The sequence below is a fragment of the [Clostridium] clostridioforme AGR2157 genome, from assembly GCF_000424325.1.
Lineage (GTDB): Bacteria > Bacillota > Clostridia > Lachnospirales > Lachnospiraceae > Enterocloster > Enterocloster clostridioformis_A.
The window spans coordinates 1-201,798 of sequence record NZ_AUJR01000004.1 but is presented as its reverse complement, the minus strand read 5'-3'; the positions used below and the strand labels follow the sequence as shown (position 1 = coordinate 201,798).

The 201,798-nt window shown below is 49.7% G+C and carries 183 protein-coding genes, 2 tRNA genes, 1 other RNA gene and 12 pseudogenes; 46 read left to right on the top strand and 152 right to left on the bottom strand.

The features are described from left to right. Positions 1–209, top strand: a pseudogene (locus G614_RS31670) (AAA family ATPase); the annotation flags it as partial. A gap of 98 nt (positions 210–307) precedes the next feature. Here G614_RS31670 and G614_RS0102095 read toward each other — a convergent pair. The 15 genes from G614_RS0102095 to G614_RS0102025 all read right to left on the bottom strand — a co-directional run bounded on the left by G614_RS0102095 (position 308) and on the right by G614_RS0102025 (position 16,730). Next, a complete protein-coding gene (locus G614_RS0102095) occupies positions 308–883 on the bottom strand; it encodes a hypothetical protein (RefSeq protein ID WP_027640591.1) in 576 nt (191 codons plus the stop codon). Between the two features lie 10 nt (positions 884–893). Beyond that, positions 894–2,069 carry a glycosyltransferase family 4 protein gene (locus G614_RS0102090; RefSeq protein ID WP_027640590.1) on the bottom strand — a complete coding sequence of 392 codons (1,176 nt, stop codon included), beginning with the start codon at positions 2,067–2,069 and terminating at the stop codon, positions 894–896. Between the two features lie 13 nt (positions 2,070–2,082). Continuing rightward, positions 2,083–3,285: an ATP-grasp domain-containing protein gene (locus G614_RS0102085; protein ID WP_080664458.1), complete on the bottom strand. Its 1,203-nt coding sequence runs from the start codon at positions 3,283–3,285 to the stop codon at positions 2,083–2,085. A gap of 14 nt (positions 3,286–3,299) precedes the next feature. After that, entirely contained in the window at positions 3,300–4,394 is a 1,095-nt protein-coding gene (locus tag G614_RS0102080; protein WP_027640588.1) for a hypothetical protein, read from the bottom strand. Next, positions 4,391–5,038 carry a sugar transferase gene (locus G614_RS26595; protein WP_044917323.1) on the bottom strand — a complete coding sequence of 216 codons (648 nt, stop codon included), beginning with the start codon at positions 5,036–5,038 and terminating at the stop codon, positions 4,391–4,393. The genes G614_RS0102080 and G614_RS26595 overlap by 4 nt, the downstream gene beginning before the upstream one ends. A gap of 4 nt (positions 5,039–5,042) precedes the next feature. Then, complete coding sequence (locus tag G614_RS0102070; RefSeq protein ID WP_044917322.1) at positions 5,043–6,254, bottom strand: DegT/DnrJ/EryC1/StrS family aminotransferase; 1,212 nt, start codon at positions 6,252–6,254, stop codon at positions 5,043–5,045. Next, complete coding sequence (gene loaP, locus G614_RS26590) at positions 6,235–6,795, bottom strand: antiterminator LoaP (protein WP_044917321.1); 561 nt, start codon at positions 6,793–6,795, stop codon at positions 6,235–6,237. The genes G614_RS0102070 and loaP overlap by 20 nt, the downstream gene beginning before the upstream one ends. Positions 6,796–6,970: 175 nt before the next feature. After that, positions 6,971–8,923: a nucleoside-diphosphate sugar epimerase/dehydratase gene (locus G614_RS0102060; RefSeq protein ID WP_044917343.1), complete on the bottom strand. Its 1,953-nt coding sequence runs from the start codon at positions 8,921–8,923 to the stop codon at positions 6,971–6,973. Positions 8,924–9,018: 95 nt separating this feature from the next. Further along, positions 9,019–9,663 carry a hypothetical protein gene (locus G614_RS0102055; protein WP_027640585.1) on the bottom strand — a complete coding sequence of 215 codons (645 nt, stop codon included), beginning with the start codon at positions 9,661–9,663 and terminating at the stop codon, positions 9,019–9,021. Between the two features lie 62 nt (positions 9,664–9,725). Beyond that, a complete protein-coding gene (locus G614_RS0102050) occupies positions 9,726–10,799 on the bottom strand; it encodes an LCP family protein (protein ID WP_027640584.1) in 1,074 nt (357 codons plus the stop codon). Between the two features lie 29 nt (positions 10,800–10,828). Then, positions 10,829–11,536 (bottom strand): CpsD/CapB family tyrosine-protein kinase, encoded by a 708-nt coding sequence (locus G614_RS0102045; protein ID WP_027640583.1) that lies wholly within the window; start codon positions 11,534–11,536, stop codon positions 10,829–10,831. A gap of 3 nt (positions 11,537–11,539) precedes the next feature. After that, positions 11,540–12,328: a YveK family protein gene (locus G614_RS0102040; protein WP_027640582.1), complete on the bottom strand. Its 789-nt coding sequence runs from the start codon at positions 12,326–12,328 to the stop codon at positions 11,540–11,542. Between the two features lie 31 nt (positions 12,329–12,359). Next, the gene (locus G614_RS0102035) at positions 12,360–13,082 is read right to left on the bottom strand and encodes a CpsB/CapC family capsule biosynthesis tyrosine phosphatase (protein WP_027640581.1); all 723 of its coding nucleotides are present in this window, start codon (positions 13,080–13,082) and stop codon (positions 12,360–12,362) included. Between the two features lie 478 nt (positions 13,083–13,560). Continuing rightward, positions 13,561–14,487: a tyrosine-type recombinase/integrase gene (locus G614_RS0102030; protein WP_027640580.1), complete on the bottom strand. Its 927-nt coding sequence runs from the start codon at positions 14,485–14,487 to the stop codon at positions 13,561–13,563. Between the two features lie 485 nt (positions 14,488–14,972). Continuing rightward, the gene (locus G614_RS0102025; protein WP_027640579.1) at positions 14,973–16,730 is read right to left on the bottom strand and encodes a S8 family peptidase; all 1,758 of its coding nucleotides are present in this window, start codon (positions 16,728–16,730) and stop codon (positions 14,973–14,975) included. 169 nt (positions 16,731–16,899) lie between these two features. Here G614_RS0102025 and G614_RS34175 point away from each other — a divergent pair. The 6 genes and pseudogenes from G614_RS34175 to G614_RS29595 form a co-directional block, all read left to right on the top strand. Continuing rightward, positions 16,900–16,977 (top strand): annotated as a pseudogene (locus tag G614_RS34175) (ABC transporter ATP-binding protein); the annotation flags it as partial. Positions 16,978–17,224: 247 nt separating this feature from the next. Then, positions 17,225–18,412 (top strand): M20 metallopeptidase family protein, encoded by a 1,188-nt coding sequence (locus G614_RS0102020; RefSeq protein WP_027640578.1) that lies wholly within the window; start codon positions 17,225–17,227, stop codon positions 18,410–18,412. Positions 18,413–18,495: 83 nt separating this feature from the next. Further along, positions 18,496–18,852, top strand: a complete 357-nt coding sequence (locus G614_RS0102015) for a hypothetical protein (protein WP_027640577.1) — start codon at positions 18,496–18,498, stop codon at positions 18,850–18,852. A gap of 192 nt (positions 18,853–19,044) precedes the next feature. Further along, on the top strand, positions 19,045–19,335 hold the full coding sequence (locus tag G614_RS0102010) for a hypothetical protein (protein WP_027640576.1): 291 nt from the start codon (positions 19,045–19,047) through the stop codon (positions 19,333–19,335). 174 nt (positions 19,336–19,509) lie between these two features. After that, positions 19,510–19,845: a YmaF family protein gene (locus tag G614_RS34170; RefSeq protein WP_027640575.1), complete on the top strand. Its 336-nt coding sequence runs from the start codon at positions 19,510–19,512 to the stop codon at positions 19,843–19,845. Positions 19,846–20,124: 279 nt separating this feature from the next. Further along, complete coding sequence (locus G614_RS29595) at positions 20,125–21,249, top strand: DUF4397 domain-containing protein (protein ID WP_207637835.1); 1,125 nt, start codon at positions 20,125–20,127, stop codon at positions 21,247–21,249. Positions 21,250–21,385: 136 nt separating this feature from the next. On the opposite strand, the gene lsrF is transcribed toward G614_RS29595, so the two are convergent. The 5 genes from lsrF to G614_RS0101965 form a co-directional block, all read right to left on the bottom strand. Beyond that, positions 21,386–22,264, bottom strand: coding sequence for a 3-hydroxy-5-phosphonooxypentane-2,4-dione thiolase (lsrF, locus tag G614_RS0101985; protein ID WP_027640573.1), 879 nt, complete (start codon positions 22,262–22,264; stop codon positions 21,386–21,388). A 56-nt stretch (positions 22,265–22,320) separates the two neighbouring features. Next, complete coding sequence (locus tag G614_RS0101980) at positions 22,321–23,520, bottom strand: substrate-binding domain-containing protein (protein WP_027640572.1); 1,200 nt, start codon at positions 23,518–23,520, stop codon at positions 22,321–22,323. A gap of 78 nt (positions 23,521–23,598) precedes the next feature. Further along, on the bottom strand, positions 23,599–24,588 hold the full coding sequence (locus tag G614_RS0101975; RefSeq protein ID WP_027640571.1) for an ABC transporter permease: 990 nt from the start codon (positions 24,586–24,588) through the stop codon (positions 23,599–23,601). Next, positions 24,588–25,604, bottom strand: coding sequence for an ABC transporter permease (locus G614_RS0101970; protein WP_027640570.1), 1,017 nt, complete (start codon positions 25,602–25,604; stop codon positions 24,588–24,590). The genes G614_RS0101975 and G614_RS0101970 overlap by 1 nt, the downstream gene beginning before the upstream one ends. Positions 25,605–25,623: 19 nt before the next feature. Next, positions 25,624–27,144 carry a sugar ABC transporter ATP-binding protein gene (locus tag G614_RS0101965; protein ID WP_027640569.1) on the bottom strand — a complete coding sequence of 507 codons (1,521 nt, stop codon included), beginning with the start codon at positions 27,142–27,144 and terminating at the stop codon, positions 25,624–25,626. Between the two features lie 309 nt (positions 27,145–27,453). On the opposite strand from G614_RS0101965, the gene G614_RS0101960 reads away from it, so the two are divergent. The 4 genes from G614_RS0101960 (at position 27,454) to G614_RS0101945 (ending at position 31,030) form a co-directional block, all read left to right on the top strand. Next, entirely contained in the window at positions 27,454–28,368 is a 915-nt protein-coding gene (locus G614_RS0101960) for a sugar-binding transcriptional regulator (RefSeq protein WP_027640568.1), read from the top strand. 29 nt (positions 28,369–28,397) lie between these two features. Then, entirely contained in the window at positions 28,398–29,963 is a 1,566-nt protein-coding gene (gene lsrK / locus G614_RS0101955) for an autoinducer-2 kinase (RefSeq protein ID WP_027640567.1), read from the top strand. 20 nt (positions 29,964–29,983) lie between these two features. Then, entirely contained in the window at positions 29,984–30,334 is a 351-nt protein-coding gene (locus tag G614_RS0101950; protein ID WP_022201436.1) for a cupin domain-containing protein, read from the top strand. Between the two features lie 252 nt (positions 30,335–30,586). Further along, a complete protein-coding gene (locus tag G614_RS0101945) occupies positions 30,587–31,030 on the top strand; it encodes an Hsp20/alpha crystallin family protein (RefSeq protein WP_002584198.1) in 444 nt (147 codons plus the stop codon). 116 nt (positions 31,031–31,146) lie between these two features. Here G614_RS0101945 and G614_RS0101940 read toward each other — a convergent pair whose 3' ends face one another. After that, positions 31,147–32,823: an amidohydrolase gene (locus G614_RS0101940; RefSeq protein WP_027640566.1), complete on the bottom strand. Its 1,677-nt coding sequence runs from the start codon at positions 32,821–32,823 to the stop codon at positions 31,147–31,149. A 116-nt stretch (positions 32,824–32,939) separates the two neighbouring features. On the opposite strand from G614_RS0101940, the gene G614_RS0101935 reads away from it, so the two are divergent. Next, on the top strand, positions 32,940–34,469 hold the full coding sequence (locus G614_RS0101935; RefSeq protein WP_027640565.1) for a phospholipase D family protein: 1,530 nt from the start codon (positions 32,940–32,942) through the stop codon (positions 34,467–34,469). Here the strand turns inward: G614_RS0101935 and G614_RS0101930 are convergent. From G614_RS0101930 to G614_RS0101915, 4 genes are read right to left on the bottom strand one after another with little or no spacing between them, the layout of a single operon-like run. After that, entirely contained in the window at positions 34,462–35,853 is a 1,392-nt protein-coding gene (locus tag G614_RS0101930; protein WP_027640564.1) for an MATE family efflux transporter, read from the bottom strand. The two genes, G614_RS0101935 and G614_RS0101930, sit on opposite strands and share 8 nt — an antisense overlap. A 13-nt stretch (positions 35,854–35,866) precedes the next feature. Next, positions 35,867–37,663: an oligoendopeptidase F gene (pepF, locus tag G614_RS0101925; protein WP_027640563.1), complete on the bottom strand. Its 1,797-nt coding sequence runs from the start codon at positions 37,661–37,663 to the stop codon at positions 35,867–35,869. A gap of 53 nt (positions 37,664–37,716) precedes the next feature. After that, entirely contained in the window at positions 37,717–38,421 is a 705-nt protein-coding gene (locus G614_RS0101920; RefSeq protein WP_027640562.1) for an LrgB family protein, read from the bottom strand. 1 nt (position 38,422) lies between these two features. After that, complete coding sequence (locus tag G614_RS0101915; protein WP_027640561.1) at positions 38,423–38,785, bottom strand: CidA/LrgA family protein; 363 nt, start codon at positions 38,783–38,785, stop codon at positions 38,423–38,425. A gap of 214 nt (positions 38,786–38,999) precedes the next feature. On the opposite strand from G614_RS0101915, the gene G614_RS0101910 reads away from it, so the two are divergent. Beyond that, a complete protein-coding gene (locus G614_RS0101910; RefSeq protein ID WP_027640560.1) occupies positions 39,000–39,833 on the top strand; it encodes a GNAT family N-acetyltransferase in 834 nt (277 codons plus the stop codon). Positions 39,834–39,866: 33 nt separating this feature from the next. Here G614_RS0101910 and G614_RS0101905 read toward each other — a convergent pair whose 3' ends face one another. The 6 genes from G614_RS0101905 to G614_RS0101870 all read right to left on the bottom strand — a co-directional run bounded on the left by G614_RS0101905 (position 39,867) and on the right by G614_RS0101870 (position 45,277). Further along, complete coding sequence (locus G614_RS0101905; protein WP_002584206.1) at positions 39,867–40,580, bottom strand: GTP pyrophosphokinase; 714 nt, start codon at positions 40,578–40,580, stop codon at positions 39,867–39,869. Positions 40,581–40,622: 42 nt separating this feature from the next. After that, complete coding sequence (locus G614_RS0101900; protein WP_027640559.1) at positions 40,623–41,459, bottom strand: Mrp/NBP35 family ATP-binding protein; 837 nt, start codon at positions 41,457–41,459, stop codon at positions 40,623–40,625. 35 nt (positions 41,460–41,494) lie between these two features. Next, positions 41,495–42,457, bottom strand: a complete 963-nt coding sequence (fliB, locus tag G614_RS26580) for a flagellin lysine-N-methylase (RefSeq protein WP_242827978.1) — start codon at positions 42,455–42,457, stop codon at positions 41,495–41,497. Between the two features lie 10 nt (positions 42,458–42,467). Continuing rightward, positions 42,468–43,067: an HD domain-containing protein gene (locus tag G614_RS0101890; RefSeq protein WP_027640558.1), complete on the bottom strand. Its 600-nt coding sequence runs from the start codon at positions 43,065–43,067 to the stop codon at positions 42,468–42,470. 1,009 nt (positions 43,068–44,076) lie between these two features. Next, a complete protein-coding gene (locus tag G614_RS26575) occupies positions 44,077–44,586 on the bottom strand; it encodes an alpha/beta hydrolase family protein (RefSeq protein WP_242827977.1) in 510 nt (169 codons plus the stop codon). A 355-nt stretch (positions 44,587–44,941) separates the two neighbouring features. Continuing rightward, complete coding sequence (locus G614_RS0101870) at positions 44,942–45,277, bottom strand: hypothetical protein (protein WP_027640557.1); 336 nt, start codon at positions 45,275–45,277, stop codon at positions 44,942–44,944. 211 nt (positions 45,278–45,488) lie between these two features. Between G614_RS0101870 and G614_RS0101865 the strand changes: the two genes are divergently transcribed. Together G614_RS0101865 and G614_RS26570 are read left to right on the top strand one after the other, a co-directional pair. After that, entirely contained in the window at positions 45,489–46,478 is a 990-nt protein-coding gene (locus tag G614_RS0101865; protein WP_027640556.1) for a PfkB family carbohydrate kinase, read from the top strand. Between the two features lie 27 nt (positions 46,479–46,505). After that, positions 46,506–47,180, top strand: a complete 675-nt coding sequence (locus tag G614_RS26570; RefSeq protein ID WP_049948037.1) for an N-acetylmuramoyl-L-alanine amidase family protein — start codon at positions 46,506–46,508, stop codon at positions 47,178–47,180. A gap of 63 nt (positions 47,181–47,243) precedes the next feature. Here the strand turns inward: G614_RS26570 and G614_RS0101855 are convergent, their stop codons facing one another. Genes G614_RS0101855 through G614_RS0101835 form a run of 5 tightly spaced genes read right to left on the bottom strand, consistent with a single transcriptional unit; the run spans position 47,244 to position 53,980 of the window. Next, the gene (locus G614_RS0101855) at positions 47,244–48,317 is read right to left on the bottom strand and encodes an ABC transporter permease (protein ID WP_027640555.1); all 1,074 of its coding nucleotides are present in this window, start codon (positions 48,315–48,317) and stop codon (positions 47,244–47,246) included. Continuing rightward, entirely contained in the window at positions 48,314–49,996 is a 1,683-nt protein-coding gene (locus tag G614_RS0101850) for an HlyD family efflux transporter periplasmic adaptor subunit (protein WP_027640554.1), read from the bottom strand. Before G614_RS0101850 ends, G614_RS0101855 begins: the two co-directional genes overlap by 4 nt. A gap of 6 nt (positions 49,997–50,002) precedes the next feature. Next, complete coding sequence (locus tag G614_RS0101845; protein WP_022200801.1) at positions 50,003–50,845, bottom strand: carbohydrate ABC transporter permease; 843 nt, start codon at positions 50,843–50,845, stop codon at positions 50,003–50,005. Further along, complete coding sequence (locus tag G614_RS0101840) at positions 50,842–51,753, bottom strand: carbohydrate ABC transporter permease (protein WP_027640553.1); 912 nt, start codon at positions 51,751–51,753, stop codon at positions 50,842–50,844. Before G614_RS0101840 ends, G614_RS0101845 begins: the two co-directional genes overlap by 4 nt. Next, the gene (locus tag G614_RS0101835; protein ID WP_027640552.1) at positions 51,716–53,980 is read right to left on the bottom strand and encodes an extracellular solute-binding protein; all 2,265 of its coding nucleotides are present in this window, start codon (positions 53,978–53,980) and stop codon (positions 51,716–51,718) included. Before G614_RS0101835 ends, G614_RS0101840 begins: the two co-directional genes overlap by 38 nt. Before the next feature lie 152 nt (positions 53,981–54,132). On the opposite strand from G614_RS0101835, the gene G614_RS0101830 reads away from it, so the two are divergent. Then, positions 54,133–54,819: a response regulator transcription factor gene (locus G614_RS0101830; protein ID WP_027640551.1), complete on the top strand. Its 687-nt coding sequence runs from the start codon at positions 54,133–54,135 to the stop codon at positions 54,817–54,819. Next, positions 54,812–56,152: a sensor histidine kinase gene (locus G614_RS0101825; protein WP_027640550.1), complete on the top strand. Its 1,341-nt coding sequence runs from the start codon at positions 54,812–54,814 to the stop codon at positions 56,150–56,152. Before G614_RS0101830 ends, G614_RS0101825 begins: the two co-directional genes overlap by 8 nt. Here the strand turns inward: G614_RS0101825 and G614_RS29590 are convergent. The 6 genes and pseudogenes from G614_RS29590 to G614_RS0101790 all read right to left on the bottom strand — a co-directional run. Next, positions 56,134–56,280 (bottom strand): annotated as a pseudogene (locus tag G614_RS29590) (HAD hydrolase family protein); the annotation flags it as partial. The gene G614_RS0101825 and the pseudogene G614_RS29590 sit on opposite strands and share 19 nt — an antisense overlap. A 219-nt stretch (positions 56,281–56,499) precedes the next feature. After that, complete coding sequence (locus G614_RS0101810; RefSeq protein ID WP_027640549.1) at positions 56,500–58,344, bottom strand: alpha-amylase family protein; 1,845 nt, start codon at positions 58,342–58,344, stop codon at positions 56,500–56,502. A gap of 5 nt (positions 58,345–58,349) precedes the next feature. Continuing rightward, positions 58,350–60,551 carry an alpha-galactosidase gene (locus G614_RS0101805; protein WP_027640548.1) on the bottom strand — a complete coding sequence of 734 codons (2,202 nt, stop codon included), beginning with the start codon at positions 60,549–60,551 and terminating at the stop codon, positions 58,350–58,352. 28 nt (positions 60,552–60,579) lie between these two features. Further along, positions 60,580–61,413, bottom strand: a complete 834-nt coding sequence (locus tag G614_RS0101800) for a carbohydrate ABC transporter permease (RefSeq protein ID WP_027640547.1) — start codon at positions 61,411–61,413, stop codon at positions 60,580–60,582. A 14-nt stretch (positions 61,414–61,427) separates the two neighbouring features. Continuing rightward, entirely contained in the window at positions 61,428–62,309 is an 882-nt protein-coding gene (locus G614_RS0101795) for a carbohydrate ABC transporter permease (RefSeq protein ID WP_027640546.1), read from the bottom strand. A 24-nt stretch (positions 62,310–62,333) separates the two neighbouring features. Continuing rightward, positions 62,334–63,635 carry an ABC transporter substrate-binding protein gene (locus G614_RS0101790; protein WP_027640545.1) on the bottom strand — a complete coding sequence of 434 codons (1,302 nt, stop codon included), beginning with the start codon at positions 63,633–63,635 and terminating at the stop codon, positions 62,334–62,336. A 221-nt stretch (positions 63,636–63,856) separates the two neighbouring features. On the opposite strand from G614_RS0101790, the gene G614_RS26565 reads away from it, so the two are divergent. Together G614_RS26565 and G614_RS34165 are read left to right on the top strand one after the other, a co-directional pair. Continuing rightward, positions 63,857–64,747 carry an AraC family transcriptional regulator gene (locus G614_RS26565; RefSeq protein WP_044917320.1) on the top strand — a complete coding sequence of 297 codons (891 nt, stop codon included), beginning with the start codon at positions 63,857–63,859 and terminating at the stop codon, positions 64,745–64,747. A 77-nt stretch (positions 64,748–64,824) separates the two neighbouring features. Then, positions 64,825–65,576, top strand: a pseudogene (locus G614_RS34165) (RelA/SpoT domain-containing protein); the annotation flags it as partial. A gap of 43 nt (positions 65,577–65,619) precedes the next feature. Here the strand turns inward: G614_RS34165 and G614_RS0101775 are convergent. The 6 genes from G614_RS0101775 to G614_RS0101750 form a co-directional block, all read right to left on the bottom strand. Beyond that, positions 65,620–66,621 (bottom strand): aromatic acid exporter family protein, encoded by a 1,002-nt coding sequence (locus tag G614_RS0101775; protein ID WP_027640544.1) that lies wholly within the window; start codon positions 66,619–66,621, stop codon positions 65,620–65,622. Between the two features lie 204 nt (positions 66,622–66,825). Continuing rightward, positions 66,826–68,517: an FAD-dependent oxidoreductase gene (locus tag G614_RS0101770; protein WP_027640543.1), complete on the bottom strand. Its 1,692-nt coding sequence runs from the start codon at positions 68,515–68,517 to the stop codon at positions 66,826–66,828. Further along, the gene (locus G614_RS0101765) at positions 68,514–68,939 is read right to left on the bottom strand and encodes a C-GCAxxG-C-C family (seleno)protein (protein ID WP_027640542.1); all 426 of its coding nucleotides are present in this window, start codon (positions 68,937–68,939) and stop codon (positions 68,514–68,516) included. The genes G614_RS0101770 and G614_RS0101765 overlap by 4 nt, the downstream gene beginning before the upstream one ends. Before the next feature lie 94 nt (positions 68,940–69,033). After that, positions 69,034–70,680 carry a glycoside hydrolase family 43 protein gene (locus G614_RS0101760; protein ID WP_027640541.1) on the bottom strand — a complete coding sequence of 549 codons (1,647 nt, stop codon included), beginning with the start codon at positions 70,678–70,680 and terminating at the stop codon, positions 69,034–69,036. Next, positions 70,677–71,858 (bottom strand): glycoside hydrolase family 5 protein, encoded by a 1,182-nt coding sequence (locus tag G614_RS0101755; protein WP_027640540.1) that lies wholly within the window; start codon positions 71,856–71,858, stop codon positions 70,677–70,679. Before G614_RS0101755 ends, G614_RS0101760 begins: the two co-directional genes overlap by 4 nt. A 25-nt stretch (positions 71,859–71,883) precedes the next feature. Further along, positions 71,884–73,257, bottom strand: a complete 1,374-nt coding sequence (locus G614_RS0101750) for an MFS transporter (RefSeq protein WP_027640539.1) — start codon at positions 73,255–73,257, stop codon at positions 71,884–71,886. Positions 73,258–73,456: 199 nt separating this feature from the next. On the opposite strand from G614_RS0101750, the gene G614_RS0101745 reads away from it, so the two are divergent. Beyond that, positions 73,457–74,317: an AraC family transcriptional regulator gene (locus G614_RS0101745; protein WP_044917319.1), complete on the top strand. Its 861-nt coding sequence runs from the start codon at positions 73,457–73,459 to the stop codon at positions 74,315–74,317. Positions 74,318–74,420: 103 nt separating this feature from the next. Here the strand turns inward: G614_RS0101745 and xylB are convergent, their stop codons facing one another. From xylB to G614_RS0101705, 7 genes and pseudogenes are all read right to left on the bottom strand, one after another. Next, positions 74,421–75,893, bottom strand: coding sequence for a xylulokinase (gene xylB / locus G614_RS0101740; protein WP_027640537.1), 1,473 nt, complete (start codon positions 75,891–75,893; stop codon positions 74,421–74,423). 20 nt (positions 75,894–75,913) lie between these two features. Further along, positions 75,914–77,398 (bottom strand): L-fucose/L-arabinose isomerase family protein, encoded by a 1,485-nt coding sequence (locus G614_RS0101735; protein WP_027640536.1) that lies wholly within the window; start codon positions 77,396–77,398, stop codon positions 75,914–75,916. 63 nt (positions 77,399–77,461) lie between these two features. Further along, a complete protein-coding gene (locus G614_RS0101730) occupies positions 77,462–78,085 on the bottom strand; it encodes a DUF4867 family protein (protein ID WP_027640535.1) in 624 nt (207 codons plus the stop codon). 134 nt (positions 78,086–78,219) lie between these two features. Continuing rightward, positions 78,220–79,092 carry an AraC family transcriptional regulator gene (locus tag G614_RS34160; protein ID WP_027640593.1) on the bottom strand — a complete coding sequence of 291 codons (873 nt, stop codon included), beginning with the start codon at positions 79,090–79,092 and terminating at the stop codon, positions 78,220–78,222. Between the two features lie 15 nt (positions 79,093–79,107). Further along, a pseudogene (locus G614_RS34155) lies at positions 79,108–79,779 on the bottom strand (radical SAM protein); the annotation flags it as partial. Next, positions 79,776–80,228 (bottom strand): annotated as a pseudogene (amrA, locus tag G614_RS0101715) (AmmeMemoRadiSam system protein A); the annotation flags it as partial. The pseudogenes amrA and G614_RS34155, both read right to left, overlap by 4 nt. Positions 80,229–80,693: 465 nt before the next feature. Beyond that, entirely contained in the window at positions 80,694–80,921 is a 228-nt protein-coding gene (locus tag G614_RS0101705; protein ID WP_027640533.1) for an HPr family phosphocarrier protein, read from the bottom strand. Between the two features lie 437 nt (positions 80,922–81,358). On the opposite strand from G614_RS0101705, the gene G614_RS0101700 reads away from it, so the two are divergent. Both G614_RS0101700 and G614_RS0101695 read left to right on the top strand, forming a co-directional pair. After that, positions 81,359–82,915: a response regulator gene (locus tag G614_RS0101700; RefSeq protein ID WP_027640532.1), complete on the top strand. Its 1,557-nt coding sequence runs from the start codon at positions 81,359–81,361 to the stop codon at positions 82,913–82,915. Further along, positions 82,912–84,786 (top strand): sensor histidine kinase, encoded by a 1,875-nt coding sequence (locus G614_RS0101695; RefSeq protein ID WP_027640531.1) that lies wholly within the window; start codon positions 82,912–82,914, stop codon positions 84,784–84,786. The genes G614_RS0101700 and G614_RS0101695 overlap by 4 nt, the downstream gene beginning before the upstream one ends. On the opposite strand, the gene G614_RS0101690 is transcribed toward G614_RS0101695, so the two are convergent. The 5 genes from G614_RS0101690 to G614_RS0101670 form a co-directional block, all read right to left on the bottom strand. Further along, a complete protein-coding gene (locus tag G614_RS0101690; protein ID WP_027640530.1) occupies positions 84,773–86,005 on the bottom strand; it encodes a TolC family protein in 1,233 nt (410 codons plus the stop codon). The genes G614_RS0101695 and G614_RS0101690 overlap by 14 nt on opposite strands. A 78-nt stretch (positions 86,006–86,083) precedes the next feature. Further along, positions 86,084–87,244: a TolC family protein gene (locus tag G614_RS0101685; RefSeq protein ID WP_027640529.1), complete on the bottom strand. Its 1,161-nt coding sequence runs from the start codon at positions 87,242–87,244 to the stop codon at positions 86,084–86,086. Between the two features lie 18 nt (positions 87,245–87,262). Next, positions 87,263–90,268, bottom strand: coding sequence for an efflux RND transporter permease subunit (locus tag G614_RS0101680; RefSeq protein ID WP_027640528.1), 3,006 nt, complete (start codon positions 90,266–90,268; stop codon positions 87,263–87,265). A 3-nt stretch (positions 90,269–90,271) separates the two neighbouring features. Further along, positions 90,272–91,441, bottom strand: coding sequence for an efflux RND transporter periplasmic adaptor subunit (locus tag G614_RS0101675; protein WP_027640527.1), 1,170 nt, complete (start codon positions 91,439–91,441; stop codon positions 90,272–90,274). A gap of 241 nt (positions 91,442–91,682) precedes the next feature. After that, the gene (locus tag G614_RS0101670; RefSeq protein WP_002584258.1) at positions 91,683–92,036 is read right to left on the bottom strand and encodes a hypothetical protein; all 354 of its coding nucleotides are present in this window, start codon (positions 92,034–92,036) and stop codon (positions 91,683–91,685) included. Between the two features lie 262 nt (positions 92,037–92,298). Between G614_RS0101670 and G614_RS0101665 the strand changes: the two genes are divergently transcribed. Both G614_RS0101665 and G614_RS0101660 read left to right on the top strand, forming a co-directional pair. Next, positions 92,299–92,973, top strand: coding sequence for a response regulator transcription factor (locus G614_RS0101665; RefSeq protein ID WP_027640526.1), 675 nt, complete (start codon positions 92,299–92,301; stop codon positions 92,971–92,973). Then, positions 92,970–94,037, top strand: coding sequence for a HAMP domain-containing sensor histidine kinase (locus G614_RS0101660; protein ID WP_027640525.1), 1,068 nt, complete (start codon positions 92,970–92,972; stop codon positions 94,035–94,037). The genes G614_RS0101665 and G614_RS0101660 overlap by 4 nt, the downstream gene beginning before the upstream one ends. 185 nt (positions 94,038–94,222) lie before the next feature. Here the strand turns inward: G614_RS0101660 and G614_RS26550 are convergent. From G614_RS26550 to G614_RS34900, 23 genes and pseudogenes are all read right to left on the bottom strand, one after another. After that, positions 94,223–94,408: pseudogene (locus G614_RS26550) on the bottom strand (cysteine methyltransferase); the annotation flags it as partial. Positions 94,409–94,439: 31 nt separating this feature from the next. Continuing rightward, a pseudogene (locus G614_RS34905) lies at positions 94,440–94,502 on the bottom strand (IS200/IS605 family transposase); the annotation flags it as partial. Positions 94,503–94,573: 71 nt separating this feature from the next. Continuing rightward, positions 94,574–95,266, bottom strand: a complete 693-nt coding sequence (locus G614_RS0101645) for an L-ribulose-5-phosphate 4-epimerase (protein ID WP_027640524.1) — start codon at positions 95,264–95,266, stop codon at positions 94,574–94,576. A 47-nt stretch (positions 95,267–95,313) separates the two neighbouring features. Further along, positions 95,314–96,924: a xylulokinase gene (locus G614_RS0101640; protein WP_027640523.1), complete on the bottom strand. Its 1,611-nt coding sequence runs from the start codon at positions 96,922–96,924 to the stop codon at positions 95,314–95,316. 28 nt (positions 96,925–96,952) lie between these two features. Further along, positions 96,953–98,449: an L-arabinose isomerase gene (araA, locus tag G614_RS0101635; protein WP_027640522.1), complete on the bottom strand. Its 1,497-nt coding sequence runs from the start codon at positions 98,447–98,449 to the stop codon at positions 96,953–96,955. A gap of 41 nt (positions 98,450–98,490) precedes the next feature. Beyond that, positions 98,491–98,787, bottom strand: coding sequence for a hypothetical protein (locus G614_RS0101630; protein ID WP_027640521.1), 297 nt, complete (start codon positions 98,785–98,787; stop codon positions 98,491–98,493). Then, a complete protein-coding gene (locus tag G614_RS0101625; protein WP_027640520.1) occupies positions 98,787–99,893 on the bottom strand; it encodes a GntR family transcriptional regulator in 1,107 nt (368 codons plus the stop codon). Before G614_RS0101625 ends, G614_RS0101630 begins: the two co-directional genes overlap by 1 nt. A gap of 9 nt (positions 99,894–99,902) precedes the next feature. Then, the gene (gene mmsB, locus G614_RS0101620) at positions 99,903–101,072 is read right to left on the bottom strand and encodes a multiple monosaccharide ABC transporter permease (RefSeq protein ID WP_027640519.1); all 1,170 of its coding nucleotides are present in this window, start codon (positions 101,070–101,072) and stop codon (positions 99,903–99,905) included. Between the two features lie 2 nt (positions 101,073–101,074). Beyond that, a complete protein-coding gene (gene mmsA, locus G614_RS0101615) occupies positions 101,075–102,622 on the bottom strand; it encodes a multiple monosaccharide ABC transporter ATP-binding protein (RefSeq protein WP_027640518.1) in 1,548 nt (515 codons plus the stop codon). An 81-nt stretch (positions 102,623–102,703) separates the two neighbouring features. Then, positions 102,704–103,888 carry a multiple monosaccharide ABC transporter substrate-binding protein gene (gene chvE, locus G614_RS0101610; protein ID WP_027640517.1) on the bottom strand — a complete coding sequence of 395 codons (1,185 nt, stop codon included), beginning with the start codon at positions 103,886–103,888 and terminating at the stop codon, positions 102,704–102,706. 462 nt (positions 103,889–104,350) lie between these two features. After that, entirely contained in the window at positions 104,351–105,376 is a 1,026-nt protein-coding gene (locus tag G614_RS0101600; protein ID WP_027640516.1) for an ABC transporter permease subunit, read from the bottom strand. Continuing rightward, positions 105,376–106,431, bottom strand: coding sequence for an ABC transporter permease (locus G614_RS0101595; protein WP_027640515.1), 1,056 nt, complete (start codon positions 106,429–106,431; stop codon positions 105,376–105,378). The genes G614_RS0101600 and G614_RS0101595 overlap by 1 nt, the downstream gene beginning before the upstream one ends. Next, positions 106,428–107,942: a sugar ABC transporter ATP-binding protein gene (locus G614_RS0101590; protein ID WP_027640514.1), complete on the bottom strand. Its 1,515-nt coding sequence runs from the start codon at positions 107,940–107,942 to the stop codon at positions 106,428–106,430. The genes G614_RS0101595 and G614_RS0101590 overlap by 4 nt, the downstream gene beginning before the upstream one ends. A 141-nt stretch (positions 107,943–108,083) precedes the next feature. Next, on the bottom strand, positions 108,084–109,172 hold the full coding sequence (locus G614_RS0101585) for an ABC transporter substrate-binding protein (protein WP_027640513.1): 1,089 nt from the start codon (positions 109,170–109,172) through the stop codon (positions 108,084–108,086). A gap of 171 nt (positions 109,173–109,343) precedes the next feature. Beyond that, entirely contained in the window at positions 109,344–110,927 is a 1,584-nt protein-coding gene (locus tag G614_RS0101580) for a sensor histidine kinase (protein ID WP_027640512.1), read from the bottom strand. Continuing rightward, positions 110,924–112,548, bottom strand: a pseudogene (locus G614_RS34150) (response regulator). Before G614_RS34150 ends, G614_RS0101580 begins: the two are co-directional and overlap by 4 nt. A 153-nt stretch (positions 112,549–112,701) precedes the next feature. Then, positions 112,702–113,667, bottom strand: a complete 966-nt coding sequence (locus G614_RS0101570; protein WP_027640511.1) for an alpha/beta hydrolase — start codon at positions 113,665–113,667, stop codon at positions 112,702–112,704. A gap of 103 nt (positions 113,668–113,770) precedes the next feature. Continuing rightward, entirely contained in the window at positions 113,771–113,908 is a 138-nt protein-coding gene (locus G614_RS31015) for a hypothetical protein (RefSeq protein ID WP_155245012.1), read from the bottom strand. A 32-nt stretch (positions 113,909–113,940) separates the two neighbouring features. Beyond that, positions 113,941–114,399: a hypothetical protein gene (locus G614_RS33505; RefSeq protein ID WP_330366699.1), complete on the bottom strand. Its 459-nt coding sequence runs from the start codon at positions 114,397–114,399 to the stop codon at positions 113,941–113,943. A 116-nt stretch (positions 114,400–114,515) separates the two neighbouring features. Further along, a complete protein-coding gene (locus tag G614_RS33500) occupies positions 114,516–115,037 on the bottom strand; it encodes a recombinase family protein (RefSeq protein ID WP_330366698.1) in 522 nt (173 codons plus the stop codon). After that, positions 115,034–115,390: a helix-turn-helix domain-containing protein gene (locus G614_RS0101555; RefSeq protein WP_027640510.1), complete on the bottom strand. Its 357-nt coding sequence runs from the start codon at positions 115,388–115,390 to the stop codon at positions 115,034–115,036. The genes G614_RS33500 and G614_RS0101555 overlap by 4 nt, the downstream gene beginning before the upstream one ends. 718 nt (positions 115,391–116,108) lie before the next feature. Continuing rightward, the gene (locus tag G614_RS0101550) at positions 116,109–116,963 is read right to left on the bottom strand and encodes a DUF3825 domain-containing protein (RefSeq protein WP_027640509.1); all 855 of its coding nucleotides are present in this window, start codon (positions 116,961–116,963) and stop codon (positions 116,109–116,111) included. 602 nt (positions 116,964–117,565) lie between these two features. Beyond that, a complete protein-coding gene (locus tag G614_RS34900; RefSeq protein WP_080664455.1) occupies positions 117,566–117,766 on the bottom strand; it encodes a SymE family type I addiction module toxin in 201 nt (66 codons plus the stop codon). 143 nt (positions 117,767–117,909) lie between these two features. On the opposite strand from G614_RS34900, the gene G614_RS29560 reads away from it, so the two are divergent. Continuing rightward, positions 117,910–118,170 (top strand): helix-turn-helix domain-containing protein, encoded by a 261-nt coding sequence (locus G614_RS29560; RefSeq protein ID WP_080664454.1) that lies wholly within the window; start codon positions 117,910–117,912, stop codon positions 118,168–118,170. On the opposite strand, the gene G614_RS0101545 is transcribed toward G614_RS29560, so the two are convergent. Next, positions 118,134–118,442 (bottom strand): hypothetical protein, encoded by a 309-nt coding sequence (locus G614_RS0101545; protein WP_027640508.1) that lies wholly within the window; start codon positions 118,440–118,442, stop codon positions 118,134–118,136. The two genes, G614_RS29560 and G614_RS0101545, sit on opposite strands and share 37 nt — an antisense overlap. A gap of 116 nt (positions 118,443–118,558) precedes the next feature. Between G614_RS0101545 and G614_RS0101540 the strand changes: the two genes are divergently transcribed. After that, complete coding sequence (locus tag G614_RS0101540; protein WP_027640507.1) at positions 118,559–118,819, top strand: helix-turn-helix domain-containing protein; 261 nt, start codon at positions 118,559–118,561, stop codon at positions 118,817–118,819. Between the two features lie 99 nt (positions 118,820–118,918). Here the strand turns inward: G614_RS0101540 and G614_RS0101535 are convergent, their stop codons facing one another. Continuing rightward, positions 118,919–119,731: a helix-turn-helix domain-containing protein gene (locus G614_RS0101535; protein ID WP_027640506.1), complete on the bottom strand. Its 813-nt coding sequence runs from the start codon at positions 119,729–119,731 to the stop codon at positions 118,919–118,921. Positions 119,732–119,860: 129 nt separating this feature from the next. Here G614_RS0101535 and G614_RS0101530 point away from each other — a divergent pair, with 129 nt between their 5' ends. The 3 genes from G614_RS0101530 to G614_RS31870 all read left to right on the top strand — a co-directional run bounded on the left by G614_RS0101530 (position 119,861) and on the right by G614_RS31870 (position 121,566). Continuing rightward, the gene (locus G614_RS0101530) at positions 119,861–120,256 is read left to right on the top strand and encodes a cysteine-rich VLP domain-containing protein (RefSeq protein ID WP_027640505.1); all 396 of its coding nucleotides are present in this window, start codon (positions 119,861–119,863) and stop codon (positions 120,254–120,256) included. A gap of 120 nt (positions 120,257–120,376) precedes the next feature. After that, positions 120,377–121,321, top strand: coding sequence for a MobV family relaxase (gene mobV, locus G614_RS0101525; protein WP_027640504.1), 945 nt, complete (start codon positions 120,377–120,379; stop codon positions 121,319–121,321). A gap of 74 nt (positions 121,322–121,395) precedes the next feature. After that, positions 121,396–121,566, top strand: coding sequence for a hypothetical protein (locus tag G614_RS31870; protein WP_166430212.1), 171 nt, complete (start codon positions 121,396–121,398; stop codon positions 121,564–121,566). A 111-nt stretch (positions 121,567–121,677) separates the two neighbouring features. On the opposite strand, the gene G614_RS0101515 is transcribed toward G614_RS31870, so the two are convergent. After that, a tRNA-Leu gene (locus G614_RS0101515) sits at positions 121,678–121,761 on the bottom strand. Between the two features lie 157 nt (positions 121,762–121,918). Between G614_RS0101515 and G614_RS0101510 the strand changes: the two genes are divergently transcribed. Continuing rightward, positions 121,919–122,002 (top strand) — tRNA-Leu (locus G614_RS0101510). Between the two features lie 105 nt (positions 122,003–122,107). Here the strand turns inward: G614_RS0101510 and G614_RS0101505 are convergent. The 4 genes from G614_RS0101505 to G614_RS0101490 all read right to left on the bottom strand — a co-directional run bounded on the left by G614_RS0101505 (position 122,108) and on the right by G614_RS0101490 (position 127,045). Then, positions 122,108–123,208 (bottom strand): hypothetical protein, encoded by a 1,101-nt coding sequence (locus G614_RS0101505; RefSeq protein WP_027640503.1) that lies wholly within the window; start codon positions 123,206–123,208, stop codon positions 122,108–122,110. After that, positions 123,205–124,392, bottom strand: a complete 1,188-nt coding sequence (locus G614_RS0101500) for an ABC transporter permease (protein ID WP_027640502.1) — start codon at positions 124,390–124,392, stop codon at positions 123,205–123,207. Before G614_RS0101500 ends, G614_RS0101505 begins: the two co-directional genes overlap by 4 nt. A 23-nt stretch (positions 124,393–124,415) precedes the next feature. Then, a complete protein-coding gene (locus G614_RS0101495; protein ID WP_027640501.1) occupies positions 124,416–126,293 on the bottom strand; it encodes a zinc ribbon domain-containing protein in 1,878 nt (625 codons plus the stop codon). A 77-nt stretch (positions 126,294–126,370) separates the two neighbouring features. Then, complete coding sequence (locus G614_RS0101490; RefSeq protein WP_027640500.1) at positions 126,371–127,045, bottom strand: ABC transporter ATP-binding protein; 675 nt, start codon at positions 127,043–127,045, stop codon at positions 126,371–126,373. 349 nt (positions 127,046–127,394) lie between these two features. Here G614_RS0101490 and G614_RS34145 point away from each other — a divergent pair, with 349 nt between their 5' ends. Then, a complete protein-coding gene (locus G614_RS34145) occupies positions 127,395–127,730 on the top strand; it encodes a YmaF family protein (RefSeq protein WP_027640499.1) in 336 nt (111 codons plus the stop codon). Positions 127,731–128,102: 372 nt separating this feature from the next. Beyond that, positions 128,103–128,306: a hypothetical protein gene (locus G614_RS0101475; RefSeq protein ID WP_002565211.1), complete on the top strand. Its 204-nt coding sequence runs from the start codon at positions 128,103–128,105 to the stop codon at positions 128,304–128,306. Between the two features lie 193 nt (positions 128,307–128,499). Here G614_RS0101475 and rplT read toward each other — a convergent pair whose 3' ends face one another. The 18 genes from rplT to G614_RS26535 form a co-directional block, all read right to left on the bottom strand. Further along, positions 128,500–128,856, bottom strand: coding sequence for a 50S ribosomal protein L20 (gene rplT / locus G614_RS0101470; RefSeq protein ID WP_027640497.1), 357 nt, complete (start codon positions 128,854–128,856; stop codon positions 128,500–128,502). Between the two features lie 28 nt (positions 128,857–128,884). Continuing rightward, complete coding sequence (rpmI, locus tag G614_RS0101465) at positions 128,885–129,082, bottom strand: 50S ribosomal protein L35 (RefSeq protein ID WP_002565216.1); 198 nt, start codon at positions 129,080–129,082, stop codon at positions 128,885–128,887. 29 nt (positions 129,083–129,111) lie between these two features. Next, entirely contained in the window at positions 129,112–129,606 is a 495-nt protein-coding gene (infC, locus tag G614_RS0101460; RefSeq protein ID WP_002565217.1) for a translation initiation factor IF-3, read from the bottom strand. Positions 129,607–130,080: 474 nt separating this feature from the next. Next, positions 130,081–130,395 carry a DUF1540 domain-containing protein gene (locus G614_RS0101455; protein ID WP_027640496.1) on the bottom strand — a complete coding sequence of 105 codons (315 nt, stop codon included), beginning with the start codon at positions 130,393–130,395 and terminating at the stop codon, positions 130,081–130,083. Between the two features lie 60 nt (positions 130,396–130,455). Further along, positions 130,456–132,075 (bottom strand): hypothetical protein, encoded by a 1,620-nt coding sequence (locus G614_RS0101450; protein WP_027640495.1) that lies wholly within the window; start codon positions 132,073–132,075, stop codon positions 130,456–130,458. Positions 132,076–132,089: 14 nt separating this feature from the next. Beyond that, positions 132,090–133,499, bottom strand: a complete 1,410-nt coding sequence (locus G614_RS0101445; RefSeq protein ID WP_027640494.1) for an MATE family efflux transporter — start codon at positions 133,497–133,499, stop codon at positions 132,090–132,092. 81 nt (positions 133,500–133,580) lie between these two features. After that, complete coding sequence (locus G614_RS0101440; RefSeq protein WP_027640493.1) at positions 133,581–134,171, bottom strand: nucleotidyltransferase family protein; 591 nt, start codon at positions 134,169–134,171, stop codon at positions 133,581–133,583. A gap of 16 nt (positions 134,172–134,187) precedes the next feature. Beyond that, positions 134,188–135,057: a selenium cofactor biosynthesis protein YqeC gene (gene yqeC, locus G614_RS0101435; RefSeq protein ID WP_027640492.1), complete on the bottom strand. Its 870-nt coding sequence runs from the start codon at positions 135,055–135,057 to the stop codon at positions 134,188–134,190. 392 nt (positions 135,058–135,449) lie between these two features. After that, positions 135,450–136,481, bottom strand: a complete 1,032-nt coding sequence (locus G614_RS0101420) for an XdhC family protein (RefSeq protein WP_027640491.1) — start codon at positions 136,479–136,481, stop codon at positions 135,450–135,452. Then, entirely contained in the window at positions 136,478–137,419 is a 942-nt protein-coding gene (locus G614_RS0101415) for an NTP transferase domain-containing protein (protein WP_002584301.1), read from the bottom strand. Before G614_RS0101415 ends, G614_RS0101420 begins: the two co-directional genes overlap by 4 nt. A 50-nt stretch (positions 137,420–137,469) precedes the next feature. Beyond that, positions 137,470–138,618, bottom strand: a complete 1,149-nt coding sequence (locus G614_RS0101410) for a sulfate/molybdate ABC transporter ATP-binding protein (protein WP_027640490.1) — start codon at positions 138,616–138,618, stop codon at positions 137,470–137,472. 13 nt (positions 138,619–138,631) lie between these two features. Next, complete coding sequence (gene modB / locus G614_RS0101405; protein ID WP_027640489.1) at positions 138,632–139,303, bottom strand: molybdate ABC transporter permease subunit; 672 nt, start codon at positions 139,301–139,303, stop codon at positions 138,632–138,634. A gap of 21 nt (positions 139,304–139,324) precedes the next feature. Further along, a complete protein-coding gene (modA, locus tag G614_RS0101400; RefSeq protein WP_027640488.1) occupies positions 139,325–140,224 on the bottom strand; it encodes a molybdate ABC transporter substrate-binding protein in 900 nt (299 codons plus the stop codon). 194 nt (positions 140,225–140,418) lie between these two features. Then, positions 140,419–141,387 (bottom strand): MOSC domain-containing protein, encoded by a 969-nt coding sequence (locus G614_RS0101395; protein ID WP_027640487.1) that lies wholly within the window; start codon positions 141,385–141,387, stop codon positions 140,419–140,421. 5 nt (positions 141,388–141,392) lie between these two features. Then, positions 141,393–142,472, bottom strand: a complete 1,080-nt coding sequence (moaA, locus tag G614_RS0101390; RefSeq protein ID WP_027640486.1) for a GTP 3',8-cyclase MoaA — start codon at positions 142,470–142,472, stop codon at positions 141,393–141,395. Beyond that, entirely contained in the window at positions 142,469–142,963 is a 495-nt protein-coding gene (gene moaC / locus G614_RS0101385; protein WP_027640485.1) for a cyclic pyranopterin monophosphate synthase MoaC, read from the bottom strand. Before moaC ends, moaA begins: the two co-directional genes overlap by 4 nt. 24 nt (positions 142,964–142,987) lie before the next feature. Beyond that, positions 142,988–144,046: a molybdopterin-binding protein gene (locus tag G614_RS0101380; RefSeq protein ID WP_027640484.1), complete on the bottom strand. Its 1,059-nt coding sequence runs from the start codon at positions 144,044–144,046 to the stop codon at positions 142,988–142,990. 183 nt (positions 144,047–144,229) lie between these two features. Next, the gene (locus G614_RS26535) at positions 144,230–144,934 is read right to left on the bottom strand and encodes a YoaK family protein (RefSeq protein ID WP_044917318.1); all 705 of its coding nucleotides are present in this window, start codon (positions 144,932–144,934) and stop codon (positions 144,230–144,232) included. 234 nt (positions 144,935–145,168) lie between these two features. Between G614_RS26535 and G614_RS0101370 the strand changes: the two genes are divergently transcribed. Further along, positions 145,169–145,459 (top strand): DUF2325 domain-containing protein, encoded by a 291-nt coding sequence (locus G614_RS0101370; RefSeq protein WP_002575462.1) that lies wholly within the window; start codon positions 145,169–145,171, stop codon positions 145,457–145,459. A gap of 9 nt (positions 145,460–145,468) precedes the next feature. Here G614_RS0101370 and yqeB read toward each other — a convergent pair whose 3' ends face one another. The 3 genes from yqeB to dapA all read right to left on the bottom strand — a co-directional run bounded on the left by yqeB (position 145,469) and on the right by dapA (position 147,822). Then, entirely contained in the window at positions 145,469–146,296 is an 828-nt protein-coding gene (gene yqeB, locus G614_RS0101365; protein WP_027640483.1) for a selenium-dependent molybdenum cofactor biosynthesis protein YqeB, read from the bottom strand. Between the two features lie 27 nt (positions 146,297–146,323). Then, complete coding sequence (locus G614_RS0101360) at positions 146,324–146,713, bottom strand: winged helix-turn-helix domain-containing protein (RefSeq protein WP_027640482.1); 390 nt, start codon at positions 146,711–146,713, stop codon at positions 146,324–146,326. 185 nt (positions 146,714–146,898) lie between these two features. Continuing rightward, entirely contained in the window at positions 146,899–147,822 is a 924-nt protein-coding gene (dapA, locus tag G614_RS0101355; protein WP_027640481.1) for a 4-hydroxy-tetrahydrodipicolinate synthase, read from the bottom strand. 124 nt (positions 147,823–147,946) lie between these two features. On the opposite strand from dapA, the gene G614_RS0101350 reads away from it, so the two are divergent. Beyond that, positions 147,947–148,795, top strand: coding sequence for a dipicolinate synthase subunit DpsA (locus tag G614_RS0101350; protein ID WP_027640480.1), 849 nt, complete (start codon positions 147,947–147,949; stop codon positions 148,793–148,795). Between the two features lie 17 nt (positions 148,796–148,812). Then, positions 148,813–149,397, top strand: a complete 585-nt coding sequence (locus G614_RS0101345) for a dipicolinate synthase subunit B (protein WP_027640479.1) — start codon at positions 148,813–148,815, stop codon at positions 149,395–149,397. Between the two features lie 144 nt (positions 149,398–149,541). On the opposite strand, the gene G614_RS31010 is transcribed toward G614_RS0101345, so the two are convergent. The 6 genes from G614_RS31010 to ilvD all read right to left on the bottom strand — a co-directional run bounded on the left by G614_RS31010 (position 149,542) and on the right by ilvD (position 155,936). Next, the gene (locus G614_RS31010) at positions 149,542–149,730 is read right to left on the bottom strand and encodes a hypothetical protein (protein WP_027640478.1); all 189 of its coding nucleotides are present in this window, start codon (positions 149,728–149,730) and stop codon (positions 149,542–149,544) included. A 223-nt stretch (positions 149,731–149,953) separates the two neighbouring features. Then, positions 149,954–150,718 (bottom strand): 4Fe-4S binding protein, encoded by a 765-nt coding sequence (locus tag G614_RS0101335; RefSeq protein ID WP_027640477.1) that lies wholly within the window; start codon positions 150,716–150,718, stop codon positions 149,954–149,956. 330 nt (positions 150,719–151,048) lie between these two features. Continuing rightward, positions 151,049–152,059, bottom strand: a complete 1,011-nt coding sequence (gene dmpG, locus G614_RS0101330) for a 4-hydroxy-2-oxovalerate aldolase (RefSeq protein ID WP_027640476.1) — start codon at positions 152,057–152,059, stop codon at positions 151,049–151,051. Further along, on the bottom strand, positions 152,056–152,937 hold the full coding sequence (locus tag G614_RS0101325) for an acetaldehyde dehydrogenase (acetylating) (RefSeq protein ID WP_022202789.1): 882 nt from the start codon (positions 152,935–152,937) through the stop codon (positions 152,056–152,058). Before G614_RS0101325 ends, dmpG begins: the two co-directional genes overlap by 4 nt. Positions 152,938–152,955: 18 nt before the next feature. Further along, a complete protein-coding gene (locus G614_RS0101320; RefSeq protein WP_027640475.1) occupies positions 152,956–154,227 on the bottom strand; it encodes a GntP family permease in 1,272 nt (423 codons plus the stop codon). A gap of 29 nt (positions 154,228–154,256) precedes the next feature. Next, positions 154,257–155,936, bottom strand: a complete 1,680-nt coding sequence (ilvD, locus tag G614_RS0101315; protein WP_027640474.1) for a dihydroxy-acid dehydratase — start codon at positions 155,934–155,936, stop codon at positions 154,257–154,259. Positions 155,937–156,147: 211 nt separating this feature from the next. On the opposite strand from ilvD, the gene G614_RS0101310 reads away from it, so the two are divergent. After that, the gene (locus G614_RS0101310; RefSeq protein WP_027640473.1) at positions 156,148–156,933 is read left to right on the top strand and encodes an IclR family transcriptional regulator; all 786 of its coding nucleotides are present in this window, start codon (positions 156,148–156,150) and stop codon (positions 156,931–156,933) included. Here the strand turns inward: G614_RS0101310 and G614_RS0101305 are convergent. The 8 genes from G614_RS0101305 to G614_RS0101275 form a co-directional block, all read right to left on the bottom strand. Further along, positions 156,909–157,301: a hypothetical protein gene (locus tag G614_RS0101305; RefSeq protein WP_242827979.1), complete on the bottom strand. Its 393-nt coding sequence runs from the start codon at positions 157,299–157,301 to the stop codon at positions 156,909–156,911. The genes G614_RS0101310 and G614_RS0101305 overlap by 25 nt on opposite strands. A gap of 82 nt (positions 157,302–157,383) precedes the next feature. Beyond that, complete coding sequence (locus G614_RS34895) at positions 157,384–157,503, bottom strand: DUF6483 family protein (RefSeq protein ID WP_420341519.1); 120 nt, start codon at positions 157,501–157,503, stop codon at positions 157,384–157,386. A gap of 77 nt (positions 157,504–157,580) precedes the next feature. Beyond that, a complete protein-coding gene (locus tag G614_RS0101300; RefSeq protein WP_155245011.1) occupies positions 157,581–158,057 on the bottom strand; it encodes an N-6 DNA methylase in 477 nt (158 codons plus the stop codon). 86 nt (positions 158,058–158,143) lie between these two features. Beyond that, positions 158,144–159,445, bottom strand: a complete 1,302-nt coding sequence (locus G614_RS0101295) for an ATP-binding protein (RefSeq protein WP_044917316.1) — start codon at positions 159,443–159,445, stop codon at positions 158,144–158,146. 138 nt (positions 159,446–159,583) lie between these two features. Next, entirely contained in the window at positions 159,584–161,308 is a 1,725-nt protein-coding gene (locus G614_RS0101290; RefSeq protein ID WP_027640469.1) for an alpha/beta hydrolase family esterase, read from the bottom strand. A gap of 23 nt (positions 161,309–161,331) precedes the next feature. After that, a complete protein-coding gene (locus G614_RS0101285) occupies positions 161,332–162,618 on the bottom strand; it encodes an SLC13 family permease (protein ID WP_027640468.1) in 1,287 nt (428 codons plus the stop codon). 54 nt (positions 162,619–162,672) lie between these two features. Continuing rightward, a complete protein-coding gene (locus tag G614_RS0101280; protein WP_027640467.1) occupies positions 162,673–163,833 on the bottom strand; it encodes a UxaA family hydrolase in 1,161 nt (386 codons plus the stop codon). Positions 163,834–163,848: 15 nt separating this feature from the next. Next, positions 163,849–164,157, bottom strand: a complete 309-nt coding sequence (locus tag G614_RS0101275; protein WP_027640466.1) for a UxaA family hydrolase — start codon at positions 164,155–164,157, stop codon at positions 163,849–163,851. Positions 164,158–164,273: 116 nt separating this feature from the next. On the opposite strand from G614_RS0101275, the gene G614_RS0101270 reads away from it, so the two are divergent. Beyond that, positions 164,274–165,209, top strand: coding sequence for a LysR family transcriptional regulator (locus G614_RS0101270; protein ID WP_027640465.1), 936 nt, complete (start codon positions 164,274–164,276; stop codon positions 165,207–165,209). Positions 165,210–165,448: 239 nt separating this feature from the next. Here G614_RS0101270 and G614_RS33495 read toward each other — a convergent pair whose 3' ends face one another. From G614_RS33495 to ssnA, 8 genes and pseudogenes are all read right to left on the bottom strand, one after another. Further along, positions 165,449–165,655, bottom strand: coding sequence for a helix-turn-helix domain-containing protein (locus tag G614_RS33495; protein ID WP_080664452.1), 207 nt, complete (start codon positions 165,653–165,655; stop codon positions 165,449–165,451). A gap of 107 nt (positions 165,656–165,762) precedes the next feature. Continuing rightward, a pseudogene (locus tag G614_RS34140) lies at positions 165,763–165,888 on the bottom strand (sigma-70 family RNA polymerase sigma factor); the annotation flags it as partial. Between the two features lie 339 nt (positions 165,889–166,227). After that, on the bottom strand, positions 166,228–167,610 hold the full coding sequence (gene hydA, locus G614_RS0101260) for a dihydropyrimidinase (RefSeq protein WP_027640464.1): 1,383 nt from the start codon (positions 167,608–167,610) through the stop codon (positions 166,228–166,230). An 80-nt stretch (positions 167,611–167,690) separates the two neighbouring features. Further along, positions 167,691–168,254: a GNAT family N-acetyltransferase gene (locus G614_RS0101255; RefSeq protein ID WP_027640463.1), complete on the bottom strand. Its 564-nt coding sequence runs from the start codon at positions 168,252–168,254 to the stop codon at positions 167,691–167,693. Between the two features lie 73 nt (positions 168,255–168,327). Further along, entirely contained in the window at positions 168,328–170,910 is a 2,583-nt protein-coding gene (gene xdh / locus G614_RS0101250) for a selenium-dependent xanthine dehydrogenase (RefSeq protein WP_027640462.1), read from the bottom strand. 16 nt (positions 170,911–170,926) lie between these two features. Beyond that, positions 170,927–171,472 (bottom strand): 4Fe-4S binding protein, encoded by a 546-nt coding sequence (locus tag G614_RS0101245; protein ID WP_027640461.1) that lies wholly within the window; start codon positions 171,470–171,472, stop codon positions 170,927–170,929. A 217-nt stretch (positions 171,473–171,689) separates the two neighbouring features. Beyond that, entirely contained in the window at positions 171,690–174,674 is a 2,985-nt protein-coding gene (ygfK, locus tag G614_RS0101240; RefSeq protein ID WP_027640460.1) for a putative selenate reductase subunit YgfK, read from the bottom strand. Positions 174,675–174,920: 246 nt separating this feature from the next. Further along, positions 174,921–176,252 (bottom strand): putative aminohydrolase SsnA, encoded by a 1,332-nt coding sequence (gene ssnA, locus G614_RS0101235; RefSeq protein ID WP_027640459.1) that lies wholly within the window; start codon positions 176,250–176,252, stop codon positions 174,921–174,923. Positions 176,253–176,505: 253 nt separating this feature from the next. Here ssnA and G614_RS0101230 point away from each other — a divergent pair, with 253 nt between their 5' ends. The 6 genes from G614_RS0101230 to G614_RS0101205 all read left to right on the top strand — a co-directional run bounded on the left by G614_RS0101230 (position 176,506) and on the right by G614_RS0101205 (position 183,471). Continuing rightward, the gene (locus G614_RS0101230; protein ID WP_027640458.1) at positions 176,506–177,171 is read left to right on the top strand and encodes a helix-turn-helix transcriptional regulator; all 666 of its coding nucleotides are present in this window, start codon (positions 176,506–176,508) and stop codon (positions 177,169–177,171) included. A gap of 24 nt (positions 177,172–177,195) precedes the next feature. After that, entirely contained in the window at positions 177,196–178,404 is a 1,209-nt protein-coding gene (gene dpaL, locus G614_RS0101225; RefSeq protein WP_027640457.1) for a diaminopropionate ammonia-lyase, read from the top strand. A gap of 57 nt (positions 178,405–178,461) precedes the next feature. Then, positions 178,462–179,778 carry a YgeY family selenium metabolism-linked hydrolase gene (locus G614_RS0101220; protein ID WP_027640456.1) on the top strand — a complete coding sequence of 439 codons (1,317 nt, stop codon included), beginning with the start codon at positions 178,462–178,464 and terminating at the stop codon, positions 179,776–179,778. A gap of 57 nt (positions 179,779–179,835) precedes the next feature. Next, a complete protein-coding gene (gene ygeW / locus G614_RS0101215; RefSeq protein ID WP_027640455.1) occupies positions 179,836–181,029 on the top strand; it encodes a knotted carbamoyltransferase YgeW in 1,194 nt (397 codons plus the stop codon). A gap of 129 nt (positions 181,030–181,158) precedes the next feature. Next, the gene (gene arcC / locus G614_RS0101210; protein WP_027640454.1) at positions 181,159–182,109 is read left to right on the top strand and encodes a carbamate kinase; all 951 of its coding nucleotides are present in this window, start codon (positions 181,159–181,161) and stop codon (positions 182,107–182,109) included. Positions 182,110–182,124: 15 nt separating this feature from the next. Further along, the gene (locus G614_RS0101205; protein WP_027640453.1) at positions 182,125–183,471 is read left to right on the top strand and encodes a uracil-xanthine permease family protein; all 1,347 of its coding nucleotides are present in this window, start codon (positions 182,125–182,127) and stop codon (positions 183,469–183,471) included. 129 nt (positions 183,472–183,600) lie between these two features. Here the strand turns inward: G614_RS0101205 and G614_RS0101200 are convergent, their stop codons facing one another. Then, positions 183,601–184,377 carry an SIMPL domain-containing protein gene (locus tag G614_RS0101200; protein ID WP_027640452.1) on the bottom strand — a complete coding sequence of 259 codons (777 nt, stop codon included), beginning with the start codon at positions 184,375–184,377 and terminating at the stop codon, positions 183,601–183,603. A 652-nt stretch (positions 184,378–185,029) separates the two neighbouring features. Here G614_RS0101200 and ssrA point away from each other — a divergent pair. Continuing rightward, positions 185,030–185,369: a transfer-messenger RNA gene (gene ssrA, locus G614_RS29535) on the top strand. Positions 185,370–185,639: 270 nt separating this feature from the next. Here the strand turns inward: ssrA and G614_RS0101195 are convergent. The 8 genes and pseudogenes from G614_RS0101195 to G614_RS31000 form a co-directional block, all read right to left on the bottom strand. Continuing rightward, positions 185,640–186,065, bottom strand: a complete 426-nt coding sequence (locus tag G614_RS0101195) for a hypothetical protein (RefSeq protein WP_027640451.1) — start codon at positions 186,063–186,065, stop codon at positions 185,640–185,642. 718 nt (positions 186,066–186,783) lie between these two features. Continuing rightward, positions 186,784–187,038 (bottom strand): annotated as a pseudogene (locus G614_RS34135) (ATP-binding protein); the annotation flags it as partial. 61 nt (positions 187,039–187,099) lie between these two features. Further along, positions 187,100–187,357, bottom strand: coding sequence for an RHS repeat protein (locus tag G614_RS32345; RefSeq protein WP_027640449.1), 258 nt, complete (start codon positions 187,355–187,357; stop codon positions 187,100–187,102). Next, positions 187,347–187,835, bottom strand: a complete 489-nt coding sequence (locus G614_RS32340; protein ID WP_027640448.1) for an RHS repeat protein — start codon at positions 187,833–187,835, stop codon at positions 187,347–187,349. The genes G614_RS32345 and G614_RS32340 overlap by 11 nt, the downstream gene beginning before the upstream one ends. Next, a complete protein-coding gene (locus G614_RS32335) occupies positions 187,813–188,508 on the bottom strand; it encodes a hypothetical protein (protein ID WP_242827970.1) in 696 nt (231 codons plus the stop codon). The genes G614_RS32340 and G614_RS32335 overlap by 23 nt, the downstream gene beginning before the upstream one ends. Beyond that, entirely contained in the window at positions 188,438–188,731 is a 294-nt protein-coding gene (locus G614_RS32330) for an RHS repeat domain-containing protein (RefSeq protein WP_242827969.1), read from the bottom strand. Before G614_RS32330 ends, G614_RS32335 begins: the two co-directional genes overlap by 71 nt. Then, a complete protein-coding gene (locus G614_RS32325) occupies positions 188,688–188,966 on the bottom strand; it encodes a PTS glucose transporter subunit IIA (protein WP_242827968.1) in 279 nt (92 codons plus the stop codon). Before G614_RS32325 ends, G614_RS32330 begins: the two co-directional genes overlap by 44 nt. A 52-nt stretch (positions 188,967–189,018) precedes the next feature. Beyond that, a complete protein-coding gene (locus G614_RS31000; protein WP_044917327.1) occupies positions 189,019–189,204 on the bottom strand; it encodes a hypothetical protein in 186 nt (61 codons plus the stop codon). Positions 189,205–189,409: 205 nt separating this feature from the next. Between G614_RS31000 and G614_RS0101160 the strand changes: the two genes are divergently transcribed. Further along, the gene (locus tag G614_RS0101160) at positions 189,410–190,297 is read left to right on the top strand and encodes a LysR family transcriptional regulator (RefSeq protein WP_027640446.1); all 888 of its coding nucleotides are present in this window, start codon (positions 189,410–189,412) and stop codon (positions 190,295–190,297) included. 106 nt (positions 190,298–190,403) lie between these two features. Here the strand turns inward: G614_RS0101160 and G614_RS0101155 are convergent, their stop codons facing one another. The 9 genes from G614_RS0101155 to G614_RS0101115 form a co-directional block, all read right to left on the bottom strand. Beyond that, positions 190,404–191,705, bottom strand: coding sequence for a GntP family permease (locus G614_RS0101155; RefSeq protein ID WP_022201749.1), 1,302 nt, complete (start codon positions 191,703–191,705; stop codon positions 190,404–190,406). Between the two features lie 17 nt (positions 191,706–191,722). Beyond that, entirely contained in the window at positions 191,723–191,890 is a 168-nt protein-coding gene (locus G614_RS32320; protein WP_242827967.1) for a hypothetical protein, read from the bottom strand. 192 nt (positions 191,891–192,082) lie between these two features. Next, complete coding sequence (locus tag G614_RS0101145) at positions 192,083–192,640, bottom strand: hypothetical protein (RefSeq protein WP_027640445.1); 558 nt, start codon at positions 192,638–192,640, stop codon at positions 192,083–192,085. Positions 192,641–192,647: 7 nt separating this feature from the next. Next, positions 192,648–194,378 carry an AMP-binding protein gene (locus G614_RS0101140; protein WP_027640444.1) on the bottom strand — a complete coding sequence of 577 codons (1,731 nt, stop codon included), beginning with the start codon at positions 194,376–194,378 and terminating at the stop codon, positions 192,648–192,650. A gap of 91 nt (positions 194,379–194,469) precedes the next feature. Next, positions 194,470–195,480, bottom strand: a complete 1,011-nt coding sequence (locus G614_RS0101135; protein ID WP_002584681.1) for an electron transfer flavoprotein subunit alpha/FixB family protein — start codon at positions 195,478–195,480, stop codon at positions 194,470–194,472. Positions 195,481–195,505: 25 nt separating this feature from the next. Next, positions 195,506–196,294 carry an electron transfer flavoprotein subunit beta/FixA family protein gene (locus G614_RS0101130; RefSeq protein WP_002584682.1) on the bottom strand — a complete coding sequence of 263 codons (789 nt, stop codon included), beginning with the start codon at positions 196,292–196,294 and terminating at the stop codon, positions 195,506–195,508. Between the two features lie 28 nt (positions 196,295–196,322). Beyond that, positions 196,323–197,465, bottom strand: a complete 1,143-nt coding sequence (locus tag G614_RS0101125; protein ID WP_002584683.1) for an acyl-CoA dehydrogenase family protein — start codon at positions 197,463–197,465, stop codon at positions 196,323–196,325. 39 nt (positions 197,466–197,504) lie between these two features. Then, a complete protein-coding gene (locus G614_RS0101120; RefSeq protein WP_225537841.1) occupies positions 197,505–198,734 on the bottom strand; it encodes a CaiB/BaiF CoA transferase family protein in 1,230 nt (409 codons plus the stop codon). Between the two features lie 115 nt (positions 198,735–198,849). Beyond that, positions 198,850–200,034 carry an acyl-CoA dehydrogenase family protein gene (locus G614_RS0101115; protein ID WP_002584685.1) on the bottom strand — a complete coding sequence of 395 codons (1,185 nt, stop codon included), beginning with the start codon at positions 200,032–200,034 and terminating at the stop codon, positions 198,850–198,852. 203 nt (positions 200,035–200,237) lie between these two features. Between G614_RS0101115 and G614_RS29515 the strand changes: the two genes are divergently transcribed. Further along, complete coding sequence (locus tag G614_RS29515) at positions 200,238–200,678, top strand: PaaI family thioesterase (protein ID WP_080664450.1); 441 nt, start codon at positions 200,238–200,240, stop codon at positions 200,676–200,678. Here the strand turns inward: G614_RS29515 and G614_RS34130 are convergent. Next, positions 200,627–201,409: pseudogene (locus tag G614_RS34130) on the bottom strand (IS91 family transposase); the annotation flags it as partial. The gene G614_RS29515 and the pseudogene G614_RS34130 sit on opposite strands and share 52 nt — an antisense overlap. Positions 201,410–201,798 lie beyond the last annotated feature (389 nt).

Sequence of the window (201,798 nt, the reverse complement as noted above, 5' to 3'; positions counted from 1 at the left end):
ATATGACTTATTCAGGATGTCAGCAGGAGATATTTACAACCAAGGCATTAGATGAGGTACATAAAGCATCAGCCGGAATTCCACGAATGATTAACCGGGTCTGTGAAAAAGCACTGATGTATGCGTTTCAGAATCAGAAACGATTGATCGATGACTATATGATCAAGTTCGTTGTGGAACACGAAATGCTTGGAATGGTAACTTCATAAAGCAGGCGCCGCCTGGAAACAGGCGGTATTGCCTAACTGACTGATGACAGAAAGCTAAGCAACTGAGCGTCAACTGATGTGAGCAATCTTGTGACATCTCATGAAATCACTAACATTATGGCATGTTGATAAGATACATCATCCACCAGATTGGGAAGTCTGAGTCTTTGTCCATGGTTTCCTACAAAATGGTCCATTGCTTCCTCTGCATAAATCCCAGGCAGGCAATATCCATCGAACTTCATATATAAATATTTCTTAAAAGCAGAAACACATTTATTTGATGACTTAGCTTTCATTGCTCTCCGTTCATGTGATTCAACCCAGAAGAAGTAACGGACATTGTTATTTCTTTTACTACATAAAAGTTTCCACACTGTTGGATAAGTCCATGAACCTGCTATTATAACAATATCCGGAAGAAATCTTTTTATTTCCCTGATTATAGATGGATTATATATGAAATCCACTCCACGTATCAGAATTTTCTTACCTGGTATTAGTTGTGTAAAGCTTTCCTTTAAGTCTTCATATGTCCAAGGTCGTAAAGGTAGTTCATCTGTCATCACATATACACGTAATTCTCCATTCATGAATCTTAACTGAGTATTTAATTCGTTATAAAACCGCATTCTATATGGAGTCAGAATATTTGTTAAAATCGCAAGCCTCATAAATCTCCTCTTAGAATCTTACTATTTCTTTGTATTTTCTGATATTTACCGAAGGCCGAAAAAACTCCATGAATCCATTGTTATATTCAGATGATGGCTGCATCGACAACTCACAGATTAGATTTGCCAATTCATCAACATCATATCCAGTAATTCTGATAGGAATATTCCGATGTCTGAATTTATGCTCAAAAGCTGTGTTTTTACCAAAACAGAATATAACCGGCCTTCCACAAGAAAGCACTATTCCAGTTTTACTGGGCATGGCTGTTTTAATTCCTCCAGGTACTAACGGAATGATATTCACACCGGCCGCAGAATAAATGTGGGTTGCTACTTCACTAGGCTGCATTGGTAACATCGTAACATTCGTAAGTTGATAAGTACGTATCCGCTTCTCAATCGCCTCCCGGTTCACCCCGTCTCCAATAATTAAAAAGTGGATTTTTTTATTGCCCTTTAGTTTAATGGCCGTTTCTACTATCATTTCCACATTCTGCATTTTCCCAATATTTCCAGCATATACCGCATAAAACACATCTGGAGCCAACCCATATTTCTTTACAAATTCATTTTCATCCCAGGTGATATTTACAGTAGAATCTGAGTATCCCCAATTATAAATAACTTCAATCTTTTTTTCGTCCACACCTTTATCTACGATGAACGATTTCATATCATCTGAAATACATATAATTCTATCGGACTTTCTATACACATATAGCTGCCATGCCTCGAAGTATTTGTATAAAATTGATTTTTCCTTTATCAATCCACTTTGAACCGCATTATCAGGCCATACATCCTGAAGCATAGCAACAACATGCAGTCCTTTACTTTTTGCTGCCAATATGGGCCAGAAAGAGGAATAGGAGACATCTTCAAACAAAACATCTCCTCCCTTAATTCTTAAAATACCAATAGCTTCCCTGATATTTGTCAGTGTATCCCGTAAATATCTTGAGATGATATTGGCATGTCTACTGCTCTTTCTTTTATACAAATGATATTCAATGTCATTCCCTATATAACCATATTTAAAAGCTGTATCCTCTTTATCTTCACATGCAACCAGACGCACAATAGAATTACCATCTTCCAGGAATGCCCCAATCAAATCCTGCAATAGATGATTAAAGGGGCTTGTCCGGTCATATACAACCGGTGTTGCCATTACTATCTTCACAGCCTCTCATCCCTTATCCATTTTCATCGACTTGAAATTTTACCATATCAACTGCCTTTTTACAGGCTCTAACTGCACTTTCGGCATTATCTGATTGTGCTATCACAAAACCAACACGGTCTACACTATTGTGAATTTCATGAGCTGTGTATCCTACACCGTGAACAATGCTTATCTGTTGGATTCCATCTATCTTTTCAGCATCAGAGATACCGATGATATTATGTATTACGCCTTTAGGTGAATCAAAATAACGGATAGCTGCGCCTTTATCATATTTGATGCTTAAATCTGGATTTTCACCTATTGCAATTCTAATACAGCATTCCACCATATTTACTCCGGTTGAAAGAGGAACAAGGTGTGTTGTTATATTGTCACCACCTAAACGTGCACCTATTTCAACAATTTTAGCACCATTTGACGTGATTTTAATTTCAGTATGGGATGGTCCATTTTTTATTCCAATTGCTTTGTTTGCCTCAACCGCTGCCTTAGCAATTTCTCTTTTCGTTTTCTCTGAAAGACAACAAGGTTGTGAATGCCCCATTTCAACAAAATAAGGAGCTCCTGTAGTCAACTTATCCGTTATCTGGATAACATGGCAGACTCCATCCACACTTATTGTCTCCACACTTACTTCCGGCCCTTCCATGAATTCTTCTACAATCATTTCTCCGGTATGACAAAAATGTTTACCATATAGGAATGCCTGATCGGCAGCAGTCAAATCATCATTATGTTCAAGAAGGCACACGCCACGGCTTCCTGAATTGTCTGCCGGTTTAACAATGAATTTTCCTGTAAAGCTTCTAATTATCTTATGGAATTCATCAATCGTATTTACACAATAAAATACCGGGATAGGAACCCCTGCTTCTTTCAGAGCCTGACGCATGGCAACTTTATTCGTGGCTTTCAATGCAGTGTCACCTGAAATTCCTATCAATCCCATTTTTTCAGCAACTGCTGCTACTGTCCTCACAGGCAGATCGCTGGCTAACGTCATAATTCCATTAATTTGATGCCTTATAGCTGCCTCTAATACACAATCAATATCATTGGTACTTATAATTTCCTTTTCAATTCCATTTTCCCGGAATCCAACCGCTTCCGGATTCATATCTACAACTACTACCTCCAGCCCCATTTCTTTTGCTTGAAGAATTGCAGGAAGCTGAAGTATACTTGCTCCTAATATCATTATTTTTTTCATATGTATAGTCCTATCTATTGCCCTATCCTGTCTCTCACAATATCTATTGCATATTTTATATCGTCTATTGCATAGCGGTGATCACACGGAAAAGCAAGCATATGAGTTGATATATAATCTGCAACAGAACATATTCCCTTGGCATTTTCTGATAATGGCCATATAACAGGTAAATACAGCCCTTTTTCACTTAACTTCTTTTGCAGCGTAAGTTGATTTACCTCTGTTAGTATGGGATAATAAAGAGTGCTTCTGATAGAATTATTGAGCATGGAGTGAATGCACGGGATATTTTTTAATTCATTATGCAAGAATTCTGTGTTCCTGCAACGTTGTGCATACATTCTTTTTAAATTCATGCACTGCAGCAGACCTTCCGATTTATCATTCATACTGGCAATATTATTTGTTCTATCAATATAGACATTGGCCTTTCTGAATGCCTCGCGATAATATTCTTTTTCTTTCCTTATCCTATTATGAAGATAACTGCTTTTATGTTTTAATCCGTCTATTCTCACATCTGCAAAATAGGAATCTTTATCCAGGGGTATTTCTCTAATAGGTTTTTTTGACAGTAATACGCCCCCGTCTGGTATAGCAAACCACTTCCTGATACTGCAGACTGTATAATACGCTTCGAGGCTATCTGCTGTACGGCTTAGAAAATCATGAGTAATATCTTCAATTGTGAGTATATTGTTTACACAGTTAATAGTGTCCTTTAGATCATCGGAGTAGAATGAAGGCTGACCAAAATAATTCATATACAAAAAAATAGAATTCTTTTTGATTTTCATTCGTACATCGTCCAAGTCAATTGATAAATCAGGATTCAAACGGTAAAAAACCACTCTATATCCTTCATCCTCAAAAGACTTTGACATACATGCACAACTTAAGGCAGGCATCAGTACTGTGGCATAGGAATCTTTATGTAATCTAGCTACATAACGGATTGCATCCCGTCCGCTTCTTAAATATTTAATCCTATCTTCCGGTATGTCGTTTAATACATGATTTGCTGATTCAAGTATATATGGTTTATTTGAATCCCAATCATATTCGCTTCCCATTTCAAAAAATGTTCTTTCCATCTTTGCTGTCATATTTTTTCCAATATCTTTAGTTTTTCTTTTTCAGTTTCATCCATCTGATTCTGCGACATATCTTTATATGTGTTTTCATGCCCCAAAACAACTACAATAGATTTTAAAAATATTTTTAAATCCATCAGAAACGTACAGTGTTTTGCATAATACGCATCATTTTTCATTTTTTCATTACCATCAACCGAGTTTCGGAAGAATGCCTGGCTATATCCAGTTAAGCCTGGACGTACCTGTAAAAATATCCTGACTTCGGGTGGATATCGATCCAACCAATCCGGTGGATCCGGCCGTGGTCCAATGAGGCTCATCTCCCCTTTCAACATGTTTAGAATCTGAGGAATTTCATCTATACTGGTACTGCGTAAAAACCTGCCCACTCTGGTAACACGCGGATCATCAACGCCATTATAAGTGGAACCATCAGCCAATCGAATATCAGGAGCATTTTTCTTCATGGAGCGGAATTTATACATCTTAAAAAGTTTCCCATTTTTTCCGATTCTTAATGCATTATAGAAAACCGGCAAACCGTCGTCCAGTATAATCATGGGAGCGACAAATATATAAATCAGTCCAAAAACAGGCAGCCCCAGAACTGATAACATTATGTCTATTATTCGTTTAAAACAGCGCTCATACATAAATTTATCCTCTGTCTATTTCATCCAAAATCTCTTTCATGTTTTCTATTACATATAAAACATCCTCTTTTTCGAGACATGTATGTAACGGAAGGGTAATCTCATTTTCGTATACCCCGTATGCATTCGGATAATCCTTTATCTCAAAACCCATAGCCGCATATCCACTCATCATTGGCAGTGGTTTATAATGGACATTTGCTGCAATCCCACGTTCTGCCAGTTTGATAATAATATTGTTGCGAACTGTACAACCAATGCCGGGTATCCGTACCATATAAAGGTGTCCACTGGATGTATAATCCTTGGTATAATGTTTCAGAACCTTGATACCTAACGGTTTAAAAGCAGCATCATACATGCCTATGTACTCTTTTCTTTTTTTCATCATATCGTCATATCGTGCCAATTGTGCCAGACCCATGGCCGCAGTGATATCTGTCATATTACATTTATAAAACGGTGAAACGATATCGTATTCCCATGATCCCAATTTTGTCTTAGCTAATGCATCCTTTGACTGTCCATGCAAAGATAGCAGCATAAACTGATTATAAATCCAATCATCATCCACACCCTTAATGTGTCTCCATGTTAATGCCCCTCCCTCTGCTGTTGTAAGGTTTTTCACAGCATGGAAAGAAAAACTTGTGAAGTCTGATAACTCACCACACATTTTTCCATTTCTGCTGGCGCCAAAAGCATGGGCTGCATCTGAAACAATAATGACTCTTCCTATTGATTCCTGAATCTTATTAGATGGACAAAATTTATTTTTTTTCCTTTGGACAATATCAAATATCTTGTGATAGTCACACATGATACCTCCTAAATCCACAGGAATAATAACTTTGGTTTTGTCAGTAATAGACCTTTCCAATAAATCATAATCCATCTCAAAGCTATCTTTCGCCACATCCACCATCACCAATTTTGCTCCTACATGGCATACCGGGCTGGCTGATGCCGTATATGTGTAAGCAGATGTAATCACCTCATCACCAGGACCAACTCCCAAAATTCTTAGAATTGATTCCAAACACGCAGTCGCCGAATTAAGGCAGACTGCTTTATCCACATTACAATAATCTGCTATTTTTTTTTCGAATAACTTTGTCTTAGGTCCAGTAGTTATCCAACCACTTTGGACTGCCTTTACAATTTCATTTATTTCATCCGCGCCAACATCTGGTGGACTAAATGGTATCTTTCGCATAATTATCCTCCAACAATTTCGCATCCGCTGAGAATTTCTTTACAATCTCCAATCCCAGCCTCACCTCTGTCTTCCGGCCAAACATTTCTATTTCAATAATTGCCAGCCTCTTATGCCTATCTATAAATTTGATTTTTCCTTTCATTTCTTTCATAGGCCCAGAAATAACAGTAACAACATCCCCTATGATGTATCCCTTCGACATTTCTGCAATATAAACCTCATTAACCATATATTTTAAAAATCTTACTTCCTCTTGTTTTAAAGGAATGAATTCAGTCCCATCTCCTAGTATTTTTGTTAAATCCGGTATTTGCTTCAATTTTGCAAAAAGAATATCCACCTGTTCTGTTATCAAAAAAATATATCCTGGAAACATGGGAAGCTGCTCATAATGCCAATCCCCCTGATATCGCCTCATACGTTCAAATCTTGGAATAATGCAATCCTCCAGGATAACCCGGGGAATCCTCGCTAAACATAATTCTGCCGTAGCCTGCTCCCTTCCGGTTCTGACCTGTACCGCATACCATTGGAGCATCTGAATCCTCCTTCCATTTCTTAATCCTTATCCTCTAAATGGGTATGCTTCGCCATCCCCTAAAAGAGAATCTGTCCTTAAAAGAAACAGAACCAACTTTCATGGTCTATACTCATCCATATAACAGGCATCCAAGCAGAATGCGCAAAGGCGACAATTCTGTATGAATGCCATTTTACCTATTATTTATAATTCCATTATTGCATATTGCTACTTTATCATGCCATATTAGTTTGTCATTCATCAATCCTTTAACAGTAGGCTCCAAACTCACAGCAGCTTCCATATCAACCATTTCAGTATTATTTTTTCTGTAATGGTACTCAGGAACCAAATCATGAACTAACTCCCTCACATTAGCGGTTTCACTAAGGGCCGCCTCCCCCAGACGTTGTAACGCCTTCTCAAACCGGTCATAATCCATATCAATCGGTTTTCCAATGAATATCCTGTCATTGACAGTCTTTTGCAATCCTTCTTCATCCATGAGAAGTTCTTCATACAGCTTTTCTCCCGGACGTAATCCGGTAAAGCATATATCTATATCTTTGTATGGCTCATAGCCGGATAAACGAATCAGGTTCTCTGCCATATCCAGAATCCTGACCGGATTCCCCATATTCAGTACAAATATTTCACCGCCCTTTGCATAGGCGCCTGCCTGAATCACAAGACTTACTGCTTCCGGAATTGTCATGAAATAACGTATGATATCCTTATGCGTCACTGTCACCGGGCCGCCATTTTCAATCTGCTGTTTGAATAATGGAATCACACTTCCATTGCTTCCTAACACATTGCCAAAGCGGACCGCGACAAATTCCGTACTGCTCTTTTGATTGCTCATCTGAACCACCATCTCACAGAGGCGCTTACTTGCTCCCATAATATTCGTTGGATTCACTGCCTTGTCCGTTGAGATGAGTATGAAACGCTGTACCTTGTATTTAATGGCGGCCCTGGCTGTTTTATAAGTGCCTAAGACATTATTTTTTATGGCTTCATTGGGACTGTCCTCCATTAAAGGCACATGCTTATGAGCCGCTGCATGGTAAACAATATCGGGCCTGTATGTACGGAAAAGATAATCAAGACGGTTCGTATTGCGCACAGAGCCAATCAGTACCACCAGATCCAGATGCGGATACTTCCGTTTTAATTCCTGCTGGATTTCATAAGCATTATTCTCATATATATCAAATATGATAAGCTGCTTTACCTTATGGCCTGCCAGCTGCCTGCACAGTTCACTGCCAATGGAACCGCCTCCGCCAGTGACCAGCACTACTTTTCCCTTGACATAACCCATGATTTCATCCAGATTAACATTTACCGGTTCCCTTCCCAGTAAATCTTCTATCTCCACTTTCCGGAGTCTTGAAATCGTGACCTCGCCATTCATAAGCTGGTACACACCGGGAAGTATCTTGACCTGGCACCCTGTTCCCTGGCAGATTTTCAAAATATCCCTTATATCCTCAGGAGGAGCAGTAGGAATGGCCACGTAAATCTCATCAATCCCCTTCTCCCTTACAAGTCTTGCTATATCCTTTCTGCTGCCCACAATGGATACGCCATCAATAACCCGCCCCTGTTTGTCCTTGTCATCGTCAATCATGCAGACTGGATATCCATGGACCTTTTCACTGGCTTTCATTTCCTTAAGTATAAGTGTTCCTGCTTTTCCCGCGCCGATTATCATCACCCGGGGCGGAATGCTTTTCTCAAGGAAGCGGTTTATCCTGTCTGTGATTTTCTGAAGTATCTGGAAACTGACCCGTCCACTCATGGCTGCCCCGGCCATCAGCACAAACCACAGCACGTAATAGCTCCTTGGCATACGCGCATCAAATAATAAAATGCCTACGGATTGTGCCAAAGCAGCAACCAGGCAAGCCAGCAGGACCTGCATCATCTCCCGAACACCTGAGACTCCCCACATGATGGCATAAAGGTGCCCCGCATAAAAAACAAGGGACACCATGACCATCTGCAAAAGTCCGTACTTCCATACTTCCCTGGCATACTCAATGGGAACAGAGGAAAGACTAAGGTCAAATCTTAATCCCAGGGCTAGGCACGCGCAAATCCATACCATGGCCATATCATAACCCCAGAGTATCCTCATCCTCACCTTTTTACTGCGGGGCAGGTATTTTTCTAATACAAGTTTGTTTTTACCTTTCACTTTCACATTCCCCTTTTGTACCGTAATTCAGGGCTTTATCGTTTGTAGATTACAGAAAGCGTACCTGAGTTAGGAATATTAAACCAAATCGTCTTGGAAGCTGCATCCACCCTGTTTGGCTGTATCACGGTCCAGGTACCGGTCAGGTTATTATAGAAAAGTACCTGTACCTCACCCAGGCCATCAACAAGATTCGGAACATACAGCGGTACTTCTACCATGCCAGCCTTTTCTGTGTTCGTTGCTGCATCTCTTGTTACAATCGCATGTGTACTGATAAGGGCATTGTATCCATCCAGGTTTGTTCCCGGAACCACCCCGTTTAACGGACTACCACTGTTTATTCCATTAATGGTTGTAACAGTACTTTCAGGAAGTCCTGCTACAGCGCGTTCATCTCCTGCTATAAGTTCCAACGCCGTATCCCCAACAATAACCTGACCTCTGCTATTTGTTGTGACCCCTGTTCCGCTAATTTGAACGGTATTTACCCCTTGTGCAGTTCCAATGGTGCCTTTACCTAACACTCTGTCTACCCTCTCCCCAATGTCATAATTACTATCCCCGCCATTATCGCCAATGACCGGGCCCGTGCCAGGGCTGTTGGCGGCATAGGAAATCACTGCCTGTGACGCTGCAAGCGCAGCTACTAACGCAATTGTTGTAATCCTTTTTCTCATAATCTTTACCCTTCCTTTCTTGAACTAAATTGAACATTTATTATAAGTATTAATTATCATACCTATTTTCCTATATCCGTGTCAGCCCTTTCCTCCCGGTAAAACATATCCAGGATAATAGGCCTGATCTGTGATTTATCAGGATGGTATTCATCGTAAATAGGTGTCTCCACTGCCTTTCCCGGAAGTGTCATCATGTCTGACTCCCCCAAATCCTGGTTTCCTCCTAAGAAGGCTAAGGCCATGTCCACATATCTGTCTTTTGTCATGTCAGTCACCATGTAGGGTTCCATTTCCTTTAATAGGCAGGACACAAAGCTGTCATCTTTTCCTGATTTTATCTTTGCAGCCTGAAGCAGCCCTTCTATATAAGATTTCTGGCGTTCCGCACGCCCCAGGGCGCTTTGCGCCTGGCCGGTGTCCCTGTAGCGGATATATTCCTCTGCCTGCCGTCCCTTAAGCGTGACCGTCTGTCCGTAAATGAATGCAGGATCAACCCGTTCCATCCCCTGTTCCTTCACAGTCACGGTAACGCCTCCCACCCCATCATTAATGATAGGCAGGGCAGACATGCTGATTGCCATGTACCCGTCAATCGCCAGACCTCCCAACAGATTACTCACCGCCTCTTTCATATATTGGCAGCTTTTATCCCTTCCGTCTCCATAGGCATAACCTAATGCAAGGTGCTGTATATCCCTGCCCAGGACATTGCCGCTTAAATCAGTCAGGGTTATTTCTGTCATGGTATCCCTTGGTATCATTAGGATTTCAACCTTATCCCTGGCCATATCCTGCGCAACAAGGAAAATTGCATCTGCCTGGCCTCCGGACCCGGCGACCATGGTCTCCTCCAGGCTTTCAGGCCGGTCTATTCCCATACACAGGATGGCTTTGACATACGTATTACGGCGGTAAACCTTTCCCTGATACTCAATCCTGTCTACCGCGCTTTGTTCCCTGTCTCCGTTCACATCCCGATGCCACTGCAGGACCTCCTCTGCCAATGCTCTTTTTTCTAAATACAGCTGACCGGTCCGGTATAGAAAAAATTCAGTAAGGACCGATGCCACCGCGATGACTGCAGCCATCCATTTTTTACGGTTTTGAATCCGAATGTTTTTTCTCCGTCTCATATTGCCCTTTATCTATAGCGGTCCATAATCTATTTTTCGCCCCCCCCCCCACCGTATTTCCCGTAATATTTCCCATAGTATTTTTTGTAATATCCATTATCGTAATCCGCCCCCACCCGGTTGAGGACCGCGCCCAGGATACGGCATCCGCTCTTTTCCAGCTGTACTTTTACTTTTTGGACCAAATGGTGACTGATTGTACCACTTTCAATTACAATTACCGCTCCATCACATTGGCCGGCAATAATAGCCCCGTCAATAAGATTTGCCATGGGCGGCGTATCTATGATGATATAATCATATTTTTCCTTCGCTTTTTCCAATAATTCCTTAAATAGCTGATCTTCCAGAAGTTCTGCCGGATTGGGGGAATATGGACCGGCCAGAATCATGCTGAAATTTTCTATATCGGTGGCATAACAGATATCCTCCATGGTTTTCTGTCCGCTGAGATACTGGGACAGACCGCTGGGACTGCCTTTAATTTCATATCTTTTTATGAATACGGATTTACGGATGTCCGCATCTATCAGCGAAACCTTTTTCCCTATGCTCCCAAAGGACGCCCCAACAGAGAAAGCGATTTCACTTTTTCCTTCATTGGGCAATGAGCTTGTAAACATAATTGTTTTCAGGCTGCTTCCACAAAACTGTAAATTGGTCCTGAGCGTCTTGATGGACTCCTCAAAATGATAGCCCTTCTCACCTGTATTCTGCAGTCTTAAAATTTGTTCCACGTCTTACTTTCTCCTCTCAGCCCTTTTTGCCTGGGTTTTCCGCTTTTTCCTGCTTCTCTTTCCTTCACTGCCCTTCTCCGGGTTTTCCTTTTTCTCCCTGTTGTTTTCCGGAATCACCGCCAATACACTGATGCCAAGATAACGGGAGACATCTTCCTCTGAACGGATGGTGTCATTCATGATGACCTGAAGTGCAATAAATCCACATGCCGCCATGGATAAAGCAAGTCCTCCCAAAGCAGCGTTCTTCTTTATATTAGGAGAGGTAGGGTTGTCAGGCACGACACCATTTTCTATGATTTTAGGCGGTATCATTTCCATGATATCCCCAATATAGTCTGAGGATGCCTTTGCTACTGCATCCACAATGGCTTTTGCCCTGACCGGATCAGTATCTGACACAGACATGTTAAGTATTCTGGTATCGGCAGGATTTGAGACGCGGATCATACGTTTTAACTGGTTATAGGATAAACTCAGTTTCTGTTTTTCGATTACCTCCTCCAGGACCGGCCTGCTGGTAATCATTACACTGTAATCCTTTGTCAGCTGGCTTCCTATCTGCAGGTCGGCCAGGGAAGTGAGTGTTGTTTCCTTTGATAATACATACACCATGGAAGTGGATGTATAAACCGGACTTAAAATCACTTTGCTGTATATACCTGCCCCAAGGCACCCTATCACTGCTGCCAGAATAATCATCCACAGTTTTTTCCTTAAAGCAAACAGCAGCTCCAATACGTCAATCTCAATTGTGTCTTCATTTCTGTCTTCATACATTTTGTTTTCCATTACAGTTACCTTTTCCATACTTTTTCTTTTGCTATAACATTCTGTCCTGCAGGATGTACCCTGGATTTGTCCTGGTTATGGTGACAGATGTCCTTACCTCCATATTGTGTTCCATCCAAGAAACCGCTGTTTGGATATCCGGAGTACGGTCCGATGAATCATGCATATCCGTGGCAATAAAATGAATCGTTCCTTTTTTCAGGTTTTTCCTGCACCAGCGGGCCTTTTTATCCATCCATCCCCCATTCAGGCTCCGGGCGTTTATCTGAAGGTAAGCCCCGTATTCAACCAGTTCCTCCGGCCGCTCCTGTTCAAGAAGACATTTATAACGCTCCACATGTGCAATCACCGGAAAATAGGATGCCTGAATCAGCTGGCGCACAGCCCTCTTTATCCTGCCAAAGCTGTCCGATGGTCCAAACTCCACCAACACGTATCTGCTGCCTGCCAGCGTAAGGGCCTTTCCCTGATTCAGGTATTCAACCAGGTTTTCAAAATACATGATTTCCTGTCCAAGGCTGACGCCAAAACCGTCTGCTATGGCTTTCGCCTGATAATCCAGACATGTGCATAACTCCTGAAGCAGCCCCGGGTCCTGATTTCCTGTAAAGTGTGGAGTTGCTATGATGTGCCGGATTCCCTGCCCATACGCCAGTTTTAATAATGCAGCGGCCTCATCCCAATCATGGGCTCCGTCATCCACCCCTGGTAATATATGTGCATGTATATCAATCCAACCGTTACTACAACTCATCTTTCCCCCACAATTCTTGTTCCAAGCATTCGTGCATAACACGTATAACATCCATCCCACTTCGGAAGCTCACATTACCTCTGTAATTCTTAAGGATTCCTTGAATGCTTGCATTCCGCCTAGAATATATCCTTATTGAGAAAACACACTTTTTACTCACCAGACATACTTGATTTGGATTAAATCCTATCTCTACGTAGCAACATCGAAAACCGCATTGTCTTTAAAGAAATATGTTAATATTTATTCATACCACAGAATAACCATTCTGTGGTGCTTTATTAATGTATCCTGTTTAAAGATTCCAGTAACATCAATCTTGAAATTAAATACTATATGGACTGAGTAAAGGAAACCATGTCAATTAGGCCGGTTGACACTTTTGTCACCCCCCGGCCTTGTTGTGTTGAATAAAAAGTAGCTATATGTATATTGACTCTGACTATATTTTGTTATATAATACCGACAGCAATAAAATCTATAAAACAATATGACGGCTTAACACCACAGAATGGTTATTCTGTGGTATTTCCATAAGTTGAGGAACCGCAGAATGGTTATTCTGTGGTGTTTTTCTGTTGATTTCAATCACCATCTTATTCATTATTTTTTCATATTGCCTAATGCTTGTAGCTACATATATCCGCGTGGTCTCAATCGAAGAATGGCCAAGTATATCTGCCAGATGTGACAAATCCTTCTCAATAGAATAAAAACATTTTGCAAAAAGATGTCTGAAATTGTGGGGAAACACCTTAGAAGGCTCAACCTTTGCTTCTTTGCATAACTTTTTCATAGAATGGCATATATTACTCCTATCCAGATTTCTGCCACTTCTTGTTCGAAACACGCATCCACTTTGTATATTTAAAATCTTAATATACTCTTTTATTGTTTTAATCAGATTTTTAGGAAAAATAATTACTCTGTATTTCCCTTTCATGGATATTTCTGCCTTCCCATTCTCTATTGATTCAACCGTAACAAAAGGAAGTTCGCTGATTCTAATGCCTGTTCCATATAAAACCATCATCATATAATATAATTGTTTATTTTCTTTACGCTTTGCCGTATCCAAAAGCCTTCTATAATCCTGCTCTGTAAGCTCCCGCTTTTCATCAATATATATCCGCCTCTGTACTTTTAGGAATTTAACCTTATACTCCTTTAAATTCATAAAGTCCAAAAAGGTATTAATTGCCGAAAGTTTTCCATTAACAGTCTGAGGTTTAAAATGACAACTCATATACTTTCTGTATTCAATTAATGCTTCTTTGTTTAATTCCATATGACTCATAAATACTAACATTTCATTTACATCGTGAACATATTTACTTATAGTTGTTCCTGCCTTTTCTTCACGCTTTAAATACTCCTTAAATTGTTCGATACATTCCTTTCTCATGGTTTCCTCCTGACAATAGTGGTTACTATTTGCAAATTCAATATTTTAGCTTCTCCATTTTATGTTATTTTCATTCTATTGCAAATATTTTTTCCATTTTTGCCGAATACAGATACCATTAGAGCCGATTTGAGTTCGCAATATCCCCCTCCCATTAAAATTTGCAAATAACAGTGCAGTTACCTGTTACAATGCAAACATTATATCTATCCTCTACCTCTAGCGGCAATAACTGCCGGTAACGCAATGCTTCCCAGGCTACTTCGCCTGCTGTCCATCTACGGGTTTTCAACCATTTTCTCTCTTTATGTCCGAGGCCTTAATGGCCAAACATTCTTCCCCCTGCAAGACCGTTGAACAAAAAAAGAAGACATCCGAAACTCATAAAAATTTCTGATGTCTTACTTTACAGACAGGCTTTCTGCCTGGCTCATTCCTATGGAAGGCTTATGCCAACCCCATTTCCACCTATTCACTGGAATGAATCATCTTACTTCTCTTAACCGTAAAAATGTTTCATATAAATCCAGAGCCCCGTATCCCCACTCCCTGTTGGGATACGATAGGGCTGGATTTCGTTTTGCTCCCCGTATTAAAAAAGCTTTAACAGAGGCTTCGCTCATTGTTATGTTATATCCTTCTACAATGCCCCAGCTTAAAAGATTAGCGACAGCACCAGCAACGTGGGCGGCAGCAACCGAGGTTCCTGTCCGGGTAGTCATGGGAATGGAGTCTCCGTTCCTGTACCCTATGGATGGTCCGCTTACATCAACCCCTGGGGCCGCTAAATCCGGTTTAACCAATCCGCCTATTGTATACCCACGGCCGGAATGAATGTAGATGCTGTTGTTGAAATGATTGTAGGCGCCTACTGTGATTGGAGAGGGAGAATCTCCTGGGAGGGTTATGGTAGTATTAGGGCTGGGAGTCAGAAACACGGTTTCATCGGAAATCAGGTTATGGGCCGGAAGCCACATATTAAATTGCCCTGTGAGATACTGGGTATTATACACGCGTATTTTCCAAATTCCCTTTGTAGGGGCTTCAAAACGTATAAAAACAAGCTGCTTGCCTGCGCCTGTCTCAATCAGTTGGTAATTGACTGTAATGACCGTGGGTTCCAAAAGGAACGGGATAGAGGTTTCATTTCTGCCTATGATAGGAATGCGGCCTATTGATTCACCACTGGGGGAGATGAATCCTACGGAATATGTATCAGCGGTGGCGGCCCAGAGTTCTACTACAAATCCACGCTGAGATTCCGGATTTCCAACTCGGATTTCCACGTCAATGGACGATTCACCCATAGGTATAGAGCCCATGTAGTGATGACCCCGGCCAGTTTCATTGCCTGCGGCAATTACCGTGGCCATTCCCAGATTTCTGCTGATATCCTGAATCATCACGTTAAGTGGAGACGTTCCCTCATGGCTGCCCAGATTGGAGCCGATTCCCAGTAGAATGACCAGAGGCTTTCTCTGGCTGAATGCCTCCACACGCAGGTACTTAATGCCCATCATAATATCATTTTCCTGATAAGCATCAGCGTCACTACTGACAAGATAGAAATCACGCAGATATTGTTTGGCTGGTTTTAGTTTGACGATTACCAATTCGCATTCTGGGGCAGCTCCTGTAAAATCCTGCTCAGGCAGTACTCCTCCGGCAGCAATGCCCGCCAGAAAGGTTCCATGTCCGTTGGTATCGGTAGAGGGCACCAAGGTAAGAGGAGCATCAGATTCCAGCGCCTCGTTAATTTGCTCCCGAGTGTATTCTGTGCCGTAGGTTGCCCCGCTGGCATTATAGCGGTTGGGTACGCCGGCAGGAAGGATACTTTTATCATCTGGAAGACTCTGGTCCCAAATACTGATAATTCTGGTAGTTCCGTCCTGATTGCGAAAAAGAGGATTGGTATAGTCAATTCCCGTGTCTATGATGCCGATTATAACGCCTCGCCCTCGATTGCTCAGGGCAGGCGATGCGTGGGTTGCTAAAATGCCGGAAGCCTCCATGCTGGAACTGTCTAAAAGCGTGTACAGACCAGGGATACTGTAATAGGTAAACTTGCTTAGTGATATGGGCTTTACGGTATCTAGCTGGGTATATATAATGCTGAAATCAGTACTTACAAAGTCCATACAGAGAATATCTTCCGAATCACCAGGAAATTGCTGCTGGCTCCCGTAACGGTAGATAAAGTCAGCAATGGTCTCTGAGGCTGAGTTAAAAGGGCAGTCCGCCATGATGTACCTCATGCAGGGTATTTGATAATAGTATATGCAGAATTTTAGAAACCTTTCACTGGCCGGCAGCCGCTTTTCCTGCTGGAAAAGATATCATGACGCGCCAGTTGCCTGTTCGGCACTGACAGAGAGTGTCCGTAATGCCTTTTTTTAGTATATGACCCAGTGTATTATGGTAACGCACTCTCCCGAAGCGGCAAAAAGTAGTAACCGTATTATTACCGTAAAAGACGGAAAAATTGAATAACAGTGTATGAAGGCGGTTCACATAAGGGGGGCGCATCTGTCACATTTCCCGGAATCGTATGGACATCCACAATAACTTCCTTTATTCAAATGCTCTGCTGAATACCGATGCTGCAAGTATACAACTCACTTTAATAATACATACTATTCCCAACATTCTTTTTCTCAATTTCAGTTTTTATTTATTATATGTTTTCACATTATATTCATATTTTTATAGTATACTTGATTAACAGGAGGATAATAATATGAAATCAATTTTTGAGTCTGCAGAGCAGCTGAAACCAGAACTTGTATCGATTAGAAGAACATTACATCAATATCCTGAAGTAGGTCCAATCTTACCACAGACCCAATCATTTGTTCTTGGTAAGCTGGAAGAGTATGGATATTGCCCCCAGAAACTATGTGAAAGTGCTATTATTGCCACAATATCCGGAAAGCAGCCAGGTAAAACAATCCTTCTGCGCGCGGACATGGACGCTCTGCCAATTAAGGAAGCTGCTCCTGTTCCGTTTGCATCAGAAAATGATTATATGCATGCTTGTGGACACGATATGCACACAACCATGCTTCTGGGCGCAGCTAAATTGTTAAAACAATACCAGCAGAATCTGGTTGGAACTGTAAAACTGGTATTTCAGCCTGACGAAGAAGGATTCACAGGAGCAAAGGCAATGCTCAAGGCCGGTGTATTGGAAGACCCCCATGTAGATGCATGCATTGCTTTCCATGTAGTTTCCGGCATTCCATCCGGAACGGTTATGTGTGGTTCAGGTACCTGCATGGCAGGATGTACTTTATTTCAAATCCATATAAAAGGCACCGGCTGCCATGGTGCAATGCCGGAAACCGGAGTCGATCCCATCAATATTGCGGCCCATGTTTATCTGTCTCTTCAGGAAATCGTTGCAAGAGAAATTGCACCCACCCAGCCAGCCGCACTTACCATTGGCAAGTTTTCTGCCGGCGAAGCTCCGAATATCATCCCAGAAGAGGTAATTCTGGAGGGAACCATCCGTACAATGGATCGCAAGATATCCAAATTCATCTTTGACAGAATTGAAGAAATCTCCACTCAGACAGCTTCTCTCTTTCGTGGACAGGCTTGTGTGAAAGAAATCGCCTCTGCACCACCGCTGCAAAATGACAGTGAAATGGTCAAGGAAATTGCCAGTTACATGAAAAAATGCTATGAGCCTCATAAAATAGTATTGTTTGCACAAGGAGGTATGGGATCAGAGGATTTCGCCTCTTATACTTATGAGAGGCCGTGCTGCTATATGTTGATAGGCGCCGGAACCTCAGAGGAAAATCCGCTGTTTGGCAAACCGATGCATAATGACCACGTCGTATTTAACGAGGACATTCTTCCCCTGGGCAGTGCACTTTACGCATCCAATGCCATAAACTGGCTGCAAAACCACACTCAATAAAGCTCAAATTCCTTTATTGAATTAGTCCCGGCAGGCATTTTTTTCTTTGTATGATGAATATATTAATAAAAAAGGGTATTCATATGCGTACAAAAAGATATACAGTTGTCATTGCGGGGCTTATGCCGGAAATCGTCACTCAGAGCATTCTGATTAAGATTTGGAGAAAAGCTGCCCAAAAAGTATGCGCGAGTACAGGCATATATGTAAACGCACGGTTAAGTGAATCTTATTTCCTTTGTGGGGACGAACGGGAAGCTGAGCTGGACGGGCTGACCGCTAACTTTATAATCATATGGAATCCAGTCGAGGTGGAAAGTGATGAAGAGTTCCATGAGGCATTTACACAGGTTGTAAACGGTGTAAGGGAATTATTGGGTAATCCATATGTGTGGGTTACGATTGAGGAAATAGAGTTTTATTATTTTATAAAATGCTGAAAGCTAGGAGCCGCCTTCGGGCGGCTCTTTTCTATCCCCAAAAGAGAATATTGCCCCGTCTCAGCTTAAAATCGCGTTTACAATCTTGGTTATATGTCTTCTTTTACATTCAGCCATAGGTTGTCACACTTTTTCATCTAGTCCATATATTATTATTATCTCGATAGAGAGATAAGAAAGGAGATAATAATAATGACTGATGATAGAAATATTCTTTGTCCAACAACATGTCCAAGGAGCTGTCCATGCCCAATTGTTTTGGAGATTGCCAACTCCATTGCCAACGAAGAGCAGGCTCTTGCCTGCATACTGAATGCAGAGTGCGATAAAATAAGCAAGGTCGTTTCGGCTTATAGCGATTACGAAACCTTAATAGCCATTGATTCATCAGTTCAGTCTACACTGGACCGGGTCATTAGCCTTGAAGGCGTATTAAAGGCAAAGCTGGATTCCATTATTCCACTACTGAATGATTGCATGTAACAACTAAGTGGTCTCTATAAATTAATATGTAATAACCTCTCCATATTCCGGGGGATTTAATTCCTCCGGAATATTTTTTCTCCTCCGGTTCTTCTTTCCTTCGTTACACAGCTTGTCACACAATCCTCCCTTTTTCATATATTATATTACACCAAAAGAAAGGAGCAAACAAAAATGAATGAAATGAATACTTGCAACATGCAACATGTACACGAAATCTTGGGGAGCACTCTCATCGCAGAACGCTGTGAAGACCCTCATAATCACCGTTTTGCAACTGTATCCGGTGAGGCTATACCTTTTATGGGAAGCCATGTTCATAGGGTAACATTTCTTACTGATTCTTACGACGGGCATTTTCACGAATTTAGCGGGACATCTTCTCCTGCTATACCTGTGGGTGATGGCAGACATATTCACTTTGCGAAGGCCCGCACGACTTTTCAGGATGGACATACCCACGAATTCAGAGTGTCCTCTCTGATTAACAATCCTATTGATAGATGCTAGAGGAAGTAACCCTATGCCTGATAATTTTGAGCAATTATTAAAAAGGAGTAGTTAATTCTTATCAATCGAGCAGGGGAGATATTCTCTCCCCTCTCCCGCCCTCCGGGCCGCCACCACGAGCCTGCCATTATCCAGCTGTGTCTCTTCCAGCTGACCAGAAGCGCACATCCGCTGCCGCACAGGACGGCAAGAACCATCCACAAAGTCAAAAAAGCTTTACACTTAAAATGAATCGGAAGCATATAATAAATCATATGATATTTATAAGAAAGGGAAAATATGTATATCGATAGCGAGGAATTGAATCTTACACGTTCTGATTCAGCGTCTGAAAACGGGTTATTATCTCCAGAAACTTCCTACTGGGAATCTCCAACAGACAGCACGCCTGGTACTGCTCCTTTATCCCCGGAAACTCCCTCCTGGGGACCTCCGGCAGACAACACGCCCGGCAGCGCTCCTATATCTCCAGAAACTCCCTCCTGGGGACCTCCGGCAGACAACGCACCTGGCAGCGCTTCCTCATCTCCGGAAACTCCCTCCTGGGGACCTCCAACAGACAACACACCTGGCAGCGCTCCTTTATCTCCGGAAACTCCCCCATGGGGACCTCCTATAGGCAACGCACCTGGCAGCGCTCCTTCATCTCCGGAAACTCCCCCATGGGGACCTCCAGCAGGCAACATACCTGGTACTGTTCTTTCTCCCTTTATTTTTCTGCCTGTCCGTCCCACGTTTCCCAGCCGCCCGAACAGAGGCACTGCCAGCATTCGTTTTCTTCATGCGGCTGCGAATCAGCGGGCCATTAACATACGGTTGGGCAACCGCAATGTTATAAACGACATGCGCTTTGGCAGTTTTACTCCTTACTATACAAACACGGGGAATCAGAGTACTCCTATTACGGTAATAAATACAAGAACGGGTGATACGCTGTACCGGGGAAATTTTTATTTTTCCAATCAATCCGCTTACACCGTGTCAATTGTTGATAATGGCTCCCGCATTACCCTGTATGTTCTGCAGGATACTCCCTGCAATAATACAAATGCGGGCTGCATCCGTGCGGTCAATCTTTCACCTAATAGCGGTGCAGTGGATATCTTTCTGTCAGGATATGGACGCATCTTCCAGCGTATCAATCAGTTTTCCTATACGGGATTTCGCCTAATCAACCAAGGCACATACCGCGCAGCCGTCTCCGAGTCCTTGCCTTGTACGAACAACAATTCGATTATAATGACCGAGGACTATGTGGAATGCAATAATACACGCATTGCAATTATGGATACAGCCACATTTAATGTCCAGAATGGTGTAACCTATACCCTGTATATTATAGGTCTTGCTTACCAATTTCCTTCTCTGCGGATTTTACCTTTAGAAAGCGATCTGATATATTAAATGAAAGGGAGCAGCTGGAAAATATTATTTATTGGACTTAATGGCGGCGGACAATTTCAAAATTGTTCGCCGCCGTCAAGTCTGTACTGGCTAAAGCCATAAATAAAAGGCACCATCTGCACGTTCCAAATACATTCTAGTGGATTGCATCCTCAAAGAATTCGTATGCTTCTTTATCCGTAAATCCTTCATGCACAATCTTTCCGATTGCTGCCGCCATCTCCAGCGAGTGAACACTCTGAAAAATATTTCTTCCCATATCCACGCCATGGGCTCCGCCGCTTATTGCATTGTAAGCCAGGGTCAGGGCTTCCTTCTCCGGAAGCTTCTTGCCGCCTGCCACTACGATGGGAACCGGGCATGCCGCCACAACTTCTTCAAAGTTTTCACAGTAATAGGTTTTAATGATGTTGGCTCCCATTTCAGCAACAATTCGGGTAGCCAGCTTGAAGAAACGGTCCGTGCGCTCCATCTGTTTGCCCACGGCCACAACGCCCATGGTAGGGATGCTGTATCTCATTCCCAGATTGATTGCCTTTGAAAGGTTCTCAATACTGGACAGCTGTCCGTCGGCGCCGATGAAGGTCTGGATTGCCATACAGTCTGCATTCATACGGATTGCGTCCTCAATATCTACCGCCAGGATTTCATGGGACAGGTCGTCGTTCAGCATGGAGGAACCGGAGGTGGAGCGAAGGGCAATGCCCTTGCCGCACGCTGGTGTCACGCATGAACGCAGAGCGCCTCTGGTCCCCATAAGTACATCCACATAGGGAAGCAGCTTAGGAATCACCAAATCCAGACGCTCCAGTCCGGCAGTTGACCCCATAAAGTATCCATGGTCAAAGGCGAACATAACCGTGTTCCCACTTTGGGGATTAAAAATGTTGGACAGATGTTTTTTCATTCCCCAGTCCAGGTTGTTTGCTCCTTTAACATAGAAGCCATCGTTATTTGCAAAGGGTACATCTACGTGGTAATCCTTCGCAACCTTTACACCTTCCAAATCAGCCATAATCAAAAATCTCCTTCCAATTCATAAATTAATACAATTTTGATTGATTTTTAAGCTTAGAAGTTATAATCATTCATATTATCTGCGTTAAATACGGTGCGTTCCGGCAGCAGTACAACGCCGTTGTTTACCTCTGCGGTAGATGCGCCTTCAACCAGACTGTCATTAGGCATAACCTCTACCTCGCCGATGTCAGGGATATTAATCTTGTCGCCTACATGTACTTCATTGCCTGCTGCAAGGTAAGCTGCAAGGTAGCAGCCAATTGCGCCCTGTACGCCGCAGTCCCAGAGGCCCCACTGCTCGATCACGCCTGCTGCACAGTAATCCTTAATGGACATAGGAGATGCAAAACCTGTAATTGTAACGTCGTCCTTGGTCAGCCCCTTGTTCTGAGCTGCCTTGCACTGTCCCGGAAGCGCGGTGGAGTCGTTGCAGATGATCAGGTCAATGTCAGAGTGTGCTTCCAGAATGGATGCGCCGATGGAAACCGCCTTCTCTGCATCCTGCTCTGAATAATAGTTGTCAGGAGCTACATTTTCCCAGTTCGGGAAGTTTTCTTTGATATAGGCTTCGCCTGCTACCTGCCAGGAGTTCTGGTCGGCAACTGTTGCCTGTGAATAATGCCAGCAATATTTGATGGTATCCTTTTTGGTGTCTTTGCCGCGGTTGGTCAGGGAATCAGCACCCATATCAACCAGCATTTTACCTAACAGTTCCGGTGTTCCCTGGCTGACCATAAGGGTACGTGCTGTATCGGAAACATCTGAATCCCATGTAACAACGGTAACGCCTGCGTCCCTTGCCTCTGTCAGTGCAGAATCCAGTCCGGTTGCGTCAACAGATGAAATACAGATTGCATCCACGCCGCTGGCCACTGCGTTGTTGATTACGTTAACCTGGTCTGCAACCGCCGCATTGGCGCTGCCCTGATAGTCAACGGTAAAGCCCCAGCCTTTGGAATATTCCTGTGCGCCGTTGTTGGCGGACTCAAAGAATGCGTTTCCTGTCAGCTTTGGAACAAAGGCAACTGTCATGCCGGCAACATCTGCACCTGCTGCGGGAGCTGCCGCCTCTGTCTTGCCCTCTTCTGCCTTGCCCTCTTCTGCCTTGGTCTCTTCTGCCTTGCTCTGTGCAGCCTCTGCCTTTGCCTCTGTTGCAGGCGCCGCTGCCGTAGCAGCAGTACCGCCTCCGCAGCCTGCCAGTGAAACTGTCATTGCTCCTGCAAGAACCACTGATAACCATTTTTTCTTCATAACATTGTTCCTCCTTAAATTATTTATGATTGTTTTGTTATCGCATTTTCAGGGAAATTCTGTTCCCGTAATACTTCTCTAATTCTTCTTCCTGCGGAACATGGCGATTACCTTCTGGTTATTGGCCAGGGAACGGCCAACCACCACCACCAGGAGAATCAGTCCAACCGGGATATCCAGGTACTGCTGGCTTACCTTGAAGCAGAGCGGGAGCCCGAATCTTAATACTCCAATCACCACCGCTGCCAGGGCTGTTCCGGGAACGCTTCCCTTGCCCCCGGTGCTCAAGGTTCCTCCCAGCACCACGGCTGTGATGATAGGCATGGTCAGGGTCGCTCCGATATCACTTTTGGCAGTGCCCAGATAGGAGGTGAGGACAATGCCGGCCACCGCCGCACTCATGGCCGACAGCACATAGGTGCTCATGATCACCAGCCTGCTGTTGATGCCGGAATACTCTGCCGCATTCTGGTTTACACCAATCAGGAAAATCTGTCGTCCGTATTTCGTCTTATGCAAAAGGATGTAGGCAATGACTGCCAGCACCAGGAAAATCAGCACCTGGCTGGGTATGACCCCAAACAGTTTGAACTTGGTAATCCTGATAAAGCTGTCGGGGAATCCGTTGATACCCTTATAGCTTTCAGTAGCCGACAGGTTGGATACCAGCAGCGCAATGCCTGAAAACAGAAAGCTTCCGCCCAGCGTGACCACCATGGGCTGTACGCCGCAGTACGCCACAAAATATCCGGACAGGGCACCGCACAGCGCTGCAACTACAATTCCCAGTACTGCCGCGGCCCAGATATTGAGCCCCCAGTCCTGCCAGGATACGCCGAGAACAATGGAGGTCAGTCCTACAATGGAACCGGCCTGGATATCAATTCCTCCTGTAATCATGACAAAGGTAACAAACAAGGAAATGATACAGATGGATATCATATCATTGATGCTTCCGAACAGTACACGGGGCATCAGGAATTTATTGTTGGCTGCTGCAAATATTACAAACTCCAGGACCAGAATACAGAGCAGAACGGTCTCCCAGCTTTTTAATGCCTTTTTCATCACTGAACCCCTCCTTTTTTATCAGCGCCCGCCACTGTCCTCGCAGACAGTATCTGGTGCCTGTTCTTCAGGATGGCCCTGTTCTGTGTCACTGTATTGAGCACCACAATTGTAATGAGAAGGATGCCAGTGATGGTATTGTCATAGTCAGAAGAAAATCCCAGGAATACAAGAATCCTGCTGATAGAGGACATAATGATTGCGCCGATGGACGCGCCGATCAGGCTGCCCTGGCCTCCTGTCAGGCTTATACCTCCAAGAACACATGCCGCAATGGCTTTCATCTCGTAGCTGTTGCCTGCGGTGGGCGTGATGAAGCCGATACGCGACGTGTAAATCATGCCGGCCGCTGCCGCAAAAACTCCGCTTAATATGTAAGCTGTAATTTTCGTCTGGGACGCAGGGATACCAACAAGGGTTGCTCCTGCCGCGTTATCGCCTACCGCGATAAAATACTTGCCCTTTTTAGTCTGCGTCAGGATCAGATGTCCCGCAATCACCGCCAGAATTGCCGCTGCATAAAACGTGGTGAGCTGTCCCGCAATCAGGGTATTGGACATCCTTGTGAACCCGGCGGGAAGGTTTTCCACCCATGCTCCCTTTGTAAATACGTAAATCAGGCCGCGGACAACACCGTTGACACCAAGGGTAAATATAAGGGATGGGATCTGAAGCACCGACACTCCGAATCCGTTGACAAATCCGATGACTGCCCCGATGGCCAGCGCTGCCAGAATGGCCACGGCCCAGTAGGAACCGTCCCGCAGCAGCGTTGCTCCCACTGCAGCCGACATGCCCAGAGTTGCTCCCACCGAAACATCGATTTCTCCGGTCAGGATGACAAAGGCGCTTCCCACTGCAAGCAAGGTAAAGACCACACTGTCATTGAAGCAGTTCAGGATTGACGTAGGCTGCCAGAAGCTTGGATTTACACAGCCTACAACGAATATCAATGCTGCCAGAAATAAAAAACTGCTCATTTCATGGGTTTTCATTATTTTTTTCAATCGATTCATGTCTCTCCACCTGCTTTCATTATTCTGTCACACCAAAGGATCCCGCCATCAGGCTGGCCTGGCTGATTTCCGACCTGGACAGTTCACCTTTGATCCGCCCGGAAAACACCACCACCGCCCGGTCCGAAAGCTCCACGATTTCTTCCATATCGGAGGAGATGAGCATAATCGCCACACCCTGGGCCTTCAGTTTATGAATAATGGAATACACATCTCCCCGCGCCGCCGCGTCAATACCGCGGGTGGGTTCATCCAGAATCACCAGCTTGGGATTGGTTGAGAGCGAACGTCCGATAATGATTTTCTGCTGGTTTCCTCCCGAAAGGCTTCCTGCTGTCTGATCCTGCCCCGTAACCTTGATGCGGAAGTCGTCAATGTAGCGTCCGGCAACCTCCCTTTCTGCTTTTTTATTCAGAAAGAATCCTCCCATCTTCTTGTCTCTTAATAGGGAAGAGGTGGTGTTGGCAGCCACATCGCTGATTGCGAACAGTCCGTTGAGCCTCCGGTCCTCGGGCACATAGTTGATTCCTGCCTCCAGAACCCGGGCGGTGGAATGTCCTGTTATATCCTTTCCATCCAGAATCGCTTTTCCTTTTAAAACCTTGTCTCTTCCAAATATGGTTGTGGCAAGCTCCGTACGTCCGGCGCCGACAACCCCGGCCACTCCCAGCACCTCCCCCGGGTACACCTTGAGGTTTACATCCTCAAATCCGTATCCGGAGTAATCCTGAAGTTCAAACACAGGTTTCAGTCCTTCATAATTAATGGCTTTTTCCTCCGCCTTCCCATCCTTGATATCCGCCTCATCCATATTGGGAGGAAGGAGTCCCTTTACCAGCATTTCCCTGGTGAAGTCCGATACGCGTCCTTTTAATGTGATAATTCCGTCCCTCATAATCGCCACGTGGGTGGCAATCTGAAATACCTCTGCCAGACGGTGTGTTATGTAAATGATGCCGATGCCCTTCTGTTTCAGGTCTTCTACGATTTTGAAGAGACTCTCTACTTCGTCAAATGTAAGTGCACTGGTAGGTTCATCCAGGATCAGTACCCTGGCATTTCTCAAAAGTCCGCGCAGCAGCTCTACCAGCTGCTGTTCTGCTATGGAAAGGCTCATGGCTTTTCTGTTCAGGTTCAGGTGCCATCCGATGTCTTCCATAATCTGCAGCAGCCGCTTTCTCAAGGTTCCTGACTTTTCCTTAAATCCAATGAGGACATTCTCTTCCACTGTCATGTTTGGAAAGAGCATAGGTTCCTGGGGTACCATATAGACGCCCTTGGACAGCACCACCGAAGGCTTGAAGGAATTGATCTTTTCACCTGCAATGACCAGCTCTCCTTCATCCGGCTGGTAAATACCCATGATGATTTTCATCAGAGTGCTCTTTCCAGCACCGTTTCCGCCTATCAAAGCCAGCACCTCGCCCTTGCCAACATCCAGATCAATTCCTTTTAATACTGCGTTCAAACCAAATGTCTTAAAGACGCCGCGGGCAGAAAGCAGCATTTCATTAGAATCACATGTCTCTGCTTGACTCATGTTTACCCTCCTTAGTGCATCTGTTTTTGATATTTTTGTTTATTACTCAAACATTTGTAACACTTGTAAGTATACGTGAACGATATAAGTTTGTCAAGAGGTTTTAAGCATTTTAACCGTTGAGCCCTCTATTTTTTTCATTTATTTTAGCATAATTACCCTCATTTTTCCTATTTTATGCCAATTTCCTCCACTATTTATTATTGACATTCATGTTTAGCTCTGATATACTAATCACAGAGTTAAACATTTTATCAAAATCTAAACATTTGTTTCCCGATATAAAAATTGGAGGTGCGTACGGTAGATATGAATTACGAAGATTCCCTGATTGTCAAAACAGCTTGGTACTATTATATAGAAAACATGACACAGCAGAAAATTTCCGAAAAGCTGGGCATATCCCGCATGAAAGTCATCAAACTATTGGATAAGGCGAAACAGACCGGGGTGATTCAATTTAAAATCTCGCCGGAGCGGAGCCAGCAGCTGATGATTGAGCAGAAGCTGACCACCCAATGGAATTTAAAGGACATCTTTGTGGTTCCCACGCCGCCAAGCGGTTCCAATCTGAATGAAACCATTGCTCAGGCAGCCGCTATGTATATAGGTGACCGTCTGACAGAAAACATGTTTATCAACATGGGCTACGGAGACACCCCCAGCCGGGTGTTAAACCACCTGGCCACGATTGCAGAGACACCCATTTCCGTGGTATCCCTCACAGGAGGAGTCAGCTATTATCTGCCCAATATCCGTTCCAACATTTTTAATGCCAAGCTCTATCTCTATCCGGCGCCGCTTCTCGTCTCTTCCAAGGAGATGTGCAAAGCCATGCGCAACGAGCCTCCCATTGAAGAGATTGCAAGAATGGTCCGTCTGGCAACCATGACAGTGGTCGGCATCGGAGCCATGAACGATGAGGCCACTATCATTTCCAACGGTATTTTAAACCAGAATGATTTCCTGTATCTTTCCATGCAGGGGGCAGTGGGCGATATTCTGACCCACTTCATTGATAAAGACGGAAAGCCGATTCACAGCGACGTGGAAGAGCGTCTTTTCAGCACGCCTCTGGAGACATTAAAAAGTCTGAATAATGTTATAGGGATTTCGGGCGGCCCTCAGAAGGTAGAGGCTATCCGCGCAGCGTTAAGGGGCGGATATCTGGATGTGCTGATTACGGATGAAGAAACAGCCATGCAGCTGATTGATTTAAGCTGACAAAGATAATGTAAAGGAGGAGTTTACATATGTCAAAGAATCATTTTCTTACAGTCGATGCCGGAACGGGAAGCGTTCGGGCCGTCCTGTTTGACTTGGAGGGCAACCAGACCGCATGCGTACAGCAGGAATGGGATCACAAGGAAGATCCCAGATACCCGGGCAGTATGGATTTTAACTGGGAATATAACTGGAAGCTGACCTGCGGATGCATCAAGGGCGTGTTGGAGCAGTCCGGCATTTCCCCGGATGACATTGCCGCGATTTCCACCACCTGCATGAGGGAGGGTATTGTACTCTACGACAAGGACGAACACGAAATCTGGGCCTGCGCCAATGTGGACGCAAGAAGCACGGACGAGGTCAGCCAGCTTAGAAAGGCATACCCCGGACTGGAACAGGAATTATACCTGGAATCCGGTCAGACCTATGCCCTGGACGCACTTCCCCGCCTGTTATGGGTCAGGAATAAAATGCCGGACGTCTACGAAAAGATTGCATATGTGGGAATGTTTAACGACTGGCTGATCCATAAGATGACCGGGATTCTGGCCGTGGAGCCGAGCAACGGCTCCACCACTGGACTATTCAGCCTCAAAAACAGATCCTGGGATTCCTCCATTGCCAGACGCTGCGGACTGCGCACCGACATGTTCCCTGAAGTAAGGGAATGCGGCTCCAGAGCCGGAACCGTGACCGCACAGTGCGAGGAACAGACAGGACTGGCCCAGGGAACGCCTGTGATTGTAGGCGGCGGCGACGCGCAGCTGGGCTGTATCGGAGTAGGTGTTGTGAGGCCGAACCAGGCGGCTGTGTTCGGCGGAAGCTTCTGGCAGTATGAATACAATACAGCGGACGGCAGAACAGACGAGGAATGCAGAGTCCGGGTCAACTGCCACGCGGTGCCGAATGTATGGCAGTACGAAGCCCTGGCATTCAAGCCCGGCCTCGTGATGCGCTGGTTCCGGGACGGCTTCTGCCAGGCGGAAAAAGAGATTGCAAAGCTGAAGGGCACGGACCCCTATGATGTGATGAACGAGTACGCGAAGGACATTGCCGCAGGTTCCTACGGTATGATGTGTGTTTTCTCCGATGTTATGAACTTCATCAACTGGAAACACGCCTCACCTACCTTTACCAACTTCGAGCTGGATCCGGTGCGGTTTTCAAAATATACCTTCTACCGCGCAATCCTGGAAAATACAGCCATGGTAACCAAGGGCCATCTGGACCTGGTGCGCGAGGCAACCGGGAACCAGCCCGAGGATATCATTTTCGCCGGAGGCGCTTCCAAGAGCCCGCTATGGTGCCAGATTTTATCCGATGTTCTGGGACTTCCGGTAAAGGTTCCGGCAGTCAAAGAAGCAACCGCCCTGGGCGCCGCGATTCTGGCAGGCTGCGGGGTCGGCATCTATAAAGATATGTCAGAAGCAGCAGAAAAACTGGTAAAATGGGATACCACCTATGTTCCGGATTCCGCCAATCATCAGCTCTACTGTGAAATGTACGAACAATGGCGCAGCGTTTACAAGGCTTCGCTGAATCTGTGCAGCCAGAATCTGACGAGGAGCATGTGGGCTGCCCCGGGATTATAAAACAGGAGGAATAGCAGAAAATGTTTATTGTAAATGAAAATGAAAAAGAGTACCGTTTTGGGGACAGCGGCCCCAAGTACCTGATGAAAGGCCCCAGAATGAATTTTGCCGTGGTCCAGTTCCAGTCAGGCCAGGATTTCAAGGCCCATTACCACAATATCATGGAGGAAGATTTCTTTATACTCGAGGGCGAAATCAATATCGTGGTGGACGGAACCGTACACCACTTAAAACAGGGCGACCTGATCCACATCGAACCGCTGGAAGTCCACTACTGCTTCAACCCATATGAGCGGACCGTGAAAATGATTTCCACTCTGGCTCCGTTCCAGGAGACGGATAAGGTGGAGATAGAGGATTATAAATTTTAATGAAAAGAGTGTCAGTCGGCAAGCGCAATATGACAGCAAAAGATGGACTATCGGTGACGATGGTCCCTCTTTTGCGTTGAGCGGTAAAAGGCAAAATCCACAGGGCTGCCTTATAAATACCTTCTTAATGTACTTCATACTTTTTTTATAATTTTATTAGCACTCACCTCTTGACAGTGCTAACAATCGTGCTATAATACAAACATAAAGAAAATGAAAACAAGCAGTTCTATGAGCGAGGAGGATATAACGATGATGTTAATACCAAGAAGAAACTACGGACTTAATTTATTTGACGATTTTTTCAATGACCCATTCTTTACCAGCGCCTCCGAAAAGGGCGAGGACGCCAAGAAGCTTCCGGTGATGCGTACCGACATCATGGAGAAGGATGGAAACTATATTTTAGAGATTGAACTTCCCGGATTCAAGAAGGAAGATATCAGGGCAGAGCTTAAGGACGGATATCTGACCGTCAGCGCAGATATAACCAAGTCCAGCGAGGACAAGGATGACAAGGGTACCCTGATTCACAAGGAGCGCTACACCAGTTCATGTAAGAGAACCTTCTTTGTAGGCGAGCAGATTCGCCAGGAAGATATCAAGGCTGGTTTTGAAAATGGCATACTGAGACTTCAGGTGCCGAAGGATGCACCGAAGGTGGAGGAGACACCGAAGTATATTGACATTCTGTAATCATCATTAAATGCCCACACTCCTTTTATATATATTATCCCTGATAAAGGACACAGCCGTGAATCCCCCCTTCCCGGCTGTGTCCTTTTTGCCTCTTATATATTCTTTATTTCATCCTATGCTTTCCACAAAATCCGGTCCTCCTTGACGGTTGCCAGCACCTTGATGTTTTGTATCTCATCTGCCCCTGTTTCCAGAGGATTTTGTTCCAGCACCACAAAATCCGCCTTTTTTCCAGGTGTGACAGTTCCCTTCTCATTCTCTTCAAAATACTGGTATGCCCCGTTGACCGTCACTGCCTTAAGTGCATCCCAGACCGGAATGCGTTCCTCCGGTCCCAGCACCTTTCCCACCCTGGTACGCCGGTTTACGGCGCACCACAGGGTCTCCATCATATCCGGCATGATAACCGGGCTGTCCTGGTGCAGGGTGAAACGGATGCCCTCCTTTAGGGCCGAAGCAGCCGGGCTGATGCGTCCCGCCCGCTCCGGACCAAAATTGCGGACGTGGATATCTCCCCAGTGGTATACATGGGCCAGGAAAAAGGAGGGAATGACTCCCAGTTTTTTTACCCGTTCCAGCTGATCGAGCCCCAGAAGCTGGGCATGAATCATTACCGGCCGGATATCGCCCCTGTAAAAACCAGGCTTTCTGCTGTTCCCGCTCCCCAGCTCCCTGTAGACTGTTTCCAGCTGGTCCATATACTGCTCTGCCGCCATATCACCGTTGCAATGGGCCAGAAGCTGCATGTCTTCCAGCTCTGCCTTTAAAATATTTTCCTTTACCTGGCTGTCCTCCAGGGTATTATAGCCGCAGTAATCCTCTTTTGTTTCATGGGTCCGCGGGGACGCATCTCCCTGTCTCTTTTCCCGCACATCCGGCGTTTCCGGCAGATAGGGAGTTCGCATCCATGCCGTCCTTCCCTGGGGTGAGCCGTCCAGGAACATTTTATACCCGCCTATCTTCATATGCCCCTTATAGTTCTTTATATGGCTTTCAAATGTATTCCGGGCAGCATCACTGTCCCGGATATCCATATAGGAGATTAAATCCAGCTTTAAAAGTCCTGATTTCAGCAGCATCTGGTACAGCGGAACCAGCCGGCCTGCCATCAATCCCTCCTGGACCGTGGTGATTCCATAGGAAGCATAGAGCTCCTGGGCGCGGCCATAGGCAGTCAGAAAGTCCTCCGCCGACGGCATGGGGACGCGTCCCTGGAAGCCTAAGAATGCATTTTCCTCCATATATCCGGTCGGCAGCCCGCCTTCCATTTCTATGACGCCGCCCTGAGGTGCCTGTGTCTGTCCGGTTACACCCAGCAGGTTGAGGGCCATGGTGTTAAACACCCCCATATGACCTGACTGGTGTTTCAGTATTAATGGATTCTGAGGCGATGCCTGGTCCAGGACCTTCCTGCGGGGATGGCTGTGCTCCTTCAGGCGGTTATGGTCATAGCCGGATGCCATGACCCATTTTCCTTCCGGAATCTTCTTGTCCGCAATGTATTGCCGGATGCATGTAATGATGTCCTCAAAGCTGCATGCCCCGCCCAGGTCTACCTCCATGGTATGGCTGGCGCAGGCCGTAAAATGGCTGTGGGCGTCTATGAAGCCCGGCAGCATCACCCTGCCCTGTAAATCCAGCCTGCGGGTCTTATCCCCTGCCCGTTCCTTTACCTTGTCCCATGTCCCTGTGTCCAGGATTCTTCCGTCCTCCGTCAGCACGGCTTCCACCTGGGGGCGCCTGTCCTCCATGGTAAGAATGGTACCGTTATAGTAAAGCGTCTGCGCCATGTCCTGTCCTCCTGTTCTATGAATTGACTTTCCCTGTTTTTCTTAGTATAGTACCTATATCATGATTCATAATACCTATATTATCACTAAAAGTATGCGCATAAAAGGAGTTTCTTATGATACGCAGGTGTATTACATGGATTAAAAAGCACCCTGTCCTCTCACTCGTTTTCCTGATACTTATGTATCTGGTGATTGGGGCCACGGCGCCTTTCTATCACTATAAGTCTATCTCCCAGGAAACAAAAGAAACGGTATCGGCTGAGAGCTTCTATCAGGAGGGAGACAGTTCGGACCGCGCCATGATACTGGAAACCAATCAGAGCGCCTGGGATGAACGGATGCGCCTCATGAACCTGGCCAGGGAACGGATTATACTGTCCACCTTTGATTTCAGGGATGGCGAGAGCCCCAGGGACCTGATGGCAGTCATGCTTCACAAGGCCGACCAGGGAGTCAGCATAAAAATACTGGTGGACGGTTTCTCCGGCCTGGTGCGCATGGAACCCAGCAAGCTTTTCTATGCCCTTTCCAGCCATCCAAACATTGAAATCAAGATTTACAACAAAATGAATCCCCTGCTTCCGTGGAAGACCCAGGGAAGGATGCATGACAAGTATGTGATTGTGGACGACTACGGATATATACTAGGCGGCCGGAATACCTTTGATTATTTCATCGGTTCCTATCCCACGGATTCCAGAAGCCATGACCGCGAAGTCCTGGTCTACAATACAGCCCACGGCACGGACAAGGGAAGGGACAGCTCCCTGTATCAGATGGAAGATTATTTTGAGCAGGTATGGAATCTGGATGTGTCCGCCCTGTTCCATGACAGCGAAAAGACAGCAGACAGGACCTCTGTCCGGAATGCGGCGGCCATGCTGAGGGAGCGGTATAAGGTCCTGGCCATGAATTATCCGGATCTGCTGGACAGTGAGGAGGACTCCGTCAGCTGCAGCACCATTCCCGGCCAGCCCGGCTGTCCGGCCCTGCCCATGGATTTCTCAAAGGCCCTGGAGTACTACGGTTCCAACACGGTTCCCACAGGAAAAATCACCCTGGTATCCAACCCCATCGGCATCTATGGAAAGGAGCCTGTGGTCTTCCACACCTTGTCCGTCCTTATGAAGAATGCAAAAAAAAGAGTGCTGATTCACACTCCCTATGCAGTATTCAATAATTATATGTACGATACCATGAAGGAAATCACGGCCCGGACACCGGTAACCATGATGATAAACTCGGTTGAAAACGGCGACAATTTCTTTGCCTCCAGCGATTATCCCATGCACAGGGACGCATTTCTGGACACCGGCATGGAGATTCTGGAATATGACGGCGGTCTCTCCTACCATGGCAAATCCCTTGTCATAGATAGTGAGCTGTGTGCCGTGGGTTCCTACAACTTCGATTTGCGCAGCACCTATCTGGACACAGAGCTTATGCTGGTCATCCAGAGCCCGGAGCTGACAGCCCAGCTGGAAGAATACATGGTCTCCTATCAGAAGGACTGCCGCCGTCTGCTGCCGGGCGGAACATATGAAATACCGGAACATCTGACCATTGCAGATGTCCCGGTGTATAAAAGGGCGGCCTGGAAGGTGGTGGGCTTTGTGATGCAGCCCTTCCGCTTCCTTATATAACTTTTTTATCCCTCCATTTTCCTGTTAGGTAACGGCTGAAGGATATGACATAATTGGCAATCCAGCCCATAGGGACCGCGTACCACACAGCTGCCACGCCCCATATGGGTGCAAAATGGAAGGCTGCATAGACACGTATGGTCAGATTCACCAGGTTGGAGATGGTAAATACCAGCACATCCCCGGAACCTCGCAGGACTCCGTCCGTACACGCCTTCATGCCGATGAGCACAAAGAAGTAGGCGATAAAGGACAGATATCCTGTGCCTGCCGCATAGGCTTCCCGGCTCATGCCCTCTCCCAGGAAGGAGGTTATGATAGGGCCGTTAAGCAGCGCCACTATCACGGCTATGATGACGGAGAAACCGGCCACAATGCCGTAGCTGGCCCTGTATCCTTCCTTCACCCGCTCCATCTTCCCGGCGCCGATGTTCTGAGCCGTGAAGGTGGCCACGGCGTTGCCCGTTGCAATCATGGGCACCACGCAGATGGACTCAATCCTGCTTCCCGCGGAGTAACCTGCCAGGGCAGCGGAACCAAACCCATTGACCACGGACTGGACCAGCAGCATTCCGATGGATACAATGGACTGCTGGAGAATGGACGGCACCGCGATTCTGGTCCCTGCCTTTAACATGCTGCTGTCGTAAAACCTAAAACCATCTCCGGCCTCCTGCTCATATCCCTTTAATTTTTTCATCAGGATACCGAAGGATATCAGGGCGGATATACCCTGGGCCATGACAGTTGCAATGGCCACACCGTCCACTCCCATCCCCAGCCATGTGACAGATATAATGTCCAGAACCACGTTCAGGACGGAAGAAAATATGAGAAGGTACAGGGGCGTCCTGGAATCCCCCATGGCGTTGAATATGGCGGCGAGAACATTGTACATGAACAGGAATGGCATTCCCAGGAAGTAGATTCCCAGGTAAAGCTTTGCCTGGCCCATAATATTGGCCGGTGTCTTAAGAGACTCCAGTATGAGGCCGTTCAGGTAAAATCCCACGCTCCCCAGCAGAATGCTCACAAAGAGGAAGGTAATCAGGGCCGTGGAAATGGAGGTCTTCATCTTTCCGTGCTGCCTGGCTCCCAGATACTGGGAGGTCAGGACCGATGCACCGTTTCCTCCCCCTATGGCTATCATGATAAACACATTGGTCAGGGCATAGGAAGCGCCTACAGCCGCCAATGCGTCCTCGCCCACAAAATTGCCCACAATCATGGAGTCCGCCATATTGTAAAACTGCTGGAACAGGTTTCCCAGTATCATGGGAAGGGCAAACAGGAAAAGGCGCCGCCCCGGTCTCCCTTCCGTCAAGTCAATCCGCTTTTTTATCTGTTTTCCCTGTTCACGGCTTTTCACTGCACTCTGATTCATCTTCTCCCCTCAATCATTCATTTGTATGGATACACGTCTTAAATTCTTCAAGCAGCTCCCCAAAGAAACCAAGGGCTTCATCCACCGGCCGGGTGGTGGACATATCCACGCCGCAGAGCTTCAGAAGATCGATGGGCTTCATGGAGCAGCCTCCGCTTAAGAACTTCTTATACCCTTCCAGCGCGCCTGGCTCCCCGTTCATAATGCGGCTGCTGATGGCCACGGCTGCTGAAAATCCCGTGGCATACTGATATACATAAAAGGGTGTATAGAAGTGGGGAATTCTCTCCCACTCATAATCAATCTGGCTGTCCACTGTCATGGACGGTCCGAAATAGTCCGCATTCAGCTGGTGGTACGCATTGCACAGACTCTCAGCCGTCAGGCTCTCCCCCCTGGCCGCCTTTTTATGGGCCATGTCTTCAAACTCCGCAAACATGGTCTGGCGGAACAGGGTTCCCCGGAAGCTTTCCAGGAAATGATTCAGCAGGTATGCCTTTTCCTCCCTGCTGCCGGCCTTCTTAAGGAGATGGCGTATCAGAAGAGCCTCGTTGCAGGTAGATGCCACCTCTGCCACGAATATCTTATACCCGGCATAGGTAAATGGCTGGTTCCTGTCGGAATACCAGGTATGGATGGAGTGTCCCATCTCGTGGGCCAGAGTAAACACATCGTTAAGGGTGCCATGGAAATTCAGCAGCACATAGGGATGGCTGCCATAGGTCCCCCAGGAATAGGCGCCGCTGCGCTTGCCTTCATTTTCATAGACATCTATCCACCGGTTGTCAAATCCCTGTCTTAACAAGGACAGATACTCCTCTCCCAGCGGAGCCAGCCCCTCCAGCACAATGGCCTTGGCCTCCTCATAGGTGTAATGGCGGTCAGCCGCTGCCACCATGGGTACATAGAGGTCATACATGTGAAGCTCATCCACACCCAGCACATCCCTGCGCACCCGGGTGTACTCATGAAGCTTCATGATATTCTCCCGCACCGCCTTCACGAGATTGTCATAGACCAGCTCCGGCACCTCGTTGTCAGCCAGGTAGTATTCCCGGCTGGAGGCATACTTCTTTGCCTTCGCGTAGAACACGGCCTGCTTCACATTGGAGGAAAATGCAGCTGCCAGTGTATTGGAAAACTGTTCATATACACTGTATAACCCCTCAAATGCATCCTTACGTATCCTGCGGTCCTGGTTCTCCATCAGGGAAATGTAATTGCCGTGGGTAATCCGGATGCCCTCCCCATTCTCCCCTGTGATAACAGGAAATTTCACATCCGCATTGTTGAACATGGTAAAAATCTGGCTGGCGCCCTGGGTAGCGTCGTAGGATTGGGCCAGAAGTTCTTCCATCTCTCCGGACAGGGTGTGATCCCGCCTGGCGAGAATGATTTCCAGCGCCCGTTTAAAATGGCCGATACCGTTATCCGCTGCCATGTACCGTTCCAGAAGCTCCCGGTCCATGGACAGAATTTCCGGCACCAGGAAGGAGCTGTTCTCAGCCGCCCTGTAGGACAGCGTCTGGGCCCTGGAAAACATATCCTGGTATCTCTGCACCGTGGTATCCTCATCGGAACGCATCCTGGCATAGACATACAGACGCTCTATCTTCTGGGAAAGCTTGTCGTCGAAAGAGAGGCAGGCATAGAGGGTATCCGCGCAGTCAGCCAGCTTTCCCTTGTAGGAGGCATATTCGTTTATTTCCCCGGAGGCCTCTTTAAACATCTGTTCCCACAGACCGTCCTCCGCCACCATATCCTCCAGTTTCCAGGTATCCTTTACATCTGTTTCGCTTCGTTTTTTCACGCAGAACACACTCCTTCCAATACTATTTAAATTGGCACCATATTAAATTCACGCTATATTAGATTCGCTGCCAGCGGCACCACAATGACTGTCATCAGCCCTGCCACTGCAATGGAGAGACTGCTCATGGCGCCCTCGATTTCCCCCATCTCCAGCGCCTTGGCCGTCCCCACCGCATGGGCGCTGGTTCCCATGGCAAGGCCCTTGGCAACCGGATGACGGACCTTTAAAAGCTTTAACACGGTCTCCCCGGCCATATTGCCTAACACTCCTGTAAGTATGATGCTCATGACCGTCAGGGTGACGATGCCGCCTTCCTCCTGACTGATACCCATTCCGATGGCCGTAGTAATGGACTTGGGAAGCAGTGTCACGTAGTGGACATGGGCCACGCCCAGCACCTTGCACATGAGGAAAATGCTCACCGCACTGGTGATCACCCCCGACGTGATGCCCACCGCCACGGCGTCAGCATGTTTCTTCAGCAGATGCAGCTGCTTATACAATGGGATTGCCAGACAGACCGTGGCCGGCGTAAGGAGCCAGCTGAGATAGGACGCACCTTTATTATATGTTTCATAATCCATTCCTACTCCCAGAATGCAGGCAATAATCAGGGCTGCCGACACCAGAAGCGGATTCAGGATAGCCAGTTTTGTTTTATTCTTAAGCCAGCAGGCAAACAGATAGGCGCCTATGCTGAGCACAAGACCGAAATATTGTGTCTGTTCCAGTATCAATCGTATGCCTTCCCTCATGTCACTGCTCCTCCCCGCTGTGTTTCCTGCCCATGACCCACTGGGCCATGCATCCGGTCACTGCCATGACAAGAAGGGTGGATATTCCTATGATTATCAGAAACGGCACCAGAACTGCCCTTACCTCCCCGATGCACTCCACAATCCCAACGGTTGCCGGTATGAACATCATGGTCATGGTATCCATAAGAAAATTGCCCGTTCCCTCCACGCTCTCCAGCTTCACGGCCCCGCACATAAGGACTGCCAGCATGATGAACAGGCCGTATACACCTGCCGGCACAGGCAGGGGCACCACATGATTCAATACCTCTCCCGCCAGGGTTATGCCCAGGATAATTCCTATTTGTTTTACATATCTCATATCTTTTGTTTCCTCCTGCTGCGTTAGAGCGTGTTTAAAACTGCTCTGATTATGTTTGAAATTCGCACGGCCTTTATTCTACCACTGCATTTTTCCATAATCAACCCGAATACAGATAAATACACAAGAAATACAATCTTACCGTTGCAATGGAAGTCTTCCTGCCCTACAATATAGGAAAGTCCAAAGGTAAGAGTCCAGGAGGCGTGCCCGCATGAACATGACGCATACGAACACCACACATACGAATATTACTCATACGAATATTACTCATACAACAACATTATCCCGGAAAGAACAGGAAGATATACACAGGATTACTGCCCTGTGCCGCCTCGCAGACGGCCTGAGTCTTTCCTGCCCTGAGGACGGGGATGAATACTGGCTTCTGGAGGAAGATACAACCGCGGCTGCTTTCCTGGCCGTGTATAAAACAGAGGAAACAATATGGGAATGCTATGCCTTCACACACCCGGATTTTAGAAGAAAAGGATATTTTTCCGTGCTCCTGGAACAGGTCTGCCGGTACAGCGAGGCCCTGGGCGAGCCGGAACTCTGCTTTGTAACCGATAACAAATGCCCGGCGGCCATGGCCGTTCTTCGGGAACTGGAGGCAGAGCTTTGGAATGAAGAATATATGATGGAATATGATGTAACAGCAGCCGGAACTGCTTTTGGGGATGGAACATCCGCCTCCCCCGCTTCCCTGCCGGACATGGAACTGGACATGGACATCCGTACAACTCCGGAAGGGTTACTTATCTGCGCCCGGAGACCGGGGGACAATCCCACCGCGGATGGCGCCTGCGTCACCTGCCGTCTTTCCCTGAACGGCACCGGCTCATACCTGTACAGCCTGGAGACAATTCCGGCCCTGCGCCGCCGGGGATTGGCCAGCTGTTTCCTCATGCAGCTTATCCGGCATCTGGAGCGTAAGGGTATCCGGCGGATCTGCCTCCAGGTATCCGGCTCCAATGAGCCTGCCCTGCATCTCTATAGAAAAACAGGGTTCCGCATAACGGAAACCCTGTCCTACTATCTCTACTAGAGCCTGTTTGAAACAGCTGATTTACAGCCCTTGTCAGTCCCTGCGCACCGTGACGCCCTGGGCCTCGATTTTCTTGCGTATCTCCAGCATTTTCATGTCTGTGCCGGCAATGACTTCCGCACATTGCTTCAGTTCCTCACTGATTTCTCCGTTGTCGTCAATAAAGGACTTCTTATACTTCAGCTGATGGTCCAGGCTGGCCCAGAAGTCCATGGCAATGGTACGTATCTGTACCTCCACACGGATGGGCTTCTTGCTGTCAGAAAAGAACACCGGTATCTCAATAATCATGTGATAGCTTCGGTATCCGTTGGGCTTGGGATTCTGAATATAATCCTTTACCGCAATCACCTTTACATCATCCTGCCTTATCAGCATATCCGCCACTTCATAGATATCATCCAGAAAGGAACAGATAATCCTGATTCCGGCCACATCATCCAGATTTTTCTCCATGGACTCCAATGAGATCTCAAATCCCCTGCGCTGCAGCTTTTCCACTATGCTCTTTGGCTTCTTCACACGGGACTTTATCATCTCGATGGGATTGCGCTGGTTCTTTACGGACAGCTCGTCGTTCAACACTTCCAGCTTTGTCTTAACCTCTCTGATTGCACAGGTATACCTCATCATAGCCTGCTGGAACTGGTGAGCCTGGTCAACCCACATCTCCGGCACCTGGACCATATCCGGTACATTGACGATGGACTGATGAAGCTCGCTGTTGGGATTAATGTTAATGTTCATCGGTTCACCTCATTATCTATGGTTTACTGCTGCCGCAGTTTTTTATAATGCCTCGACTGCCTTTACAGCCTCATCAAACCATGGCATTTCAAGATATTCCACGCGTCCTGCATCCACCATCTGGGCAATGGCAGGGTCAATTGGTATCTGAGCCAGGACCTTGATGCCGTGCTCTGCCGCGATTTCCTCTACATGGCCTTCTCCGAATACGCTGATGCGCTTGCCGCAGTCTGGACATTCCAGATAGCTCATGTTCTCCACGACTCCCACAATGGGTATATCCATCTTCTTTGCCATGTTCACTGCCTTGGCCACAATCATTCCAACCAGTTCCTGTGGTGAGGTGACGATGATGATGCCGTCCACAGGCAGGGACTGGAATACGGTCAGGGGCACATCGCCTGTGCCTGGCGGCATATCCACGAACATATAATCCACATCCTGCCATAAGGTCTCAGACCAGAACTGTTTCACGGCCCCCGCAATCACAGGGCCTCTCCAGATGACCGGGTCCGTGTCCTTATCCAGAAGAAGGTTGGCGGACATAATTTCCACGCCTTCCATGGACTTGGCCGGAAGCATCAGGTTGCCGTCAGGTGAAGTGGCCACGCCCTCATTGCCGATACCAAAGGCCATGGGAATGGACGGACCTGTGATGTCAGCGTCCAGGACAGCTGTTTTCTTACCCTTGCGGTTCATGCTCACTGCCAGCATGGAGGTGACTAAGGACTTGCCCACGCCTCCCTTACCGCTGACAACGCCGATTACTTTCTTTACGGAGCTGGCCGGATTCAGTGCCTCCAGGAACTCACTTTTATCTACCTTACGGCTGTCGCAGTTCGCACTGCAGGAGCCGCAATCATGGTTACATTCGCTCATTTTTAGTTCTCCTTCCAATATTTCTATGCATAACTTTAATTATAAATCCATTTCTCAATATTGTCCATTGTTTTCTGGCTGTTCACCGCCCTGTCACCGCCCGGTGCGCTGCCCTGTCCGCAGTCCCGTTCACCGCCCTGTCCGCTGCCGTCACTGTTCACCGCGGCCAGCAGACGCCTGAGGGCAAATCCGGGGCGTTTGACCATGGCTTCCTCCAGCACAGCCTTGTTGAAATCCGAGTGTTCCACCTCCCTGGAAAACCGGTGGGCAGCATCCACAAAATCCATGAAGGAAAGCCGCCCGCCCTGGTCTGTCCACAGGGCCTGGGCCAGCTCCTCAATCAACAGGGTGGCTGCCGCCCCCATCTTCATCTTTCCATAGGGATTTTCGTTGTAAACAGCCCCGCAGAAATAGGCATAGAGCCTCCCTTTTCTGATTCGGGCCTGGAGGTCGTGGGCCAGTCCCAGGCACAGGGAAGTCCTGTCCGCCCATGACCAGGTACGGTTTCTGAGGATATCCAGCGCCAGTTCCCTGGCATCCATCAGCTTTGTGTAGAGAAAGAAGTCAAATTCCTCATATGTCTCCTCCCGCTCATCCTCCCTGGTAATGAACCGCACCGGTTCCTCACAGCCCAATATGATTCGCGCCGCCTCTATACAGGAAAGACAGAGCGTCATTTCCCTGCATCCCTCAAATTCCTCTATGTGCCTGGGATATGTGCGGCAGGTACGGCAAAGGTACTCCGGTCCTGCCTCGCTGTAGATGTCACATAGATTTTCCTCATTTAAAAACGCGCACCGTCCACGGTACTGCTTAAAGGAGCCTTCCTTCCAATGAATGGAATTATGGAGGCGGCTGCCAAAGGGTCCGTCCATTTCCCTGTACTTCTTAAGAGATGCCCTGTCAATCATGATGCCCCATCCCGCGCAGCAGGTGTCCGAACATTCCGACGCAATGCATTTAAAATGATTGTAATAGTGGGGAACTGTGTATATCATATATGCCTCCTTATAAATGCCGGAGCCTTTCCCCGCAGGGCAGCGCTTCATAGATGGTGCATCCCATCTGTTCCTCAAAATAATCCTTTATCTCCAGCACCTTTTTCCAACGGGGAATGGTGCAGGGATGAACCCCGTACCGGATGGTTACGTCCACGAACCTGGTTTCCAGAGGACAGAAGCCCGTGGGAAGGGCCAGGCTGTCACAGAGCTGTACCAGGCGGTCATAATCATCATAGACTGCCCCGGAAATGAATTCCTTCATGAATGCATAATCAAGGGGTGTCACGTCAAACTCGCCTATGGATGTGCCTATGTCCTGTATCATGAACGCATGGCTCATGCAGATTCTGGCAGCCTCCTCCCACCCGTGTTCCATGCACCTGCGGTATCCATCCAGCAGATGGCGCTCCGATGTCCGGCCCGCATATCTGCCTGTATCGTGAAGGAGCCCCAGCACATAGGCATGGTCCCGGTCCAGATGGCTGCACCTGGAAGCTATGCTCTCACAGGCAGCCGCCACGTACCGGGAATGCTCCTTCCAGGGACCTGGATTTAAGTCCGCTGCCCACTCCAGCTCCTGATTTGCTCTCTCTCTGTCCGGTATCATTATATCCCTCCTGCTTCCATTCATTCTGCTGCCATCATAGGCAGAGAAACCCTGCTGTTTTAACTGAACTCCGTTTATTGTACTACCAAATCATACAGATATCTACCTTGTATTTAAGATTTAACATGGGAATCCCTTACAGCGGGCCGTACGCCGTCAGGCGTGTTCGCAAAAGAGCGATGCGATTTTTGCCGGGGCTTGGGGTGTCCCCAACAAGCAAAGAAAGGGTAGTTTTTTAGTAGCCGAACGAAGGCTACTAAAAAACTAACCATTTCGATTGCTCGCCAGCTTTCGTGGCTTGTTATGTGGAATTAGCTGATAATTTATTCAAGGGCTGCTTCGTGGGTGGCGGCTGGAAATAAGGGCAGTTTTAATGGATATTGATTGAAAAATAGGTGAATTGCTCTCGCCGGCGTGAGGATTTAGGAGGAAGTTTCAAAGAATCACTTGAATTTCATAGATGGATTGACTATAATAGAAGTGTAATAAAAAAGGAACAACCACCTCATACAAGAGGTTGGCTGAATACTCAAATGACAGAATTGCCACCCTTTCAACCGCCAAGTCTACAAGGGTGGTTTTTCTGTGCCCGTTTCCGGGACTTAGAAAACGCTACTGACTAATCCTTAAGATAAAGGTCAGCAATGCGAGAATGAACATACCAAAGGCCATTAAGTCTTTAAAGTCAAATTTCATTCGCACCACCTCCCATCTTATGTAAAATGGAAGGCCAACACCTTGTAATAACATGATTGTTCCCTATGGACTATTTTAGCAAATTATTTTCTATCTTTCAATGACTGCATCTGCTCAGGAAATATGGTACTGAAAAACAACCTTCGGGAACCGCCTGTTTCCTCATTCCTTCTTTGTGATATTTTCCGATAAATTTGTTATTCTCATCCGAAAATAACGACAATTCTATTTTGTATATTTTTAAGTTGGAGGGCAAAAACCCCTGTCCGGAATGGTCCGGGCAGGGGTTGGATTACAGATGTCAAAACTGCACTCAATTGCCTAACGGTTTGTATTTATTTTCTATCGAATGCATCTTTTCTTTTATGTATTCAATACTCAACTCATATACCTTATTCTTCCACTCAACCGAAGTAAACTGATGATTAGCCCCTTTTATTATTTCCAGACGGGCCTTTTTTCCGTACAGATCCAGATATGGTCCCACCGCATAAACCGGAACCTTATCATCTAACTCGCCGTGTATAAGAAGCACCTCTTTGCCGTAACCTTCCGCCTGCCTGACAATATCCGTCTTTCTCACTTGCGAAAGGAATTCACTGGACATCATAAGTACGCCTATGTCATAGAACTCCTCGTAGTGGCCCGGAACAGCATGGACACGGCTGCTGATATCATAGTAGACCACATTTCCCGGAGCCCACATAACGGCTCCCCCGCGCTGAAGCTGCGGTATGATATTGGAGACAATCGCGCCTCCCATGCTGTGCCCTACGTGAAACATATTGTCCCTGTCACACCATGGCTGCTCACTGGCCCACATATAAATGGCCTATGCCTGCTCCACCTCATCCATATATCTCATTTCCGAAAAGTCTCCGTCGCTTTCGCCGCATCCGTAAAAGTCAAATTATACACATGCGATACCATTGCCGGCGCACGTTCTGGCAAACAGTTCATGAAGACGCATCTGGCCGATCCGGTCCACGCAGAAGCCATGATAAAAACAAACCACCGGGAAGGGACCCGTCCCCTCGGGAAGCCTTACGTCCCCCCGCAGCAGTTTATGCCGAAGCTGCTGGGATATACAATGATATACTTCTCAATTTGGTTATAGAAAGGTTCTCTCTTCTCAGTCTTCTCCATGTTGATCTCCTTATATGCAAGGCCTTCTTACTTCATATACTTTCCGTTGATTTCGTCAACACTGTCTCATTGGAAGCAGAAAGTTCACGTTCATAAACAATCATCTCGTCTACACATTCCTGAATCAGCTCCTGGTCCGAAGCAGAGAGGCTGTCCCACCATGTCTTGGAGGCCAATAATGGGCTTGTATCATAAATATGACCTGTCTTTATGATATAATTCTGTACCTCGTACAATCTGTTGCCGTCAATATTGGCAAATGGATTCTCCTGGGCGTCCATGGTTCCGGGACTGCCGTCTGGAAGGTTTTGAGGTCCCAAACCCGGAACAGATACTGCTCTCCTCTCCCTGAATAGCATCTGGAACATGCCATGATGTTCCTTTCTTTTCTACCTTAATTTTCCTCTTTCTAATATTTATTGTATATAATCCAGGCCCCGGAATCAAATTAATTTCCCTTTCGTTTCCCTTATATTTAACGCAGGATTGCATCCTCTGTCCAAATGGTATATCCTTAGTTATAAACACAGGAGCTTACACTCCAGCATTTAATAATACGATTTATGGGAGGAAATGAAATTGAAACAGGCATTAATCATCGGTTCCACTGTGGTGGACGTGACTATCAGACTCCCCCATCTGCCCGTTACCGGCGAGGATGTGATTGTGGAAAACCAGACCATGTCCCTGGGAGGATGTGCCTATAATGTGTCGGAAATCCTCCGCCAGTCCGGTGTCCCATACACCCTGTTTTCTCCGGTGGGTACAGGGGTTTATGGGAACTATGTGAGGGAGCATCTGGGAAGGAAGCAGATTCCCATTCTCATCCCCGCACCTGCGGCAGATAATGGATGCTGCTACTGCTTTGTGGAACAATCAGGTGAGCGGACCTTTGCGGCCCTTCACGGCGCAGAATACCGTTTCGAAAGGCAGTGGTTCAGCCTGGTAAAGCCTCTCTCCATCGGATGTGTCTATGTGTGCGGACTGGAACTGGAGGAGGATACAGGAAGCGTCATACTGGACTACTTGGAAGAACACCCGGAATATACTGTTTACTTTGCGCCGGGTCCCAGAATCAGCTTCATCCCCCAAGGCAGTCTGGAGCGCATGTTTTCCCTGTCCCCCATCCTGCACCTCAATGGGGATGAGGCCATGGGATATACGGGAATCACGGGACCCCTGGAAGATAAGCAGCCGGTGAACCTCTGCCGGGAAGGCAAGACTGCCGACCGCCTGCGTGAAGCTGCTGACCGCCTTACAGCCCTTACCCGCAATCATGTCATCATCACCCTGGGTGGCCATGGCGCGTTCTATATGGAGCCTTCCGGAAAATATGCCCTGATTCCCGGTTGTCCGGCCCGGCAGGTGGATGCCACCGGGGCCGGGGACAGCCACATGGGTGCAGTGATTGCATGCCGCATGAAAGGTTTTCCCATGGACAAAGCCATCCGCACAGCCAACCGTATATCTGCCGCCGTGGTGGAACACGCCGGAGCAGGGCTGGAGGATGAGGATTTTCTGCGCCTGAATGTCTGGGATTCTTTGGAAGAAAATTGTAAAGATACGTAATAGGTTTGAAATTGAACTCCTGTTTTCATGGGAATTACGGCATTTGCAGCGACAGAAAAGATTGACACGGTAAAATTATCATTCACATGCGACCCTGTACCAAAAGCAGGCGAGGCGCCGGGGACCGTGACCGCCAAGACCAGCAGCAGGGAGTTCACCGTAAAAAGCGCTTATTCCGGTGAGAATACGGTCACGGAACGCCAGGTTTCAAATAATGGAAACGGCTCCTGGATCCAGAACCAGCATGGCTGGTGGTACAGATACTATGACGGGGGATACCCCTCTAATACCTGGGAAAAAATCAATAACACCTGGTATTATTTCAACCGGAACGGTTACATGCTAAACGGATGGCAGCAAATAAGCGGCTCCTGGTATTATCTGGGCGGAAACGGAGCCATGACCCGCGGCTGGCAGTCTGTCGACGGACGCTGGTACTATATAAACGGCGACGGCGTCATGCTCACAGGGTGGCAGTATCTCGGCGGACGCTGGTACTACCTGGACGGCAGCGGCGCCATGCTCACCGGATGGCAGTTCATCAACGGACGCTGGTATTTCCTGGACGGCAGCGGCGCCATGCTCACAGGATGGCAGTTCATCAACGGGGCCTGGTACTACCTGGACAGCAGCGGCGCCATGTATGCAGACCAGACAACGCCGGACGGTTATTATGTGGACGGCAACGGAAAACGGACTTAATCTACCCAAAGATATCTGAACATGAATCCACACAGCCCCAGGGCGTCCCGGAGAGAATCTGCTTTACTCCCCGGAACGCCCTGTGCATTTTGCCACCCAGATAACACCTCCCGCTGCGCCTGTAAAAGAACAGAACAGGCACACTGACAGCCTGCCCTTCATCTGCGCCAGCCACCAGACAGCTCCTGCCTCCCCCATGTCCGCCATATCGGAACGCAGTTCCTCTATCTTCCTGGCCCAGAATTCAAAATCAGACCATCTGCTGGGAATCAAATCCGGAGGTATCTTAAGCTCCAGCTTCCATGCCAGGAGTAATCCCGCCAGGAAAAATACGGCAGCCAGGATGAATGCCTTTATACTCTTCTTTATACTCTCCTTTGTCCTCCCCCTTATCCCCCTCCTGCTTCCCGAAAGGCCAGAGAGCATCCATACTGAAGTTATCCACAGCGGCAGACACACTCCAAGGCCGGCGGCAGAGGAAAAATACGTTCCGTCCACCAGGACCTTCCCGGACTTAATCCCATTCCTGTAAAGAAATTTTTCCGCCGCTGATTTTCCTGTTTCCATCCCATGGGATGTCCCTTCTTCTGCACCACTTTCTGCCTCCCTTACGTATGTAAACATCATGTATCTCATGGCGTCTTTCTCTTTGGCAGGCAGCAGTATGACATGGGATGATTCATCCGTGACTCCCCGTATCCTGTAGGGCTTCTGCCTGCACCAGATATATTTTCCCGCTACATCCAGACCTCCGAACAGTTCCATGGCAAGGCCGCTGCTGATGACGCATCCGTCCTGGTCTGAACGGCAGCCGTATGTTCCTCCCAGCAGCCTGGGTGATGACGCCATTTCCTTAAGTCCGTATACAGCGATGCAATCCGCCTCTTCTGACCTTCCCAGTCCGGGGTTCAATACCTTCAGCCTTTCCGCACGGGACCAGGCCGTGATTTCAGGCAACATTTTCCTGGTCTGCTCCTGTTCACCGTCCAGTGCATGGGAAATCAGCTGTTCCTCCACCGCCTCCCCTTCTCCATAGTATATAAATACCTGGCTGCCCGCATCCCTCATGGTCCAGGCCAGGATGGCCCCATAGCCCCATATGGCGGCAATGAGTATAAGTATGATCCATTTTTTCATTCTTCCACCACCCTGACCCGGTCTCCTTCACTCACTGGTTTGCCGGATTCTGTAATCAGCTTCATATCCTTTGTCACAAGACCTGACACAGCAGCGGCAGAACTGCTCTTTTCCAGTACCTCCACCTGGATTCTCACTGCTTTTAGCTCCTCTCCCAGTATGGTTTTTTCCGGCTCTGCCGCCAGACAGTAATATCCTTTATTATCCTCACGCAGCGCCTCCATGGGAATTACACAAGGGTATGCCCCGGATTCCATGTTCACGGCAAAGGATACCAGGTCTCCCAGCCTTCCCTCGCCTTCCTGCATCCTGGCTGTCACCTGGATTTTCCCGTCCTCTGCCATCTGGTCCACGGATTCCACCTCTGCTTCCACATTCTTTGACTGTCCCGCCAGCTTCACCTGCATCTTGACACCCTTTTTCAGGAGACCTGCCCCGGCTGTCTCCTTGTCAATCTGTGCCTTCATCTCCAGGCCGCCCACAGCCAGCCTGACCTGATGTCCGTCCTGGATCCGGTCCCCTGCCTGTAATCCGGTATCCACCACAACCCCATCCACCGATGCCTTGATTTGTCCTTTGGCATCTATTAATTCCTCTATCTTCCTCTGCTTTTTTTGAATCTCCTCCATGTCCAGTTTCATGGACTCCTGTTTCAGGCCGGACATTCCCCTTCCGGCCGCTTCCCCTGCCGCTGTACCGGCATCCGATACCCTTGCGTTTTCCACCTTCTCCATGGCCTGATACAGGCTTTCCTCCAAATCCCGGACCTTTCTTCCGGCTTGCTCCAGCTTGTCATCCTCTGCCTTCAAGGCGTCCTCATACGCCCTTCGCAGGTCCTCCTGGTTTTCCCTTTCCCCGTAATCCACATCCTCGTAGTCTTCCTCGGCCGCATACATCTTTGCCCTGGCTTCCTCTACCTTCAGGTCCTCTTCATCCCGGATGTCCTCCAAATCCTCTCCGGCCCTATCAAACTCCAGCTTAGCCCGTTCCAGCTCCTCTTCGGAAGCCCCCTGCTCCTCCAGGCGGTCCAGTTTTTTCTGCTTATCCTCCACTTCCCGCTCCGCCTTTCTCACAGCAGAATCCCTGGACTTCTGGGCCGACTCATATGATCTTCTGGCACTTTTCATAGCCTTGCGGTTATCCTCCTTCACCTGCTCCCTGGTCCGGTTCTTCTTCTGCACATAATCGTGCTCCAGTTCAATGGATGCCTTCTCATGGTCCTCCTTCGCCTTCGCCAATTCCTGGTTTCCCAGTTCCAGGGCTCTCTGGGCCGCGGCCAGCTGCTGCAGCGCCAGAGTCTCCTCAGTCACCCGCGGGACTGGAGCAAAGGACATCTGCTCCTGTTTAAACGTCAGCTCTGCCTTTTTGTACTCCAGGGTCAGAGCATCCCGCTCCTCCTCAAGTCCTTCCATCTGAAGGGTCAGGACCGTGTCTCCTGCCTTAACAGACTGTCCGGGCCTGGCTGTGATTTCCTCCACCTGCATGTTCTCCGGCAGTGATATGTATACCGTTCTTCCGGCAGTAAGCTCTCCCTCTCCCTGTATTGCGTAGGGGATCACATCCTGCTTTCCATACCCTGTCTTCACCCGTATGACGGTAAATGAATCCAGGGCCCTGGACAGAAAGGTCAGAGCTGCCATAAGGGCCAGGAATATGGCCGCTGCTTTTTTCACGTTCATTGACTCTCACTCCTTGATTCCTGATGCGGCAATCCCCTGCTCCAGTGTCTCCTGGCCCATGATGAACAGAAGGACAGGAAGCATCATCATGATGACCGAGGCAGACCAGGCAGCGCCTGCCTTATCAGCCGTAATGTCCGGCAGATAAAGGGACAGCGGCCAAAGTCTCTGCTCCTTTAAAAATGTCATGGGCTGTTCAATGGCATTCCAATATTCCAGGAATCCCAGCACCAGCATGGAAATGATTCCCGGCCGTCCCACTGGTATACCCACCTTCAAAAATATAGAAAAGTCACTGGCTCCGTCCAGCCTTGCCGCTTCTATGAGAGGCGTTGGAATGGATGCAAAGAATTTTGTCATGATAAAGACCGGAAATGCGGAAAAGATTCCCGGCAGAATGACCGCCAGATGGGTATTTAAAAGATGAAACTGCTTAAGGACCAGATAATTTGGGACCATGGTCACCTGAAAAGGCTGCATCATCAGAATGATATAGAAAAGAAACAATGCCCTTTTTCCGGGAAAACGGAAGTGGGCAAAGGCCCAGGCTCCCGGAAGCGCTATAAGCAGCTGCCCTGCTAACACCAGCCCGGTCTGCAGGCAGGAATTCCAGAACATCACATAAAACCCCGGAGAATCCACAAGCAGCTCCACAAAGGGGCTTAGCGTTGGATAGGAGGGAATAAGGGCTGCCTTTATGGGGGCGTTTCCCATGCCAAAGACAGCGCCGAAACGTTCAAGCATCTCCCCTTCAGACATCAGCGCGTTGCCCGCCATGAGAAAAAGGGGAAGCCATATAAAAAGGCACAGCAAAATGAGGACTGCATTTGTCAAAATACGTTTTATCATCTCTTTTTCCTCTTCCAGGTCCATAGCAGCACCGGAATCAAAATGGATGTCTCCACCATCACGGATGCCGCGCTCATCTTCTGAATGTCCAGGGATACAAACCAATGGTTGAACAGGTGCTGGAGCATGTAGATACTCTCATGGGGATAATCCCCTGATATAAGGTATGCCTCCCTGAACACCTTAAAGGAATTGACGACAGACAGCACCAGCACCAGAAAGGCCGTGCTCTTAAGCCCCGGCAGAGCCACATGGAAAAAGCTCTGCCAGGAACCGGCTCCGTCCACCTTTGCTGCCTCGAAAAGCTCTTTTGGTATTCCGTCCAGTCCGGCCAGCCAGAGCATCATGTCGTAGCCTGTGTTTTTCCATATATAGGTCAGCACCAGGATATAAAAGGCACTTCCCTGATTCAGCCAGTCCTGTTCCCTCCCGCCTGCCCATACCACCAGCTGGTCAAGGAGCCCCTGAGGATAAAGCAGCAGCTTCCACAGCAGCACAACGGAGGCCACCGGTATGGCCATGGGCAGCAGGAGCGTTGTCTTATACAGGTTCCGGCTGTCCGCGGCCGCTGTCACAAGCACCGCTGCCCACAGTGAAAAGGCCATCAGCACAGGGATGCACACCAGGATAAAATGCAGGGTATTCTTCACAGCCAGCCGGAATGCCTGGCTGTGAAAGACCTGTATGAAATTCTCCATGCCCACAAACTGCCCGCCCACTGCCTGGAAAAAGGAGCGGACCACCACATTCACAAAGGGTATGAGCACAAATATGGCTGTCCCCGCCAGACTTGGGGCCAGGAACAGCCATGGCCTCATATTCCTGAGCTGGATGCCAAACCGGTTCCCGAAATATTTTTTTATGCCTTTTCTACTCTGAAAAATACAACATTGCTTTGTTCTGCGCATTCTGAGCTGCCTGTTCCAGGGACAGTTTCCCCTCAAAAAATCCTTTTGTCTCATTGATGATAATATCCGTCAAAACCCGGTCCATCCGAATGGGATGATCCGCCCTGGCTGCGGTATCAAATACCAGCAGGCGTTCTTCCTTTGTGGGCCAGCTGCCTGTCAGCTCGTAACCGTCAGCTCCGCTGACAGCAATGGATGTACCGCTTGTATTTTCCCGCCCCACCCAGTCACGGGCTGCCAGGGCATTGACCGGAAGGCCGTCTGAAAGGTCCTTTGACTGGACATCACGTCCCAGCACAAAGAGAATGAATTCCCTTGCCATCTCCTTGTTCCGGCAGGCCTGGTTGATTCCCATGGTACCTGCCGGCAGGTAGGATGCATTTACATTTTCCATAGTGAATCCGTGCTTTCTCTGTACTGCCAGAGGCAGCAGGACATCGTACATGCCTCCTATCTTGTCGATTGCAATGGCACTCATACCCTGGTCCACACAGTTGTATTCGCTTGTCAGCAGTCCATCCGCTCCCGGAATAAGGTTGTAGACATTGCCCCGTCCACCATCCTCAGACTCGTCAAAGGCAGGCTTGGCACCGTTTGCCTCACCCAGGACCTTCACGGTCTCCAACAGTTCCTTAATTTTATCCGGATACGGCTTTCCCGTATGCATATCCACGATTTCATCGTATTTCAGCATCAGAATCTGACGCAGCAGACTCTCATAATTTGTCTTGGGCCGCAGGGGAAGATTGGACGAATCCTTCTGGTAGGCTCTCATGGCTTCCATGGACACAAGGCTGGCTACGGCCTGGCTGTCCCCATAGGCAGCCAGCAGCGTCATCCTGGTGGGAATCTGGTAAATACTCCCGCTTTCCTCTGTATAAGGCTTTGACACCTGCTCCATCAGCTCTCCCGAAGCTATCATGGGACTTAAGTATTCCTTCATGTCCTCAAGAATCCCCTTTTTTATATAGGACTCCGCCGGGAGACCGTCCAGAACCAGCAGGTCCGCCCCATTTCCGCCTAAAAGCTCTGTATTCAGGGCCCTTATGGTGTCGGATACCGTGGTGCTGCCTGCCGAGGTCTGGCCGTCAATCAATTCCACCCTGACATCCGGGTGTTCCAGCTGGAACATGGAAGCTGCCTGGCGAATGGTATCTGTCTCTTCCAGATTCAGCCCGTATACAGTCAGTGTCTGGGTGGGCACGGAAGGCATCTGCGGGTCATATGTATAATGTTTCAGTTCTTCCTTCTCATCCTGGGTCATCCAGACATAAAAGTCATTCTGGTTTCCCACAAACAGCTTCCTGAGATTAGCGCTTGGAAGGCTCAGGGAATTAAGGGTGCCGTCAGCCACGGTCTCCCACAGGCTTCCCCCCTGATTCATATGGTGGATTCCCCGGGGATTGGCAATGTATATTCCCCCGCTTCCGTCAGATGCCATGGGAGCCCACATGTCAAAATCCGGTGACTGGAATGGTATCTCCTCTTTGGCGGACGCTGACATGCCGGAAATATCGTAGCTGATATAGGAGCTGTCGCCGTTCGTGATATATCTGTTCCCCATGAGCAGGCCCGAGTCCTTCCATTCCATGGAACTCCACTTCTGGGGCAGGGTAAGAACCAGGTCGCCCTCAGGCGTGTACACGTCCGTCACCCTGCTGTGGGACAGGAAAATAAGTCCCTCCTCCGACACCGCCGCAAAGTCAGGCCTCACATCGTAATATTCCCGTTCATTTTTGGCGGAAAAGACCTGGTCCAGAAGCATCAGAGGCTCCTGCCCCTCTGTCAGTTTCATCATGAATGTCTTATAATCATCCCCGCCCTGGTACAGCACATACCGGTTTCCATCCTCCCCCCATATCATGTGCAGGGTCCCGTAAGGAAACTCCAGTCCCTCCAGCAGGCTGTTGTCCTGTTTCTCCCATTTTTCACCCGTCCATATGTATCTGTAAGCTTTTTTGTCCTTGACCGTATACAGCTCCAGGACCTGGTCCTCTGTCTGGATGATATCGGCGGCTGTCTCCCCTTCTTCCAGGGGAATGCCTATACTGCTCTCCGCGTATCTTCCCCTTGGGCCCTCCTGCTGCTGCTTTTCCTCCTGTCTCTTTGATTCCGTCTGCTGTTCACTTGTGCTGCCGCCTGCTGTACCGGACGGGTTAGCGCAGCCCCACAGGCATCCTGCCAGTATGCTGACAGCCAGACACAGGCTCATAAGTTTCTTTTTCATTGTAATTCTCCTCCTGGACAATATTCATGTCCCATGTATCATATCAAACAAATCTCTAAAAAAACTGAAAAAATGGAAAAATTTCTTTTAGATTTTTTAGAGATTTGTCTGATATAATGGTTTCATATATTAATGACAATGAGGATGGAACAATGCGGATTTTATTGGTTGAAGATGATAAGGAATTATGTGACGCCATAAAGCTCCAGTTAGAGCGGGCGGGATACGAGACTGACTGCTGCGGCCAGGGGCAGGAAGCCTTTTATTATGCGGCTGAATACCCCTACGATGTAATCATACTGGACCGGATGCTTCCCCAGATGGACGGACTCAGCGTCCTGGGCGGCTTAAGGAGAATGAATATTGCCACGCCGGTCATCATCACCACTGCCCTGGACGGCATCAACGACAGGATTGACGGCCTGGACGCGGGCGCCGACGATTATCTGGTGAAGCCCTATGCCGCGGAGGAACTGCTTGCCAGAATCCGGGCCCTAACCAGGCGGCCGGGTAATTTTAAGCAGAGTCCCGCGGCCGCCTGCTCCAACATCAGCCTGGACCCGGAGAAAAGGGAGCTCACAGGTCCCCAGGGAACCCTGCAGCTGAGCAAACGTGAATCCGCCCTGATGGAATACCTGATTCGCAACGCAGGCCAGGTCCTTCCCAGAGGGCTGATTCTGTCTTACATATGGGGTCCCGACTCCGATGTGGAGGAGGGGAATCTGGACAACTATATCTATTTTCTGAGGCGGCGCCTCAAATCCATAGGAGCCCTGCCCCAGATTAAGACGGTCCACGGAATCGGATACCGCCTGGAAAACGGAGGGACCCATGATTAAACGGCTCCGGCGGCAGCTCACCGCCCTTTTTACCATTACCACCGGACTGATTCTGACCCTGGTGGTCATCGGCATCCTGGTCATAAGCGCCAGGGAATTCAACAAAAAAACCCTGGTTTCCTTTCAAAACCAAATCCTTAACATCACCTCCCGGCTCCAGTCCGGCACCACTATCAGCTGCACCTGGCTGTCCAGGCTGGAGAGCGATAACCGCCTGATTATACATATCGAGGACAACGGCAAGCCTCTCCTTTACCGCGGTTCCTGGACTCCGGCCAGCGGTCGGGACACTTTAATCATGCGGGCCAGGGAAGCCGCCATGTCCGAGCGCATTGACCCGTCATCAAGGCCGGTATCCTCATCCCTGCTCAGGAGCTCTGTATTTACGGTGACTGGGGACTGCAATGACACCTATCTGGGCAGCGTGCTTGTCCTTCCCACACGGACAGGCTTTCAGAGCCTGACACTGCTTGCCTACAAGGACCCCATGGGATTCGGCCTGTACCGGCAGGGTATCCTGTTCTTTCTTCTCAATCTGGCCGGCATCGCCGCGCTGATGTCCGTCAGCTGGGTATTGGTGGGAAAGTCCTTAAAACCATTGGCGGAAAGCCAGAAACAACAGAATGAATTCATAGCGGCAGCATCCCATGAGCTGAGGGCTCCCCTTGCGGTCATCCGCTCCAGCATATGCGCTGCACGGACAGCCCCTGACCAAAGGGAGAAATTCATGGATAATATGGACCGGGAGTGTTCCCGCATGTCCTGTCTGGTGGGCGACATGCTGCTTCTGGCCTCAGCCGACACCGGACAATGGAGCCTCAGGACCTCCTCCCTGGACATGGATACCCTTCTAATCAGTATCTACGAGCGGTTTGAGCCGCTGTACCAGGACAAGGGAGTCTGCCTGAAGCTGGACCTGCCCGAAACCTCCCTGCCCAGGGTATCCGGCGATGAAAACCGCCTGGAACAGATTTTTGCCGTCCTCCTGGACAATGCCCTGCGCTACACGCCAAGAGGCTGCAGTGTCAGTCTGGCCGCATCCGTACAGACGGATAAGCATCTGCTCTCCCGCGGCCGGAGCATGGTCTGCCTCACCGTATCAGACCAGGGCTGCGGCATGGACGACGAGACAAAGAAACATATATTTAACCGGTTCTACCGGGGAGACAGCGCCAGAAGCCACAAGCAGAATTACGGGCTGGGGCTCAGTATTGCAAAGGAACTGGTACAACTCCACAGAGGCACCATAAGCGTATCGGATTCACCGGACGGAGGCGCCTGTTTCCTGGTCCGCCTGCCTGCCGAACCTGAGTCTCATGCATCCGGCAGGTAACGGTCCACTGCCTCGGCACAGCCGTCGTGGTCATTGTCAGCCACCACCACATCGCACAGTTCCTTAATGTGCGGCAGGGCATTGATTATGGCAACGGAGAGCCCGGCAATCTGAAGCACCTGAGTGTCATTGTCGGCATCACGATGACGGTTCCCCTAAATACAATGAACAGGCCACAGAGGAATTTACCCTGGCCTGTTCCGGCAGCACAGCCGGTTTTTCCCTGAATGTCAACGGGGCAGCCATGCTGAGTTCTGATATGTCTTCCTATATGGAAGCAGGTATTTTGAGAGGGTTCCGCGTAAACTGCCGGTGGGCGGACAACAGCACAGCGGAATATGGCTTTGTCATCCGCACTGACGCTTCATCCACAGAAATCCGTAACCAGGCAGACTGACGCCGGATGCTTCCATGAGGTCTCCTGTAACCATATCCCCATACATGCCGTCCCTTTCATCAATCCACGCAATGCGGCGTTCTCCGCTGAAATTAAATAGACCGATGAGTTTTCCGTCCCTGCCGCCCTGCCTTACCATACCCAGAACAGAGTTATCCCAAGTCTCCAATGTGCGGAAGGGACACCCGGCATCCAATAAGGGTTCCCCGGCCCGTATGGCCTCCAGCTGTTCCAGATTATGGAAAATACGATTCTGGACTGTTTCCGGTTCATTTATCCGTTCCGCCAGTTCCCACTGAAAATCTCCCCTGTGTATATACCGGGAATCCGGCGCTTTTTCAGGATTGTCCTTATAGGTATAATCATTGACCTGGGCCACCTCGTCCCCGCTGTACAGCACAGGGATGCCCGACTGAAACAGCATGAATGCGTGGAGCATGGTATCCAGCCTGACAGCCTTCTCCATGGCCTGCCTGTCATGGCAGAATCCCGCCTTTTCCACACCGCACATAGAGGCAGTGGTTCCGCAGAACCGGGCGTCGCCTGTGACCGGGTCGTCATTGTACAGGACGCCCCGGCTGAAGCTCTCCGGTATCCTGCCTGTAAAGAAATCATTCAGAAATTTCTTATGGGGAACCTGTCTCATCCCCCACTTCTCCAAAAGAGGGTAATCCAGTCCCCAGCCTATATCATCGTGACACCGCAGATAATTGAGGAAGGTGCAGGTGGATGGCAGGGAACTGACCGTCTCCATCTGGCTCTTTAAGAGTCTTACATCCTTTGTGGCTGCCGTATTCCAGATGGCTGCCATGGTGGTCACATTGTATAGCATATGGCATTCCGGCTTTTCCACGGTTCCAAAATAGGGTGCCACCTTCTCCGGTTCCATGACCACTTCCCCCAGCAGCAGGATACCGGGACACACGATTTCTCCAATCATGCGCATCATCCTGACAATGGTGTGGACCCTGGGAAGATTGCGGCAGTCCGTCCCCAATTCCTTCCATATGTAGGGAACCGCATCAATCCTCAGTACATCCACCCCGCGGTTTGCCAGGTAGAGGAAATTGAACATCATCTCATTAAAGACAACGGGATTTCTGTAATTCAGGTCCCATTGATAGGGATAAAAGGTGGTCATCACATGCTGTCCTGTTTCCGGCAGATAGGTGAAGTTTCCCGGCGCCGTGGTGGGAAATACCTGGGGCACTGTCTCCTCAAACATGGAGGGAACCGTCCAGCTGTCAAAGAAAAAGTATCTGTCCTGGTATTCCTTCTCCCCTGCCCTTGCCCTTCTGGCCCACTCATGCTCCTCCGACGTATGGTTCATCACAAAATCCAGGCAAAGGCTGATTCCTCTATCGTGGCAGTCACGGGCCAGCTGTTCCAGGTCCTCCATGGTTCCCAAATCCTCCCTCACCTTTCTGAAGTCAGATACGGCATATCCACCGTCCGAGCGTCCCCTGGGGGTATCTAAGAGAGGCATAAGGTGGAGATAATTCACATGGCACTGCTCAATATAATCCAGCTTTCCTTCCACGCCTTTCAGGCTGCCCGCGAAATGATCCGCGTACATCATCATGCCCAGCATAGAGCTCTTTCTGTACCAGCACGGGTCCTCTTCCCTGGAAGCATCCAGAGTTCTGAGCCGTTCTGTGCGCTCCACGTAAAACCCCTCCATTCCCTCCAACAGCCCGTCAAACATATCCTGGCTGTTGTAGAGCTCCATATACAGCCACTTCAGTTCATCCATATGCTTATCCAGGCGTCCTTTGTAGATTTTATCGCGCTTCATCCCTATCATATCCTCCTTAAATGTACCTGCCACGCCTGGTATTCTCCCTTCATGGACGGTATGGGCATTCCGGCCGACATAAGGCCTGCTCCCGGATATACGGCCCCTGTATCCTCATCCCTGTACATGGCCTCCGGCTCCAGTCCCTCCAGGCGGACATACAATGACAGAGGATTGCCGTGGGTCTTAAGGATCACCGCATTTAACAGCGCCTCCCCCTTATCCTCACTCACAAAGAGCCACGCGGCGGCTTCCCTGTCCTCAAAGGGATTGGTCAGCCGGTAATACGCCCCGTCATGAATCAGATGCCAGTATTTATGGTACGCGTCTATCTGTTCCCTCACGCATTTCTTATCTTCATTTGATATGGCGTTTAAATTCAGCTCATACCCAAAGCTTCCCGCCATGGCAACCACTCCCCTGGTCTTCATAGGCGTGATTCTGCCTGTCTGGTGGTTTGGCACTGCCGATACATGAGAGCCAACTGCGCTGATTGGGTAGCCAAAGGAGGTGCCGTACTGAATCCGGATGCGGTCCACTGCGTCGGTGTTGTCACTGCACCAGATTTGGGGCGTGTAATACAGCATACCTGCGTCAAAACGCCCGCCTCCGCCGCTGCACCCCTCAATCAGAAGGTCCGGATAGCGCTTCGTCAGACGCTCCAGGAAGTCATAGAGTCCCAGCATATACCGGTACAGGATGCTGCCCGGACTGTTTCCTCCCGCCATTTTACCTGCCGCCGAATATACGTCCGCTATGCTGCGGTTCATGTCCCATTTCAGATACTCGATATGGGCGCTGTCAAGGACCTGGCAGATACTGTCAAAAATATAATCCGACACCTCTTTCCTTGAAAAATCCAGCACCAGCTGGCTCCTGCCCCGGACCGGCTTTCTTCCGGGTACAACAAAGGCCCAGTCCGGATGTTCCCTGTAAAGACTGCTGTCCTCAGACACCATCTCCGGCTCCACCCAGATTCCGAATTTCATTCCCAGGCCGTTAATCCGCCTAACCAGGCTGGTCAGGGAGCCGCCCAGTTTTTTCTCGTTTACCTGCCAGTCTCCCAGCCCGGAAAAATCCGAATCCCGCTTTCCGAACCATCCATCGTCCAGCACCATCATTTCCACACCCAGGTCCTTTGCCTGCCTTGCGATATCCAGTATCTTTTCCCCGGTAAAATCATAGTAGGCGGCTTCCCAGTTGTTAATCAGAACCGGCCTGGGAATAGTCTTGTACTTCCCCCTGCAAAGGCTGTGGCGCATGGCCTTATGGATGCTGCGTGACAATGTCCCCAGCCCCTGGCCGCTGTACCCCATGATTACCTCAGGCCCAAAGAAAATCTCCCCCGGCTCAAGCTCATAGGAAAACATCTCATCCTGAATCCCCATAGCCATCCTGGTCTGACCGTACTGGTCCGTCTCCGCCTCTGCCTTAAAGGGTCCGCTGTACACAAAGGACATGCTGTAACAGGGCCCGGAGGTTTCCGTTGTCTCCCTTCCTGCCAGTATCAGAAATGGATTATACTGGTGGCTGGAAGTCCCTCTGCGGCTCCCTATGACCTGGGCGCCGTGACACAGGGCGGTCCTCTGGAAATTGCGCTCCATTGCATGGCGTCCGTAAAACTGAATCAGGTCGTATTCCCCGTGGAGGAAGTCCAGACATGCACTGTATACCCGTTTCAGGGCTGCCGGACCATTCCCCCCATTTTCCACACAGACTGCCCTGGTAATAATGTCGTATCCGGGGAATACGCCGTAGAGCAGAGTAACCGCCAGCCCGCTGACCTCGTCTGTCAGGCGTATCTTAAGGCTCTCTGCGTCCTCCTGCCCCTCCCCATACATGGCCGGAAGGCCGGGAAGGCTGTATTTCCCTTTGCTTATTTCGTATCCGGCATAGCGCAGATTCAGTCCATAGGATCTGTCAGCCTGTTCCACTGCAAAGGCAGGGCTTCTGAAGTCCCCCGACCCCTGATATGGATATTCCTGGGGAAGGGCATCCAGGGAATAGGTCCTGTCATCACCGGCCTCATATGGGTTGGGTGAAAACCCCCTGTCCTCAAAGGTAAGCAGATATTCCATGGAGCCCTCTGTCCTGTCTCCGTAGTACAGATGAAGCAGATTCCCATAGGAATCTGCCTTCATCTGGTATGTGGAGTGGTCCGTGTGAAGGGTGAATATCCTTCCATTTTCCTGATACTGTATTGCCATGTGTCATCCTCCGTCTCATTTTCCATCTCTATTTCCCGCCTGTCATTGCAATGCCTTCAATAAACTGCTTCTGGAATACCAGGTACAGAATCACCATGGGAACCATGGCCAGGACAGAGCCTGCCATCAGCACCGGATAATTGGTAGTGAACTGCCCTCTCAGGGTGGAAAGGCCGGCTGACAGGGTCATCATATTCAGGTCCGTGTTGGCAATCAGAGGCCACATCAGGTCTGCATACGCGAACACTGCGGTGAAAATGGTAAGGGCAGCCATGCTGGCCTTGGTCAGGGGCATCATGACCTTGGTGAAGGTCTGCCACTTGGTACAGCCGTCCAGGTATGCGGCCTCCCCCAGTTCATCCGGAATGCCCATGTAAGCCTGCCTGAGGAAAAAGGTGCCGAACGCACTGACCAGTCCCGGAAATACCAGCGCAAACATGCTGTTTGTCAGCCCCATCCTGGCTAACATCTGGTACTGGGGAATAATGAATATCTGGGACGGCAGCATCATCGGTACAATCACCAGGGAGAACAGAAGGTTCTTCCCCTTGAATTTAAGTTTTGCAAATGCAAACCCGGCGGCTGAGGAAAACGCTACCGCGCAGAGGACCCGAAACAGAATCAGCAGCGCCGTATTCACATACAGTTTCATAAAGGGCAGGGAGGCGATGGCTCTCAGGTAGTTCTCCTTCATCCACTGCTTTGGCAGGATGGTCGGCGGAATCTGCACGCTCTCCCCTGCTGATTTAAAGCTGGTGAACACCATCCATATAAACGGAAATATCATAAGCAGGGCTCCCGCTCCCAGGGCCGCATACACAAGGGCGGTATTAATACTGCGGTTTGTCTCCAATGATTTCATAATTTCCCTCCATCCTAAACTTCATAGTTGACCCACTTCTTCTGTCCTAAAAACTGCAGAGCTGTCACAGCTCCTATGAGCAGCACGGTCCACACAACAATGGCGGAGGCGTACCCACGGTTCCCTGCCACAAAGGACTCACGGTAGAAGAGATACATCAGTGACTGGGCGCTTGTAAGGGCCGGATTGGTCTGGTCCACCATCATGTAAATCAGGTCGTACACCTTAAGAGATGCCATGAGCCGCATGATTAACACCACAAAGAGGGTGGGCGATACCATGGGAAGCGTAATCTTAAAGAACTGCTGTACCTTGGAAGCCCCGTCCAGGCTGGCGGCCTCATAGTAGCTCTTTGATATGTTCTGAATTCCTGACAGCAGCAGGACCGCGTCATATCCCACCGCGCTCCAGACTGCCACCACCGCGCAGGCGGGAAGCACCACCTTCGGGTTGGTCAGCCAGTTTACTCTGCTTCCGATGATCTGGTTGATGATGCCGTACTCTGCGTTAAAAATCCATTTCCACACCATGGCAATGGCTGCCGGAGCGACCACCATGGGCAGGAAATAGATGGCCCTGAAGGCCGCCTTTGCCCGAATCTTCGCATTGAGCAGCACAGCGGTCAGCAGGGAAAGGAAGATTCCCAGGGGCACGGTCAGGATACAGAAGTAAATGGAATTCCAGGTAGCCTTCCAAAACTCTTTGCTTCCAAACATCTGCACGTAATTTCCTACCCCGCTGACCTCATAGTACCCAAAGGGATGGGTGGTGGAAAAGCTCAGTACCAGGGTCTGCAGGAACGGATACACGTTCAGCACAATCAGACCTATTATAGTAGGGGCAATGAGCAGATAGCCCCATTTTGCATCCTCTGTCAAAAATTGTTTCTTACCCATCATTTTCCTCCAATCCTGCCATCGTCACGGCGTTTTTGCTCCGTCCACCAGTTTCTGCATGTCCTCCAGTCCCTGGTCCAGGCTCAGCTCGCCGCTGTATATCTTTAACAGCAGGTCATTAATCTGAGTTTTCCAGTTGGGTCTGGATGCATTGTTGACGCTCTGCACGCCATAAGGAAACATATCCACGCATTTTTGGACATCCAATTTGTAGTCATATTGGTCAAAGGCGCTTATCCACGTATCCTCCAGGCCCTTGTAGGCCGGTATAGCGGCGCCTGACAGCCCCTGGACCCTCTGTCCTTCCTCAGAACCTGCAAATTTCAGGAAATCTCTTGCATATTCCAGCTTCTTTCCCTTGGCTCCGGTGGAATAACACAGGCCGTTGGATATGGTGGCCCTGCCGTCTCCCCGGACCGGGTCAGGACACTTGGGAAGCACGGCCACGTCCCATTTTCCAATCATCTCCTTGTTATTTTCCATGAAGGAGATAAAATTCCAGTTTCCCTCCAGGTACATGGCTCCCTGTTCTGACATGAATGCGTTGCCCGGAGCCGTCTCAGCAAAATAGTTCTGGTCAGGGCACCACGGCTCCTTCTGGAGGCCGATATAAAATTCCATGGCCTTCCTGGTCCCGGAATCCAGGAACCCTGCCCTGGTCTTATCCTCATTCAGTATGTATCCCCCTGCCTGGTATACGAAATTCCAGTATCCCAGCTGATCATCCGCATATGCCATATATCCGTATTTTCCTGTTTTTTCATAAATCTGAGCCGAAGCAGACTTTAGGTCGTCCCACGTCCAGGACTCATCGGGGTAAGCCACCCCTGCCGCGTCAAACATCTCTCTGTTATATACCAGGCAGACTGTATCCTTATCCTTTGGAACCCCATACATCCTTCCGTCGGAACCCCTGGCATTTGCCAGTGAAATATCCGAAAAATGGCTGGTATAATAATCCGGTTCCACATCGTCATATAAATCCGTCACATCCTCCAGTTTTCCATAATCCGCATATTTGAGAATCTGATTTGTATGCATCCAGAAGATGTCCGGCAGCTGCCCTGATTCTGCCGCCGCATCCAGCTTGGTCCAATACTCATCCCAGCTGGTGACCTGAACCTGGATTTCCACCTCCGGGTTCTTATCCATATAAGCTCTGGCTACCGCTTCCATGCCTCCCCTCTGGGCATTGTCCCAAATCTGGAAGTTCAGATGCACCAATCCATCCGAGGCCCTGGTTCCGGAGCTGCATCCTCCCAGCAAAGCTGCCCCCAGCACGGCTGCCGCCGCTGTAAGCATTCCCTTTTTGAACGTTTTAAGCATAATATACCCCCTGTCATCCCTGTTCCTTCTATTCTAAAACCATCCAATTTGTCGCCTTCATTCCATCCGGATTTCCTTGATAACTACATGATATCATGGGATTTAAAGCAGGTAAATATTCTGCTTTCGCAAAAAATATACCCAAATGCTATTTTTCTACTTATAACTTGATATAGGCTGGCATTTGGGTATATAATGATTGAAAAGGGGGTTTTTAGGCAATGAGCAATGTACTGTTTTCCATATTTCCCAACGAGCGTTTTGTGGATTTGGGTTTATATCAATACGGCTGGGAACAATGTGAACCGCTGCACTCCTACGGTCCCTACGCCAGAAACCACTATCTGTTCCACTACTGCATATCCGGCACAGGCACCCTCATATCCACGGATTCCAAGGGCGGTTCCCACACCTACCAGATTAAAAGCGGGGAAGGGTTCCTGATTTATCCCAAGCAGAGCAACACCTACTTTGCGGATAAGAACCATCCCTGGGAATACACCTGGGTGGAGTTTGACGGCCTCCGTGTAAAGGAAGCCCTGGAGCTGGCAGGACTGACCATGGATGCCCCTGTATACCATTCCAATGCCCGCGACTTAAGCCTGGAACTGAAAAATGAAATGCTCTACATTGCCAGGCACTCCGACCAGTCGCCCTTCCACCTGATTGGCCATCTTTACCTGTTCCTGGACTATCTGACCCGCTCCTCCGCCTCCCGCAGGCTGTTGAAAACAGGCCGTCTCCGGGACTTTTATATCCGGGAAGCCACATCCTTTATTGAGCAGAACTTCCAGAACGACATATCGGTGGAGGACATTGCCGCCTTCTGCAATCTGAACCGCAGCTACTTCGGCAAAATCTTTAGCGACGCAGTGGGTAAGAGTCCTCAGGAATTTCTTATCAGCTACCGCATGACCAAGGCCGCCGAACTGCTAAAGCTCACGGAGCTGTCCATAAACGACATCAGCAATGCGGTGGGCTATCCCAACCAGCTCCATTTTTCCCGTGCCTTCAAAAAAACATACGGCATCCCGCCCCGCCAGTGGCGCCAGGAAAACAAGATGGCTCCGGCCACCCAGAGCCAAGAGCAATTCTCGCGATGGACTCGATGATGGCCTTGGCCTTAGGGTTATTGACCTTTCGGAAATATCGTTGAGGGGGGGCGCAGTGTATCCCACATAGTCCAAAGATGAACTTTTATGAGACAGCCGGCCGGATGGCTGCCCGGCAGCTGGAGAGCGCCCTTCAGGCAGCCGGTATCCGGGCCATAGTGACCTCCCGCGCCAAAGCCCCGGGGCGTCTGAAAAGCAAGGTCCTTATACGCAATTCCAGGCGGGCGGTCCCCTACAAAAACATGCGTGAAATATATGAGGATATTGCTGATCTGTGCGGTGTCAGGGTGTCACTGTACTTTCCCGGCGACCGCGATAAGGCGGACAGCCTTATCAACGACCTCTTCACCCTACTGGAAACCAAGCAGTTTCCGGAACAGTCCAAGGCGCCTTCTTATAACAAGCGTTTTTCCGGTTACTGGGCCAACCATTACCGGGCCCACATGAGGGAGGAGTCACTGGACCGTTCCCAGAAAAAGTACACCACGGCCCGCATTGAGATACAGGTGGCTTCGGTTCTTATGCACGCCTGAAGGACCGGCGCAACATTTCCCAGCAGATCATTGACCAGATGATTACGGGCAGTGAAAAGCGTTACCACATCTACCAGGAGCTGAGGCCCAGCCAGGACGGAATCAGCGAAGATGAGCGCCATGCAGTGGAATACTTCTTCAGTCAGTGGGTTCCCCTGGAACAGCTGCTTAACCGTGTCTCCTCCAAAAACTCCCCCAAGGTACGGGGAGCCTTCAACATCAATACCCTGAAGCGGCTGAATCTGCTGGACAAGGAATGCATCAACCAGATTGTGTCCCTGCGCAAGATTCGCAATAAGATTCGCTTAAATTGGCTGCTTTTTCCTATGCCGGGCCTGGTCATCCCTCGCCCCAGAACCTGCGGATTTCTTCCCGGCTCAGCCCCAGCGCAAACTCTTTTTTCAGCACCAGGAACTGTTCCAGTTCCAGCAGACTCAAGTATAGCAAGGCCCGGCTCTCAAATTCCTGCCTGTAGACAGGAAGAGGCTGGGCCTTCATTTGTAATTTCACCTGTTCAAGCTCATCAAGCAATCCCAGGGCATTGTTCCTTTCGTGGAAGGAACCGCTTACGGATTTAAGCAGGGACGCCACCACGGTCGCCTGGTCCGGTGTGGACTCCATTCTTGAGAAACAGTCCCGCATCCTGCACAGGATGGCAAACTGATTCTTCCGCAGCCCCATGTAGGCAAGGTAATAGCGCGTGTCCGCCAAAAGACTGTTCTCCATACCCTCGTAGGCCCTGCGCTCCCCCTGCTCCAGCGCCTGTTCCAGGGCCTGAAACCCGTGTCCGTCCGTCTGTGCTCCATTCTCTCCCGGCTCACCCAGCCCTGATGCCATCTGTCTCAGCAGGCAGATGAACTTTTCTTCAATTTCCCTCTGGGCAGAGCGTATGGCTGACCCCGATCCAGGAATATACAGGTTGAGTAAAACTCCCATCCCAGTGCCCACAAACAGCAGAAGAGCTTCATTGGCAATGTCCGCCATTCCCATGGAACCCTCAGCCAGAATATGGGTCATCAGGACCGTGTTCACGGATATCCCCTCCTGTATGCCCCATTTCATGCACAGTGGGGTAAACATCAGAAGAAAAATCCCCATAGCCAAAGGCCGGTATCCTGCCAATGCAAAGGATACCGGCCCCAGGACCATTGCCGCCAGGAAAGCTAACAGCCGCCTGGCCGTGACCCGTATGGTTTCCCGCTTCGTATCCTGGATGCTGAGCAGGGTAATCACGCCGGCGGAGGAGCTGTATCTAAGGCCCAACGCCTGGGCAGCCGCCATGGCCAGCAGGCTTCCCACGGCTATTTTTATGATTTTAAGAAAACGGCCGTACCGCTGCATATACACCTCCCGGTAACTTTATGACTCACATTGTCTGTCATTATCTGTCATTGTCTCCCAATTGACCGGCATCCATACAAGGCAGGAATGGACGAAGCAGGCCAGCAGACCGGCTTATACTAGGCCCACTGGCATCCCTGCCCCGCCGGACAGCAGAGGACCGGCTATCCGCCGGCCCTTCCCCTCCGGAAATCTCCGGAAAAATCAGTTAAAATTATACTCAGTTACGATTTTCTCACGCCCGGTGGTCACATCCGTAAAATACTCATACAGGCAGATTCCCAGATAAGAACCTGATATATTCCACACATTCCTGTACCCGCGGTTCACAAGGGCCATACATGCATTATAGCTTCTCTGGCTGGAACGGCAGTGGAGATACACAGGACGATCCTTCGGTATCTCATCCAGACGGTCCCGCAGCTCTGACAACGGGATATTGACGGATGTCTTTAAATGCCCCAGCCTGTACTCGTTCTTTTCACGGACATCTATGATACACGCGCCTGTCTCCACCAGATCCCGCACCTTTGACACAGGCACCTGCCTTACCCGTCCATAGAGCAGGTTCAGGCCCACCAGGGCTGCCTGGTTCACCACATCCTTGGCAGTACCGAATATCGGAGAATAACACAGCTCCAGCTCCTTCAAATCCTCCAGGGTGCCTCCCATGGAAATCATGGCCGCAATGACATCTATCCTCTTATCCACATTTCCCCGTCCAATGGCCTGGGCTCCCAGAATCTTTCCTGTGGGATATTCATAAACCAGTTTAAAGTGCATGGGAGCGCTTCCCGGCATGAGCCCCACCTTGTCCGTGGGTATGATGTAGACAGAATCATGGGAAATGCCGGCTGCATCGGCTGCTTTTTCGTTCAGTCCAGTGGCCGCCGCGTTCAAATCAAAGATACGGACCGCACAGGAACCAATGACCCCCCTGTTATTATGGGGTATGCCGTACATATGGTCTGCCGCTGCCCTGGCCTGTCTCTGGGCCGGTCCCGCCAGAGCCAGCCTGGACGGCTTATGGGTCAGCTGGTTAAACACCTGGATGGCGTCTCCCACCGCGTAGATGTCAGGGTCACTGGTCCTGTAATTGTGGTCCACCTTGATGGCCCCAGTCTCTCCCAGCTCCAGGCCCATGGCCTTAGCCAGTCCTGTCTCAGGCGCAACCCCGATGGCCAGCACGGTCATCCCTGCCTTGACTTCCTTTCCCGAAGCCAGGGTAATGCTTTCTTCCCCGATGGCGCTGACACCGTCATTTACGATTACATCCACTCCATGGTCCAGCAGCTCCTTCTGGAGCATCTGCACCATATCATAATCAAAGGGCGCCATGATCTGGTCCTGGGCCTCAATGACAGATACATGCCTTCCGTCCATGTTGAGATTCTCGGCCACTTCAATGCCGATGAATCCTCCGCCCACCACAGCCACATCCTGAATCTGGCAGTCGGTGACGAATTTCTTCAGGTTCACAATATCCGTCACATTCCTTACAGTAAATACATTGGGCCTGTCCACGCCCTCTATGCTCTTTGGACGGATGGGATTCGCCCCCGGCGAGAGGACCAAAATGTCATAGTGCTCCTCATAGATATCCCCGGTACACCCGTTTCTTACCTGGATGATTTTCTTCTCCCTGTCCACTGACAGCACCTCGCTGTCCGTTCTCGCCTCAATGTCATACTGCTTCTTAAACTTCTCCGGACTCATCATAACCAGGGCATTGCTGTCCTTCACCGTGCCGCTGAGATAGTAAGGAAGGGAACAGTTGGAAAATGACACATGTCGTCCTCTCTCAAACATGATAATTTCTGACCGGGCATCCAGTCTCCTGGCCCTGGCCGCCACAGACGCGCCGCCTGCCACACCGCCTACAATCAATATTCTCATCTGCTCTGATTCCTTTCTTCCGCTGATATGATTCTCTCAAAACACGCATCTGCAATGTCCGCAGCCATACAAATCATGTCGAGACAGCGGGTATCCTCTTTTTTATAGGTCTTTACCAGCTCACAGCAGGCATCTGACCCGAAACGCTTCACGAATTCCTCTGCAAATGCGGCCACAGCCGGTTTAAGCTCCGGTGTGGCATGGGCCCTCTCCTGAATGAGCCGGTAGCTGATGGCGGAACATCCGCCGCACAGTGCGCCGCATGCCTTCCCGCAGCCCATACCCCCTCCGAATCCGCCCACCAGCTTTACCGAATCTTCCGGTATTCCCAGACAGTATTCGTCATTCAGGGCCCGCAGCATGGCTTCCGCACAGTTATTGTCCTTTTCGATGAAGTACTCATATATCCTGTCCCTTGTCATCTTTTCTCTCCTGTTCTCTCAGAGTATCTTTTATCCATATTATAGATATTAGCACGTTCCAGGCCGTCAATGCAAGTTCTTTGATATTTTCCAGCTACTCTACCATCTTCCTCCCATCAGCCACAACTTCTAAAAAACCAAAATCAGCATAATGTGCATGTTTTACGCGGTCCGCACAGGTAATTCCTGCCATGGTTCCTGTAAACTCCCCGTACCTGCAGTACTCATCGGAAAACCGGGTGGTATCAAAGATACGTCCGATTTTCTCATATTCCTGCCCGTCATAGCTCCACTCAAACCAGGACTGTCTGCCCTGCACATACAGCCTCAGGTAAACGGGCCGGTCCTCCACCGGTATCCTGGTGTTGAGGAATTCGGTCTTTACCCCATTTTCCAGATGGATGATTGACAGGGCGCTCTGTCCCAGGGTTTCGCTGTAATATTTTCTCAGGTTAATGTAATTCATGTTGTCATAATAGAGAATCAGCCCTGCACTGTGCTGATGGACCTTTGGCACGAACTCCATTTTCGTGGTGATTCTTGTGTACACGCTGGTCAGCTTCCTGGCCAGGATGCTGACCTTGTTTAAGGATGTCCTGGACTCCTGTCCCCTCAGCCGTACATATCCCGGCCTGGCGTTCACATCCGCAAACCTCCGGGGCATGATACGGGGCGCATAATAGAATTTTCCCAGCTCCCCGCTGTCAAATCCGTCAAAATCCGGTATCCCCTCCACTGGTGTCTCCGGGAGGGAAGTCTCCGGCACCTCCAGCTTTGCCAGATTGCTTTTGTCTGCCATGCGCAGCCACCCATCCGCTGTCCACTCCATCTTTTGTACGGCGGTCTCCCTGCCCAGTGTACACCTTAGCTCCGGCACAAAGGGCCTTGCACAGAGATGGACCAGATACACTTCCCCTGTGGGAAGGTTCACATAGCTGCCGTGGCCGGATTTCTGAAGGATGGAATCCGGGTTGAAATACTTGGGCTTTAAGTGGTCCGGGTCCTGCCGCTCATAGGAATCTCCCGGTACGCTGGTGACTATGGGGTTCATGGGATCCCCCTCATACGGCCCCCACACATTCCTGGAACGCCCCATGGTGACACAGTGGTTATAACCAGTGCCGCCTTCCGCACACATGATGTAATAAAACTCTCCTCTTTTAGTCAGATGCGGGGCCTCAATACATCCCCGGTCCGTACCGCCGCGCCACATGCGCCTCGGGTAACCCACGATTTCTTTTTTATCCGAATCATACTCCACCATGCAGATGGAACCGGGTTTTTCATACCCTTCCCTCGTCTCCCATTCCAGGGAAACAATGTATTTTTTGCCATTGTTATCGTGGAATATGGATGCGTCAAATCCTGAGGAATGCAGGTAGACCGGCTCACTCCAGGGTCCCCTGATGTCCTTTGCGGACACCAGAAAATTATCCACGTCAAAATACCTTGCATTCATGGAGTTCATGACCCCGTACACCACATAAAAGGTATCCTCCGCCTCACAGTATGTAAGACACGGCGCCCAGACCCCTTTTGCGCTTGGAAGCTTTTTCAGGTCCACTTTTTCATCGTCCGTAAGGACATGGGTGTAAAGCTCCCAGTTCTTCAGATCCCGCGAATGGTAGATGGGGATTCCTGGGAACCACTCAAAGGTGGATACGGCCAAATAGTAATCGTCTCCTTTTCTGCATATACATGGGTCCGGGTTAAATCCCGGAAGAATGGGGTTATGTATCATCTTAATTCCTCCTTATCCACCGGAAACCATCCAAAAGCAGCGCACCGGCCAAAATCCCAGCTGTCCCAGCCAATCCAGCCGTCTTCATTGACTGTATCCGTCAGAAGCTTATAGCTCCAGTAAAAATACCCGCTTCCCTTGCCCCAGGCCTCTGTCTGGGCCTCTGCCAGAGCCCTGTAGATATGCGCTTTCTCCTTTTCATCCATTACATCCTGCCCGGCTCCCTCTTCACCGTTTAACACGCTCCTGCCTCCCTTTGTATCGCAGCCGCAGGCCAGGGAGTTGAAGAGACACCACTCTCCGCATATGACATCAAAATACTGCTGCATTTCCTCTATGCCCTTTGCAAAATGCCTGCGGATATATTCTAGGTAATCGGGAAGGGTCTGTCCGCAGCCTTCTGTCTCTGCAAACATAAGATACTGATGGGTGTCCAGAACCACATTCACATACCTGTCCTCTCTCATAAAATCCTTCCATGCCTTAAGCTCAAATCCATCGTGGATTACCACGTATTTTTCCTCGGGCATATGCTTTCTCAGACAGTCATATGCCTTCAAATAGAATTCCCTCAGAAATTCCATGGAATTCGGCCCTGAGCCCTCGGCCATGGAAGGCTCTGCTGCGGGATAGCGGCCGGGCACGTCAATTATCTTCCACATCCGCTCCGTGATGGGCTCGTTCAGGACCTCTATCCCCCACAGCCCCGCTCTTTCTCCGTACCGCTTTGCCAGACGTTCCAAAACCCCCAGGACAAATTCCACCTCTGCCGGATTCTTTGACCACCTGCACACGCCGCATATGCCTCCGTTGTCAAATCCGTTTTGCCCTACCGGCACCGTATGCAGGTCAATCAGTATCTTAAGCCCGTAACGCTCCGCCCAGCAGAATGCCTTGTCCAACTCCTCCACACAGCCGATAAAGGGCTCCCTGTCCCCAAATATAAAGTATGGGACAGGAATCCGCACAGCCTCCATGCCCATGGCGCGGATTGCCGCAAAATCCCGTTCCGTGATATACTCGGAGCGGTGTATCCTGATTCTGGCCTCGTACACCTCCCTTGAAAGCCAGCGGGGCAGATAATATTCATCCTGTGCCCCGGTCCCTTCAAACAGCGCCGGGCTCATCCATTTTTCCAACACCAGCCAGTTCCCCAGATTCACACCTTTTATATTCATGATTTTTTCTCCTTTCTCACCCATCCTATTTCCCGTTCCGGCTCTTTAAATCTGCAATAATACCTGCAAACTCAGCGTCCAGATGATAGAAACTCATGATAACCAGTCCTGCCACGTAAATCCCAATGGGAATCCACACAAAACAAATCCGGATGGATGCCAGTGCCGAAGCTGACTGCGCGGCTGCCTGTCCCACATAACCTCCCAGCTCAAGAATCCATCCTAAAAGAGCGGATCCAATTCCGTTTCCAATCTTATATCCAAAGCTGCAGGCGCTGTTGACCAGCCCCTCTGTACGGTATCCTGTTTTCCACTCTCCATAGTCAATGGTATCTGATACCATGGCCCACATGGTAGCCCCGCCGCATGCATTACCCAGTCCGCGGATTATGCTGGACACTATAATAAGCCCCATGGCCCCGCCGGAGAAATTGAGCACCAGCATACCGATGATATCCAACACAAGGCCCAGGGAAAATACATTGCGCTTACCTAGCCGTTTTACTAGCATGGCGATGAAGAACATGCCTGCAATCTGCACCACATTGAAAATGCCGTTAATCAGTGCCACTAACCCTTGCTGCCCCAGTACATCCTTTGCGTAAAAGACAGTGGAGCCGCCGTTTACGGAGTACATTAAGAAAAACAGCGCCAGCATTCCTGTCATCATGAGCCAGTACTTATTCCGGAACAGGGCCTTGATTCCCTCTGTAAAAGGCACATTCTGCGCCGGCGCTCTCCCCTCCTCCCGGGCAGCAGGCCTCACCCGTTCCTTTGTCCCCAGAAAATTAATCATGAATGCGGCCACGGATAAGAGTCCGAACACCATGAATGTCTTAGTCCATGCAGAAGGAGTGTTTCCGAAATACTCCACAAGAGGCAGGGTAAACGTGTTGATGGTCAATGTACCTGCCGTTGCCAGAAGATTCCTGAAAATACTCAGCACAGACCTCTCATACGGGTCCTGGGTCATAAGTGCGTTCAGCGCGGAATACGGTACGTTGATTGCTGTATAGATGACCGTGGACACCAGGTTATATGTAATGAACACATACACCAGCTTTGGCGCGGCGGACCAGGAAACCGGCACGGAGAACAGCAGGATGCCGGATACGGCAAAGGGTATGCACATGCGCAGCAGCCATGGCCTTGCCTTTCCGAACCTGGATTTTGTCCTGTCCACAATTACGCCCATAATGATGTCGCTGATGCCGTCGAAAAATCTTGAAACCATCATGATGCTTCCCACCGCAAAAGCACTTACCCCCGCATAATCCGTATAATAAAACAGCAGAAATGCCGACATCGCCGTATAAATGATATTACATCCGAAATCACCGCATCCATATGAAAAACGTTCCGTCAATTTCCTCAGCGTTATTTTACCTTCCCTATTCATCCCTTGATTCCTCTCTTTGATTTTATATAAGGTCCTTGATTCCATGCGCACGGAATTTTTACCCGGGTATTTCTTTCATATATATAGTATCACAGGATCCATTCAGGAAACAGGACGGATACTTCCCATATAATAGGTCGATTTTCTCTTGTTGTGGGATAATCGGCAGAATGATATAATGATGAAAAGGGGGATGAACATGGCAGAACCAAAAGAAAATATATTGTATGAGATCATTCAGGTACCGGAGACTACAAAGGTGCGTTTCTTCACCTCCGTGGACCCGGGCAGCTATGTACCCAGCCATTGGCACAGGGCAGTGGAAATCATTTACATGCTGGAAGGTGAGCTGAAAGTCACGGTGGAGAGGACGAGCCACAGTCTTTTATCCGGCCAATGCATCCTCATCAACTCCAATGTCATACACTCCACCAAGTGTACCCATCCTAACAGGGCTATCGTATTGCAGATTCCCCTGGAATTCATGGAAACCTACATACCTGAGGTAAGCCAGCTCCTTTTCCTGTGGAATACCGATACCCAGGACCCGATCAAGAGAACAAAGCTTGACAGGATGAAGGACACCCTGACCCAGATGCAGATTGCCAACGATATACGGCCTGAAGGCTTTTTACTGCGTTTTAACAGCCTGCTCTTTGAATTATTGTTTCAGCTGTACCACAATTTCAGCGTACAGGTACTCAAGCCGAATGTAAATCAGAAAAATAAGGATTTAAGCCGTCTGGATCCGGTGCTGGCCTACACAGCCAGAAATTACAGCCGCCCTATCACCACCAGTGAAATTGCCCGGGTGGCATTCCTGCAGCCCGGATATTTTTGCCGTTTTTTCAAAAAATGCATGGGAGTTACCTTCCTGGAATACCAGAACGAACTGCGCCTGTCCTACATTTACCGTGACCTGATTACCACCCAGGACCCTGTCCATGATATTCTGGAACGCCATGGCTTCACCAATTATAAATTATTCCGCAAAATGTTTGGAGAGCATTTCAAAGATACGCCTTCCGGCATCAGAAAGAAAATGAAGAAGGACGGATAAGAGGCTCCGCCCGCGCCACGAAAAAAGGGAGCCTGATTTCCAGTGTCCCGGTGTATCCAATCATGATACACCGGGACCTGAACCATCCGGCTCCCCGTTCATACTATTCTCCCAAATTCTGGAATACAGCCTTAAGCGCAGGATACATCTGCCTGAACTTGGTGTACTGTTTTTCATACTTCTCCGTCAGGTCCGCATCCGGCTCAATGGTTTCTATAACCTTTACAATGCGGTCCGCAGCGGTCTTCACATCCGGGTATTCCCCGCAGCCCACAGCCGCCAGTATGGCGCCTCCCAGGGCAGGGCCTTCCTCGTTTTCAACCACATCCACCTTTACATTCATGATGTTGGCCACCATCTTCTTCCACAGGGGACTCTTTGCGCCTCCGCCGCAGATTTTAGTGCGGTCAATGCGGATGCCTAAGCTTCTGGCCACCTCCAGCGAATCCCTGAGTCCGTAAACCACGCCTTCCAGCACGGCCTGGGTCATCTCCTCCCTGCTGGTATCCATGGTCATGCCGATGAAACATGCCCTGGCCCTTGGGTCGTTGTGAGGAGAACGCTCTCCCATGAGATAGGGCAGATAGAACACATGGTTCTCTCCCAGCTTAACGATTCCCTCCTGCTCCCTGGAAAACTCCTTGGTCTTAAGGATTTCCTCCATCCACCACTTATTGCAGGAGGCAGCGCTGAGCATACATCCCATGAGATGGAAATGTCCGTCTGCATGGTCAAAGGAATGAAGGGCATTGTTGCAGTCCGCCTTAAAGCTTTCGCTGGAAATAAAGATGGTTCCGCTGGTCCCCAGGGAAATATTGCAGCATCCCTCGCCTACGGTTCCGGTGCCAACGGCGGCAGCCGCATTGTCCCCTGCGCCGGCAATGATTTTTACATCCTGTGTGAATCCCAGCTCCTTTGCCAGCTCCTCCTTCAGATTTCCCACTACCTCATAGCTCTCATACAAATCCGGGAGCTGTTTTCTGGTAATGCCGCACAGCTCCATCATTTCCTCAGACCAGCACTTATGGGCCACGTCCAGAAGCAGCATGCCGGAGGCATCGGAATAATCCGTACAGAAGCTGCCTGACAGCCTGTAAGCCAGATAATCCTTTGGAAGCATTATCCTGCATATGCGCGCGAAGTTCTCCGGTTCATTTCTCTTCATCCAGAGAATCTTAGGGGCCGTGAAGCCGGTGAAGGCAATGTTGGCCGTGTAAGCGGACAGCTTTTCCTTTCCAATGGTCTGGTTCAGGTAATCCGTCTCCTTCTCGGACCGTCCGTCATTCCAGAGGATGGCCGGGCGGATGACCTCATCCGCCTGATCCAGCGTCACCAGGCCGTGCATCTGGCCTCCGAAGCTGATGCCTGCCACCTGTGATTTGTCACACTCCGAGGTCAGCTCCTTCATGCCGTCCATGGAGGCTGTAAACCAGTCCTCCGGGTTCTGCTCCGACCATGCAGGATGTGGGAAATACAGGGGATACTCCCGTGAAACCACCTTGTGGATTCGTCCGCTTCCATCCATTAATAACAATTTTACCGCTGAGGTTCCCAGGTCCACTCCTATATAAAGCATATCTTTCCCTCCCTGCATTTTTATGCAAATGGATTCTCTGTCCTGTATCTTACGCTCTTTGGCTGGTTGTAGCCGATTTCCTCCACATCCACGCCAATGTACTTGAATACCTCAAACAATGCCTTGCCGTAATTTCCGAAGGCCACGGCGCCGTGATGAGGGAAGTTCTTCTCAATGAGTACGTGGCGGTAGAACCGTCCCATCTCCGGGATGGCGAACACGCCGATGGATCCGAAGGAACGTGTGGCAACCGGAAGTACCTCTCCCTGCGCAATATAAGCCCTCAGCTTGTTGTCTGCCGTGCTCTGGAGACGGTAGAAGGTAATGCTGCCTGGTTTAATGTCGCCTTCCAATGTTCCCTGGGTCACTTCGATTGGAAGGGCCCTGGCCATAATCATCTGATACTTCATCTCGCAGAAGGACAGCTTGCCGGATGCGGTGTTGCCGCAGTGGAAGCCCATAAATGTATCCTTAAGGGTGTAATCAAATTTCCCCTTGATATCAGCTTCATACATATCCTTTGGCACGGTGTTGTTGATGTCCAGAAGAGTAACCGTATCCTGGCTGATGACCGTACCGATGTACTCGCTGAGGGCTCCGTAGATATCAACCTCACAGGACACCGGAATCCCCTGGGATGTCAGGCGGCTGTTCACATAGCATGGCACGAAACCGAACTGTGTCTGGAATGCGGGCCAGCATTTTCCGGCAATGGCCACATATTTGCGGTAGCCCTTGTGCTCCTGTACCCAATCCTTTAAGGTCAGCTCATACTGAGCCAGCTTGGAGAGAATCTCCGGCTTCTTATTGCCTGCTCCCAGTTCTTCCTCCATCTCCTTCACAATGCCTGGAATCCTCTCATCCCCTGCATGCTTGTTGAATGCCTCGAACAAATCCAGCTCGGAATTTTCCTCAATCTCCACGCCCAGGTTGTAAAGCTGCTTGATAGGCGCGTTGCAGGCCAGGAAGTTGAGAGGTCTTGGTCCGAAGCTGATGATTTTCAACTGGCTTAACGCCGCCACTGCGCGGGCAATGGGTACAAACTCGTGAATCATGTCCGCACAATCCTCAGCATCCCCTACCGGATACTCCGGGATATATGCCTTGATGTTACGAAGCGCCAGGTTGTAGCTGGCATTGAGCATACCGCAGTATGCGTCGCCGCGGCCCTGGCACAGGTTATCCCCTGACTCCTCGGCTGCTGCCACGAACATCTTAGGTCCGTCAAAATGCTTTGCCAGAAGTGTCTCTGATATCTCAGGGCCAAAGTTGCCCAGGTATACGCACAGGGCGTTGCAGCCTGCCTTCTTTATGTCCTCCAATGCCTGAACCATATGTATCTCGCTCTCCACGATGCACACAGGACATTCATAAATTTCCGCCGCGTCATATTTGGCCTTGTAGGCTTCCACCAATGCTTTTCTTCTGTTGACAGAAAGAGACTCCGGGAAACAGTCCCTGCTCACTGCCACGATTCCGACTTTTACCTCTGGTGTATTGTTCATTGTAATTTCCTCCTCATACATGATTAAATTTATTTGTCTGCATCTGAGTTTTCATGTTCTGAATCAGACGCTCAGATTCTCTCCTTTAAGGCCGATAAACGCCCCCTCCGGAAGTCCGCCCTCGGCATGGCCTATGAGCCACTTGTTTCTGGCAAACAAAAGCCTGTCCTCAGGGTCCTTCACAGCCACTGGATCCATGTCCAGATTGGTGCCCTTTGGAAGAACGATGACACATCTGAATCCCTCATCCTTCACATGGCAGGGCGCATAGTGCAGGGTAGTCGCATATACCTCCACTGCTGTTCCGGCCGGAACCAGAAATGCCTCCATCCTGGATGTATCGTATGTATGGTCTTCCTCAATATCCTGCTCTTTTCCCAATATCAGTATCAGGTCGTCCACAGCAATGTCCACCTCTGAATCCCGGTGATATTCCACTGCATTCAGTTTCTTGTTGTGTCCGTTGCAGCATCCTATCTGAATTGGCATCTGGCCGTAGATCCCACGTTCCAGCTCCTTTGCCCCAGGCAGGGCCTCCATCTCAGGCAGCGAGGGAATATAAATAACATCCTCCGGCAGGGGCGTATGCTCCATTGCCTTTAAAAGACCGCTGAAGTCATAACCTGTGATGACCCTTCCATAGGCTTTAAACGCCGGATCCGTCACCTTCCTGACTGTCATCCCCATGTTCATACCTCCTTATATCGGGCCGTGCGTTTTTCCATCCGCACCGGCCTGTTTTCTCTGGTATCCATTATAATATAAACAGGCAAAAAAAACGTGCTGTTATTTTACGAACTAACAGCACTTTTTTGCGATCTTTATTCATCTGGCAATGACTTGCGGTTTATCTGTTTTTGATTCACCTGCTTCTGATTCATCTGCTTCCGGTACTGGCTGGGCAGACAGCCGTACCGCTTTTTAAAGGCCTTGGCAAATGCCCTTGCATCGGCAAACCCATGGTCCAGAGCAATGTCCCCCACATAACGGTCCGAATTCAGTAATTCCCGCATGGCATACTTTACCCTCAAATCCATCAGGTATGTGCGGTATCCGATCTGAGCATATTCCCTGAACATATGGGAGAGATAGGAGGGTGTAAATCCAAACCTGGACGCAACCATTTCCAGACTCAGTTCCTTGTCATAATTCTCCTTCATATATTGGGTTACCTGAGACAGCTTATCCAAATGACGTTTTTGCCGCACCTGGACCTTATCGATCTGCTCAATCCTGAATTCTGTAACAATCAGATAGAGGAACTCCATGAACTGGCTCTTTACCTTCAGGAGATAGCCGAATTCCCTTTGCTCATAAGTCCGGTACATGGCAGTGACCAGGGACACCAGCCTGGCCTTTTGATTCTCTCCCTTATCCGCAAAGGTGATGCAGGACTCATCACTCATATATCCCTCAAAGGATTTCATTGGAATCTGGAGGACAATGGTAATATTGGGGGCAGGGCATTCAATGGAATGGATTTCATTGGGATTCACAATGACAAAATCATTGGGCTTCAATGTGTACTGCCTGGAATTGATGAAGAAATCCAACGTTCCCTCCAACACAAGGAACAGTTCCACAGACTGGTGCCAATGCTTGCTGACCCGGTAATTTCCATCCCTTCCCTCGAATATGAACATCCGAAAGGGCAGATCATCATTGGGAATCACTGTCTCGTATCTGAAATCCATCCTGCACCTCCATTTCCAGCCTGCCATCTCCCTCATCTCCTCATCCGAGTCATTTTCCCCTGGTACGATAAGAGTGGTCAGCTCCACATGGCATTCGCGGCTGGACCGTGTGATAAAATGCTTTACAGTCTCAAGGTCACCGCCCAGCTTCCTGTAATAATTCTCTGTAAATCCTTTTAAATCAATGTTCATGGCGTCTGCCACAGGCAGGATTTCATCCAGCACCTGGTCAGATACGCTTCCGTTGGTGACGATTACATTTTTCATCCCTGCTTGTCTCACAAGGCGCCCTGTATCCCTGATATACTCCCAGCCCACCAGGGGCTCATTATAGGTATAGGCAACGCCAATATTCCCCTTTTTTCTAAGCTCTGCGGCCTTTTGGGCCAGCTCCTCAGGACTTACGGACACTGCGTGGGAATCTCCCTCCCCTGCCATGGATATCTCATGATTCTGGCAGAAGGGACATCTCAGATTGCACCCAAAGCTTCCCACCGACAATATGACAGAGCCGGGCAGGAACCGTCTTAACGGCTTTTTCTCTATAGGGTCCAGGGCCATGGACGTGATTTTCCCGTAGTTAACAGGAATCACCGCGCCGCCTGTATTCTTCCTGGCCCGGCACATGCCGGTCTGCCCTTCTTCCAGGCTGCACCGGTTCATGCATCCCCCGCACACAGCCCTCATGACTTTGCACCATGACGGATGACCTCAAAACGTTCCAGCTGCACATCCGTCTCATCCTCGCGTATCCCCGCCTTTTGCCTGGCGATGGACAATTGTTCCCCCACCGTGTCCACTCCCTCCAGATTGGGAAGCAGCAGTCCCCGCTTCCTGCCCTTGGTGACAATGACGCCGTAACGCAGTGGGTCCAGCTGGTCCTCACCCCGAATCTTCTCTGTCTCCCCCAGCACATCCACGCTGTATTCAAGTAAAGACAGCTCCTCCTTGCGGACTGACGGGAACCTGGGGTCATGGATGCCTGCACTCACTGCGTTCTGTATGATTTCCTCCGCAACATTCCTGCAAACCGGCGATATAGTCCCGATGCATCCCCGCAAAGCGCCGCCCTTGTGGATAGATACAAAAACTCCCGCCCTTGTTTGAAGCATTTCTTCCTGCAGACCTTCCTCCGCCCACATCCGGCACAATCAAAGGCGGATGTGGCACCATGATTCCTGCAACCACAGGTATAATACCGCTCCTTTCCGTCCGGTACGATCCACCGGCACGATACGCTTTTAACATGCTCTGATTTAAGTATAGCATCGGAAAGCCTATTTTAAAAGGGGAGAACCCACAAAGAAAGAGTCTGCTCTTCAACCATGTCAGCTATCCTTCCCCTCGCCGGTTTCTGCATTCCCGTTCCCAGCAAAAACCGGAAAAGCGGAACCGCCGTAGGGCATCACAATCACCCTTGCTGAATTGTCCCTTACAGACATAGCCAATAACCTGGAGCATGAACAACATCATTGACAGCTTCTCCTTAAAGGAAACAGGTAAGAAAAAAGAAAACACAAAAGAACCGGGACACAGCACACCTGCTGCAGGCCCGGTTCATGATGCATGTAGAAATCAAGGAAAGTGTATCTGCTGTCTGACTATGCTGCAAACGGAGCGATTTCCTCCATCAGCTGGTCACAGTCATCTGTGTGAAGAATCAGCTCTACAGTCTTGTACTTTGCCAGTGATAATACACCTACAATAGACTTTGCATCAACCATACGGCTGCCGCATTTCACATCTGCATCGTACTCAAAACGGTTCATGATTCTTACAAAATTAATAATCTGGTCTGCCTGGTCAAACTTAAGAAGGATACGTTTCATGTTGTTCACCTCCGTATGGTATTTTATTTAGTATCAATGCCAGATACTTGGGGATGGTACTTGCCGATAAGTCCGCATCTGACAATGCCCGCTAACGTTATCTTTTGTTTGTCTTCCGACATATTTATAATACCACATTCAGGTGATGGATTTCCATGGTAATATTTTTCTATCTCATGGAATATTTTCATATATTATCCTTATATCTTTTAAATCTGGTCCGGAAGTCCCAGGCCGATGACCTTACCTCCGATGCCTGCCCCGCTCCTTCACCACATCAGCCGCTGCCTTCTCAGCACCTTTTTTTCCAGTATATACCTAATGTCGTATTTTGTCCATTTACGTTGCAAATTTATGATTTCTTGATACAATAGTTGTATTGGTATTGATTATTGTATACAAATTACTGCCTTTAAGAAAAGGATGGATGATAATAGATGAAACTTCTGATTGTTGATGATGAGAAACTGACCCGGGAGGGAATCCGGGACAGCCTGAGCCTGAAGAGCCTTGGCATCAGCCGTGTGCTGCTGGAGGACGACGGCATACACGGCCTTAAGACCGCCCTTGAGGAACACCCGGATATTGTGCTCACGGACGTGCGGATGCCCAGGATGAACGGTGTCCAGATGGCGGAACGGATTTTAAAGGAGCTGCCCACAACCTCCATCATCTTTATGAGCGCTTATTCTGACAAGGAATACTTAAAAGCCGCCATCAAGCTGAAGGCGCTGGGATATGTGGAAAAACCCCTTGACATGGAGGAACTGGCCTCAGCCATAAAGGAGGCAGTGGATAGCAGCAGGAACGAGAAAATGAGCCAGGCAGCAGCAAGGCTTCAGGAAAAGGAACAGCTGGGCCATCTGAGCCTCCTGCTGTCCCAGCCAGGGGAGGAGAGCCTTGTCAGGGCAGGACAGCTCGCAGCCGACCTGGGCCTTTCCATCACCCATACCACCTGCTTCTGCTGCATTATCATTGACTGTGTCACTCCCTTATCCGCACTGCCGGAGGAACAGATGGACGGAATCAGGGATTATTTTGTGGACCATCTCACATCTATGGGCATATCCCAGGCCTATGTCCTAAGAGGTGACCACCGCATCATTGTTTTCCTCCACTCCCCGGAGCGTCCCTCGGACAGGACCCTGTACGACTGCGCCGGGCTCCTGGCCCAAAAGCTTATACAGGTATGCCCTTTTTTCATTTCCCTTGGCCCGGTTGTAAGCGGTATGGACCGCGCACATATATCTTACCAGGAAGCCAGTGAACATCTGAAGGAGGCATTTTTCCATGACTATGGATTCATACTGGCCCACAACATGGAAACGGCCGTATTCCGGCCGCCGGCAGACCTCCTTCTGGAATTTTCCATGGCCTTGTCCGAAAAGCAGGAGGAGGAAGCCATGGACATCGTCAGGCGGCTGTATGAATCCTTTGTGCCAAACGACTTGATTGGCCCCAGCCAGGTAAAGGATATCTATTATAAGTATTTCAGCAAGCTGGACGAACACGGCCTGGGAAGCTATATCTCCCTGTGGCAGAAGGAAGGACTGGAGTCTGAATCCATCTGGGAAGGGGTCATGAACTGCACCATACTGAGGGAGCTCAATGATCTGCTGGCGGCCAAGGTGCGCCTGTTCTTTGAGCGACTGCGGGGAAACAGCGTGGGAAATCCGGTGGTATTCCAGATTAAGGAATACATCCATAAGAACTATGCGGACCCATCCCTTTCCGTGCCGGATGTCAGTGAGTACGTCCGCCTTTCGTCCAGCTACGCATGTACAATTTTTAAAAATGAAACAGGCCAGACCTTAAACCAGTATCTGACGGATTACCGCATCAAGATGTCCAAGCAGTTCTTAAGCGACCCCAGATACAAGATTGCCGATATTTCCTCCAAGGTAGGATACAGCGACGGCAATTACTACAGCAAGACCTTTAAGAAAATCGTGGGCCTGTCCCCTTCTGAATACAGGGAGAAAATGCTTGCATGAAAAACCCGTTCTCAAAGCTGATTCACCATTATACATATGACATGCGTCTGAAGACAAAGCTTGTCATATCCCACATCATCCTGGTACTGCTGCCCACCGCCGTACTGTCAGGCTTTCTTTACCTGCGCATTTACGGCATTGTCATGGATGACAGCATCCGCTCGGAGCAGGCTCTGTCCGCCCAGACCGTGACCTCCATTGAGAACCTCATTTCCCATGTTGGACACGCCTCTGACACCATCACCGGCGCCATGATGATACAGGATCTGTTCCAGGTCCCCAGATCAGAGGCCAATACCCAGGATATCTCCACCTCCCGGATGAACAGCCTGTTCCACCTGGTGCAGAGCATTACGGACCATTCCATGATTACGGATGTGAAGATTTATTATGATGACAGCGTATATGGAGATCTGATGCAGTACAACAAGATCGGGAATGCCCTGTTTAACCCGGTATCCTCAATTAGCAGCAGCAGCTGGTACGGCATCTACAGCACTTCGGAGCAGGCACGCCTGCTGTGCCCGGAACTGTACCTGACACCGGACGAGACAGAGAAGAACGGAAAGCTGGCCTACATTACCCGAATCCCTTATACCCACGACGGCAGCACTGTGTCCGACATTGAAAACGCCTCCGCCTATGTGGCCCTGTATCTGTCCAGGCCGGCCTTTGACATGGTGCTGCGCAATGACGCCACTGTCACGGACGAGGCTGCCTTCCTGGTAAATGAGCGGGATGTGATCGTTTCCGCCTCAGATATGGACCTGGCCGGGAAATACTTCATCCCCCGCTCGGATCTGGAGCGGCGGGTGGGAAAGGAAAAGACGTTTTCCCTTGTTTCCTATCCGGGCGGCTCTGCCTATGTTGCCTATTTTCCCATCGCGGACACGGACTGGTACATGATGTCCATTATCCCTTCCCTCCATATCGGAGATGCAGGCAGGGCGCTGATGATGCATTTTGCCCTGATTTACCTGCTGTTCACTGCCCTGGCCCTGTACACGGCCTTCCGCCTGTCGGGCTCCATTGCGGACCGCATCATAGGCGTGGCCCTGCAGATGGAAACTGTGCGCACAGGCCTGCCCCAGCCCATGGATGTGGCTGACACGGGGTGCGACGAGATTGGCGTACTGTCCGATACCTACAACTACATGACAGAAGAAATCATCACCCTGATGGACAGCCAGAAAAAGGCTTCGGATGAGCTTCGGATGGCGGAATTCCGCGCCCTCCAGGCCCAGATTAATCCGCATTTTCTCTATAATACACTGGATATGATTAACTGGCTGTCCCAGACCGGCCAGAGCGAAAAAGTAACGGAGGCGGTCCAGAGCCTGTCCCGTTTTTATAAGCTGACTCTGAGCCGCAGGGAGCTGATGAACTCCATTGAGAAGGAGCTGGAGCATGTAAGCCTCTATGTGCGTCTCCAGAACATGCGTTATGACAATTGCGTGGTCTTTGTGGTGGATGTGCCGGAAGAACTCTGTGAGTACACTATCCCCAAGCTAACCTTCCAGCCCATTGTGGAAAATGCCTTCCTTCACGGAATCATGATGAAGGAAGAAAAAAAAGGCAGCATCCTGCTCACCGGCTGGCCAGAGGGGGATGATATTATATTCATCATCTCTGACGATGGGGCAGGCATACCGCCTGAAACACTTGATACTTTAAAGGATGATGTGAATGCCGGTACCGACTCCTCCAGCCCCAGGCACACTGCCTTTTCCGGCCATATCGGCATCTACAATACCAACTTAAGGCTGAAGAGCCTGTACGGTGAATCCTACGGCCTCTCCTTCACCAGCACCCTGGGCAAGGGCACGGAAGTTACTGTTCGGATCCCTGCCAGACATATCACGTATGACTGATTCCTTTCACATCCCAGCAATACGATTCATAGGCCGCCGTCAGGTTCATGGAGGCGGTCTCTTTTTCTGCCTTTTTCTCCAGATAGGATGCCTGGCCCTCCAGGTATTCCGTGCCTGTCAGCAGTCCGGCCTGCTGCTTTCTCTGGAGTCCTTCGTAGGTCAGCTGGGCGCTCTGAAAGGCAGTGAGGGCCGCCTCATAAGCTGTTTTCCTGGCCTGGAGGTTCTGGTAGGAAGCCAAAAACGCTGCCTCCTTTGTCCCCTCCGCCTCATCCACCAGCCTGAATCTGATATTGATTTCAGTGGTACTGCCGGCTGAGGTGTGGCGGGCATTCTGCACACTCTTGTCATTTCCCATGGCCTTGTTCTTATCGCTCTCATAATCCACGGCTTCAATGGCAGCCATATCCGGCTCCGGTACGGTTCCTATCACCACCCGGCTGCTGTCCTCAATCCCCAGCATGGTAAGGAGCTGACGGCGCAGCTGCCTGGCCTGGAGCTTTAGGGACTCCAGCGAAATTTCGGCAGCGTCCAGGCCTCTTTGTGCTTCCTTCAGCCGGGCCTGGGTGGCGGAACCGGCTGCCTGCTTTCTCGCCATGGCCTCAAGGGCTGCCTGCAGGGATTCAACCCGCTTTTCCTGGTATTCCACGTTCTTCACCATCTGGTTGTAGGAATTCATCAGAGTCTGGGCTGTCATGGTAAAGGTGTCCACGGACTTTTCCAGGCTGCGGGTGCTCTTTTCACTGGTCATGGTATCCAGCTGGCTGTATATACGGCTGGCCGAGGTTTTTAACATGGCTGCATTGGAGGAATAGATTCCGGCTGTCTGGCTGTCCTCATCTTCCATGTCCTGCGCCTTATCCTCCATGTTGTCCTGCTCCCGCTTAAGGGTATCCCATATTTCCTGGTAGGCATTTACATTGTCCTCGTAGTCCTCTATGCTCTCTTTTAAAGACAGGTTTCCCTGTTTCAGCAGTTCCCTCAGATTGCCGTATTCAATGATTATGGTACCCGCTGTGTTCCCTGCGGTTTCCCGGGATGTGTTGGTGGCTGCGGCCTGGGATGTGTCCAGAGCTGCAGCCTGGGATGTGTCCTGGGATGCATAGGTAGTCCGGCCGCCGGCTCCTGACAGGCACAGTACCATTGCCAGAAGGACCATTTTAGCCTTTTTTGTGTTTCCCTTCTTCCTGCCTCTCTCCTTTATATTACTGCGGTTTCTCATTTCTGTCTCACCTCTGTTCCATCCTGCCTTTTTCCTGCACTTTAAATATTTCTGCTCTATCTCCAAATTTCTCCCATCCTATGACACGGACGCCAGTCCGTCCACCGACCACCGGTATTCCAGCTGTGCCTTGAGAAGGGCCAGCTTCTGTGTACGCACATTGACCTGGGCTGCTGCGAAGGAGGTCTGCTGCGTTACATAATCGTTCCTTGTCATGGTTCCGGCTGCCATTTTCCGCTCTGCCGTCTCCATGGCTGCCGCCTCAATTTCATACGTATTAAGGGCCTGCTCGTAGTCGGATTTAGATATCATCATGCTCTCGTAGGCATTCTTTATGCTGGAGGCAGCTGTCTCCTTCTGGCTCTTTAAGCTCTGTTCCAGACTTGACTTATTGGTGCCGCTTTTTGCATTGGCTATTTTCTTTTCAAGTATTTTAAGGCTGTAATTATTTTCCACTCCCCTGGATACATCCTCATCCAGATTAATGGCTGCCATTCCCTCCAGGTCCGGCTCCGGCACATCACCTATATCCACCTGCGCCCCATAGGTCCATCCCAGCATAAGGCAGAGATTTTCTTTTGCCCGCCCCAGACTGCTCCGGGCCGACAGCAGGGATGCATCCGCCGATGTGACGGCCTCCTGAGCCGCCAGCACCTGTGCCTGGGTAGACATACCGGCGCTCAGTCGGGTAAGCGTCTGATCATAGGACAACCGGGCCTTTATCTTATTCTGCTCCAGACTCTCCAGGCTGTATGTCTGGCTCCAGTAGCTTATCATCAGTTCCTGGGCCTCCTTCACCAGACCTGCCTCTGTCTTGTCATATTCCAGCTTCTTAATGTCCCCGTCCTCCACATTGTCGTCCCCCTGCTTCCGCAGGTTATCCGCCTGAATCTGGCTGGTCAAATAGGAGGACAGGCGGCTGGCATAATCTGAATCCGACGAATCAGGATATTCCAGGCTTCCGTATATATCATCGGCAGCATCATAGTAATCATCCGCAATATCGTCCGCGTCCTTCCCCCGGAAATCCTCATACTCCAGCTGGTTCTGAATCACTGTGTTATTGTATACATGAATCAGGTCCGCTATCTCCGTAAAATCCAGCTGATTATCCCTGAGGGAAGCCCACTGCTTAGCGGTATAGGCAAACTCCGGGGTGCCTGCCAATGCCGGCACCGGCATGGCGCCAAGGCACAGTACCGCGGCCAGGCATCCGGCCCCTATCTTTCCATATCTCATATGATTGACACCTCTTTCTTAAATATCCAGTACAACCCGTTTCTTATCGCCGTTCATAAGCGCATAGTAGATTGGCAGTATGAACAGGGCCACCGCCACGCCCACGCTGAGTCCGCCGATGTTCACAATGGCCAGACCCTGGGTGGTGGAACCGCTGTCCCCTATGGCCAGGGCCATGGGAATCATGGAAAGGATGGTGGTAAGGCTGGTCATCATAATGGGCCTTAAACGTGTGGCGCCGGCCTCAATCAGGGCTGTCTTTAAATCCATGGTCATGCGGTATTGGTTCACTGTATCCACATAGAGGATACCATTGTTAACAACAGTACCGACCAGAATCAGGAATCCCAGTATGGACGTCATGCTGATGCTGACTCCCGTAATCTGCAAAAGCCCGAAGGAGCCTATGAGGCTGAATGGTATGGTAGTCATTACCATGAAGGAAAACTTCGGTGACTCAAACTGCGCTGACAGTACCACGAATACCAGGAATACAGCGACGGCAATCGCCTGGTACAAGGCCGCAAATTCCTCCTGCATCATACGGTTCATGGAGTTGACGCCTTTCTTGATGGTGCCGCTTAAGTTGGGGCTTATGACCTCGCTGTCTATGGCGGACCGGACATTTCCCCCGGTGTAATCTGCCGTAATGGTTATCTCATACGCCTTATCCGTCTTGGAAATGGAAGCCGGGCTGTCCTTATAATAGATTTCCGCCACATCCGTCAGGGCCACATAGCCTCCGGAAGGCTTGGAGAGTATAATATCCTTCATCTGGCTGACGGTACGGTACTCATCCTCCGGGTATTCAGCCATCACGCTGACCTCCCTGCCATCCACGTCCAGGGTAGTCACCTCTTCGCCGTCCATCATCTGTTTTACCTGGGAACCAATCCGGGATGCCGTAAGCCCCTCCGCTGCCGCCAGCACCGGATCCACCTTCACAGTCACCACGGGAGCTGTATTTTCTATGCTGGAATGAACGTTCATCACATCGTCCCTGGCCGTCATCTCAGCAACAATCTTGTTGGTGACTTCCTGAAGCTCGTCGTAATCCGTACCGTTGAGGATGACTTCATATCCCCTGTTCCTGCTCATGAAGCTCATGGACGAGGACGCCTCCACTGACACCGTACAGTTATCCAGGTCCGCCATCTCTGTCTCCCACTGCTCCACTATCTCATCGGTGCTCATATTCCTGTCATCCCTCAGATAGGCTGTTATGGTACCGCTGTCATTGTTATAGCGCAGCATGTAAGATTCCACATCCGGATGTCCTTTGACAATCTCCTCTGCCTGGAGCAGCATGGCGTCGGCATTTTCAGACAGCAGTCCCGGCCTTGTTTCTATGGAAACTCTGACCGTTCCCGTATCGTCTGCGGTCATAAGCTCGGTCTCCATCCCGCTGGCCAGAAAATAGGTTGCAATCACGATGATCACAGATGCAATCATGATGATGGCCTTGTGGTTTAAAAGTCCGGGCATGATGCGGCGGTATCCGTTCTGTATCCGCTCCATGGGCCGCGACATGGGCGCCTGCATCCTCTCCTGCGGCTTATACGCCATATAGGTAAGGGGAACAATGGTAATGGCTGACAGGAAGGAGGCGCACATACAGAATACGATAACGTATCCCATGGAGCCGAACATCTGTCCCGACATACCCTGCAGGAATACCAGCGGCAGGAATACCACACAGGTGGTCACAGTAGATCCCAGGATGGACTGGAGCACAATGTTGGTACCTGACAGGGAAGCCCTGGCATATCCCAGAAGGCCCTTGTCCTCCTCTGTCTCTATGGCCCTGAAACAGCTCTCCAGCACCACGATGGAGTTATCCACCATCATGCCTACGCCCAGCACCAGACCGCTCATGGTAATGATGTTCAGGGAGAAACCGGCGCTGGTCATCAGAATCAGGGACACCAGGATAGAGGTAGGTATGGAGCTTCCTACAATCAGGGACGCCTTATAGTCTCCAAAAAAAATGAATATGATAATCATGGAAATCACGGCTGCCAGCACCAGGGTAAGGGCCACGTCCTTAAGGGAGCTGATAATACTGTCCGCGCTGTCCCTGACAATCCTGATATTCAGGTTCTCATCGTCAGCCTCCAGGCTCTCAATGACGTCCTGAACCTCGGATGACACATCCATGGCAGTGCTGCTCTGCTGCTTGGTGATGGAAATGGATATAGTATCCTCGCCGTTGTAGCGCGAAATACCTCCCCGGCTCTCTTCTGCCTCATATACCCTGGCGATGTCCTCCAGATATACAATCTTTCCGCTGGAGGTGGTGATGGGGACTTCCTTCAGAGCTTCTATGGTCTCATGCTCCAGGGACGTTGACACAGATAGCTCCAGTTTTCCGGATACAGCATCGCCGGATGGGTAGGAAAGATTGGCCGTGCTCATAGCCGCGGACACGTCGCTCATGGTCACCTGATACTGGGCCATCTCGTCGGATTGAAGCTCGATTTTATAGTATTCCGACTTTCCGCCCATGGCCTCCACCTCTGCCACGGAAGAAATCTGTTCCAGCAGGGGCACCACGGTCTGGTCCACATAATCATACAAATCCTCCTGGGAGGGGTTTGATATGGAAAGCATCATGGTGGTTCCCGCATTGTTATTCATCTCCATGACAGAGGTTTCCGCATCGTCAGGGAGCTGGCGGCTCAGTGCATCCAGACTCTGGGATAAATCATTATATGCGTCGTCCATATCGGTGCCGTAATCATATTCCAGCATAATCATGGCCCTGTTTTCGCTGGAAGTGGAGCTCATGCTTTTCACGCCCTCTATGGTTCCCACCTGGTCTTCTATGGGCTGGGTCACAAGTTCATCTATGTCCTCAGGACCAGCCCCGGAATAAGACGCTATGATAATCAGCATTGGCTGATCCGTGTCCGGCATCTGTTCCAGCGTGGCATTGAATACGGAAGAAATACCGAATACCAAAAGGCAAAGCAATGCCATAACCGTCGCCACCGGACGTTTTAATACAAACCTTGTCAATCCCATGGGTTATGCCTCCTGTTCCGCCTGTGATTTTGCATTTTTGCTGTCTTCCCCGCCGGATGCTGCTGTTTCTTTGGACTGGGTTTCTTCTCCGAACTGTACCTCATCCCTTAACCGGATTTTCGCCCCCTCATACAGATTGGAGCTCCATGTGCTCACCACCATGTCATCGGCTGACAGGCCGGAAAGAATCTGGGCATGTTCCTCATCCTCCAGTCCTACTTCCACCTGGGCCATGGCCGCGGTGCCGTCCTGGTACAAATAAACATAGGCATTGCCGCCGCTGTAATAGATTGCATCAATGGGAACCACCATTGTATCCAATGCCCGTTCCGTCACAAGGTTTAATTTCACCGTGCTTCCGGTGGCAATCTCCTGTGTGTTTTCTATCTGGGCCTTTACCTTGAACAGTCCTGTATCCGTGTCAACCATGGAGTTGATTTCGCTGATATATGCCTTGTATGTGGTTCCGTTCTTCTGGATTTCCAGCTCATCGCCCACATTGGCATTCCGCATCATGCGCTGGGTCACATAGAAGGAGACTATGTTCTCACCCTCGCCGGCAATCACGCACAAATCCTGGGACTGGGTCACTCTGTCATACACCTCCACGTCAAAGCTTTCAATCTTTCCATTAATAGGGGCGGTGATGGAGCTGTACTGCACCTGTCTTTCGTAAGCCATTTTAGCGGACTCATACTGGAGCTGCGCGGATTTCACCGCATTGACATACTGCTCGTATTCCTGCTCGGACAAATCGCCGCCGCTGTAGAGAATCTGCATTCTTCTAAGGTTGCTCTGGGCCTCTGAAAGGGATACGGATGCAGAATCCATGGAGTTCTTTGCCGTCTCCACCTGCTCTGTATCAATCTCAAACAGGACCTGTCCCTGTGTCACCATGTCCCCTGCCTTCACATATACCGCCGTGACGTCGCCTGCTGCCTTTGCATAGATATGAACCACATCGGAAGGCTCCACTGTACCGGTAAGCCCTGTGGTAAGGATGATATCGCCGATTGACGGCTGTTCTGCCTTCACCACCGTGACAGAAGCCTCCTGTCCCACAGGCATGCCGCCCTTTGATTTTTTTCCGCCCTTCGTTATAATCATAGCCACGGCCAGTATGACGATAATTCCAGCTGCAATGCCAATCTTTATTTTCCCGCTCTTGCTCATATCCAATCTCCTTTGCTGGTTTACTCAACTGATTCCTAATATTAAAGGTTGAAGATTAATTCAATATTAACAAAACCGGCCTGAAAGTCATTTATTTCGCGTTATTCTGTGAATTTTTTGTGTCTTTACTGTGTGTCGGATACAATTACATAAAATGACCGAAAACAGCACGGAATCAGGCGGGCCCGATCACATCCGGTACCCGCCTGTCTTTTAGTTCTGATTAAATTGATTCACTGATTTAATGATTGCTGCTCCACTCGGTTACCGTACCACCGATGTTTACTGAGAGACTAGTTCTTCCCCCATACACATACCCGCGTTCTAACCGGTATACATTGTTTCCGCTATGATGATAGCCTATACCCAGTAAAAAGGCATTGACTGCTGCGCCTGGAACAGCATTGTCATAAGAATAAAAAAATGTCACCCGGCCTGCAAATGTACGGTGATAGACCATAAACCCGTTATGTCTATAGCTGGTGGTTGTACCGCTGCCGGCCTGAATATTGTTGATAACAGCAGCCGCATTCACACCTCCCGGATATTGATAGCCATTAAGTATAGCTAAATCTGCCGCAGATAAAGCTGGCATGTCATTCACCTCCTCTCATTTTTGATACTAAAACTATACTATAAACAGGCATTTACGGTATAAATATGGCATAAACCATAAGAATCCTGTCATGGTTGGCTGTGCCTTCTTTTATATTGATGGTGTATAATATTTGTATCCAATAACAAAGCCCTTAATTGAAAAATAAATATTCTGTGGTTTCCTGATGATTCGTTTATGTTTACTTTATAAAAAGGTGTTATATATTATAATGAAATGTAGTAGAGGGAGGTAAAGGAACATGTTTCAGATACTGATTGCGGAAGATGACATGAATACCAGAAGGCTGATGGAAGCTGTGCTGAAGGAACACGGCTACCATCCCATCCTGGCATGCGACGGCCTGGAGGCCTTGAAATTATTAGATACCCACCATGTGGACCTAGTAATCCTGGACATCATGATGCCCGGCATGGACGGCTACGAGCTCACCAGGCAGCTGAGGGCAACGGATTACACTCTGCCCATCCTCATGGTCACTGCCAAGCAGCTGCCTGAGGACAAACGGAAGGGATTCATCGTGGGAACAGATGATTATATGACAAAGCCCGTGGATGAGGAGGAAATGATTTTGCGCATCCGGGCATTGCTGCGCAGGGCTCAGATTGTGAATGAACGGCGCATTACCATCGGAGATGTGTGCCTGGACTACGATTCCCTGACTGTAAGCCGCGGGGATGAGAGCCAGGCGCTGCCCCGCAAGGAATTCTATCTTCTCTACAAGCTCCTGTCCTATCCCGGCAAGATATTCACCCGCATCCAGCTCATGGACGAGATATGGGGCATGGAATCCCAGTCGGACGACAATACCATCAATGTACACATTAACCGGCTGCGGAAGCGTTTTGAGGACTACCCTGAGTTTACCATCGAAACCATACGCGGCCTGGGCTACAAGGCGGTGAAAAATCTATGAGACACAGGGCAAACCATAAACCACTGGGAACCATGACCCTCATCCTGACCGCAGGCATTTTCTTAATCATGCTCACGGTCATGACCCTGCAGGGATTTTTGATGTACCTGTACTGGAGGATTTTCTACCAGGCCAATATCCCCATTCCCCAGTTCTGGCGCCCCATCCCCCTGCTGGCAGTGCTCAGCGCCGTGGTGGGCGCCGGGCTCACCCTGCTCCTGAGCCGCATCCCCCTTAAACCTATCCGCGACCTGATTGAGGCCATCAACCAGCTGGCGGACGGCAACTTCAAGGTGCGCATTCATCTGGATCTGAACCGGGAATTTGAACGTCTCTCCGAAAGCTTTAACCGCATGGCCCAGGAACTGGAGAACACGGAGCTGCTGCGCTCTGACTTCATCAATAATTTCTCCCACGAATTCAAGACTCCCATCGTATCCCTGAGGGGCTTTGCCAAGATACTGAAAAATGACGGCCTCACAAAGGAGGAGCGGGACGAATATCTGGATATCATCATAAGTGAATCCAACCGCCTGGCCCAGCTCTCCACCAATGTGCTGAACCTGTCCAAGATAGAAAAAATGAGCATCCTGTCCGATATGGAATCCTTTGACCTGTCGGAAGAAGTACGCCAGTCCATCCTGCTGCTGGAATCAAAATGGCAGAAAAAGGAACTGGAACTGATTATTGATATGGATGAACTGGAATACCACGGAAACAAGGCGCTTCTGAACCAGGTATGGATTAACCTGATTGACAACGCCATTAAATTTTCTCCTCAAAACGGAAAAATAAAGCTGAAACTGCACAGGAAGGAAGACCATGTTGTTTTCCAGATTCTGGATAATGGATGCGGCATGGATGAAGAGACAAAAGACCATATATTTGACCGGTTCTACCAGGGGGACAGCTCCCATACCACAGAAGGAAACGGCATCGGCCTGACTGTGGTGGAAAAAATCATCCACCTCCATAAAGGTAAAATCCGGGTCATCAGCGAGACTGGTATCGGCACCACCTTTACGGTGAACCTTCCCATTGTCCCGGCTCCTTCCAGCCAGTAAATTTCCCTTGGGGTACATTTCCCCTGGGGTACATTTCCCTTGGCTAAATTTCCCCTGGGTATAATTCCCCTTTCATTGTCACTTTTCAGCTGTCATCTTTTCGCTGTCATATATCTTTTCACTGTCACATATCTTTTCTCCGTCATGCACCTTATCTCCGCCACACATCATCCGGCCGCCGGAATTCATATCCCCTCCCGCTCAAACATCTCCTTCAGCCTTAGGGCGTCCTCCAGCGTATTCTTCCAGCCATCCCGTTTCATGTCCACACGTCCTTCCGCCGATACCAGGACCTCTTCCTCTTCCAGAAGCATTCTCTGCAGATCCGGGTGTTCGAAGGACGCTTCCCCGGTCAGATATCCCTGGCTGTTGCCGCGTCTCAAGGCGCTGGCTTTCGCTTTGTTCCACCCCTTTATAACCACACAGCTGCTTTATAATATCTCGCAGGTCTTCTTTGTATTGATTCTTTTGAGAAACTCCGGCATGCTCAACAGGCTAAAGCACCTTCGGGACAGCCAGGCGTCAGCCGGTACCTTTTACTTCCCCTGTCCATAATAAGCATTTGGCCCATGCTTGCGCATGAAATGCTTATCCTGCATACACTGGGGAGCTGGTCCTGCCTGGGGATTGATGAGTTCTGTCATGAAATTCATCCTGGCAATCTCCTCCAGCACAACGGCATTGTGGACAGCCTCGGCCGCGTCCTTCCCCCATGTAAAGGGGCCATGGTTTTTACACAGCACAGCCGGAATGTAAACCGGGTTCTTCCCCTGAAAGGTTTCAATGATGACCTTTCCCGTATTTTTCTCGTAGCCTTCCTCGATTTCCTCTGCCGTCAGGTTCCTGGCGCAGGGAATCTCACCGTAAAAATAGTCCGCATGGGTGGTGCCATAGCAGGGAAGGGCCCTGCCCGCCTGTGCCCAGGCCGTTGCATGAGGGGAATGGGTATGGACAATACCGCCAATCTCCTTAAACGCATTGTACAGCTCCACATGGGTGGCTGTGTCGGAGGAAGGGTTCATCTCACCCTCCGCCTTATTGCCCTCCAGGTCCATGACCACCATATCAGATGGCTTTAACACATCGTAATCCACCCCGCTGGGCTTTATGACAAACAGTCCCTTTTCCCGGTCAATTCCGCTGACATTTCCCCAGGTGTAGGTGATAAGGCCCCTGCGGGGCAGCTCCATATTGGCTTCATATACCTTTTGCTTCAGTTCTTCTAACATAGTCTGTATCCGCTCCTGTTCCTGTTAATCCTTCTATGCTCCACAGCTCAATCCTTCATATGCTCCACAGCAGCCTTCTCAATGGCAAGACCTTCTGCATACCGCTTCATGAATGCCTCGAATCCTTCCACATCCTCTTTCACAGGCTCCATTCTGGTTCCCTTGTCCCCGGCAAAAACCTTGTTGGCCAGGTAAGCGTCCAGGGTCTCGCCCTCTTCCCTGCACCGCATGTAGGAGGCCAGCAGCGCAATGCCCCAGGCACCGCCTTCCCCGGCTGTCTCCATGACAGACACCGGCGCGTTCATGGCTCCTGCCAGGATTCTCTGGCCCACGCCCTTTGTCTTAAAAAGTCCGCCGTGGCCCAGAATGCTGTCCACCTTCACATGCTCCTTCTTAAGCAGGATATCCATGCCTGTCTTAAGGGCGCCCAGTGAGGTGTACAGGTGTACTCTCATGAAATTCGCCAGGTTAAACCGGCTGTCCGGCGTGCGCACAAACAGGGGACGGCCTTCCTCAAAGTGGGTGATGTGCTCTCCTGAGAAATAGTTGTACGCCAGCAGGCCGCCGCAGTCGGAATCTCCCTCCAGGGCCTTGTTGTAAAGGGTTCCAAAGAGCTGGTTCATGTCCGCCTTCATGCCCATGGCCTCTGAGAACTCCTTAAACAGGTTCACCCATGCGTTCAGGTCCGATGTGCAGTTGTTGCAGTGCACCATGGCTACCATATCGCCTGCCGGCGTGGTCACCAGGTCAATCTCAGGATATACGTGCTCCAGCTCCTTCTCCAGCACCACCATGGCAAACACGCTGGTACCGGCAGACACATTGCCGGTGCGGACAGCCACGCTGTTGGTAGCCGCCATGCCGGTGCCTGCGTCGCCCTCAGGCGGACACATGGGAATGCCTGCTTTCAGGTTTCCGGATGCATCAAGAAGCTTTGCGCCTTCTTCCGTCAGGACGCCTGCGTCCTCTCCCGCCACCAGAGCCTTTGGCAGGATGTCCCGCAGCTTCCACGGGAAATTCTCCCCTGCCACCAGTTGGTCAAACTGCTCCACGCGCTTCTGGTCAAAATCCCTGGCATGGATGTCCACCGGGAACATGCCTGCCACATCACCGATGCCCAGAACACGTCTGCCTGTCAGCTTCCAGTGCACATATCCCTCCAGCGTAATGAGGTAGTCGATATCCTTCACATGCTCTTCCTTATTGAGAATGGCCTGGTACAGATGGGCAATGCTCCATCTCTGAGGGATATTGTACCGGAATACCTCTGTCAGCTTCCCGGATGCAGGGCCTGTGATGGTGTTCCTCCAGGTGCGGAAGGGCACCAGAAGATCTCCTTCTTTATTAAACGCCATATAACCGTGCATCATGGCTGAAAAACCAATGGAACCAATGGTGGTCAGGGTGATGCCGTAGGTTTCCTTCACATCCTCAGCCATTTTGCCGTAGCAGTCCCGGATGCCGGTCCAGATGTCCTCCAGGGTATAGGTCCAGATGTGATCCACAAACCTGTTTTCCCAATCATGACTGCCGGAGGCAATGGGTGTGTGGTCCTCACCGATAAGGACTGCCTTAATCCTGGTGGAGCCCAGCTCTATGCCCAGGGAAGTATTTCCATGCTCAATCTGTTCTTTTATCTTATTTATATCTAAACTCATGAATTGCCCCTCCACTTGCTTATTAAGGCTACCTGTAAGCTGCCGCATTCCAGCGGAGCTCATTCTTAAGCCCGCGGATGGTGGTATCCTTGTCAATATAGACCGTTTCAATGCCCATGGCATCTGCCCAGTCTCCCATCTGCTCTGCCGTCAGGTCATAGGAGAATGCGGTATGGTGGGCGCCTCCTGCCAGAATCCAGCTTTCGGCCCCGGTTGCCAGGTTGGGCTCCGGCGTCCAGAATGCGGTTGCCACCGGAAGCTTGGGCATTGGCTTTTCTGTTTTTTTGCACTCCACATCGTTGATAATCAGGCGGAACCTTGTGCCAAGATCCACTAAGGATGTGGCGATTCCGTGGCCTGTCTTGGATGTAAATACAAGTCTGGCCGGGTCCTCCCTGTCACCCATGGACAGCGGGCAGGCCTTGATGCTGATTTCTCCGTCTGCAATGGTGGGGCACACCTCCAGCATATGGGCTTCCAGGATTCCTTCCTTGCCGGGCACTAGGTTGTATGTATAATCTTCCATGAAAGAGGTTCCCTTGGCGTCCTTCATGCCCTGGGTCATAATCTTCATCAGTCTGACCATGGCAGCCGTCTTCCAGTCGCCCTCTGCGCCGAATCCGTATCCCTTTTCCATGAGACGCTGGATAGCCAGGCCCGGAAGCTGCTGCAGCTCTCCCAAATCCCCAAAGTGGGTTACGATGGCGTGGTAATCCTTCTCCAGCAGGAACTTCTCAAGGCCAGCCTCAATCTGGGCCTGTACCGCCACATGGCGCTTAAATTCCTCCGGATCCCTGCCCTCCGGCAGGATGGTGTACTTGCTGTAATACTCGTCCACCAGGGCCGTGATATCTCCCTTTGGCACAGCCTTCACATACTCGGCCAGCTTATTGACCGGGTAAGCGTCCACTTCCCAGCCAAACTTCATCTGGGCCTCCACCTTGTCGCCTTCGGTGACAGCCACATTCCTCATGTTGTCCGCAAATCTTGCCACCCTTACATGGCTGCTCTCCATAATGCCTACCGCGGTGCGCATCCAGGCTGCTACGCGGCCCACCACCTTCTCATCGCTCCAGTGGCCCACAATAACCTTTCTCTCAATGCCCATGCGGGTTACCATGTGGCCGTATTCCCTGTCTCCGTGAGCGGACTGGTTCTCATTCATGAAATCCATGTCAATGGTATCATAGGGAATTTCCTGGTTGAACTGTGTATGAAAATGCATCAGGGGCTTTCTGTATTCCTGCAGTCCCAGAATCCAGGACTTGGCCGGTGAAAATGTATGCATCCAGGTGATGACGCCCGCGCACTCCTCATCCGCATTTGCTTCGTTGAACGTCCTGCGGATCAGCTCATTGGTAATCAGTGTGGGCTTTAACACCACCTCATAGGGCAGGATGCCTGATTTATTAAGACTGTCCACAATGATTCCCGAATGCTCCGCCACATGCGCCAGGCACTCATCTCCATAGAGATCCTGTGAACCTGTACAGAACCAGAACTTATAATTCTTTACTGCTATCATATCTCTCATCCTCCTTGAATGTCAGTTAAAGCAATTGCCGGTTAAATATCCTCCGTCTGATCATCTTCCTCATCATCCGGAATCTCGCCATACTTAACATATTCGCCTTTTATAAATTTCTTAAGGGACCAGCCGGCCAGAAATGCACCTATGGCGCCAAAAAGAACTGCACAGCCAAGCTGTACCATCTTGCCTCCGCCGGCAGGTTTTAAATACTCCTGCAGCAGGCCAAAGGCCAGGTATACAAGATAGCCTCCTGCCGCCAAACGCAGCATCACGGTTATCTGAGTTGGTTTCGCGGCACTTTCTTCTTTCTTTGCACCCATTTTTGCACCCATTACATTTCCTCCTTACGCGGCTGTTTCAGGACCTTTACCGAATCCCGCTCAATGATATCCGAATCAAACAGATAATTACCGTCAAAATAGGGATTCTCAATCATACTTATCATGTTCTCTGCCGCTTTCCTGCCCAGCGCCTCCATGGGGTGGGGGAAGGAGGTAAGCTTTACGCCGGCCAGGGTTGCCAGGTCTGAGTTGTCAATGCTGACTATAGACAGCTGGTCCGGGATGGCAATGCCCCGCTTCTCGCAGAGACCTGACAGCACATATGCCACCTCATCGTTGTAGCACACCACTCCCGTACAGCTTTCCAGCCTGTGGAACAGATAATCCGACCACTGGTCCAGGTCCAGGAAGTCTTCCGTGTCCAGCCATACCACATTGGCATCCTTTACCTTGATTCCCGCCTCCAGCATGCCTGACAGGAACCCCTTGTACCTCAAATGCCCCTGTCCGTCGTCGCTTTTGAACACGCCTCCGATGTTCCTGTGGCCGTTCTTAATCAGATATTCCACTGCCTTCTTGCCCACCTGCTCGTCGTTCATGGACACGCAGGGCAGCTCCAGATCCGGATACCGGCTGTTGAAAAACAGAATCGGGATTCCCCGTTCCTTAAGCTCCTGGTAGTAATGCAGGTTGGGATTGGGGAGGGCGCTTTTGGCCGGCTCCACAATCAGTCCGTCTATGATGTCTTTGTCGATAAGATTATTCAATATGTCCTGTTCCCTGCTCACCCGGTTGCCGGTAAAGGCAATCTGGGTGGTGTAGCCTTTTCTCGAGAGAACCCTCTCGATTCCTCTCACCACAGGAGGGAAAATATAGCTGTCCACATAGGTACTGATTACAGCAATGTTCATGTACCGTTCCTGGCGCTCCGTCTTGCCGTTGCCGCCCACATAAGTACCGCTTCCCCGCACCCTCAGGACCAGCTTCTGCTGCTCCAGGATATCCACGGCATGGCGCACCGTCTGGCGGCTCAGCCCGAAACGCTCGCTGAGTTCATTCTCCGAAGGCAGCTTTTCGCCCACCTTCAAAGCCCCGCTGTTAATGTTGTCCAACACCCAGTTATAGACTGCTTTATATTTCAGCTCCTGTGTACTCATAATCAAAACCTATCCTTTTTTCCTCTTTGATAATAAGTCTACCGTAACTGCGCCTAAAAGTACAGCGCCTTTTACGATTTTCTGGATATCGGTGGACCATCCGTAGAGGGACATGCCATTGTTCAGGATACCCATGATGAAAGCACCTACTACGGCTCCGATGATGGTTCCGATACCGCCGCTGGTAGCCGCGCCGCCGATGTAGCAGGAGGCGATTGCATCCATCTCAAAACCGTCTCCGGCCTTGGGGGTTGCGGATGCATTACGGGCGGAAAGCACGATACCTGCAATGGCACTTAAGATACCCATGTTGGTGTATACCCAGAAAAACACTTTCTCAGTATTGATACCTGAAAGCTTTGCTGCCTTGGCATTGCCGCCCAGGGCGTATATCTGACGTCCGGCAACGGTTTTGCTGGTGATGAAATGATACAGGCCCACCAGGGCGCCCATGATAACCAATACAAAGGGGATGCCGTTGTAGCGTGACAGTTTGTAGAAGAAGAACCATACAATCATCAGTATGACGGCTTCCTTTACAATGACCTGCCACAATGGGTTGGTTGGGAAACCATATTTCTTCTTGATGTTGATGCTCTTAAGCTCTGCCATGACCACCAGCACAGTGGCAATGCCTGCCACAATAACGGAAACCACGTCCAGGGTGCCGTTTCCAAAGGGAATCTTCATGGTTGGCAGGAAGCCTGCGCCGATGTAAGTATAATTGGCGGGAAGGGGGCCCTTTGTCTGCGCCTTTAACAGGGTGTATGTAAGTCCGCGTCCCATAAGCATGGTTGCCAGGGTCACGATGAAGGGCGGGATGCTCAGCTTGGATACGAACAAACCTACGAACATGCCGGCCAGGGCGCCTACTGCCAGGGCAGCCAGGATGGCAACCCACATATTGGTGTGGTAGTCAATCATCAGGATACCTGCGGTTGCACCGCACAGGGCCACGATAGAGCCGACGCCCAGGTCGATGTTGCCGGTCAGACAGCATAACAGCATACCGACTGCCAGGATAACCACATATCCGTTCTGCATGATCAGGTTGTTGATGTTGGCCGGCGACATATTCTTTCCGCCGGTCATGACTGCGAAAATCAAGAACACCGCGATTAAAGCAAGTACCATGCCATACTGCTTCATATCAATATTAACTGTTTTCTTCTTATCCATCTCTACGCTTCCTTTCCATTATCCGCCATAATACATTTCATGATTCGTTCCTGGGTTACCTCTTCCTTGGTCAGTTCTCCTGCAATCCGTCCTTCGTTGATCACGTATACACGGTCACAGGTACCGATTACCTCCTGCATCTCAGAGGAGATGACGATTACCGCCTTGCCTGACTTTGCCAGTTCATTGATGACGCAGTAAATCTCATACTTGGCGCCTACGTCGATACCCCTGGTAGGCTCATCCAGAATCAGCACATCCGGCTGTGTCAGCATCCACTTGGCAAGAACCACCTTCTGCTGGTTGCCGCCCGATAAGGAGCCCACGGTCTGGTTAATGGAATTAGACTTGATGTTAATTTTCTTCTTGTAATCCTCCGCAGCCAGAATCTCATCATTTTCATTGAGAACGCCGTTCTTGGAAAAAAAATTCCTCATGGCGGACAGGGTCATGTTCCACTTGATATCCTTAATAAGCACAAGTCCGTAGTTCTTCCTGTCCTCGGACACGTATGCCAGCTTGTTGTTGATGGCGTCCTTAACGTCCTTTATATGTACTTCCCTGCCGTTTATCTTAATGGCGCCGCTGATTTTCTGTCCGTAGGACCTGCCGAATATGCTCATGGCCAGCTCGGTCCGCCCCGCGCCCATAAGTCCTGCCAGACCCACTACCTCGCCTTTGCGCACATGAAGAGAAACGTCCTTGATGATTTGTCTCTGGGCGTCGTCGGGATGGTACACATTCCAGTCCTTTATCTCGAAAATCGTATCACCAATTTCACAGTGCCGTTCCGGGTAACGGTTGGTCAGCTCGCGGCCCACCATGCCTTTGATGATGCGGTCTTCCGTAAATTCATCTCTGCCCTTCTCCAGTGTCTCAATGGTCTTTCCATCCCGGATAACCGTAATGGAATCCGCCACGTAACTGATTTCGTTCAACTTATGGGAGATAATGATGCTGGTGATTCCATGGGACTTAAGGTCCAGCATGATGTCCAGAAGCCGGCGGCTCTCCTCGTCGTTGAGCGCGGCTGTGGGCTCATCCAGAATCAGCAGCTCCACCTTCTTGGCCATGGCCTTGGCAATCTCTATCAGCTGCTGTTTTCCCACGCCCAGGCTGCTGATGGGCGCGTTCAGGTTCTCGCCTCCCAGGCCAACCTTTTCAAGCATCTCCTGGGCCTTCTTATGGGTAAGGGTCCAGTCAATGATACCCTTGGCTGCCTTCTGCTCGTTTCCCAGAAACACGTTCTCAGCCACCGACATGTACGGGCTTAAGGCCAGCTCCTGGTGGATGATAACAATGCCCTTGGCCTCAGACTGCTTGATGCTGTGGAACTGACACACATTGCCGTTATACACGATATCCCCGCTGTATGAACCAAAGGGGTAAACGCCGGACAGCACATTCATCAGGGTAGACTTTCCAGCCCCGTTCTCACCGCACAGCGCATGGATCTCTCCGCGTTTCACCTTGATATTGACATCGTCCAAGGCCTTCACGCCTGAGAATTCCTTCGTGATGTGGTTCATCTCCAAAATATATTCGGACATCTTTTCAACTCCTTTTCTTGAAAGATACTCTGTAAAAAGCGCAATCGGGCGGCGGCACCTATGCCGCCGCCCGAATCATCTTTACTGTGCCAGCTGCTCCTCTGTGTAGTAGCCGCCGTCTACGATAATTTCCTTATAATTGTCCTTGTCTACTGCTATCGGTGTGCACAGGTAAGCAGGAACCACGATCTTGCCGTTGTTGTACTGTTCGGTATCGTTGATTTCCGGCTCTGCGCCTTCCAGAACAGCCTGTACCATGGTTACGCACTTCTCAGCCAGGAGACGTGTATCCTTGTAAATGGTTGATGTCTGGTAACCGGAGATGATGTTCTTAACTGCCATCAGCTCTGCATCCTGTCCTGTAATCAGAGGCCAGTCCTCGCCAACCCTGTAGCCGGCGCCTTCCAGAGCTGCCTTACAGCCGTATGCGAAACCGTCAAACGCGCTTGCGCAGATGTCTAACTTCTCGTCGGCATAGAAGCCGGTCAGATAGTTCTCGCAGTTCTGCTGTGCTGTTTCCTGGGACCATCTCAGGATACATGTATCCTCAAAGGAGGTACGTCCGGACTTGCAGACCAGTGTTCCGTCATCCAGGTATGGCTGAAGGACTTCCATCAGTCCGTTGTACAGGAACAGCGCGTTGTTGTCATCAGGTGAGCCCATGAAGAACTCGATGGTGTAGGACTCGCCTGCTGCCTTGGCTGCGTCTAAGTCCTTTGCTTCCTTTATGTAGTTGCCGATTGCAGTACCAACTCCCTTATTGTCAAAGGTTGCATAGTAGGAAACTGCGTCGGTATCCATCAGAAGACGGTCATAAGCGATGATGGGGATGCCTGCGTTCTTAGCCTGCTCCTCTGCGTTTACAAGCGCGGAGGAGTCGATGGATGCGATTACCAGACAGTTAACGCCGGATGCAATCATGTTCTCAATCTGGGAAACCTGCATCTGCACATCATCCTCTGCATACTGAAGGTCCACTTCATATCCAAGTGCTTCCAGCTGCTTCTTCATGTTGGCGCCGTCGTTGATCCAGCGCTCGGATGACTGTGTGGGCATGGCCACGCCTACCTTCTTGCCTTCCCCGGTTGCTGCCTTGGCTGCCTCTGCAGCTGCGTCAGCTGATGTGGCGGAATCTGCCGCCGCTGCCGTGGCGTCCCCTGCTGCTGCCGCTGTGGTTGCCGCTGCCTGCTGTGAGCCGCCGCATCCTGTTAACAGCGAAGCTGCGATTGCCGTCCCCAGAATCATGCTTAAAATTTTTCGTTTCATATGTTACCTCCCATGGTATAATTTATACATACAACTTGTGTACATATTCACAAGCTTGTACTTTCGTTAATTCAGCTAACCCTTGTCCTTTTCCATCCGGCTTTTTTGGATTAATTAGTATTTTTATAGGTTTCTCCCAATTCATGTTGTGCGTTTCGTCAATTTTTCTTACGTTTTTCTTTAAATACACTATATATTTTTGTTCTATATTTGTCAATGGGTATTTATAACTTTTTTATATTTTTGTTCTTGTACGTACAACTTTTGCGTCATTTTACCTGTTTTCCACCAAAAGTTTCTTTTTTCCCATGTAAATATCTCCATCCCAACTCCAAACGCAAAAAAGGCCAGCAAGCCGACGGCCTGCTTGCTGGCACAATGATTTGTTAAATTTCTATCTGTTTTTTGTTCACTTTTTGTCTGCTGCCGCAGCCCCCGGGAATTCCTGCTTTAATGCTGCCGCTACTTGTTCTTTCTCTTCAGGGCCGCAATCAGACTCTGAAGCACGATGAAGAAGCACAGAAGGGCCGCAATGGTAATTCTCACCCACCAGGAGGAAAGGGTGCCCTGGAAGGTGATGAAGGACTCGATGGTACCCTTAATCAAAACTCCGAAGAGGCTTCCGATTACATTTCCCACGCCGCCTGTCAGAAGGGTTCCGCCGATAACCGAGGATGCGATGGCGTCCATCTCAAATCCCTTGGCCTGCTCCACGAAACCGGAGCATGTGTTCATGCAGAACAGGAGGCCGCCCAGTCCTGCCAGGAATCCGTCCAGCACATAGGCCTGAAGCTTGATTCTTCTCACATTCAGACCCAGCAGCAGGGCAGACTGCTCATTTCCGCCAATGGCGTAAATAGAACGGCCGAACTTGGTATACTTAAGCACCACGAACACAATAGCCAGAACCACGAGGGCGATGATAACGCTGGGGTATACGTAAGGATAGATCATGACTCCCTTTTTATTCAGGTAACCGCCAAAGGGCAGGTATATCTTGAACGTGGCAATGCCGGTAAATGTCTTGTTGGTGATGCTGATCATCTCCTGGCTGATAATGGAGGTCATGCCTCTCGCGAAGAACATGCCCGCCAGGGTTACGATAAAGGGCTGTATCTTAAGGTAGGCCACCAAAAAGCCCTGTACCAGGCCGAATATACATCCGGTCACCAGCACAATAAGGATGGCCGGAAAAGCACCGATATTCCCCCTCTCCATCATCCAGGCCAGCATCATGCATACCATGGCCACCACGGAACCAACGGAAATGTCGATGCCGCCTGTGATCATGACAATGGTCATGCCAGTTGCCACCACAATCAGGCCCGCGTTGGATATAAACAGGTTGAGGAAATTCTGTACCTTTGCAAATCCCCTTCCGCCAAACATGATGATGCCTACTATGTACATCACTAAGAATAATATAATGGTCACAGCCAGCAGGAAGGAGTTGCCGTCCAGCCTTTTCTTTTCGCTTCTGTTTTTCATTATGCCACTCCTCCTTCCACGTTCTTGGATGAATGCCTGGATGCCAGACGTTTCCTGAACTTATTAAGCTCCTCTGACTGCACGGCCACAATCAGTATAACCACGATGGCCTTATATACCGGAATCTGGTCCGCGGGCACGCTCATGGCATAGAGGGTGGTGGTCAGGGCCTGGATGGTATATGCGCCGATTACGGAGCCCAGCAGGGAGAACCGGCCGCCGCCCAGGGAATTGCCGCCTAAGGCCACTGCCGCAATGGCATCTAACTCCATGTTGAGACCGATGTTGTTGGCGTCTGCTGAGTAGATACGGGAGGATGCCACCAGGCCTGCTATTCCTGCGCACAGTCCGCAGAACGCGTAGGCCATCCAGATGATTTTCACGGATTTAAGGCCCACCAGGCGGGATGCCCTCTCATTGATGCCCACGGACTGGATGTACATGCCCATGGCTGTTTTCTTCAGCAGAATATAGGTGAGCGCCACCACGATTACAGCTACAAAGATAGGGGTGGGAATGGGAATTCCCGGTATGTTGTTGCCCAGCAGCTTATATCCGTCCACACGGATGTATGTGATCTGTCCGTTTGTCACCAGCTGGGAGATACCCCTGCCCGCGGTAAACAGAATCAGGGTCGCCACCATGGGCTGTATCTTAAGCTTTGCAACCAGAAAGCCGTTAAAGCCGCCGCACACCACTGCCACTGCCAGGGCTGCCAGCACGGCCAGGACGTAGGGATTGGCATACTCATTGACCGACACCTCGCCGCCCGCCAGGACCCTGGTACACACAGCCGCAGCCACTGCCATGACAGCGCCCACGGAAATATCGGTTCCCGCCGAGGCAGATACCACCAGGGTCATGCCCACGGCCAGCACCACCAGCTCGCTGGCACGGTTGATGACGTCGATGATATATCCGTAGAGGACGCCGTTATTAATGGTAATCTTAAAAAACGTGGGCGTGGTAATCAGATTGATTAACAGTACTATGATAAGACAGGATAACGAAAGAAAAAGCCTGTAACCTGTCAACTTTTTAAGTTTCCCCATCATTCTTCCCCTCCTCCTGCAATTGCTTTCATGATGGAATCCTGGCTCAGCTCGTCTTCCTTAAGCTCTCCCACCTTCTCACCGTCGCGCATGACCGCCATGCGGCTGCAGGTGCGGAGCATCTCCTCGATTTCGGAGGAAATGAACACCACGGACATGCCGTCCTCCGCAAGCCTCAGCACCAGCTTCTGAATCTCTGTCTTGGTACCGATATCGATTCCCCTTGTGGGCTCATCCAGAATCAGGAAATCAGGATTGGTCAGGAGCCAGCGTCCCAGAATCACCTTCTGCTGGTTGCCGCCGGAGAGCTGTTTGATAGGAGTCTCCCTGTCGGCTGTCTTGATTTGAAGAATATCGATGTATTTGTCCGTGAATTCCTCCTGTTCCTTCCTGCTCATGAGCTTGAACATGCCTTTTTTGGCCTGGAGGGCAATGATGATGTTCTCGCGCACAGACAGATCCGCGATGATTCCCTCCTCCTTGCGGTTTTCAGGCAGGTAGGCCATGCCTTCCATCATGGCGTCAATGGGCGCGTTGACCTTTAGCTTCTTTCCCTTTATAGCCAGCTCACCGCTGTCCGGCTTATCGGCGCCGTATAGAGCGCGGACCAGCTCGGAACGGCCGGATCCCAAAAGCCCTGTAAGGCCGACGACCTCGCCTTTATGTATATCCAGGCTGAAGGGTTTGATGGTTCCCTTGTGGCCCAGCCCCCTGGCGCTTATGATTACATCTTCCTTGACTGTGGACACGCCTTCCTTCTTGATAGCTGCCAAATCATCGAAATCCTTGCCCATCATCTTGGCCACCAGCTGTACCCTTGGCAGCTCCTCCACCTTGAATTCGCCCGCCAGAGTTCCGTTTCGAAGGACCGTAATCCTGTCGCAGACAGCATATACCTGTTCCAGGAAATGGGTGACAAAGATGATTCCGATTCCCTTGGCCTTAAGCTGTCTCATCAGCACAAACAGCTTCTCCACCTCACCGTCGTCCAGGGAGGATGTGGGCTCATCCAGAATCAGCACCTTGGCCGACATATCCACTGCCCTGGCAATAGCAATCATCTGCTGGATGGCAATGGAATAGTTCTCCACAGCCATGGTCACATCAATGTGGACATCCAGTCCCTCTAACAGCTTCCTGGCACCCTCCTTCATAGTCCTCCAGTCAATCATGGGACCTTTTTTCGGTTCTCTGCCAATGTAAAGGTTCTCAGCCACTGACAGATTGGGACACAGGTTCACCTCCTGGTAAACCGTGCTGATGCCGTTCTCCTGTGCTTCCTGGGGCGACCTGTTGATGATGGTATTGGATGAACCTTCCATTCGGATTGTACCGGTCTCAAACTCCTCCACGCCGGTCAGCACCTTGATCAGTGTAGACTTCCCGGCACCGTTCTCGCCCATAAGGGCATGGATTTCGCCTTTTCTCAAAGTAAAATCCACATCCTGCAGCGCCTTTACACCGGGGAAATTCTTATTGATTCCCCGCATTTCCAAAACAACGTTCTGCTCCATGCGATTTCCGCCTTTCTACCGTTATACGCCCCATTTCCAGGGCTCAGCTACTAGAACACACCCAGTCTCAGGCTTGAAAAGAGGGAGAGCCGTGCAACGACTCTCCCCACCGCCTTTCCTGAACTGTTACGAAAATGTTGATTAATAAGCACGCTCAGCCTTGATGGATTCCAAATCCATGGATGTATCGAAGTAAGCTTCGTCTACATACTGAATCTTCTCAACGGTCTCGCCCTTCTCCAGCTTCTTGATGATTTCATCTACACGCGGTCCGTGTAATGGGTTGCACTCAAATGCTGCGTTTAAATCGCCGGCTATCATGGCGTCAAATGCTGCCTTAACCGCGTCGAAAGAGAAGATGATGATGTCGCCGTCAGGTCCGCAGGTCTTGCCGGCTGCCTTGATTGCGTCGATAGCGCCAAATGCCATGTTGTCGTTCTCAGCCACTACCACATCGATATCGTCATAGGATTTAAGGAAGGATTCCATAACCTCCTGGCCCTTAGCCTGTGTGAATTCACCTGTCTGCATATCTAACATTTTCCAGTTGTCATGCTGCTTTAAGATGTTTCCGAAACCTTCTGTACGGCCAACCTGGGCGGATGCCCCGATGGTTCCCTGAAGGGTAACGATGTTGATGTCCTCGCCGTCTCTTCCCTGTGCCTTTAAGTAATCAGCCAGCCAGTTTCCTGCTGTCTCGCCTTCCCTTGAAAAGTTGCCGCCTACCCAGCACTCATACAGGCTTTCATCCACGTCCATTTGGCGGTCGGACAGGATAACCGGAATTCCTGCTTCCTGTGCTTCCTGGAGAACTGCCTCCCATCCTGTTTCAACTACAGGAGCTACTACGATGTAGTCAACATCCTGCTGGATGAAGCTTCTGATGGCCTTAATCTGGTTCTCCTGTTTCTGCTGTGCATCGTCAAAAATCAGCTTGTAGCCGTTTTCCTCTGTAAAGGTGGACTTGAAGGACTCTGTATTAGCTGTTCTCCAGTCAGACTCAGCGCCAACCTGCGCATATCCAACCACAATCAAATCGCCGGATGCCGCATCATCCTTTGCCTCTGACTCTGACTTCTCAGGAGCTGCCGTTGTGTCGGCTGCTGCCGCGGTTGTCTCTGCTGCCGGAGCTGCCGTTGTCTCTGCAGGCTTGCTTCCGCCGCCGCACCCTGCCAGCAGGGATGCTGCCATTGCCGCACATAACATAACGCTTAATCCTTTTTTCCTCATAATACGTAAACCTCCTTGATTTGTATTTTGTTTCCCCTTGTTTGTATAATAATATCAGTTGTTAATAACAAAAACAACGGAATTTCTCCGTTGTTTTGTACACGATTTTTAGAATTTTCATAGTTTGTTCATACATTTGGGTGTTTTTTTACGATTATGGTGGGATATTTTTCAACTCTCCCCTCTCCCATCATCCCTGGCTTCCAGGGGAATGGCCACCACAGCCCTTGTGCCCCTGCCCAGAACGCTGTGGAATTCCAGGCTGCACCGGGAACCGTAGTTCAGCCGCAGGCGTTCCGCCACATTGAACAGTCCGAAACCGCCCTTGGGAGCCGGTCCTTCCCGGAAAAGCCGGTCCTTTTCCCCTCTGAGCTTACGCCTTACGGCCTCCGTCTCCTCCTCCGTCATGCCGGCGCCGTCATCCTCCACCTCCAGCACAGCCATGTCCTCCTTTGCGTATCCCCGGACCCAGATGTGTCCCTTCCCCCTTTTGTTCTTGATGCCGTGGTAGAGGGCATTCTCCACCAGGGGCTGGAGGGTAAGCTTCAGGATTCTGCATTCCTCCAGGGATTTTTCAAGTGTGACTTCATAGTCCATGATATCCTGGTAGCGGATCTTCTGGATTTGGAGATAGCTTTTAATATGGCCGATTTCCTCGCGCATGGTGATGAAATCCTTTCCGCCGCTGAGGGTTGTGCGGAAAAATTCTGACAGGGAGGTGACCATGTCCACCACGGCCCGGTTCTGACCTCCCTCCGCCAGCCACACGATGGTATCCAGGGTGTTGTAGAGAAAATGAGGATTAATCTGCTCCTGGAGAAGCTGCAGCTCCATGACGCGCCGCTGGTTCTGTTCCTGCCGTATATCCTCAATCAGCCGCCCGATTTCCTTCTTCATATGGTCAAAGCTTCCCGCAAGGATTGCCAGCTCATCCCCTGCCTCGATCTTGGGGCCGGAGGTGAAATCTCCCTTTGCAACCCTCTCTGTCTCGTTGCAGAGCTTCTGAATGGGCACGGTGACGCTCTTGGTTATCCTGCGGCTGAGAATCAGGCTGATGAGAAGGATGGATACCAGCAGGGTCAGGCTGACCACAATGGCCGTGTGCTCCTGGCTCTCCAGCTCTTTCTGTATTTCCTGGACATGCAGCGTCTCGTAGTACACATACTCCCTGCCCTGCTTCTCAATGTCAGCGGTCAGCACCCGGACGCCGTAATCCAGGATTTCCATGTTCTTATCGTACATGCCGTGGGGAAGGTTGTCCTCTATCTCGTTCACCCTCTGTTCCAGCTGGTCCAGACAGTGAAGAAGCCAGTTAATCCTGGACCGGTTGGCCCCCTTCGGCGTCCGCTTTAACAGCTGACGGTAGGTCTTTCTGGCATCGCTTATGGTTTGATGGGGGTCCTTAATCTGCTCCCATCCGTAGGGCCGGTCCTCCTCCATCAGCTCGTGGATGGACTGGTAGGTCCGCATTCCTATGACAATGCGGTACATGCTGTAGTCCACATCCTCCCGCAGGTTGGCCGTGACGCTGTTGGCCTGGGTGATGTTGGCGACGCTCTGGGTGTAGGCATTGCAGAACTTGACCACCGTGGCCATGAGATAAATAACCAGCACCGCCAGAGGGATGATGATGATAAATGTCATCAGGTTCAGACGCTTTTCCAGAGACAGGCGCTCCAGAATGCGGTTTCCGTCCCACTCCTTCCCGCCGTCCTGCTCCTTCCCGCCGGACCTGGTCCTCCATTTTTCTGTCATGAACCCTCCCTGCTTCCCGCCCTGTACTCCTTGGGCGTACATCCAACGGTTTTCTTGAACAGATAGCCGAAGTAATGGGAATCCTTATATCCCACCTCGTACCCGATTTCAGAGGTCTTAAGATTAGAGCACATCAGCAGCTCCTTTGCCTTTTCCATGCGCACCCCTGTCAGAAACTCCACAAAGGTCACTCCCATCTCCTGGCTGAAGATGGAGCTGAAATAGCTGGGGCTGATATTGACCCTGGCAGCCACTGTGTTCAGGGAAATCTCCTCCTTGGCGTAATTATCATGGATAAACGCCTTGGCCTCGTCCAGAACCTGGCTGTACTTGCCGGCTGTCTGGCTGTCCCTTAAGGTCATGACCTCCTCAAAGAGCCTCACCAGCTTCTCCTTCAGCATGTCCAGGGTATAACCGTCCTTAAGGACCTTTTCCATATCCGACAGTTCCCGGGGAAGGCGTCCCATGTCCAGTCCCAGCTGTTCCAGAAACGTGCTGACGCAGAGATAGCAGTCCATGACAATGTACTGGCGGAACATAAAGGACTGGCAGTTCTTTTCTCCCACATTCTGGAAATACTCCTCCACAAACCCGGATGCCTCTCCCACGGTCCCCTGTTTCAGGAAATTTTCCAGGGTCCTTTCACCTTAGACGCATCCACAGAGTGGATATCAATGGTATCCCCGGTTCCGTGGACCATGCCGTCCATCTGGCTGTAGCTTATAATCCGGTTCATCTCCGTGAAAAATCTGGCCGCAAAAGCCCGCCCCGCCTGCATATAGGAGGTCTTCAAATCACCCAGACGGTTCACGCAGCTTCCGATTCCGCCGAAATACTGTATGTCCTTATAGGCCCCGGCCATCTTTCCCAGGCTGGCGGCACACTCGCTCATCCTGCGCTCCACCTCCTGCTCAGACTCCCCTGTGAGGATGAAGGCCCATCCCTCGTCTCCGCGGTCAAAAACCAGGATATGCTGCCGGCCCTCCATCCGTTCCTCAATGGCCTCCTGGCAGGATACCACCCGGCCGGAATATGCGACGGCAGAGCCCATGGGTATGAGCTTAAACAGCATGAGCTGGTAAAAGGAAGCGGACAAATCCATCCCCACCTGCTCCCCCCGTTCCAGGGCTTCCTTAAAATTGACCCGCCCCGTCACCAGGTCACGCAGCAGGCGCTGGCGTTCCAGCACCGTGTTCTCCGCCATCTCCAGGCGGTACTTATCCATGAGCCGGGCATCCTCCCGCTCCTTCTCAATCACATCCGCCACCTTCTTTACTGCTTCCAGAAGCTTGGCTGCCGTAATGGGCTTCAGAAGGTAGTCCGTCACCCCGATGTGGATGGCCTGCTTGGCATAGTCAAATTCATTGTACCCGCTGAGGATAATGATTTTGATTTTGGGAAATTCCTTCTTCACCAGTTCAGAGAGTTCCAGTCCATCCATGAAGGGCATGCGGATATCCGTTATGAGGATGTCCGGCTGCGCCTTCCTGATAAGCGGATAGGCCAGTTCTCCGTCGCTGGCTTCCCCCGCGAATTCCAGCCCCTCCTTCTCCCATGGGATGTTGTTCTTGATGCCGTCCCGCATGACGATCTCATCTTCCACAAGAAATACCTTTATCATAATCCATCCCCCCTCTTATGTATTTTTTTCCATACCATCCAATTGCTGTCTTTCAGTATAAAATATTACACGTCCATTTTCAAGATTCTTCCCTTTAAAAAAGAAAAAGCAGAGACCTGTGCGCTGTCTCCGCCTTTGTTTTGTTTTACCGGCTTACTGTTTTTCCCGGTTCTTCCGGTTAATCCATTCCGTGGACACATCCATGGCCGCCCGGCAGGCCCTTGTCTGGTCCAGGGAATTGAGCATGACAAAATCGTGGATTATGGCCTGGAACCGCAGGGCCGTCACATCCGCCCCCGCCTCACGCAGCTTCCTGGCATAGGCCTCACCCTCGTCCCTGAGGACATCCGCCTCGCCGTTCAGTATCATGGCATCCGGCAGCCCCCTGAGCTGTTCCACGGACGCCCGAAGAGGCGAGACCGTAATCTGTCCCCTGTCTCTCCGGCAGGGGGCATACTGGTTCCAGAACCACTGCATGCCTGCCCGGTACAGATAGTATCCCGCTGCAAATTCATTGTAGGAACAGGTATCGAAGCAGGCATTGGTGACCGGGTAATACAGCAGCTGTTTCTGGATGAAGGGTCCCTTCCTGTACTTTGACATGAGGGTCATGACCGTGGCCATATTGCCTCCCACACTGTCCCCCGCCACGGTGAAGGTTCCGGGATTCATGGCATATCCCATGGATTTCACAAGTTCGGGAGCCGTACACATGACGCTGTAGCACTGCTCAATGGCTGTGGGGCAGCGCACCTCAGGCGAACGTGAGTACTCCGGGAATATCAAAAGGCACCCGGTCCTGGCAGCCAGCTCCCTTACCAGCTTTTCATGGGTGTGGAAGCTTCCGAACACCCAGCCTGCGCCGTGGATATAAAAGATGACATTGGCCGGCTGGCAGGAAACTCCCGGATCCACCAGCCATACCGGAATGGTCCTCCATCTTCCGGTATTGACCCGCACCTTGCTGACACGGGCCGGATATTTGTACACAGGCGCATCCTGGGCCTTTTCCAGAACCAGCCTTCCCTCGGCAGGGGGCAGTTCAAATATAAGGGGCGGTTTGGAATTTGCCTGACAGACCTCCTCTGCCGCTGGCTCTAACGGTACACAACGTTTCATATGGAACTCCTTCTTCACAAAAGTCTCTACTGTCAGAATATTCCAGTTCCCACGTTCTGCTCACCTGTTTTATTTATTTCCGCCATTTTCCCGGGCGCACCACTCAAAGGTATTGCTGTAGCGGGTCCCATCCTCCGAATTCTATCTCCCCGTAAGCCTTTTCCGGCTCCGGATATGAGCCGGCAGCTTCATCAAAGCGGTCCGCCCTGATACGGTCCGCCATGGAGTTTATGAAAAACAAAAAAGGAATCCCATTCGGAAGGATTCCTTTCTCTAAAATGCACCGAAGCAGGATAAATCCGAACCCTCCACCTCGGCAAGTGTTACGGTCTTGGAACCATCTTTATAATTAAAAGTCATAACAACCTTGTCCTCATAAAGATATACCGCATTCACAAAACTGTCAATCAGTCTTTGCCGTTGTTCCCGTTTTGTTGTGTCAAACTTTCGGAACCGGTAAATAAAAAATGCTATCTGTTCCCTTGTCAGCATGGGCTTCTGCATTTCTTCCTGCAAAATACTAACTTCAAGCTGGCTCTTGGCTTCTTCCAATTCGTCCAATCGCTGTTTGGTAGACGGGGTAAAAATTCCGGCCTGGATAGCGTTCAGCATATTGTTGATACCTTTCTCCGTTTCTGCAAGCTGTTTCTTCAAAAGGGGCAAATTTGTACTTTCCTTTTTCTGTAACTCCATAAGCGTATCAATCAGACGTTCCATGACTTCATCATTCATGATAGCTTTCATTGTGCAGTTAATAACTAAATCTTCAATCCAATCTTTCTTGACCGCTTTCTTAGTGCAGAGCTTCTTTTTCTTGGTATTCACACAGCGGTAATAGTGATGTACTTTCAGTGTATGGTCTTGGGGTCAATCTGATAATATTGTTGTTCATCAATATAATAACCTAAAGGAACAGTACCGCCATTATATTTACATTTCAGCGCATTATCAGTAAGTCCCCGAATAACTTTTTCTGATAGTTCCGCAGAATAGTATTCCGCATATCCCTCAAGCATAGCTTCCAGAATAATTCCCTCACTGCCCTCTGAAATATTCTCTCTTGCAGAAATTACTTTTACGCCATTCTTTTTCAAAATATTCTTGTAGCGTGCGCTGTCATAACGGTTCCGTGCAAAACGGTCTAATTTCCATACAAGTGCAATGTCAAACAATCCCTTTGCGCTGTCCTTAATCATGTGCTGAAATTCTGGTCGGTTGTCCGTTTTTGCGGACAACGCCCGGTCGATATAGGTTCCCAAAATTGTAATACCGTTACGCTCGGCGTATTCCTTACATTCCCTTAACTGTCCCTCAATACTTTCTTCCCTTTGGTTATCAGATGAATAACGGGCATAAATGACACCATTCATTTTGTATCCTCCTCCATCAATTGAAGAAGCGTTTGCTTTAGCTTCTCACTCATAGGTGATTGTGGGTCAAAACACATTTCAATAAACTGCTTCATTTCCTCACTTCCGGCTGTAATCTTGGGACGATATTCGTATAGCTTGCCCTGTGGCTTATCTGTACGTGCAAAGAGATAATCCATAGATACATCAAAATAATCCGCATACTGCAAAAGTGTTTCTAAAGAGGGGGCCGAAAGCCCCTGTTCATATCGGTTAATGCTGGATTGTTTTACTCCCAATAACTCCGCCATTTTTACCTGTGAGAGTTTAACGCTTTCGCGCAATGTCCGCAGGCGTTCTCCTAATTCTTTCATGATTTTTGCCTCCTGTTCTTTGTAATTATTATATCATAATTATGCATATTTTTCAGCTCTGTATGAGCATACTCGAAATCACAAAAACACATAAAGTAATCATAAAGACAGAACGGCTTGCAACAAAATAAGCGGTCAATTCTGCTATATTTGTAACAGCAGATTGATACCGCTTATTTTGCCATTTTGTCGGAGTGTGTCCACACTCTGGCAAAATGGGGTTTCCAAAGGGACACCCTTTGGCACACGACTTTGCGGAGCAAAGTGTAGTGTGTTATACGCTCTGTCGGCGTTGCCGCGAAAATGCCATTGCCGCCGGGACGGGCAATGGCATTTTGTAGCGGCAGGAAAGCGGGCGGGATTTACGACTTATAAGGAGAAAATCGTTGCCCGCTTTCATCAGCCGACAGAGCGTATATGGAAACCTCTGGCTTATGTAATTCTTCCGGCTTCGGGCCAACTTGTCCCGAAGCGACTACGATAAAATGAAATAAATAGCGAAACTTATCTGTGCAAAAAATATATTAGTGAAACCAATTATGCGATATCTAACAAAAGTGATTTTGAAATAGGAACAGGGCTAAGTTAATTAAATGATAATAATACAAATAAAATGGGAGACAAAATTGTCTCCCTAAAATTTTTGTAATTATAAATTGTAATTAATAATTAATTGTATTTGTAATCTTTATTTATCAACAGAATTATCTTATCACTTCTAATCAATTTTGTCAATAGCATTTTGAATAGAATCATTTTCGCTTGTAGAATCTATTTCGTCCATTATCTTTGCCCATTCTTCGTCTGGCTTTACAATAAGTCTTGAATTCATATATGCCCACTCTACAGGTAAGACAGTAACACCTTCATAATACTCTTTTGCATCGCTTTGTATTTTGTTTAATACTAAGGCCAATCGGACTGGAGCTCCTGGAAAATATATAGGGGCTAATAGCTGTATCTTACACTCCCCGGTTTCTGTATTACGGTAATAAAAAGGTAATGCCAACTTGAAATTCCTCTTTAGCTTCTTCTCAAGAGTCACTTTTGCCGCATCAAGCAAGACACTTATAAGTTCTTTGCTAGAATAACCAGCCTCAACAAACCTTTCAAAGTTATCATCTATTATATGCTCTTTTCTCAAATTTAATTCAAGGCAGTTATCATAAATCAAATCTTTGACATTATCACAATAATCAGCCAGAGGAGGTAGTGATGAAAAGTTTGTTGTAAAAAATTTATCTGTTTCCTTAAAAAAGCCATTAAAGAACCATGGTAACTTTCCTCCCCTCTCATTTTGTGCAAAGATTGCAACAATTTCCTGATTATAGACAGTTAATAATCCTGTATTCATGCAACGAAATTTTCCGTCTGCCGAACTAATAAATTTATTTTCTTCATCTAACCTATTATATGTAAACTGTATGTAATTTCTTAAAATTCGATAAGGATCGATATCCTGAATTTTTTTATAAGTCCATTTTTCTGGCTGTGCCATCTTAGCGAGCATTTCAAGTTTTTGATTGTATTTCTCTGCTGTTCCTAAAAAAACATCATCACGTATTGTCCCCATTTTTCAACCTCCTTTACATATTTTGGTATTTGTATTGTATCATATTTTTATCTATATCACAATCAATTCTATTTCTATTGTTAGTTTATGAATTCTGATTATATTCTAAACATTGTAAAAAAACCATCTTGATTATGAACAGATTTTATCAATTTGTAGCATTTAAATCAATTTATCGTAAAATTCTTTATATCTAATCTCAAATAATAATAAAATCTAATTTGTTCATTGACTTTATTTTACCTCGGGTCAACTTGGCCCGATGTAATCACACCTAAAACATAGCAGAACAGCCAGGAAACGTCAAGGCTAAAATGAACGGGCTTTCGCCCGGCCTTGACCGATCCTGGCTGTTCTGCAAAACGGTTGACAAGACAGACAATCCCAGACTGTGATTGTCCGCCAATCAATCTATTTGAAAACACTTTTTTCAGAATAAAGGTGGGGGAAAGCCACTTTAAGGCTTTTCCCCTTGATTACCCACTAGCAAAGGCAGGTGAGACTGTCAACGGCGGCGCGTTAGTGCCGTTTATCTTGACCGTTGACTGACTCACCTGCTTTTGCTATTTACTTAAAGCAAGTCACACAGCATTTACAGTTTTTTATCCCTTGCACTTCCCATTTGTGTTTTCTTCTACCTCTGTGACTTTGGTAACAATTATCTTATCATCGGAATATTCTACCTCAATCTGATTACCGATTGAAAAACCGATAGCCTCCAACCATTGGCCGGATAAAATGATTTTAGGAACAGATTTATAATTCCTCTGGCGGCCTTCATAAACTTTTAGCTTTTTATACAGTAGTACCCCTCCTTGTCAATAGATAGTTAAATGCGCTACATTTGTATTTCTCTTTTATTGTTGTCTCACTTTTACAACCGATAAGCCGTCAGTTTTGGGATAAACTAAAGTGCATATTATGATACAGAAGGTGGGGATATCATATGCCAAAGCCACGAACCAAAACAGGCGAAAAAAATCTAATCAGTTCACGCTTGAAAGAACTTAGAGAATTGAATGGGCTGTCACAACGAGATTTAGCCCGTGCATTACAGTTATCTGGTACTGATATGGATAAAAATGTTATTACCCGTATCGAAACCAATAAAAGATATGTCACAGATTTAGAACTGAAAGCATTATCAGAATTATTTCATGTCAGCTATGCTTATTTGATTGACGGAGAAGAAAAGAAAACACCATAGTCATACATCTTCATTGATAAATATTTACCAATATCTAATAAGTTATTGATGATAAGTTCCACGTCTTTGTCCTCATCAATATCAACGCCCAGGCGTTCACAAATGCGGCAGTTGGCATTATAAACTTCTTCATATGCTTTGCTACAAAATTCTCCTTCCTCATATTCATTTGCAACATATTGGCTTTCTTCGATTGGATAATGCTCTAAATCAAACGCCCCAATCATTAAATTGTAAATCATTTCTTTAAATTCTTCACTACCTTTAATCATGTTATTCCTCCCTTGTCTCACTTTTACAACCGATTATATTCCAATCCTGATATAAAATCAATAGGGTTGGTGCAAAAAGTGATACAAACTTTTTATTGACAGAGGGAGGGAATTAGATGGCAAAGATACTTTCTAAAGATGGACAAAAAAATCTTATAGGTTCACAACTTGTTGAGTTACGCAAGCACTTTTCGCTATCTCAAAGAGACTTGGCTCATAAATTACAATTAGCCGGATATAATCTTGATAAGAATGTCATTACACGAATCGAGAATTATCAGCGGTTTGTGACTGATATAGAGCTGAAAGGAATCTGTGAAGTTCTCAAAGTCAGTTCTGATGTTCTAATTGATATCCAGAACAAAAGTAATCAATAATACAGTAAGAAGAAGGCCACTCAAAGCATTTCCGTTTGAGTGGCCTTCTTCTTTCTGTATGGTAATATCTACGGCAGACATCAGCTTTTGCCTTTGTTGCTAATCTGATAATTTCTTTTTCCCTCTTTGTGGGATAGCGGTTTTCAGAAGTTCAGATTTCTGCGCAATTCTGGTCAGCCATTGCTTTTCTTCCTCTGTCAAGCGGCTGTATTTTAATTTCGTCTGCTTACAAAATAACATGATTAATTGTTCCAGGCGGCTCCCCTTGAAGTCTGCTATCTCGTCCAGACTTTTCTTGAGTTCAGCGGCGGCAGAAATTTCCGAAACGCTTTCATTTCGTCCCCGATGGGCTTCCTTTATATCCTCCATGATACAATCAATATCATTATGCACGCGCTGGCTGAAATATTCGCCCTCCTGTATATGGATTGCGTTCAACAGGTGGGCCGTCTTATCATGTTCTCCCGGTTGGTACTTCTCCATGATTTCAGCCCGCACTACGTCTACCCATGTATTCAAATTCTGGATTTGGGAAGCGGCGATACCATTCACGTATATTTCAATATCAGCCAACAGCTTTACAAAATCCTTATGCGTCGCTAATTCACAGAGTAGGGCTGTATCAATCCGCCCGCTTTTCAGCAAATCAATCATATTGTCGCTCAAACGAAGTTCTGCAAAATCAGCGTTTGAGTGGCTTCTTGTTTCGGTCAGACCTAGCAGGTAGTCAGCGGTAACGCCATAAAACTTTGCCAATTTAATCAGGGCATAGTGGCTTATATCCTTAAAATCGTCAGCCTCATAGCTGCCTAAAGCAGATTTAGACAGGTTCACCTCCTCTGCAAGCTGTTCCAGCGTCAGCCCATGTTCCACCCGCAAATCCTTTAGCCGTTCCTGTATAGTCAACGCCATTTCCCCCACCCCCATTCTTATGATTTTTTAATTCTACCATATTTACGGAAAGGGGGCAGGAACAGCTTTCGGGAAGAACGGAAAAGAAGCGAAACATGATAAAAATTGCCAAAGCGGAGGATTGATTATATGAAATTACAACCAATCGAGCGCGGGCCGGGCGGCTCTCTGCCGCGTATGACGGCGGCGCAGAGAAAACGGGCCAATGCGCTGATACGTAATACCTGCTGTAACTATGAAAGCGGCCATTGTCTTTTGTTGGACGATGGAGATGCTTGTACATGCCCGCAGACAATTTCCTATTCCGTATGCTGTACATGGTTCCGGCGGGCAGTCTTGCCGCAGGATAAAGCATTAGAGGCAGAAATTTTTAGCCGTGATAATGTAAAGCGGTGCGCAAAATGCGGTGCGGCTTTTGTTCCCCACTCCAACCGGGCTAAATACTGCGGCCTCTGTGCCGCAAAGGTACATCGGGAACAGAAGAATGCCAGCGACAGGAAACGGAGGGGCCGGGCGGACAAATAGGGCCTTGTAAAGCCTTATTCTTTAAGGAGTTGCGGGCGGCGTTCCGGGGGAAGTGGTATGTTAGTACCTTTTCCCCGGAAAATATGCCTCTAACCGTCCGCAGGAAGGAGGATTGACAGATTGCCGCAATATGCCATTTTACGGTTTGAAAAGCACAAGGGCAATCCGGCGCGCCCACTGGAAGCCCACCACGAAAGACAGAAAGAGAAGTACGCCAGCAATCCCGACATTGATATGTCTAAAAGCAAGTACAATTTCCATATTGTCAAGCCGGAGGGGCGGTATTATCATTTTATCCAGAGCCGGATAGAGCGGGCCGGGTGCAGAACACGCAAGGACAGTACCCGGTTTGTCGATACGCTGATAACGGCCAGCCCGGAATTTTTCAAGGGAAAGACACGGGAGCAGACAGAAGCCTTTTTTCAGCGGGCGGCTGACTTCCTTATCCAGCGCGTTGGCCGGGAAAATGTCGTATCGGCGGTTGTTCACATGGACGAGCGGACACCCCATATGCACTTGACTTTTGTGCCGCTGACGAAAAATAACCGCTTATGTGCGAAAGAAATTTTAGGAAACAGAGCCAGCCTGTCAAGATGGCAGGACGATTTTCACGCCTGTATGGTTAAAGCGTTTCCTGACTTGGAACGAGGGGAAAGCTCCCGGCAGACAGGCCGAAAACATATCCCTACCCGGCTGTTTAAACAGGCTGTGTCATTATCCAAACAGGCGGCGGCCATTGAAAAGACGTTGGACGGAATCAATGTGATGAACGCTGGAAAGAAAAAGGAAGAAGCCCTCTCTATGCTGAAAAAATGGTTTCCGCAGATGGAGAATTTCAGCGGCCAGCTTAAAAAGTACAGGGTTACTATCAATGACCTGCTGGAAGAAAATAAAAAATTAGAAACAAGAGCCAAAGCCAGCGAAGCCGGAAAGATAAAAAATACGATGGAAAAGGCAAAGCTGGAAAGTGATTTATACAATATGCAACGGCTTTTAGAGCGGATTCCCCCGGAAATATTGGAACAGGTACGGTCGGAACAACGCCATTCTACAAAGGACAGGTAATGATATGTTTTAAATTTCACACCGCTGTATGGCGGCATTGTACATTGAAAACTAAATATTGAGAAAGGCGATTTATGGAAAAAAAGCAGCCGGACACAAATATCCCACAACGCGAAATAGAAGCCCTCGCCCGGTGTTTACTTCCTGAAATCCAAAAATTCTTTGAAAGTTCGGAGGGTAAAAAAGAGTTTGAGGAATGGAAAGCGCGAAGGACAGGAGAAACAGACATAGAAAGAAATGTATAACAAAAGCGGCGGTATCACTCACGATACCGCCGCTTTTGCTTTACACTAAAAATAAATTAGAAATCCGAAGCCGTCCCCTATTGGAACCGGGTTCGGATTATCATGATTCAGTGCGGGAGATGGGACTTGAACCCACACGAGCATACACCCACAAGATCCTTAGTCTTGCCTGTCTGCCAATTCCAGCACTCCCGCAACACGAATGGTAGTATAGCATAGATTTTCCAACTTGGCAACCATTTTTAACAAATTTTTTTAATTTATTTTTCTTTTAAAAAAATATTGACAAATCGCTGTTACTCATTTATAATAACCTTCGTTGCTTGAACAAAGCAACAGCACAAAACAAAATGCAGAAGTGGCGGAATTGGCAGACGCGCACGGTTCAGGTCCGTGTGGTAGTAATACCTTGTGGGTTCGACTCCCATCTTCTGCAGGCAGAAAACAGGAATTTCCATTATGGAGATTCCTGTTTTTTTACGTTATGTCACTTATTCCGGGGCGCACCATGCCGGCTGCTGAAGCCGGTTCAATTACCAAATCACCTGAACACCTGCAGATAATACCACGGCGGAAACAGCCTGCCCACCTGGTCCAATCCCGGAAAGAACCTCCCTGCATCCACAAAAACAGGACAGAATACAAGGCTTCCGATGACCAGGAAGGGTATAATGCAGCAGAGGACCTGGGGCCTGCGGCACACCAGGCGCAGAATCCAGGCCGACGCTATGACAACACAGCAGTAACCGGCCATGACCACGGCCTCTCTTGGCAGGGATGTCATCACGCCTCCCGCCCACAAGGCCAGCAGACCTGATACGCTGACCATGACGGCAGGAGCCGCCATGGAGGCCACACGGCAGGGTATTCTGTATCCGTATGAAAGAGGAAGGAACAATCCCCCCTCCTCGTCGCCGCACATGACCACAGCCCCATACAGCCCGGTGATGAACACGTAAACAGCCACCAGGCCCCTGACCGGAAAGACATCTGTCTGGCTGCCGGCAAAGTCCCTGTCCTCTCCCTCCCGGCCCTGGAACTGGTACCGGAACCGGAAGGTGGAACCGCCCTCCAGCCATTTTGCGTAAAGCTCCTCCGCCTGTGCGGCTGCTTCCTCCCTGGCTTCGCTGCCTGCTGTTCCCACCGGGTCGAACAATTCATTTTCATTCACATAATCCGCCAGCAATTCCCCATCGTATATCTTCATAAGGGCGGCAAACACGGTCTCCGTGGAAAGGGCCGCGGCCACGGTGGACGGCGCCGAATATACGCCGATGGAACGCTTATAGGATTTGGCATCCAGCTTCTCCTCCAGTCCGGCATATACCACATATCCGCATTCCGCCCGCCGGCTTGCCACCTCTGCCTTTACCTCTTCCTCGTCACGGCACAGATAGAAGCGGAACATTCCCGCATCCTCTCCTCTCGGCCGGTTCACAAGGCTGTCCGCCAGGGCATCGCCCAGCGTGTTCTCCCCGCTCTCCTCCACACTGATGGCTATGTTCATGCCCTGGCTTCCCTTTTTCTGGGCCTGGCCGGCTGCCAGCACCCCGATGGGAAGGAGCAGGAGGATGAACAGAAAGGATCCTTTTCTCATATAACGTTTGCATGACAGAAAAAACCACATAGCGACCCGCTTCATTCCCTGACCACCTCCACTCCCACGCTGAGCAGAAACCCGGTCATGGACAGGACTGCCAGCTTCATGAATACTGCCAGGCTAAAGGACGACGTGACCACCAGCTTCATTCCCTCCATCAGCACATAGGCGGGCAGAAACGGCGCCGCAGCCCGGAATGCGGTAGGCAGGAATACCAGAGGAAGAAATCCTCCCGACACAAAGTGCATGGCAGTCACCGCCAGAAACAGCAGCATGACGCCGCCCATAAGGCTTCCGGCCGCCTGATAGAGGAATACCACCATGGACGCCGCCCCCAGGCAGACCATCACCAGGGCTGCCAGCCCAGGCAGGTTTAATTCTATCAGTCCCGTGAAAGACGCTCCCAGGGCCGTACACAGGGCCACCGCCAGAAACAGCATCCCCACTCCTAAAATCCTGGCCGCAATCAGAGTCCCTTTCCCCACTCCTATAAGGGCCAGCTTCCGCTTCATGGACACAGAGCCTGAGGCAAGATAGGCTGACACCGGAATGGCGCAGAGCAGCAGGAACAGCACAGCCGTGCTGATGCCGTAAAAGTGAATCGTATCCACATCACCGGTGGCGCTGACCCTTACATTCTTAAAGTAATCCATACGCGGCAAACTGTAACCCATGTAAATCCGGTTCAGGTCCGCCTCCAGTCCGCTCACCGAATCCGCCATGCCATAAATGGACAGCAGTTCGTCCCCCGCATAGATTCCCGCCTGGCCGGCTCCCAGAGTAGAGGCGCCTGCATCGGTCAGTTCTTTGAAGATGCGGCTTTCCAGACCAGCTCCCCTGGGCAGCAAAATTTTCACCGGAGTATTGGTTCCGTTCATAATGTCCTGCACAAAACCCTCCGGCACCTCCATCACCGCGTACAATTTCCCTGCTTTCAGCTTATCCAGGCAATCTTCTTTATTCATATATTCAAAATCGCAGATGCTCTTGACGCTTTCCAGCGAACTGACCATGGCCAGCGCCTTCTTCGCCACAGCATCACCTTCAGGAAGCACTACCCCTACGGTAATCCTCCCTGCCGATGTCTCCCCATACAGCATCCTGGCTGACAAAAGGGCAATCGTACCCGCTAAAAGTAACAGCACGATTGCCCCTGCAAAGATGTGGGGAAGCTTTTTACATGCTCGTTTCAACTCAAGTCTGAGATAAACCAGACGTGCAGACATATCTTCCCATTCCTTTTATATTATTAGTACATGGATATTCCCAGCTGGCTGCCTAATCCCATGACGCCAAACAGCATTTCCATCCCTACATTGGTCCAATCCTCTTCAGTGGCAGACAGCACATCCATGGCCTCGCCCTCTAAAGGACTGATTTCGCCTTCCAGCGGCTGATAGTAGTATTCACCGCTGAGGACCACATTCACGGAATCATCCAGAATGGATGTCTCCAGGGAATCGATGTTCACATGAACGGATTTGCCCTTTTCCAGCTGGTCCACTGCGCCTGTTGCGGAAATCTTCACAAGCTGCGATCCATTTCCACCTACCTCGCCTGACAGGTGGTAGCTTCCATCCTTGGAATCATAAGTACTGGTATATGTAAAATTATAAGCCTCATCACCGGGCACAGACAGGTCCAGTGAAAGGTCGCTGGTCAGCACGCTTTTGTCATAGGTTCCCTGCTTCACCATATCAATGCTCACCGTATCCGTGGCACCCTCCAGCGTGATGCTGGCCAGGGCATTCTGAGTCAGATAGGCGCCGCCCTGAAGCCGGCAGCTAAAGGTCACTGCAACGGAGCCCTCTTCGAAAACACCTGAATCATCTACATGGAGATTGGTGGAGCCTTCCACTGCTGCCAGGCGTCCCTTCTTATCCACATAAACCGTCATATTTACATCGGTCAGCGCCTTGTCCAGATATTCAATCATCTGGTCCGCCATTTTCTTTGCCTCCTCGTAGGACTGCTGCTGCATCTCCTGCGCGGACATGGTTCCGGCTCCTGACATAGTTCCGCCCATAAGCTCGCTCATCTTCACGGTTGTCTCCAGCTGACGCATGAAGTCCGCTTTCAGGGTCTCATCCTGAAGGAAGAAATCAGAGGACTGACGAAGGAATTCAATCATGGAATCCTTGCTTACAGTCACATTGTATCCCTTGCAGCTCACCTGTGCACCATCCATGGTGTAGGTTCCCCTAGCGGCCTTTTCAACCGTCAGGGCAGCCTTGAAATTCTCCTGGGCCTTGCATCCTTCCTTATAACGGTTAATCAGCGCCTCCATGTCAAAGGGCTGTTTGCCTTCTGTCTGTGCTTTTTCAGCCTCGTCCATCAGCTCCGCGAAATAAGCGGCCATGCCTTCCACATCCACGCCGTTCTGCTCCAGCAGCGGTCCCACGGTAGGCGAATTCTTAATACGGTCTGCCAGTCCCTCTCCCAGGTCTACGGTAAACACCTTGCCGGACAGCTCCGGAATCGCAAGCATCAGGGTATCATCCCCATAATATGCGTTCAGATTGGCAAGGTCCATGCCGCTGTAGATTACTCCCATGTTGAAGAAGCTCTTGCCATTGGTCTTGTCGTCCTTTGCCTCGAAGCGCAGACCGCTTCCGGCATAGGCATTGACCGTCTCATCCGAGCAGCTGTCCATCTTAAGTGTCAGTCCGCCCTGGCTGTCGGCTGTCTTCACTGTCTCAGCAAAGTCCTTCAGTCCAAACAGCTCCTCAGAAGGGTAAACCTGGCCTTCCGGGAATACATTCTCAAAAGCGTCAATGACCACCTGCTTGGGGTCCTTTGTGGTCATCTTCACATAGGCCAGCGCCGCAATGGCAATGACAGCGGCAATGGCGATGACAGCAGCCAATACCTTGATAAATTTCTTATTTGGCTGGGGTTCTTGCGGCACGGTCACGGTGGTTGGCGCCGGTTCTTCCGCTTTTACGGTTTCTGCTTCGGCCGCCGGTTCTTCCTCTTTTACAGTCTTCTCTTCGGCCGCCGGTTCTTCTTTTACCGTATCTGGGCCTTTGTCTTCCGGTGTCTGATTGTCATGTTCCATCGAAGCCCCGCACTGGGTGCAGAATTTCACATCTGCTTCCTGCTCTGCTCCACACTTGGTACATTTCATATTTCTCTCTCCTCCCTTGCAAAAGGACCTTCCCGCTGCCCTGTATGCTGCCGCAACGGCTGCCCTTTCGTTATGTTCTATCGAAATTGGCTAATCAGCTCTTTTGCCGACAGGCCACAATCGATTCCACTTAACACCCCGCCTTTTAGTATATACATCTTCGTACACAGGGCCAGCTCTGCCAGCTCATGGGATGTCAGTATGACAGCCCCGCCTGAAGCCATATATTCCCTGAGATAGTTCCTGATGATTTCCTTACACTCCAAATCCAGGGCAGCCCCCGGCTCATCCATAATAAGGACCGGAGCATGGTTTGACAGGGCACATGCTATGCTGAGCCGCTTCTTCATCCCGCCGGAAAGCTTTCCCGCCGTACGGTCCAGCATGCGGTCCACACCCAGCATGGAAGCCGCTCCGCCCTTTAAATCCGATTCCATCTGCTTCCTGCTTCCCCTGTACCACAAAAGCAGGTTGTCCCTTACAGTCAGTTCCTCCATAAGGGGATTCTCCTGGGGCACATAAGCCGCCTCCTCTGCAAATACCCGCGGATGGCCCGATGCCTCCCTGCCGTTATAGAGGATGCTGCCCCGGTCCGCTTTCTGGGCGCCTGCCAGAATGGACAAAAGAGTGGTCTTGCCGCAGCCGTTATAGCCCACGATACCCACACATTCTCCCGGAGCCACCATCAGGTCCACTCCCGCTAAAATATTCTGTCTGTGATAGGACTTATAAATTCCTGATATCTCCAGCATCGCTGCAACCACTCCCATAAAAAGCAATATATGATACAGGACTCAGTGTACCATACATTGGGAGGGAATGCAAAATAATAATTATTAACGATTCCTTAATAGGCCGGTATAACCTGGTTGAAAATAGCATGAAATCAGGTCGCAGTCAAATATAAGACTGTTCCCATTCCCCTCAATCTTAACCTGTATCAACATGGGCTGCCTCTTTTCACTATCTGAGCGAGATGGTGCTTTCCATCGTACTTTCCGCAGATTTTACACGAATAGTCACCTTCTATATTACGGCTTGTCACGCATTCATCTCTTTTTTCATATGCTATATTACACTAAAAGAAAGGAGCAAACGAAAATGAATGAAATGAATACTTGCAACATGCAACATGTACACGAAATCTTGGGGAGCACTCTCATCGCCGAACGCTGTGAAGACCCTCATAATCACCGTTTTGCAACTGTATCCGGTGAGGCTATACCTTTTATGGGAAGCCATGTTCACAGGGTAACATTTCTTACTGATTCTTACGACGGGCATGTTCACGAATTTAGCGGGACATCTTCTCCTGCTATACCCGTGGGTGATGGCAGACACATTCACTTTGTGAAGGCCCGCACGACTTTTCAGGATGGACATACCCACGAATTCAGAGTGTCCTCTTTGATTAACAATCCTATTGATAGATGCTAAAGGAGGTAACCCTATGCGTGATAATTTTGAACAATTCATTCAATGCCAGCGCCGTAGACCCAGTTGTCCACCTTGTCCCCCCTGTCCTCCATGCCGACGTGACCACGATAGGCGTGATGACTACAGGGACCGACGTGACCGCAATGTCTTTTGGCCCTGGAGATAATATGTATGGAGCTGCTTCGGCGGCTCCATAACAGTCTTTTTTGTTTTTCTTGACTCTACCTGCAACTCCCAATAACCTAGTAGGCCTCTTTCCTGTATCGAATATGTGTATGGCAGGAAAAAACACAATGCAAAATCAGAAGGGGACGTTCTCCCGAATAATTTCCGCCAATCATACAAAAACTACTATGGACAGGAGGTATCATCATGGCAAAAGCAGGAATGAGAAGACCCAGCCCTTACGACGCTGATAATCACGGAACCGAGAACCACCACAAAATGAACCACCCCAAAAATGAGCAGGCCCAGGTTCCCGAAATCCAGGGGGCTGCCAAAAACGGCAACGCAAAAGCTGGCCCTATCAATGCTCCCAACTGGGCAAGGGACGATTATAAAACAGGAGAGCACTAAAGACGGGGAAAGGGCGGGCCTGGTCATCCGGCGCCCGCCTGTATCATAACAATCTTTCACATCCAGCGTAAAGAGCACAGTCCTCACAAGTATCCTCCCTCTTTTTTGAAGCAGCTGCGAAAAGGCTGTTTCAAAAAAAGAGGGCACTGCAGCTTGTCCTGCAATACCCACTTGTAATCTTATACAAACTCAATTAAGCAATTTTGGACTTAGCCAGCTCAGCCAACTTTGCAAATCCTTCTGCGTCATTGATAGCCATTTCAGACAGAACCTTACGGTTTAAGTCAACCTCAGCTAACTTTAAGCCGTACATGAACTTGCTGTAGGACAGGCCGTTGATATGTGCTGCAGCGTTGATACGTGCTATCCACAGCTGTCTGAACTGTCTCTTTCTCTCTTTTCTGCCTGCATAGGAGCTGGTCAGGGCACGCATTACGGACTGCTTTGCAATCCTGTACTGCTTGGAACGGGCGCCTCTGTAGCCCTTAGCCATCTTTAAGACTCTATTGTGTTTCTTCTTTGCATTTAAACCGCCTTTTACTCTTGCCATCGGTAATTCCTCCTTCTACAATTCAAACTTACAGATATGGTAAAATCTTCTTCATTACCTTTGAGTTGGTAGCATCGGTAACGATATCTTTTCTAAGATTTCTTTTCCTCTTAGTGGACTTCTTAGTTAAGATGTGAGACTTGTAAGCTTTATTGCGGACTAACTTACCGGTTCCTGTCTTTTTAAAGCGCTTTGCTGCTGCTCTGCTGGTTTTTAACTTTGGCATTGTAAATTTCCTCCTTAAAACTTTCTATTTTAACGTTTTGCAGTTAAAAACATAACCATGCTTCTTCCTTCAACTTTGGAGGGTTTATCGATAACTGCGATATCCTTTAAACTCTCAGCGAAATCATCCAGGATGTATTTGGACTTGAACATATGGGCCATCTCACGACCGCGGAATCGAAGTGTTACCTTCACTTTGTCGCCCTTCTCCAAAAACTTTCTGGCAGCTCCCACCTTGGTGTTCAGGTCGTTGGTGTCAATGTTGGGTGACAAACGAACTTCCTTTATCTCGATTACCTTCTGTTTCTTCTTGGCTTCTTTTTCCTTGCGTGCCAGTTCATAACGGTACTTGCCATAGTCGATAATCTTACATACCGGCGGCTTTGCCGTAGGTGCAATCTTCACCAGGTCAAGCTCTGCTTCCTGAGCCATCCTCAGCGCCTCTTTTCCCGGCACGATGCCTAACTGCTCCCCGTCCTCGCCAATCAGCCGTACTTCCTTGTCTCTGATTTGCTCGTTAATCATTAATTCGCTAATAGTCGTACACCTCCAAATAAGTCATGTTGTTCTGGAATCAGCATGCCCCTCTTTCCCTCTAGGGCAAAAAATAAAGCGGACAGCCTGACTATCCACTTCCTCACATAAAACCATCTGCTGCCCTATCTCACCTGAAAATCTCCGGAAATAATACAGCACATCGTTTCATCTATGAACCCGGGTCACTTGCTCGTGCCAGGGTGAGGCGGATACCTGCTTTCCTGTCAGTCGTTCTCACAACTTATATTAATCTACTACATTTGAACGTATTTGTCAACTCTAATTTCACACTTTTCTTATAAACTTTTCTCCAGACTTGTCTCCAAACTCTTCTTCAGCCAAACAATTCTTCCACTCCCGCCTCCACCTGTCTCCCAGCCTCCTTCCAGCCTTCCGCTAAAGGCCGGAGACGCCTTCCGGTTCCCCGGAAGACGTCCCCCACATCCTGTCCTGGTTCTAAATCTATCTGGCCTTAAAGGTACTGCACCTGGTTTCCGTACATTCGCAGGCTCCGTCACCGTTTATGTCAATACGCTCAGCGCTGCAGCGGTGTTCCTCATTGTAGACACATTTTACTGCGTCGCAGGCAATCTCCAGCCTTGTCTCAGGGGTCTTGAACAGGTTGGTGAACTTGCCTCCCTTGTTCTCGTCAAAGCTTGCACAGCAGGTCTGCTCTGCCGTCATAGCCTTGTTCCCATCCACTGCAATGGCTGCCTTACAGCAGCAGTTGTCAGCGTTGTGCAGGCAGTTCTTTACACTACATTCCAGCTTGGTCATCGTCCTTACCTCCTTCTCCTGGTCTTCATTCTTACCAATGACAAGGATAGTATGTACGGATTATAATTTTTGATTCATGAGCCGCAGGGCTTCAATGCATTTTCCTTCGCTGCCGTCCATATTGTAAAGCTCTCCCTGGGTCACAAAGGTATATACCTGAACGTCGTCCACATAGGCGCCTTTGCCGCCGCTTACGCTGATGGTGAAATCCGAGGGCCGGCAGTTGCTGAATTTAAGCTCTACCTTCCGCTCCTCCTTCACGTCCACGGTCCTTGACTGGGATCCCATGCGTATGGTCAGCCTGCACTTTTCCGCTGCCCCTGTCCTCAGCTTCACATAAGTATCCTTTCCTGTATTGCCCGTCATCCGGCCGCCCAGGTTCTGGTAAATATTCCCGCCGGAAGGAATCATTGCGGATTTTCCGTTCTCATCCTCCACAATGCAGCTTCCTCCGGAAAAACGCCATCCGTCCATGCCGAGGGCAAACTGGGCGTTGAACAGCTTATTGTCCCCGTAATCCCGATAGGTCCAGATGCCGTATCCCATGGTGGAATTTTTAAGAATGGGAGCAACGCCTTCCAGATACAACGATTTTTCATCGTCCCGCAGCTGGGCATTGTACTCGTATCCTACTGTATTGTCCGTAAACAGGAACTGGTCCAGATACACCGGCTTGCCTCCGCTGTACACATGAAGGCGGTTCAGGAACACGGGAACCTTTTCCAGTGCTTCCGCTGCCGTCACGCGTTCATGCTCATTCATGAAGCCCATGGGAATGCCGTACATTGCGCTGGTATAGGCCGCACTGCCGCTGGTGAAGGTGGAGGAATGCATGAAGCCCTCCTGGCTTCCGTCCTTGTGCTCCACCGGGTCCACATCCAGGCGCACTTCCATGGACAGGCCCGGAAACACGGTCTGGCTGTCAGCCAGAAGTTCATTTAAAAACTGGTCGTAAAACCCGTAAAATACGCTTCTGGCCTGGGAATCCCTGGCCGGAAAATACAAGTCGTCATAGCCGGACAGCTTGTGCCCGTACATCTCCTCCAGTTCTTCCAGTTCATAATTTTCCCTGGCGTAATCCACATATCCGCAGGCCTTGGCCATGCTGCGTCCCTTTACCCCGTTTCCCAGGGACGCGCTGGAATCCGTGAAGTTCCAGAAGTCCTCCCAGGTCAGGAACCCTCCGCAGAAATTCTCATGAGAGGATGCCGCCTGATAGAGACGGCCCAAATATTCCAGCCAGGCCGACCGCTCCGTCCCCTCCTGCATCAGCCCCTGGTACCGTTCCATCACATTGCCGGCCCCGCAGTAATCCCAGGTATATCCCACCCTCAGCATCACGCTCAGTCCCTGGGCGGCAGCGGCGTCCATGACACGGTCCAGCTTGTCCCAGGCATATTGGTTGTATGTACAGGGGGACATGCCGGGCTGGAATTCCCTCCAGGGCACCACCAGGATAATATTGTTAAAGCCGTCCTGCGCAATGCGGGCCAGCTCCTGGTCCATATGGCGGCTCTCGCTGTTCCAGAAATTGATGACCCAGTCATCGGAATAGTAGGTGGCTGATTTGAGGTAACCTGCTGTCCCCGCGGCATGGTCCTCTGCCCTGGCAAACCCGGATGTGAACAGGAACGCTGCCGCCCCCAGTATGGCCGCGGCCTTCATATATGGTCTTTTCATTGGTTCTTTCTCCTTTAGCTGTGGTTCTTTTCTCCGCCTCGTTTTAACTCAGGCCACACAGTGAGCAGCATGGTCCCGAAGCAGGCGGCTCCTCCGATGAAGTTGGATATGGGCTCTGCCATCAGTATGCCCTGGGTTCCCATTCCGAATACAGTGGGCAGTATGATGATAAGGGGTATGACGATGATGACCTTGCGGAAAATGGAAAAAAATACCGCGTTTCTGGATTTCCCCAGACCCACAAACACGGACTGGCCCGCAAACTGAAGGGACATCATGAAAAATCCAAAGAAATACATGCGTATGGCCGGGATTCCCGCCTCCACCATGTCACCCTCCCGGTTGAAGATGCGGATGAAGAACGCCGGAAACCAGTCCACAAATCCCCAGGCCACCACTGTATACAGGATACAGACCACGGACATGAATATAATGGCCTTCTGTACCCTTTTATACTCCCCGGCTCCGTAGTTAAACCCCATCACGGGCTGGGCGCTGTTGGTCAGGCCGTTTACGGGCATGGAAATGACCTCCCTGACCGAGTTGATTACGGTCATGATTCCCACATAGAGGTCGCCGCCGAATTTCTGGAGCATGGAATTATACATGATTTGTACAAGACTGTTGGTGATGGACATGGTAAATCCGGACATCCCCAGGCCCACGATGCGAAGCAGCCTGCCGGCGTCCAGCCTCATGGCCGAAGGCCGCAGCTTCAGTATGGTACGCCTGCCGGTGAGGAAGGCCAGAATCCACAGGGCTGACAGCATCTGAGAAAGGATGGTGGCCAGGGCAGCGCCCCTTACCCCCATATGGAAAACAAAGATAAAGACGGGGTCCAGTACAATATTGGTGACTGCCCCCAAAAGCACAGTCATCATGCCCACGGTCCCAAAGCCCTGGGAGTTGATGAAGCTGTTCATGCCCAGACCTGTCATGACAAAGATATTGCCCATGAGATAGATAGTCACATAGGCGTCTGCGTAGGGTATGGTGGCATCGCTGGCGCCAAAGAGATACAGCATGGGCCGCTTAAACATCAGGCCCAGGACCGTCAGCAGAATTCCCACTGCCACCATCATCACAAAGGAATTGCCCATGATGGCCTCCGCCTCTTTCTCGTTTCCCCTGCCTCTCTCAATGGAACACAGGGGAGCGCCGCCCATACCAAAGAGGTTGGCAAAGGCAATCACAATAGATATGATGGGCAGGCAGAGCCCCAGCCCTGTCAGAGACAGGGTGGCATTCTCCGGTATCATTCCTATGTAAATGCGGTCCACAATGTTATACAGCACATTGATGAGCTGCGCCAGGGTCATGGGAACCGCCAGCTTCATGATATTTCCCACCACGCTGCCCTTGGAAAAATCGTTTTTCTTCTGATTGTCCGATTTTTTGTCCAATTGATTATCCGACTGTTTCATACTCCCACCACATTTCCGTTCGTTCTGTCTGTTTTGTCCCGGCCGCACCGAATAACTTTGGAAAAATGCTGCCGACAATGTCTATACCGCGCCCAAATCCTCTGTCCGGTCAATGTCCTTAAGTTCTTCCTCCGGCACCTCCATGGTCCACACATCCTCAGGGTGCGCCTTCATGATTACGCTTCCTCCCCTGTCCCCGCGAAGCCCCATAAGCTCCTGCCTGTAGGCGCGGCTGAATATGGCGGGATTCCCCCGCTTTCCCTGATGGCACACACAGCCAATCCCCTTCCCGGACAGCCGGAAACCATGTATGAATTTCTTCAGGGTGAACGGACTCATATATGGCTGGTCAGCCACTGAAAACAGAAGCGCCTCTGATTCAGGAGAGGCCGAATCAGTCCCCAGCCTGAGGGAGGCGGTGATTCCCTCGCCGCTGAATCTGTTAAGAACCGCCAGCAGTCCCTGGCTTTCGGCCTGCTTTAGAATCTCCTCATACTGGCTGACCACCAGAACCTCTGTCCGGTGCCCCTCTTTTTCCAGCTCCTCCGCCGCCCGGCAGATACAGTCAAGCCCATGGCGGTAAAGCTCCTTCCCCTTAAAGGGTATCAGCAGCTTATTAGAGCCAAAACGGCTTCCAAATCCGGAAGCCATATAGATAAACGATATCTTCATCCCTCATAACCATCCTTTAAAATAACCGGGCAGACCCGTCCTGGTCCAGCTGTCCGCTTGCAATCCCCGCTGTCTCTCCCATGCCCTCCAGCATTTCCCCGGCCAGCGCTGCTTCCTCCGGGGTGTCGGCCTGGTTGAATACCGGCAGGACATCCGCTCCAGGATAGTCTGCCCGCAGGGGCAGCAGATATCCATGGTTTATCAGTGTCATCATATCTTCCTTTTGTATGACCCAGTCCGCCCTGTTTTCCGGATTCCGGCCAAGTCCATCCGCCGCACTGCCCCACGGCTTGCGGTTATCCTCATAGTGTCTGCGGCCGTGGCGGTTCATCAGAGCCCTGGCCTCCTCAAGCCTCAGGCAACAGTCCTCAGCCCGCTTTCCAAGGGATGACAGGCCGTTGAGACATAAAATCATGTCTGTATTGTCCGGTATCACCGGCTCCCCGTCCCTTGGCACCTTCAAAGGCAGGCGCCTGGAGCCGTCAGCCTCCACCAGCACCAAATCCGCCAGGGAACAGGCCTCCCTATATAATTCCCAGCCTGTAAATGCAATCTTTCCCTTCTCCGCCAGCCTTCCGGCCACAGCCAGGCCGTGGCATCCCAGAACGGTCCTGATTTCTTCCGCATTGCCCTCAAAGGCTCCAAAAGCACCGGGGCGGGCCATATGGGTCGTTGTAACCACCAGCACCTTAAGTCCGCGTCTCACGGCCTCCCAGGCCAGTCTGCGGATGGTGGATGTCTTTCCCCCCGCCCCTGCCATGGATATCACAAAAGGGCCCGGTCCTTTCACGGACCGCGCCTGCTCCATCCGTCCCTCCAGCCCCAGGCCATGCCACAGGCTGTCTGTTCCGGTCCATATGCCATATTCGTAAAAATAAGCCCTCATGGCGTTTTCTCCACTTTTACAGTCGATACAAAAACTTATTTTGATACCCCCCGCTTCCGGCTGCTGTTCTATTCCTGCTGGATTTTATCCTGTCCGGCCTTACTCCGGCTTTACTCCGGCCTTACTCCGTCCTTGTTCCGTCCTTATTTCTGGATATTATTCCTGATTACACCATACAAATCAAAACTCAGGATACCAAACACTAATATAACTCCGATGACTGCCATAACTGATTCCTTCCTTCCAATATGTTTTCCATCACTGTGATAGATTCATTATATGTCAGGCAGACCTGCTTAGCAATCCGCATTATATCTAATCTTTTGGTGAACGCCCATCTGTTTTTTGTGCATGAATGCAAAATATTTTAGATTGCCTAAAAATTTTTGCATCTATCTCTTTTTGCCCATCCTGGCAGCTCTCTGAGCAATCAGTTCCCCTGTTATGCTGATGGCAATTTCCGCCGGTGTCTCGGCTCCTATGTCTGTGCCGATAGGCATATGGCACCTTTGGATTTCCTCCAGGGAGAAGCCGTCCGCCAGCAGCTTATCCGTCACCACCCGTATCTTGTTCCTGCTTCCCATGATGCCGATGTAATAAGGATGCAGAGCCATGGCCTGCTTCTGCACGTAATAATCAAACTGGTGCCCTCTGGTCATGACGCACACATAGTCTCTGGGACGGATATCCACATAATCGCTGATATGTTCCATATCCCCCACCACGGTCCTCTCTGCCTGGGGAAACACCCGGGGATTGGCAAATGCCTCCCTGTCATCCATGACCACGCATCTAAATCCCACATGGGCCAGCACCGGAACCAGCTCCCGGGCCACATGACCGCCTCCGAATATATAGACAGTCCCCGCCTGTACCAGGGGCTCGATATAAAACTTACGTCCATCCACTTCCTTCTGGAGGGCATTACTTCCGAAAAGCTCCTCCTCCGGCAGCTGTCCCAGCCCCTTAATCCCGGCCAGGCCCAGGCTTCGGCTGTACAGACCCATCTGCCAGCATGTCTCGTCGGTGATATCCAGTATAAGCCAGCTGTCCTCATCCTTTGCCAGGGCATCCAGGACCTGGCCGCAGAGACCGGACAGCGCCTGGTCGCCGGGGCGGATGTACTGGAAATATACCACCACATTTCCGCCGCACACCATTCCGATATCCGCCACCTGGTTTCTGGTAAGAGTGAATCCTTTGGCAAAGGAAGCCTTGTCCTCCATGGCCTTAAGGGCTGTCTGCATAGCCTGGTACTCCACGGCGCCTCCGCCTACGGTTCCTTCTATGGACCCGTCCTTCCTTACCAGCATCCTGGAGCCGGTTCCCCTGGGAGTGGAGCCGGAACTGGCAATAATGGTCACCAGGACAGCTTCCTCCCCCTGTTCCAGTAATTGTCTTAACTCTGTAAATAATGTTTTCATGACTCCGTCTCTTCCTCCCCGGAAAAATATTTTTTGTAAAGCCGTTCCCCCTCCATGCGCAGTTCCTTTTCCATCCGCAGGTAGCGGTCCAGAAAATCCTTAGACTTGGGCGTGAGCTGCGAAAAACCTCCCTCCGCCCCACCTGACTGTGTAATCAGAAGAGGGTAGCCTAACTGCCGCTCAGCCTCCTTTAAAATCTTCCATCCTTTGGTATAGGACATATGCATCTGCCTGCAGGCTGTCTGCATGGAGCCTGTATGGCCGATCAGAGACAGGAACTGGGCTGCCTGGGGGCCGAAAAATCCTTCATTGCGCTCCAGTGTCAGCTGTACCTGGGGATATACGGCCAGCTTTTCCCTGCCCAGACTGCCCAGGGCGCAGTCCTCGTCCGATTCCACGGCCATGATAATCCCTTCATCCTCCACCGGAATTTCTTCCAGCTGCGCATTGATTTCAGGCTGGCGCAGAGCCCCTCTCAGTCCTCTTTCACCGTGATATGCCAAAAGAGGCCCGATGGCTGCCTTGGATACCAGGACCGGATGGCCCCGTTTCCCGTCATATACAGGACAGGCGGCCATTGCCCGGGAACCCATCATCCGCTGTATGGTATCCGGAAGGAACATGGGGAATTTGGCAGGCAGGATGAATACCCTGTCGCATAAATCCTCTATATAATTTAACCCCATGCAGATGCTGTAATACATCTGAGTCTGCTCATAATCCTGATTGCGCAGGCAGATGACCCGCAGTCCGGCAATATGTTTTTCCACCTCGTCCGCCTTCTGTCCCGTGACCACAACCACCGGCTCGATTCCCGCCCGTTTCAGTGTGATGATGATTCTGCGTATGACCGTGCTGTCCCCCACGGGAAGCATGGGCTGAAAACGGCTGATTGTGCTCTTATGGCCTGCTGCGATAATGACAGCCCCTGTCCTCATAAGTCTGTTCCGCCTTTCTGATAAGTATTATAACGGCCTGATATATGCCTCTAAAGTTCTCCTGTCAGGAGCAAAAGGGCGGACGGCGCCACCCTGAGCCACTGTGGAACCACCCCCGCCGTATCGTGGGTGTGGATATCCTTCTCCTTCTTCCACCACAGACCGTTCTGTAAAGTAATATACCACTCAAAAGGCATTTCGGAAATACATGGGGAGCATACTTTTATAAGATTTGCGTCTTCCCGCCCCATATAAGCCCTGGCGCCGCTCTCTGACAGGGGTTCAAAATCATGTGCCCTGATGCCCACGTATGTTATGGCGTCACCCACGGGACGGTCCGCAGCCAGCTCCAGCCCATCCCAGTCCACGGCCCGTATCCTGCGTTCCCCCAGACGTTCAATCCTGGATATGTTCTTACATCCCGTAAGCCTGGCTGCCTGGCATGTGACCGGGTTCTGGAAGATGTCCCGTGTCCTTCCGGCTGCCAGCACGCATCCTCTGTCCATAAGCAGCAGATTGTCACAGAGCTGATAGGCCTCATCCCTGTCATGGGTCACCATAATGGTCACCCCGTCATAATCCTTAAGGGCATCCGCCAGCTCCAGCCGCAGCCCTTCCCTCAGGTATGTGTCCATGGCTGAAAACGGCTCGTCTAACAGCAGCGCCTCCGGCTCATAGGCCAGACTCCTGGCCAGGGCCACCCTCTGCTGCTGTCCCCCTGACAGTTGGCCCGGATAGCGTTTTTCCAAACCATGAAGCCGGAACCGTTCCACCATCTCGGACACCTTTTGTTCCCCGGCTTCCCGGGACATGGGCCGGCGCCTTCTAAGCCCCACATTTCCCCGTCCCCCTTTTAATCCCACCATGATGTTCTGCTCCACGGTCATGCCCGGAAACAGGGCATAGTTCTGGAACAGGTAGCCCACCCGCCTTACCTGGGGCTTCTCATTGATCTTGAGGGCAGAGTCATAGAGAACACGGCCCCCGGCCGCCTCCCCCTGGGCATAGCGCAGGGCAATCCTGCCCTTGTCCGGGCGGATGATGCCGGCTATGGATTTCAGTGTCATGCTTTTGCCGCAGCCCGACGGCCCCAGGATGCCCAGGCATCCCCGCCCGGCCTCAAAGCTGATGTCCAGGCTGAAACCCTTTAATTTCTTTCTTATATCAACTTCCAAATGAAGATTGTATTCTGAGTTCACGGCTGTTCCCCTTTCATCCCTTCCGGTTCACGGGCCTTAATGCCGCCCAGTTCATCAATATAATGGACAGGAATGCGATGACCACAATCACTGCCACATACCGGTACGCCGTATCCATATTGCCTGCGGCCACCTCGGAATAGACCGCCATGGGAAGGGTCCTTGTTTTGCCTGCTATATTTCCCGCAATCATGGCAGTGGCCCCAAACTCTCCCAGTCCCCTTGCAAAGGCCAGTACGCCTCCGCTGACAACCCCCGGCATGCCTCCTGTCATGAGCACCTTCCAGAAGATGCTCCACTCGCTCATACCCAGGGTCCTGGCTGCCGCCGCCAGGTTCTGGTCCACCTGCTCAAACGCGCCCCTGGCAGAGCGGTACATCAAAGGAAAGGACATAACCACGGCCGCAATCACCGTAGCTGTCCATGAAAATGCAATCTTAACGCTGAAATATTCAATAAAAAACTGTCCTGCCGGCCGTTTGACCCCGAAAATATAGAGAAGAAAAAAACCGGCCACCGTAGGGGGAAGGACAAGGGGCAGCGTAAGCACGCCGTCCCAAATCAGCTTCCATGTTTCATTTTTCATGCTCACCACAGCCCATGCCGCAAAGATTCCCAGAAAAAACGTAATGAAAATCGACAGGCTGGCTGTCTTCATAGATATCAGTATCGGTGACCAGTCCATGGATGGTTCCTCCCTTTTTCCTTACTCGCCTTTCGTGAATCCGTACTCCTCAAATACCTTCATGGCCTCGTCCGTCTTAAGGAATTCCACAAAGTTCTTTGCTTCTTCTGCGTGAGCCGTGTTCTTCACTACCGCCACAGGATAGATGACCTTCCCCGCAAGGCTGCCCTCCGGAGCCTCAGCTACCACTTGCACCTGATCCGCCATGCCGGCTGCGTCGGTGGCGTATACGATACCCGCGTCAGCGCTGGACGCGGCCACCTGGTTAAGCACTTCTGTCACGTTGGTTCCAAAGCTTACCTTGTCCTGAATCTTATCCCAGATGCCCAGGCTGGTAAGAGCTTCCTGCGCGTACTGTCCGGCAGGCACGCTGGCTGGGTCTCCGAGAGCAATGCTCTCTGCCTTCTCAATGTCCTCAAACTTCTCAAACCCCGCGCTGCTGCCTGCGGGAACGATGAGCACAATCTTATTCTCCAGCAGGTTGGTGACGGTGTCGGATTCAATCATGCCTTCCTCGTCCAGGGCTGTCATCTGCTTGGTCGCGGCTGACATGAACACATCCGCCTCCAGTCCTTCCTCAATCTGCGTCTGGAGCTTGCCTGAGCTGTCATACGTACCCTTGACAACCACGCCCGGATACTGCTCCTGGAACATGGGAATCAGTTCATCCTCATAGGCATTCTTAAGGCTGGCGGCAGCCGCAACCAGAATCTCCGCGGATTCGCCTGCCTGGGCTGCCATAGTCTCCCCGGCCGAAGACTCTGCTTCTGTCTCTTCACCGGCGGCAGGTGCCTGGGTTGTCTCTGCCGCTGTCTTTGCCGCGGTGGGGGCCGCCGTTGTTTCCTTTGCCCCGCCTGAGCAGCCGGTCAGGGCTGCTGCCGCCATCATTGCCGCCATCATCATGCAAATCTGTTTTTTCATAATTTAATCCTCCTGGATTTAGAATATTATTTATATACAAACACAGGTACTCGTTATACTCAAACGACCATATCGTCCCCCGCATAAATGCCCATCTGCAACGGATGAGCATTTATACCGGACAAGTGCCTGTATTCCCATATCACTGTTATCTGTCTCTCAGAAGCGTGTCTGAGACTGCTTTCAGACGCGCTCTAGCTTCTGGCGCATTCCGAGGCGCTTCCCCTGAGTATCTTAAGGCCATGGTCAAGACTGCCCATGATGAAGCCAAGGCTCTCCTTAACCGCCTTGGGGCTTCCCGGCAGGTTCACAATCAGGGTCTTTCCCCGGATAACGGACACGCCCCTGCTGAGCATGGCCCGGTCCGTCACCTCCATGGACTTCATGCGGATGAATTCGGCGATTCCAGGCGCATTGCGCTCAGCCACTGCCATGGTGGCCTCCGGTGTCTGGTCCCTGAGGGAAAATCCCGTTCCTCCGCTGGTCAGAACCAGGTCCACCTGGCGGCTGTCCGCCAGACGTATAAGCTGTGTCTTCAGCTGAACCGGCTCATCCGGCAAAAGCAGAAGCTCTGCCACCTCATATCCGGCTGCCTCCAGTATCTCCTTTGCCGCAGGACCGCTCTCGTCCTTTCGCTCTCCCCTGGCACCCTTGTCGCTGAGGGTGATGACGGCAGCCGTAAAGGGACGTTCCTCCGCCGGCGGCTCCACCCGCATCACATCGCCAGGACGGATGATTCCCTCCCGGATGACTCTGGCAAACACGCCCTCCTTGGGCATGATGCACTCACCCATGCGCTTGTAGATAGCGCAGTGGCTGTGACATTCCTTTCCTATCTGGGTCATCTCCATCTGCACGGTCCCCGCATACAGCCTTGTACCCACGGGAAGGCTTCTGAAATCAATCCCCTCCACCACCAGGTTCTCGCCAAAAGCCCCGTCTATGACATTGGCCCCGCGCTCGTTGAACGCCCTCACCTTATCATAGGAGAGAAGGCTTACCTGGCGGTGCCAGCGGCCTGCGTGGGCATCTCCCTCAATACCGAAATCCACCAGGAAATGCCCCTCTTCTATGGCCCTCTTCTCAATTCCCCGTTTATCACTGATACAGATGGCCTTCACCACTCCGGTGGGACAGACATTCTGTTTTGTCTGCTCTGACATATACTTTATCCTCCAATAGCAATCATGTTATGTGCTTCTGTTATCTGACCCGGACGCTCGAAGCAGTGGGCCGCGGGTTTGCATAATACGGCTTGTTCCATGGCCTTCCTCAGTTCCCTCTGAAGCCCCTCATCAGACGGGCAGCCGGTATAGGGCCAGCGGTAATGCCCCTCCTCCTTGGGCCGTTCCTGTCCTTTTCTCAGTATCCGCCTCAAATCCACCCCGTCCTCATAGCACAGACAGGGTTTCAGATAGCCCTGGGAGGTAAGGCGCACCCGGTTGCAGCCGCTGCAGAATTTTCCGTGGATAGCGCTAATCAGTCCGATACTGCCCTTAAATCCCGGTATCCGGTAGTAGACAGCCGGTCCGAAGCCATGGACCCGGTCATCCTCCTCCATACAGGGATATGCCTTCATCATCTCCTCCAGCAGCTCCTGGTGGTTGATGGTCTTAAAATTCCTGCCGTAACCAATGGGCATCATCTCAATGAACCGCACATCCACCGGATACTCCCTTGCCAGCTCCGCCATCTGCCGCCAGCCATCCTGTCCGGATTCCCGGCTGATTTCCTGCGGGACCGCATCCATCTGGTTAAAATCAATGGACACTGCATTGATTTTAACGGATACCGGCATGGCACAGGCCCGCCTGACGGCCTCCATCACAGCGCCCAGGGCGTCGGTTCCTGTTATCTTCTGATACAGGTCCCTGTCCAGTGTGTCAAGGCTTATATTGATGCCGTCTATCCCGGCCTCCGCCAAATCGTCCAGATACCGCTCCAGCAGCACGCCGTTGGTGGTTATGGTTACCTTCTCAATGCCCGGTGTGCTCTTAAGCTGCTTCACCAGCTGGCAGCAGTCCCTGCGCACCAGCGGTTCGCCTCCCGTCACCCTGATATGGCGTATGCCAAGGCTGGCGGCACAGATTCCCACGGCCTGGATCTCCTCCAGAGACAGAATATCCCACCTGGGCACGCACTCCACCCCATAGGGCATGCAGTACTTACAGCGCAGGTTGCACCTGTCCGTAATAGATATCCTCATATAGTCAATGGTTCTTCCCAATGCATCCTTCATATTGCTCATCCCCTGTTCCGGGCACATCTGGGGTTATGGAATTCCCCGCTCTTGCCTCCGCTTTTACGTTCCAGGTAGATGTCGCCGATCTCCATGGCTTTATCCACGGCCTTGCACATGTCGTAGACCGTCAGCAGCGCCACGGACACCCCTGTCAGCGCCTCCATCTCCACGCCGGTTTTTCCCGTGGTCCTGGCCGTGCAGACAGCCTCAATCTCATTGCTCTCTTTCTTTATGGTGAAATCCACGGTGAGCTTCGTAAGGTTCAGAATATGGCACAGAGGAATCAGCTCAGAGGTCCTTTTGGCCCCCATGATGCCTGCCACTCTGGCAACACCCAGCACATCCCCCTTTGCCATGGTTCCCTGCGCCACCTTCTCCAGGCACTCGGGGCTCATGAAGATACTGCCTCTGGCCACTGCCTCCCGCTTTGTCTCAGCCTTATCCCCCACATCTACCATCAGGGCGTTGCCCTGGTCGTCAAAATGTGTAAATTCCATGTCTGTTTCCTTTCTAACGGTTTGTTAGAGCCCCTTGCCAAACCCGCAGTTGGGGAAGGTGCATTCCGGACAGTTAAGGCAAAGCCCGCCCTGGCCCAATGCAGCCAGGTCATCTGCCGTCACCCGGTCGTCCGCCATGATTCTGGGCAGGACCAGGTCAAATATGGTGCGCTTAGCATACATGACGCAGCCCGGAAGTCCCATTATGGCAACAGTACGGGGATTTTCCCCATCCCTGACCTGGTAATAGGCCAGCAGGAACATGGCTCCCGGGAGCACCGGCGCGCCGTAGGATACGATGTCTGCTCCGGTGTTGCGAATGGCAAGCGGCGTCTTGTCGTCCGGATCCACACTCATGCCTCCCGTACAGACAACCACGTCCGCACCCTTTTGTATCATGTCCAGGATGCTGGCCGTCACCTTGGTATCGTCATCGTTCCATGTCACATGGCCAATGACCTCTGTGTCAAACTCTGAAAGCTTCCCCCGTATCACAGGTGTGAAGGTATCCTTGATACGGCCGTAAAACACCTCGTTGCCCGTTGTAACGATACCAACCTTTTTATGTAAAAATGGTTTCAGCTCCAGGATGGGACATCCCCCTGTGGCCTCTGCGGCCGCCCTTTTTGCTGCCTCCATCTTTTTTTCCTCAATCACAAGAGGGATGATTCTGGTCCCTGCCAGCTTGTCCCCCTTCTTCACTGCAAAATTGCCATGACGGGTGGCTATCATCATCTGACCGAATCCGTTTACCGCCTTAAGCCCACGGTTATCCACCTTCAGCAGGCCGTCACATGCAGCTGTCAGCTCAATCTTGCCTTCCTTTGCCTGGGAACGCTCCATATGCTGCCCTTTGCACATGTCACAGAGAACCTCCGCCGCATCATTCTCATGAAGCATTCCATCTTCCTTCTCCCATACATAGAGCTGGTCCTTTCCCACACTTAAGAGGACCGGGATGTCTTCCTTCGTGACCACATGGCCCTTGCAAAAAACCGCATCCTTTGTCACTCCCTTAATAATCTGCGTGATATCATGGCACAGTACGGTGCCTTGCGCATCCACTGTCTGAATGAGTTTCATTCTATTTAACCTCCACCCGTTATTTTTATTTTCAAATAACGCTTTACATATAGAATAGCACCAGCGTTCGGTTTTGTAAAGACACATACACTGCAAATGGGAACTTATGTGTGGAGGTGTATCATTTTAAGGCCATGTTGTCCATGATGTTGTCATATACACTGGAAGCGGCAGACCATCAGTCTACCGGCACTTGAACCGAGCATCCACCCCCCTATGCTCATCTTTCACAGACATAATCAGGAAGCTGACCAGCAAAAGCCCGCAGCTGACCCATATGGTGCGCTCCCTGAGATAGGCCGTGAGTACACTGCCCATGACAGCTCCTATCGCAAATATGCCGATGACCCCATAGTAGCGGATACATTTATCCCGATGGTCCTTTTTGCCCGTGTGGCGGTACCAGTACAGGTTTTCCGTGGCGCTGCGCAGATTTCCGATACACATGGTGGTGGCATAGGGGCTTCCCTTGATTTTCCTGAAGGCATTGACCTGAAGAGCGCATACAAAAGAGACAATGATATTGGCTGCCATATTCATATCCTGCGGCAGGAATCCCACCACAAAAAGCAGGATGATTTCAATGACCACAATCAGCTGCCTCCAATGAAACCTCCTGTCCTGCTGGTGAAGCCGTTTCACATGCTCCGCCATGTACACTCCGCCTGCAAAGGCCAGGACAGGAGCCAGATACCGCACGGCCATGTTCCACTCCCTGGCAGCCAAATGGCTTCCCATGAGCACGATGTTGCCTGTCTGTGCATTGGCAAACACATTTCCCCTGCAGTAATACGTATAAGCATCCTGAAAACCTCCTGACAAAGTCAAAAAAATACCCGTTGACACAGCCTCCGACATCTGTCCACGGGTACGCATACTCTTTTCCATCTCTACTGCCGCCTTTCCCAAGTTAAGAATCTGATTCTTCCAACTCAAGATTTTACCACAACTCAGACTAAATTAAAATAGTTAAATGTTTCACAGATTCACCACCATTCACCAATCCGAACATGATAAACTTTCTCATGTAAAGAGCTGGACAATTTTACAAAATTATTGTATTATGTAATTACGAAGTTAGTTTTGGCTAACCGCGCAAGCACCGCAAAAGGAGGATTTTACATGAGCGTTGTCATTATCGGAGGCCATGACCGTATGGTAAGCCAATATAAGAAGATTTGCAGGAATTACAAGTGTAAGGCAAAAGTATTTACCCAAATGAGCGCCAGCCTGGATAAACAGATTGGCAGTCCTGACCTCCTGGTCCTGTTTACCAACACTGTATCCCATAAGATGATACGCTGCGCCCTGGACGAGGTGGGAAGCGGCACGGAGATTGTCCGCTGCCATACCAGCAGCGGCACAGCCCTCACAGAAATCCTGGAAGAAAAATGCGCGGTCTGTGCCGTATAGGCTTTCCAATCAGTATCCCTGCTTCACCTCCAGCATCTGTAGGCCCTCCACCACGGAGCCTGCGATGCATCTGGCCTTGTCCGATATGGTGAAGCAGTTTTCATATTCACTTTTTCTGGGGTCTATGTCAGCAATCTTAAATCCCTTCACTACCGGATACCCGTCTTTTATGATTCCCCTCAAAAGCCCTGTAAGGGAAGCTTCCACCGTAACCTCGCCCTGTCCGGTCACAATAATGCCAATAGCCTCTCCCTGCTCCACCATGTCACCAATCAGGGCCTTGCCAAAGAAAATCCCCTTGGCCGGGGAATGGATGACCCGCTCCGCCCCATAGCCGCCGATGACTCCGGGAATTCCGGTATTGGGGGCTGCGCTTCCGTTTCCAATGATGCGCCCCAGATTGTGGCCTCTCATGGTCTCTATCACAAGGTCCACATCCTGTCCGGCTGTAAAGCCCGGCCCAAGGCCGATGGTCTTATCCGCCATATCTCTTTTGGTCCCCAGGTTTTTCTTTGCCAGGATGGCATCCACCAGAGCCCAGGGACGCACTTTTTCCAGCACCCCGCAGTTCTCGTCAATCATGATGGGTACTGCTCCCTGTTCCATGATGGTGCAGGCTTCCCCGTAGCCGGAAGCCTTGATGCAGGTGATTCCCTCCACCTCAGACGTACCGTCATATACTGCTTCGGAAAAGGCCACACATCTGCGGATTGCCGAGGGATATCCCGACTCCAGCACCAGCACAGGGTATCCGCAGCGGTAAAGCTTGTGGATGGTACCGGTAGCAATATCACCGCCGCCTCTTACAATTACCAGTTGTTTTGTACGTTCCGTCATTACACATCCATTTCCTTCCATCTTTAATTATTCTTTTGCCTGTTCAACGGATTGCTTCAGCTCTTCCACCCATTCCTGCGAAAAATATTTTTCGAATAACCGGTCCAGTTCCTGCCTTGTCTCTGTCATGAAGGCGTCGTATGCCTCCAACAACCGGACAGCCTGAGGCGTAAGGGTGGAACCGCCTCCGTTCCTTCCTCCTGTCTCCCGCTCCGTCAGCATGAACCCCCATGCCTTTTCTGACTCCTTTAACATCTTCCATGCCTTGCTGTAAGCCATGTTCATGGCCTGAGCCGCCCCCTGAAGGGAACCCGTTGATTCCACTCCCCTCAGCAGTGCTGACATGCCGGGTCCGAATGCCTTATTTTCAAAATATAATTTCAGTGATATCCCATAGTGAAGCTGAATCTGGTCCAATGATATGCCCCCTTTTTTCTGATTGGTTATATTTTTTTAAGAATAACGTCCTCAAAGATAAAAGCCGGGCAAACCATCATTGAAAGGCCTCTGACATTTTCAGAAACCCCCTGAAGCAATGGTTGCTGCCGGCTTTTGTTTCTCTGTGCATAAAGCTCCAAACTGCTATTTTTTCACTCCCTTTATTATAGCAGATTTGTCTGATTATGCAATTCTTTTTTCAGACTGATTCCCTGCCGTTTCATGACCGCGGCCAGTCTCTCCCTCTGCTCCGGCTCCATGGGCGTCAGCGGAAGGCGCAGGTTGTCCCCGCAGACTCCCATCATGCCAAGAGCTGCCTTCACCGGTATGGGGTTCACATCCCAGAACAGGGCTTCCATGATTTCCAGAAGCTTAAGCTGCATCCGCCTGCTCTCCTTCACATCCCCGTCCAGGTACAGGCGGCACATCTGATGTGTCTCCTTTGGCATGATATTTGCCAGCACCGACACCACACCCTTGCCGCCCAGGGACATGATGGGGACGGTCTGGTCATCATTGCCGGAATAGATATCAAATCCCTCCCCGCACAAAGCCGCTGTCCTGGCAATCAGGGACAGGCTGCCGCCGGCCTCCTTTGTCCCCCGTATATTGGGATGCTCCGATAGAATCTTGTAAGTTTCCGGCTGAATGGTCACCCCGGTACGGCTGGGCACATTGTATAAAAGGATGGGAATGCTCACATGGTCCGCCACTTTGGTAAAATGACGCACCAGCCCCTCCTGGGATGCCTTGTTGTAATAGGGCGTCACCTGCAGCAGGGCATCCGCCCCCAGCTCCTGGGCCTTTCTGGACAGCTCCACCGCATGCTCCGTACAGTTGCTCCCCGTACCTGCAATGACAGGAATCCTGCCGTCCACCTGTTTTACGGCATAGCGGATGACAGCCACTTTTTCCTTGTCGTCCAGGGTGGCCGACTCCCCAGTGGTACCGTTCACCACCACAGCGTCCGTCCCTTCCCTTATAATCCATTCTAAAAGCCTTCCAAAGGCGTCAAAATCAAGATTTCCATATCCATTCATGGGCGTCACCACTGCAGCAGCGCTGCCCTCAAAAATACTGTGTCTCATAAACATCAGTCCCCCGATTCAATCATTATACTATGAAAATATGACAAACTCATCTTTATGGTACCAATTATTTCTTTTTGTCATATAGTGACAATATGAATCCAATCTCATAAGGAGCGTATCCATGCATCAATTCCTCATACTGGGCGGAGATTCCAGGCAGATTTGCCTGAACCGGCTTCTAATTCAGGCCGGAGCCAGGACCCGCTTTTACTATGACAGACCTTCTTCCCCCTTCTCTCTCAGGGAAGCCATGGAAAATTCCCATATCATCCTCTGTCCCGTTCCTTTTACCAAGGACGGTAAAACCGTCTACTCAGAAAACAGCCTGCCCGGCCTGGAAATACACACCTTCACGGCCTGCCTGAAAAACACCCATATACTCTTTGGAGGGAATATCCCCTCCTCTGTCAGGGAACGCTGTGATTCCCTTTCCATTCCCTGCCATGATTTCATGCAGATGGAGGATGTGGCATGGAAGAATGCCGTTGCTACCGCAGAGGGCGCCGTGGCAGAGGCCATAGCCTTAAGTCCGAGAAACCTTTACAGGAGCCGCTGCCTGGTATTCGGATATGGCAGATGCGCCTCCATTCTGGCTGACCGGCTGAAGGGCATGGGAGCCAGCGTGACCGTGGCAGGCCGTGATGCCTCCCAGCTGGTCCGGGCCCATTGTCTGGGATACGATACCTGCCTGTTAAAGGAACTGGAAACCGTCATAGGAGAATTTGATTTTATATTCAACACCATACCGTCCCTGGTACTGGATGCAGCCCTGGCAAAACAGCTTCAGGAAAATGCGGCTGTCATAGACATTGCCTCCGCGCCGGGAGGGGTGGACTTCCAGGCCCTGGAACGCCTGAATATACGGGCCAGATTATGCCCCGGACTTCCCGGCCGTTACTCCCCCCTTTCCTCTGCCATAATTCTTTATGAGGCCGTCATGGAGCATATCCGGGATTCACAGACTCAGTAAGGAATAAGGAGAACAATATGGAATTAAAAGGAAAAAATATAGGTCTGGCCGTCACCGGGTCTTTTTGCACCTTTGCAAAGATAGAACAGGAAATCAGACATCTGAAGGAGACAGGGGCCGTCCTGCACCCCATCTTCTCAGGAAGCGTCCAGTCCACGGACTCCCGTTTTGGGGATACCGGCGAGTTTATGGACCGGATAACATCCATCACAGAAATGAAGCCCATACTGAAAATCGAGGAGGCCGAACCCATTGGTCCGAAGGGGTACCTGGATGTCCTCCTCATCGCCCCCTGCACCGGCAACACCCTGGCAAAACTGGCCAACGGAATCACGGACACCCCGGTCCTCATGGCTGCAAAAGCACATCTGCGGAACGGCAGGCCCCTGGTGATTTCCGTATCCACCAACGATGCCCTTGGCATCAACCTTAAGAACATCGGCCTGCTGTTCAACATGAAGAACATCTACTTTGTTCCCTTTGGCCAGGATGACCCGGTGAAAAAGCCCACCTCCATGATTGCCCGTACCGGGCTCATAGAGGACACTCTGAAGGAGGCCCTGGAGGGCAGGCAGATACAGCCGGTTATACAGGGGGTGTAAGGCCCTTTCACGGTAATAAAAATAAAGGGGATCGGAATCATACTGCTTAAGTATGAATCCGATCCTCACTGTCTGTGTTGGCTTACTGCCTATGCAATATTCCTGAAAATGCTGTTGCTTTTCCTGTCTTTGCTTATGCCATAATCATAGGCAAAAAACATTGGATAACCACTGCTGCCTGTACTGTGGATTTCCCATGGCGTACACCACCAGGGTTCCTGCGGGATATACGGTCTTTTCACCGTCCGCCGCCTCTGCGCCCTCAGCTCCTGCCTCGCTCTGGGCAACCTGGGCGTTCTCCCGCCTCACAGGCAAATGCCAGGACACCTTCATACCAACCCTTTTCCAGCCAGGCCAGCTTGTCCATCTGCTGCCTGTCCGGCGCCGGGTTGGGCGTGATAAGGCCGGGCAGTCCCAGTCTTTGGCGGTTCAGCGCATACAGGATGCCTGCCGACCTGGCGTAGCCGCCTTTACCGCTGGCCTGACGGAAAAGTACTCCTTTTACAAGTACAACTTAAGATTATAATCCGAAATGCACCGGGATTCAATAGGCGGATTATAAAAACAGCTCATTTTCCCGTCTGATATCCCTGACAGGGGAAAGCTTCTGCTCCAGCATGGCGCAGGCCTGCTCAGGCAGGCTTCTGGCCTTCACCGGACAGACGGAAATGCAGCGCATACAGAGGATGCAGCGCGACTGGTCCGTGGAGGAAGGATTGCTCGCAGGAATGGCCTGTACAGGACATCTGGCAGCGCACAGTCCGCAGGATATGCAGGATGCGTTGGTAAGCGGAATCACCGGCATCTGCTTCCAGTCACGGTAAGGACGGTTTCCGGGCACCTGGGGCTCCTGCCAGCCGTCCCCTTCCAGCTTTTCCAGAATTTTGGCCGCAAAGTCAGCCATTTCCTTCTGGTCCCTGCCGTCCGGCCGGCCTGCCGCAACGTCCCGGACCATGGAGTGTTCTGCCAGCAGCGCTGTCCCTGCCCCAATCCTGAATCCCTGCGCCTTTAAGCAGTCGTCCAGTTCCAGCAGGGCGTCCTCAAAGGCCCTGTTGCCGTAGACAGCCGCCGTCACTGCCGCTGCCCCGCCGCCTCTCAGATATGTAAGCTTCTCCGCCGCATATCCGGGTATCCTGCCGCCGAACACAGGCACACCCACAATTACGGTATCCTCCGGTCCAAAGGAATACTCTCCCTCCAGGCTGCAAAGGTCCACATCCTTTACCTTCTTCCCCATCTCCATGGCCAGGCTGAGACAGGCTTTTCTGGTTCCGCCTGTGGGGCTGAAATACACAACGGTTATATGTTCCATCTTATTCATGCTGTTACCTCCGGAATTTTGTATATTCATTCGATATTCTAGTTATTTTATCACATTCTGGGCGGAAAAGCACCATCTGAAAAACAGAATCACCGCCTGCTTTCAAAAATCAGTCAATAACCACCTTGGCCTAGGCAGCCATCGCCTCCTCACTCATCTCCTGGCCGATTCCGGGCCGGTCATTCATCACGTATCTGCCGTTTACCGGAGCCCAGGCATGTCCATGAGGACATCAGTATACTAGATTTTTTACAACGATATACCCGTCTTTGATTTTTCGTTCCTGCATGAACCTTTACATGGCCGCGCATTGTCAATACAATACTATAACTATAGCTTATTTTTTGATAATTCGTAAGCAACATCAACAATCATATCTTCCTGTCCCCCAACCATGCCGCGGCGTCCCAGTTCTATAAGGATATCTTTGATATCTATACCAAACCGGTCAGCGGCCCGGCGCGCGTGAAGAAGGAAGCTTGAATAGACCCCTGCATACCCCAGCATAAGGGAATCTGTGCGGATTACCTGCGGACGGTGCATCAGCGGCTCCACTGCTGTCGAAGCCACATCCATCATCTGATAGATATCCGCATTAATATCATAACCCATACGGTTAAGAACCGCACACAACACCTCAATCTGGGTGTTCCCCGCGCCGGCTCCCAGTCCCCTGCATGTGCCATCAATATATTCTGCGCCCGCCTCAAGGGCAGCCAGACTGTTGCCCATAGCCAGCCCCATGTTGTTATGAGCGTGAAATCCGATGGGGACACTTACTGACTCCTTTAATGCTGAGATACGCCTGCGTACATCATCCGGAACCATATACCCGGCGGAATCTGCCAAATTAATATAATCAACCCCTTCCGCCTCAAAAATTCTTGCCTGCTCCACAATCTTGTCCGGTTCCGCCATATGGGACATCATCAGGAATCCTGCAACAAACAGGCCCTTGCCTTTGGCATACCGTATATGCTGAATCGATACATCCGCCTCTGTAACATGGGTTGCCACTCTCACTGCCCTGATTCCTGTTTCCTCCGCCCGTTTCAAATCCTCTATCGTGCCCACGCCCGGCAGAAGCAGCACGGTAAGCTTGGCATTTTTAATCACCTCACTGGCCGCACGCAGCAATGTCAGTTCATCGACGGCAGAAAACCCGTAATTAATGGATGAACCGCCAATTCCATCCCCATGGCTCAGCTCTATAAAATCCACTCCGGCCCTGTCTAACCCGCCAGCTATCGCCTTCACCTGTTCAACTGTAAAACTATGGCTTACGGCATGGCTGCCATCCCGCAGGGTTGTATCTATTAAATTAATCTTTCTTCCACTCATGCCATCTCTTCCTTTCCATTCAGCAGTCTGGCCGCCACCTTTTCAGCCGTTGCCACAGCCGCCTGGTTAATAATATCCAGATTACCGGAATAGGCCGGAAGAAAATCTCCCGCACCTTCCACTTCTACAATAACCGTAACCTTATTTCCGTCAATAACCGGAGGCACGCGCAGACGGTAGCCCGGAACATAACTTTTTACTTCTTTTACAATTGCTTCTACTGATTCCCTTATTCTTGCTACATCCGGAGTCTTAACCAGTGCATATATTGTGTTGGTCATCATTAACGGAGGATTAGCTGGATTTAATACAATAATAGCCTTTCCTTTATCCGACCCCGCCACTATCTCCAGCGCCCTGGACGTAGTCTCCGTGAATTCATCTATATTGGCCCTGGTGCCTGGCCCGGCACTTTTAGATGAAAGTGCTGACACAATCTCGGTATACTCTGAATCAGCTGCACGATTAATCGCATAAGCGATAGGAACCGCGGCCTGTCCACCACAGGTCACCATGTTAAAGTTATCTGTATCAGATGGCAGGCTGTCCAGATTAACACATGGCACCACATAGGGACCAACTGCAGCCGGTGTCATATCCATAACAATTTTTCCCGCCTGCTTCAAAATAGGCGCGTTATGTAAATGTGCTTTTGCACTGGTTGCATCAAAAACAATTCGGATTTCATCATCAGCAGCCACTGCATCCACGCCTCTAATCGAAGTTTCAAACCCCAGTCCCGCAGCCCGCTTTATCCCCTCAGACTCCACAATACCGGCCATCAGCTTCATTTCCAGGTTGCTGCTCTTCATTATCTTATACATCAGATCGGTTCCTATATTACCTGGACCGATGATACCTGCTTTTATTTTTTTCACAGAAAATGCCTCCTAAAATTAAAATGTAAATCCTAATACACCGTAGACAAATGTTGCCACAACCGTCATACCCAATCCAATCAGCGACTCATACGGAATAATCTTAAGCCTTTCTTTGATTGACAGCTGCAGCGTTCCTGCACTGATATGGAAGAAGCTGCCATGGGGAAGACAGTCAAATACACAACAGCCTGCATGAATCATTACCGCGGCCTGGACCGCCGTCACTCCTAAAGAAAGGATGGTTGGGCCGAATACCTGGGATGCCACGGTAGCTCCTGCTACACAGGATGCGGTAGCCCCACCCATAACAATACCAGACAACGGCGCCAGGATATATCCGGGGACTCCGGATACCTCCACAAGGTTAATCAGTGTATCTTTCAGTCCGGAATTAGAGATAATACCTGATATGGTTCCTGTTCCCAAAAGAAGCAATACAATGCCGCTCATTCTCTGAATACCCGTATTGGCATACTTCAACATCTCCTTGGGCTTTCTGATAGCGATGGCGCCAATCACTCCTCCTATGGGCAGAGCTACAATAGGATCGATGGTAATATTGCAGATTGGACGGAGCATCAGCAGAATAATTGTGCAAAAGGGTCCGGCCAGCGCACGGCCAATGGAAGGAAGCTGCTTCGTCTCAATGGCCGCACTATTGACAGGCTTGGAACCCACCATTTCACCCTTATTCTTAAGTACTGTCATAAATATATATGTAAATACAATTCCAGCTAATGCAGGAATCATTCCCCCCAGCACAACAGAAGTCATGGGAATACCCAGATTCTCTGATAAGGCAATGGTATTCGGATTAGGAGAAATAATATTACCGGCATGGATACCTCCAATCAGGGCAATGGTTGCAGCCGCCCTAGAGTATCTGGTAGAAGCAGCGATATCCAGGGCAATGGGCGCCACAATTACCACTACCACATCTCCAAAGGTTCCTACCGCCTGAAGGACCCATGCAGAAAGAATGATTGCCAGAAGAGCAAAACGACTGCCCATCTTTCCAACAATCGTATGAGCAATGGTTTCCGCCGAACCAGATTCAATCAGGAATCCGGCCAGCATCCCGGCTGCAATGATACGCAGGATACCGGACGCCATGCCGCTGCCGCCGGACACCATCAGGCCGACTGTTTCTGACAGTCCTGCCCCTCCAATCAGTCCGCCTGCCAATGCGCCCAGCATCATGCCATATACCGGCGGGACCTTCAAAATAATCAATATAATTGCTATTACAAGTCCGGCGGCAGCGCCTAATGTACTTATTGTTGCCATAATATACCCCCGACATATTGTCTATCTGATCAACACTGAATTACCGCACCTTTGTCTGCGGAAGAAGCCACTTTGGAATAAAGCCTTAAATAACCATTCGGAATCTCTTTTTCCGGTTTTACCCAATGTTTTCTGCGCTCACTGATGACCTCATCCGGGACATGGAGTTCAAGCTTTCCATCTATAACATCAATCAGGATCTCATCTCCGTCCTCTACAAGGGCCAGCGGACCGCCTTCTGCTGCTTCCGGCGAGATATGCCCTACAAAGCATCCGTTATTTGTCCCGGAAAAACGTCCGTCCGTAATAAGGGCCGTATCCATTGCCAGTCCCATGCCATAAATATACTTCATGGCCTTAAACATCTCTCTCATTCCGGGGCCTCCTTTGGGTCCCTCGTATCGAATAACCACAACCTCCCCCTTCCGGATCACACCACCCAGAATCGCTGTTTCCGCTTCTTCCTCTGAATTAAAGCATCTGGCCTTTCCCGTAAAACGGTGGAGAGGAGGAGCAATAGCACCCGGTTTAGAGATTGCTGTATCAGGCGCCAGATTTCCTGATAATACGGCAACACCGCCTGTTACGGAGAATGGATCATCCACTGTCTTAATGATTTCACGGTTCTCCGGATACCAGTATACCTGCTTTTTAAGGTTTTCATCCACAGACTCCCCGGTACATGTGACGGCGCTGCGGTCAATAATATCAGCCAGATGATCCATTACCCGCGGGATTCCGCCTGCGCGGTAAAATGCTTCCATATCCCACTTCGCTGCCGGATTCACTTTCGCAATCTGAGGTGTTGTCAGATTCAGCTTTCTGAACTCCTCCACCACGTTCATATCCAGTTCCGCCTCATTAGCAATGGCTGCAATATGAAGTACAGCATTGGTAGAGCCGCAGATCGCCATAGTTACTTTAATAGCATTGCGAATAGACTCCTCTGTGATAACCTTTCTTGCCGTAATGTTGTTCATTACCAGTTTCACAATAGCGCGTCCGGATTCAAAAGAAGACTTCAGGCGTTCCCCATAAGGAGCCGGTATCAGGGCGCTTCCAGGCAGGCTCATACCCATTGCTTCCGACACACAGCACATGGAATTTGCAGTGCCCAGGAATGAGCAGGACCCACACCCCGGACATGCCGTATTCTCAAGTGCGCGGTATTCTTCCTCTGTAATCTTCCCGGAACGGGTCATGCCCTTTGCCTCATCAATGGATGTCAGGTCTGATTTCCTGCCATCAAATTCGATTCCCCCCAGCATGGGACCGCCAACGCATACAATTGCCGGAATATCCAGACGCGCCGCAGCCATAAGCATACCGGGAACTATTTTATCGCAGGAAGCCAGAAGAACAATGCCATCAAGCCGGTGGGCCTGCACCATAACCTCAATGGAATTACAGATAATTTCCCTTGATGGAAGAATATAATTCATGCCTATATGTCCCTGTGCCACTCCATCACAGCAGCCAATTGTTCCGAACTCTACCGCAGTTCCCCCCGCACTGTAAATTCCCTTTTTTACAAACTCATTCACCTGATTCAGATTAAAATGTCCGGGAACGCAGGTATTCCATGTATTGGAAATACCTATAAGCGGCTTGTGATCCAGTTCATAATCAGAATACCCCATAGACTTAAAGAGAGAGCGGTAAAAGGGACTATCCTCACCATGCATAATTTCATTGCTTCTAAATTCCATGCATATCCTCCTTATAAAGATGATTTTGTGTTCTATATTATAGAACTTCATTCTATATTGTAATAGTATATTATTTTTATAATTACGTCAATGACAATTAAACACAAAATTACAAATCATTTTTGTACATGTTGTATAAGTTAAAAAATAAAACGGTTGAATTATTCTGCTTAAGATGATAAATTACTATTTAGATAACAGGAGGTATATTATGGCAACAACAAAAATCATCCAATCTTTAGAGCGCGCCATGTCCATTTTGGAACTTTTTCAGAACAATGTGGTAGAATTAAGCTTAAAGGACATTTCCGAGAAGTTGGAATTAAATAAAAGTACCACCTTTGGCCTTGTGAACAGTCTTGCGGCACTGGGCTATCTTTTACAGAACGAAGATAATCAAAGGTACTGCCTTGGGCCTAAGATATTGTGCCTCACCAATGCGCTTAAAATGAATAATGTCCTGATACGGATTGCACATCCTTTTCTTGAACAGCTCTCTCACAAATATCATGAAACGGTACACAGTGCAGTACAGTCCGATAACAGCGTCATTTACCTGGATAAAGTAGAATCGGACTCATCTATTTTTATCAACACTCAAATGGGTGTTAAAAACTACATGTATTGTACCGGCGTAGGTAAATGCCTTTTGTCTTACAAAACAGAAGCACAAATTGACCAAATCCTTTCCTTCCCCCTCAAGGCAAAGACATACAATACAATCACCCGGAGAGAAGCGCTATTAAACGAGCTGAAGCTAAGCCGGGAGCGCGGATATTCTATGGATAACGAAGAAATTGAAATTGGTCTCACATGTGTGGGTTTCCCTGTTTTTAAAGGTTTTGAAGATCCTGGCTTTGCCATCAGTATATCCGGAGCAACCGGCAGAATTCTGGACAAATTACATAGTACAGATCTGATCCACGACATGCAGGCTGCTGCCGCAGCAATGTCATGGCAGATCTATAATTATCAGCTTCCTGATGTCAACCTATGAAATGTAGAATACAGAGGTGTATCGAATGCCCGGCTACCATGAACAGCAGGGTATAAAATCAGATCCTTTCCCACTGCCCGCCTCAAGGCAGGCGACCACCCGTGAAAGCTGCTCGTAAGGCAGTTCACTGTCCGCTTCAGCGTGTACCGGTTGATCTTAGAGTACAAATAAATACCCATCTCGGCGGCATACACCGTCCCCGGCTCGATCTCCGAACTGCCGCAGCACTGCGCCGTGACATACCCGCTCCCCTTCACGATATCGTCATAGGTGAACGGATACTCCACTCCCGCCTTCGTCGTGACCTTCCCCGTCCAGTAAAAGTTTCGGGTGTTCTCCTGCACCGCCTGCAGGAATTCCTTGCTCACCAGATACAAGAAACCACCTTCTTTCCATCAAAAAAGCACCAGCCAACTAAATGACTGCTGCTTGTCCTTAAATATTCATAAATCACTTCAAAAACATATCGGCTATACCGCTAATGCCATATCTGGAAGCAATTTCTTGTAATCCCTCTTTGACTTCATCCCGACCGAAATCATTTTCCTCTAAAAATTCATCGGGTTTTATTCAGATAAGAATAAATCCGGATCTTTATAATCCAAATCCTCCGTAATTTCAAACACTGCGTTTTCTACCTCGTTGATTTATCCTTCGTCCACCATTTTCAGCAAAGCATCCAGTATAAGGACACTTCTGCCGTGTTTGGTGTTCATACCAAGGATACGAACATAATGGAAGCCGGAGAACAGACCGGACTTGAAGTAATGCATATTGTCGGGCTTCATCAGCGCCACCATCATATTGATGATGTGCCGGTGTGTACGGAACTGGCCGTTTTCACCGGCAGCGGCAATTTTACCGAGAAGGTACTCGTAAACATCGCCCATAATATCCTTGTTGTTCATATCCATGGCATCAATACCATCAACAACCTTGGCAAGCACCTTTGCCGTAGGGATCAGAAACACAGTGTCTTTCATATAGAGGCTGAAAGCAGTATCCTTACCTTCACCGATGGTATTGATGAACGGAAACACATAGGTTTGGATATTGGTCAGCATCTGGCCAGGTTCAAAGTTGTGAAACACATTCCAGCGAAGGTTTTTGTACTCTGTTTCCACACGTGGGCTCTCGCTGATCACACAAATCCTGGAACACCTTGCTTTTCATTTCTCCAATAATCATATCGTAATATCCGGATTGTTTTTTACTTGTTTTTCTGCTCCAATGCCAGCCCAATCAACCGATCTGCATGGTCTGCCATGAACAGTGGAATATTCAGTACATCATCGTCCAGCTTCAGATTATCCAGAGAGAACCGTACACGGAGCTTCACTTGATCTGGGAACAGCTCCTTGAATTTCTTGAGACTCTTGCTGGTGGTGTTGGTCTCGGATTTGACCTCTACAGGGAAAATGTCATTTTCTCTCTGAATGAGGAAATCTACCTCGTAAGGAGGATTGTTCTGGCTCCAGTATCGGGGAATCACTTCAAACTGCGTGATTAAGGTCTGAAGCACAAAGTCCTCGGTAAGAGCGCCTTTGAATTCCGTGAACAGGCGGTTGCCTTCACCAAAGGCTGTAGGAGCCAGCTGCGCCAGACGGCGAAGCAGACCCACATCCACCAGATAAATCTTAAAGGCGGAAAGGTCATCGTAGGCAGCCACAGGCAGGCCGGGAGCGGAGCTGCGGTAGATTTTGTGCACCAGACGGGCATCTACCAGCCACTGCAGGGCATCTTCGTATTCACGGGCTCTTGCACCCTCTTTGACAACTTTGTAGATAAACTTCTTGTTTTCTCTTGCCAGCTGAGACGGTATGGATTTCCAAATCATAGAGATCTTCGGGAACTCACTGATATTGGGATGCTTGGCAAAATCCCGCTCGTAGGCACCAATGATCCCGGACAGGGCTTCCTGCATGGCAGCTACATCCCGTGCCTCCGTCCACATCAGAACGGATTCGGGCATACCGCCGGTCACATAGTACATCTTGAGTTTTTCATAAAGAGGATTAAAGAAAGCATCGGGGATCGGCTCAATGGTGTCAACAGTCTCCAAATACTTCGCCAAATTCTCATCACCGTTGGCGAGCAGGAATTCAATAAAGGTCATAGGATGGATCTGCATGAAGTTGACCTTGCCCACAGGGAAAGACGAAGGTTTCATCTGGGCAATTCCCAACAGAGAACCGGCACAGGCAATGTGATACTGCGGCGCATTCTCGCAGAAATACTTCATGGAGTTGATGACCTTGAGGCAGTCCTGTACCTCATCGAAGATGATGAGTGTCTTTTCCGGTATTATCTTCTGACCGCTGGCCAGCATCAGATTCTGCAAAATCCGATCTACATCCTTGGTGGTTTCAAAGAACTGCTTATATTCCTCATTTTCATCAAAGTTAAAATAGGCGGTATTTTCATAATAGCGTCTGCCAAATTCTTTAAGAATCCAGGTCTTGCCCACCTGACGCACGCCTTTTAATATCAGAGGCTTGCGGTAGGGTGGCATCTCGGAAATATAAAACTCTCTTATAAACAGCGACCAAAAAAGCCGTGTCAGACATATACCTGACACGGCTTGACGGACTGTATTTTTTGATAATAAACCTATGTAATAAAGATGACATTTATCACCGTTATATTAGTTTTAAACAGCCTCTCTTCCCATATACAACAAAGTCCCGTCTGCTTTTTTCGAGAATTTGGCAAAAAATTCATCATAAGCAATCCAGCTTTCCCTTGGATAATTGGCATGGGACATATTCCTGACAGTTCCTACTGTCAACATAGGCGTACCTTTTTTATTTAAGTATACATAATAATGAATCTCACCACATTGATAACATCTTGGACAGTTATCTAATCCATAAATAGCCATTAAATTTTCCAGAAAAGCAGCAATATCTTCCGTAACTTTATATTCCAACTTTCCATTTTCCTTATCTACGCAAAGCCAGTCATTCTCTCCAAACAGGAACAAGTAAGGCACTTGTGGATTGATACTTTTTGGAAGTGGGAAATCATGATCGGGATCTTTAATTGCCGACCATGGTGAAACTGCTGCAAATACATCTGGGGCGCGAAGTGCCAATTCAGAAGTCATCATTCCCCCACTGGATTGCCCACAGGCATAAATCCGCTCTACATCAATAACATACCGTTTTTTTACGTCACGGATCATCTCAAGGATAAATGCTACATCATCAATCCGTTCATTCATATAGGAACCATTCCAAAGAAGCACATTCCGTATCCCCTCAGGACGCTGCTGATGTACACTGGCCTCCGGGAACAACACAATAAAATCACGTTCTTCAGCAACGCAGTTCATTCCTGACATATCCATAAAGCTTTCTGCGTTCCCTCCCCGTCCATGCATATTAACAATTAATGGCACTGGTTTCTTCGCCGTCTTCACATGATCTGGCACGTATTCATACCATAACCGGGTAAAACCGTCAATTTCTATTGTATGCAGTTCGGCTCCGTAATCCTCTGGCTTTTTAAAATTACGCAGGACCTTGCTGCCAAAGCAGCGGTGACGCCTTGCTTTTCCAATATAAGCCCAGACGGTTTCAAAGAACTCTTCTGTCAGGATGCCTGAATATTGGTTAGTAACACGAACCTGGGAAACCTTCTCTTCATTGACTGTACTTTTTTTGCAGATTGCAGACGGGAAATAAATCTCACTTGCATCAGCGTTAGAAAAGGCTTCATTTGTGGTATCGTTTTGTTTTTTCCAGTAACCGCAAACTTCTGCGTTATACCCCGTATTCGCAGACCATGCCATCCACACGGGAAGCTGTGCTTTTTCAGCACTTATGGAAAGTTCAACTTTCCCCATATTGCTATTTGCTTTCTGTGTTAGGGATGCATTTAAAAGCGCTTCTTTTTCCAAATCGCCAAAGGTAGCCAACCCAGACCACTCACTGGTCATTTTCATTGCCGCCTGCTGTGCAATGGATGCTCCTTTTCCAATTCCAAACGCATAAATATTATCCTGTATCGTAACATAATATTTCCTGGACTGGACCTGGATATAAACCTGATTCATATAATCTGCATCTGTACCATCCAGATTCCATAAGCCATTTGGTTCAAGAATATAAAGGAACACGTTTTCTTTTTCTGCAAATTTTTCCCAGAAACCATTTTCCATAAATTCCAGGATCTGTACGCCATCCGAAGGGGCGATGATTAAACAAGGCTGATTATAGGTTAAGCCGGGAGTAATATAGGTATAAAAAGCCCTTTCTTTTCCATGAACTTCCACGGTTTCACGAAACAGCCCGGATACCAGGCATTTTTTCATATTAGAGGAATCAATGGGAAAACTGCTCATATCTTTAGGAAATTCTTTGATGTTCAGCATAACTTTTTTCTCCCTTCAGCATACTAAAACATAGGGAATACGGTCATAATCCAACCTACCGATACGATACACAATATTAACGCCGGAACAAAGGACTGTTTAACTAAAGATTTCAGGTTGTAACCTCCGGCAGACATGCACATGGGAACCGCCGGTGTTGCCATCGGGGTCATAAAAGAACTAAGGCAGGCCGATTGCACTAGGATAATGATTCCTATTGGATTTGCCTCCATCGCTTTGCAGGCGAGAATGGCAATAGGAATAAATATAATCATAACTGTCCTGTTCATCATAATTTGTGTAAGCAGGAACGGTACAACAAAGAACATAAATCCTATAATATACGGATTATTGATGCGGTTTGCCACATCTGCAAGACGGCCTCCTACGACTTCTCCCGCACCGGACTGGGATAATGCGCCTCCCATAGCCAGGGAACCTACAAATAAAAGTACCATGGGCAGATTAACTGCTGCAATCGCCTCTTTTTCAGATAAGACGCCAAATAAAACCATGCTAAGGGCTCCGGCAAAGCAGATAACCCATGTGGCAAGCCCTAATTGGGATTGGAGAATCAATGCCAATGTGGTCAAAATAAAGATTATGTAGCCAGCCCGTTCCTGAAATGCCGGGAGAGCCGCTTTATTATCTTTTCTTGCCTCAATGCTTCCTGTATGTACAACCGGCTCATTTGGCGCAAATTGGGGAGCAAGGAAAATACAATACAGGGAAATGGCAATCAGCATAGGAAAACGTGCCTTCATCGGGTCAGTGAGCGCTACCGTAAAGGCCGTATATTCATTTGCTTCCAAATAACCGTTCAATTCTGCAAACTGGGTAGCTCCGCTTCCACAAGGCAGGACGGAAATGGTCGCAATCCCAATCATCGCTAAGGGAAACAGTGTTTTCGACGGGCTGATTTTTAACTCTTCACAGCTTGCGATCATCATCGGAGCCATAATCCCAAAAACAACGACAGAACTTTGGATAAACTGGGATAATATTACCGTAATTAACACATATCCGAACATCATCATAGTCAGTGAACCATGAGAAATTTTATTTACGCTGGAAGCACATTTTTTGACAAACTGCGTGCGGTTAAACCCTGCTGCAACAACGAACATAGAAACCATCATGATACCATTAGCATTACCAAAGTACTCAAGGGCAGTATTCGGATCTAAACATCCGGTCAGGACAAAAGCCAGCATACTCAGCAATGCCGTCAGGCCCATGGGAATTTTACCTATGATATAACTGAGCAAGGTAATCAAACAAATGATCAGACAAATCGTTAAACTTGACATTCTTAGCTCCTTCCCAAATTTTCTTTTGCTTGTTACACGGACATTGGTAATACCCTATACGTATCTGCAAACATGATCTACAGCAATATCTGAAAATCCATAGGCTTCTGCCTTTGTCATTTTGCCATTGCAAATATCCTGGATCACATGGAGCAATTCTTCACCACATTCCTGAAAGGTTTTTGTGCCTTTGATAATCGCACTTAAATCCACATCCATATTATCTTCCATTTTCTGATAAGTAACAGCATTGGCCGTTACTTTAAGTACCGGAACGATAGCATTACCTGTAGGAGTTCCCCTGCCAGTTGTAAAAATGACAGCATTGCATCCTCCAGCTGCCATAGAAGTCACCGAAGAAATATCATAACCAGCAGTATCCATAACGATTGCCCCCTGTTCCGTCGGGGGGTCTGCCTGGGCCAAAACCTGGACGATGGGACGTGTTCCGCCCTTACGGATACATCCAAGGCTTTTCTCATCTAACGTAGACAGTCCTCCCGCTTTATTGCCAGGAGTAGGCTGACCAGCCCGGCAATCCTGTCCGGCTGCCTTTAAATGCTCTTCATAATCTTTGCAGATCTGGATGATTTGATTGTGAATTTCCGGTGTTGCCGCCCGCTTTGCAACAATATGCTCACCACCGATCCATTCAATAGATTCACTCATAATAGTAGACGCACCTAAATCAACCAGCCGGTCACTGAGTTCCCCTACAGCCGGATTGCTGGCTATCCCGGAAGTTGCGTCCGAACCGCCGCATTCAATGCCAAGAAGCAGTTCTGAAATATCACAAAGTTCTTTTTGCTGCATAGCTGCTTCTGATGCTATCTCCCTGGCTGCACGCACTGCTTTTTCAATGGTTTTTAACGTTCCCCCTTCTTCCTGGATGCCAAAGGAAACAACCGGCTTGCTGGTCATGGCCTGGATTTTTTCCCTGAGTTTGTTATGAGGTACTGTTTCACATCCCAAGCCAATGATTACAACGCCATATACATTAGGGTTGCAGGCAAAACCAGTTAATACCTTCTGTGACATAGCAGTATTGGCGGCCACATCTGAACACCCGGTATTAAACACGATGTTCACAGCTCCCCGTACTTGGCTTGCAACAATTCTTGCGCTTTCGCTTCCGCAAGCACACGTTGGAAGTATCAGGACATGGTTTCGGATTCCAGCCCGTCCTTCTTTTCTCTTATATCCCCAAAATTGCACATTATCTCCTCCTTGCTATTTAATGAATTCATTTTCATAGTCACGTGGGATACTATAAATGTTTTTGTGTGAAACCCAGGTTCCTTTTGCCACAGGCTGCGAAGTTTTTCCGATCAATTCCCCATATTTAAGCACTTCGGCACCTTCTTCTAAATCCACTAAAGCAATTTTATGGCAAAATGGAATCGTTTCTTCTGCCATGACGCTGCACATTTCATCTCCGCGCCGATAAATCACCTGATTTCCTGCTGTCACTTCAGTTACACAAGTAACAACATTGTCTTTCGGGTCCATAAGCAATGCATTAATTCTTAAAATGTCCATAGGACATTCTCCCTTCTTTTAAATCAAATTTATTTTCTTTCTGTCTTTACTTTATCATGAAAATAGTATATAATCAATTTTATAGATTTTATATTAATATAAATGGAATTAATAATATGCAGCAGGATTTTAAGTATCTCTATCAGTTATATCAAGACGGAAGTTTTTCAAAAGCCTCTGAAAATTTATATCTCACCCAACCGGCATTAAGCATTGCTGTCCAGAAAATAGAAGCCTCTATCGGAATGCCTCTCTTTGACCGGAGCAAGCGCCCGCTGAAACTGACCCAGGCAGGTGAGATCTATATTCAGGCTATTAAAAAAATGCAAGATCTGGAATATGATCTGGAACAGCAGATCCATGATATCCAGACATTAAATTCCGGGAACATCCGTTTAGGCGGTTCCCATTACTTAAATGCTTATATTCTTCCCCCGATATTATCCGGGTTTTCCAGGGAATATCCTGGCATCCAATTTGAGATTATTGAAGAAAGCTCCGATGTGTTATCGGATATGTTATCGGAACGAAAAATAGATCTGACCTTTAGCTGTGACCCCACATTCATGGAAGATTTTGAACGTTATGAAATTTTTTACGATCATATTTTGCTGGCTGTCCCTAAAAACCATCCCATAAACCAGGAAGTGTACCAAGCGGCCTTAAGCCCCTCTGATATTATTCAAAAAAAACACCTGGAACCATCATGCCCTGCAGTTCCCCTTAAAAAATTCCACGACTTGGAATATATTTTGTTAACACCTGGAAATAACCTTTATGACCGGGCGCTAAAGTTCTTCCAGGAAGCTGGTTTTGAACCAAAGATAAAATTAAAGCAATCCCAACTAGCTACCGCATATCATTTGGCAGCGAATGATTTCGCGGCTACATTCATCAGCGATCTCATGATCCGGAATACGGAAGTTCCTCTGTTGTTTTATAAAATAAATTCCGATCTGGCAAAACGATTATTTTACCTACTTTTGCCAAACCGGAATTATACTTCCTTTGCGGTAAAACAATTTATCCAGTATTTTTTGGTGAATTTTTAATAGCTGTGTAACTAAATATCCAGTACAGCATGATATCCCCAATAAACCGCATTTGTAATCGTAGAAACTTTCGCTGCATCCCCGATTACTGCAGTATAAGGGGCTGCATCCCTAAGTTCTTCTACGGTTTCCGTCCTGAAACGCTGTCCAAGTGCACAGATAACTGAAGAACCTGGCACTAATTGTTTCTCTCCATTTTTATGCTCACAAAAAAACCGTCGGCTGTGACTTCCAGCCCCTTACAGTTTATGTGAACCGTTACATATTTTTTCAATCTCTTTTAACAGCAATGGGCGATGCCTTACATTGGCATCTGATGCCAATGTATCACTAGCCAGATACCTAATGCGCCCTGTGTAGTGTCGCAATACTGTGTCTATTGCTTCCGGCTCTCCGGCGATAGCTTTCTCAATAACTTTAAAAGGTATCAGCTTCTTATTCCTCATGCTTTGTTTTCTCCAATTTCTTTCTTAACTGCTTCAACGCCGCAAATTTCCAGTAGTTTGCTGTGCTTCTGCTCCGTCCGCAGCAATAACCTCTTGCCCGTTCACAACACTTCCCGCTTCTGTTTTCGTCCAAAATCGCGGTATGCGTTAATTGCCGCATTACGGAGAACAACTTTACAGAAAGCAGCAAAGGTGTACTCAATATGCTTCATGAATTGTTCGGAATACCTCATAAAAAATGGCGGCTGTTCTAAGCCGCCATTTGAGGTATAAAGGACATGAAAATTTGTTTGCTTGACGACGGCTTTTTTCTATTGCCGTCGTCCGGCAATCTGCTTCATTCCTCCAATAATATGTACAAAATCGTTACAGTATTTAGAGGATAGCTCCATTTGTGAGGTGAATGAGGGGATCTGTCTTGAGTATATACAGTTCAAAACCGGTAAAAAAATCAACAGTTTCCGGGGCACAACTCTTGACCGAAACCTGAACCGCCGCATGAAGCCCCTCCATGAAACACGCTCTAACCCCACTAACCAAACGATGCAATGATTTTTTGAAATATACGCTGCCTACAGCGCATACTTCCCGCGCTTCACAAACCTCCCGGCCTTTTCTACCACCACCTGATGGTCCTTCACCACCTGGGTTCCCCGCAGGAACACGCTCTCTACGCGGGCAGTCAGTTTCCTTCCCTCAAAGGGGGCATAGTCCACATTCTGCACCTGGTCCGCTGCCGTGACCGTATCCTCTACACCGGTACGCATGACAACGATATCCGCGTCGCTTCCAGGGGCAATGACTCCCTTTTCGGGGTACATTCCATAGAGCTTGGCAGGATTTTCCGACAGCAGCTGGCACATCTTTTCCCTGGTAATCTTTCCCGTGTCCACGCCATAGGTATAGAGCAGCGTGCCCCTTGTCTCGACCCCGGGCATACCTCCCGGAATCTTGGTAAAGTCATCCCTGCCAAGTGCTTTCTGCGCTGTGGTAAAGCTGCAGTGGTCCGTGGACACGGTCTGGATGGTCCCGTCCGCCAGAGCCCTCCACAGGCACTGGGAATCCTCCGGTTTCCTCAAAGGAGGCGCGCACACATATTTTGCCCCTTCCATGCCCGTAAGCCCGTACAGGCTGTCATCCATAAGCAGATACTGGGGGCAGGTCTCGGCATATACCTTCTGGCCCCTTTTCCTGGCCTCCATAATGACGTCGCAGCCCTCCCGGCAGGTAAGGTGCACCACAATCACAGGGATATCCGCCACCTCTGCCAGCCTGAGCAGCCTGTAAATGGCCTCTGCCTCGGCGGCAGCGGGCCGGGTGGCCGGGTGGCTTTCCACGCCCATCCTTCCGGCAGCCTTTGCCTCTGCCTGCAGGGCAGCTATCATGCCGCTGTTCTCACAGTGAACACCGGTGATTCCTCCCACCTCCTTAAGCCTGCGCAGGATTTCGAAGATGGTTTTGTCGTCCACCTGGGTATCGTATGTCATGTACAGCTTAAATGAGGTGATTCCCTCTTCCATCATGTCGTCCAGTTCCCTGCTGACCGATGGGTTCCAGTCCGATATGGACATGTGGAATCCGTAATCGCAGGAGCACCTGCCGTCCGCTTTTTCATGCCAGTTCCTGAGGCCGTCGGCCAGGCTCTCCCCTGTGTACTGTGTTCCGAAGTCCACGATGGTGGTGGTGCCGCCCCTGACAGCCGCCTTGGTTCCCGTGGCAAAATCATCTGCCGTGACAGTTCCCGCCACATGGAGGTCAAAATGGGTGTGCGCATCAATAAATCCCGGAAAGAGAAGGCAGCCTTCCACATCCACAACCCGGGTATCCTTGTCTGCCAGATGCCCGATTTCCTCCCCGGTTCCCACTGCCGCCACCTTTTCCCCGTCAATGAGCACATCTGCCTTGAAACTGCCGCTTCCGCCAACAACAATTCCGCCTTTTAATACCTGCTTCATATCCATCACTCTCCTGTTCCGTCTGTCAATATAAATATATTTCCCAGCTTGCTTTCCTTCTGCCATGGCCTTCAGACGTGTTACCCTTGAGCAGTAACTGCCATGGCCTTCAGCCGTTCCCCGTCAATCCGGTACACGGTCCAGTCACTCATGGCCTGGGCGCCCATCCCCAGATAAAAGTCAATGCTTGGCTTATTCCAGTCCAGACACCACCACTCCAGACGTCCGCAGCCCCGCTCCACTGCAATGGCTGCCAGCCGGTTCAAAAAGGCGGTTCCGAAGCCCTGGCCCCGGTACTCCGGACGCACATACAAGTCCTCCAGATAAATGCCGGACCTGCCCAAGAATGTGGAGAAATTATGGAAGAACAGCGCAAATCCAACTTCCTCCCCATCCTTCATCCCCAGAATCACCTCTGCCTTTTCCTTTTCAAACAGCCACTGATTCAGCAGCTCCTCTGTAGCCACCACCTGGTCCAGCATTCCCTCGTAATCAGCCAGCTCTTTTATGAACCTGAGAATCAGGGGTACGTCCTGAGGTTCTGCAAACCGGAATTCAATGGCCTTATCCGTCATTCTATGTCCCATTCTATGCTCCATTCTATGCTCCATTCCATGCTCTGTCTCATCAAGGGTGTTGTCCATGATGTCATCTCCTTATGTGAAACAAGCGAAAAGCAGGCAGACTGCCTTTCGCTGTTCATTTCCAATGTTATTTTTACTTCTTCTTTGAATAATAAGTGTCATCCATGGGAAGCGCTGTCCTCAGGATATGGTCCTTTGCGTAATAAGCTCCCTGTGCCGCCGGGGCAGTGGGTATGGTGGCAATCTCCCCGATTCCCTTTGCGCCGTATGCAAAGGGCAGCAGCTCTTCCTTCTCCACGTAAATCGCATGGATATCAGGAATCTGGGTGGAGCGCATCAGCCCCAGGGTGCCGTATTTTGCCTGGGGAACACCGTTCTTTAGCGGGAAGTCCTCGGTCAGGGCATAGCCCAGTCCCATGAGCACGCCGCCTTCAATCTGTCCCTGTATTGAAATGGGGTTCACTACCTTTCCGGAGTCATGGGCAGCATACACTTCCTTTACCCTGCCGTCGTCGTCCAGCACCACCACATGGGTTGCGAATCCGTAAGCCACATGGCTCTTTGGATTGGGTACATCCGCCCCCAGCTTATCGGTTGGGTCGAAGAATTCCGCAAAGAATTCACGGCCTTCCAGCTGGCTTAAGTCCCCTCCTGCTTCCTGCAGCGCTTCATTCAGGTCAGCTGCTGCCATCCTGATTGCCTCGCCCGTAATCAGGGTCTGACGGGAACCGGACGTGGTTCCCGAATCAGGAGCCACCTCGGAATTGGCCCCCATATTCCTGACCAGTTCCTTCCCAAGGCCGGTTGCCTCGGCAACCATCTGTACGAATACAGTGGCGCATCCCTGTCCGATATCAGATGCAGCGCTGTACAATTCAATCCTTCCGTCATGCACCGCCAGCTTTGCCCGGCCCTTATCAGGAAGGCCCACGCCCACTCCTGCATTCTTCATGGCACAGGCGATTCCTGCCCTGCCGGGATTGCTCTCATAGGCGTCCTTTACAGCCAGAAGGGTTTCCTTAAGGGCTGTGGAGCAGTCTGCAACCTGTCCGTTGGGAAGCACTTTGCCCGGTTCAATGGCATTGCGGTAGCGGATTTCCCATGGGGAAATGCCCACCTTCTCCGCCAAAAGGTTGATGTTGGATTCCAGCGCAAACTCGCTCTGGCACACACCAAAGCCACGGAACGCGCCTGCCGGCGGATTATTGGTATAGTAACCAAATCCCCTGATATCCGTATTCTGATAGCAGTAAGGTCCTACGGAGTGGGTGCACGCCCTCTCAAGCACAGGTCCGCACAGGGACGCATAGGCGCCTGTATCAAAATAAATCTCACAATCCAATCCTGTAAAGATACCGTTCTCATCGCATCCAAGGGTAAATGTGCCCTCCATGGCATGGCGCTTGGGATGGAAGCTTAAGGATTCCTGTCTGGAGAATACCACCTTTACCGGCCTCTGCACCTTAAGGGCTGCAAGGGCTGCTATGTGCTGCGTGGAAACATCCTCCTTGCCGCCGAAGCCGCCGCCTACCAGCTTGTTCTCCACCACCACACGGTCCGGGTCCCAGCCCAGCATAATGGAAATTTCCTTCCTGGTATCGTAGACGCCCTGGTCCGTGGAATATACCTTCACTCCATCCTTGTAAGGAAAAGCGACTGCGCATTCCGGTTCCAGGAAAGCGTGCTCGGTAAAGGGCGTGCGGTAAGACTGGGTCACCACATACCTGGAATTCTCCAGGGCCTTCTTCGCATCCCCCCGGGTAACGTGGCGGCTCTGGCACAGATTGCCCTTCTCATGCACCTTGGGCGCATCCTCTGCCATGGCCTCCCGGATGGAGCACACAGGTGTCAGCTCCTCATAGTCTATCTTCACCATCCTCTTTGCCTTTTCCAGGATGTCCCTGGACTCGGCAACCACCAGACAGATGGCATCGCCCACACAGCGGGTAATATCCCCTTTCGCAATCATTACATCCCAGTCCTGCTGGAGATGCCCCACCTTGTTGTTGGGAACATCCTCGGCCGTGAGCACGGCCAGCACGCCAGGAAGGGCCGCGGCCTTCTCATAGTTGATATCCAGCACCCGCGCCCTGGGATATAGGGAGCGGACAGCCGATGCATATACCATACCCTCCATCTCCACGTCATCCGGGTACTCGCCGTAGCCCAGCACCTTCTCCCGCACATCCAGGCGGAATGCCCGCTTTCCTACGCCGTACTCATCTCCCTTTTCAAGGGACTCCTCAATCCGGGCATCCCCCCGCAGGATGGCTGCCGTAAGCTGGATGCCTTCAATGATTTTCTTATAGCCGGTACAGCGGCAGATATTCCCCTTTAACGCAACCTTGATTTCCTCCTCAGTGGGGTCCGGCACACGGTCAATCAATGCCTTTCCGGCCATCACCATGCCCGGCGTACAGAATCCGCACTGCACGGAGCCCATTGCCCCAAAGGCGTACACAAAGGCTTCCTTCTCAGCGTCGCTTAATCCCTCTGTTGTAATAATGTTCTTGCCGGCCGCCCTCCTGGTGGTCAGGACACAGGACTTGACCGCCTTTCCATCCACCACAATGGTACATGTTCCGCAGGCGCCCTCGCTGCATCCGTCCTTGACAGAATGAAGGCGAAGGTCGTCCCTCAGATAGCGCAGCAGCGGTTTATCCTCGCTGGTACAGCGTTTTACTCCATTTACCGTAAAACAATAGCTCTCTCCCATTTTATGCCTCCTGCCTCTACGCCTTTACTGTGAAAATGCCGTCGGCATCCAGTATGATTCCCCTTGGACATTTGACCGCACACATACCGCAGGCGATACACTTTGCTTCATCGATGACCGCGTGGTTATTCTCTATCCTGATTGCATCCGCCGGACAGTTCTTCACGCAGATACCGCAGGCAATACAGCCCACCAAGCAATTCTTCCTTGTCTGCGCTCCTGCATCCTGATTCACACATGCCGGGTAAACCGGATATTCCGGCGTGGTAATGCGTATCAGACCCTGGGGACAGGCTTTTACGCACAGCCCGCAGCCCACACATTTGCCCCGATCCACCTCTGCAATCCCAAGGCCGTTTATATGGACGGCATCCATCTTACAGGCAGCCACGCAGCTGCCCATGCCCAGACATCCCCATTTACATTTCAGTATGCCGTCCGGATGCTCTGCCATAACCTGCCTGCAATCCCCTGTCAGGCCCTCCCGCAAAGTGGCTGCCACTGCATGACAGCCCCCAAAGCATTGCACCACAGCTACTTTTTTATTGCGCTTTTGTGCCATTTTGTTCTTCTCCTTTTATTCTCATCAAAGAATAACGTTACTCCCACATTTTCATTGAGGACTCCTTTGTACGGCAATTCGCACATTTATTTCCGCGGGCAACGAGCCGGGCGGACACGCTGGTATGTCCATCTGGCGACTGCCGCGAGGGTCAAACACCCTGCCGCTTGCGGCGCTGCAAGCTTGATTCCCCCTTGCATGCGGCGGGGTATTTGACTTACAGCATATATGAATAGTCGTTAATGACTGTCTGGATGATTTTCCGGATGCCGTCCGGCACATCCTGATTTGCGGAACCAACCGTGTAATCCATGACCCTGCCCTGAAGCCTTACCTTGCAGGCGCCCGCAGCTGCGTCCAGTACCGTAAAGCCCTGGTTTTTGCTGTTTTCCATGTCGGCCTCGCCGGCAAACAGGGTGAACTTGTCAAGATACGGAGCGCTGTCCCAGGGACAGAAGCTCTTACAGTTGCCGCACTCATTACACATATAGTCCACGTGGATGATCTGATGCTTCTCCATGCCCGGAACCGTCAGGGATATATTCGCCCTGTTTGGGCATACCTCCACACAGTTCTCGCAGTAGCTGTTGCAGGATAAGCAGCGTGTGCTGTCAATAACCTGGTCGTTCTCCTCAGCCAGCCTGCCCTTGCGTCCGTAGATGGCGTCAGCGTCAGAGAGCTTGAACAGGTCCTCTGCCAGAGCCTTCCCAACAATGGCCTCTGCCGCCATCTTGCCGTCCCTGATTCCTTCCACTACCGTGGCAGGACCGTACAGTCCGTCGCCCGCAATATAAACGCCCTTCACAGAGGTCTCCAGTGTCCCCCGGTTCACCTGGGGACGCCTTCTGCTGTCCAGGGCAATGCCGCAGTTCTCGTAGAACGCGCCCGGCACCTTTTCTCCCACAGCAGCAATCACAGTGTCGGCAGGCACTTCCACTACCTCGTCTGTCTCCACCACGCCACGGCGTCCGCTCTCGTCAAAGTCGCCCAGCACCATCCTCTTACAGTACAGGACTCCATTTTCCAGCTTCACAGGAGCCAGCAGTTCAGCGAATTCCACGCCGTCCTCCACAGCCATGACCAGTTCTTCCTCGTCGGCAGGCATGTAGCGCCTGGTCCTTCTGTATACCAGGGAAACCTTTTCCACGCCGGCGTTTCTCTTGGCAGCCCTGGCTGTATCCATGGCTGTGTTGCCGCCGCCAATGACAACCACGTTCTTTCCTAATTCCACCTGTCCGTCCGTTGCCTTGAACCGGGCCAGGAAATCCAGGGCGTTCATGGTATCCCCTGCCTCCAGTTTAAGCCTTCCCTGCTCGGACGCGCCCACTGCCAGGACAACATAATCGTAATCCTTCTTAAGCGCCTCTATGTCCGTGATTTCCCTGCCGTTTACCATCTCCACGCCCATGGCTGCCACCAGCTTCACGTCGTTGTCAATAGCGCTGTGGCTGATACGGAAACCAGGAATCACGTTGCGGACAACGCCGCCCATTTTATCTTCCTTCTCAAACAGGGTCACCTTCACGCCTCCCCTGGCCAGGAAATAAGCTGCCGCCAGTCCTGCCGGGCCGCCGCCCACTACGGCTGCCTTCTTGTCAGAGGTAACCTCCGGCGCTTTGAGCTTCGCCATAACTGCCCGGGAGCCGCCCTCTGCCGCCTCCAGCTTGGTCCTGCGGATATCCACCGGGGACTCGTAGAAGTTTCTGGTACACTTGCTCATGCAGTTATGGGCGCAGATGGTGCCTGTGATGAAGGGAAGAGGATTCTTATTGAGAATGACCTCCAGGGCCTGCTCAAACTCACCTGCTCCTGCCAGCTGCAGGTATCTGGTAATATCCTGATGGATGGGGCATCCTTCCTGGCAGGGGGCGATGAAACAGTCGGTCAGCGGAACCGGCTTATTGATTTTCCTGGAAGGAAGGGGCTTTACTGCTTTTACATGATGCTTGTCGGACTTTACAGCCTCCACCAGGCCGGCTGCCTTGGCAGCATCCACTCCCTCAAAGGCAGCAGGTTCTTTGGCTGCAAATAACTGTCCAATCTGCTCCAGTCTCTCATAACCGCCCGGCTTTAACATGGTAGTGGCCATTGTCACCGGCCAGATGCCTGCATCCACGATATCCGCGATGTTAAAGAAGTCAGCGCCGCCGGAATAGGAAATGCGCAGCTTCCCGCCAAAGTCCTCAGCCAGCTTCCCCGCAACGGACATGGACAGCGGATAAAGGGACTTGCCGGACATATACATCTCCTCGCTGGGAAGCTCGTTCTGCTTTACGTCTACCGGGAAGGTGTTGGTGATCTTCACGCCGAATTCCAGGCCCTTCTCGTCCGCCAGGGCCTGGAGCCTCTGGAGCATGGGAACTGCATCTGAGTACTGTAAATCATCCTTAAAGTGGAAATCGCCAAATGCAACGTAATCATATCCCATATCGTCCATGATCTTCCTTGCATACTCATATCCAAGCAGGGTCGGATTGCATTTGATGAATGTATGTACCTTCTTTTCCTCAATCAGGTATCTGGCAATACGCTCAATCTCCTGCGGAGGACATCCGTGAAGGGTGGAAAGGGTTGCGCAATTGCATACCTTTGGAGAAATGGCTTCCACATCCTCCCTGGACACCTTCTCAAACCGGTCCAGATTGTCAAGGAGCCACTGCCTGCACTCTTTGAAAATGGCTGTCTCAGAGGCATCCTTCATACCCTCGATGAAACGGTCAATCTTTTCTGTCTTGATGCCGTCCAGGTCGTATCCAACGGACATGTTGAACTGGAAGCCATCAGGACTGCCCAGGCCGTATTCCTTAGCCAGCACCTTACAGGCAAACCATGCCTTCACATACTCGTCAAATGCCTGGGGCACATAGAGCTCTGTGGACCACTCGCAGTTGTAGCACTCGTCGTCAGCCTTGATACATGGCTTGGATACGGGAAGGTCCTCGCCGTCCAGCTTCTGTACGGTCTTAAGTTCGAAGAAACGGCTGCCTGCAACGTAGGAAGCCACGATATTCTGGGTCAGCTGGGTATGGGGTCCAGCTGCGGGTCCAAAGGGAGTCTCCAGCTTACGGCCAAAAATCTCATAGGTTTTGTCCGGGTCTGCAATGAATGGCCTCTTGATTCCGAATAAAGCACCCTTCTTGTTCTCTTCGAGAATCCAGTTCATCAGTTTTCCAAATGGAATCGGGGTCATAATGTCGCTCATATTATTCTTATCCTCCTTTATAACCAGACCAGGTCCCAGCACCGGATACTGCGGACCATGTCCGCAGGTCCTCCATCCGGCTCAGCCACCCGGAAGATACTGTCTGTCCCGGGGTGCTGCTTTCCCGCCGCCCTGCAATCGGATATCACTTATAAATTATACATTGTGCCTGTATTACTTATATATAGGGAAGGCCAACCATCCCTGGAAGGCATCTCCTGTGGCTGCCGGCTGCTGCCCCGGCAATTAACCGTTGATGGAATGGGCCAGCTTCTTTGCCTCTTCCCTTACCTCGTAAAGAATCTTCTCCTCATCCAGTCCCGCAAGCTCCCTGTCCTTCATCAGAACCTTGCCGTTACATACCGTGGTCACCACGCTTCTTCCGGTCATGCCGAACAGGATATGGCCGTTAACATTGGACGCGTCCATGGGTGTCAGCGGGATGTAATCCGTGACAATCACATCAGCCGCAGCGCCTTCCTTCAGTACACCTAACTGCTTCTTAAAATAGCGGTTCGCAATCTTCGCATTGCCCTCAAAGAGCATCTGGGGAACCTCGCCCCAGGCTGCATTGGCATCGCAGAGGTGATGTTTGTGAAGGACATTGGCCACCTTGAAGGACTCTGTCATGTCGTGGGTATAGCCGTCTGTTCCCAGACCGGTGAGAATGCCTTTGTGGACGATTTCCATGGTTGGCGGGCATCCGCATGCATTGCCCATGTTGGACTCAGGGTTATGAACCACCATTGTATCCGTATCCTTGATCAGCTGCATCTCATGAGGATTTACGTAAATGCAGTGGGCCAGCAGAGTCTTTTCCCCAAGAATGCCGCAGTCCATAAGACGGTCCACGATTCTCTTGCCGTACTTCTTAAGGCAGTCGTGAAGGTCCTCAATGCCCTCTGCAACGTGGATGTGGTATCCCACCTCAGCCGGCTTGTTGGCTGCCGCCAGCTCCATGGTCTCATCTGAGATGGTGAACTGCGCATGCATACCCATCATGCCCGCAATCATATCTGTGCCGTCTGCCAGCGCATGTTTAATCCAGGATGCATTCTCCATAACAGCCGCCCTTGCCTTATCCATGCCGTCCCTGTCGGAAACCTCATAGCATAGACAGGTCCTGACGCCCATTTCCTTTGCAGCGTCCTCAATGGCAAATAAGGAATCCTTTATCTCGCCGAAGCTGGCATGATGGTCAAATACAGTGGTAACTCCGTTCTTAATGGAGTCCAGGTAAGTGGCCCTGGCGCTCTGGCGGGTCTGCTCACCCGTCAGATGGCGGTCAATGGTCCACCACATGCCGTCCAGAATATCCAGAAAACCCTTTGGGTCATATCCTTTAATGGAAAGACCTCTTGCCATGGCACTGTAGATGTGCTCATGGGTGTTGATGAAGGCCGGCATGATGACGCCCCCCTTTGCGTCCACATATTCGGCATCAGGGAACTCTTTCTTAATCTCTTCCAGTGTGCCCGCCTTCTTTATAGTGGTACCGTCCATTGCCACTGCCCCATTTTCAAAAAACGGCTGTTCTGGGTCTCTGGTAACCAGACGACCGTTCCCAATCACTAACATAACCTCTCTCCTTTTCTTTATTTAATAAGATAGAACAGGACTTCCTGTACCCCTATACTAACACCATACAAATCCATTTGCAAGCAGAAAATGCAAAAATTTTTAGATATTCAAAATTTTTTTGTAAAAACCTCTTGCAATTCCTTTTTTTTGTGCTATGATGGAATCGTAAACAACGCATCACAACTTTGAGAAATGTTTATTGTACAAAGTCAACAGATTTGAAGAGTCCGAGGAAAAGGAGGTTAAAGCCATGTCATACACACTAGATTTACTGAAACAGCTTGCTGATGGCCTTGCAAGACAGTTCGGACCTGACTGTGAGATTGTCATACACGACCTTGAGAAACACGACCTGGAACATTCCATTGTGCACATCAACAACGGTCATGTGACAAACCGCCAGGAGGGGGACGGACCTTCGAAAGTAGTCCTGGAAACCCTTCACAAGGATCCGGCTTCTTTAAAAGACCATCTTGGATACCTGACCCGTACATCCAACGGCAAGATACTGAAGTCCAGCACCATCTACATTCGTAATGAGGAAGGGGATTCCATTGACTATCTTCTCTCCATCAATTACGACATAACAGGTCTGATGACCGTGGATCGTTCCATTAAAGCTCTCATCGACACCGAACCCCAAGGGGACGTGAAGCAGCAGCCCGAACAGATTGTCCACAACGTCAACGACCTGTTAGATACCCTGATTGAACAGTCGGTGGCCCTGATCGGCAAGCCGGCCGCCCTGATGAACAAGGAGGAAAAAGTCACTGCCATCCAGTTCTTAAACGATGCAGGCGCCTTCCTTATAACAAAATCAGGGGACAAGGTTTCCAAGTACTTCGGAATCTCCAAATTTACTTTGTACAGCTACATTGACGTAAACAGCCGCAAGTCGGAAGATAAAAAAGCGTGATGATAATAAGGAGGACTATGTAACATGGATCAGAAGATTCTATGGGCGGTCAATCATATGCCCAAGACAGATGACAAGAACCTGCCGATTATGGGACTGGAGGAGATTGCAAAGGCGAGGACATTCCACGAAAGCTTCCCCCAGTACACCAAAACACCACTCACCAAGCTGGACCACATGGCAGCTTACCTGGGAGTAAAGGAAATCTATTTAAAAGATGAGTCCTACCGTTTTGGCCTCAATGCGTTCAAGGTTCTGGGCGGTTCCTTCTCCATGGCCCGCTACATTGCCAAGGAAACCGGCAGGGACGTATCCGAACTTCCCTACTCAGTCCTCACTTCTGACCGGTTAAGAGAAGAATTCGGTCAGGCTACCTTCTTCACCGCCACAGACGGCAACCACGGACGCGGCGTTGCATGGGCAGCCAACCGTCTGGGACAGAAGGCAGTGGTACATATGCCTAAGGGTTCCACCCAGACACGTCTGGAGAACATCGCCAGGGAAGGCGCTCAGGTAGACATCCAGGAGATGAACTACGATGACTGCGTACGTCTGGCAGCCAGGGAAGCCGACGAAACGCCAAGAGGCGTCATGGTACAGGATACGGCCTGGGACGGATACGAGGAGATTCCATCCTGGATTATGCAGGGTTACGGAACCATGGCCATGGAGGCCGGCGAGCAGTTAAAGGAATACGGCTGCGAACGTCCGACCCACATCTTTATCCAGGCAGGCGTTGGTTCACTGGCAGGCGCTGTGGTAGGCTACTTCTCCAATCTCTATGCTGATAATCCTCCTGCTTTCGTAGTTGTGGAAGCCGAGGCAGCTGCCTGCCTGTACAAGGGCGCTGCTGCGGGCGACGGACAAATCCGCATCGTGGACGGCGACATGGAAACCATTATGGCCGGCCTTGCCTGCGGTGAGCCCAACACCATTTCATGGGATATCTTAAAGAACCATGTCAAAGTATTCATCGCTGCTCCTGACTGGGTAGCCGCAACCGGTATGCGTATGCTGGGCGCTCCTATCAAGGGCGACGCGCCTGTTACCTCCGGAGAATCCGGCGCAGCTCCATTCGGCGCACTGGCAGCCATCATGTCCATGGATGAATATGCTGACCTGAGGAAGGACATTGGCCTGAATGAGAATTCCAGAGTACTGCTCTTCTCCACTGAAGGTGATACGGACCCTGACCGTTACAAGAACATTGTATGGAAAGGTCTGGATAAATAACAATCACCTATATCACACCCTAAACAAATATCAATGTATAATGGAGGAAATGAAGAAATGAATCTGGATTACGCAAAAATCAAAGAAGCAGCACAGAACTACGAAAAAGACATGACCAAGTTCTTACGCGATATCGTTAAGTTCCCGGGCGAGAGCTGTGACGAGAAGGCTCACATCGACCGCATTGCCGAGGAGATGACAAAGCTGGGATTTGACAAGGTTGAGATTGACCCCATGGGCAATGTTCTGGGATATATGGGAACCGGCGGGACCCTCATTGGCTTTGACGCCCACATCGACACAGTCGGCATCGGCAACAAGAACAACTGGAACTTCGATCCTTACGAGGGCTATGAGAATGACACCGAGATTGGCGGACGCGGCGTGTCTGACCAGTGCGGCGGTATCGTATCCGCTGTTTACGGCGCTAAAATCATGAAGGATTTAGGAATGTTAAGCGACAGGTATACGGTTCTGGTAACCGGTACGGTTCAGGAAGAGGACTGCGACGGTCTGTGCTGGCAGTACATCATCAACGAGGATAAGGTTCGTCCTGACTTCGTAGTATCCACAGAGCCTACGGACGGCGGCATCTACCGCGGACAGAGAGGCCGTATGGAAATCCGTGTTGACGTTAAGGGCGTTTCCTGCCATGGTTCCGCTCCTGAGCGCGGCGACAACGCTATCTATAAGATGGCTGACATCCTTCAGGATGTACGTGCGCTGAACGAGAATGATGCAGCTGACGACAAGGAAGTTAAGGGCCTTGTGAAGATGTTAGATGAAAAGTACAACCCGGAGTATAAGGAAGCTAACTTCTTAGGCCGCGGCACTGTTACTGTTTCCGAGATTTTCTTCACATCTCCAAGCCGCTGCGCAGTTGCTGACTCCTGCTCCGTATCCCTTGACCGCCGCATGACAGCGGGCGAGACCTGGGAGAGCTGCTTAGACGAGATTCGCGCTCTACCTGCAGTTAAGAAGTATGGCGATGATGTTACCGTATCCATGTATGAGTATTCCCGTCCTTCCTATAAGGGCCTTACATATCCAATCGAGTGCTACTTCCCAACCTGGGTTATCCCGGAGGACCACAAAGTTACCAAGTCCCTGGAAGAAGCTTATAAGAACCTGTTCGGCGACGAGCGCATCGGCGACCAAGCTACGGTAGAGATGAGAAAGGCACGTCCTCTTACCGATAAGTGGACCTTCTCCACCAACGGCGTTTCCATCATGGGACGCAACGGCATTCCCTGTATCGGTTTTGGTCCTGGCGCTGAGGCTCAGGCTCATGCTCCTAACGAGATTACCTGGAAGCAGGATTTAGTTACTTGCGCGGCTGTTTATGCTGCTCTGCCTAGTGTTTACTGTAAGTAAGAACTTATAACAACGATACTAAATTAAATAATTAAACATATTAAAGGAGTCAATCAAATGAAAACATTACAGGATTACATTGATAAGTTAAACAGCCTCAACTTCAAGGATATGTACGAGAACGATTTCTTCCTGACCTGGGAAAAGACAGACGAGGAACTGGAAGCTGTATGGACCGTTGCTGACGCTCTCCGCTTCATGAGAGAGAACAACATCTCCACAAAGGTATTTGAGAGCGGCCTTGGCATCTCCTTATTCCGCGACAACTCCACCCGTACACGTTTCTCCTTTGCTTCCGCCTGCAACCTGTTAGGCCTGGAAGTTCAGGATTTGGACGAGGGTAAGAGCCAGGTTGCTCACGGCGAGACTGTTCGTGAGACAGCTAACATGATTTCCTTCATGGCTGACGTTATCGGTATCCGCGATGACATGTACATCGGCAAGGGCAATGCTTACATGCACGAAGTTGTTGACGCTGTTACACAGGGCCACAAGGACGGCATCCTGGAGCAGAAGCCAACCCTGGTTAACCTACAATGTGACATCGACCACCCAACACAGTGTATGGCTGATATGCTGCACATCATCCATGAGTTCGGCGGCGTAGAGAACTTAAAGGGCAAGAAGTTAGCCATGACATGGGCTTACTCTCCTTCCTACGGCAAGCCTCTCTCCGTTCCTCAGGGCGTTGTGGGCCTGATGACACGTATGGGCATGGAAGTTGTCCTGGCTCATCCGGAAGGCTACGAAATCATGCCAGAGGTTGAGGAAGTTGCCAGAAAGAACGCTGAAAAGACCGGCGGTTCCTTCCGTGTATCCCATGACATGGCTGACGCATTCAAGGATGCTGACATCGTATATCCAAAGAGCTGGGCTCCATTTGCAGCTATGGAAAAGAGAACCAACCTGTACGCAGAAGGCGACTGCGAGGGCATCAAGGCTCTGGAGAAAGAGCTGCTGGCTCAGAACGCAGAGCACAAAGACTGGTGCTGTACTGAGGAACTGATGAAGACCACCAAGGACGGCAAGGCTCTGTACCTGCACTGCTTACCGGCTGACATCAACGATGTAAGCTGCAAGGACGGAGAGGTTGAGGCAACTGTATTTGACCGCTACCGTGACCCTCTGTACAAAGAGGCAAGCTACAAGCCATACGTAATCGCTGCCATGATTATGCTGGCTAAGTTCGCTGACCCGGCTGACATCTTAAAGAAGCTGGAAGAAAAAAGAACACCCAGAGTATTCAAATAAATCATCCATCTTACCATGTAATACAATGTAAGGGCTGCCGGACTGAGTCCTGCAGCCCTTTTTATCTCAAATTATGCAAAAACTTGGCGGGATACCCTCATATCCTGCCCTATAAAGGGGAAAATCACTATGGAAAACAAGAAAAAACGTATTGTCATCGCCCTTGGCGGCAATGCACTTGGCAATACCCTTCCTGAGCAGATGAAAGCTGTCAAGATCACAGCCAAGGCCATCGTAGACCTCATCGAGGAAGGCTGCGAGGTTATCGTAGCCCATGGCAACGGCCCTCAGGTGGGCATGATCAACAATGCAATGGCCGCGCTGAGCCGCGAGGACGCAAACCAGCCCAACACCCCTCTCTCTGTCTGTGTGGCCATGAGCCAGGCTTATATCGGCTACGACCTGCAGAACGCCTTAAGAGAGGAACTCTATAACCGTGAAATGTATGATATTCCGGTTGCAACCATGATTACACAGGTCCGTGTGGATGCAGACGACCCTGCATTTGATGCTCCTTCCAAGCCAATCGGCCACTTCATGACAGAAGAACAGGCCAGGATTGCAGAGGAAAAGTATGGTTACATTATGAAAGAGGATTCCGGACGTGGCTACCGCCGCATGGTGGCATCTCCAAGACCTGCTGAAATCGTTGAAATCGGCGCCATCCGCTCTCTGGTAGACTCAGGCCAGATGGTAATCGCCTGCGGCGGCGGCGGTATCCCGGTCACCCGTCAGGGGAACCACTTAAAGGGCGCAAGCGCCGTAATCGACAAGGACTTCGCCAGTGAACTGTTAGCTGAGAATCTGAACGCTGATTTCCTGATTATTCTCACTGCAGTTGAAAAGGTTGCTATTAACTTCGGAAAGCCGGAAGAAAAATGGCTGGATGACCTGGACACAGAAGAAGCAAGACAGTATATCAAAGAGGGACATTTTGCCCCCGGTTCCATGCTTCCCAAAGTTCAGGCTGCTGTTAAATTTGCTGAATCAAAACCAGGACGCACGGCTCTCATTACGCTGTTGGAAAAAGCAAAAGACGGTATCCAGGGAAAAACCGGAACTCATATCCATTTAGCGTAAAGGAGGCAATGAAATATGAATACAGACAATACAGTGAAACAGTGCGCATCCCTGTTTGATTTGGATGGTGTGCCAAAAATGAGCCAGGCAATTCCCCTGGCCCTGCAGCATGTAGTAGCCATGATTGTGGGCTGTGTGACGCCGGCCATTATCATTTCCGGCGCAGCAGGCATTGACACGGCAGACCGGGTTTTGCTGATTCAGGCTTCCCTGGTGGTATCTGCCCTGGCCACACTGCTGCAGCTCTTCCCCATAGGCAATAAGAACAGTTTCCACCTGGGCGCCGGCCTTCCTGTCATCCTGGGCGTAAGCTTTGCCTACGTTCCCAGCATGCAGGCCATTGCGGAGCAGTCCGGCATTCCGGCCATACTGGGAGCCCAGATTGCAGGCGGTATCTGCTCCATTATCGTAGGCCTTAGCATCAAGAAGATACGAAAGTTCTTCCCGCCTCTGATTGCAGGCACCGTTGTATTTACCATTGGCCTGTCTCTCTACCCAACTGCCATCAACTACATGGCAGGCGGCGCGGGCCAGCCCGCCTATGGTGCATGGCAGAACTGGGTAGTAGCCATCTTCACTCTGGTGGTCGTCACTGTGCTGAACCATTTTGCCAAGGGATTCCTGAAACTGGCATCCATTCTCATAGGCATGATTGCAGGCTATATCTTCTCCATGTTCTTTGGCATGGTAAGCTTTGGCAATGTGGCTGAATCCGGCATGTTCCAGCTTCCTCAGATCATGCATTTCGGCATCAGCTTTGAGGCATCTGCCTGCATAGCCCTGGGACTGCTGTTCGTCATCAACTCCGTGCAGGCAATCGGCGACTTCTCTGCCACCACGGCAGGAGGCCTGGACCGCGAGCCCACCACAAACGAGCTTCACGGCGCTATTCTGGGCTACGGCTTTTCAAACATCATAGGCGCGTTCCTGGGATGTCTGCCCACTGCCACCTACAGCCAGAACGTAGGTATCGTGGCTACCACCAAGGTTGTTAACCGCGTGACCTTAGGACTTTCCGCACTGATTATACTGGTTGCCGGACTGTTCCCCAAGTTCTCCGCCCTGCTGACCACCATTCCGTATGCGGTCTTAGGCGGAGCGACTGTATCTGTATTCGCTTCCATTGCCATGACCGGCATGAAACTGGTCATGACGGAGGATATGAACTACCGCAATACCTCTATCGTAGGTCTTGCGGCTGCCCTGGGAATGGGCGTGTCACAGGCCTCCGCCTCCCTGTCCGCATTCCCAGCATGGGTTACCACAATCTTCGGAAAATCTCCGGTTGTCATCGCTACCCTGGTGGCTATCCTGTTGAATGTCACCCTTCCCAAGGATGCCGGAAAGGATAAAAAGAATTAATCCTATTATTGTAATGGTATATGACATATATCCCCGGAAACAGTACCACATACTGCTATATGATACTGTTTCCGGGGTATACACACGGCGTTATTTCACTTGTTTTCCATTCAGTAAGTTTAATATAACCTATTCATTCAGCTCATACGCAACCGTCACCTGGGCTTCCACACTGACCTGGCCCGGCATTACGGGAACACCTGCGTCTTCCACGGCCGCAGCTATCTTGGCAGAACCCCCTGAATTATAGGAGGCATATCTGGTCTCCGGCTGATAGCCGAATTCCTCCACATGGACCACACCGGCCAATGTCTTTCCGCTGGCCTCCGCCAGAGCCTGCGCTTTGGCCTGGGCCACGGCCATGGCTCCCTTCAGCGCCTCCTGATAGCTGGCATCATAGCTGCTGGAAAAATAGCTGACGGAATTAATACCGTTGACTCCTGCGGCCACTGACTTTGTAATGATGGTTCCTGCATTGTCAATAGGTATGTCAGAGACTGTCAAATTGGTAGTCATCTCATATCCGATTATCTCCTGTTTATCTGAATTCCAATTGCGGATAGGACTCAGACCATAGGAAGATGTCTGTATGGAAGTTTCTTCCACTCCCAGGCCCTTTAATGTCTCAATGGCTGCGTTAAGGTCACTGGCGTTCTTCTCCTGGCAGGCAGCGGCTGTATCCTCCCTGGTATAGACGACATATTCAATCTGGGCCATATCCGGCACCACCTTTACCTCCTCACGCCCGGTCACCGTAATCACGTTCTCTGCCGCGCCTACATTCTGTACCTTCAAAGTGTCCGGAATCTGCGTCCCTGCCGCACACCCGCCCAGCCCTAAGGCTGCTGCGGCCACAGCCGCGCTAATACCTGCTGTATATACTGTCTTCTTCATAATATATTTCATAATTTTTATCATTCCTTTCGCTTCGCTCAAGGCACAAACAAGTTATGAAAAATGTTGTGCCCCTCCACTCTTTGTTTTATAATTCTTATATGGAATAGCAATATACTACAGAGCACGGAAGGAGGAGTGGCGAATTTATTTCGACCCCGCATAATTATATGTGCCGTCATTCTTTCAAACACAAACAAGTGGGACATTGAGCCCGGACTCTTATCATTGGTAATAAACCATATTTATTCAGTCACAGGATGACAGTCAATGTTGCTATTCCTAAAATAATTTTTTTGGGGAGCCGAAAGACTCCCTTTTTGTGTTTGGTAAAGTCTTTCTAAACCATTCAGTTATTTTTCACACTTGCCTCCCTCTTTTCTGTTTTCATCGGAATCTATTCATATGATACCGGGCGTACTAATATGCCCTATCCTTATACTACCAGAAAGAGGGAATTCTGGTATTTCTTTTCTCTTAATTATAGAGGTATGTTTCATTACAAAGTTTCTACGAATTTATTTCTGGCAATGCCTGCGGCTCTTGCTATATCTTGCCTGTCTATATTTCATCATTACCCTTGACAGCGACACCGGAAACTGCTAATATAGAGTGAGCGCAGGATTTCGTTAGCATACCAGGTAAGCGCAGTACTGAATATTCAGGGGTTGTACTGGTTTCGACGGGGGTCATGCAGCTGGTGAAGCTATCCCCATGCAATGGGTTAAATGGCAAAAATAAATATAAACGCTAACGACGAATTAGCAATCGCTGCCTAATGGCAGCTGTCAGACTTAGAGCACCCGCACTTTAAGACCCTGGCATCGACTATGTGGGAAACGACGTATGCAAAGCTTTGAGCATATGGGCGTATGATGAAGCTACTGAAACCATCCGGGTGTCCTTTCTCTGATGGCAGAGGGAATGTCAAATAAAGGACTATGATAGTAGAAGAACAGGGAATTGATTTTCGGACAGGGGTTCGATTCCCCTCAGCTCCATGCTGAATGATGTCGGTTTTTCCTTATTTTATAAGGAATTCCGGCATTTTCTTTTTAGAAATGCTTGATTACCTTTTTAGGATTTTGATTACCTTTTTTGATTACTTTTTAGGCTGTTTTCATTGGAATTGCAGCCCGATTTATCTGCTGTATCTTGGTATTATTATTCTTGTTACTGTAGAAATAGTATTGCCTTGTGCAGTTAATATCATTATGCAAAGTGCATTACACGCACTGACAATGCGTTTCCTGTATGTAAATGTTTTTATCCTTTCACCATGCCGCATAAATAGTACAATATGACTTTCTTGTAAGTTTTTCTTTGACAATAGCCTTCTTAATAAACTTCTCAAGCCATTCTTCGTCAATAGACTCAAATCTTAGATTCTTTATTTTCTCATCACCAAAAAATCGCTTAAAGTCTCTAATATATCGGTCGTATGTACCCTTTTTTATTTCTTCCAACTCCAACTTATCAGTTGCCCATTCTGTGAATACTTCTCCCAATGTTGGTGTCTTACTCTTATAATAGTCAATTATCAGTTGTCTAATCTTTGTTTCTGAACTTCTTTTCTTAAGCACCCTCCCTCTCTCTTTATCCGGCAGATACGTATACCAATTACCGTTACTTCCCTGCCATATATCATATGGATGTTGATTCAGGTAACTTTCCCCATGGTTGTTCATCTGAATCATCATGGGACATTCTCATGATTGCTGTCAATATATGTGTTTACCTCAAGTATGTTATTGGTGAGCCATTCCAGTTACGTTTATTCCTTTTTAGGTCTTACTGTCATATTTTATTTCCCTTGGCTGTAATGTATTTTAATAGTCGGCCATTTTTACTTAACATTGGTGGATATACCTTGTAAATAACCATCAAGGTAGTTTTGTGTCGCACTGTCACAATCCGGGCAAAGGCGTGTAAAATCATCACAGGCTCGTTTACACTTTGGATTGGTACAGCGATTTCCCCCAAATTCATAGCCACAACTACAATACATTTCTGATACATCCGAAAACTCTTTACATATAGGACATTGCTTTAAGCGCTTTGATTCAGACATAATAACTCCCCCCTCGATATGTTATAGGTTTATTCTATCACTGTGTATTAGAGATTACAATGTGAATGATAAACTTAGGGGATGATAGATTGAGGAGGATTATAGGGTTATTGAATTGGTTTGCATAAATACTTTGATATTCAAACCAATTCCAAACTGAGATTTTTTCTCACAATATTTCACTCATATTCCAAAACCCATTGTATTTCCTAGCATTTCTTCTAGTATTTTAGTAGGATTAACAAATAAATTGGATATACCGGTGCGCTGAAAGCGCCAGTCCGGAGGACCGGAAATCAGTAGTCCGGACTGGGAAATCATTGGGTTAGCAGGTTACATGTGCGAGTTTACTCGCTCATTGCCGGATCTAGACCATATACCTCCCTCATCGATCGGTAGTTGGACGGATCTGTCGGTACGATATTGATCTTGTATGCGTCATGCTTGATGCGGTCAAGGATTGCTTCTGCGAGCGGGCTGTCGTCTCCTCCAAGCTGGTCATACCAGCCGCTTGAGTCATACTGAGAGCAGAAAATCGTGGAGGATCTTTTCCGTCTCCGATGCAGAAGTTCCAGAATATCGTGCTGTTCCGTTAGCAACCAGAAGCTTCTGCGGGTCGTACACTGCCGTCAGCCGGTTCTCGGTATCGTACTGGTAACGCACCTACGCCTGCTTATGGAAGCACTCGGCTGTCATGTTTCCGTTGGCATCATAAGTGAATGTATACTTTTTCGTCAGGTTCCCCTCACATACGGTTGCCTCTGTCATCTGGTTATCCGCATTATAGGTGTAGGTGTTCTGCCAGGATTCCAGATAACTGTTGAGCTTCGCTTTCTTTGCCAGGGTTATGTTCCCGGCCTGATCGTATTTGTAGGTATACGTCACTTTATCAAACTGGCCCTTGCTCTCCTTACTCTCCACCAGCTCGCCGTCTGCATCGTAGGTAAATGTCCGTGTTATCCTTGTCCCCTCCCTTATGGCCATAGTCCTTTTCGGATGCGAACAGGCATTCTTTCGCCGTTTCCGAAGACACGAGTCCCGCCTTGTTGTAGGTATACTTGTAGTTTGAGATAAGGAATCCGCATACACAGTTGTTCTGAAGCTCTGTCACCTGGTTGTATGCATTATAGGTTATGGTGGTCACGGTCCCTTCCGGACGGTCCACACGGACCAGACGTATTAGCGGATCATAGCTGAATTGGATTTCCCTTCCATCCCTGTCCTTAATCCGGGTTATATTATCATTCTTATCATACTCGTACTGTACATCCTTCCCATCGGGGTACAGGATTCCCTTCAGGTTGTCGGCTCCATCATATACATATTCCACGGTCTTTCCGGAGCCATTAACAGCCGTCTTGAGACGCCCCAGCGAATCATATGTGTAGCTGCTGGCCAATGGTATCCGTCTGCTTAATCAGGTTGCCGCTTGTGTCGTACTCATAGGTCATCTTATTCCCGGCATTATCTGATGCAGATGTGACATGGTCCATGGCATCATACTGGTAGATGGTCAGCAGCCCGGCTTCATCGCGCAACTTCCGAAGGCACCCTCCAGTATCATAGCCCATAACAATGGTATCCCCATCAGGCATGGTAATCTTAGTAACATTGCCTACCTCGTCCATATCATAGAGGTATTCACCTCCCCTAGCATCTGTTACCTTGTTAGTTCTCCTAAGGGCATCCCTTTCATACGTAGTTTCCCCCTTAAGAGCATCTGTCATTTTGATAACATCTCCCAGGGAATCATGTTCAAATGCTGTCACATATCCGGCTGCATCCGACTGTGCCAGGAGCTGCCCCAGCACATCATAATGGTAATCCGTGATGTGTCCGTTGGCATCTGTTCCCTTAAGAATATTTCCGTTCAGGTCATATTCCTGGGATACCACTCCGCCCAGGGCATCGGTCATCTCCTTAAGGCGTCCCACTGCATCGTAAGCATATGTGGTTGTATGTCCCTCTGCATTGGTCTCTGATACCCGGTTCCCGGCCCCGTCATAGGTATAGGCAGTGATTCCGCCTAATGGGTCCTCCGCGCGACCAGAGGTTATTGTGGTCATAATCATATTTGTAAATGCGACTGTCATCATCCTTGATCCGGATGATATTTTCATTGCCGTCATAGGTCAGTTCTGTCACAAGTCCGTTCTGTGCGGTGCTTGTGCGCAGACGTCCGGCCCGGTCATATGTATAAGTAACCTTTCCTCCATCTGCATAGGTAAATTCGGTCACATTACCATTCCTGTCATAGGCAATATGTGTCTTTGCCTTCTGTCGGTTCGTAATCATTCTTCGTGATACAGTTCCCGTTCTCAAGGCCGAGCATTCCGCTGGCAAATGTCTCGTCTTTTACCTCTGAAAGCGGTATCATCCCGCCTGTAACAGGGCTTGTAATTGCAAATTCCTTTAATGCCCCGCTACTTGTCTTGTCTCTTCCAGTGAATGCCCCTCTGTCTGCCCTGTCTTTTCCAGCTAATGCCTCTTCTGCCTCTTTCGGATCATCCCAGCCAAAAATCAATGTCATGACAAATGTGACCACAACGGATACCCCGGCGGCAATCAACGCATAGATGATGTTACTTCCATATTCTGGAGAGGCGTACATAAAGATAGGGCCCTGTCAGAAATCGGATAGTTTCATAGGGCTGATCCTGGAGGCATTTGGATTGACCGTTGAAGACGTTCAGCCCCATATGGTCCGGATGGTCGTGGGTAATAAACACGTCCAGATCCTTATAGGACACTCCAAGCGCCTCCACCATACCGCGCAGTATCTCCTAATCCTGTTCAAACCGAAAAGAGGTATCCACCATCAGACTGCGTCCCGGCTGCCGGATCAGATAGTCGGACAAATGTAAATTAGAATTCCTGACTGTAATTAGAATACAGCCGGAATTTTTTCGCTGTTTACTGGCATTTTCTTTGTTCATCCTGTATAATAAGTATATCAATTTATTGGAGTGTATTATGAACTTACCACAACTATACTATTTTCGAAAACTGGCTGAAGTCCAGCATTATACGGAGGCAGCCAAGGCACTTTATATTACGCAGCCCAGCTTAAGCGATTCCATCGCATCCCTGGAAAAAGAACTCGGGGTATCCCTTTTCCAGAAAAAGGGGCGTAATATCCAGCTTACCAAATACGGGAAAGAATTTTACCAGTACGTCAGCGAATCCTTAGGTATCCTGGAGCACGGCATCTCTCTGATCAAGGAGAAATCAGGTCATATCAGCGGCTCTATCGATATCGGATGCATCCCCACCCTGTTAGGTGACTTTTTACCGGAAGCGCTGGAGCTTTATCACGAGAAGAATCCGCTGGCCACGATTAATATCTATCATGGAATGTCCATTGAGGTGGCTCAGGGCGTTTCCAGCGGTAAATATGACATCGGCTTCTGTTCCATGGTGGACGACATGCCCGGACTGGTCTTCGTCCCCATCACCTATCAGGAACTGATCGCCATTGTCCAAAACAACCATCCGCTGGCAGACCGCGGCGCCATGTATCTGTCTGACTTAAATGGTTACAGATTGACCACCTACCGGGATACAATCCCCATCGGCAAGGTCGTCCACAAGCTGCTGAAAAAAAAGGGAGTGGAGGCCGTCTATTCCTATGACGACGAAATCTCCATTGCCGGCAGGATTTCCAACTCCTCAAAAGTGGCCATTGTGGCCGATACCCCCTTTTTGAGGCAGTTCAGTAATCTTTCCAAGGTCCGGCTTCTCGATGTTCCAAAAGATACCCGCATAATTTATATGGTATACAGCAGTAAAAACTTCATCACTTCAGCCGTGGAAGCCTTTGCGAACTTCATGGTCGCCCATTGCTTAAATATGCCGGAGTAAGATTCCTTCACACCTGCCGCATAGCTGTCACACAAAACGCAAAAAAGGAACCGTCCTCTGCTCTCTGAACCAGAGGAACGGTTCCTTTTTCCATACTCACAATTCTCTAAAATGTAATACCAAAGGTAGCCATCAAAGCGATAACCAGACCCGCTACAGCCGCTGGAATCATGGTTCCCAGAATCACGTGCTTATAGCTCTCCTTTAAGCTACACCCGCAGATGGACATTGTAAGAATCGCCACGGAGGAGTTAGGCAGCTTATTTAAAATCAGGGCCGACTCTGCCACGATTCTGTGAAGAGCCTGGACATTGACTCCCATATCCACAAACGCCTGGCCGAAGCTCTCCAGGAATATGGTTTCGCCGGAGATTGCGGATCCGGTCAGACCAGTCAGTACCGCGGTTCCGAAATAAGCCTTTAAATACACCGGCATATTCATGGCCAAAACGGCCTGCTGCAGCTCTTTAAACGCAGGTGACAGACTGAGCACCTTGGAAAGTCCCATAACCGCCGCAACCGTCAGCATAGAATTCAGTCCTGATCCTGCGCCCGTTTTCGCGGAGGATTTAATATTTTCAATATGCTTAAACTGTGTCGCTATAATCAGCAGAATGCCCACGGTCAAAGAAAACAGGATACTCGTGGAGGTTCCCCAGCTGGAGGTAGCCACTACAATGCCAAACACTACAACGAACGGAAGCACCGACATCCCGATACCAGGAAGTTCTTCATCGCTCATAATCTTATTGGAGTCGGCATACATGGCCAGCAGCTCTTCATTCGTATGTTTTTTGTGGCTCTGGGCCTGGGCATAGTTGAAATATACGAAGTAGCACACAGCCACGATTACGGTAAACACAAGCGATAAGAAAGGCGCCGATCCCAGAGACGTTCCCAGATAACCGCTGGGCAGTACGTTACAGATATCCAGGGTGTACATAAATCCATTGGCGGAAGCTCCACCCCCCAGAAGCATGAACGGAAGCAGCCTGCGGTCCATCTTATTTTCACGGAGCAGATTATCTGCGATCGGATACAGTACAAACACCATGATATATCCATTGATGCCTAAAAGTGTGATAAAAAAAGTACAGATCAATATAACCAGACCAACCATCTTAGCTCCCAGCTTCTGTGTCAGCCATTTGGCTATTTTCGTTGCCAGTCCGGTTTCCAGCACCAGTTGTCCGAAGATGCCTCCCATACCCAGAATCAGGAACCAGGAAGTTACGAAACCACCGGCGCCGCCGGAGAATGTGGTAAGAAGACCGTCGGACAGGCTGAGCTGACTGCTTAATAAGATAATTACCGCCGTAATTACGGTAGCAGTTATCATGTCAATCCCCTTGATGATCATAACCACCAGGAGAGCAATGGCAAAAATAAGACCCACTGTTGCTAACATAAAAATACCTCCATCATTTATTTTTCTGTTCCGGCCTGCACCTTCCTGCCGCTGTCATACGCTCCGTCCGGCCATCCGATTATCACATTCATCACCGTGGGAAGGATGAGAGTGAATAAATTGATATAGGATGCCGCGGTCAGTCCCTTGGATACCAGTGCCGTAAGCCCTGTCTGGGATATCACCCAGGTAAGACAGATATAGACAAAGGTAAGGACAGCTCCCCGCCGGTTGCGTTTAGCTTTGGAAACCTCCGGATCTTCCCCGGTCCTTTTCTGATACCAGTTCAGAACACGGTCGTTAAAGCCCTGCGCATAGTTGATCGCCGCAGCGTTTTCTTATTGTTAAAAAGCTGGGCATGATTCACGTATCCCCCCCTACTTTTCCGTTTCCTTTTCTCGTGTCTGCCAGTGGGCCGTCATTCGGTCCAACGGCATTTCCAAAAGCCCCGTTCCCTCAGAATATGCGTAAACCGCAAAACCCCTTTTACAGCGAAACACACATTCCAGGCAGGGGTCTTCATCACAGTAGCAGAACGCATCCGTATCTGCCAGTGCAAATACCATGGGGGAACGTTTTTCCTTCATCACGTATTTTAAATAACCGCCGGTGAAGGTCTTCAGATAAATCCACTGCGGAACGCATTCCTGCTTTTTCGTCTTCCAGGATACCTTTACGGCGTTGTCGTTATAGCCGCCCGTAATCTGGTAGCTCAGTTCCAAAAGCTCCTTTGCCCCTTCGGCGTCCGTTGGCGCCAGGCGCTCTGCTTCCTCATTGCAGCAGAGAATTTTCTTCTCTAAAAGCGCCTGGCCTCCGGTAACTGGAAATAAGCTGTTACAGCTTCTGCAGCGATAAAATACAACATCCGGACACTGATCCGCGCGTGGTTCTCGGGTATCCCGGCACCTTCTCGGTCCAAATTTCTGCTCAATCATTGCGATATCAACCCTTCATTCTTTTTTCCAGTTCCTCTTTTAACAGATACTTTTTCACCTTTCCGCTGCCCGTGTGGGGAATACGGTCGATCAGCTCCAGCCTCTCCGGCCAAAACCGTTTCGGGACTCCGTTCTGGCAGAGCCAGCCGGTCGCGTCCTCCAGCTTCAGATGTTCAAATCCCAGCAGCGGCACGGCAAAGGCGCAGATTCTCTCGCCCAGCCGGTCATCCGGCATTCCGATCACCGTATGGTCGCCCATTCCCGGGCAGCCTTCCAGCCAGTCATTAATCTCGTTGGAATTCAAATTCTCTCCGCCGCGGACGATCATATCTTTCTTTCGTCCAATAATGTGAATATTGCCCGCTTCATCCCTTACGCACAGATCCCCGCTGTGAAACCACCCGTCGTCATCCAGCGCGCCATCCGTAATCTTCTTATCCTTTAAATATCCCACAAACACATTGGGACCTCTGGAAAGCTCTTCTCCCGGTACTCCCGGCGGCACGTCGTTTCCCTCGTCGTCCACGACGCGGATTTCAACGCCTTCCATCGGACGTCCGGAAGTGGTCCCGTTTAATTCCAGCGCCTCATCGGGCCGTACAAACACGTGGGGGACGCTTTCCGTCGAGCCGTAGACCTCACAGAGCAGGATTCCGAAGCTCCACGCCTTCTGTACCATATATCCCGGCACCGGAGCGCCGCCACAGAGGTAAAGCTTCAGAAACGGCAGTTCCCCGCCGCCGTTCTCCAGTTCCCGGAGAATGTCATAGATAAATGGCGTAGCGCCCATGGAGAAGGTGCACCGCTCCCGGTTCATCAGATCAATGGCCTCCCGGCAGCGGTACTTCTGCTGAAGCACCACCTTCGCCCCGATCAGCATGGGGGTTATCAGCCCGTGATGGAAGCCCGTTGCGTGGTTTAACGGCGCGGGCATAAACATGATGTCCTCACAGGTCAGTCCCAGTTCCCTGGTAAATACCTCCTCGCTGTAACGGATATTATTGTGGGTAAGCAGTACTCCCTTCGTCCCGCTGGTCGTCCCTGAGGTGCAGAGAATCAGCGCCAGATCCTCTCCTGTCCGCCCGCTCTCTGTCTCCGTCCGGTCTGTTTCCGTCTGATCTGTTTCCCTCTGGTCTGTTTCTGTCTGGTCTGTTTCCCTCTGGTCCGTCTCCGCATGTTCCGTATCCGTCCGCCCAGTCTCCGCATCCCATCGGTCCAGAATTTCCTCAAACGCCAATACCCCGCCGGCCTCCGGCTTTTCACCGCCCACGATGACGACGCAGGACAGCGACGGAATGCGTTCTCTCACAGCCAGAATCCGGCTCGCATAATCCGTCTTATGAAAAAAGGAGGGTCCGAAGTAAACCTTTGACTCCGTTAAATTCATGCTCCGTATCAGTTCCTTTTCCTCATAGGACATGGCGATGGGATGGGCTACGGCCCCGGTCATAAAGCAGGCGATAGTCACCACCACGAACTCGCTCCAGATGGGGAGCTGGAACGATACCGCGTCTCCCGGCAAAACACCCTGCTTCCGGAGAAAGGCCGCCACTTTCGACGCGGCCTCATCCATCTGCCGGTAGGTATACCGATTCCCCCTGTCATCCACCACATATTCCCGTTCGGAATACTTCTTCACGGATTCTTTCCAACAGTCCAGCAGCGTGATATCCTTCCAGTAACCTTTGGAAAGATACTTTTCCCGCTGGATGGCATTGATCTTCATCTCATCAATCATGCCCCGTCTCCTATACCTTTTTGCGCGCATCCTGCCGGACCACGCCTGCCTTCAGCGCATGTACTGCGGTTATGCCCTGTAAAAACTTTCATCATCCCTGCTGCCTTGCCTTTAACTCCTTCACAAGAGCCGGAACAATCTCAAACACGTCGCCTACGATGCCGTAATCCGCCACCTCAAAGATCGGCGCCGTATCGTCCTTATTAATTGCCACAATGGTCCCGGAGCCGCTCATGCCCGCCACATGCTGGACAGCGCCGGAGATGGCGCAGGCGAAGTAGATCTTCGGAGTTACCGTGGTTCCCGTCTGCCCAACCTGTTTGGACTGCGGCATCCAGCCGGAGTCAACCGCCGCTCTGGAGCAGCCGACCGTTCCGCCAAGTACGTCTGCCAGTTCCTTTAAGACTTTGAAATTCTCTCCGTTCTTCATGCCGCGGCCACCGGATACGATCACCTCCGCGTCCTGAAGCGGAATATCGTTGTCCTCACACGCTTTAATGAAATCAATTACCTTAGTCCTGATCTCGCTTTCCGGCGTGTGGATTGATTCCATGATGATCTCCGGCTTGTTATCCGGAATCCTTTCCGGCTTCTTAAACGCGCCAGGTCTGCAGGTTCCCATCTGCGGCCTTGTCTCGCTGCACAGGATCTGTGCGTAAAGATTTCCGCCAAATGCAGGCCGTTCCCAGACCACATTTCCGCTCTCCTCATCGACGCTCAGCGCCGTACAGTCCGCGGTCAGCCCCGTACGCAGGCTGACTGCAATCTTAGAGCCCAAATCCCTGCCGTTTACGGTTGCTCCCACCAGAATCGTATTGGGATCATACTTTTCGCAGAGCTTCAAGAATACATTTCCATAAGCGTCAGCGGAGTAATTCTCGTATTCGTCTCCCTTTACCACATATATCTTATCCGCGCCGTACTCTCCGGCCTCTTTCACCGCCTCATCCACATCCTTTGCGATGACCACGGCGCATAACTTCTGCTTTAAGCCGTCCGCCAGCTTTCGTCCCTGGCCAAGCAGCTCAAGGCCCACGCTTTTGGGCTGACCCTGGAAGCATTCGATAAATACCCATACGTCCTTACATGTATCAAAACTCATCTCTCGCGACCTCCTTTTGCCGTCCTTAAAGTACTTTTGCCTCTGTCAGCCTGTCAATCAGGGTCCCTGCGGTCTCCGCCGGGCTATTGCCTTCAATGTTCATGCAGTTTGCATTTCTCTTTGGCGTAAAGGTTGCTTTTACCTTTGTCGGGGAGCCCTTTAAGCCCATCTTGGTGGTATCGGAATCCGGCAGGCTCGCCAGAGTGATCTCTCCGATCTCTGCTTTTAAGGAATTAAGCACTCCTTTAATGGTAGCGTATCGGGGTTTGTTGCTCTCCTTAGTCGCGGTACACAGCACCGGAAGGCTGGCCTCAATGACCTCCACGCCCTCTTCCACCTGGCGTCTGGCGACCACCTTGCCGCCCTCGATTTCCATATTGAGAATATACGTCAGCCTGACTGCCCCCAGATGCTCTGCAATGCTGGGAGCCGTCTGTCCCGTATCTCCGTCGATGGCCTGTTTGCCGCCCAGGATTACATCGAACCCGCCCAGCTTCTTAATCGCCTGAGACAGAATATAACTGGTAGCATACGTATCGGAACCGCCAAAAGCGCGGTCGGTAACCAGATACGCCTCATCCGCTCCCATAGCCAGCGCTTCCCGGAGCACCGCCTTCGCCTGAGGCGGTCCCATGGAAATCACGGTCACTTTTCCGCCGTAACGGTCCTTCAACTGAAGACCGGTTTCCAGCGCATTTTTATCAAAAGGGTTCATGATACTCGGCACGCCGGTACGAATCAGCGTATTTTTCACCGGATCGATCTTGATCTCAGTGGTATCCGGAACCTGTTTTATACAAACAACTATATTCATCTTCATTCCTCCTCGTCACGAACGCGTTTTACTTATATTCCTTATTTAATACGTTAGCAATCGTCATTCTCTGGATCTGGTTGGCTCCCTCAAATATCTGGAACACTTTACAGTCTCTCATAAGTTTTTCCACCGGATACTCTTTGCTGTAGCCGTATCCGCCAAATATCTGGACTGCATTGGAGGTGACCTCCTGCGCGCAGTCGGACACAAACGTCTTACAGATAGAGCCTTCCTTCTGCACCATGATTCCCTGATCCATCATCCGCATGGTGTTATTGACGAGGCATCGGGATGCTTCAATCTTAATTGCCATATCGGCCAGCATCTGCTGTACCATCTGGTATTTAATAATAGGAGTATTAAACTGTTTTCTTTCCTTCGCATACTTAACAGATTCATCCAGCGCCCGCTGCATGATCCCCACAGCCAACGTGGCCACAAAGGCTCTGGATAAGTTCAGAGCGTTTAAAGCCAGCTTGAACCCGGAGCCCTCAGGTCCTACCATAGAAGAAGCCTTCACACGGACATTATCGAAAATCAAATCCGTGGTGTTGGAAAGCCTGAGACCCATCTTGTTCTCATGGGCTCCCACAGTAACGCCCTTCGCATCCGCATCAATGATGAAAGCAGATATGCCTCTGTGTCCCCCCGCCGGATCCGTCTTAAAGAATCCCACGAAGACATCCGCCAGGGCGCCGTTGGTGATAAAGGTCTTGGTTCCATTTAAAATATATTCATCCCCGTCCTTCACCGCCGTGGCGCGCATAGCCGCGGGGTCGGAACCGGCATTGGGCTCCGTCAGGGCAAATCCGGCAAACCGGCCGGGGGCAATCTTATCTGCAAAATACTGTCCCTGCTCCTTCGTTCCTGCAAGGATTACATTTCTAAGCGCCACAAACGTGGTTACGAAGGTGATGGCGTAACCCGCGTCCACCTTCGCCAGCTCCTCAAAAATCATGGCGGTGGTCTCATAGCTCAAACCGGTTCCGCCGTATTCCTCCGGGATCTCCAGCATGTGAAGTCCCATATCAAATCCCCATTTAAACAGCTCTCTCGGACACTCCCCTTTCTCGTCCGCGTCCTTTACATGAGGTTTTATTTCATTTTCTGCCATCTCCCTTACCAGAGCAAGCAGCGCTTTCTGTTCTTCGGTGTAAAGTAAGCTCATGATATTTTCACGTTCCCCTTTCTGGTTGTTCGTTTTTCATTACAGAGGTTTCAGTCCTGTTGCGCCTTCTGCGGCTTTGGAGGCAATGATCTCTTCAATCTGCTCATCACTGTATCCCAGATGCTTCATAATCTCCACCGTATGCGCGCCCTGCATTCCTCCGATCACATAGTCCGGCTTTCCCAGAGATGCGAAGCCTACCGGGTTGGTCGGCATGATCTTTCCGCCTGACGGATAAGGAATCTTTGTCAGCACATCGTTGGCCCACGCCTGCTCATCCTCATAGATATCGAGCGGCTCATACGCGGCTTCACACGGCATATCATTTTCCTTTAACATCTTCATCAAGTCATCTCTGTCGATCTTCGCAATGGCGCCATCCAGCACATCGGTCACGTCTTTATTCAGATGGTTGTTGTTGACATCCGCGCAGTGACGGTACTGCTCTTTTTCCAGCATTTCCGGACAGCCAAGGAGTGTGAACATCTTCTCATAGTCGCGGTCATATTCCGGACAGCAGATGCAGACCCATTTGTTGTCTCTGGTGCGGAATACATTGTTAAATGGATTGGAAACTTCTTTTCTGCTCTTAGGGTACTGATTTCCATACTGTGCGGAGATCAGGCCTGTGCTCAGCGCATAGACAGCCGCGTGATGCAGTCCGATGGTAACCTTGTCTCCCTCGCCGGTTTTCTCCCTGCGGTACAGGGCCGCGCAGATGCCGGATGCCAGAGACATGGCAACCTGGAAATCTCCAAAACCGTTGGTAGGAATCATGGGGGCGTCGCCGCGGTTTACCGTGGTTCCGAACACGCCGCCTCTCGCCATGTAACAGGTCACGTCGAAGCCCGCTGTATCCTTTTCCGGTCCCTTTTCACCGTATCCCAGGACCTGGGCGAAAATCAGTTTCGGGAACTTCTCCTTTAAGGTATCGTAGTCCAGTCCCAGCTTCACTAAGGATTTCGTTCTCGTGTTGGTCACAAATACGTCCGCTTCCTCCAGAAGCTTATAACAAATCTCCAGACCTTTTTCCGTCTTCAGGTTCAGAGTGATAAATTTCTTATTTAAGTTTGCCACATCAAAAGCCAGGTTCTCGTCGTCGGTAAACGGCATGTTGAACACGGCGCCCTGAGTCCTGGCAGGATCTCCTTTATGAGATTCGATCTTGATACAGTCGGCTCCCCATTCGCCAAGTACGCGAACCGTGGTAGGAGCCGCCAGATACGTGGTTAAATCCACTACTTTTACGCCTTCTAATGGTTTCATCATTTTCCCTCCATATATGGAAAAGGGCCGACAGGTCCGGAGTGTGAACCTGATGACCCTTTTGTGTCAGATATCTTCGTTTTCAAAGCGGGTTGCCCGGAACACCTATTAATACGGTTTAGACAACGTATTCGATATGAGCGCCGTGTTTAATGGTATTTCTGGAAATTGTGATTCTCTGTACGGTCGGAGCGCCTTCCTCTAACCACATGGCGCGGCAGTCACGGTAGAGACGCTCAACCGGGCCGTACTTGCAGTCTTCAAAGTATCCGACACCGCCGAAGATCTCCAGCATTTCATCGCTGACTCTTCTGGTTGTATCGATGCTGTACAGCTTACACATAGCAGCTTTTTCTTCGATATATTCGCCGGTTGGATTCTCCATATAAGATTTTGCAAAATCGTAAACCATGCAGCGGAGAGCGTGTACCATCATGGACATATCGGCAATCTTGCAGCGGATCGCCTGACGGGTTCCGATTGGCTTTCCGAAGGTTACGCGGTCAGCGGCATACTGTAAGGACAGTTCCAGCATTCTCTGTGCCATTCCCAGGTTGCTGGCAGCAATATGGGCACGGGATACGGATAAGGAGTGCATTGCAATTTCCAGTCCCTGTCCCTCTTTGCCCAGAAGGTATTTCTTGTCGATGCGGCAGTCTGTGAATTTCAGCTCGCCATGGCCGGCTCCCCGGCATCCCATCATATGAGGCATGTTGATAACTTCAAATCCGGGAGTGTCTAACGGTACGAAGAATGCAGACAGTCTGTCATTCTTATCAGATTCCGGATTGGTTACTGCAATTACGTAAGCGAATTCGCAGCAGTCGGTATGGGAAATCAGTGTCTTCTCGCCGTTTAATACGTAAGAATCGCCGTCTTTCACTGCCATAGTATGTAAGTCAGCGCCGGTACCGCCGGTCGCCTCTGTCAGAGCAAAACAGGTAAATACTTCCTTGTTCTGGAACTTAGGCATATATTCTGCCTTTACTTCTTCACTGCCGTAATCCTCCAGAATTCTCCAGTTTAAATCCATCGCATAGTGAAGATGCATTCTCATTCCGCCCGGTCCTCTGGAGAACTCTTCCTGAACCTGTAAAATCTCCAGCTCATTCAATCCGTATCCGCCGTACTCCTCTGGAAGGGAACAACGGTATAAATCGTTCTCGATTGCCAGGTCGTAGAACTCCTGAGGAAACTTATTGGTTACTTCCACTTCCTTCTGGATTTCCTCAAGGGGACCCTCTGCCAGCTCACGGATCTGCTTTAAATACGCCTGGAATTCCTCATTTGATAACTTGCTCATTTGTTATATCCTCCTTATTTATTCTTGTTAAATATTTTTTTAACAATCTTGATAAATCTATTATAGCCTGTTGCGAAGGAAACATCCAATCGGCTCTGTCCGCGATAACTCCGTTAATTGATAGTTAAAACCTATAATTCCTTTATCCCGTTGTAAATGGATTATTGTAATGATATAGTATAGCCTGAAGGAGGTATGCATACATGAGATCAGAGATAATGGACGGCATTCTAAGACATATTCATCCGATCGGAGGCATAGAAAACGCTAAGCTCCTTGAGGTCTCTCCGGGCCACGCGAAGCTCTCCGTGGAAATTACTCAGGAAGCCTTAAATCTTTACGGAAATGTTCACGGCGGTTTTTTATTCTCCCTCTGCGACACGGCGGCAGGAATGTCTACTTACGCCTACGAGACCGCCAATGTCACGGAATGCAGCAGCATCAATTTCTTAAGAGGGGTTAATACCGGAACCATCTATATAGAATCCAACGCCATACACAAGGGCCGGAAAACCGTGGTCAATCAGGTAACTGTCACCAACGACGCTGGCAAGCTGGTGGCATCCGCAAGCTTTACGATGTTTTTAATCGCGCCGAACCCGTTGAAGGTTTCTTTTATGTATGGACACCAGTCCTTCTCATAAAGGGCATCGCGGAACGCAGACCATTCATAAGAATTGCGGAGTTTTTCACAGGAAGAGGAAACGTTCAGTCTGCCGTTTTTATAAAGCGAATCCAGGCAGGCAAGATATTTCCCTTTGAACTTGTCACGGAGTACCTTTACCGGTATGAAAAAACGGTCTTTTGCCTTCCGTATCTTATGGTCAGGGGTAAGGCCGCCGCCGGAGATAATACAGTGCATATGCACATGGTAAACGATCTCCTGGTTCCAGGTATGAAGGATCTGGATGATCCCGGGTGTTGCGCCAAGGTACTTTTTATCAGCGGACAATTCCAAGAGCGTCTGCGCACAGCATTTGTGGAGGAGCCCATAAAGGCGCTCCTGGTTGCAGTAAATGAGGGGATTGAGTTCATGCGGCAGTGTGAATACCACATGGAAGTAGGGAGCATCGATCACCTCGGCCCGGCGTTTGTCCACCCAGAGCTCTTTTTGCACAGCCTGGCAGTTGGGGCAGTTACGGTTGCGGCAGGAACAGTTGTGGAACTCCATATGCCCGCAGTCAGGGCAGATGGAGACATTGACGCCGAGCCTTCCGGATTTGCAGTTCAGGATGGCAAGGGAAGCCTTGCGCTGGACATCCGACTGGGGCTGTCCGGAATCACAGTAACTGCCATATGAAAACTGCCAGATTTTCTGGACATTGAGATCACCCAAGGGTGCCACCTCCCATCCGGTCAAGGGGGCTGACGGCATGAACTGTGCCGTTAGAGGCGAGGTGCACATATCTTTTATGACAAGCTTGTCATAATTTCTAAGGAAAGAACCGGAGGTGGGTTGAATAAGAGGGCAATCTTTTCTGCCCCCTTATTCAGCACACTTTCGGTTTTTCCGAATTGAACAAAGTCGCGTCCGGTATGGGGATTCAATGCTCCGGCTTTCACCTGTCTGACAGCTCTGCTGGATGCTTTTCGACAGGAACTCAAGAGGATATCACTGGTTTAAGGCATACTTCCCCCTTACCCCCAAATCTTATGTCCCATATCCGGTTGCTTTGGGATCAGGCGCTGCTTCTTTTTGGGGTCCATTCAGTACATACTTCATAGGACATGGCCCCGCCGCAGCATGGACATACAGTGACATCC

Coding starts and splice junctions, on each gene's coding strand:
- G614_RS0102095 (WP_027640591.1), bottom strand. CDS start 883: ATGAGGCTTGCGATTTTAACAAATATTCTGACTCCATATAGAATGCGG.
- G614_RS0102085 (WP_080664458.1), bottom strand. CDS start 3,285: ATGAAAAAAATAATGATATTAGGAGCAAGTATACTTCAGCTTCCTGCA.
- G614_RS0102080 (WP_027640588.1), bottom strand. CDS start 4,394: ATGACAGCAAAGATGGAAAGAACATTTTTTGAAATGGGAAGCGAATAT.
- G614_RS26595 (WP_044917323.1), bottom strand. CDS start 5,038: ATGTATGAGCGCTGTTTTAAACGAATAATAGACATAATGTTATCAGTT.
- G614_RS0102070 (WP_044917322.1), bottom strand. CDS start 6,254: ATGCGAAAGATACCATTTAGTCCACCAGATGTTGGCGCGGATGAAATA.
- loaP (WP_044917321.1), bottom strand. CDS start 6,795: ATGCTCCAATGGTATGCGGTACAGGTCAGAACCGGAAGGGAGCAGGCT.
- G614_RS0102060 (WP_044917343.1), bottom strand. CDS start 8,923: ATGAGGATACTCTGGGGTTATGATATGGCCATGGTATGGATTTGCGCG.
- G614_RS0102055 (WP_027640585.1), bottom strand. CDS start 9,663: ATGAGAAAAAGGATTACAACAATTGCGTTAGTAGCTGCGCTTGCAGCG.
- G614_RS0102050 (WP_027640584.1), bottom strand. CDS start 10,799: ATGAGACGGAGAAAAAACATTCGGATTCAAAACCGTAAAAAATGGATG.
- G614_RS0102040 (WP_027640582.1), bottom strand. CDS start 12,328: ATGGAAAACAAAATGTATGAAGACAGAAATGAAGACACAATTGAGATT.
- G614_RS0102035 (WP_027640581.1), bottom strand. CDS start 13,082: ATGAGTTGTAGTAACGGTTGGATTGATATACATGCACATATATTACCA.
- G614_RS0102030 (WP_027640580.1), bottom strand. CDS start 14,487: ATGAGAAAGGAATGTATCGAACAATTTAAGGAGTATTTAAAGCGTGAA.
- G614_RS0102025 (WP_027640579.1), bottom strand. CDS start 16,730: ATGGCGGACTGCCCTTTTAACTCAGCCTCAGAGACCATTGCTGACTTT.
- G614_RS0102020 (WP_027640578.1), top strand. CDS start 17,225: ATGAAATCAATTTTTGAGTCTGCAGAGCAGCTGAAACCAGAACTTGTA.
- G614_RS0102015 (WP_027640577.1), top strand. CDS start 18,496: ATGCGTACAAAAAGATATACAGTTGTCATTGCGGGGCTTATGCCGGAA.
- G614_RS0102010 (WP_027640576.1), top strand. CDS start 19,045: ATGACTGATGATAGAAATATTCTTTGTCCAACAACATGTCCAAGGAGC.
- G614_RS34170 (WP_027640575.1), top strand. CDS start 19,510: ATGAATGAAATGAATACTTGCAACATGCAACATGTACACGAAATCTTG.
- G614_RS29595 (WP_207637835.1), top strand. CDS start 20,125: ATGTATATCGATAGCGAGGAATTGAATCTTACACGTTCTGATTCAGCG.
- lsrF (WP_027640573.1), bottom strand. CDS start 22,264: ATGGCTGATTTGGAAGGTGTAAAGGTTGCGAAGGATTACCACGTAGAT.
- G614_RS0101980 (WP_027640572.1), bottom strand. CDS start 23,520: ATGAAGAAAAAATGGTTATCAGTGGTTCTTGCAGGAGCAATGACAGTT.
- G614_RS0101975 (WP_027640571.1), bottom strand. CDS start 24,588: ATGAAAAAGGCATTAAAAAGCTGGGAGACCGTTCTGCTCTGTATTCTG.
- G614_RS0101970 (WP_027640570.1), bottom strand. CDS start 25,604: ATGAATCGATTGAAAAAAATAATGAAAACCCATGAAATGAGCAGTTTT.
- G614_RS0101965 (WP_027640569.1), bottom strand. CDS start 27,144: ATGAGTCAAGCAGAGACATGTGATTCTAATGAAATGCTGCTTTCTGCC.
- G614_RS0101960 (WP_027640568.1), top strand. CDS start 27,454: ATGAATTACGAAGATTCCCTGATTGTCAAAACAGCTTGGTACTATTAT.
- lsrK (WP_027640567.1), top strand. CDS start 28,398: ATGTCAAAGAATCATTTTCTTACAGTCGATGCCGGAACGGGAAGCGTT.
- G614_RS0101950 (WP_022201436.1), top strand. CDS start 29,984: ATGTTTATTGTAAATGAAAATGAAAAAGAGTACCGTTTTGGGGACAGC.
- G614_RS0101945 (WP_002584198.1), top strand. CDS start 30,587: ATGATGTTAATACCAAGAAGAAACTACGGACTTAATTTATTTGACGAT.
- G614_RS0101940 (WP_027640566.1), bottom strand. CDS start 32,823: ATGGCGCAGACGCTTTACTATAACGGTACCATTCTTACCATGGAGGAC.
- G614_RS0101935 (WP_027640565.1), top strand. CDS start 32,940: ATGATACGCAGGTGTATTACATGGATTAAAAAGCACCCTGTCCTCTCA.
- G614_RS0101930 (WP_027640564.1), bottom strand. CDS start 35,853: ATGAATCAGAGTGCAGTGAAAAGCCGTGAACAGGGAAAACAGATAAAA.
- G614_RS0101920 (WP_027640562.1), bottom strand. CDS start 38,421: ATGAGGGAAGGCATACGATTGATACTGGAACAGACACAATATTTCGGT.
- G614_RS0101915 (WP_027640561.1), bottom strand. CDS start 38,785: ATGAGATATGTAAAACAAATAGGAATTATCCTGGGCATAACCCTGGCG.
- G614_RS0101910 (WP_027640560.1), top strand. CDS start 39,000: ATGAACATGACGCATACGAACACCACACATACGAATATTACTCATACG.
- G614_RS0101905 (WP_002584206.1), bottom strand. CDS start 40,580: ATGAACATTAACATTAATCCCAACAGCGAGCTTCATCAGTCCATCGTC.
- G614_RS0101900 (WP_027640559.1), bottom strand. CDS start 41,459: ATGAGCGAATGTAACCATGATTGCGGCTCCTGCAGTGCGAACTGCGAC.
- fliB (WP_242827978.1), bottom strand. CDS start 42,457: ATGATATACACAGTTCCCCACTATTACAATCATTTTAAATGCATTGCG.
- G614_RS0101890 (WP_027640558.1), bottom strand. CDS start 43,067: ATGATACCGGACAGAGAGAGAGCAAATCAGGAGCTGGAGTGGGCAGCG.
- G614_RS26575 (WP_242827977.1), bottom strand. CDS start 44,586: ATGTGGGCCAGTGAGCAGCCATGGTGTGACAGGGACAATATGTTTCAC.
- G614_RS0101870 (WP_027640557.1), bottom strand. CDS start 45,277: ATGTTCCAGATGCTATTCAGGGAGAGGAGAGCAGTATCTGTTCCGGGT.
- G614_RS26570 (WP_049948037.1), top strand. CDS start 46,506: ATGGGAATTACGGCATTTGCAGCGACAGAAAAGATTGACACGGTAAAA.
- G614_RS0101855 (WP_027640555.1), bottom strand. CDS start 48,317: ATGAAAAAATGGATCATACTTATACTCATTGCCGCCATATGGGGCTAT.
- G614_RS0101850 (WP_027640554.1), bottom strand. CDS start 49,996: ATGAACGTGAAAAAAGCAGCGGCCATATTCCTGGCCCTTATGGCAGCT.
- G614_RS0101845 (WP_022200801.1), bottom strand. CDS start 50,845: ATGATAAAACGTATTTTGACAAATGCAGTCCTCATTTTGCTGTGCCTT.
- G614_RS0101840 (WP_027640553.1), bottom strand. CDS start 51,753: ATGCGCAGAACAAAGCAATGTTGTATTTTTCAGAGTAGAAAAGGCATA.
- G614_RS0101835 (WP_027640552.1), bottom strand. CDS start 53,980: ATGAAAAAGAAACTTATGAGCCTGTGTCTGGCTGTCAGCATACTGGCA.
- G614_RS0101830 (WP_027640551.1), top strand. CDS start 54,133: ATGCGGATTTTATTGGTTGAAGATGATAAGGAATTATGTGACGCCATA.
- G614_RS0101825 (WP_027640550.1), top strand. CDS start 54,812: ATGATTAAACGGCTCCGGCGGCAGCTCACCGCCCTTTTTACCATTACC.
- G614_RS0101810 (WP_027640549.1), bottom strand. CDS start 58,344: ATGAAGCGCGATAAAATCTACAAAGGACGCCTGGATAAGCATATGGAT.
- G614_RS0101805 (WP_027640548.1), bottom strand. CDS start 60,551: ATGGCAATACAGTATCAGGAAAATGGAAGGATATTCACCCTTCACACG.
- G614_RS0101800 (WP_027640547.1), bottom strand. CDS start 61,413: ATGAAATCATTGGAGACAAACCGCAGTATTAATACCGCCCTTGTGTAT.
- G614_RS0101795 (WP_027640546.1), bottom strand. CDS start 62,309: ATGGGTAAGAAACAATTTTTGACAGAGGATGCAAAATGGGGCTATCTG.
- G614_RS0101790 (WP_027640545.1), bottom strand. CDS start 63,635: ATGCTTAAAACGTTCAAAAAGGGAATGCTTACAGCGGCGGCAGCCGTG.
- G614_RS26565 (WP_044917320.1), top strand. CDS start 63,857: ATGAGCAATGTACTGTTTTCCATATTTCCCAACGAGCGTTTTGTGGAT.
- G614_RS0101775 (WP_027640544.1), bottom strand. CDS start 66,621: ATGCAGCGGTACGGCCGTTTTCTTAAAATCATAAAAATAGCCGTGGGA.
- G614_RS0101770 (WP_027640543.1), bottom strand. CDS start 68,517: ATGAGAATATTGATTGTAGGCGGTGTGGCAGGCGGCGCGTCTGTGGCG.
- G614_RS0101765 (WP_027640542.1), bottom strand. CDS start 68,939: ATGACAAGGGACAGGATATATGAGTACTTCATCGAAAAGGACAATAAC.
- G614_RS0101760 (WP_027640541.1), bottom strand. CDS start 70,680: ATGATACATAACCCCATTCTTCCGGGATTTAACCCGGACCCATGTATA.
- G614_RS0101755 (WP_027640540.1), bottom strand. CDS start 71,858: ATGAATATAAAAGGTGTGAATCTGGGGAACTGGCTGGTGTTGGAAAAA.
- G614_RS0101750 (WP_027640539.1), bottom strand. CDS start 73,257: ATGAATAGGGAAGGTAAAATAACGCTGAGGAAATTGACGGAACGTTTT.
- G614_RS0101745 (WP_044917319.1), top strand. CDS start 73,457: ATGGCAGAACCAAAAGAAAATATATTGTATGAGATCATTCAGGTACCG.
- xylB (WP_027640537.1), bottom strand. CDS start 75,893: ATGCTTTATATAGGAGTGGACCTGGGAACCTCAGCGGTAAAATTGTTA.
- G614_RS0101735 (WP_027640536.1), bottom strand. CDS start 77,398: ATGAACAATACACCAGAGGTAAAAGTCGGAATCGTGGCAGTGAGCAGG.
- G614_RS0101730 (WP_027640535.1), bottom strand. CDS start 78,085: ATGGGGATGACAGTCAGGAAGGTGACGGATCCGGCGTTTAAAGCCTAT.
- G614_RS34160 (WP_027640593.1), bottom strand. CDS start 79,092: ATGGATTTCAGATACGAGACAGTGATTCCCAATGATGATCTGCCCTTT.
- G614_RS0101705 (WP_027640533.1), bottom strand. CDS start 80,921: ATGAAACGTATCCTTCTTAAGTTTGACCAGGCAGACCAGATTATTAAT.
- G614_RS0101700 (WP_027640532.1), top strand. CDS start 81,359: ATGAAACTTCTGATTGTTGATGATGAGAAACTGACCCGGGAGGGAATC.
- G614_RS0101695 (WP_027640531.1), top strand. CDS start 82,912: ATGAAAAACCCGTTCTCAAAGCTGATTCACCATTATACATATGACATG.
- G614_RS0101690 (WP_027640530.1), bottom strand. CDS start 86,005: ATGAGAAACCGCAGTAATATAAAGGAGAGAGGCAGGAAGAAGGGAAAC.
- G614_RS0101685 (WP_027640529.1), bottom strand. CDS start 87,244: ATGAGATATGGAAAGATAGGGGCCGGATGCCTGGCCGCGGTACTGTGC.
- G614_RS0101680 (WP_027640528.1), bottom strand. CDS start 90,268: ATGGGATTGACAAGGTTTGTATTAAAACGTCCGGTGGCGACGGTTATG.
- G614_RS0101675 (WP_027640527.1), bottom strand. CDS start 91,441: ATGAGCAAGAGCGGGAAAATAAAGATTGGCATTGCAGCTGGAATTATC.
- G614_RS0101670 (WP_002584258.1), bottom strand. CDS start 92,036: ATGCCAGCTTTATCTGCGGCAGATTTAGCTATACTTAATGGCTATCAA.
- G614_RS0101665 (WP_027640526.1), top strand. CDS start 92,299: ATGTTTCAGATACTGATTGCGGAAGATGACATGAATACCAGAAGGCTG.
- G614_RS0101660 (WP_027640525.1), top strand. CDS start 92,970: ATGAGACACAGGGCAAACCATAAACCACTGGGAACCATGACCCTCATC.
- G614_RS0101645 (WP_027640524.1), bottom strand. CDS start 95,266: ATGTTAGAAGAACTGAAGCAAAAGGTATATGAAGCCAATATGGAGCTG.
- G614_RS0101640 (WP_027640523.1), bottom strand. CDS start 96,924: ATGAGTTTAGATATAAATAAGATAAAAGAACAGATTGAGCATGGAAAT.
- araA (WP_027640522.1), bottom strand. CDS start 98,449: ATGATAGCAGTAAAGAATTATAAGTTCTGGTTCTGTACAGGTTCACAG.
- G614_RS0101630 (WP_027640521.1), bottom strand. CDS start 98,787: ATGGGTGCAAAAATGGGTGCAAAGAAAGAAGAAAGTGCCGCGAAACCA.
- G614_RS0101625 (WP_027640520.1), bottom strand. CDS start 99,893: ATGAGTACACAGGAGCTGAAATATAAAGCAGTCTATAACTGGGTGTTG.
- mmsB (WP_027640519.1), bottom strand. CDS start 101,072: ATGGATAAGAAGAAAACAGTTAATATTGATATGAAGCAGTATGGCATG.
- mmsA (WP_027640518.1), bottom strand. CDS start 102,622: ATGTCCGAATATATTTTGGAGATGAACCACATCACGAAGGAATTCTCA.
- chvE (WP_027640517.1), bottom strand. CDS start 103,888: ATGAAACGAAAAATTTTAAGCATGATTCTGGGGACGGCAATCGCAGCT.
- G614_RS0101600 (WP_027640516.1), bottom strand. CDS start 105,376: ATGAAAAACAGAAGCGAAAAGAAAAGGCTGGACGGCAACTCCTTCCTG.
- G614_RS0101595 (WP_027640515.1), bottom strand. CDS start 106,431: ATGATGGGGAAACTTAAAAAGTTGACAGGTTACAGGCTTTTTCTTTCG.
- G614_RS0101590 (WP_027640514.1), bottom strand. CDS start 107,942: ATGGAGCAGAACGTTGTTTTGGAAATGCGGGGAATCAATAAGAATTTC.
- G614_RS0101585 (WP_027640513.1), bottom strand. CDS start 109,172: ATGAGGAAAAAAGGATTAAGCGTTATGTTATGTGCGGCAATGGCAGCA.
- G614_RS0101580 (WP_027640512.1), bottom strand. CDS start 110,927: ATGACAGAAAAATGGAGGACCAGGTCCGGCGGGAAGGAGCAGGACGGC.
- G614_RS0101570 (WP_027640511.1), bottom strand. CDS start 113,667: ATGAAACGTTGTGTACCGTTAGAGCCAGCGGCAGAGGAGGTCTGTCAG.
- G614_RS33505 (WP_330366699.1), bottom strand. CDS start 114,399: ATGAATGATGAAGTCATGGAACGTCTGATTGATACGCTTATGGAGTTA.
- G614_RS33500 (WP_330366698.1), bottom strand. CDS start 115,037: ATGAATGGTGTCATTTATGCCCGTTATTCATCTGATAACCAAAGGGAA.
- G614_RS0101555 (WP_027640510.1), bottom strand. CDS start 115,390: ATGAAAGAATTAGGAGAACGCCTGCGGACATTGCGCGAAAGCGTTAAA.
- G614_RS0101550 (WP_027640509.1), bottom strand. CDS start 116,963: ATGGGGACAATACGTGATGATGTTTTTTTAGGAACAGCAGAGAAATAC.
- G614_RS29560 (WP_080664454.1), top strand. CDS start 117,910: ATGCCAAAGCCACGAACCAAAACAGGCGAAAAAAATCTAATCAGTTCA.
- G614_RS0101545 (WP_027640508.1), bottom strand. CDS start 118,442: ATGATTAAAGGTAGTGAAGAATTTAAAGAAATGATTTACAATTTAATG.
- G614_RS0101540 (WP_027640507.1), top strand. CDS start 118,559: ATGGCAAAGATACTTTCTAAAGATGGACAAAAAAATCTTATAGGTTCA.
- G614_RS0101535 (WP_027640506.1), bottom strand. CDS start 119,731: ATGGCGTTGACTATACAGGAACGGCTAAAGGATTTGCGGGTGGAACAT.
- G614_RS0101530 (WP_027640505.1), top strand. CDS start 119,861: ATGAAATTACAACCAATCGAGCGCGGGCCGGGCGGCTCTCTGCCGCGT.
- G614_RS31870 (WP_166430212.1), top strand. CDS start 121,396: ATGGAAAAAAAGCAGCCGGACACAAATATCCCACAACGCGAAATAGAA.
- G614_RS0101505 (WP_027640503.1), bottom strand. CDS start 123,208: ATGAAGCGGGTCGCTATGTGGTTTTTTCTGTCATGCAAACGTTATATG.
- G614_RS0101500 (WP_027640502.1), bottom strand. CDS start 124,392: ATGTCTGCACGTCTGGTTTATCTCAGACTTGAGTTGAAACGAGCATGT.
- G614_RS0101495 (WP_027640501.1), bottom strand. CDS start 126,293: ATGAAATGTACCAAGTGTGGAGCAGAGCAGGAAGCAGATGTGAAATTC.
- G614_RS0101490 (WP_027640500.1), bottom strand. CDS start 127,045: ATGCTGGAGATATCAGGAATTTATAAGTCCTATCACAGACAGAATATT.
- G614_RS34145 (WP_027640499.1), top strand. CDS start 127,395: ATGAATGAAATGAATACTTGCAACATGCAACATGTACACGAAATCTTG.
- G614_RS0101475 (WP_002565211.1), top strand. CDS start 128,103: ATGGCAAAAGCAGGAATGAGAAGACCCAGCCCTTACGACGCTGATAAT.
- rplT (WP_027640497.1), bottom strand. CDS start 128,856: ATGGCAAGAGTAAAAGGCGGTTTAAATGCAAAGAAGAAACACAATAGA.
- rpmI (WP_002565216.1), bottom strand. CDS start 129,082: ATGCCAAAGTTAAAAACCAGCAGAGCAGCAGCAAAGCGCTTTAAAAAG.
- infC (WP_002565217.1), bottom strand. CDS start 129,606: ATGATTAACGAGCAAATCAGAGACAAGGAAGTACGGCTGATTGGCGAG.
- G614_RS0101455 (WP_027640496.1), bottom strand. CDS start 130,395: ATGACCAAGCTGGAATGTAGTGTAAAGAACTGCCTGCACAACGCTGAC.
- G614_RS0101450 (WP_027640495.1), bottom strand. CDS start 132,075: ATGAAAAGACCATATATGAAGGCCGCGGCCATACTGGGGGCGGCAGCG.
- G614_RS0101445 (WP_027640494.1), bottom strand. CDS start 133,499: ATGAAACAGTCGGATAATCAATTGGACAAAAAATCGGACAATCAGAAG.
- G614_RS0101440 (WP_027640493.1), bottom strand. CDS start 134,171: ATGAAGATATCGTTTATCTATATGGCTTCCGGATTTGGAAGCCGTTTT.
- yqeC (WP_027640492.1), bottom strand. CDS start 135,057: ATGAGGGCTTATTTTTACGAATATGGCATATGGACCGGAACAGACAGC.
- G614_RS0101420 (WP_027640491.1), bottom strand. CDS start 136,481: ATGAAAACATTATTTACAGAGTTAAGACAATTACTGGAACAGGGGGAG.
- G614_RS0101415 (WP_002584301.1), bottom strand. CDS start 137,419: ATGAGGACAGGGGCTGTCATTATCGCAGCAGGCCATAAGAGCACAATC.
- modB (WP_027640489.1), bottom strand. CDS start 139,303: ATGGACTGGTCACCGATACTGATATCTATGAAGACAGCCAGCCTGTCG.
- modA (WP_027640488.1), bottom strand. CDS start 140,224: ATGAAAAAACAGATTTGCATGATGATGGCGGCAATGATGGCGGCAGCA.
- G614_RS0101395 (WP_027640487.1), bottom strand. CDS start 141,387: ATGTCAGAGCAGACAAAACAGAATGTCTGTCCCACCGGAGTGGTGAAG.
- moaA (WP_027640486.1), bottom strand. CDS start 142,472: ATGAGCAATATGAAGGATGCATTGGGAAGAACCATTGACTATATGAGG.
- moaC (WP_027640485.1), bottom strand. CDS start 142,963: ATGGAATTTACACATTTTGACGACCAGGGCAACGCCCTGATGGTAGAT.
- G614_RS0101380 (WP_027640484.1), bottom strand. CDS start 144,046: ATGAAACTCATTCAGACAGTGGATGCGCAAGGCACCGTACTGTGCCAT.
- G614_RS26535 (WP_044917318.1), bottom strand. CDS start 144,934: ATGGAAAAGAGTATGCGTACCCGTGGACAGATGTCGGAGGCTGTGTCA.
- G614_RS0101370 (WP_002575462.1), top strand. CDS start 145,169: ATGAGCGTTGTCATTATCGGAGGCCATGACCGTATGGTAAGCCAATAT.
- yqeB (WP_027640483.1), bottom strand. CDS start 146,296: ATGACGGAACGTACAAAACAACTGGTAATTGTAAGAGGCGGCGGTGAT.
- dapA (WP_027640481.1), bottom strand. CDS start 147,822: ATGAGACACAGTATTTTTGAGGGCAGCGCTGCTGCAGTGGTGACGCCC.
- G614_RS0101350 (WP_027640480.1), top strand. CDS start 147,947: ATGCATCAATTCCTCATACTGGGCGGAGATTCCAGGCAGATTTGCCTG.
- G614_RS0101345 (WP_027640479.1), top strand. CDS start 148,813: ATGGAATTAAAAGGAAAAAATATAGGTCTGGCCGTCACCGGGTCTTTT.
- G614_RS31010 (WP_027640478.1), bottom strand. CDS start 149,730: ATGAAGGTGTCCTGGCATTTGCCTGTGAGGCGGGAGAACGCCCAGGTT.
- G614_RS0101335 (WP_027640477.1), bottom strand. CDS start 150,718: ATGAATAAGATGGAACATATAACCGTTGTGTATTTCAGCCCCACAGGC.
- dmpG (WP_027640476.1), bottom strand. CDS start 152,059: ATGAGTGGAAGAAAGATTAATTTAATAGATACAACCCTGCGGGATGGC.
- G614_RS0101320 (WP_027640475.1), bottom strand. CDS start 154,227: ATGGCAACAATAAGTACATTAGGCGCTGCCGCCGGACTTGTAATAGCA.
- ilvD (WP_027640474.1), bottom strand. CDS start 155,936: ATGGAATTTAGAAGCAATGAAATTATGCATGGTGAGGATAGTCCCTTT.
- G614_RS0101310 (WP_027640473.1), top strand. CDS start 156,148: ATGGCAACAACAAAAATCATCCAATCTTTAGAGCGCGCCATGTCCATT.
- G614_RS0101295 (WP_044917316.1), bottom strand. CDS start 159,445: ATGCCACCCTACCGCAAGCCTCTGATATTAAAAGGCGTGCGTCAGGTG.
- G614_RS0101290 (WP_027640469.1), bottom strand. CDS start 161,308: ATGCTGAACATCAAAGAATTTCCTAAAGATATGAGCAGTTTTCCCATT.
- G614_RS0101285 (WP_027640468.1), bottom strand. CDS start 162,618: ATGTCAAGTTTAACGATTTGTCTGATCATTTGTTTGATTACCTTGCTC.
- G614_RS0101275 (WP_027640466.1), bottom strand. CDS start 164,157: ATGGACATTTTAAGAATTAATGCATTGCTTATGGACCCGAAAGACAAT.
- G614_RS0101270 (WP_027640465.1), top strand. CDS start 164,274: ATGCAGCAGGATTTTAAGTATCTCTATCAGTTATATCAAGACGGAAGT.
- G614_RS33495 (WP_080664452.1), bottom strand. CDS start 165,655: ATGAGGAATAAGAAGCTGATACCTTTTAAAGTTATTGAGAAAGCTATC.
- hydA (WP_027640464.1), bottom strand. CDS start 167,610: ATGAAGCAGGTATTAAAAGGCGGAATTGTTGTTGGCGGAAGCGGCAGT.
- G614_RS0101255 (WP_027640463.1), bottom strand. CDS start 168,254: ATGGACAACACCCTTGATGAGACAGAGCATGGAATGGAGCATAGAATG.
- xdh (WP_027640462.1), bottom strand. CDS start 170,910: ATGGGAGAGAGCTATTGTTTTACGGTAAATGGAGTAAAACGCTGTACC.
- G614_RS0101245 (WP_027640461.1), bottom strand. CDS start 171,472: ATGGCACAAAAGCGCAATAAAAAAGTAGCTGTGGTGCAATGCTTTGGG.
- ygfK (WP_027640460.1), bottom strand. CDS start 174,674: ATGAGCGACATTATGACCCCGATTCCATTTGGAAAACTGATGAACTGG.
- ssnA (WP_027640459.1), bottom strand. CDS start 176,252: ATGTTAGTGATTGGGAACGGTCGTCTGGTTACCAGAGACCCAGAACAG.
- G614_RS0101230 (WP_027640458.1), top strand. CDS start 176,506: ATGTCATACACACTAGATTTACTGAAACAGCTTGCTGATGGCCTTGCA.
- dpaL (WP_027640457.1), top strand. CDS start 177,196: ATGGATCAGAAGATTCTATGGGCGGTCAATCATATGCCCAAGACAGAT.
- G614_RS0101220 (WP_027640456.1), top strand. CDS start 178,462: ATGAATCTGGATTACGCAAAAATCAAAGAAGCAGCACAGAACTACGAA.
- ygeW (WP_027640455.1), top strand. CDS start 179,836: ATGAAAACATTACAGGATTACATTGATAAGTTAAACAGCCTCAACTTC.
- arcC (WP_027640454.1), top strand. CDS start 181,159: ATGGAAAACAAGAAAAAACGTATTGTCATCGCCCTTGGCGGCAATGCA.
- G614_RS0101205 (WP_027640453.1), top strand. CDS start 182,125: ATGAATACAGACAATACAGTGAAACAGTGCGCATCCCTGTTTGATTTG.
- G614_RS0101200 (WP_027640452.1), bottom strand. CDS start 184,377: ATGAAATATATTATGAAGAAGACAGTATATACAGCAGGTATTAGCGCG.
- G614_RS0101195 (WP_027640451.1), bottom strand. CDS start 186,065: ATGATGATTCAGATGAACAACCATGGGGAAAGTTACCTGAATCAACAT.
- G614_RS32335 (WP_242827970.1), bottom strand. CDS start 188,508: ATGATTATGACCACAATAACCTCTGGTCGCGCGGAGGACCCATTAGGC.
- G614_RS32330 (WP_242827969.1), bottom strand. CDS start 188,731: ATGATTACGAACCGACAGAAGGCAAAGACACATATTGCCTATGACAGG.
- G614_RS32325 (WP_242827968.1), bottom strand. CDS start 188,966: ATGACATTGATTTTTGGCTGGGATGATCCGAAAGAGGCAGAAGAGGCA.
- G614_RS31000 (WP_044917327.1), bottom strand. CDS start 189,204: ATGGTGGAGGCGCTTGGAGTGTCCTATAAGGATCTGGACGTGTTTATT.
- G614_RS0101160 (WP_027640446.1), top strand. CDS start 189,410: ATGAACTTACCACAACTATACTATTTTCGAAAACTGGCTGAAGTCCAG.
- G614_RS0101155 (WP_022201749.1), bottom strand. CDS start 191,705: ATGTTAGCAACAGTGGGTCTTATTTTTGCCATTGCTCTCCTGGTGGTT.
- G614_RS0101145 (WP_027640445.1), bottom strand. CDS start 192,640: ATGATTGAGCAGAAATTTGGACCGAGAAGGTGCCGGGATACCCGAGAA.
- G614_RS0101140 (WP_027640444.1), bottom strand. CDS start 194,378: ATGATTGATGAGATGAAGATCAATGCCATCCAGCGGGAAAAGTATCTT.
- G614_RS0101135 (WP_002584681.1), bottom strand. CDS start 195,480: ATGAGTTTTGATACATGTAAGGACGTATGGGTATTTATCGAATGCTTC.
- G614_RS0101130 (WP_002584682.1), bottom strand. CDS start 196,294: ATGAATATAGTTGTTTGTATAAAACAGGTTCCGGATACCACTGAGATC.
- G614_RS0101125 (WP_002584683.1), bottom strand. CDS start 197,465: ATGAGCTTACTTTACACCGAAGAACAGAAAGCGCTGCTTGCTCTGGTA.
- G614_RS0101120 (WP_225537841.1), bottom strand. CDS start 198,734: ATGATGAAACCATTAGAAGGCGTAAAAGTAGTGGATTTAACCACGTAT.
- G614_RS0101115 (WP_002584685.1), bottom strand. CDS start 200,034: ATGAGCAAGTTATCAAATGAGGAATTCCAGGCGTATTTAAAGCAGATC.
- G614_RS29515 (WP_080664450.1), top strand. CDS start 200,238: ATGAGATCAGAGATAATGGACGGCATTCTAAGACATATTCATCCGATC.